Annotated in this window: 217 protein-coding genes, 2 tRNA genes, 4 rRNA genes and 1 riboswitch (2 of these 224 running past the window's edge); of the genes, 147 read left to right on the forward strand and 76 right to left on the reverse strand. The window is 59.7% G+C overall.

What is annotated here, in order from left to right; all coding sequences use genetic code 11:
• The 3 genes from JL05_RS05475 to JL05_RS05485 all read right to left on the reverse strand — a co-directional run.
• Positions 1-548, reverse strand: the start of a protein-coding gene (locus JL05_RS05475) for a fimbria/pilus outer membrane usher protein (protein WP_050501228.1). Its footprint begins 1,939 nt before the window's first position; the window shows 548 of its 2,487 coding nt (coding positions 1-548); the start codon lies at positions 546-548; its stop codon lies off the left edge, out of view.
• Positions 549-634: 86 nt separating this feature from the next.
• Positions 635-1,186, reverse strand: coding sequence for a fimbrial protein (locus JL05_RS05480; RefSeq protein WP_004930899.1), 552 nt, complete (start codon positions 1,184-1,186; stop codon positions 635-637).
• A gap of 91 nt (positions 1,187-1,277) precedes the next feature.
• The gene (locus JL05_RS05485) at positions 1,278-1,808 is read right to left on the reverse strand and encodes a fimbrial protein (RefSeq protein ID WP_015379342.1); all 531 of its coding nucleotides are present in this window, start codon (positions 1,806-1,808) and stop codon (positions 1,278-1,280) included.
• Positions 1,809-2,635: 827 nt separating this feature from the next.
• On the opposite strand from JL05_RS05485, the gene JL05_RS05490 reads away from it, so the two are divergent.
• From JL05_RS05490 to fetB, 5 genes are all read left to right on the forward strand, one after another.
• Positions 2,636-2,980, forward strand: a complete 345-nt coding sequence (locus JL05_RS05490) for a YuaE family lipoprotein (protein ID WP_370446676.1) — start codon at positions 2,636-2,638, stop codon at positions 2,978-2,980.
• 29 nt (positions 2,981-3,009) lie between these two features.
• Entirely contained in the window at positions 3,010-4,119 is a 1,110-nt protein-coding gene (locus JL05_RS05495) for an FKBP-type peptidyl-prolyl cis-trans isomerase N-terminal domain-containing protein (protein ID WP_079007655.1), read from the forward strand.
• 37 nt (positions 4,120-4,156) lie between these two features.
• Positions 4,157-4,444, forward strand: a complete 288-nt coding sequence (locus tag JL05_RS05500; RefSeq protein ID WP_004930885.1) for a FaeA/PapI family transcriptional regulator — start codon at positions 4,157-4,159, stop codon at positions 4,442-4,444.
• 191 nt (positions 4,445-4,635) lie between these two features.
• Complete coding sequence (fetA, locus tag JL05_RS05505; RefSeq protein ID WP_033631882.1) at positions 4,636-5,313, forward strand: iron efflux ABC transporter ATP-binding subunit FetA; 678 nt, start codon at positions 4,636-4,638, stop codon at positions 5,311-5,313.
• Positions 5,300-6,073, forward strand: coding sequence for an iron efflux ABC transporter permease subunit FetB (gene fetB / locus JL05_RS05510; protein ID WP_033631883.1), 774 nt, complete (start codon positions 5,300-5,302; stop codon positions 6,071-6,073). The genes fetA and fetB overlap by 14 nt, the downstream gene beginning before the upstream one ends.
• A 35-nt stretch (positions 6,074-6,108) precedes the next feature.
• Here the strand turns inward: fetB and JL05_RS05515 are convergent, their stop codons facing one another.
• Both JL05_RS05515 and JL05_RS05520 read right to left on the reverse strand, forming a co-directional pair.
• Positions 6,109-6,945 (reverse strand): TIM barrel protein, encoded by an 837-nt coding sequence (locus tag JL05_RS05515; RefSeq protein ID WP_033631885.1) that lies wholly within the window; start codon positions 6,943-6,945, stop codon positions 6,109-6,111.
• A gap of 32 nt (positions 6,946-6,977) precedes the next feature.
• The gene (locus JL05_RS05520) at positions 6,978-8,420 is read right to left on the reverse strand and encodes a sugar porter family MFS transporter (protein ID WP_015379336.1); all 1,443 of its coding nucleotides are present in this window, start codon (positions 8,418-8,420) and stop codon (positions 6,978-6,980) included.
• Between the two features lie 556 nt (positions 8,421-8,976).
• Here JL05_RS05520 and JL05_RS05525 point away from each other — a divergent pair.
• The 4 genes from JL05_RS05525 to JL05_RS05540 all read left to right on the forward strand — a co-directional run bounded on the left by JL05_RS05525 (position 8,977) and on the right by JL05_RS05540 (position 12,178).
• The gene (locus JL05_RS05525) at positions 8,977-10,482 is read left to right on the forward strand and encodes a CoA-acylating methylmalonate-semialdehyde dehydrogenase (protein WP_015379335.1); all 1,506 of its coding nucleotides are present in this window, start codon (positions 8,977-8,979) and stop codon (positions 10,480-10,482) included.
• Positions 10,483-10,559: 77 nt separating this feature from the next.
• Complete coding sequence (gene iolB, locus JL05_RS05530) at positions 10,560-11,381, forward strand: 5-deoxy-glucuronate isomerase (RefSeq protein ID WP_033631886.1); 822 nt, start codon at positions 10,560-10,562, stop codon at positions 11,379-11,381.
• Between the two features lie 174 nt (positions 11,382-11,555).
• The gene (locus JL05_RS05535) at positions 11,556-11,825 is read left to right on the forward strand and encodes a hypothetical protein (protein ID WP_033631887.1); all 270 of its coding nucleotides are present in this window, start codon (positions 11,556-11,558) and stop codon (positions 11,823-11,825) included.
• Positions 11,826-11,839: 14 nt separating this feature from the next.
• The gene (locus JL05_RS05540) at positions 11,840-12,178 is read left to right on the forward strand and encodes a type II toxin-antitoxin system RelE/ParE family toxin (RefSeq protein WP_004930859.1); all 339 of its coding nucleotides are present in this window, start codon (positions 11,840-11,842) and stop codon (positions 12,176-12,178) included.
• Between the two features lie 41 nt (positions 12,179-12,219).
• On the opposite strand, the gene JL05_RS05545 is transcribed toward JL05_RS05540, so the two are convergent.
• Both JL05_RS05545 and JL05_RS05550 read right to left on the reverse strand, forming a co-directional pair.
• Complete coding sequence (locus tag JL05_RS05545; protein ID WP_004930856.1) at positions 12,220-13,056, reverse strand: MurR/RpiR family transcriptional regulator; 837 nt, start codon at positions 13,054-13,056, stop codon at positions 12,220-12,222.
• A gap of 203 nt (positions 13,057-13,259) precedes the next feature.
• Positions 13,260-15,191, reverse strand: coding sequence for a bifunctional 5-dehydro-2-deoxygluconokinase/5-dehydro-2-deoxyphosphogluconate aldolase (locus JL05_RS05550; RefSeq protein ID WP_033631888.1), 1,932 nt, complete (start codon positions 15,189-15,191; stop codon positions 13,260-13,262).
• 547 nt (positions 15,192-15,738) lie between these two features.
• Here JL05_RS05550 and iolD point away from each other — a divergent pair.
• The 4 genes from iolD to iolE are packed head-to-tail and all read left to right on the forward strand — an operon-like array spanning position 15,739 to position 20,608.
• Positions 15,739-17,679 (forward strand): 3D-(3,5/4)-trihydroxycyclohexane-1,2-dione acylhydrolase (decyclizing), encoded by a 1,941-nt coding sequence (iolD, locus tag JL05_RS05555; protein ID WP_033631889.1) that lies wholly within the window; start codon positions 15,739-15,741, stop codon positions 17,677-17,679.
• 35 nt (positions 17,680-17,714) lie between these two features.
• Positions 17,715-18,728: a bifunctional inositol 2-dehydrogenase/D-chiro-inositol 1-dehydrogenase gene (gene iolG / locus JL05_RS05560; protein ID WP_004930848.1), complete on the forward strand. Its 1,014-nt coding sequence runs from the start codon at positions 17,715-17,717 to the stop codon at positions 18,726-18,728.
• A 39-nt stretch (positions 18,729-18,767) separates the two neighbouring features.
• Positions 18,768-19,652 carry a sugar phosphate isomerase/epimerase family protein gene (locus JL05_RS05565; RefSeq protein ID WP_033631890.1) on the forward strand — a complete coding sequence of 295 codons (885 nt, stop codon included), beginning with the start codon at positions 18,768-18,770 and terminating at the stop codon, positions 19,650-19,652.
• A gap of 59 nt (positions 19,653-19,711) precedes the next feature.
• Entirely contained in the window at positions 19,712-20,608 is an 897-nt protein-coding gene (gene iolE, locus JL05_RS05570) for a myo-inosose-2 dehydratase (protein WP_015379329.1), read from the forward strand.
• Positions 20,609-20,669: 61 nt separating this feature from the next.
• Here the strand turns inward: iolE and JL05_RS05575 are convergent, their stop codons facing one another.
• Complete coding sequence (locus tag JL05_RS05575; RefSeq protein ID WP_033631891.1) at positions 20,670-21,848, reverse strand: P1 family peptidase; 1,179 nt, start codon at positions 21,846-21,848, stop codon at positions 20,670-20,672.
• A complete protein-coding gene (locus tag JL05_RS05580) occupies positions 21,841-22,356 on the reverse strand; it encodes a GNAT family N-acetyltransferase (protein ID WP_033631892.1) in 516 nt (171 codons plus the stop codon). The genes JL05_RS05575 and JL05_RS05580 overlap by 8 nt, the downstream gene beginning before the upstream one ends.
• Positions 22,357-22,745: 389 nt before the next feature.
• Here JL05_RS05580 and JL05_RS05585 point away from each other — a divergent pair, with 389 nt between their 5' ends.
• The 4 genes from JL05_RS05585 (at position 22,746) to gntK (JL05_RS05600) (ending at position 27,015) form a co-directional block, all read left to right on the forward strand.
• Positions 22,746-23,441 carry a pirin family protein gene (locus JL05_RS05585; protein WP_004930835.1) on the forward strand — a complete coding sequence of 232 codons (696 nt, stop codon included), beginning with the start codon at positions 22,746-22,748 and terminating at the stop codon, positions 23,439-23,441.
• A 292-nt stretch (positions 23,442-23,733) separates the two neighbouring features.
• A complete protein-coding gene (gntR, locus tag JL05_RS05590; protein WP_004930833.1) occupies positions 23,734-24,729 on the forward strand; it encodes a gluconate operon transcriptional repressor GntR in 996 nt (331 codons plus the stop codon).
• Positions 24,730-25,069: 340 nt separating this feature from the next.
• A complete protein-coding gene (gntT, locus tag JL05_RS05595) occupies positions 25,070-26,386 on the forward strand; it encodes a gluconate transporter (protein ID WP_004930830.1) in 1,317 nt (438 codons plus the stop codon).
• A gap of 101 nt (positions 26,387-26,487) precedes the next feature.
• Positions 26,488-27,015, forward strand: coding sequence for a gluconokinase (gntK, locus tag JL05_RS05600; protein ID WP_033631893.1), 528 nt, complete (start codon positions 26,488-26,490; stop codon positions 27,013-27,015).
• 30 nt (positions 27,016-27,045) lie between these two features.
• Here the strand turns inward: gntK (JL05_RS05600) and JL05_RS05605 are convergent, their stop codons facing one another.
• Complete coding sequence (locus JL05_RS05605; protein ID WP_025159894.1) at positions 27,046-27,639, reverse strand: YhgN family NAAT transporter; 594 nt, start codon at positions 27,637-27,639, stop codon at positions 27,046-27,048.
• Positions 27,640-27,831: 192 nt separating this feature from the next.
• Between JL05_RS05605 and asd the strand changes: the two genes are divergently transcribed.
• The 6 genes from asd to glgP all read left to right on the forward strand — a co-directional run bounded on the left by asd (position 27,832) and on the right by glgP (position 38,991).
• Positions 27,832-28,935, forward strand: coding sequence for an aspartate-semialdehyde dehydrogenase (asd, locus tag JL05_RS05610; RefSeq protein ID WP_004930820.1), 1,104 nt, complete (start codon positions 27,832-27,834; stop codon positions 28,933-28,935).
• Between the two features lie 443 nt (positions 28,936-29,378).
• A complete protein-coding gene (gene glgB, locus JL05_RS05615; RefSeq protein ID WP_033631894.1) occupies positions 29,379-31,565 on the forward strand; it encodes a 1,4-alpha-glucan branching enzyme in 2,187 nt (728 codons plus the stop codon).
• Positions 31,562-33,544, forward strand: coding sequence for a glycogen debranching protein GlgX (gene glgX / locus JL05_RS05620; protein ID WP_033631895.1), 1,983 nt, complete (start codon positions 31,562-31,564; stop codon positions 33,542-33,544). The genes glgB and glgX overlap by 4 nt, the downstream gene beginning before the upstream one ends.
• Before the next feature lie 15 nt (positions 33,545-33,559).
• On the forward strand, positions 33,560-34,837 hold the full coding sequence (glgC, locus tag JL05_RS05625) for a glucose-1-phosphate adenylyltransferase (protein ID WP_004930810.1): 1,278 nt from the start codon (positions 33,560-33,562) through the stop codon (positions 34,835-34,837).
• A gap of 134 nt (positions 34,838-34,971) precedes the next feature.
• Positions 34,972-36,402, forward strand: a complete 1,431-nt coding sequence (glgA, locus tag JL05_RS05630; RefSeq protein ID WP_004930807.1) for a glycogen synthase GlgA — start codon at positions 34,972-34,974, stop codon at positions 36,400-36,402.
• A 141-nt stretch (positions 36,403-36,543) separates the two neighbouring features.
• On the forward strand, positions 36,544-38,991 hold the full coding sequence (gene glgP, locus JL05_RS05635) for a glycogen phosphorylase (RefSeq protein WP_033631896.1): 2,448 nt from the start codon (positions 36,544-36,546) through the stop codon (positions 38,989-38,991).
• Positions 38,992-39,050: 59 nt separating this feature from the next.
• Here the strand turns inward: glgP and glpD are convergent, their stop codons facing one another.
• From glpD to malT, 5 genes are all read right to left on the reverse strand, one after another.
• On the reverse strand, positions 39,051-40,559 hold the full coding sequence (gene glpD, locus JL05_RS05640; RefSeq protein WP_033631898.1) for a glycerol-3-phosphate dehydrogenase: 1,509 nt from the start codon (positions 40,557-40,559) through the stop codon (positions 39,051-39,053).
• A gap of 247 nt (positions 40,560-40,806) precedes the next feature.
• Entirely contained in the window at positions 40,807-41,565 is a 759-nt protein-coding gene (locus tag JL05_RS05645; protein WP_004930797.1) for a DeoR/GlpR family transcriptional regulator, read from the reverse strand.
• A gap of 51 nt (positions 41,566-41,616) precedes the next feature.
• The gene (glpG, locus tag JL05_RS05650) at positions 41,617-42,453 is read right to left on the reverse strand and encodes a rhomboid family intramembrane serine protease GlpG (protein WP_015379321.1); all 837 of its coding nucleotides are present in this window, start codon (positions 42,451-42,453) and stop codon (positions 41,617-41,619) included.
• Between the two features lie 171 nt (positions 42,454-42,624).
• The gene (glpE, locus tag JL05_RS05655; protein WP_004930790.1) at positions 42,625-42,951 is read right to left on the reverse strand and encodes a thiosulfate sulfurtransferase GlpE; all 327 of its coding nucleotides are present in this window, start codon (positions 42,949-42,951) and stop codon (positions 42,625-42,627) included.
• Between the two features lie 82 nt (positions 42,952-43,033).
• Positions 43,034-45,748: an HTH-type transcriptional regulator MalT gene (gene malT / locus JL05_RS05660; protein WP_033631899.1), complete on the reverse strand. Its 2,715-nt coding sequence runs from the start codon at positions 45,746-45,748 to the stop codon at positions 43,034-43,036.
• 460 nt (positions 45,749-46,208) lie between these two features.
• On the opposite strand from malT, the gene malP reads away from it, so the two are divergent.
• Both malP and malQ read left to right on the forward strand, forming a co-directional pair.
• Positions 46,209-48,614, forward strand: coding sequence for a maltodextrin phosphorylase (gene malP / locus JL05_RS05665; protein WP_033631900.1), 2,406 nt, complete (start codon positions 46,209-46,211; stop codon positions 48,612-48,614).
• A gap of 9 nt (positions 48,615-48,623) precedes the next feature.
• The gene (gene malQ, locus JL05_RS05670; RefSeq protein WP_033631901.1) at positions 48,624-50,714 is read left to right on the forward strand and encodes a 4-alpha-glucanotransferase; all 2,091 of its coding nucleotides are present in this window, start codon (positions 48,624-48,626) and stop codon (positions 50,712-50,714) included.
• Positions 50,715-50,783: 69 nt separating this feature from the next.
• On the opposite strand, the gene nfuA is transcribed toward malQ, so the two are convergent.
• Complete coding sequence (gene nfuA, locus JL05_RS05675; protein WP_033631902.1) at positions 50,784-51,359, reverse strand: Fe-S biogenesis protein NfuA; 576 nt, start codon at positions 51,357-51,359, stop codon at positions 50,784-50,786.
• A 58-nt stretch (positions 51,360-51,417) separates the two neighbouring features.
• Entirely contained in the window at positions 51,418-52,101 is a 684-nt protein-coding gene (gntX, locus tag JL05_RS05680; protein ID WP_033631903.1) for a DNA utilization protein GntX, read from the reverse strand.
• 40 nt (positions 52,102-52,141) lie between these two features.
• On the opposite strand from gntX, the gene bioH reads away from it, so the two are divergent.
• Together bioH and JL05_RS05690 are read left to right on the forward strand one after the other, a co-directional pair.
• Entirely contained in the window at positions 52,142-52,912 is a 771-nt protein-coding gene (bioH, locus tag JL05_RS05685) for a pimeloyl-ACP methyl ester esterase BioH (protein WP_033631904.1), read from the forward strand.
• Between the two features lie 270 nt (positions 52,913-53,182).
• Positions 53,183-53,467, forward strand: coding sequence for a YdgH/BhsA/McbA-like domain containing protein (locus JL05_RS05690; RefSeq protein ID WP_004930765.1), 285 nt, complete (start codon positions 53,183-53,185; stop codon positions 53,465-53,467).
• Between the two features lie 44 nt (positions 53,468-53,511).
• Here the strand turns inward: JL05_RS05690 and JL05_RS05695 are convergent, their stop codons facing one another.
• The 5 genes from JL05_RS05695 to greB form a co-directional block, all read right to left on the reverse strand.
• On the reverse strand, positions 53,512-53,751 hold the full coding sequence (locus JL05_RS05695; protein WP_033631905.1) for a FeoC-like transcriptional regulator: 240 nt from the start codon (positions 53,749-53,751) through the stop codon (positions 53,512-53,514).
• Positions 53,751-56,066, reverse strand: a complete 2,316-nt coding sequence (feoB, locus tag JL05_RS05700) for a Fe(2+) transporter permease subunit FeoB (protein WP_033631906.1) — start codon at positions 56,064-56,066, stop codon at positions 53,751-53,753. The genes JL05_RS05695 and feoB overlap by 1 nt, the downstream gene beginning before the upstream one ends.
• Before the next feature lie 71 nt (positions 56,067-56,137).
• Positions 56,138-56,362 (reverse strand): ferrous iron transporter A, encoded by a 225-nt coding sequence (feoA, locus tag JL05_RS05705; RefSeq protein WP_004930752.1) that lies wholly within the window; start codon positions 56,360-56,362, stop codon positions 56,138-56,140.
• Between the two features lie 605 nt (positions 56,363-56,967).
• Positions 56,968-59,301 carry a Tex family protein gene (locus JL05_RS05710; protein ID WP_033631907.1) on the reverse strand — a complete coding sequence of 778 codons (2,334 nt, stop codon included), beginning with the start codon at positions 59,299-59,301 and terminating at the stop codon, positions 56,968-56,970.
• Positions 59,302-59,458: 157 nt separating this feature from the next.
• Positions 59,459-59,932, reverse strand: coding sequence for a transcription elongation factor GreB (greB, locus tag JL05_RS05715; RefSeq protein WP_004930745.1), 474 nt, complete (start codon positions 59,930-59,932; stop codon positions 59,459-59,461).
• Positions 59,933-60,161: 229 nt separating this feature from the next.
• Between greB and cbpA the strand changes: the two genes are divergently transcribed.
• The 4 genes from cbpA (at position 60,162) to envZ (ending at position 63,778) form a co-directional block, all read left to right on the forward strand.
• On the forward strand, positions 60,162-61,124 hold the full coding sequence (cbpA, locus tag JL05_RS05720) for a curved DNA-binding protein (protein ID WP_033631908.1): 963 nt from the start codon (positions 60,162-60,164) through the stop codon (positions 61,122-61,124).
• Positions 61,125-61,129: 5 nt separating this feature from the next.
• A complete protein-coding gene (locus JL05_RS05725) occupies positions 61,130-61,435 on the forward strand; it encodes a chaperone modulator CbpM (protein WP_033631909.1) in 306 nt (101 codons plus the stop codon).
• 256 nt (positions 61,436-61,691) lie between these two features.
• On the forward strand, positions 61,692-62,411 hold the full coding sequence (ompR, locus tag JL05_RS05730) for an osmolarity response regulator transcription factor OmpR (RefSeq protein ID WP_004709363.1): 720 nt from the start codon (positions 61,692-61,694) through the stop codon (positions 62,409-62,411).
• Positions 62,408-63,778 (forward strand): two-component system sensor histidine kinase EnvZ, encoded by a 1,371-nt coding sequence (gene envZ / locus JL05_RS05735; RefSeq protein ID WP_015379311.1) that lies wholly within the window; start codon positions 62,408-62,410, stop codon positions 63,776-63,778. Before ompR ends, envZ begins: the two co-directional genes overlap by 4 nt.
• Before the next feature lie 32 nt (positions 63,779-63,810).
• On the opposite strand, the gene JL05_RS05740 is transcribed toward envZ, so the two are convergent.
• The 7 genes from JL05_RS05740 to JL05_RS05770 form a co-directional block, all read right to left on the reverse strand.
• Positions 63,811-64,290 (reverse strand): type II toxin-antitoxin system VapC family toxin, encoded by a 480-nt coding sequence (locus JL05_RS05740; protein WP_004930733.1) that lies wholly within the window; start codon positions 64,288-64,290, stop codon positions 63,811-63,813.
• Positions 64,287-64,550 carry a FitA-like ribbon-helix-helix domain-containing protein gene (locus tag JL05_RS05745; RefSeq protein ID WP_004930730.1) on the reverse strand — a complete coding sequence of 88 codons (264 nt, stop codon included), beginning with the start codon at positions 64,548-64,550 and terminating at the stop codon, positions 64,287-64,289. Before JL05_RS05745 ends, JL05_RS05740 begins: the two co-directional genes overlap by 4 nt.
• Positions 64,551-64,676: 126 nt before the next feature.
• A complete protein-coding gene (gene pckA, locus JL05_RS05750; RefSeq protein ID WP_015379308.1) occupies positions 64,677-66,296 on the reverse strand; it encodes a phosphoenolpyruvate carboxykinase (ATP) in 1,620 nt (539 codons plus the stop codon).
• 194 nt (positions 66,297-66,490) lie between these two features.
• The gene (gene hslO / locus JL05_RS05755) at positions 66,491-67,369 is read right to left on the reverse strand and encodes an Hsp33 family molecular chaperone HslO (protein WP_015379307.1); all 879 of its coding nucleotides are present in this window, start codon (positions 67,367-67,369) and stop codon (positions 66,491-66,493) included.
• Positions 67,370-67,394: 25 nt separating this feature from the next.
• Positions 67,395-67,802 (reverse strand): ribosome-associated heat shock protein Hsp15, encoded by a 408-nt coding sequence (gene hslR / locus JL05_RS05760; protein WP_033631910.1) that lies wholly within the window; start codon positions 67,800-67,802, stop codon positions 67,395-67,397.
• Positions 67,799-68,479, reverse strand: a complete 681-nt coding sequence (gene yrfG / locus JL05_RS05765; protein ID WP_004930298.1) for a GMP/IMP nucleotidase — start codon at positions 68,477-68,479, stop codon at positions 67,799-67,801. The genes hslR and yrfG overlap by 4 nt, the downstream gene beginning before the upstream one ends.
• A 98-nt stretch (positions 68,480-68,577) precedes the next feature.
• A complete protein-coding gene (locus tag JL05_RS05770; RefSeq protein WP_033631911.1) occupies positions 68,578-70,713 on the reverse strand; it encodes an intracellular growth attenuator family protein in 2,136 nt (711 codons plus the stop codon).
• A 445-nt stretch (positions 70,714-71,158) separates the two neighbouring features.
• Between JL05_RS05770 and nudE the strand changes: the two genes are divergently transcribed.
• On the forward strand, positions 71,159-71,713 hold the full coding sequence (nudE, locus tag JL05_RS05775) for an ADP compounds hydrolase NudE (RefSeq protein WP_015379304.1): 555 nt from the start codon (positions 71,159-71,161) through the stop codon (positions 71,711-71,713).
• A gap of 51 nt (positions 71,714-71,764) precedes the next feature.
• Here the strand turns inward: nudE and mrcA are convergent, their stop codons facing one another.
• A complete protein-coding gene (mrcA, locus tag JL05_RS05780) occupies positions 71,765-74,323 on the reverse strand; it encodes a peptidoglycan glycosyltransferase/peptidoglycan DD-transpeptidase MrcA (protein WP_031300057.1) in 2,559 nt (852 codons plus the stop codon).
• 121 nt (positions 74,324-74,444) lie between these two features.
• Between mrcA and pilM the strand changes: the two genes are divergently transcribed.
• The 12 genes from pilM to trpS all read left to right on the forward strand — a co-directional run bounded on the left by pilM (position 74,445) and on the right by trpS (position 84,472).
• The gene (gene pilM, locus JL05_RS05785) at positions 74,445-75,278 is read left to right on the forward strand and encodes a pilus assembly protein PilM (RefSeq protein ID WP_033631912.1); all 834 of its coding nucleotides are present in this window, start codon (positions 74,445-74,447) and stop codon (positions 75,276-75,278) included.
• Positions 75,278-75,817, forward strand: a complete 540-nt coding sequence (locus JL05_RS05790; protein ID WP_033631913.1) for a PilN domain-containing protein — start codon at positions 75,278-75,280, stop codon at positions 75,815-75,817. The genes pilM and JL05_RS05790 overlap by 1 nt, the downstream gene beginning before the upstream one ends.
• Positions 75,810-76,304 carry a hypothetical protein gene (locus JL05_RS05795; RefSeq protein WP_033631914.1) on the forward strand — a complete coding sequence of 165 codons (495 nt, stop codon included), beginning with the start codon at positions 75,810-75,812 and terminating at the stop codon, positions 76,302-76,304. Before JL05_RS05790 ends, JL05_RS05795 begins: the two co-directional genes overlap by 8 nt.
• Positions 76,297-76,656 carry a HofP DNA utilization family protein gene (locus JL05_RS05800; protein WP_033631915.1) on the forward strand — a complete coding sequence of 120 codons (360 nt, stop codon included), beginning with the start codon at positions 76,297-76,299 and terminating at the stop codon, positions 76,654-76,656. Before JL05_RS05795 ends, JL05_RS05800 begins: the two co-directional genes overlap by 8 nt.
• Positions 76,653-77,897 carry a DNA uptake porin HofQ gene (gene hofQ / locus JL05_RS05805; RefSeq protein ID WP_074469418.1) on the forward strand — a complete coding sequence of 415 codons (1,245 nt, stop codon included), beginning with the start codon at positions 76,653-76,655 and terminating at the stop codon, positions 77,895-77,897. The genes JL05_RS05800 and hofQ overlap by 4 nt, the downstream gene beginning before the upstream one ends.
• Positions 77,898-78,246: 349 nt before the next feature.
• Positions 78,247-78,768, forward strand: coding sequence for a shikimate kinase AroK (gene aroK, locus JL05_RS05810; RefSeq protein ID WP_004391482.1), 522 nt, complete (start codon positions 78,247-78,249; stop codon positions 78,766-78,768).
• Positions 78,769-78,874: 106 nt separating this feature from the next.
• Positions 78,875-79,975 carry a 3-dehydroquinate synthase gene (gene aroB, locus JL05_RS05815; protein ID WP_033631916.1) on the forward strand — a complete coding sequence of 367 codons (1,101 nt, stop codon included), beginning with the start codon at positions 78,875-78,877 and terminating at the stop codon, positions 79,973-79,975.
• Positions 79,976-80,131: 156 nt separating this feature from the next.
• Positions 80,132-81,145, forward strand: coding sequence for an SPOR domain-containing protein (locus tag JL05_RS05820; RefSeq protein WP_033631917.1), 1,014 nt, complete (start codon positions 80,132-80,134; stop codon positions 81,143-81,145).
• An 84-nt stretch (positions 81,146-81,229) separates the two neighbouring features.
• Positions 81,230-82,042: an adenine-specific DNA-methyltransferase gene (dam, locus tag JL05_RS05825; protein ID WP_004930319.1), complete on the forward strand. Its 813-nt coding sequence runs from the start codon at positions 81,230-81,232 to the stop codon at positions 82,040-82,042.
• Positions 82,043-82,093: 51 nt separating this feature from the next.
• Entirely contained in the window at positions 82,094-82,771 is a 678-nt protein-coding gene (rpe, locus tag JL05_RS05830; protein WP_004930320.1) for a ribulose-phosphate 3-epimerase, read from the forward strand.
• Positions 82,764-83,462: a phosphoglycolate phosphatase gene (locus tag JL05_RS05835; RefSeq protein WP_033631918.1), complete on the forward strand. Its 699-nt coding sequence runs from the start codon at positions 82,764-82,766 to the stop codon at positions 83,460-83,462. The genes rpe and JL05_RS05835 overlap by 8 nt, the downstream gene beginning before the upstream one ends.
• A 2-nt stretch (positions 83,463-83,464) precedes the next feature.
• Positions 83,465-84,472, forward strand: coding sequence for a tryptophan--tRNA ligase (gene trpS, locus JL05_RS05840; protein WP_004930324.1), 1,008 nt, complete (start codon positions 83,465-83,467; stop codon positions 84,470-84,472).
• A gap of 50 nt (positions 84,473-84,522) precedes the next feature.
• Here trpS and cysG read toward each other — a convergent pair whose 3' ends face one another.
• Genes cysG through nirB form a run of 4 tightly spaced genes read right to left on the reverse strand, consistent with a single transcriptional unit; the run spans position 84,523 to position 89,666 of the window.
• On the reverse strand, positions 84,523-85,926 hold the full coding sequence (gene cysG / locus JL05_RS05845) for a siroheme synthase CysG (RefSeq protein WP_033631919.1): 1,404 nt from the start codon (positions 85,924-85,926) through the stop codon (positions 84,523-84,525).
• A gap of 50 nt (positions 85,927-85,976) precedes the next feature.
• The gene (gene nirC, locus JL05_RS05850) at positions 85,977-86,777 is read right to left on the reverse strand and encodes a nitrite transporter NirC (protein ID WP_021504771.1); all 801 of its coding nucleotides are present in this window, start codon (positions 86,775-86,777) and stop codon (positions 85,977-85,979) included.
• A gap of 16 nt (positions 86,778-86,793) precedes the next feature.
• Positions 86,794-87,120, reverse strand: a complete 327-nt coding sequence (gene nirD / locus JL05_RS05855) for a nitrite reductase small subunit NirD (protein WP_033631920.1) — start codon at positions 87,118-87,120, stop codon at positions 86,794-86,796.
• On the reverse strand, positions 87,117-89,666 hold the full coding sequence (gene nirB, locus JL05_RS05860; RefSeq protein WP_033631921.1) for a nitrite reductase large subunit NirB: 2,550 nt from the start codon (positions 89,664-89,666) through the stop codon (positions 87,117-87,119). Before nirB ends, nirD begins: the two co-directional genes overlap by 4 nt.
• Positions 89,667-89,969: 303 nt before the next feature.
• Between nirB and JL05_RS05865 the strand changes: the two genes are divergently transcribed.
• Complete coding sequence (locus JL05_RS05865; RefSeq protein WP_033631922.1) at positions 89,970-91,238, forward strand: cytosine deaminase; 1,269 nt, start codon at positions 89,970-89,972, stop codon at positions 91,236-91,238.
• A 54-nt stretch (positions 91,239-91,292) separates the two neighbouring features.
• On the opposite strand, the gene tsgA is transcribed toward JL05_RS05865, so the two are convergent.
• The 4 genes from tsgA to JL05_RS05885 all read right to left on the reverse strand — a co-directional run bounded on the left by tsgA (position 91,293) and on the right by JL05_RS05885 (position 95,364).
• Positions 91,293-92,477 carry an MFS transporter TsgA gene (gene tsgA / locus JL05_RS05870; RefSeq protein ID WP_033631923.1) on the reverse strand — a complete coding sequence of 395 codons (1,185 nt, stop codon included), beginning with the start codon at positions 92,475-92,477 and terminating at the stop codon, positions 91,293-91,295.
• Between the two features lie 191 nt (positions 92,478-92,668).
• Positions 92,669-93,649, reverse strand: a complete 981-nt coding sequence (locus tag JL05_RS05875) for a LacI family DNA-binding transcriptional regulator (RefSeq protein WP_004930339.1) — start codon at positions 93,647-93,649, stop codon at positions 92,669-92,671.
• Positions 93,650-93,721: 72 nt separating this feature from the next.
• The gene (locus JL05_RS05880) at positions 93,722-95,029 is read right to left on the reverse strand and encodes a 6-phospho-beta-glucosidase (RefSeq protein WP_033631924.1); all 1,308 of its coding nucleotides are present in this window, start codon (positions 95,027-95,029) and stop codon (positions 93,722-93,724) included.
• The gene (locus JL05_RS05885; RefSeq protein ID WP_004930342.1) at positions 95,026-95,364 is read right to left on the reverse strand and encodes a PTS lactose/cellobiose transporter subunit IIA; all 339 of its coding nucleotides are present in this window, start codon (positions 95,362-95,364) and stop codon (positions 95,026-95,028) included. The genes JL05_RS05880 and JL05_RS05885 overlap by 4 nt, the downstream gene beginning before the upstream one ends.
• Positions 95,365-95,717: 353 nt before the next feature.
• Here JL05_RS05885 and ppiA point away from each other — a divergent pair, with 353 nt between their 5' ends.
• The 3 genes from ppiA to btsR all read left to right on the forward strand — a co-directional run bounded on the left by ppiA (position 95,718) and on the right by btsR (position 98,853).
• A complete protein-coding gene (gene ppiA / locus JL05_RS05895) occupies positions 95,718-96,287 on the forward strand; it encodes a peptidylprolyl isomerase A (RefSeq protein ID WP_015379288.1) in 570 nt (189 codons plus the stop codon).
• 155 nt (positions 96,288-96,442) lie between these two features.
• On the forward strand, positions 96,443-98,128 hold the full coding sequence (locus JL05_RS05900) for a sensor histidine kinase (RefSeq protein ID WP_004930349.1): 1,686 nt from the start codon (positions 96,443-96,445) through the stop codon (positions 98,126-98,128).
• A complete protein-coding gene (gene btsR, locus JL05_RS05905) occupies positions 98,128-98,853 on the forward strand; it encodes a two-component system response regulator BtsR (protein ID WP_033631927.1) in 726 nt (241 codons plus the stop codon). The genes JL05_RS05900 and btsR overlap by 1 nt, the downstream gene beginning before the upstream one ends.
• Here btsR and JL05_RS05910 read toward each other — a convergent pair whose 3' ends face one another.
• Both JL05_RS05910 and JL05_RS05915 read right to left on the reverse strand, forming a co-directional pair.
• Positions 98,854-99,132: a type II toxin-antitoxin system RelE/ParE family toxin gene (locus JL05_RS05910; protein WP_033631928.1), complete on the reverse strand. Its 279-nt coding sequence runs from the start codon at positions 99,130-99,132 to the stop codon at positions 98,854-98,856.
• A 17-nt stretch (positions 99,133-99,149) separates the two neighbouring features.
• On the reverse strand, positions 99,150-99,419 hold the full coding sequence (locus JL05_RS05915) for a hypothetical protein (protein WP_004930356.1): 270 nt from the start codon (positions 99,417-99,419) through the stop codon (positions 99,150-99,152).
• 211 nt (positions 99,420-99,630) lie between these two features.
• Here JL05_RS05915 and JL05_RS05920 point away from each other — a divergent pair, with 211 nt between their 5' ends.
• From JL05_RS05920 to argD, 5 genes are all read left to right on the forward strand, one after another.
• Positions 99,631-101,157, forward strand: a complete 1,527-nt coding sequence (locus tag JL05_RS05920) for a helicase HerA-like domain-containing protein (RefSeq protein WP_033631929.1) — start codon at positions 99,631-99,633, stop codon at positions 101,155-101,157.
• Between the two features lie 102 nt (positions 101,158-101,259).
• The gene (locus JL05_RS05925) at positions 101,260-102,576 is read left to right on the forward strand and encodes an AAA family ATPase (protein WP_033631930.1); all 1,317 of its coding nucleotides are present in this window, start codon (positions 101,260-101,262) and stop codon (positions 102,574-102,576) included.
• 2 nt (positions 102,577-102,578) lie between these two features.
• A complete protein-coding gene (locus tag JL05_RS05930) occupies positions 102,579-103,316 on the forward strand; it encodes an HNH endonuclease (protein WP_033631931.1) in 738 nt (245 codons plus the stop codon).
• Between the two features lie 102 nt (positions 103,317-103,418).
• Entirely contained in the window at positions 103,419-103,994 is a 576-nt protein-coding gene (locus JL05_RS05935; protein ID WP_033631932.1) for an aminodeoxychorismate synthase component II, read from the forward strand.
• Between the two features lie 131 nt (positions 103,995-104,125).
• Positions 104,126-105,343, forward strand: a complete 1,218-nt coding sequence (gene argD / locus JL05_RS05940; RefSeq protein ID WP_033631933.1) for a bifunctional acetylornithine/succinyldiaminopimelate transaminase — start codon at positions 104,126-104,128, stop codon at positions 105,341-105,343.
• A 40-nt stretch (positions 105,344-105,383) separates the two neighbouring features.
• On the opposite strand, the gene JL05_RS05945 is transcribed toward argD, so the two are convergent.
• Both JL05_RS05945 and crp read right to left on the reverse strand, forming a co-directional pair.
• Positions 105,384-107,462 (reverse strand): YccS/YhfK family putative transporter, encoded by a 2,079-nt coding sequence (locus tag JL05_RS05945; protein ID WP_033631934.1) that lies wholly within the window; start codon positions 107,460-107,462, stop codon positions 105,384-105,386.
• A gap of 50 nt (positions 107,463-107,512) precedes the next feature.
• Entirely contained in the window at positions 107,513-108,145 is a 633-nt protein-coding gene (gene crp, locus JL05_RS05950; protein ID WP_004090925.1) for a cAMP-activated global transcriptional regulator CRP, read from the reverse strand.
• 382 nt (positions 108,146-108,527) lie between these two features.
• On the opposite strand from crp, the gene JL05_RS05955 reads away from it, so the two are divergent.
• A complete protein-coding gene (locus tag JL05_RS05955) occupies positions 108,528-108,935 on the forward strand; it encodes an OsmC family protein (RefSeq protein WP_004930372.1) in 408 nt (135 codons plus the stop codon).
• A gap of 37 nt (positions 108,936-108,972) precedes the next feature.
• On the opposite strand, the gene JL05_RS05960 is transcribed toward JL05_RS05955, so the two are convergent.
• The 3 genes from JL05_RS05960 to JL05_RS05970 all read right to left on the reverse strand — a co-directional run bounded on the left by JL05_RS05960 (position 108,973) and on the right by JL05_RS05970 (position 111,204).
• Entirely contained in the window at positions 108,973-109,842 is an 870-nt protein-coding gene (locus JL05_RS05960; RefSeq protein WP_004930374.1) for a phosphoribulokinase, read from the reverse strand.
• A 151-nt stretch (positions 109,843-109,993) separates the two neighbouring features.
• Positions 109,994-110,227, reverse strand: a complete 234-nt coding sequence (locus tag JL05_RS05965; RefSeq protein WP_004930376.1) for a YheU family protein — start codon at positions 110,225-110,227, stop codon at positions 109,994-109,996.
• The gene (locus tag JL05_RS05970; protein WP_015379282.1) at positions 110,224-111,204 is read right to left on the reverse strand and encodes a hydrolase; all 981 of its coding nucleotides are present in this window, start codon (positions 111,202-111,204) and stop codon (positions 110,224-110,226) included. Before JL05_RS05970 ends, JL05_RS05965 begins: the two co-directional genes overlap by 4 nt.
• Positions 111,205-111,322: 118 nt before the next feature.
• Here JL05_RS05970 and JL05_RS05975 point away from each other — a divergent pair, with 118 nt between their 5' ends.
• The 6 genes from JL05_RS05975 (at position 111,323) to tauD (ending at position 116,283) form a co-directional block, all read left to right on the forward strand.
• Complete coding sequence (locus tag JL05_RS05975) at positions 111,323-111,925, forward strand: LysE family translocator (RefSeq protein WP_015379281.1); 603 nt, start codon at positions 111,323-111,325, stop codon at positions 111,923-111,925.
• 10 nt (positions 111,926-111,935) lie between these two features.
• Positions 111,936-112,718 (forward strand): PhzF family phenazine biosynthesis protein, encoded by a 783-nt coding sequence (locus JL05_RS05980; protein WP_033631935.1) that lies wholly within the window; start codon positions 111,936-111,938, stop codon positions 112,716-112,718.
• Positions 112,719-112,832: 114 nt separating this feature from the next.
• Complete coding sequence (gene tauA / locus JL05_RS05985; RefSeq protein ID WP_004930383.1) at positions 112,833-113,828, forward strand: taurine ABC transporter substrate-binding protein; 996 nt, start codon at positions 112,833-112,835, stop codon at positions 113,826-113,828.
• A gap of 9 nt (positions 113,829-113,837) precedes the next feature.
• Positions 113,838-114,605 carry a taurine ABC transporter ATP-binding subunit gene (gene tauB, locus JL05_RS05990; RefSeq protein ID WP_033631936.1) on the forward strand — a complete coding sequence of 256 codons (768 nt, stop codon included), beginning with the start codon at positions 113,838-113,840 and terminating at the stop codon, positions 114,603-114,605.
• The gene (tauC, locus tag JL05_RS05995) at positions 114,602-115,438 is read left to right on the forward strand and encodes a taurine ABC transporter permease TauC (RefSeq protein WP_033631937.1); all 837 of its coding nucleotides are present in this window, start codon (positions 114,602-114,604) and stop codon (positions 115,436-115,438) included. Before tauB ends, tauC begins: the two co-directional genes overlap by 4 nt.
• Positions 115,435-116,283, forward strand: coding sequence for a taurine dioxygenase (gene tauD / locus JL05_RS06000; protein WP_004930389.1), 849 nt, complete (start codon positions 115,435-115,437; stop codon positions 116,281-116,283). Before tauC ends, tauD begins: the two co-directional genes overlap by 4 nt.
• A 3-nt stretch (positions 116,284-116,286) precedes the next feature.
• Here the strand turns inward: tauD and JL05_RS06005 are convergent, their stop codons facing one another.
• Positions 116,287-118,200, reverse strand: a complete 1,914-nt coding sequence (locus JL05_RS06005; protein ID WP_015379276.1) for an ABC transporter ATP-binding protein — start codon at positions 118,198-118,200, stop codon at positions 116,287-116,289.
• A 129-nt stretch (positions 118,201-118,329) separates the two neighbouring features.
• On the opposite strand from JL05_RS06005, the gene kefG reads away from it, so the two are divergent.
• The 7 genes from kefG (at position 118,330) to JL05_RS06040 (ending at position 125,468) form a co-directional block, all read left to right on the forward strand.
• On the forward strand, positions 118,330-118,881 hold the full coding sequence (gene kefG, locus JL05_RS06010) for a glutathione-regulated potassium-efflux system ancillary protein KefG (RefSeq protein WP_033633564.1): 552 nt from the start codon (positions 118,330-118,332) through the stop codon (positions 118,879-118,881).
• A 2-nt stretch (positions 118,882-118,883) separates the two neighbouring features.
• Positions 118,884-120,692: a glutathione-regulated potassium-efflux system protein KefB gene (kefB, locus tag JL05_RS06015; RefSeq protein ID WP_015379275.1), complete on the forward strand. Its 1,809-nt coding sequence runs from the start codon at positions 118,884-118,886 to the stop codon at positions 120,690-120,692.
• A gap of 14 nt (positions 120,693-120,706) precedes the next feature.
• On the forward strand, positions 120,707-120,910 hold the full coding sequence (locus JL05_RS06020) for a YheV family putative zinc ribbon protein (protein WP_015379274.1): 204 nt from the start codon (positions 120,707-120,709) through the stop codon (positions 120,908-120,910).
• Between the two features lie 112 nt (positions 120,911-121,022).
• Positions 121,023-121,610, forward strand: a complete 588-nt coding sequence (gene slyD, locus JL05_RS06025) for a peptidylprolyl isomerase (RefSeq protein WP_004930407.1) — start codon at positions 121,023-121,025, stop codon at positions 121,608-121,610.
• A gap of 92 nt (positions 121,611-121,702) precedes the next feature.
• A complete protein-coding gene (locus tag JL05_RS06030; RefSeq protein WP_033631938.1) occupies positions 121,703-122,731 on the forward strand; it encodes a LacI family DNA-binding transcriptional regulator in 1,029 nt (342 codons plus the stop codon).
• 123 nt (positions 122,732-122,854) lie between these two features.
• Positions 122,855-124,294: a Na+/H+ antiporter NhaC gene (gene nhaC / locus JL05_RS06035; protein WP_033631939.1), complete on the forward strand. Its 1,440-nt coding sequence runs from the start codon at positions 122,855-122,857 to the stop codon at positions 124,292-124,294.
• Between the two features lies 1 nt (position 124,295).
• Positions 124,296-125,468: a MalY/PatB family protein gene (locus JL05_RS06040; protein ID WP_033631940.1), complete on the forward strand. Its 1,173-nt coding sequence runs from the start codon at positions 124,296-124,298 to the stop codon at positions 125,466-125,468.
• A gap of 15 nt (positions 125,469-125,483) precedes the next feature.
• Here JL05_RS06040 and JL05_RS06045 read toward each other — a convergent pair whose 3' ends face one another.
• Entirely contained in the window at positions 125,484-125,711 is a 228-nt protein-coding gene (locus tag JL05_RS06045; RefSeq protein ID WP_004930414.1) for a SlyX family protein, read from the reverse strand.
• Positions 125,712-126,067: 356 nt separating this feature from the next.
• Between JL05_RS06045 and fkpA the strand changes: the two genes are divergently transcribed.
• From fkpA to tnpA, 43 genes are all read left to right on the forward strand, one after another.
• On the forward strand, positions 126,068-126,907 hold the full coding sequence (gene fkpA, locus JL05_RS06050; RefSeq protein WP_015379270.1) for an FKBP-type peptidyl-prolyl cis-trans isomerase: 840 nt from the start codon (positions 126,068-126,070) through the stop codon (positions 126,905-126,907).
• Positions 126,908-127,279: 372 nt separating this feature from the next.
• Positions 127,280-128,002: a helix-turn-helix transcriptional regulator gene (locus JL05_RS06055; RefSeq protein WP_033631941.1), complete on the forward strand. Its 723-nt coding sequence runs from the start codon at positions 127,280-127,282 to the stop codon at positions 128,000-128,002.
• On the forward strand, positions 128,002-128,391 hold the full coding sequence (tusD, locus tag JL05_RS06060; protein WP_033631942.1) for a sulfurtransferase complex subunit TusD: 390 nt from the start codon (positions 128,002-128,004) through the stop codon (positions 128,389-128,391). The genes JL05_RS06055 and tusD overlap by 1 nt, the downstream gene beginning before the upstream one ends.
• A 7-nt stretch (positions 128,392-128,398) precedes the next feature.
• Positions 128,399-128,758, forward strand: coding sequence for a sulfurtransferase complex subunit TusC (tusC, locus tag JL05_RS06065; protein WP_033631943.1), 360 nt, complete (start codon positions 128,399-128,401; stop codon positions 128,756-128,758).
• Positions 128,759-128,767: 9 nt separating this feature from the next.
• On the forward strand, positions 128,768-129,055 hold the full coding sequence (gene tusB, locus JL05_RS06070) for a sulfurtransferase complex subunit TusB (RefSeq protein WP_004930424.1): 288 nt from the start codon (positions 128,768-128,770) through the stop codon (positions 129,053-129,055).
• Between the two features lie 143 nt (positions 129,056-129,198).
• Positions 129,199-129,573 carry a 30S ribosomal protein S12 gene (gene rpsL / locus JL05_RS24675; RefSeq protein WP_004930426.1) on the forward strand — a complete coding sequence of 125 codons (375 nt, stop codon included), beginning with the start codon at positions 129,199-129,201 and terminating at the stop codon, positions 129,571-129,573.
• A gap of 96 nt (positions 129,574-129,669) precedes the next feature.
• Positions 129,670-130,140: a 30S ribosomal protein S7 gene (rpsG, locus tag JL05_RS06080; RefSeq protein WP_004956203.1), complete on the forward strand. Its 471-nt coding sequence runs from the start codon at positions 129,670-129,672 to the stop codon at positions 130,138-130,140.
• Between the two features lie 93 nt (positions 130,141-130,233).
• The gene (gene fusA, locus JL05_RS06085) at positions 130,234-132,348 is read left to right on the forward strand and encodes an elongation factor G (RefSeq protein ID WP_004930429.1); all 2,115 of its coding nucleotides are present in this window, start codon (positions 130,234-130,236) and stop codon (positions 132,346-132,348) included.
• A 70-nt stretch (positions 132,349-132,418) separates the two neighbouring features.
• On the forward strand, positions 132,419-133,603 hold the full coding sequence (gene tuf, locus JL05_RS06090) for an elongation factor Tu (RefSeq protein WP_015379267.1): 1,185 nt from the start codon (positions 132,419-132,421) through the stop codon (positions 133,601-133,603).
• Between the two features lie 131 nt (positions 133,604-133,734).
• Complete coding sequence (gene bfd / locus JL05_RS24680; protein ID WP_015379266.1) at positions 133,735-133,929, forward strand: bacterioferritin-associated ferredoxin; 195 nt, start codon at positions 133,735-133,737, stop codon at positions 133,927-133,929.
• 73 nt (positions 133,930-134,002) lie between these two features.
• Positions 134,003-134,482 (forward strand): bacterioferritin, encoded by a 480-nt coding sequence (gene bfr, locus JL05_RS06095; RefSeq protein WP_004929784.1) that lies wholly within the window; start codon positions 134,003-134,005, stop codon positions 134,480-134,482.
• A gap of 378 nt (positions 134,483-134,860) precedes the next feature.
• Complete coding sequence (rpsJ, locus tag JL05_RS06100) at positions 134,861-135,172, forward strand: 30S ribosomal protein S10 (protein WP_001181005.1); 312 nt, start codon at positions 134,861-134,863, stop codon at positions 135,170-135,172.
• Between the two features lie 32 nt (positions 135,173-135,204).
• Positions 135,205-135,834, forward strand: coding sequence for a 50S ribosomal protein L3 (rplC, locus tag JL05_RS06105; protein WP_015379265.1), 630 nt, complete (start codon positions 135,205-135,207; stop codon positions 135,832-135,834).
• Positions 135,835-135,844: 10 nt separating this feature from the next.
• Entirely contained in the window at positions 135,845-136,450 is a 606-nt protein-coding gene (gene rplD / locus JL05_RS06110) for a 50S ribosomal protein L4 (protein ID WP_004929779.1), read from the forward strand.
• Entirely contained in the window at positions 136,447-136,749 is a 303-nt protein-coding gene (gene rplW / locus JL05_RS06115; protein WP_004929776.1) for a 50S ribosomal protein L23, read from the forward strand. The genes rplD and rplW overlap by 4 nt, the downstream gene beginning before the upstream one ends.
• Before the next feature lie 18 nt (positions 136,750-136,767).
• The gene (rplB, locus tag JL05_RS24685; RefSeq protein WP_004929775.1) at positions 136,768-137,592 is read left to right on the forward strand and encodes a 50S ribosomal protein L2; all 825 of its coding nucleotides are present in this window, start codon (positions 136,768-136,770) and stop codon (positions 137,590-137,592) included.
• 14 nt (positions 137,593-137,606) lie between these two features.
• The gene (gene rpsS / locus JL05_RS06125) at positions 137,607-137,885 is read left to right on the forward strand and encodes a 30S ribosomal protein S19 (protein WP_004929772.1); all 279 of its coding nucleotides are present in this window, start codon (positions 137,607-137,609) and stop codon (positions 137,883-137,885) included.
• 14 nt (positions 137,886-137,899) lie between these two features.
• Positions 137,900-138,232: a 50S ribosomal protein L22 gene (gene rplV, locus JL05_RS06130; RefSeq protein WP_002223844.1), complete on the forward strand. Its 333-nt coding sequence runs from the start codon at positions 137,900-137,902 to the stop codon at positions 138,230-138,232.
• A 17-nt stretch (positions 138,233-138,249) separates the two neighbouring features.
• Positions 138,250-138,948 carry a 30S ribosomal protein S3 gene (rpsC, locus tag JL05_RS06135; protein ID WP_004929766.1) on the forward strand — a complete coding sequence of 233 codons (699 nt, stop codon included), beginning with the start codon at positions 138,250-138,252 and terminating at the stop codon, positions 138,946-138,948.
• 12 nt (positions 138,949-138,960) lie between these two features.
• Positions 138,961-139,371: a 50S ribosomal protein L16 gene (gene rplP, locus JL05_RS06140; protein WP_004929764.1), complete on the forward strand. Its 411-nt coding sequence runs from the start codon at positions 138,961-138,963 to the stop codon at positions 139,369-139,371.
• Positions 139,371-139,562 carry a 50S ribosomal protein L29 gene (gene rpmC / locus JL05_RS06145; protein WP_004929762.1) on the forward strand — a complete coding sequence of 64 codons (192 nt, stop codon included), beginning with the start codon at positions 139,371-139,373 and terminating at the stop codon, positions 139,560-139,562. The genes rplP and rpmC overlap by 1 nt, the downstream gene beginning before the upstream one ends.
• The gene (gene rpsQ, locus JL05_RS06150) at positions 139,563-139,817 is read left to right on the forward strand and encodes a 30S ribosomal protein S17 (RefSeq protein ID WP_004929760.1); all 255 of its coding nucleotides are present in this window, start codon (positions 139,563-139,565) and stop codon (positions 139,815-139,817) included.
• Between the two features lie 172 nt (positions 139,818-139,989).
• Positions 139,990-140,361: a 50S ribosomal protein L14 gene (gene rplN / locus JL05_RS06155; protein WP_000613954.1), complete on the forward strand. Its 372-nt coding sequence runs from the start codon at positions 139,990-139,992 to the stop codon at positions 140,359-140,361.
• A gap of 9 nt (positions 140,362-140,370) precedes the next feature.
• On the forward strand, positions 140,371-140,685 hold the full coding sequence (gene rplX, locus JL05_RS06160) for a 50S ribosomal protein L24 (RefSeq protein ID WP_004929758.1): 315 nt from the start codon (positions 140,371-140,373) through the stop codon (positions 140,683-140,685).
• A 14-nt stretch (positions 140,686-140,699) separates the two neighbouring features.
• Positions 140,700-141,239, forward strand: a complete 540-nt coding sequence (gene rplE / locus JL05_RS06165; RefSeq protein WP_004929756.1) for a 50S ribosomal protein L5 — start codon at positions 140,700-140,702, stop codon at positions 141,237-141,239.
• Between the two features lie 13 nt (positions 141,240-141,252).
• Positions 141,253-141,558 (forward strand): 30S ribosomal protein S14, encoded by a 306-nt coding sequence (gene rpsN, locus JL05_RS24690; RefSeq protein WP_004929754.1) that lies wholly within the window; start codon positions 141,253-141,255, stop codon positions 141,556-141,558.
• Positions 141,559-141,588: 30 nt separating this feature from the next.
• Positions 141,589-141,981, forward strand: coding sequence for a 30S ribosomal protein S8 (gene rpsH / locus JL05_RS06170; RefSeq protein WP_004929753.1), 393 nt, complete (start codon positions 141,589-141,591; stop codon positions 141,979-141,981).
• A gap of 14 nt (positions 141,982-141,995) precedes the next feature.
• Positions 141,996-142,529: a 50S ribosomal protein L6 gene (gene rplF / locus JL05_RS06175; protein WP_004929751.1), complete on the forward strand. Its 534-nt coding sequence runs from the start codon at positions 141,996-141,998 to the stop codon at positions 142,527-142,529.
• 9 nt (positions 142,530-142,538) lie between these two features.
• A complete protein-coding gene (rplR, locus tag JL05_RS06180; protein ID WP_004929748.1) occupies positions 142,539-142,892 on the forward strand; it encodes a 50S ribosomal protein L18 in 354 nt (117 codons plus the stop codon).
• 14 nt (positions 142,893-142,906) lie between these two features.
• Complete coding sequence (gene rpsE, locus JL05_RS06185) at positions 142,907-143,407, forward strand: 30S ribosomal protein S5 (protein ID WP_004929747.1); 501 nt, start codon at positions 142,907-142,909, stop codon at positions 143,405-143,407.
• Between the two features lie 6 nt (positions 143,408-143,413).
• Positions 143,414-143,593 carry a 50S ribosomal protein L30 gene (gene rpmD / locus JL05_RS24695; RefSeq protein ID WP_048232028.1) on the forward strand — a complete coding sequence of 60 codons (180 nt, stop codon included), beginning with the start codon at positions 143,414-143,416 and terminating at the stop codon, positions 143,591-143,593.
• A 3-nt stretch (positions 143,594-143,596) separates the two neighbouring features.
• Entirely contained in the window at positions 143,597-144,031 is a 435-nt protein-coding gene (rplO, locus tag JL05_RS06190; protein WP_004929742.1) for a 50S ribosomal protein L15, read from the forward strand.
• A 7-nt stretch (positions 144,032-144,038) separates the two neighbouring features.
• Positions 144,039-145,370 (forward strand): preprotein translocase subunit SecY, encoded by a 1,332-nt coding sequence (gene secY / locus JL05_RS06195; RefSeq protein WP_004929740.1) that lies wholly within the window; start codon positions 144,039-144,041, stop codon positions 145,368-145,370.
• 33 nt (positions 145,371-145,403) lie between these two features.
• Positions 145,404-145,520 (forward strand): 50S ribosomal protein L36, encoded by a 117-nt coding sequence (rpmJ, locus tag JL05_RS24700; RefSeq protein ID WP_002227352.1) that lies wholly within the window; start codon positions 145,404-145,406, stop codon positions 145,518-145,520.
• A 148-nt stretch (positions 145,521-145,668) separates the two neighbouring features.
• A complete protein-coding gene (gene rpsM / locus JL05_RS06200) occupies positions 145,669-146,025 on the forward strand; it encodes a 30S ribosomal protein S13 (RefSeq protein WP_004929734.1) in 357 nt (118 codons plus the stop codon).
• Positions 146,026-146,041: 16 nt separating this feature from the next.
• Positions 146,042-146,431, forward strand: a complete 390-nt coding sequence (gene rpsK, locus JL05_RS06205) for a 30S ribosomal protein S11 (RefSeq protein WP_004929731.1) — start codon at positions 146,042-146,044, stop codon at positions 146,429-146,431.
• 30 nt (positions 146,432-146,461) lie between these two features.
• The gene (rpsD, locus tag JL05_RS06210) at positions 146,462-147,082 is read left to right on the forward strand and encodes a 30S ribosomal protein S4 (protein WP_004929729.1); all 621 of its coding nucleotides are present in this window, start codon (positions 146,462-146,464) and stop codon (positions 147,080-147,082) included.
• 25 nt (positions 147,083-147,107) lie between these two features.
• Positions 147,108-148,097, forward strand: a complete 990-nt coding sequence (locus tag JL05_RS06215) for a DNA-directed RNA polymerase subunit alpha (protein WP_002919219.1) — start codon at positions 147,108-147,110, stop codon at positions 148,095-148,097.
• Positions 148,098-148,137: 40 nt separating this feature from the next.
• Positions 148,138-148,527: a 50S ribosomal protein L17 gene (gene rplQ / locus JL05_RS06220; RefSeq protein ID WP_004929726.1), complete on the forward strand. Its 390-nt coding sequence runs from the start codon at positions 148,138-148,140 to the stop codon at positions 148,525-148,527.
• Positions 148,528-148,678: 151 nt separating this feature from the next.
• Positions 148,679-149,053: a DnaJ family domain-containing protein gene (locus tag JL05_RS06225; protein WP_033631944.1), complete on the forward strand. Its 375-nt coding sequence runs from the start codon at positions 148,679-148,681 to the stop codon at positions 149,051-149,053.
• On the forward strand, positions 149,053-149,484 hold the full coding sequence (gene zntR, locus JL05_RS06230; RefSeq protein WP_004929722.1) for a Zn(2+)-responsive transcriptional regulator: 432 nt from the start codon (positions 149,053-149,055) through the stop codon (positions 149,482-149,484). Before JL05_RS06225 ends, zntR begins: the two co-directional genes overlap by 1 nt.
• 75 nt (positions 149,485-149,559) lie before the next feature.
• Positions 149,560-149,766 (forward strand): alternative ribosome-rescue factor A, encoded by a 207-nt coding sequence (locus JL05_RS06235; protein ID WP_004929720.1) that lies wholly within the window; start codon positions 149,560-149,562, stop codon positions 149,764-149,766.
• Positions 149,767-149,923: 157 nt separating this feature from the next.
• Positions 149,924-150,361: an IS200/IS605 family transposase gene (tnpA, locus tag JL05_RS06240; RefSeq protein WP_033633566.1), complete on the forward strand. Its 438-nt coding sequence runs from the start codon at positions 149,924-149,926 to the stop codon at positions 150,359-150,361.
• Positions 150,362-150,446: 85 nt separating this feature from the next.
• Here the strand turns inward: tnpA and mscL are convergent, their stop codons facing one another.
• The 5 genes from mscL to def form a co-directional block, all read right to left on the reverse strand.
• Positions 150,447-150,863: a large-conductance mechanosensitive channel protein MscL gene (mscL, locus tag JL05_RS06245; protein WP_004929718.1), complete on the reverse strand. Its 417-nt coding sequence runs from the start codon at positions 150,861-150,863 to the stop codon at positions 150,447-150,449.
• 137 nt (positions 150,864-151,000) lie between these two features.
• Entirely contained in the window at positions 151,001-152,377 is a 1,377-nt protein-coding gene (trkA, locus tag JL05_RS06250) for a Trk system potassium transporter TrkA (protein WP_004929716.1), read from the reverse strand.
• Between the two features lie 51 nt (positions 152,378-152,428).
• Positions 152,429-153,718 (reverse strand): 16S rRNA (cytosine(967)-C(5))-methyltransferase RsmB, encoded by a 1,290-nt coding sequence (rsmB, locus tag JL05_RS06255; RefSeq protein ID WP_033631945.1) that lies wholly within the window; start codon positions 153,716-153,718, stop codon positions 152,429-152,431.
• 72 nt (positions 153,719-153,790) lie between these two features.
• Complete coding sequence (gene fmt / locus JL05_RS06260; RefSeq protein ID WP_004929712.1) at positions 153,791-154,735, reverse strand: methionyl-tRNA formyltransferase; 945 nt, start codon at positions 154,733-154,735, stop codon at positions 153,791-153,793.
• A gap of 17 nt (positions 154,736-154,752) precedes the next feature.
• The gene (gene def / locus JL05_RS06265; protein WP_004929710.1) at positions 154,753-155,262 is read right to left on the reverse strand and encodes a peptide deformylase; all 510 of its coding nucleotides are present in this window, start codon (positions 155,260-155,262) and stop codon (positions 154,753-154,755) included.
• 133 nt (positions 155,263-155,395) lie between these two features.
• On the opposite strand from def, the gene dprA reads away from it, so the two are divergent.
• Genes dprA through aroE form a run of 5 tightly spaced genes read left to right on the forward strand, consistent with a single transcriptional unit; the run spans position 155,396 to position 158,940 of the window.
• Entirely contained in the window at positions 155,396-156,517 is a 1,122-nt protein-coding gene (gene dprA / locus JL05_RS06270; RefSeq protein WP_021505263.1) for a DNA-protecting protein DprA, read from the forward strand.
• On the forward strand, positions 156,489-156,962 hold the full coding sequence (gene smg / locus JL05_RS06275) for a DUF494 family protein Smg (RefSeq protein ID WP_033631946.1): 474 nt from the start codon (positions 156,489-156,491) through the stop codon (positions 156,960-156,962). Before dprA ends, smg begins: the two co-directional genes overlap by 29 nt.
• Before the next feature lie 25 nt (positions 156,963-156,987).
• Complete coding sequence (locus JL05_RS06280; protein WP_033631947.1) at positions 156,988-157,533, forward strand: DNA topoisomerase family protein; 546 nt, start codon at positions 156,988-156,990, stop codon at positions 157,531-157,533.
• Between the two features lie 7 nt (positions 157,534-157,540).
• Positions 157,541-158,110 (forward strand): L-threonylcarbamoyladenylate synthase type 1 TsaC, encoded by a 570-nt coding sequence (gene tsaC, locus JL05_RS06285; protein WP_016930312.1) that lies wholly within the window; start codon positions 157,541-157,543, stop codon positions 158,108-158,110.
• An 11-nt stretch (positions 158,111-158,121) separates the two neighbouring features.
• Positions 158,122-158,940, forward strand: a complete 819-nt coding sequence (gene aroE, locus JL05_RS06290) for a shikimate dehydrogenase (protein WP_033631948.1) — start codon at positions 158,122-158,124, stop codon at positions 158,938-158,940.
• A 38-nt stretch (positions 158,941-158,978) separates the two neighbouring features.
• Here aroE and JL05_RS06295 read toward each other — a convergent pair whose 3' ends face one another.
• Entirely contained in the window at positions 158,979-159,521 is a 543-nt protein-coding gene (locus JL05_RS06295; RefSeq protein WP_004929699.1) for a gamma carbonic anhydrase family protein, read from the reverse strand.
• A 507-nt stretch (positions 159,522-160,028) separates the two neighbouring features.
• On the opposite strand from JL05_RS06295, the gene JL05_RS06300 reads away from it, so the two are divergent.
• The 10 genes from JL05_RS06300 (at position 160,029) to aceK (ending at position 171,803) form a co-directional block, all read left to right on the forward strand.
• Positions 160,029-161,569 (forward strand): 16S ribosomal RNA (locus JL05_RS06300).
• A gap of 88 nt (positions 161,570-161,657) precedes the next feature.
• Positions 161,658-161,733: transfer RNA gene (locus JL05_RS06305), tRNA-Glu, on the forward strand.
• Between the two features lie 239 nt (positions 161,734-161,972).
• A 23S ribosomal RNA gene (locus tag JL05_RS06310) occupies positions 161,973-164,880 on the forward strand.
• A gap of 99 nt (positions 164,881-164,979) precedes the next feature.
• Positions 164,980-165,095, forward strand: a 5S ribosomal RNA gene (gene rrf / locus JL05_RS06315).
• A 14-nt stretch (positions 165,096-165,109) separates the two neighbouring features.
• A tRNA-Thr gene (locus JL05_RS06320) sits at positions 165,110-165,185 on the forward strand.
• Between the two features lie 45 nt (positions 165,186-165,230).
• Positions 165,231-165,346, forward strand: a 5S ribosomal RNA gene (rrf, locus tag JL05_RS06325).
• Together the 16S, 23S and 5S rRNA genes with 2 tRNA genes alongside form the textbook arrangement of a ribosomal RNA operon.
• 381 nt (positions 165,347-165,727) lie before the next feature.
• Positions 165,728-166,657, forward strand: a complete 930-nt coding sequence (gene metA, locus JL05_RS06330) for a homoserine O-acetyltransferase MetA (protein WP_004936623.1) — start codon at positions 165,728-165,730, stop codon at positions 166,655-166,657.
• Positions 166,658-167,031: 374 nt separating this feature from the next.
• A complete protein-coding gene (aceB, locus tag JL05_RS06335) occupies positions 167,032-168,630 on the forward strand; it encodes a malate synthase A (RefSeq protein ID WP_033631949.1) in 1,599 nt (532 codons plus the stop codon).
• 41 nt (positions 168,631-168,671) lie between these two features.
• Entirely contained in the window at positions 168,672-169,979 is a 1,308-nt protein-coding gene (gene aceA, locus JL05_RS06340; RefSeq protein WP_004936630.1) for an isocitrate lyase, read from the forward strand.
• A 69-nt stretch (positions 169,980-170,048) separates the two neighbouring features.
• On the forward strand, positions 170,049-171,803 hold the full coding sequence (aceK, locus tag JL05_RS06345; RefSeq protein ID WP_033631950.1) for a bifunctional isocitrate dehydrogenase kinase/phosphatase: 1,755 nt from the start codon (positions 170,049-170,051) through the stop codon (positions 171,801-171,803).
• 1 nt (position 171,804) lies between these two features.
• Here aceK and JL05_RS06350 read toward each other — a convergent pair whose 3' ends face one another.
• The 5 genes from JL05_RS06350 to iclR form a co-directional block, all read right to left on the reverse strand.
• Positions 171,805-172,446, reverse strand: a complete 642-nt coding sequence (locus tag JL05_RS06350) for a bifunctional 4-hydroxy-2-oxoglutarate aldolase/2-dehydro-3-deoxy-phosphogluconate aldolase (RefSeq protein WP_004936635.1) — start codon at positions 172,444-172,446, stop codon at positions 171,805-171,807.
• Positions 172,447-172,500: 54 nt separating this feature from the next.
• The gene (gene edd / locus JL05_RS06355; protein ID WP_033631951.1) at positions 172,501-174,315 is read right to left on the reverse strand and encodes a phosphogluconate dehydratase; all 1,815 of its coding nucleotides are present in this window, start codon (positions 174,313-174,315) and stop codon (positions 172,501-172,503) included.
• Positions 174,316-174,413: 98 nt separating this feature from the next.
• Positions 174,414-175,751, reverse strand: a complete 1,338-nt coding sequence (gene gntU / locus JL05_RS06360) for a gluconate transporter (RefSeq protein ID WP_015379253.1) — start codon at positions 175,749-175,751, stop codon at positions 174,414-174,416.
• Positions 175,748-176,287 (reverse strand): gluconokinase, encoded by a 540-nt coding sequence (gene gntK / locus JL05_RS06365; RefSeq protein ID WP_004936645.1) that lies wholly within the window; start codon positions 176,285-176,287, stop codon positions 175,748-175,750. Before gntK (JL05_RS06365) ends, gntU begins: the two co-directional genes overlap by 4 nt.
• 251 nt (positions 176,288-176,538) lie before the next feature.
• Positions 176,539-177,369 (reverse strand): glyoxylate bypass operon transcriptional repressor IclR, encoded by an 831-nt coding sequence (iclR, locus tag JL05_RS06370; RefSeq protein ID WP_004936648.1) that lies wholly within the window; start codon positions 177,367-177,369, stop codon positions 176,539-176,541.
• 196 nt (positions 177,370-177,565) lie between these two features.
• Here iclR and metH point away from each other — a divergent pair, with 196 nt between their 5' ends.
• Entirely contained in the window at positions 177,566-181,261 is a 3,696-nt protein-coding gene (gene metH, locus JL05_RS06375; protein WP_139182600.1) for a methionine synthase, read from the forward strand.
• Positions 181,262-181,299: 38 nt separating this feature from the next.
• Here metH and JL05_RS06380 read toward each other — a convergent pair whose 3' ends face one another.
• Positions 181,300-182,010, reverse strand: a complete 711-nt coding sequence (locus tag JL05_RS06380; RefSeq protein ID WP_033631953.1) for a UTRA domain-containing protein — start codon at positions 182,008-182,010, stop codon at positions 181,300-181,302.
• Positions 182,011-182,200: 190 nt separating this feature from the next.
• On the opposite strand from JL05_RS06380, the gene JL05_RS06385 reads away from it, so the two are divergent.
• The 6 genes from JL05_RS06385 to JL05_RS06410 all read left to right on the forward strand — a co-directional run bounded on the left by JL05_RS06385 (position 182,201) and on the right by JL05_RS06410 (position 188,582).
• Entirely contained in the window at positions 182,201-183,262 is a 1,062-nt protein-coding gene (locus JL05_RS06385) for an ABC transporter substrate-binding protein (protein ID WP_033631954.1), read from the forward strand.
• 11 nt (positions 183,263-183,273) lie between these two features.
• Complete coding sequence (locus JL05_RS06390; protein WP_021505156.1) at positions 183,274-184,083, forward strand: alkaline phosphatase family protein; 810 nt, start codon at positions 183,274-183,276, stop codon at positions 184,081-184,083.
• Entirely contained in the window at positions 184,080-184,925 is an 846-nt protein-coding gene (locus JL05_RS06395; protein ID WP_033631955.1) for an ABC transporter permease, read from the forward strand. Before JL05_RS06390 ends, JL05_RS06395 begins: the two co-directional genes overlap by 4 nt.
• 17 nt (positions 184,926-184,942) lie before the next feature.
• Entirely contained in the window at positions 184,943-185,728 is a 786-nt protein-coding gene (locus tag JL05_RS06400; protein WP_015379246.1) for an ABC transporter permease, read from the forward strand.
• Positions 185,729-185,732: 4 nt separating this feature from the next.
• On the forward strand, positions 185,733-186,725 hold the full coding sequence (locus JL05_RS06405) for an ABC transporter ATP-binding protein (protein WP_033631956.1): 993 nt from the start codon (positions 185,733-185,735) through the stop codon (positions 186,723-186,725).
• A 207-nt stretch (positions 186,726-186,932) separates the two neighbouring features.
• Positions 186,933-188,582: a Na/Pi cotransporter family protein gene (locus JL05_RS06410; RefSeq protein ID WP_004936675.1), complete on the forward strand. Its 1,650-nt coding sequence runs from the start codon at positions 186,933-186,935 to the stop codon at positions 188,580-188,582.
• Between the two features lie 47 nt (positions 188,583-188,629).
• Here JL05_RS06410 and JL05_RS06415 read toward each other — a convergent pair whose 3' ends face one another.
• From JL05_RS06415 to JL05_RS06435, 5 genes are all read right to left on the reverse strand, one after another.
• Complete coding sequence (locus tag JL05_RS06415; RefSeq protein ID WP_033631957.1) at positions 188,630-193,453, reverse strand: hemagglutinin repeat-containing protein; 4,824 nt, start codon at positions 193,451-193,453, stop codon at positions 188,630-188,632.
• A gap of 45 nt (positions 193,454-193,498) precedes the next feature.
• Positions 193,499-195,178, reverse strand: coding sequence for a ShlB/FhaC/HecB family hemolysin secretion/activation protein (locus JL05_RS06420; RefSeq protein WP_033631958.1), 1,680 nt, complete (start codon positions 195,176-195,178; stop codon positions 193,499-193,501).
• 385 nt (positions 195,179-195,563) lie between these two features.
• Complete coding sequence (panS, locus tag JL05_RS06425) at positions 195,564-196,481, reverse strand: ketopantoate/pantoate/pantothenate transporter PanS (RefSeq protein WP_033631960.1); 918 nt, start codon at positions 196,479-196,481, stop codon at positions 195,564-195,566.
• A 144-nt stretch (positions 196,482-196,625) separates the two neighbouring features.
• Positions 196,626-197,993: a lysine-sensitive aspartokinase 3 gene (gene lysC / locus JL05_RS06430; protein WP_004936686.1), complete on the reverse strand. Its 1,368-nt coding sequence runs from the start codon at positions 197,991-197,993 to the stop codon at positions 196,626-196,628.
• 107 nt (positions 197,994-198,100) lie between these two features.
• A riboswitch (Lysine riboswitch) is annotated at positions 198,101-198,295 on the reverse strand.
• A 52-nt stretch (positions 198,296-198,347) separates the two neighbouring features.
• Complete coding sequence (locus tag JL05_RS06435) at positions 198,348-200,156, reverse strand: cation:proton antiporter (protein ID WP_033631961.1); 1,809 nt, start codon at positions 200,154-200,156, stop codon at positions 198,348-198,350.
• A gap of 229 nt (positions 200,157-200,385) precedes the next feature.
• Here JL05_RS06435 and pgi point away from each other — a divergent pair, with 229 nt between their 5' ends.
• Positions 200,386-202,032 carry a glucose-6-phosphate isomerase gene (gene pgi, locus JL05_RS06440; protein ID WP_033631962.1) on the forward strand — a complete coding sequence of 549 codons (1,647 nt, stop codon included), beginning with the start codon at positions 200,386-200,388 and terminating at the stop codon, positions 202,030-202,032.
• Between the two features lie 61 nt (positions 202,033-202,093).
• Here the strand turns inward: pgi and JL05_RS06445 are convergent, their stop codons facing one another.
• Entirely contained in the window at positions 202,094-203,530 is a 1,437-nt protein-coding gene (locus tag JL05_RS06445; RefSeq protein ID WP_033631963.1) for a capsule assembly Wzi family protein, read from the reverse strand.
• A 224-nt stretch (positions 203,531-203,754) separates the two neighbouring features.
• Here JL05_RS06445 and psiE point away from each other — a divergent pair, with 224 nt between their 5' ends.
• Positions 203,755-204,162, forward strand: a complete 408-nt coding sequence (gene psiE / locus JL05_RS06450; RefSeq protein WP_015379238.1) for a phosphate-starvation-inducible protein PsiE — start codon at positions 203,755-203,757, stop codon at positions 204,160-204,162.
• A 211-nt stretch (positions 204,163-204,373) separates the two neighbouring features.
• Here the strand turns inward: psiE and malG are convergent, their stop codons facing one another.
• From malG to malE, 3 genes are read right to left on the reverse strand one after another with little or no spacing between them, the layout of a single operon-like run.
• Positions 204,374-205,264 carry a maltose ABC transporter permease MalG gene (gene malG, locus JL05_RS06455; RefSeq protein WP_021505147.1) on the reverse strand — a complete coding sequence of 297 codons (891 nt, stop codon included), beginning with the start codon at positions 205,262-205,264 and terminating at the stop codon, positions 204,374-204,376.
• A gap of 11 nt (positions 205,265-205,275) precedes the next feature.
• Complete coding sequence (gene malF, locus JL05_RS06460) at positions 205,276-206,853, reverse strand: maltose ABC transporter permease MalF (RefSeq protein WP_033631964.1); 1,578 nt, start codon at positions 206,851-206,853, stop codon at positions 205,276-205,278.
• 57 nt (positions 206,854-206,910) lie between these two features.
• Positions 206,911-208,104 carry a maltose/maltodextrin ABC transporter substrate-binding protein MalE gene (malE, locus tag JL05_RS06465; RefSeq protein ID WP_033631965.1) on the reverse strand — a complete coding sequence of 398 codons (1,194 nt, stop codon included), beginning with the start codon at positions 208,102-208,104 and terminating at the stop codon, positions 206,911-206,913.
• A gap of 360 nt (positions 208,105-208,464) precedes the next feature.
• On the opposite strand from malE, the gene JL05_RS25880 reads away from it, so the two are divergent.
• The 4 genes from JL05_RS25880 (at position 208,465) to malM (ending at position 212,866) form a co-directional block, all read left to right on the forward strand.
• On the forward strand, positions 208,465-209,436 hold the full coding sequence (locus JL05_RS25880; protein ID WP_033633567.1) for an alpha-amylase family glycosyl hydrolase: 972 nt from the start codon (positions 208,465-208,467) through the stop codon (positions 209,434-209,436).
• Positions 209,429-210,538 carry a maltose/maltodextrin ABC transporter ATP-binding protein MalK gene (malK, locus tag JL05_RS06475; RefSeq protein ID WP_004936708.1) on the forward strand — a complete coding sequence of 370 codons (1,110 nt, stop codon included), beginning with the start codon at positions 209,429-209,431 and terminating at the stop codon, positions 210,536-210,538. The genes JL05_RS25880 and malK overlap by 8 nt, the downstream gene beginning before the upstream one ends.
• A gap of 32 nt (positions 210,539-210,570) precedes the next feature.
• Positions 210,571-211,860, forward strand: a complete 1,290-nt coding sequence (locus tag JL05_RS06480) for a maltoporin (RefSeq protein ID WP_015379233.1) — start codon at positions 210,571-210,573, stop codon at positions 211,858-211,860.
• 97 nt (positions 211,861-211,957) lie between these two features.
• Positions 211,958-212,866, forward strand: a complete 909-nt coding sequence (malM, locus tag JL05_RS06485) for a maltose operon protein MalM (RefSeq protein WP_033631966.1) — start codon at positions 211,958-211,960, stop codon at positions 212,864-212,866.
• A gap of 55 nt (positions 212,867-212,921) precedes the next feature.
• Here malM and JL05_RS06490 read toward each other — a convergent pair whose 3' ends face one another.
• The 3 genes from JL05_RS06490 to JL05_RS06500 are packed head-to-tail and all read right to left on the reverse strand — an operon-like array spanning position 212,922 to position 216,336.
• On the reverse strand, positions 212,922-213,905 hold the full coding sequence (locus tag JL05_RS06490; protein WP_033631967.1) for a nucleoside hydrolase: 984 nt from the start codon (positions 213,903-213,905) through the stop codon (positions 212,922-212,924).
• 22 nt (positions 213,906-213,927) lie between these two features.
• Complete coding sequence (locus JL05_RS06495; protein ID WP_033631968.1) at positions 213,928-214,929, reverse strand: LacI family DNA-binding transcriptional regulator; 1,002 nt, start codon at positions 214,927-214,929, stop codon at positions 213,928-213,930.
• Between the two features lie 24 nt (positions 214,930-214,953).
• Positions 214,954-216,336 (reverse strand): MFS transporter, encoded by a 1,383-nt coding sequence (locus JL05_RS06500; RefSeq protein ID WP_033631969.1) that lies wholly within the window; start codon positions 216,334-216,336, stop codon positions 214,954-214,956.
• A 392-nt stretch (positions 216,337-216,728) separates the two neighbouring features.
• Here JL05_RS06500 and ubiC point away from each other — a divergent pair, with 392 nt between their 5' ends.
• Complete coding sequence (gene ubiC, locus JL05_RS06505; RefSeq protein ID WP_015379228.1) at positions 216,729-217,244, forward strand: chorismate lyase; 516 nt, start codon at positions 216,729-216,731, stop codon at positions 217,242-217,244.
• A gap of 17 nt (positions 217,245-217,261) precedes the next feature.
• Complete coding sequence (gene ubiA / locus JL05_RS06510; RefSeq protein ID WP_015379227.1) at positions 217,262-218,134, forward strand: 4-hydroxybenzoate octaprenyltransferase; 873 nt, start codon at positions 217,262-217,264, stop codon at positions 218,132-218,134.
• 66 nt (positions 218,135-218,200) lie between these two features.
• Here the strand turns inward: ubiA and plsB are convergent, their stop codons facing one another.
• A complete protein-coding gene (gene plsB, locus JL05_RS06515) occupies positions 218,201-220,666 on the reverse strand; it encodes a glycerol-3-phosphate 1-O-acyltransferase PlsB (RefSeq protein WP_033631970.1) in 2,466 nt (821 codons plus the stop codon).
• A 148-nt stretch (positions 220,667-220,814) separates the two neighbouring features.
• Between plsB and JL05_RS06520 the strand changes: the two genes are divergently transcribed.
• The 4 genes from JL05_RS06520 (at position 220,815) to JL05_RS06535 (ending at position 223,860) form a co-directional block, all read left to right on the forward strand.
• Positions 220,815-221,183, forward strand: a complete 369-nt coding sequence (locus tag JL05_RS06520) for a diacylglycerol kinase (protein WP_015379225.1) — start codon at positions 220,815-220,817, stop codon at positions 221,181-221,183.
• Positions 221,184-221,285: 102 nt separating this feature from the next.
• Complete coding sequence (gene lexA, locus JL05_RS06525) at positions 221,286-221,894, forward strand: transcriptional repressor LexA (RefSeq protein ID WP_004936736.1); 609 nt, start codon at positions 221,286-221,288, stop codon at positions 221,892-221,894.
• A gap of 103 nt (positions 221,895-221,997) precedes the next feature.
• On the forward strand, positions 221,998-223,335 hold the full coding sequence (gene dinF, locus JL05_RS06530; protein WP_033631971.1) for an MATE family efflux transporter DinF: 1,338 nt from the start codon (positions 221,998-222,000) through the stop codon (positions 223,333-223,335).
• A gap of 315 nt (positions 223,336-223,650) precedes the next feature.
• Positions 223,651-223,860 (forward strand): CsbD family protein, encoded by a 210-nt coding sequence (locus JL05_RS06535; RefSeq protein ID WP_004936743.1) that lies wholly within the window; start codon positions 223,651-223,653, stop codon positions 223,858-223,860.
• 102 nt (positions 223,861-223,962) lie between these two features.
• Here the strand turns inward: JL05_RS06535 and zur are convergent, their stop codons facing one another.
• Positions 223,963-224,475, reverse strand: a complete 513-nt coding sequence (zur, locus tag JL05_RS06540; protein ID WP_015379223.1) for a zinc uptake transcriptional repressor Zur — start codon at positions 224,473-224,475, stop codon at positions 223,963-223,965.
• A 245-nt stretch (positions 224,476-224,720) separates the two neighbouring features.
• Here zur and JL05_RS06545 point away from each other — a divergent pair, with 245 nt between their 5' ends.
• Positions 224,721-225,293, forward strand: a complete 573-nt coding sequence (locus JL05_RS06545; protein WP_033631972.1) for a sugar O-acetyltransferase — start codon at positions 224,721-224,723, stop codon at positions 225,291-225,293.
• Between the two features lie 30 nt (positions 225,294-225,323).
• Here the strand turns inward: JL05_RS06545 and JL05_RS06550 are convergent, their stop codons facing one another.
• Positions 225,324-225,869 carry an RNA polymerase sigma factor gene (locus JL05_RS06550; protein ID WP_033631973.1) on the reverse strand — a complete coding sequence of 182 codons (546 nt, stop codon included), beginning with the start codon at positions 225,867-225,869 and terminating at the stop codon, positions 225,324-225,326.
• A gap of 18 nt (positions 225,870-225,887) precedes the next feature.
• Entirely contained in the window at positions 225,888-226,421 is a 534-nt protein-coding gene (locus JL05_RS06555) for a tetratricopeptide repeat protein (RefSeq protein ID WP_021505139.1), read from the reverse strand.
• 202 nt (positions 226,422-226,623) lie between these two features.
• Here JL05_RS06555 and dusA point away from each other — a divergent pair, with 202 nt between their 5' ends.
• Together dusA and pspG are read left to right on the forward strand one after the other, a co-directional pair.
• Complete coding sequence (gene dusA / locus JL05_RS06560; RefSeq protein WP_019453217.1) at positions 226,624-227,634, forward strand: tRNA dihydrouridine(20/20a) synthase DusA; 1,011 nt, start codon at positions 226,624-226,626, stop codon at positions 227,632-227,634.
• Between the two features lie 155 nt (positions 227,635-227,789).
• Entirely contained in the window at positions 227,790-228,008 is a 219-nt protein-coding gene (gene pspG, locus JL05_RS06565; RefSeq protein ID WP_004936761.1) for an envelope stress response protein PspG, read from the forward strand.
• Between the two features lie 299 nt (positions 228,009-228,307).
• On the opposite strand, the gene JL05_RS06570 is transcribed toward pspG, so the two are convergent.
• Positions 228,308-228,571 carry the 3' portion of a quinone oxidoreductase gene (locus JL05_RS06570; protein ID WP_004936764.1) on the reverse strand. The gene runs 720 nt beyond the window's last position, so 264 of the gene's 984 nt are visible here — the last part of the coding sequence; the start codon falls outside the window, past its right edge; the stop codon is at positions 228,308-228,310.

Here is a 228,571-nt window from a genome sequence, read left to right on the forward strand (position 1 = left end):
TTGTTATGGCTCTGTTTGCCTAGCTGACCGCTGACGTTGTAATCCAGCAGCAGGCCGGGAATGCCGTCGTCCCACTGCTCGGGCGGCGTCCAGTCGGGATCGGAGTATTTCATCCACGCCTGCGGGATGGTGATCGCCAGCACGCCGCCGCCGATGCGATCGGAGATGGTCGCGCCTTTGATGCCGCGAATGTCGGCGCACTGGTTGTCGTGCCACAGGGTGATTTTTTTGGCCGCTTCTTCTTTCAGCGCCATTTTTTCCACCAGATCAGGCGGCAGGCACACCTGGCTGCCGCTCTTGTTATCCGGCGACGGGAAATACTGAATGCTGCGCTGGGGCAGCGTTTTCTGGTTGATCTTGATGTCCAGCAAATAAGCGCCGGGCATGACGTAGTCGGCGTCGGAGAAGCGCGAAAGATCCACTTTGCTGCGCTCGCCGATATCCAGGACGTCGGTATTGAATTCCGTGGCGGAAAATGCCGGACGCACCCAGAGGAAAGACAGAATGACGAGGAGAGGTAGGTGTTTCCGTGTCTGTAATGACGTCATAGCATAATCACTCATGGCAAGTCCGCGCCCAATAGCAGGTCATCCGTACGACCTGAATACGTAATGCTGTGCAGCGCCCGCCGGCGCTAGAGATAAGACAGGGTGAATTTGGCCAGAGAGCTGAAGCCGCCCGCCCGCGCCTTGTCGGGATGCAGGCGCAACTGCGCGCCAAAGCGCAGCGTGTTGTCGCCGGCGACGATCTGGTAATCCGCTGTCGTGCTGCCGAGCGGGATCGGCGTGCCGGCATCGTTCAACAGCTCGATAGCCACGCCCTTCGCCTCGCCGTAAACGCCGAGCAGGGAAGGATCCCCGCTGTCGGCGGTGCCGTCGAACGTGACGTTGGCCGCGCGATAGATGAAGTCAGGCTTCACCTGGCTGGCCAGCTCGCAGTTCACCAGTTTGATCGTGAAATGGCGGCGGCTGCCGATCAGCACCGACTGCCCATCCTGCGAGGCGTCGGTCATGGAAATCAGACCAAAATCGACGGTTTGATCCAGGCTGTCGCTGGCGATGCCGCACGGCGTTTCAACGATGGTGCCGCCCAGGCTGACTTTGCCGTGGCCCTGATTTTTCGCTGCCGCCGCCGCGCTGCCGACGCTGAGCGCGATGAGCAACAGGCCGCAAAGGCGGATAGTCATGCTGGCGTCTCCCTGTCTTTCCCTGTTCCCTTGCCGGTATCCTCGGCATGCAATAAAGCGGGGGATGCCCTGAGACATCCCCTGTGGGGTATTACAGGTAAGCCAGGGTGAAGTTCGCCACGCTGGTGAAGTCGCCCGGCACTACGGCGCTTGAGGCGCTGCTGCCCTGCAGATAAGCGGCGAATTTCAGCGAGTTGTCGCCGTCGTTCAGGCCCTGACCGTCGGTCGCGGTGCCCAGTTCCACCTCTTTGGAGTGCAGGTTGTCGTAGATCACGATGCCGGCGCCGGTTGCCGTGCCGCTCAGGGCCAGCAGTTTGTTGTTGACCGGATCAGGCGTGCCGGTAAAGGTCACTTTGACGTTTTTCATGGTGGAGATGGAGCAATCTTTCAGTTCGATGTTGAAAGGCTGCATGCTGGATTTACCCTGGTTGGCCAGGATGCGGCTGCTGATCTGGCCCATCGGCACGGTTTGGTCAACGGATTCCGGCGCGACGCTGCATGGCGCATCGATAATTTCGCCGGTAAAGGTGACTTTACCGCTGCCCTGATTAGATGCGGCATGAGCAACAGATGCGGAAGCGAAAGCAATCACGGTTGCCAGCATTAATTTATTCAGTTTCATTTCTCAGGTTCCTGTAGAGAGTTTTTAAATAAAAAGAACAGCACATCTAAATCCCCCGCGGCGGTGGCAACGCCATGTCGCCGTCCGTGCGGTTGGAGCCAGATCCTTTTGCTCTGGGCAATACGCCGACATCCGTTATTTATGAGAAATAACGAGATTTGGAAAATCGATAATGGATTTTCTGGTAAATAAAATACGAGTTTTACGTGTGGCGTGTTGCTGGGAATATTCTTGCAAATAATAGTATTGCTTGGAAATAGATTTTATTAAATTAAGTCAAATTCAGAATATAAAACCAAAAGGAAAAAGAAATATATTTGCTTTAAAATCAATAGATCGTATACAAATATTATCCAGTATAAATCACTATATAAATAACGATATGCGAGATATTAGATCGGGGGAAATAGGGTGGCACCTACAATTCACAATATTGTTTTGCTAATATCGCTCTGAGGCAGCAGATGATGCATTTCCCTTTAGAAACAAAATATAAAACATAATTTATTGTTTTTATTGTTATTTCATGGTTGTTTGTTCATGAGGGAATGGGGTTTCTTATTCGCGTTTAGCCAGCGTTTAGACCTAATTGGTTAACAATTAAATAACAATTGCACCGGTAGTGAATTATTCTATCGCATTGCGTGATAGGGATTTTTTGCTACCTAACCCATTTTGATTAATCAAATTAAGGCATGTGCTGCTGCCGTTCGCCACATAATGATGACCTAAGTGACAATTAAAGGATTATAAACGGAATGATAACGATGATTAATGCTTGCGGCGGGCGCCGTTGGGCGGGTTTGACCCTATTTCTGCTGTCTTTTATGGCGCTTTCTGGCTGTGCGGGCGGGAGCAAGACAAAACTGAATTCCGTGAAAAAAATCTCACAGAATAATCCTAATGATAAATCCGATGAGCAACGCATCGCGCTTTGTCAGCAGCGGGTTAATTCATTAAAGAATATTAATCCGCAAAGTTACCAAAAACGCATCGCCTATTTTAATGGCCTGCTTTCCAACGCTTCGGGATATGCCGGGGTGCGCGGCAACGTGGATGAGAGTACCCGTAAAGCGATTGATGCTCTTTATCAATATAAAACCGAGAAATTCTGCGCTGACGTCGAGCATGAGCTGATGTCCGATCTGTCCAGCCGGGTTGAGAATCTGTAGCCATGAAGCGATGCGCGCAAGGATGGGCGATGGGGCTTTTGCTGTTGGCGGCGAGCGGGGCCGCTTGCGCCGCCGATGACGGCATTCCCGCGCTGTTGAAGTTTGCCGAACAGCGGCAGGCGCCGCCGGCCGCGCCCAGGGAAGACAGCGCGCGTAAATCGGCGCCCACACCGGCCGCCAAACCGGCCGCCGTCGCGGGGGCAGACGGGGCTCGTTTAACTTCTCTGAAGCACTCTGTGCAACAGCAGGCGGAGAAAATCCGTCAGCTGGAGCGGCAGTTGGCGGCGGCTCAGGCCGCCGCGGCGCCGAAACGGGAACCGGCCGTCGTCGATATTCGGCCGCTGGCCGATGCCCTGAAGGGATTGCGGCAGGCCGTTGCGCCGGTGCCTGAAGTGAGCGTGCTGTCCGCTTCGTTAACGCGGTCCGAACAGCGCAGTGCAAGTTTGGCGGCGCAGCTGGCGCAGCAGCAGCGGCGGGTGGAGACCTTGCTGGCCGAACGGCAGCAGGCGGCCGAGCCGCCCGCGCTGGCCAGCGAGGCGGACAAGCAGGCGTATGCCGCCGGCGTGTCGCTCGGACGCGACATTCTGCATCTGCAGCAGGAGAACCGGCGCGCGGGGCTGGAGGCGGATCGCCAGCTGTTGCTGGCGGGCATCGCCGATACCCTGGCCGGGCGATTGCGGCTCGATGAAGCCGCCATCGACGGCGCGCTGCACACGGCGCAGCAGCGGTTGCAGCAGGCGCAACAGACGCAGGCGCCGCCTCGGGATGACAACGCCTACCTGGCCAATTTCGTTCGCCAGGAGGGGGTCAAGCAGGATGCGCTCGGTTTCTATTACCGGGTGGATTATGCCGGCAGCGGGGCGATCGGCGCCGACGATCGGGTGGATATCGTGGTGCGCGAAAGCCTGACCGACGGCCGGGTAGTCAAAGACATGGAGCTGGCGGGGACGGTGATCTCGCAGCCGTTGACGCGCTACCCGCCGCTGTTTCGCGCGGCTATCGAGAAGCTGCAGCAACACGGTGCGATCACGCTGGTGGTGCCGCCGGCGCTGGCGTACGGCAAACAGGGCAACCCGCCGGCGATCCCCCCGAATGCCACCATGATTTACACCCTGCGCATCGCTGACGTGCAGCCGTGAGCGGGGTGCTCAGCAGTAACCACTCAGGAGGAATGCTATGGCCAAGGCGCCGAAAACGTTTGAAAGCAGAAAATCGCTGATGCTGAATGTGTTGCAAGGATTGTGCAGGGAGCGTGTGGAAGGATCTGGGGGCCATCATCCCCCGCCGGAGCAGTGGCCGAAGACGCGCGAGCTGGCGGATAAATGCGGCGAAAATATTTATACCACCCGCACCCTGCTGCTGGCGCTGGAAAAGGAGGGTAAGGTTCACTGCACCCACCGCAGCATCAACAATTCTCTCCGCTGGTACAGCTGCGACGAACAGGCAGCGATAAAAAAAGAGTGATTCGACCCTGGCGGTCGCTTTTGACTATTCCTACAGCTAATCATTAATTAAATTTATCATTTGGCGGGGCGTTTCGCTCCGTCAATCCTTCCCCTCCGTTCGCTGCCATCCGCACAGCCATTGCTAAGATGTTTTTGGCAGCCATATACTTATCGCTCAGACGGGAACAGGTATAGGGAGCCGGCATCGTAATGAAGGAAAAGAAAGACATACTGAGATTGGATGATATTCATTATCAAATAGACAGCCAGGTGATCCTGGATTCCGTCTCTTTCACGCTGGGTGAAGGCGAGTTCAAACTGATCACCGGACCTTCCGGCTGCGGGAAAAGCACCCTGCTGAAAATCATCTCTTCCTTAATGGATCCGACCCGCGGAAAGCTCTATTTCGACGGCCAGGCGATCGACGAGATGTCGCCGGAGGCGTATCGCAAGCAGGTCTCTTACTGCTTCCAGACGCCGTCACTGTTCGGCAATACGGTTTACGACAATCTGGCGCTGCCCTACCAGATCCGCCAGGAACCGCCGGCCGAGCGAAAAATGAAGGCCGATCTGGCGCGTTTCGGGCTGCCGGAGGCGATGCTGACCAAGAGCATCAATGAACTGTCCGGCGGGGAGAAGCAGCGGGTGTCCCTGATCCGCAACCTGCAGTTTATGCCCCGGGTGTTGTTGCTCGATGAGATCACCAGTGCGCTGGACGAGGAAAACAAACGCAACGTCAATGAGATAGTGCATCAGCTGGTGGCGGAACACCGGCTGGCGGTGCTGTGGGTGACGCACGATACCGAAGAGATAGCGCATGCGGACGAGGTGATCACCCTGCGCGCGCACGGCGCCGAGCAACAGGAGCAACAGCATGAATCAGCATAACATCACCAACGAATCCTTGGGCTTGTCGATGGTGCTGGTGGTGGTCGCCATCCTGATCAGCCATCGGGAAAAGCTGGCGCTGGAAAAGGACATTATCTGGAGCATCTGCCGCGCGGTGGTGCAGCTGATCATCGTCGGCTACGTGCTGAAGTATATTTTCGACCTGGATAACGCCGTTCTCACCGTGTTGATGGTGCTGTTCATCTGCTTTAACGCGGCTTACAACGCCAAGAAACGCAGCAAGTACGTCGAACACGCGTTCGTGACGTCGTTTATCGCCATCACCACCGGCGCGGTGCTGACGTTGGCGGTGCTGGTATTGACCGGCTCCATCGAATTTACGCCGATGCAGGTGATCCCCATCTCCGGGATGATCGCCGGCAACGCCATGGTGGCGGTGGGGCTGTGCTACACCAACCTCGGCCAGCGTTTCAAAGGCGAGCAGCAGAAGATTCAGGAGATGCTCAGCCTGGGGGCGACGCCCAAGTTCGCCTCGGCGGCGCTGATCCGCGATAGCATCCGCGCTTCGCTGATCCCGACCGTGGACTCGGCGAAAACCGTTGGGCTGGTCAGCCTGCCGGGCATGATGTCCGGCCTGATCTTTGCCGGCATCGACCCGGTGAAAGCGATCAAATACCAGATTATGGTGACCTTTATGCTGCTTTCCACCGCCAGCCTGTCGACCATCATCGCCTGCTATCTGGCCTACCGTAAGTTTTACAATGCGCGCCACCAGCTGGTGGTCGGCAACCTGAAGTAACGCCATGAAAAACGGCCTCCGCGGAGGCCGTTTTTTTACCCTTGCAGCAGGGCGATGCTCTGGCGGATTTCCCGTTCGATATCCGCCTCGCTCCAGCCGTCCAACTGCGAAGAGAAGGGCTCGAAGGCATAGACGCCGGTGTAGCCCAGACGTTCCAGGTTCTGTACCTGACGGCGGCTTTCCAGCCGATCGCCCGCGCTCAGCATGATGCGCTCTTCATCGCTCAGCGCGCCTTTATCCCGCCCATCCTCCACGCCGGACAGATGCACCAGGCCGATCTGCGCCACCTGGATCTGCGAGTCGAAGTCGGCTTGCGCCACACCGCTCAAATAGTGGTGGAAAGTATCGAGCACGATGCGGTATGGCGCGCCCGAATCGCGGATGATCGCCTGGGTCAGCAGCGACGATCGCAACGAGCTGATGCCGAAGCCCAGCGGCTCGACGTATCCCTGCACGCCGTAGCGGGCAAACAGCGGCGCCAGCAGACGCAACGCGGCGAGGGTATCGTCCCGTTTTTGCTGCTCGCTGCGCGTGTCGTCGGCGCTGCAGTGTGGGCACAGCACCAGCGCCCGGCTGTGGATGGCCTGCGCCTGCGCCAGCAACGCTTCGGCGCGCTGCTGCAGCGCCGCCGGGTCATCCACCCGATTGAACATGCCGAGGGCGTTGATCGTGACGATTTCAATGCCGTATTGCGCGGCGAGCGCGTTGAGCTGCGCGTCGCTCAGATCGTCGGTCACCTTGCCGCTGGGCATGTCGTTGCGCAGCTCAACTTTGCTGAGCCCGCAGCGTTTCACCAGGCGGAAAAAATTGTCCAGATCGAGATTCGGCGCGATCTTGCGGTTAATACAGAAGCGGTCCAGCGAAATGTTCATGGGGCATGACTCCAGCGATAAGGGGTGAGAGATCAGGATTTGCCGTTTTCCAGCGGCAGCGGCTTGCCGTCGGGCAGGGATTGGCGGTGGCGTTTGGCCAGCACCACCTGTTCCATTTTTTCCAGCGAGACGCCTTTGGTTTCAGGAATATAGCGGCCGATAAACCAGTAGCTGAACAGGCAGCAGGCGGCAAAGATCCACATCGGGAAGGCGCCGTGGAAATGCGAGAACAGGTAAGGGTGGTCGTTGATCATCGGGAACGACTGCGACACCGCAAAGTTGGCGACCCACATGCAGCCGACGGCGATGCTCATCCCCTGGGCGCGCATGCGGTTCGGGAAGATTTCCGACACCAGCACCCAGGCGCCGACGCCCCAGGACAGCGCATAAAACACCATGAAGAACAGCATGCCGAACAGCGCGAAATAGCCGGTGGCCTGCGTGTAGAGCGCGTACGAGGTGAGCAGCAGGCCGGCGATGGCGCCCAGCGTGCCGTAACGCATCAGCGGAATGCGGCCCATGCGATCCATCAGCATGGCGCCGATGACCGAACCGACCAACTGCAGCACGCCGATCCAGATGGTCTGGAACAGCGCTTCCTGCGCGTTTTCGGTGACGGTTTTCAGCACCACCGGCGCGTAATACATCATCACGTTGACGCCGGTGACCTGCTGCAACATGGCGATCATGCAGCCGACGAACAGGATGAACCGCACCCGCACATCGCCGTAGTTCAGCTTCCGGTGCTGCTGCTGTTGATCCTGCTGCAGCGAGTCTTTGATTTCTTTCAGCAGATTCTGCGCGTGGGCGGCGTTGGAGACCTTGGTCAACATCGCCAGCGCCTGATCGTCGCGGCCCATCATCACGTTCCAGCGCGGCGATTCAGGAATGACGAACACCAGGATGCAGAACAGAATGCAGGGGATCACGCCCGAGGCGAACATCCAGCGCCAGCCCATTTCCACCAGCCAGGCTTCGCTGGCGAGGCTGGCGATTTTGAAGTTGACGTAGAAAATCACGATCTGGCCGAAGACGATGGCGAATTGCTGCATGCTGAGCGCCCGCCCGCGCATGTCTTTCGGCGACACCTCCGACATGTACATCGGCGACACGGTGGCGGCAATGCCGACCGCCAGCCCGCCGATGATGCGGTAGATGACGAACCAGGTGAAAGTTGGGGCCAAAGCTGCGCCGACGGCGGACACGGTGAACAGCAGCGCTGCCAGCATCAGCGCCTTTTTACGGCCCCAGCGCGCCGCCAGCGGCCCGGCGGCGAAGGCGCCGACCACGCAGCCGATCACCACGTTGGAGACTGCCCAGCCGGTTTCGGCCGGGCTGAGATCGAAATAGGCTTTCAACGCTTCGATCGCGCCGGAGATCACGGCGGTATCGTAGCCGAACAGAATGCCGCCCAGGGCGGCGATGCCGCAAATTCGCAATATGTAGCCGGTATTGTGCTTACGCTGATATGACATGTGTTGCTCCGATTTTTATCCTGGCTTCCGTCCGCACGGTTGGGGTGTCGGGAAGAGGGCGAGCGGAAGGGTGTGAACCGTGCCTGTCATCAAGGCGATGTCGTCGATAAATGCTGGAACAAACAAGAACATTTATTTCATAATTAGTGAATAATGGAATATTGATTTTTAGATCCAGTTCAAAAAAAACCGTCGCGAGCGATTCGGGCACCTTGGGCGCTCGAGGGCGTGCGGTAACGGCGACAGGGCAGGCACAGTGCGGGTTTTCTGTAGCAAAGTCAGTGTGTATTACCCCAACTTTCTCCGCCGCAGTTGCGCTTCCCCTGGCACGGCAATGCAAGCGCCAACCCGATCGACACCGCAAAATTGCGACCTCACGCACTAAAAACAAATTTTTCAAAACAATTTATTTGAAACTTTTTTTTCAATGAAATAGAGTTTGCTGCATCCGGTCAGGATTTAGCCGGCTTGCCGACGGGGTTTGGCGAGCGGGACGATTAACGCCGCGCCGCCTGGGTGTGGCCAGGCGACAGCGGACTTGAAAAGAGGGCGTGACATGAAAACCGTGGGTAACTTTATTGACGGGCAGGTGTGCCTGAGCAGCAGCAATCAAACCGTCGACGTGCACAACCCGGCCAGCGGGCAGGTTGAGCGACGCGTCACGCAGAGCACCGCCGCCGAAGTCAAACAGGCCATCGACGTGGCCCACCGGGCGTTTGCCGACTGGTCGCGCACCACGCCGCTGCGCCGCGCGCGCATCATGTTCAATTTCAAGGCGCTGCTGGAACAGCACCGCGACGAGCTGGCCGAGCTTATCGTCAGCGAACACGGCAAAGTGTATTCGGATGCGCTGGGCGAACTGACGCGCGGCATGGAAGTGGTCGAATTTGCCTGCGGCATCCCGCATCTGATCAAGGGCGAATACTCGCCGGACGTCGGCAGCGGCGTCGACAGTTTCTCGCTGATGCAGCCGCTGGGCGTGGTGGCGGGCATTACCCCGTTCAACTTCCCGGCGATGGTGCCGATGTGGATGTTCCCTATCGCGTTGGCCTGCGGCAATACCTTTATCCTCAAGCCGCCGGCGCTGGTGCCTTCGGCCTCAGTGCGCCTGGCGGAGCTGCTGAAAGAAGCCGGCCTGCCGGACGGCGTGTTCAACGTGGTGCACTGCGCCAATGAAGACGCGGCGCAGCTGTGCACCGATCCGCGCATTCAGGCGGTGAGCTTCGTCGGTTCCTCCACCGTGGCGGAACATATCTATACCACCGCCAGCGCGCACGGCAAGCGGGTACAGGCCTTCGGCGCGGCGAAAAACCAGGCGATCGTCATGCCGGACGCCGATCTGGACGCCACGGTCAACGCGTTGATGGGCGGCGCGTTCGGCTCTGCCGGCGAGCGCTGCATGGCGCTGCCGATCGCCGTGGTGGTCGGTGACGACACCGCCGACAAACTGATCGCCAAACTGAAGCCGCTGATCGCGCAGCTGCGCGTCGGGCCGGGCTTGCAGCAGGGTGGCGAAGAGAATGAAATGGGGCCGCTGGTGTCGTCCGCCCATCAGAAAAAGGTGCTGGGCTACATCGATCTGGGCGTGGAAGAAGGCGCCACCCTGGTGGCCGACGGCCGCAATTATCAGGTGCCGGGCTACCCTGAAGGCTACTACGTCGGCGGCACGCTGTTCGACCATGTAAAGCCGAACATGCGCATCTACCGCGAAGAGATCTTCGGGCCGGTGCTGGGCATCGTGCGGGTGCCGGACTATCGCACCGCCATCGACACGGTCAACGGCCACGAGTTTGGCAACGGCAGCGCCATCTTTACCGGCAGCGGCCACTACGCGCGCCAGTTCGTGCAGGAAGTGCAGGCCGGGATGGTCGGCGTCAACGTGCCGGTGCCGGTGCCGATGGCGTTCCACAGCTTCGGCGGCTGGAAGCGCTCGGTGTTCGGCGCGCTGAACGTGCACGGCACCGACGGCGTGCGCTTCTACACGCGCATGAAGACCGCCACCGCGCGCTGGCCGGCCGGACAACAGACGGTGTCTGAATTCAGCATGCCGACGCTGGGTTAAGCGATCGCAGAGTATGAGCGGGCCGTTGCTCCATGGGGGCAGCGGCCTTTGCACGGGGAGTTAACAGGAGAATCGAAATGTCTTCACTGCTTGCCAAATGTCAGGCGCCGAACGCCGAGGGGCGTATCCAGCACGTGACGCCGGAAAATGCCGGTTGGGGCTATGTCGGCTTTGACGTTTACCGCCTGGCCGCCGGGCAGTCGCTGCGGTTGGAATGCGGTGACAAGGAACTGTGTCTGGTACTGGTGGCCGGTATCGCCTCCGTCGCCACGCTGCGCGCCGAATACCCGCATATCGGCAAACGCATGAGTCCGTTCGAGCGCACGCCGCCTTACGCGGTGTACGTGCCGCACCACGATCGCATCGACGTGCGGGCAGAAACCGATCTGGAGTTGGCGGTGTGCAGCGCGCCCGGCAGCGGCCATCTGCCTTCACGCCTGATCACGCCGGCGGAAATCGGCGTGGAGCGGCGCGGCAAGGGGCGCAACCAGCGGTTGGTGCATAACATTCTGCCGGACAGCGAGCCGGCCGACAGTCTGCTGGTGGTGGAGGTTTACACCGACGAGGGCAACACCAGCTCCTACCCGAGCCACAAGCACGATCAAGAAGATTCGCCGGACGAGACCTATCTCGAAGAGACGTACTATCACCGCATTCAGCCGGAGCAAGGGTTCTGCATGCAGCGCGTCTATACCGACGATCGCACGCTCGACGAATGCATGCCGGTCTACAATCGCGACGTGGTGAAAGTGCCGCGCGGTTATCATCCGGTGGCGACCCTGGCGGGCTACGACAACTACTACCTCAACGTGATGGCCGGGCCGGTGCGGCAGTGGAAATTCACCTGGGAAAAAGACCACGCCTGGATTAACGGCGACGGCTACCCCGCCGCGCAATAAGCGCTTGAGGCCCGGCTTGCCGGGCTTTCTCTTTATCAGGGGATAAATTTGACCTAAATTTGCCCTCTGTCTTGCTCAAATGATAACCTGTCCGCACGCGATTGCTCCCTGGCTGAGTGAATCTAACGAACCGCTGTTATGCAGTGAGAATGCCGGTACACAGGAGGAAAAATTATGACAACCACCATGTCTCAAAAAGCGGCGCGCGAAGGATTAGGTTCGCCCGATCTGTTTGAAGGCGGGGTTTACGTCACAAAAAATGGTGTTGCCGAGCTGTTTGTACAAACGGCGGCTGAGAGAGAGGCCGAAATACGGGAACGCAATCTCGAGCGCCAGTCCAACGCGTTGTTGAAACTGACTATGATGGCGAAGCAAGAGATTAAAAATCAGCGCGGTCTGTTGCCCGAAGAAACCTTGCAGCGGCTGCGTGACGCGCGGAAATAGACCCGAGGTGCAGGATGCCCCAGGAAATACGTTTTACCGTCGCGCCGGCGGCGGAATGGAGCCTGAAAGACATCGAGTCTTATAAGAGCGGAACGATAGGGGCCGTCGCAGCCGGGATGTTCGTGGACAATCTGTTGTTATCGTCCCTCGCGGCAATTGCCGACGATCCCGCCCGCTACCGCTTCAACGCCGTGCTGGCGGGCATGGGAGTGCGGTTGCACGAACGATTGGATCCCGACAGCGAATACCGCGTCATCTATGACTACGACGGCCAAACGGTGGAGATTCTGCTTTTCATCAGCATGAAGCAGGATCTGGAAAGCGCGCTCTACCGCTATTTGTTGCTGCAATAATCCCGCCGCGCCCGAGCCTATCGGGCGCGTTCACATCCGCCTTACTCGTCCCGGGCGTTATTCAGCGCCAGCGAGACCGCCAGCGTTTGCGCCAGGCACATCGAGGCCACCTGCGAACGGAACCCGTCCACCTGAGCTTCACGCACCACGAAACAGACGTCGCTGAACGCGGCCAGCGGGCTGACCTGGCTGTCGGTGATGGCGATCTGCTGCGCGCCGCGCTTGGCGCCCAATTCCACCAGTTCCACCGCCTCGCGGGCGTACGGCGAATAGCTGATGGCGATCACCACGTCTTTCGGTTTCACCATGCTCAGCTGTTCGGTGAACATGCCGCCCAGGCCGTCGATCAGAAATGCGCGGCGCTCCAGATGGCGCAGCGCATAGGTGAGGTAGGAGGCGACGCTGAACGAGCGGCGCAGGCCAATCACGTAGATGTTTTCGGCGTTGTTGAGCAGTTCGACGGCGCGATCCAACTGCTCGGGGGCAATCTGCATCGCCAGCTGCTGCAGCGCCTGCGCATTGACCATGGTGAATACGTTGAGAATCTCCGCCGGCTTCTCCGGCGCGACGTTGTCGTCGGTAGAGGTTTGGCGGAACAGGCGCGCGCGCTCGGTATAGTTCACCGTTTCTTCCATCAGATGCTGACGGAACACCTGCTTCATTTCGTTGAAGCCGCTGAAGCCGAAGGCGTTGGCGAAACGGATCAGGGTGGAAGGCGGCACGCTGGCCTGTGCGGCGATGGAGGCAACGGTATCGAAAGCGATGCTGTTACTGTTATCCAAAATATAGCGCGCCACCTGCTTCAAACGCTTGCTCAGCGTTTCATAACGGTGGCGGATCTCGTCCTGTAACAGCGAAAGTTGAGTTGGGTTGTTCATCCATTCGGCTCGCAGTGGGGTGAAGGCGCATTGGCCTGATGCCTGAAATATTGACAGGGTATTTTAACAGACGGAGCGGAAATTTCATTTCCTCAAAAAGCGATTTATTCGATCGCACATTGCGCGACTTCACAGAAAAGGGGCAAAAAAATCCCCTTAAAGCGGCGAAATGGCTTTAAGGGGACGTGAACCTGCTGTCGCTGTCAGTGCGCGCCGCCCGCCTGCGGACGGTACTGGCGCCAGAAACCGATCAGCGTCAGGTATTTTTGTTTCACCTGCTCGATCAGGGCCGCGTCGTCGATTTCCCCCTGCAGCCAGCGGCGCGAAGGTTGGCCGAAAATGGTGCGGCCGACGGCGAAACCTTTCACCCAGCGCGCATCCGCGGCGGCGGCGAAGCCCGCCTTCAGCACCGCCTCCGGGGAGTCGAGCCCCAGGATCAGCACGCCGCGGCAGAAGGGATCGTAGGTGTCGATCAGGGCACCGACCTGCCGCCAGTTTTCTGCGCTCAGCGGTGGCAGTTTCCACCAGTCGGGCTGAATGCCCAACTGGTAGAAATGCTCAATCATCTCCAGGTAATAGCGTTCGTCTTTGTCGGCGTTGCTGTCCGGCAGGATCACCTCCAGCAGCAGCTCGTGGCCGGATTTACAGCAGCCGCGGTAGACGTCGGCGATCAGCTCATCCTGTTCGCGGCGCAGTTCCTCCGCATCCTGCGGGTGATAAAACACCAGGCACTTCACCACGTGCTCCTGCGGCCAGTCGATCAATTGCGAACCGATATTGCCGTGCTCCAGGCGCAGCGGGCGCGAGCTGGGCAGCTCCACCGGCCGGCCGATCCACCATCCCTGGCCAGTGATCTCGTTCAGCGCCGCCTGCCCGTAGGTGGTGTCGGCCAGAATGCCGCTGTTGCCGTTGAGGCCGGCCTGCGCGGCAGCCTGTTGCGCCGCGGTGAGCAGCAGGGTCTTCAGGCGCGGAATGCGTTCCTCGCCGACGCCGGCTTCGCGCGCCATGTCCGCCAGCTGCTTGCGGTGATCGAAGGCGAACACGCACAGTTCCGGCCACTGTTGCTTGCGGGTGGTGACCCGGTGCAGGTGGTTCAGGCGTGCGTCGCGGTCCGGGCGCGTGACCTGCTGTTCACGCTGCAGGTAGTCGTCCAGCTCCCGTTTGGTCGGCATCGCCGGCGCGCAGCCGTGGCGCGAAACCACCAATGCGCCGCAGGCGTTGGCGTAGCGGCAGGCCTGCTCCCAGCCCTCATCGTTCAGGTAGCCGCGCAGCAGCCCGGACATAAAGGCGTCACCGGCCCCCAGCACGTTCAGCACTTCAACCCGCACACCGGCGTGCAGCTTCACCTGCGCCCAGTCGTCGGCGATTTCACCTTCGAACACCGAGCAGCCCTGTGCGCCGCGCTTGCACACCAGCGTGGCCGCGGTAGTCCGGCGCACGTTTTTCAGCGCCGTCAGCGTGTCGGTGCTGCCGCCGGCGATATGAAATTCCTCTTCGGTGCCGACGATCAGATCGAAATGGTGCAGCACCTCCTGCAGTTCGCGGGTTACCTGGTCTGATTCCACAAAGCGGGTTTCGCCGTCGCCCAGCGACGTCAGCCCCCACAGTACCGGGCGGTAATCGATGTCGAGCGCGGTGCGCAGGCCGTGGCGGCGCGCATACTCCAGCGCCTTCAGCACCGCGGCGCGGGTGTTCGGGTGCGACAGGTGCGTGCCGGTGATGGCCAGCGCGCGCGAGGAGGCGATGTAGGCCTCGTCGATGTCGTCCGGCGTCAGCGCCATGTCCGCGCAGTTTTCACGGTAGAAGATCAGCGGGAAGGTTTCCTGATCCTTGATGCCGAGGATCACCAGGCCGGTTAATCGTTGCTTGTCGGTGATCAGACAGCGGGTATCGGCCCCGACGCGCTGCAGCTCTTCACGCAGAAAGCGGCCCATGTGTTCGTCGCCGACGCGGGCCAGCATGCCGGATTTCAACCCCTGAATGGCGGTGCCGTAGGCCACGTTGCCGGAAGAGCCGCCGAGGTATTTGGCGAATGTGCCGGCGTCTTCCAGACGCGCGCCGATCTGCTGAGCATAGAAATCGACGGCGATGCGCCCGAGACAAATGACATCAAGCTGTTTTTGTTGTGTAGCCATACCCGTTTCCTTCTGTTAAGCAAAACTCCGGCGGCGGCCCGAGCGTGGCGCCCTGCAGGAAGCATGGGGACAGTATGGGGAATGAAAATTTCAATTTCAATATGAAATGAAATTTACACCCCAAAAATGTGATGCGTTTAAAACATCGACAGAGGCGTGGGAAAAGGCGATGAATCGGCTGCGCAAGGGCCGCCGGGGCCGAACATAAAAGGGAGGTGAGGGCAGAGGAAAAGGCTGTCAGCCCATGTGCCAACGACTTTTATCGGCCGGTGCGCGGCACGAAGCCCATGAAGGCTGAACCACGAGATGAAACGGGCTTTTCATGTAATATGCGATCTTTATCGCAAAATGAAATGTTTCTTCTGTAATGTGATTTTATGAAAAATATATTTGTTTATAATCGCTTCACGTTTCAGGTTGTCGACTTCGTGAGCAGCGCGGGCATCGCCTGCTCAAGATAATAGCTGCCGCCGCGTAACACAAACACGGGATTGTCGGCTCGGCATGAGCGCTTTCCGGGGCGGCCCTTAATCTAAAGGGTGGGTAAATGGGCAAGATCAGGTTAACCATGGCGCAGGCGCTCGTCAGATTTCTCGATAACCAGTATCTGCTGGCCGACGGCGTGGAAACCAAATTCGTCGCGGGCATTTTCGCGATTTTCGGCCACGGCAACGTGCTGGGGCTGGGGCAGGCGCTGGAACAGGATAGCGGCGATCTGCGGGTGCACCAGGGCCGCAACGAACAGGGGATGGCCCATGCGGCGATCGGCTTCGCCAAACAGAAGCTGCGCCGGCAAATTTACGCCTGCACCTCATCGGTCGGCCCCGGCGCCGCCAATATGATCACCGCCGCGGCCACCGCCACCGCCAACCGCATTCCTTTATTGCTGCTGCCGGGCGACGTTTACGCCTCCCGCCAGCCGGACCCGGTGTTGCAGCAAATCGAACAGTCTTACGATCTCAGCATCAGCACCAACGACGCGTTCCGTGCGGTGAGCAAATACTGGGATCGCATCGTGCGCCCGGAACAGCTGATGAGCGCCTGCATCAATGCGATGCGCGTGTTGACCGATCCGGCGGAAACCGGCGCGGTAACGCTGTGTCTGCCGCAGGACGTGCAGGGGGAGGCCTACGACTATCCCGACTATTTCTTCCAAAAGCGCGTGCATCGGCTCGATCGCCGCCCGGCGACCGACGGCATGTTGGCGGACGCCTTGGCGCTGCTGACGGCCAAACGCAAACCGCTGCTGGTGTGCGGCGGCGGCGTGAAGTACTCGCAGGCCGGGCGAGCGCTGCGCGAATTCGCCGAGCGCTTCGGCATTCCGTTCGCCGAGACCCAGGCCGGTAAAGGCACGGTATCGAGCGACCATGAATTTAACCTCGGCGGCATCGGCGAAACCGGCTGCCTGGCGGCCAACACGCTGGCCCGGCAGGCCGATCTGGTGATTGGCGTCGGCACCCGTTACACCGATTTCACCACCTCGTCCAAATGGCTGTTCCAACACCCGGACGTCAGCTTCCTCAATATCAACGTCAGCGCCTTCGACGCCGGCAAGCTCGACGGCGTGCAGGTGCTGGCGGACGCCCGCGAGGCCCTGAACGCACTGGGCGCGCTGCTGGCGCAGGCCGATTATCGCGCCGGCTGGGGCGACGCCATCGCCGCGGCGCGTGGTGCCCAGCGCGAAGAGACCGAGCGCGTTTACGCGGTGGAATACAGCGGCGCAGACTTTGTGCCGGAGATAGACGATCACCTCGATCGCGAGCAGGTGTTCGCCGAATTTATCGCCCAGACCGGCTCGGCGATGACGCAAAGCCGGGTGCTGGGGGTGCTGAACCGCGAGCTGCCATCGGACAGCGTGATCGTCGCCGCCGCCGGCAGCCTGCCGGGCGATCTGCAGCGGGTGTGGCACAACCGCGGCGAGCACGGTTACCACGTGGAATACGGCTACTCCTGCATGGGGTACGAGGTGAACGCCGCGCTGGGGGTCAAGCTGGCCGAGCCCCAGCGCGAGGTGTACGCGATGGTGGGCGACGGCGCCTTCATGATGCTGCATTCCGAACTGGTCACCTCGATTCAGGAAGGCTGCAAGATCAACGTGGTGCTGTTCGACAACATGACCAACGGCTGCATCAACAACCTGCAGATGGAACACGGCATGGACAGCTACACCACCGAATTCCGCTTCCGCAATCCACAGGGCGGCAAGCTCGACGGCAAACTGGTGCCGGTCGATTTCGCCATGCTGGCGGCGGCTTACGGCTGTAAAACCTATCGCGTCACTACCGAGCAGCAGTTGCTCGACGCGCTGGCCGACGCCCGCAGGCAAACCGTGTCCACGCTGCTGGACATCAAGGTGCTGCCGAAGACCATGGTGCACAAGTATCTCAGCTGGTGGCGCGTGGGCGGCGCTCAGGTGGCCGACAGCGAAAAAATCGTCGCAGTGGCGCGCAAGCTGCAGGAAAACATCGATAAGGCGCGCGATTACTGATTCGTTTTCATACATTAATCTCGAGGGTAGCGAAAATGACATTGAACATTGGGGTTATCGGCACCGGCGCCATCGGCCGCGATCATATCCGTCGCTGCAGCAAAGTGTTGCAGGGCGCCCGCGTGGTGGCGGTCAACGACATCAACCGCGACAACGCCGCCAAGGTGGTGAGCGATCTGCAGCTGGATGCGCGGGTGTATGACAACGGCCACGATCTGATCAAGGCCGCCGACGTGCAGGCGGTGCTGGTCACCTCCTGGGGGCCGAGTCATGAAGAGTTCGTGCTGGCGGCCATCGCCGCCGGCAAACCGGTATTCTGCGAGAAGCCGCTGGCGGTGACCGCGCAGGGTTGCAAAAACATTGTCGACGCCGAAGCGAAGCACGGCAAACGGCTGGTGCAGGTCGGCTTCATGCGCCCCTATGACCAGGGCTATCGCGCGCTGAAACAGGTTCTGACCAGCGGCCAGATCGGCGAGCCGCTGATGCTGCACTGCGCGCACCGCAACCCGACGGTCGGCGAGGCCTACACCACCGATATGGCGATCACCGACACCCTGATCCACGAAATCGACGTGCTGCGCTGGCTGCTCGACGACGACTATGTGTCGGTGCAGGTGGTGTTCCCACGCAAGAGCCCGAAGGCGTTCCCGCACCTGAAAGATCCGCAAATTGTGCTGTTTGAAACCGCCAAAGGGACGCGCATCGACGTCGAAATCTTCGTCAACTGCCAGTACGGCTACGACATTCAGTGCGAAGTGGTGGGGGAAACCGGCATCGCCAAACTGCCGGAACCGTCCTCGGTGCAGATGCGCAGCGGCGCCCGCCTGTCGACCGAAATCCTGACCGACTGGAAGGATCGCTTTATCGATGCCTATGACGTCGAGCTGCAGGGCTTCATCAACGACGTAGCCGCGGGCAAGTTGACCGGGCCTTCCGCCTGGGACGGCTACGCCGCCGCAGTGACCGCCGACGCCTGCGTGGCGGCCCAGCTCAGCGGCGAGATCGTGCCGGTGACCCTGCCGGCGCGCCCGGCGTTTTACGGCAAATAACCGCTCGCAGCGCGTAACCATGATTGCAGAGGAGTGACCATGAAGATCGCTTTTGATGTCGACGTTATCCGGGATTTAGGCGTCACCAAAATGGTTCAGCAGGTGGCAGACTGGGGCTACAAATACATCGAGCAGTCGCCGCACCCGCAGATCAACCCGTTTTACAAACATCCGAAGGCCAGCCGCGAAATCATGGCGGAGTATAAAAACGCCCTAAAAGCGACCGGCGTGGAGATCTCCTCATTTATCGTGGTGTATCGCTGGTCCGGTCCGGGGGAAGATCGCCGCCAGGCGGCGGTCAAAAACTGGCGGCGGATGATCGAAATCGCGGTGGAAATGGGCGTGCAGGTGATCAACACCGAGCTGGCCGGCAATCCCAACGAACCGGAGATCTGCGAGGAGTTGTGGTATCGCTCGATGGAGGAGCTGTTGCCGATCGTTGAGCGCGAGGGTATTCGTATGGAGATCCAGTCGCATCCGTGGGACTTCTGCGAGCTGAGCAATGAAACCGCCGATCTGGTGAAGTCGCTGCGCAGCGACTACGTCAAATACCTCTACAGCGTGCCGCACACCTTCTACTACGACAAGGGGCTGGGTGACGTAGCCGGCATGCTGCAGTACGCCGGGGACGATCTTTCCCACGTGCTGATCGCCGACACCATGAATCACACCAAGCATTGCCGTTATATCGTCAACCCGCCAGGCGTTGACGCTGCGGTGCACCAGCACGTCGGCATCGGCGAAGGCGAGGTGAATTTCGACGCCCTGTTCCAGACGCTGCGCGACATGGAATTTGCCAACCGCAGCTTCAAGGTCGGCGGCGAATCGATCATCTGCACCTCGCTGTTCGGCTACCCGGAAAAGATGCCGAGCCAGGCGGTGGCGACCAGAGAACGCATCGAAAGAGAGCTGTTGGGCAAATAATCTGATTCGGCTCGCCGGCGGCGTTTGTTCCGGCGGCCCTGCAAGGACCGAGGCAAACCATGAATAAAGACAACGTGAAATTGGCCATTGCGCCGATCGGCTGGACCAACGACGACATGCCCGATCTGGGCAAGGAGAACACCTTCCAGCAGTGCGTCAGTGAAATGGCGCTGGCCGGTTTCACCGGCAGCGAAGTGGGCAGCAAATACCCGCGCGATCCGGCGGTGCTGAAACCGATGCTGGATATTCGCGGCATCCAGATCTGCAACGCCTGGTTCAGCACCTTTTTCGCCGACGGCCAGAAAGACAAAACCATTGATGAATTTATCAACCACATGAATTTCCTGCATGCCATGGGCGCCAGGGTGATTGGCTGCTCCGAGCAGAGCAAGAGCATTCAGGGCACCACCAAAGGCGTGTTCGAAGAGAAGCCGTACTTCAGCGATGAAGAGTGGCAGCGCGTGGCCGACGGTTACAACGAGTTGGCGAAGATCGCCGCCGATAAAGGCATGCAGGTGTGCCTGCACCACCACATGGGCACCGGCATTCAGACCACGGCCGAAATCGATCGCTACATGAGCATGGTCAACGACGACGTTTACCTGCTGTTCGATACCGGCCACGCCTACTATTCGGAAGGCAGCCAACAGGCGATGATGGCGATCCTGGAGAAGTATCTGCCGCGCATCAACCATGTCCACCTGAAGGACGTGCGCGATGAGGTGGTGGCGGAAGTGAAGGCCAACAAGCTGAGCTTCCTCGACGGCGTGAAGAAGGGCACCTTCACCGTGCCGGGTGATGGCGTGATCGACTTCAGGCCGGTGTTCAAGCTGCTGGACGAGCGCGGTTACAAAGGGTGGATGGTGGTGGAGGCCGAGCAGGATCCGGCGCTGGCCAACCCGTTCGAGTATGCGGTGAAGGCGCGCCGTTATATTCGGGAAACCGCCGGCATTTAGGCGGTGGGGGGCAATAAAGATCGAGGGGCGCCGCCGGCGCCCCTTTTTTGATAGCTGCGCGTTAGCCGCCGAGCGTTTGCCAGGTTGTGACCTGGCTGCCCGGCCACGGCGTGGCGGCGTATACGCCCCGGGCGATCGCCCGAGCGAGGGTGTCCGCCGCCAGCGCGCCGATCTGCAGCACCGCCAGTTCGCGGCTGCCCTGTACCTCGCGCTGCCCGGTGGACAGGGCGAACACCACGTCGCCGTCAAACGGGCTGTGCAGCGGGCGAATAGCGCGCGCCATGCCGTCTTGCGCCATGATGGCCACCCGTTTCAACTCCACCCGCGTCAGCGCCAGATCGGTGGCGATGCAGGCCAGGGTGGTGTTCTTTCTGCCGCCCTGCGGCTCTTGCACCATCCAGTCTTCGCCCTGCGCGCGCAGTTGCGCCAGCGCCGCCGCGCCGCCGTTGCCGAATTCACCGTCAATTTCATAGGGCGTCGCCCAGAAGGCACGGGTGCCGGGCGCCACCACCGCTCCCAGGCTGTTGACCGCCACCAGTGCGCCGACGGTAGCGCCGCTGGCGGCAACGATCGATGCCGAACCGAGCCCGCCTTTCAGCTTGCCCATGCCGGTCATGGCGCCGTAGCCGGCGCCGACGGTGCCCAGTGGAAAGTCCAAACCAGCCTTGCCGACCGCGTCGATGCCCAGCTGGCGATACGGCGGCGTGAGCTGCCAGTTTTTATCGCCGCCGTTGGCAAGGTCGTACAGGCAGGCGGTGGGCACGATAGGTGAGACCGGCACGCCGGGATCCGGCCGCAGCGCATAGCCTCTGCCTTGTAGCCCGAGCCAGGCCGCGACGCCGTCCGCCGCCGCCAGGCCGTATACCGAACCGCCGCTGAACGTCAACGCATCGACGGTCTGTACCAAATTGTCTTCACCCAGCGCGTCGGTTTCCCGGGTGGCGGGGCCGCCGCCGCGCACGTCTACGGCGGCAATCGCCGGGCTGTCCGGCAGGATCACCGTCGCGCCGGTGCGCACCCGGCTGTCCTGCGCCACGCCGACCTTCAGGCCGGGCACATCGGTAATCAGGTTGCGGGCGCCAGGGCGCCCGGCGGCGGAAGTTGGCATAGCGGCACCTAATGGGGTGAAGGGGGAGAACATGCCGGCGGCGGTCAGGCCGGCCAGCGCGTGTAAAAAGGTTCGGCGGTTGATATTCAGGGGCCGGCGCAGCGGCCCCTGCGGGGGGATGAGATCACGCATCGCCGCGCGGCTGCCCGGAGCGAAAACGCGCCATATGGTAGGCATCGACCAGCACGCCGTCGCGAATGGCGAAAGCGCGGCTGGTGCCTTCAATCTCAAAACCGAACTTTCGATACAGCGCGATGGCCGCCGGGTTGTCGGTAAACACCGTCAGTTCGATGCGCTCGATGGCCGCCCAGTTGTCGCACAGGTCGATCATCGCCTGCATCAGGCGGCTGCCGACGCCTTTACCGTGGTAGCGCGGATCGACGCCGATGCCGAAGGTGGCCACGTGGCGGCGGCGAACGCGCTGATTCAGCATCACGGCTAACTGACCGACAAGCTGTCCGTCAACGAAGGCCGCCAGGTTATGCACGCCCGGTTCGGGGTTGGCGAGGCGTTTTTGCCAGGACTCGACGGACGGTAGCGGGAGCTGCAGCGTATCGCGGTAGACGGGCGTCTGAGAATAAAGATGATGCAGAGCCTGAGCATCCGATGTTTCCACGTGGCGTATCACGATCTCGCTCATCTCGCTGCTCCTTTTGCTTACCGGTTGAATAACCTCTGAATTTATCCGTTTACTGCCTTGAGTCAATATTATTTGAACGGGTCAAAAAAAACGCTTTACAGGTGCGAATGATAATGATTATTATTGCGATGCGTTCCGGGGAGGGCATCAATCCTTGATACTCTCGCTGCGAAGGCACGACATTGCTCACATTGCTTCCAGTGTTTACTTAGCCAGCTCGGGTGCTGGCTTTTTTTTTGCCCTTTTTCAGCCGGTTCCGCTTTCAACAAATCCGCTGCCCATCCGCTGTTTCATTCCATCGAAATTTTTGAACAGAGGCATGAGTTTTTTACGCTTTCTTATTCTGCTGGCAGGACTAGACTGTAAAAAAACATTGAGGAGAGTTGAAAATGATTTATGTACGTAAAGCGGAAGACCGCGGCCACGCCAATCATGGCTGGCTGGATAGCTGGCACACCTTCTCATTTGCCGATTACTACGATCCGAACTTTATGGGGTTCTCGGCGCTGCGAGTGATCAACGAAGATGTGATCGACGCAGGGCAGGGTTTCGGTACTCACCCGCATAAAGACATGGAAATCCTGACCTACGTGCTGAGTGGCACGGTGGAACACCAGGACAGCATGGGCAACAAGGAGCAGATCCAGGCCGGTGAATTCCAGATCATGAGCGCGGGCACCGGGGTGCGTCACTCCGAGTACAACGCTAATCAGGATCGCCCGTTGCACCTGTACCAGATTTGGATCATTCCGGATCAGGTCGGGCTGGAGCCGCGCTACGAGCAGCGCATGTTCGACGCGCCGCAGGGCCGTCAGCTGGTGCTGTCGCCGGATGCGCGTGACGGCTCGCTGAAGGTGTTCCAGGATATGACGCTGTCGCGTTGGGCGCTGAATAAAGGCGAGCAGGGGGAATGCCCGATCGCCGCCGGCCGTCGCGTTTGGATCCAGGTGGTGCGCGGCAAGGTCTCGGTCAACGGCCAGACCGCCGGCATCAGCGACGCGTTCGCGGTGTGGGATGAATCGGCACTGACGATCCAGGCCGACGAAGAGAGCGAAATCCTGCTGTTCGATCTGCCGCCGGTGTGATTAAGCGGTAAATTTCAAGGGCTCACGATGTGAGCCCTTGAGGTTAATGACACGTCTGACGATGTTGCCTGACTTGACGCCGCCAGCATATAAAAACAAGGAAAATCAATTTATTGATTTTCGGCTAATCATCACAAAGGGGGAAAAACCACGCTTTTTCCCCCTTTGTCAGCGTATGAAGGGCTCACGGTGTGAGCCCTTTTTGCGTTGGCCGTCGCATAACCGACAATATCGGCCCGCCGTTTTTTTTGCTAAAATGACTGCCCATTCACGGTTAGTCAGTTCATTGATAATGAAGAAAAAACGGCCGGTACTCCAGGATGTGGCGGACAAGGTGGGCGTGACCAAGATGACGGTGAGCCGTTATCTGCGCAATCCCGACCAGGTTTCCGCCGCCCTGCAGCAAAAAATCGCCGTCGCGCTGGATGAGCTGGGCTACATCCCCAACCGCGCGCCGGATATCCTCTCCAACGCCACCAGCCGGGCGATTGGCGTGCTGTTGCCGTCGCTGACCAACCAGGTGTTCGCCGAAGTGCTGCGCGGCATCGAAAGCGTGACCGACGCGCACAACTACCAGACCATGCTGGCGCACTATGGCTACCTGCCGGAGCGTGAAGAAGAGCGTCTGACCTCGCTGCTGTCTTACAATATCGACGGTCTGATCCTGTCCGAGCGCCACCATACGCCGCGTACCCTGAAGATGATCGAGGTGGCGGGCATTCCGGTGGTGGAGCTGATGGACTGCGTCTCGCCGTGCATCGATCTGGCGGTGGGCTTCAACAACTTCGAGGCGGCGCGCCAGATGACCCAGCAGATCATCGCGCACGGCCACCGTCACGTGGTCTATTTCGGCGCTCGTCAGGATGAGCGTACTATTATCAAGCAGCAGGGGTATGAGCAGGCGATGCGTGAATCCGGCCTGGAGCCGTACAGCATCATGACCGCGCGTTCTTCCTCTTATTCCGCCGGCGGCGAGCTGTTGCGCCAGGCGCAGCGTGACTACCCGCAGATCGACAGTATCTTCTGCACCAACGATGACCTGGCGATCGGCGCGGCCTTCGAATGCCAGCGGCAAGGGCTGTCGATCCCGCAGGACATGGCGATCGCCGGTTTCCACGGCCATGACATCGGCCAGGTGATGGTGCCGAAGCTGGCCAGCGTGCTGACGCCGCGCGAACGCATGGGCCAGATCGGCGCCGAGCGCTTGCTGGCCCGGCTGCGCGGCGAAACGGTGTGCCCGCGCATGGTGGACGTCGGTTTCACCGTGATCCCCGGCGGCAGCATCTGAGCCATTTTAACGTTCTGTTTTAACACTCTTTCTTTTTACAGCGCGCCCTGAGGCGCGCTGGTTATCCCGCCTGTAAGCCCGCCGCTCGTTGCCGGCATAAGTTTGATCTCTGTCCCAGAACGCGAATTTTAGCCGGTTACCCGGTTCCGGCGCTCATGTTGTTACCGGTATCATGATACCGGTAACAACGAGTGCGCGGTCATCTTGCTGCAAGACTGAACCTCTGACTCAACAACACCTACAGCTCTTCTTAAACACCGGGAAAGAGCCTAAAAATAAAACAACCGCACGCTTTACGCCTATTGTAAAGAGAGTCGCGATAAAAGGTTGGAGAAAAACTATGCCATTAGTGATTGTTGCAGGCGGCGTAGCGCTGCTGCTGCTGCTGATGATCCGCTTCAAGCTGAACGGCTTTATCTCTCTGGTTCTGGTTGCTTTGGCGGTCGGGATCGCGCAGGGTATGCCGGTCGATAAGGTCATCGGCTCCATCAAGGCCGGCGTGGGCGGCACGTTGGGCAGCCTGGCGCTGATCATGGGCTTCGGCGCCATGCTCGGCAAACTGCTGGCGGACTGCGGCGGCGCACAGCGCATCGCCACCACGCTGATCGACAAGTTCGGCAGAAAACACATTCAATGGGCGGTGGTGCTGACCGGCTTCACCGTCGGCTTCGCGCTGTTCTACGAAGTGGGCTTCGTGCTGCTGCTGCCGCTGGTGTTCACCATCGCCGCCTCCGCGCGTATCCCGCTGCTGTACGTCGGCGTGCCGATGGCCGCCGCGCTGTCGGTGACCCACGGCTTCCTGCCGCCGCACCCAGGCCCGACCGCCATCGCCACCATCTTCCATGCCGACATGGGTAAAACCCTGCTGTACGGCACGCTGCTGGCGATCCCGACGGTGATCCTGGCCGGCCCGGTCTATGCCCGCTTCCTGAAAGGCATTGACAAGCCGGTGCCGGAAGGCCTGTACAACCCGAAAACCTTTACCGACGCGGAGATGCCAAGCTTTGGCGTCAGCGTCGCCACGTCGCTGGTGCCGGTGATCCTGATGGCGCTGCGCGCGGTCGCTGAAATGGTGCTGCCGAAGGGCCACAGCCTGCTGCGCTTCGCCGAGTTCTTCGGCGACCCGGTGATGGCCACCCTGATCGCCGTGCTGATCGCCATCTTCACCTTCGGCCTGAACCGTGGCCGTACCATGGATGAAGTGATGGGCACCATCACCGACTCGATTAAAATCATCGCCATGATGCTGTTGATCATCGGCGGCGGCGGCGCCTTCAAGCAGGTGCTGGTGGACAGCGGCGTTGAGAAGTACATCGCCGGCCTGATGGAAGGCAGCAACGTTTCGCCGATCCTGATGGCCTGGTCGATCGCCGCTGCGCTGCGTCTGGCGCTGGGTTCCGCCACCGTGGCGGCGATCACCGCCGGCGGCATCGTGGCGCCGCTGATCGCCACCACCGGCGTCAGCCCTGAGCTGATGGTGATTGCGGTCGGCTCCGGCAGCGTTATCTTCTCGCACGTCAACGATCCGGGCTTCTGGCTGTTCAAGGAGTACTTCAACCTGAGCATCATGGAAACCATCAAATCCTGGTCGGTGTTGGAAACCATTATCTCGGTGTGCGGCCTGGTGGGCTGTCTGCTGCTGGCGACGGTCGTATAATCTTTATCCGGCGCCCTGCGGGGCGTCGGCGTTCCAGAGTATCTTTATCAGTTGGGGCGCATTTGGCGCGCTCGCGCCAGTTCCCATAGGGGCATGACACAATGAGCAATCCGCAGAATCACGTATTTATCCTGATGGGCGTATCCGGCAGCGGCAAATCCGCCGTGGCCAGCGCTGTCGCCCACGAGGCCGAGGCCGCCATGCTGGATGGTGACTACCTGCATCCGCGCGCCAACATCAACAAAATGGCTGCCGGGCACGCGCTGGACGACAACGATCGCGCGCCGTGGCTGGCGGCCTTGAACGACGCCATCTTCGCCATGCAGCGCACCAATCCCGTGTCGCTGCTGGTGTGCTCGGCGCTGAAAAAAAGCTATCGCGACCGCCTGCGCGAAGGGAATAGCAACTTGCATTTCCTCTACCTGAAAGGCGACAAGGCGGTGATCGAGGAGCGCCTGAAGCAGCGCAAAGGTCACTTCTTCAAACCGCAGATGCTGGTTTCGCAGTTCGCCACGCTGGAAGAGCCGGGCGAGCAGGAGCCGGATGTGCAAGCGATCGACATCAACCAGCCGCTGGACGGCGTGGTCGCCGATACGCTCGCCTATATTCGCCGCGTTACCGCCCGCTAAGTGCGGACCGTTGTCGGCGCCGCCAGGCGCCTACAGCTTCATGTAAGCCCGCACGCCGTCCAGGAACATCTGCGTCGACAGCATCACCAGAATCAGCCCCATCAACCGCTCCAGCGCGCTGACGCCTTTGCTGCCCAGCAGGCGCAGGAACAGGTTCGACATCAGCAAAATGGCCGCAGAGAGGCCCCAGGCGATCAACAGCGCCGCCACCAGATGGGGCAGCTGATGCGGATACTGGTGCGACAGCAGCATCAGCGCCGCCAGAATCGATGGTCCGGCCACCAGCGGGATCGCCAGCGGCACCAGGAACGGTTCCTCGCCGGCGGACAGCCCGGAGCTGTTTCCCTCCTGCGAGGGAAAAATCATCTTGATGGCGATCAGAAACAGAATGATGCCGCCGGAAATGGAGACGGTTTCGGTGCGCAGGTTGAGGAACGCCAGAATTTTCTCGCCGGCGAACAGAAAGATCAGCATCAGCAGCAGGGCGATCAGCAGCTCGCGAATCAACACCACCCGGCGGCGGCGCGGCTCCAGATGCTTGAGCACCGACATGAAAATCGGCAGGTTGCCCAGCGGATCCATAATTAAAAACAGCAATACCGTAGCGGAAATCATCTCTGTCATGGTGACCTCGTGATCGGGAAAACGCCTCGGCCTTTCCGGCCGCGTCCTTGCCTATAAGAAGGATTGCTGAGAAATCCTCAGCCATCGAATAAATTCACTTTGCGCCCGCGCCGACATTTTGTAAGGTGAGGAGATATTGCACACAACTCGTTATCACCTAATAAGCCCTTATCCGGGCGGGACACAGATATTATGAAAAACGTTGGTTTCATCGGTTGGCGCGGAATGGTCGGCTCGGTTCTCATGCAACGCATGACGGAAGAGCGCGATTTCGACGCCATTCGCCCGGTCTTTTTCTCTACCTCGCAGCACGGTTCCGCCGCGCCGGCCTTCGGCGGCCAGCAGGGCACGCTGCAGGATGCGTATGACATCGACGCGCTGAGCGCGCTCGATATCATTATTACCTGTCAGGGCGGCGATTATACCAACGAAGTTTATCCTAAGCTGCGCGCCAGCGGTTGGCAGGGTTACTGGATCGACGCGGCCTCGTCGCTGCGCATGCAGGACGACGCCATCATCATCCTGGATCCGGTCAACCACGCGGTGATCCAGCAGGGCCTGGACAAAGGCATCAAAACCTTCGTCGGCGGCAACTGCACCGTCAGCCTGATGCTGATGTCGCTCGGCGGCCTGTTCGCCAACGATCTGGTGGAGTGGGCGTCGGTCGCCACCTACCAGGCGGCCTCCGGCGGCGGCGCGCGCCACATGCGCGAACTGCTGACCCAAATGGGCATGCTGCACGCCGACGTGGCGAAAGAGCTGCAGAACCCGGCCTCCGCGATTCTGGATATCGAACGCAAGGTGACCGAGGCCACCCGCAGCGGCAAACTGCCGACCGATAACTTCGGCGTGCCGCTGGCCGGCAGCCTGATCCCGTGGATCGACAAGCAGCTCGACAACGGCCAGAGCCGCGAAGAGTGGAAAGGCCAGGCGGAAACCAACAAGATCCTGAACACCGCCAGCGTGATCCCGGTCGATGGCCTGTGCGTGCGCGTCGGCGCGCTGCGCTGCCACAGCCAGGCGTTCACGCTGAAGCTGAAAAAAGACGTGTCGCTGCCGGAAATCGAGCAGATGCTGGCAACGCACAACGACTGGGTGCGCGTGATCCCGAACGACCGCGAACTGACCATGCGCGAACTGACGCCGGCGGCGGTGACCGGTACGCTGAATACGCCGGTCGGCCGTCTGCGCAAGCTGAATATGGGGCCGGAGTACCTGTCGGCGTTCACCGTGGGCGACCAACTGCTGTGGGGCGCGGCCGAGCCGCTGCGCCGCATGCTGCGCATCCTGCTGTAAATCCGCACTTCCAGGGGGCTGGCTGCTTTCAGCCCCCTAATGCCTTATTTTCCGCTTTTTTGTTCGCCGCGCACCGCGTCGGGCAGCGTCATCGCCAGCCTCGTTTCAATGGGCGGGCTCCCGCCTATCTCCTCGTCAGCCGCCGCATGCAAACGCCGCCAGGCTGGCAGTTTTCTTAATGAAGAATTTTCCTGAGCAATGCTGAGCAGTTTTTAACAGACATTGGCTATGCTTAACGCATGGGTGGACAATTTTTCACCATGACTGAAATATTTCAAAAAATAAGCATAAAGAGCGAAATTCAGGTCGGCAGAGTAAAGATTGGTCAATAACCGACCGCAATCACGCTTTAGAGTCCGAATGCATTGCATGATGACCAAAACGGCCAAGGAATAATCAACAAGCCGTGCTTAGATCATGCTGTTAATCTAAGGAAGAAGACTATGCCTGTACTTCCCGATCGTGACGTGATTGATCAGATCATCGCCGGCCATTACGCCGATCCCTTCGCTCTGCTTGGCATGCATGCGACCGATAACGGTCTGCAGGTGCGCGCGCTGCTGCCGGACGCCGGCGCAGTCTGGCTGGTGGAACAGCAAACTGGCCGGCGGCTGGTGCAGCTGAACTGCGACGATCCGCGCGGTTTCTTCAGCGCGGTGGTGCCGCGGCGCAAAAATCCTTTCCGCTATCAGCTGCAGGTCAGCTGGCGCGATCATCAACAGATCGTCGACGATCCTTATCGGTTCGGCCCGCTGCTGCAGGATATCGACAGTTGGCTATTGGCTGAGGGTACGCATTTGCGCCCCTATGAACGGCTGGGCGCCCACCTCGTCACGCTGGATGGCATCGACGGCGTCAGCTTTGCGGTCTGGGCGCCCAACGCCCAGCGTGTTTCGGTGGTGGGGGAATTCAACTTCTGGGACGGCCGCCGCCACCCGATGCGTCTGCGGCGTGAAAACGGCATCTGGGAGCTGTTCTTGCCCGGCGTGCAGGCCGGCCAGCTGTACAAATATGAAATCGTCGATTGCTACGGCAATACTCAGTTGAAAGCCGATCCTTACGCCTTCGAGGCGCAGATGCGCCCGGATACCGCCTCGCTGGTGGCGCCGCTGCCGGAGGTGGTGCCGTCGACGCCGGCGCGCCGCCGCGCCAACGATTTTGACCAGCCGATCGCCATCTACGAGGTGCATCTCGGCTCATGGCGCCGCCACACTGACAACCACTTCTGGCTCAGCTACGGCGAGCTGGCGGTGCAGCTGATCGATTATGTGAAGGACATGGGATTCACCCATATCGAGCTGCTGCCAATCAACGAGCACCCGTTCGACGGCAGCTGGGGCTATCAGCCGCTGGGGCTGTATGCGCCGACCCGGCGCTTCGGCACGCCGGCCGACTTCAGGGCGTTTGTGGCGGCGGCGCATGAGGCGGGCATCAACGTGATCCTCGACTGGGTGCCGGGGCACTTCCCGAGCGACGCCTACGGCCTGGCGAATTTCGACGGCACTGCGCTGTACGAGTACGCCGATCCGCGCGAGGGCTACCATCAGGACTGGAATACCCTGATCTACAACTACGGTCGCCACGAGGTGCGCAACTACCTGGCGGGCAACGCGCTGTATTGGCTGGAGCGCTTCGGCATCGACGCGCTGCGGGTCGATGCGGTGGCGTCGATGATCTATCGCGACTACAGCCGTGCCGACGGCGAGTGGGTGCCGAATTACTACGGCGGCAACGAGAACCTGGAGGCCATCGCCTTCCTGCGTTATACCAACCAGACTATCGGCCAGGCGCAGCCGGGCGCGGTGACGCTGGCGGAGGAATCCACCGACTATCCCGGCGTCACCCTGCCGCCGGACGCCAACGGCCTTGGGTTCCACTACAAATGGAACCTCGGCTGGATGCACGACACGCTCAATTACATGAAGTGCGATCCGGTGCACCGCAAGTATCACCACAACCAGATGACCTTCGGCATGCTGTACGCCTATACCGAGAACTTCGTATTGCCTATCTCGCACGATGAAGTGGTGCACGGCAAAAAATCGATCCTCGACCGTATGCCGGGCGACGCCTGGCAGAAATTCGCCAACCTGCGCGCCTATTACGGCTTTATGTGGGCGCATCCGGGCAAAAAGCTGCTGTTTATGGGCTGCGAATTCGCACAGGGGCGTGAGTGGAATTTCGATACCAGCCTCGACTGGCATTTATTGGAAGGGTTGGATAACTGGCATAACGGCGTGCAGCGGCTGGTGCGCGATCTGAACCACTGCTACCGGCAGCAGGCGCCGCTGTACGAGCGCGACTACCGGCCGGACGGCTTCGAGTGGCTGGTGGTCGACGATCACGATAACTCGGTGTTCGCCTTCGCGCGCTACGATTCGCAGGGCAATGAGCTGATCGCCATCAGCAACTTTACCCCGGTGCCGCGCTATCGCTACCGCATCGGCATTTCCCGCGCCGGTGACTACCGCGAGATCCTCAATACCGATTCGCACCACTATCACGGCAGCAACGCCGGCAATCAGGGGCGGGTCTCTTCCGAAACGGTCGGCAGCCATGGCCGCGATTTCTCTATCAGCGTGACGTTGCCGCCATTGTCGACCATTTATCTGCTGCGGGAGGCGCCATGACCGAGCTGACGGCTGGCCGCGCCGCGCCGCTGGGCGCGCAGTATGACGGCGAAGGCATCAACTTTACCCTGTACTCGGCGCATGCCGAGCGGGTGGAGCTGTGTCTGTTCGACGGCCAGCAGCGCGAAGTGCGCCTGCCGCTGCCGGCGCGCAGCGGCGATATCTGGCATGGCTATTTGCCGGGCGGCAGGCCGGGGCAACGTTACGGCTACCGGGTCTACGGCCCGTTTGATCCGGCGAACGGGCAGCGCTTCAACCCCAACAAGCTGGCGCTCGATCCGGCCGCGCGCGCGGTGGAAGGGCCGGTGGCGGACCACCCGCACCTGCACGGCGGTTACGAGCAGCCGGACCCGCACGACAGCGCCGAGCTGATGCCGAAGTGCGTGGTGGTGGACGAACAGTATGACTGGCAGGACGATCGCCCGCCCGCCACGCCCTGGGGGCAGACGGTGATTTACGAAGCGCACGTGCGCGGCCTGACGCTGCTGCACCCGCAGATCCCTCCGGCGCTGCGCGGCAGTTTCGCCGCGCTGGGGCACCCGGCGATGATCGCCCACTTCAAACGCCTCGGCATTACCGCGCTGGAACTGCTGCCGGTGCAACAGCATACCTCCGAGCCGCGCTTGCAGCGGCTGGGGCTGATCAACTACTGGGGCTATAACGTGCTGGCGCCCTATGCGCCGGACAACCGCTACGCCAGCCTGAGCACCGATGCCACGCCGCTCAACGAATTTCGCGATGCGGTCAAGGCGCTGCACCAAGCCGGCATTGAGGTGATCCTCGACGTGGTGTTCAACCACAGCGCCGAGCTGGACAGGGATGGGCCGATGCTGTCGCTGAGCGGCATCGATAATCTGAGTTACTACTGGCTGACGCCCGAAGGGGACTATGTCAACGACACCGGCTGCGGCAACACGCTGCGGTTGGATCAGCCGCAGGGCGTAGCCTGGGTGATGGATTGCCTGCATTTTTGGGTGCGGGAGTGCCACGTCGACGGCTTCCGCTTCGATCTGGGCAGCGTGCTGGGCCGCACGCCGGGGTTCGATCGCGATGCGCCGCTGTTCCAGGCGATGCTGGCGGACGATCTGCTGTCGCGCTGCAAGCTGATCGCCGAACCCTGGGACATTGGTCCCGGCGGCTATCAGGTGGGGGCATTTCCCGGCCGCTTCGCCGAATGGAACGATCATTACCGCGACGACATGCGCCGTTTTTGGCTGCAGAGCGGCGTGTCGCTCGGCCAGTTCGCCCGGCGTTTTGCCGCTTCCAGCGATCTATACAACCAGCGCGGGCGGGCGCCTTACGCCACCGTCAACATGCTGACCGCGCATGACGGTTTTACCCTGCAGGACGTGGTCAGCTTCAACGAGAAACACAATCAGCCGAACGGTGAGGGCAACCGCGACGGCAGCGACCGCAATTTCAGCAACAACCACGGCGTGGAAGGCCTGGTCGCCGACGACGCCATTGTGCAACGCCGCAGGGCCAGCCAGCGGGCGATGCTCGCCACGCTGTTGCTGTCCCAGGGCACGCCGATGCTGCTGGCCGGCGATGAACAGGGACACAGCCAGCAGGGGAACAACAATGCCTATTGTCAGGACAACGCCACCACCTGGCTCGATTGGGCCACGGCGGATGACGCGCTGACCGATTACGTCGCGGCGCTGATCGCGCTGCGCCGCCAGATCCCCGCGCTGCAGCAGGACCACTGGTGGCAGCAGGACGACGGCAGCGTGCAGTGGCTGAACGCGCAAGGCCAGCCGCTCGACGCGCAGCAGTGGGAGCGGGGCGAGCTGCTCATGCAGATCCTGCTGTCGCAGCGCTGGCTGTTGCTGGTCAACGCCACGCCGCAAACGACGGAGATGAGATTGCCGGAAGGCGATTGGCAGGTTGTCGCCCCGTTCACTCAGGAAGACTCACGGGCGGTATTGCCCGCCTGGCACCAGGCCGCGCGCTCGCTTTGCGTTCTGGTACGGAAATAATAAAAGGAGTCCGCTATGGTTAGGTTTGAAAATAAAGACCCCCTGATGTTGGCGCGCCAGTTGCCGATTAAATCCGTAGCGCTGATCCTGGCCGGCGGCCGCGGCTCACGTTTGAAAGATTTGACCTCCACCCGCGCCAAGCCCGCCGTCCACTTTGGCGGCAAATTCCGCATCATCGATTTCGCCTTGTCGAACTGCCTGAACTCCGGCATCCGCCGCATCGGCGTGATCACCCAATACCAGTCGCACACGCTGGTGCAGCACATTCAGCGCGGCTGGTCGTTCCTCAACGAGGAGATGAACGAGTTCGTCGATCTGCTGCCGGCCCAGCAGCGTCTCAGCACTGAGCATTGGTACAAGGGCACCGCCGACGCGGTGTACCAGAACCTGGATATCATCCGCCGCTACGAGGCCGAATACGTGGTGATCCTGGCGGGCGATCACATCTACAAGATGGATTATTCGCGCATGCTGATCGATCACGTCGAGAAGGGCGCTCAGTGCACCGTGGCCTGCCTGCCGGTGCCGCGCAGCGAAGCCGGCGAATTCGGCGTGATGAAGGTGGATGAAAGCGACCGCATCATCGAGTTTCTGGAAAAGCCCGCCGATCCGCCGGCGATGCCGGGCAATCCGGATATGTCGCTGGCCAGCATGGGCATCTATATTTTTAATGCCGCCTATCTATTCCAGCTGCTGGAAGAGGATATGTCGACCCCCGGCTCCAGCCACGATTTCGGCAAGGATCTGATCCCGAAAATCACCGCGCAGCAGGCGGCGTGGGCGCATCCGTTTACCTTGTCCTGCGTGACGTCCAACCCCGATCTGCCGCCGTACTGGCGCGACGTGGGCACGCTGGACGCCTACTGGCGCGCCAATCTCGATCTGGCGTCGGTGACGCCGGAGCTGGACATGTACGACCGCGCCTGGCCGATCCGCACCCACATGGAACCGCTGCCGCCGGCCAAGTTCGTGCAGGATCGCTCCGGCAGCCACGGCATGACCATGAACTCGCTGGTGTCCGGCGGTTGCATCGTGTCCGGATCGGTGGTGGTGCATTCGGTGCTGTTCCCGCGCGTGCGAGTGAACTCGTTCTGCACCATCGACTCTACCGTATTGTTGCCGGACGTGAACGTCGGCCGTTCCTGCCGCCTGCGGCGCTGCATCATCGACCGCGCCTGCCACATTCCGGAGGGCATGGTGATCGGGGAAAACGCCGATGAGGACAGCAAGCGTTTCTATCGCTCGGAAGGCGGCATCGTGCTGGTGACGCGCGAAATGTTGTCAAAATTGTGAGTTAACGTGGGGGCAGAACGATAGCCTGCCGCCCGATGAACGGTTCGATGGCTTGCGCAACGCGGCACACATAACAGCGGCAAGCCTGCTTTATTTCTTATCCAGAGGCCTTCGGCCGACTTTCAGGAGTGATAATGCAGGTCTTACACGTATGTTCTGAAATGTTCCCCCTGCTGAAAACGGGCGGACTCGCAGACGTGGTTGGCGCGCTGCCGGCGGCGCAAATCGCCGAAGGCGCCGATGTTCGGGTGCTATTGCCCGCTTTCCCTGACGTACGCAACGGCATACCCGACACCGTGCTGGTGGCGGAAATCGACTCGTTCGCCGGCCGGGTAGGCCTGCGTTACGGCACCTACCATGGCGTGGGCATCTATCTCATCGATGCGCCCTGGCTGTATGACCGGCCGGGCAGCCCGTACCACGATCAGTCCATGTACGCCTACCCCGACAACCACCGCCGCTTTGCGCTGCTGGGCTGGATGGCCTGCGAGCTGGCCAAGGGGCTGGATCGCTACTGGCGCCCGCAGCTGGTGCATGCCCACGACTGGCACGCCGGTCTTAGCTGCGCCTATCTGGCCGCCAACGGCCACCCGGCGCGTTCGGTGTTCACGGTGCATAACCTGGCCTATCAAGGGCTGTTCTCCGCCCATCACGTGACCGAGCTGTGGCTGCCGGCGTCGTTCTATAACGTCTATGGCCTGGAGTTCTACGGCCAGATGTCGTTCCTCAAGGCCGGGCTGTTTTATGCCGACCACGTGACCGCCGTCAGCCCGACCTATGCGCGTGAGATCACCCGGCCGGAGTTCGGCTACGGCATGGAGGGGCTGCTGCAGGAGCGGCAGCGGCAGGGCAGGCTGAGCGGCATCCTCAACGGGGTGGACGACAAGATTTGGGATCCGGCCCACGACCCGCGGCTGAGCGCCCGCTATGACGCCGACGATCTGAAAAGCAAGGTCAAAAACAAGCTGCATCTGCAAAAGGCCATGGGGCTGAAGGTGGACGAATCACTGCCGGTGTTCGCGGTAGTGAGCCGATTGACCAGCCAGAAAGGCCTCGATCTGGTGCTGCAGGCGTTGCCTGAACTGTTGGCGCAGGGCGGGCAGCTGGCGCTGCTGGGCGCTGGCGATGCGGTGCTGCAACAGGCGTTTCTGGCCGCCGCCGCCGACTACCCTGAACAGGTCGGCGTGCAGATCGGTTATCACGAATCCTTCTCCCACCGCATCATCGGCGGCGCCGACGTCATTCTGGTGCCGAGCCGCTTCGAGCCCTGCGGCCTGACTCAGCTCTACGGTCTGAAGTACGGCACGCTGCCGCTGGTGCGCCGTACCGGCGGGCTGGCGGACACGGTGGTGGACTGCGCGCTGGAGAACCTGGCCGACGGCACTGCCAGCGGATTCGTGTTCGACGATTGCGACGCCGTCGCGCTGGGCAACGCCATCCGCCGCGCCATGGTGCTGTGGAGCCGGCCGAAACACTGGCGCCACGTTCAGCGCCACGCCATGAGCGTGGACTTCGGCTGGCCGGTGGCGGCGAAAGAGTATTTATCGCTTTATCAACGCTTGTAGCCCGCGTTTCGCGTTTCGGGTTGACGCGCGGCGGGCAGCCGTAAGGGTAGATTGTCGGGGCGCGGCGTGCCGCGTCCATGTTCAGCGGAGCCCGCTATTCCGCGGCGAATGGCGGGGCTCCCCACAAGGGATTAAAAAGCCATGACTTCACCGTTTAGTTACACCTCACCTACGGTCAGTGTGGAAGCGCTGAAACACTCCATCGCCTATAAGCTGATGTTTATCGTCGGCAAGGATCCGGCCATCGCCAACCGGCACGATTGGCTGAACGCCGTGCTGTTCGCGGTACGCGATCGCATGGTGGAGCGCTGGCTGCGTTCCAACCGCGCCCAGCTGTCTCAAGACGTGCGGCAGGTGTATTACCTGTCGATGGAGTTCCTGATCGGCCGCACCCTGTCAAACGCGCTGCTGTCGATGGGCATCTATCAGGATATCGACAACGCGCTGAATGAGATGGGGCTGAACCTGGCGGAGCTGCTGGAGGAAGAAAACGACCCCGGGCTCGGCAACGGCGGCCTGGGCCGGCTGGCGGCCTGTTTCCTCGACTCGCTGGCGACGCTGGCGCTGCCGGGGCGCGGCTACGGCATTCGTTATGAATACGGCATGTTCAAGCAGAACATCGTCAACGGCCAACAGATGGAGTCGCCGGACTACTGGCTGGAGTACGGCAATCCGTGGGAGTTTCCGCGCCATAACACCCGCTACAAGGTGCGCTTCGGCGGCCGCGTGCAGCAGGAAGGGGCCAAGGCGCGCTGGCTGGAGACCGAAGAGGTCGTGGCCATCGCCTACGATCAGGTGATCCCCGGTTTTGACACCGACGCCACCAACACGCTGCGGTTGTGGGGCGCGCAGGCCAGTAATGAGATCAACCTCGGCAAGTTCAACCAGGGCGATTACTTCGCGGCGGTGGAAGACAAAAACCACTCGGAGAACGTGTCGCGCGTGCTCTATCCGGACGATTCGACCTCGTCCGGGCGCGAGCTGCGGCTGCGGCAGGAGTATTTCCTGGTGTCGGCCACGGTGCAGGATATTCTCAACCGCCATTGGCTGATGCACAAAACCTTCGACAACCTGGCGGACAAGATCGCCATTCACCTCAACGACACCCACCCGGTATTGTCGATTCCGGAGCTGATGCACCGGCTGATCGACGAGCATAAATTCAAGTGGCTCGACGCCTGGGAAGTGGTGGAGCAGGTGTTCTCTTACACCAACCACACGTTGATGAGCGAGGCGCTGGAGACCTGGCCGCTGGATATGATTGGCCGCATCTTGCCGCGCCATCTGCAGCTGATTTTCGAAATCAACGATCACTTCCTCAAGATGGTGCAGGAAGTGGCGCCGGACGACAATGATCTGCTGGCGCGGGTCTCGATCATCGACGAAACCAACGGCCGCCGGGTGCGCATGGCGTGGCTGGCGGTGGTGGCCAGCCACAAGGTCAACGGCGTTTCCGCCCTGCATTCCGAACTGATGGTGCAGTCGCTGTTCGCCGACTTCGCCCGGCTATTCCCGACCCGTTTCTGCAACAAAACCAACGGGGTGACGCCGCGCCGTTGGTTGGCGCTGGCCAATCCGCCGCTGGCGGCGGTGCTGGACGACTGCATCGGTCAAACCTGGCGCACCGATCTCAGCCAGCTGAGCGAGATCCAAGCCAACGTCGATTACCCGAGCTTCCTGCAGGCGGTGCAGCGCGCCAAACGGCAGAACAAGGAGCGGCTGGCGCTGTACATCGCCAAAACGCTCAACGTGGTGGTCAACCCGGATGCGTTGTTCGATGTGCAAATCAAGCGCATCCACGAGTACAAACGGCAGCTGCTCAACGTGCTGCACGTCATCACGCTGTATAACCGTTTGCTGGCTGACCCTGACATCGAGCGCGTGCCGCGGGTGGTGATCTTCGCCGGCAAGGCGGCCTCAGCCTACTATGCCGCCAAGCAGATCATCCGTCTGATCAACGACGTGGCCAAAGTGATCAACAACGATCCGCGCGTGCATACCCAACTGAAGGTGGTGTTCATCCCGAACTACGGCGTCAGCCTGGCGCAGATCATTATCCCGGCGGCGGATCTGTCGGAACAGATCTCGCTGGCGGGCACCGAGGCCTCGGGCACCAGCAACATGAAGTTCGCGCTGAACGGCGCGCTGACCATCGGCACGCTGGACGGCGCCAACGTCGAGATGCGCGAGCACGTGGGGGAGGAGAATATCTTTATCTTCGGCAATACCGCCGAGCAGGTTGAGGAACTGCGCCGCAACGGTTACAACCCGCGCCAGTACTATGAGCAGGATCCGGAGCTGCATCAGGCGCTGACGCAGATCGCCACCGGGGTGTTCAGCCCGGAAGAGCCGAAACGCTATGGCAATTTGTTCGACTCGCTGGTCAACCTCGGCGATCACTATCAGCTGTTGGCGGATTACCGCAGCTATGTGGACACGCAGGACAAGGTGGACGAGGTCTATCTCAATCAGGACGAGTGGACGCGGCGCGCGGTGCTGAATATTGCCAATATGGGCTACTTCTCATCCGATCGCACCATTCAGGAATACGCGGATGAAATTTGGCACATTAAGCCGGTGAAGCTGTAAAGCGAGAGAGGAAAAAAGCAAAGGGCCGGATAACCGGCCCTTTTTCGTTACGCTGCAGCTCAGGAAGCCAGAGACAGCGCTTTCGTTTTCGCGTGTTCCGCCAGCCAGGCTTCTACTCGCGCCTGCTGCGCTTCGTCCAGCCACATGCCCAGCTTGGTGCGGCGCCAGATGGCGTCGTCCAGCTCTACGACCCACTCTTTCTCGGTCAGGTAGCGCAGCTCGGCTTCATACAGACCGTGGCCGAAATCTTCGCCCAGATCGGCGAGGCCGTTGGCGCCGGCCAGGATCAGCTCGCTCTGGCTGCCGTAGGTGCGGGCATAACGGCGCGCCAGGGCTTCCGGCAGCCAGCCGTGCGCACGGCGCAGTTTGGCCGCGTAACCGTCGCGGTCGCCGTCGATGTCACCGCCCGGCAGCGTGGCGTTTTTGGTCCACGCCGGGCCGCAGCCTGGGTAGTAGTGGGCCAGTTTTTCCATCGCATGTTCGGCCAGCTTGCGGTAGGTGGTCAGCTTGCCGCCGAACACCGACAGCAGCGGCGCTTTGCCCTGCTCATCGTGCACGTCCAGCGTGTAATCGCGGGTGATCGCCTGCGGTGAATCGGATTCGTCGTCGCACAGCGGACGCACGCCGGAGTAAGTCCAGACGATGTCGTCGCGGCCCAGCTGCTTCTTGAAGTGGTCGTTGTACACTTTCAGCAGATAAGCGATTTCGTTCTCGTCGATCTTCACGTCTTTCGGATCGCCTTTGTACTCCACGTCGGTGGTGCCGATGATGGAGAACTCGTCATTCCACGGGATCACGAACACGATGCGGTGGTCTTCGTTCTGCAGAATGTAAGACTGCGGCTGATCGTGCACGCGCGGCACCACGATGTGGCTGCCTTTGATCAGGCGGATGCCGTAAGGCGATTTCAGCTTCAGGCCGTCGTCGAAGAAGTTTTTCACCCACGGGCCGGTGGCGTTCACCAGGCCTTTGGCGCGCCAGGTGAAGGTTTTGCCGCTGTCGATATCGACCGCTTCCACCATCCACAGGCCGTTTTCACGCCATGCGCGGGTCACTTTGGTGCGGGTGCGCACTTCGCCGCCGCGTTTTTCCACTTCCTGCGCGTTCAGCACCACCAGGCGAGCATCATCAACCCAGCAGTCAGAATATTCGAAACCGCGCTTCAGTTCAGGCTTAAGCACCGACTCTGGTCCAAAGCGCAAACCCTTGCTGCCCGGCAGGCTGGTGCGTTTACCCAGGTGATCGTACAGGAACAGGCCGATACGGATCATCCAGGCCGGACGCAGGTGCGGCTGGTGCGGCAGGCGGAAACGCATCGGGAACGCGATGTGCGGCGCCAGTTTCAGCAGCACTTCACGCTCGGCCAGCGCTTCGCTCACCAGACGGAATTCGTAGTGTTCCAGGTAGCGCAGGCCACCGTGGATCAGTTTGGAACTGGCGGAAGACGTAGCACAGGCCAAGTCTTGCGCTTCCAGTAGCAGTACCGACAGCCCGCGCCCGGCAGCATCCGCCGCGATGCCGGCACCGTTGATGCCGCCACCGATAACGATCAAGTCTTTGGTTTCCACGTCATCTTCCTCCAGATGTTCGAAATAGCTCTTTCATGTTCGTTTTCGCTCATGATTGTAATCAAAAACCAACAAGCAAGCCAAGAGTTAACCAAACAAAAACATTTAGGCGTGATAGAGGTAACAGTTTGGTGATGATAGTCACACAAATGGTATGGATATGGCGTGGGCGCGCAAACGGCTGTCGATGAGGGGTGCCTGAAGGGATGAAACGGGGCGGCGGCGCGCCCCGCAGGTTAAGGCCGGATCAGCACAGCTCCAGCTGCACGTCGTACTGTTCGATGATTTTCATCACGCTCGGCGGCGGCAGCTGGTCGGTAAACAGGTAGTCGATCAGGTTCATGTTGCCCAGGTTGACCATGGCGTTGCGGCCGAATTTGGAATGGTCGGTCACCAGCATCACGCAGCGGGAATTTTCGATAATCGCGCGTTTGGTGCGCACTTCGTGATAGTCGAATTCGAGCAGCGAGCCGTCCATATCGATGCCGCTGATGCCGAGAATGCCGTAATCGAGACGGAATTGGGAGATGAAGTCCAGCGTGGCTTCGCCCATGATGCCGCCGTCGCGGGTGCGCACTTCGCCGCCGGCCAGGATCAGGCGGAAGTCTTCTTTGGCGGTCAGCAGGGTGGCGACGTTAAGGTTGTTGGTGACCACACGCAGGTTCTTGTGGTTCATCAGCGCATGGGCCACCGCCTCCGGCGTGGTGCCGATATCGATGAACAGCGTGGCGCCGTCCGGGATCTGGCTGGCGACGCGCTGCGCGATGCGGGCCTTCTCTTCCGACCACATCACCTTGCGATCGTTATAGGCAGCGTTGACCGAGCTGGAAGGCAGCGCCGCGCCGCCGTGGTGACGCTGGATCTTGTTCTGGTCGGCCAGGTCATTCAAATCGCGGCGAATCGTTTGCGGGCTGACGTCAAAATGTTCGACCAGCTCTTCCGTGCTGACGTAACCCTGCAGGCGCACCAGCTCGATAATTGCGTCATGACGCTGTGTTTGCTTCACGATAATCCCCTAAAACGCCCGCTATGCCCATTGGGGCATAGCTCCCGGCTGTTATTGTTCGTTGTGTGCGCGATGACGCGTATCCCAAAATGCCATCAATAACCCTAACACTAAACCGGCTATGTGTGCCGCGTTGGCGATCGACATTCCTAAAATATCGAAATATCCGGCCACCAGCCACAGCACCGAGAACACCATCAGGCCTCGCGGCAGCATCAAGCCGCGCTCCGGCGCCCGTTCGCCCGACAGCCACACATAGCCCATCAGCGCATAAACCACGCCAGACAGCCCGCCGAACAGCGCGCCGCTGAACAACGATTGCGCCCAGCCGCTGAAGAACGCCGACACCACCGCCAGCACGAACAGCTTGCCGGCGCCGAGGCGTTTTTCCATCTGGCCGCCGAGATACCACCACCACATCAGGTTAAACAGGATATGCAGCAGGGAGAAATGCAGGAACGCATGGCTGACCCAGCGCCACAGCTGCGTGTATTGGCTGCTGTCCTGCGGCCAGGAGAGCCAGTACATCACGGTATCGTCGCCCAGCGCCTGCATCAGAATATAGACCGCGATGCACAGCACCATCACGCCGAGCGTCAGCGGCCCGGCCTTGCTGCGCAGGGTGTGCAGGTAGGATTCGCTCTGATAATGCAGGCCGGCGTCGGTATGGCCGGTCTGCCAGCTGGCGGCCTGATAACGGCGGTTGAGCGGATCGGCCAGAAACTGCTGCAGCTCGTGTTGCACCTGCTCGAGGTGACCGTCGTCGGCCAGCCAGATTTCCGCCGCCTCGCCGCTGTTGCGCAGCTCAAGCCGGATGCCCTGGGTCGCCATATAGTCGACAAAGGCCAGCGCCAGGCGCGGGTTGGATATGGCGATTACTCTAACCATTGCTCTTCCGTCGTAAGTGAATGATTTTGGCCGCGACTTGCTCGCCGGCGACCCTGACGGCCGATTATAACGTCGAAATCCTGAGCGCTGGCAAACGGATCTGCGAAAAACCCGCGAAAACGCGCACAAAAACGAAAGGGAAGCCCGCCGATGCAGGGCGGGCGGCGGGGATCAGGCAGAGGTTTCCACGTCTTGCGGATACTGGCGGGCCCAGGCTTCGAAGCCGCCGTCGATGCTGTAGACCGCGTCGAACCCCTGGTGCAGCAGGTACTGCGCCGCGCTGCGGCTGCTGTTGCCGTGGTAGCACATCACCATCACCGGCCGCTCGAAGTCGTTTTGCTGCATAAAGGCCGACAGGGTGGCGTTGGTGAGGTGAAAAGCGCCCGGCGTATGCCCGGCTTCAAAACTTTGCGGATCGCGGATGTCGACCAGGGCGGCGCTGCCCTCTTTCCAGCGGGTGTACGCCTGCTCAACGTTGATCGCTTCGAACTGTTCCATACTGCTGACTGCCTCGTAATAGGGGGACGCCGCTATTGTAACCAACTCTGCGGCGTTTAAGACCAGAGGGATATCAGGGTTTTTACGCGCCGTAGCCCATCATTTTCAGCAGTTGCTGCGCCTGCTGCACCGCCTCCTGGCGATGGGCCACGCCCAGTTTCTGGTACAGATTGCGGATGTGCGTCTTGATGGTGGTGGCCGCCACGTCCAACTCGCCGGCGATCTGGTCGTTGCTGTAACCGGAATAGATCAGCCCCAGCACCTGCCATTCGCGTTGGGTCAGCGGGCTGGTGCGGATCAGTTCCGGCACCTGCGGGTGGGTCAGCAGCTTATCGACGAAGTTCTCGTCAAAATGCGCGAACTTGTGCCGATGATGCTGGTTGATGTCGCGCAAGATACGCTGGGCGCGATGCTGTTCCAGCTCCGGCAGCGTGTTGAGCTGGATCAGCTGGCGCAACTGCTGCGCCATCGCTTCGCCCTCGATGACGAAGTGGCTGATAAAACCGGTGCGGTTGGCCAGCGACAGCGCTTCGATCAACGCCTGCTGCGCTTCGCCTTTGCGCTCTTGCAGCCAGTAAAGCTGGTTGCTGAGCAGCAGATTGCGGTTGAGATCGCTCACCAGTCGCAAGCGGCGAGCGTTTTCGTTCAGTTCATCCAGCACCACGCCGGCCTCTTCATACTGGCCGAGCAGGATCTGCACCCGCGCGATGTTGCGCCATTGGCCCTGCGTGAAATGGTTGTCCGCCATGCCGGGTTTTTCGGTATGACGCAGCCACTGGGCGGCGGCGGCGGTGTCGCCGGTCATCTGCCAGTGGATCACCCGCGATTTGTCGGTGTTGGTCAGCCAGTCGCGATGATAGTGCGCGCCGTGCAGCAGGGTTTCGCAGCGCTGCAGATGGGTGTTGGCGTTGTCCAGATCGCCGCGCGCCAGCGAGCATTTGGCCAGCATGGCGATGCACTGCAACTGCTGTTGCGGTTGGTAGTTAGCCAGGATTTTCAGCCCGCTGCGCGCCGCGTCTTCCGCCTCGTCCAGCCGCGACCACGACCACAGGATCTGGGCGCGGATGCGCAGCAGGAACTCGTGCATCGGCAGCTGTTCCAGGTGCTGCTCGCGGATCAGTTCGAACGCCTTGTCCTGGGTTTCGTAAGCGGCCTGCAGGAAGCCTTGGGCGATAAGGATTTCGCTCTGCTGCAGCAGCGCCCAGAGCGCATAATGGTTGGCCTGATGGCGTCGCGCCATCTGCTCGGTTTGCTGCATCATCGGCAGCGCGCGCGCCAGTTCGCCCTTGCAGTGGTGCACTTCGCCGGTCACCGAGGTGGCGACGATGCGGCTGTAGTAGCTGGACAGCGGCAGGAATTTCAACGCTTCGGTCGCCAGCCGTTCGGCCTCTTCCGGTTTACCGGCGTTGATCGCCACCTGGGCGCGCAAGGCGTCGAACTCGGCGTGCAGCGTTTGGTCTATTTCGATTTTCTGCTCGCGCATGGTGCGCTCGGCGCGCTCCAGCAGGGTGTTGACCTCACTGTAGCGGTGCTGGCTCTGCGCCAGCCAGGCCTGCAGCAGCGCCAGCTTGGGGTTTTGGATCAGGCGCTCATACGGCAGCGCGTTGAGGCATTCCTCCAGCAGGGCCAGTTCGCTGTGGTGGAACAGCGACCAGGCGTGTTGCAGCAGGATATCGCGCAGCATGCTGACGTCGCTGGCCGCCAGCGCGTGGTGAATGGCCTCCGCCGGATACCCCAGCGCCAGCCAGCCCTCGGCGGCGGCGCGGTGCAATCCCGGTAGTTCCAGCGCCAGTTCCCACTGGCAGCGCTGGCGTAGGAAAGAGGCGAACAGCGGATGGAAGTTGAACCATTCGCCGGTGTCGTCCATGCGGTGGATAAACAGCCCCTGGCGCTCCAGCTCCTCCAGCCGTTGCTGGCCGTTGTCTTCGCCGGTCAGCCGCACGATCAGCGCGTCGTTCATCGAGCGCAACACCGAACAGCGCAGCAGGAAGGCGCGCGCATCGGCATCAACGTGATCCAGCACTTCGTCCACCAGATAGTCGGACAGGTGACTGGCGTTCAGCCCCGCCAGCCGCTTGGCCGACAGCTGAGCCGATGAGGCGGATTGGCGAGCCGACAGCGCGATCAGCTGCAGCGCGGTGGCCCAGCCTTCGACTTCGTCGCACAGGCGGCTGCTGTCCTGCTGTTCCATCGGCGCCGCCAGGCGGCAATCGAAGAACTGTTTGGCTTCCTGATGGGTGAACGCCAGCTGCTGCGTGCCCATTTCCAGCAGCTGATCGCGCACCCGCAGGTTGGCGATGCCGAGCGGCGGCAGAGTGCGCGAGAGCAGGATCAGCGTCAGGTTTTCCGGCTGATGGCGCAGGAAAAAGCGCATGGCTTCATGGATGGCGTCGTTGGTGATCAGGTGGTAGTCGTCGATCACCAGGTACAGCGGCTGATGCCAGTCGGCCAGCTCGATAAACAGTTGGGCGAACAGCGCCGACAGGCTGGCGTACTGGTGTTTCTGGCTCAGCGCCTCGCTCTTGACGCAGCGGCCGCCGCTGGCCTGCTGCAGGGCGGCGATCAGGTAGCTGGCGAAGCGCTCCGGCTGGTTGTCGCTCTCATCCAGGGAATACCAGCCCAGATCGGCCTTGCCGGCCGCCCATTGGGCGATCAGCGTGGTTTTCCCGTATCCCGCCGGGCAATTGACCAGTGTCAGACGATAGTTGCCCGCGCTGGCCAGTTTGGCCAGCAGGCGATCGCGGATCACGGTATTTTGCAGCCGTACCGGGCGGCTCAGTTTTGATGGGATCAGCATAGTATTCCAGGGTATAAATCGCGGTTCCCGCCGGGATTGGAGTGGCGCTAATTATTTTATGGTTCGTAATTAATAGCTCCCCCTAACTTCTGCCAACCCTAAACGTATTGCAACAAGCTTCCGCATCGGCTTGGAGTTAAGTTGCTATCGATCACACTTTTTTACGTTTGGCGCCGGCGTGCGGCGATGCGGTGGCGGATCGCATTTCCGGCCATGGACAAAACTTCAGCAGCGCGAATACTTGTGCTAACGTCAGGGTTAACGTTCTCAGTGCTCGCCGCACGCGTTGGCGGGCTTTTTTGCATCGTTGCAAGGGAGTCAAACAGTGCCTGAGATCACAATTCCAGCTACGCCCCAATCCTCCTCCCCAGCTAATCCCCAGGCGGGATGATGCCGTCAGGCTTTCTCACCGGCACGATAGCGGCAATTTGACCCACTTACTGGATAGAGAGTTTCCCTTATGTCACAGCCTACGCTCAAGAAGGATGCTTTTCTGGCGGCGCTCGCCCGTCAATGGCAACGGTTCGGCCTCAGTTCCGCACAGCAGATGACGCAACATCAATGGTGGGAAGCCGTCAGTGCGGCGCTGGCCGAGCAGTTGGCCGCGCAGCCGGCGCCGCGCAAAAGCGCCAAACCGCTGCGCCACGTGAACTACATCTCGATGGAGTTTCTGATCGGCCGGCTGACGGCGAACAACCTGATCAACCTGGGCTGGTACGACACCGTCGAGCAGGCGCTGGCCGAGCAGAACGTCAAGCTGGCGGATCTGCTGGAGCAGGAAACCGATCCGGCGCTGGGCAACGGCGGATTGGGGCGGTTGGCGGCCTGTTTCCTCGACTCGATGGCGACGGTGGAACAACCGGCCACCGGCTATGGGCTGAATTACCAGTACGGGCTGTTCCGTCAGTCGTTCCGCGATGGGCAACAGCAAGAGGCGCCGGATAACTGGCAACGCGAGAGCTATCCGTGGTTCCGTCACAACGCCGCGCTGGCGGTGGACGTGGGCATCGGCGGCAAGCTGGAAAAGCAGGCCGACGGCCGCGAACTGTGGCGCCCGGCCTTCACCCTGCGCGGCGAAGCCTGGGATTTGCCGGTGCTGGGGTATCGCAACGGCGTGGCGCAGCCGCTGCGTCTGTGGCAGGCGACTCATCAGCATCCGTTCAACCTGAGCGATTTCAACGACGGCAAGTTCCTACAGGCGGAGAAGCAGGGCGTAGAAGCCGACAAGCTGACCAAGGTGCTTTACCCGAACGACAACCATCAGGCCGGCAAGCGCCTGCGCCTGATGCAGCAGTATTTCCAGTGCGCCTGCTCGGTGGCGGACATTTTGCGCAAGCACCATCAGGCCGGCCGCAAGATTGAAGAGCTGCCGAAGTACGAAGTGATCCAGCTGAACGACACCCACCCGACCATCGCCATTCCGGAAATGCTGCGCATTCTGCTGGACGAGCACCAGCTGGAGTGGGAGGCGGCCTGGGCGATCACCAGCAACACCTTCGCCTATACCAACCACACCCTGATGCCGGAAGCGCTGGAATGCTGGGATGAAAAATTGGTGCGCAGCCTGCTGCCGCGCCATTTCTCCATCATCAAACAAATCAACGCCAGGTTTAAAAAATTGGTGGATAAGCACTGGCCGGGCGACGAGGCGATGTGGGCCAAGCTGGCGGTGCACCACAACAAGCAGGTGCGCATGGCCAACCTGTGCGTGGTCAGCGGCTTTGCGGTCAACGGCGTGGCGCAGCTGCATTCGGATCTGGTGGTGAAAGATCTGTTCCCGGAATACCACCAGCTGTGGCCGAATAAATTCCATAACGTCACCAACGGCATCACGCCGCGCCGCTGGCTGAAACAGTGCAACCCGGCGCTGTCGGGCCTGATCGATGAGACGCTGAAGGTGGAGTGGGCGAACGATCTCGACGCGCTGCGCGGGCTGGAGAAATTCGCTGACGACGCGGCGTTCCGCCAACGTTATCAGCAGATCAAACGCGACAACAAGGTGGCGCTGGCCCAGTACGTGCACGGCGTGATGGGGTTGACGCTCGACCCGGACGCGATCTTCGACGTGCAGATCAAACGCCTGCACGAGTACAAACGCCAGCACCTGAACCTGCTGCACATCCTGTCGCTGTATCGCCAGCTGCGCGACAACCCGAACCTGGACATCGTGCCGCGCGTGTTCCTGTTCGGCGCCAAGGCGGCGCCGGGTTACTACCTGGCGAAGAACATCATCTACGCCATTAACCAGGCGGCCGAGAAGATCAACAACGATCCGCTGGTGAAGGATCGCCTGAAAGTGGCGTTCATCCCTGACTACCGTGTGTCGGTAGCCGAATTGATGATCCCGGCGGCGGATATCTCCGAACAGATCTCCACCGCCGGCAAAGAGGCTTCCGGCACCGGCAACATGAAGCTGGCGTTGAACGGCGCGCTGACGGTCGGCACGCTGGACGGCGCCAACGTCGAAATCGCCGAGCAGGTGGGCGAAGACAATATCTTTATCTTCGGCAATACCGTGGAGCAGGTGAAGGCGATAGTGGCGAAGGGTTACGATCCGCTCAGCTACCGCAAGAAAGACAAGCACCTGAAGACGATTCTGGACGAGCTGGCGAGCGGTGCCTTCAGCCACGGCGACAAGCACGCGTTCGACATGATGCTGCACAGCCTGCTGGAAGGCGGCGATCCCTACCTGGTGCTGGCGGACTTTGCCTCGTACTGCCAGGCGCAGCGCCGGGTCGACGAGCTGTATCGCGATCGGGACGAATGGACGCGGCGGACTATCCTTAACACCGCGCGCGTCGGCATGTTCAGCTCGGATCGCTCGATCCGCGATTATCAGCAGCGTATCTGGCAAGCCAAACGTTAAGGAGAGCGAATGGATCGCAAGCGTATCGATCAGGCGGCAGCGCAGGCGGGGATCGCTGCCGATTTTATCAATGCCCACGGCAAGCGGCAGGCGATTGAACCGGAGACCAAGCGCAAGCTGTTGGCGGCCATGAATCGGGCCGATGGCGCGCAGGAAGGCGCGGCATCACCGTTACCGGCGGTCAAGGTGTTCTATCAGGGCGCGCCGCTGGCGTTGACCCCGGCGGGTGAAGGCGAGTACCTGTGGGCGCTGCAGCGTGAAGACGGCGAATGCCTGCAGGGGCGCGTCGGCGCGCGCAAGACCCTGACGCTGCCCGGCGATCTGCCGATGGGGTACCACCAATTGACGCTGAGCCAGGGCGAGCAGCAGTGGTCATGCCGAGTGATCGTCGCGCCGAGACGCTGCTTCGAGCCGGACGCCTTGCTGACCGGCAAGAAGCTGTGGGGGGCCTGCGTTCAGCTGTATACGCTGCGTTCCGATCGCAACTGGGGCATCGGCGATTTCGGCGATCTGCGCCTGATGGTGGAAGAGGTGGGTGAGCGCGGCGGTGCCTTCGTCGGCCTCAATCCGATCCATGCGCTGTATCCGGCCAACCCGGAGAGCGCCAGCCCCTACAGCCCCTCGTCGCGCCGCTGGCTGAATCTGGCGTATATCGACGTCAATGCGGTGGAGGATTTCCAGCGCAGCGACGCGGCGCAGCGCTGGTGGCAGAAGCCGGCGACGCAGAAGCAGCTGGCCAAGGCGCGCGCCGCGGAGTGGGTGGACTACACCGCCGTGATGCAGCTGAAGCTGGCGGCGCTGAAGCTGGCGTTCCCGCTGTTTCAGGCGCGCCAGCCGAACGACGCGCAGCGTCAGGCGTTCGAGCAGTTCGTGGCTGAGGGGGGCGACAGCCTGTATCAGCAGGCGGCGTTTGATGCGCTGCATGCCCATCTGGCGGCCAAAGACGCCAGCCAGTGGGGCTGGCCGGCCTGGCCCGAGCGCTATCGGCAGGGGCAGAGCGACGCGGTGCGGCAGTTTTGCGCCGAACATCAGGACGCGGTCCGCTTTTACCTGTGGCTGCAATGGCTGGCGGCCACCCAGTTCGCGCAGTGTTTTGACCAGAGCAGGCAGCAGCAGATGCCGATTGGCCTGTATCGCGATCTGGCGGTCGGGGTGGCGGAAGGCGGGGCGGAAACCTGGTGTGACCGTGAGCTGTACTGCCTGAAAGCGTCGGTCGGGGCGCCGCCGGATATTCTGGGGCCGCTGGGGCAAAACTGGGGCCTGCCGCCGATGGATCCGCACGTGATGGCGGCGCGCGGGTATCAGCCGTTCATCGATCTTTTGCGCGCCAACATGACCAGCTGCGGCGCGCTGCGCATCGATCACGTCATGGCGCTGCTGCGGCTGTGGTGGATCCCGTATGGCGAAACCGCCGGTCGCGGCGCCTATGTCAAATACCCGGTGGACGATCTGCTGGCGGTGCTGGCGTTGGAAAGCCAGCGCCACCGTTGCATGGTGATCGGCGAGGATCTCGGCACGGTGCCGGTGGAGATCGTCGGCAAGCTGCGCGACAGCGGCGTCTACTCCTACAAAGTGCTCTATTTCGAAAGCGACGGCGAGCACCATTTCCGTGCGCCGCAGGCCTACCCGGTGCAGGCGATGGCGACCATCACCACCCACGATCTGCCGACGCTGCGCGGCTACTGGCAAAGCGACGATCTGACGCTCGGCAATCGGCTGGGCCTTTATCCGGATGCGGAGATCCTGCGGGCGCTGTTCGCCGATCGGGAACGCGCCAAACAGGGGTTGCTGGACGGATTGCATCGCTATGGCTGCGTGCCGCAGAAGGTGGGCAAGAAGGCGGCGCTGCTCGGCATGAGCCCGCTGCTCAACCGCGGCCTGCAGCGCTATGTCGCCGACAGCGCCAGCGCCTTGCTCGGCCTGCAGCCGGAAGACTGGCTGGATATGGCCGATCCGGTCAATATTCCCGGCACCAGCGATCAATACCCTAACTGGCGGCGCAAGCTGACCCAGACGCTGGAGGAGATGTTTGCCGACCCGCACATAAACCGCTTACTGAAGGATTTGGACAAGCGGCGCCGCAAGGTGTCGGTGGGCTGAAAACGACAATGCCGGAACGGGTTCCCCCTTCCGGCATTATGTTATCTACCGTGGCGCGAACGCCGGGTATCAATAGTAGGAGTGCTCGCCGCGCTGGTGCTCGGTCAAATCACGCACGCCCTTCAGCTCCGGGAATTTCTGCAGCAGCTCTTTCTCGATGCCTTCTTTCAGCGTGACGTCCACCATCGAACAGCCGTTGCAACCGCCGCCGAACTGCAGAATAGCCATGTTGTCGTCGGTGATCTCCATCAGCGTTACGCGGCCGCCGTGGCCCGCCAGCTGCGGGTTGATCTGCGACTGCAGCACGTATTCCACGCGCTCCATCAGCGGCGCGTTGTCATCGACCTTGCGCATCTTGGCGTTCGGCGCCTTCAGCGTCAGCTGAGAACCCAGCTGGTCGGTCACGAAGTCGATTTCGGCGTCTTCCAGATACGGCGCGCTCAGCTCATCGACATAGGCGGACAGTTTGTCGAACTTCAGTTCGGTATCCGTCGCTTCTACCGCGTCCGGCGGGCAATAAGAGACACCACATTCGGCCGTCGGCGTGCCCGGGTTGATCACGAATACGCGGATTTGGGTGCCTTCTTCTTGATTTGCCAGCAGTTTGGCAAAGTGTTCCTGTGCAGCATCTGTTATACGGATCATAGCATTAGCTCAATAGTTGACTTCTATAGTCGGTTATAATACGCCCATTGCCGTGGCACTACAACGTGCGGCAAACGCACCATATCTGCACCGAAGCGGCGCCTTGCCGCCGCAGCAGCGCCGCGATCGCCGCGACGGTGCTGCCGGTGGTCACCACGTCATCCACCAGGGCGATATGCCGGCCGGCGACCGGCACGGTACAGGCGAACGCGCGCTGCAGATTGCGTCTGCGGGCAGAGGCGCTCAGCCGCTGTTGCAGGGCGGTTTTGCGCACCCGGCGCAAGGCGGCGGGCCGATAGGCGCAGCCCAGCCAGCGCGCCAGCGGCCGGGCCAGCAGATCGCTCTGATTATAGCCACGGCGCCAGCAGCGTGATGCATGCAAGGGTACCGCTAAAATCAGGTCGGGTCTGTTCAGATACTGCTCTCTTCGCGCCTGCTGCCACCGCAGCAGCATCAGGCGCGCCAGCGTCGGCGCCAGCTCGGGCGCGCGGTGGAACTTGAACCTTTTTACCAGTTGGCTGAGCGGAGCAACGTAGTCGCCGACGAACACCAGCCGCTGCCAGGGCGGCGGCCGTTGCAGGCAGCGGCCGCAGGGCATTTGCGTCTCGCCGGCGGGCAATCCGCAGCGCGGGCAACACGGAGGGTTGACCGGCAGATGGCGCAGGCAGCAACTGCAGATGCCATGACGCACCAGGCGCAACGGCTGTCGGCATAGCCAACAGCGGCTGCGGATTGATAGCATAGGGCCTCCGACACGGATAAGCATGAAAGGACAGTAACCAATGACAGCGCTGTACTGGCAAACAATAGGCGAAGGCGAACGCGATCTTGTGCTGCTGCACGGCTGGGGATTGAACGCCGAAGTATGGAGTTGCATCCAGGCGCGACTGACGCCGCATTTTCGCCTGCATCTGGTCGATCTGCCGGGATACGGCCGCAGCCAGGGGGTCGGCGCCCTGTCGCTGGAGCAGATGACGGATATCGTGCTGGCGGCCGCCCCGCCGCAGGCCTGGTGGCTTGGCTGGTCGCTCGGCGGGCTGGTGGCCAGCCAGGCGGCGCTGATGCAGCCCGGGCGGGTCAAGGGGCTTATCACCGTGGCCTCCTCGCCATGTTTTGCCGCTCGTGATGCGTGGCCGGGGATCCGCCCGGACGTGCTGAGCGGTTTCCAGCATCAGCTGAGCCTGGATTTCCAGCGCACCGTCGAGCGCTTTCTGGCGCTGCAAACGCTGGGTACCGAGAGCGCGCGTCAGGATGCGCGCCAGCTGAAAGCGGTGGTGCTTAACCAGCCGACGCCGAGCGTCGAGGTGTTGAACGGCGGGCTGGAGATCCTGCGCACCGCCGATCTGCGCGCGCCGCTGGCGGAGTTGAATTTGCCGCTGCTGCGGATCTACGGTTATCTGGACGGGTTAGTGCCGCGCAAGGTCGCCGAGCTGCTCGATGCCGCCTGGCCGAATTCTGCGTCGCAGATCGTGGCCAAAGCCGCCCATGCGCCGTTTATCTCTCATCCCGATGAATTTGTGACGATGATCGAAGCGTTTATTGCAGCACATTGAATGCAGCGGGAAAACGCACGATAGAGCGCGAAAAAAAACGCTGCCGGGTGGATAAAAGACAAAGCTGTTCAATACTTAGTGAGTCAATGCGTTGGCTGGAAAATGAAAAGACCGCGTGCGGCGCTTTTCATTTTGGCGTTTCGTCTCTGGGAAACGGGCCCCGTCAGGGAAAGCAACGAGGCCTGAGGATGTCGCGGCAGCCTGCGGTACTACGCATGGATTTTTGACGGCTTTCATAACAGATAAATTATCCATTGAGAGGTTAGTGTCATGAAATCATTGAAGATGATTATTGCAGCGGCAGTGCTGGGTTCGGTGTCTTTCGGCTCCATGGCGGCAACCCTGCTGACCAAGGAAGATCTGGATAAGAACCCGGGTAAATACGAGAAGATCGGCACCGTCACCACGACGGCGGAAACCACGTCACCGATGGACGCCAAGGAAGAGCTGTCCAAACTGGCTGACGAAAAGGGCGGTCAATACTACGTGATCCTGGCAGGCCGCGAACACGGTAAATTCAGCGCCATCGCCGAAGTTTACAAAGACAAACAATAAGCCTTGAACGGTAATGGGGCGCCCGTCATTGGCGCCCCTTATCTTCAGGCTTTCAGTCGATAGAACACCGTGCTGCACCCCTGGCTCTGCGGGCAGCTTTTGCAGCCGCCGCTCAAACAGGCGCCGTCATCCTGTTCGATGCGCTCCACTTTCCCCATCGCCGTCAAACGATCCAGCATCGCCTGCACCAGTGGCAGCGGCGTCGCCAGCGATTGGCTGAGCTGCTGCGCCTGGGCGCTGCCGCGCAGCGCCAGCGCATCGCGCAACTGCAGCAGCCCGGCCATCAGTGACAGCTCCCTTTGGCGCCCTGACAACAGGCCGCCGGCGTGGCGTTGCCCAGGCGAACCGTGACGCGGCTGCGCGCCCGGCGCAGGCCGAACAGCACCAGCAGATTCACCAGCACCACCGCCAGGATCGCCGTCAGGCTGTACTGCGGGTGTTGGTTGAAGGTCGCCGCTTGGTAGAACAGCGTCGCCAGCGAGTAGGCCACATTCAGCCCCCACAGGATGGAGAATGTCATCCAGCCGCGGCTTGATTCGCGGGCGATGGCGCCCATCACCGAGACGCAGGGCACATACAGCAGCACGAAGATCAGATAGCTGTAGGCGGAGATGCCGGAGCCGAATTTGCTGCTCATCACGCCCATCGAGCCGACGCCCATCTCGCCGTCGCCCTTGCTGGCTTCGATCGGGTTGGACAGCACGCTCAGGCTGAAGGTGTTTTTCAGGCCGTCCCAGGTTTCCTGCAGCGCGCCGCCCAGCTCATCGAGCAGGTTGAAGTTGGCGGCGTCGAACGCCTCTTTGTTGATGTGCTCGGCGGTATACAGCGTATTCAGCGTGCCGACCACCACTTCTTTCGCCATCGCGCCGGTCACCAGGCCGACGGTGGCCTGCCAGTTATCGCGGTGGACGCCCATCGGCTGCAGCAACGGCGTCAGCACCTTGGAAACCGTGGCCAGCGCGGAGTCGTTGATGTTGTCGACCGTTTTGCCGCTGAACGAGAAGCTGTTCAGGCCGCCGATGAATATGCTGGCCACCACGATCACCTTACCGGCGCGCAACACGAACCCTTTCAACCGCTGCCAGGTTTGCAGCAGCAGGCTTTTCAGGTGCGGCACGTGGTAAACCGGCAGCTCCATCACGAACGGCGAGGCTTCGCCGCGCATGAGGGTGTATTTGAGTACCAGGCCGGTGAGGATCGCTACCGCGATGCCGAGCATGTACAACGAGAACACCACCCCTGCGCCGTCCTGGCCAAAGAAGGCGGCGGCGAACACCGCGAAGATCGCCAGCCGGGCACCGCAGGACATGAACGGCGCCATCATGATGGTGATCAGGCGCTCGCGTTGGGCGTCCAGCGTACGGGCGCCCATGATGGACGGCACGTTGCAGCCGAAACCGACGATCAGCGGCACAAAGGATTTGCCCGGCAGCCCGAGTGCCTGCATCAGGCGATCCATCACGAACGCCGCACGCGCCATGTAGCCGGAGTCTTCCAGGAACGACAGGAACAGGTACATCATGCCGATCTGCGGCACCAGCGGCAGCACGGTGTTGATGCCGCCGCCGACGCCCTGCGCCAGGAAAACGGTCAGCCAGTCGGGGAAGTGCAGGGTGTAGCCGAGCCACTGAATGCCCTGAATGAAGATCGCCGCCGAGCCGATATCGAAGATCGGCTGCAGCGCGCCGCCGATGTTGATCGCCAGCAGGAACATCAGGTACATCACCAACAGGAAGATCGGTACGCCCAGCCAGCGGTTGAGGATCACTTTATCCAGCATGTCGGTCAGGCGGTTGGGCATCGCCTGCTGCGAGTTGCTGACCGCGTCGCTCAGGGTGGCGATAGACTGGTAGCGCGCGTCGGCGATCACCAGCGCCGGGTCTTCTTGCTGCTGCTGTTGCAACGCCTGAATGGCCGCAGGCAACAGCGCGACGGCGGGACCGGCCAGCCGGTGGCTGTAGATGTCGCCTTCCAGCATCTGCAATGCCAGCCAGCGGCGTTGCACCGCCGGCAGCGTTTGCGGCATGGCGTCGCTCAGCGTGGCGACCGCTTTCAGCAGCAACGGCGGGTAGTTCACCAGCGCCTGCTGTTCGTTGATGCGATGATTGTCGATCATCTGTTTCAGCACGCCGATACCGTCGGCGCGGGTGGAGATCATCGGCACTACCGGGCAGCCGAGGCGCGCCGACAGCGCGGCGACGTCGATATCGATATGCTGGCTTTTGGCGATGTCGAGCATGTTCAGCGCCACGATGCAGGGAATGCCCAGCTCCAGCAGCTGCAGCGTCAGGTAGAGATTGCGCTCCAGGTTGGAGGCGTCGACCACGTTGATTAGCAGATCGGCGTCGCCGCTCAAAATGTAGTGGCAGGCGATCTGCTCATCGAGCGAGGTTTGCTCTGAAATGGTGGTCAGGGAGTAGGTGCCGGGCAAATCGACCAGCCGCACGTCGGACTGCGGGGTAGTGAAATGGCCTTCTTTGCGTTCGACCGTCACGCCCGCCCAGTTGCCGACCCGTTGGCGTGCGCCGGTCAGCTGGTTGAACAGCGTGGTTTTGCCGGAGTTCGGGTTACCGATTAAGCCGATGGTGAGTTTTTTCATAGTTCTGCGTGTCGTCTTCAAGGAGAGCCGCGCCGGCGCAAGGGCGCGTCGGCAAATGGAGGCGCGCCGGTTCAGGACTGGCCGTCGAGCTGCAGCAGCGCCAGATCCTTCCTGCGCAGCACCAGGCTGACGCGGCGAGTTTTTATTTCTATCGGATCGCCCAACGGCGCGACGCGCACCACGTCGAACGAAGAGCCGGGCAGCATGCCGAGCGATAACAGTTTCTGGCGGTAGGCCGGCGCAATTTCACCGGAAAAGCCGACAATCTTATATGTGTGTTTAGGTTGAAGCTGCATGTGATTAACCTTCCGGGTGCCGATGAACATCGGGCTGATGATAATTGGACGTTGCCGGCGAAAATGCCACGCCGTCGGCGGTATTCATCCATAAGGTCATGCAATAAAGTGAGCGCAAATAATAGTAATTATCATTATCGCATTCAATACAAAAGATAGGGGTATTGTAACCAATTATTATGGCGTCGACAGTTTTTGGTTGTGTCGTCTTGATTAATGACGTTTTACCACCGCTTGCGATGGGGAACAAATGAGAATGGCGAGTTAAATCAGTTGCGTATTTGTAGCCGAGTTTTCTCGTTTGCAAATATCGAGGGTTTTTTCCCTTATTTATTTCTGATGAAAGGCAATTCGATAACATTATTCCGCCGTAATGCGAGCGGTAACCATTTGTGTTTCTCTCACAATTGGCGAGATGAAAAATGCGTGTTAACAAAGTTGTTAATAAATGGCTGCAGAAGAAATTTTTGTTGCCTGAATAATGGGAGCGCGGTCACGCAGCAACGGGAAATAAAAAGATGAAGGTTTATTGAGACGGGTCAAAAAATGCCGCAAGTTTTATTCATCGGAAAGGGCGGAGCAGGCTCCGCCCTGTCGGTTCCGACTTAGCGTTTCTTGCCGAATGCCGCCGCCAGCGCGTCGCCCATGGCGCTGTTGCCGGCCGGCGCCGCGTTGCGCGGTTTGGCCTTGTTGCCGCCTGCCGAACGGTTGGCGTTGTCGCGCGTCTGGGCAGGCGCGTTGCCGCCGCGACGCGGTGAACCCTCGCCCGGTTGCTCATCCAGGCGCATGCTCAGCGCAATGCGTTTACGCTGCAGATCGACTTCCATCACCTTCACTTTGACGATGTCGCCGGCCTTCACCACGGTGTGCGGATCTTCGACGAATTTGTCCGCCAGCGAGGAGATGTGCACCAGGCCGTCCTGATGCACGCCGATATCCACGAAGGCGCCGAAGTTGGTGACGTTGGTCACCGAGCCTTCCAGGATCATGCCCGGCTGCAGATCGTTGAGGGTTTCCACGCCTTCGGCGAAGGTGGCGGTTTTGAACTCCGGACGCGGATCGCGGCCCGGCTTCTCCAGCTCTTTCAGAATGTCGGTGACCGTCGGCACGCCGAACTTGTCGTCGGTGAAATCAACCGCTTTCAGGCTGCGCACTGCGGAGGCGTTGCCCATCAGATCCTGCAGCGCCTGCTCGGTGGCGGCCAGGATGCGTTGCACCACCGGATAGGCTTCCGGGTGAACGGTAGAAGCATCCAGCGGGTTGTCGCCGTGGTTGATGCGCAGGAAGCCGGCGCACTGTTCGAAGGCCTTCGGCCCCAGACGGCTGACCTTCAGCAGCTGTTCACGGTTGCTGAAGCGGCCGTTCTCGTCGCGCCAGTTGACGATGTTCTGCGCCATCATGCGCGTCAGGCCGGCCACGCGGGTCAGCAACGGCACCGACGCGGTGTTCAGATCGACGCCGACGGCGTTTACGCAGTCTTCCACCACCGAGTCCAGTTTCTTCGCCAGCTGGCTCTGGCTGACGTCGTGCTGATACTGGCCGACGCCGATGGATTTCGGGTCGATCTTCACCAGCTCCGCCAGCGGATCCTGCAGGCGGCGAGCGATGGACACCGCGCCGCGCAGCGATACGTCGAGATCCGGGAATTCCTGCGCCGCCAGTTCAGACGCGGAATACACCGACGCGCCCGCTTCGCTGACGATCACTTTTTGCGCCCGGACGTCGCCGAACTGCTTTTGCAGGTCGAGATAGAAGCGCTCGGTTTCACGTGAAGCGGTGCCGTTGCCGATGGCCACCAGCTCCACGTTGTGTTTGATGCACAGCGCCGCGACGATGGCGGCGGCTTTCGCCGCTTGCCCGGTGTGCGGGTAGACGGTGTCGGTGGCGACCAGCTTGCCGGTCGCGTCGACCACGGCGACTTTCACCCCGGTGCGCAGGCCCGGATCGAGGCCCATGGTGGCGCGCATGCCGGCCGGCGCGGCCATCAGCAGATCATGCATGTTGCGGGCGAAAACGTTGATTGCTTCATCTTCCGCGCGCTCGCGCACCGTGCCCATCAGCTCGGTTTCCAGGTGCAGCAACACCTTGATGCGCCAGGTCCAGTTGACCACCGCCTTGCGCCAGGCGTCGGCCGGGGCGTTGTTCAGGCGCAGGTTGAGGTGATTGATGATGATCAGCTCCGCCTGGCTTTCGCGCGGCGCTTCCTCAAACTGCGGATCGGCGTTCAGCGCCAGCTGCAGCACGCCTTCGTTGCGGCCGCGGAACATCGCCAGCGCGCGGTGTGAAGGCACCTGAGAAATCGGTTCGTGGTGATCAAAATAGTCGCGGAACTTGGCGCCTTCTTCTTCCTTGCCTTCGACCACTTTGGACACCAGATGGGCGTTTTTCCACAGGTAGTCGCGCACCTTGGCCAGCAGCGCGGCGTCTTCGGCGAAGCGCTCCATCAGGATATAGCGCGCGCCGTCGAGGGCGGCTTTCACGTCCGCCACGCCCTTGTCGGCGTCGACGTAGCGTTCAGCCAGTTGTTCCGGCTGCTGTTGCGGATCCTGCCACAGCGTATCCGCCAGCGGTTCCAGGCCGGCTTCGATGGCGATCTGGCCACGGGTGCGGCGCTTCGGTTTGTACGGCAGGTAGAGGTCTTCGAGTTCGGTCTTGCTCAGCGTGGCGTTGATCGCCCCCGCCAATTGTTCAGTCAGTTTGCCCTGTTCATCGATCGACTTCAGGATGGTCTGGCGACGATCTTCCAGTTCACGCAGATAACCCAGGCGGGTTTCCAGCTGGCGCAGTTGGGTGTCGTCCAGGCCCCCGGTGACTTCCTTACGATAGCGTGCAATAAAGGGCACGGTATTACCTTCATCCAGCAGACGGATGGCGGAGTCGACTTGCTCCGGCCGGGCCTGCAGTTCTGTTGCAATAATGCGGCTCAGTGGGTCATTCATAGGTCTGGTATCTGTATTGAGATCGGTGAATAAACAGGGGACAGTTATACGGATTGATCGGAGAAAATGCCAGCGAAGCGGGCCGCCGCCGCGCGGCCGCGGCATGGAGAACAGCGCAGACGGCGGCGTTGGCGGCGGTTAGGAAAAAGCTGAAAGCTTACTTCGGGTAGTTTATCTCGTTAACGTACCACTGCGCCTCGCCCAGCGGGGTATTGACGGTGGCGACGTCCCCGACCTCTTTTTTCAGCAGGGCGCGCGCCATCGGCGCATCGATGGAGATGTAATCCTTGCGGCCGAAAATCTCGTCGTAACCGACGATGCGAAAGCGTTTGGTTTCGCCGTCTTCGTTCTCCACCTCGACCCAGGCGCCGAAGAACACTTTGCCTTCCTGCTGCGGTGAATAATCGACGATCTTCAACTGCTCCAGGCATTTGGTCAGATAGCGGACGCGACGATCGATCTCGCGCAGCCGCTTCTTGTTGTACTGGTAATCGGCGTTTTCGCTTCTGTCGCCCAGGCTGGCGGCCCAGGTCACTTTCTTGGTCACCTCGGGGCGTTCTTCGCGCCAGAGGTAATCCAGCTCTTGTTTGAGCTTGTCATACCCTTCACGGGTTATCAGTTGAGTTCTCATCGTGATTTATCTTTATGGGGCCACCGCCACAGTGTACGTGAATGCGGGGGGCTTTAGAAATGGCGCGCGGGCCTGTGCCTTGTCGCACGGTTTTTATTCAGTTTGCGCAGCTTTTAACGATCGGGAGTATGCTTAGCGTAGCGGAAAAGGAATGTGACGAAAGGAGGATATCTGGCGAGAGAGACAAGGAATTTTGGCGCACAACCCAACACATTGAAGGTATTACCGCATGGAATTTAAAGATTACTACGCCACGATGGGCGTTGAGCCCAACGCCGATCTGAAAACCATCAAAACGGCCTACCGTCGGCTGGCGCGTAAATATCACCCTGACGTGAGCACTGAAGACGATGCCGAAAGCAAGTTCAAGGAAGTGGCCGAAGCCTATGAGGTGCTGAAGGACGAGGAGCGCCGCGCCGAGTACGATCAGATCCGGCAGCACCGCAACGATCCGAACTTTGGCCGCCAGGCGCGCGGCGATCGCGGCGGCTATCAGCAGAGCGCTTCATGGCACGGCGGCGGCGCCGACGCGCAAGACTTCTCCGATTTCTTCGAAAGCATGTTCGGCGGGCGGGCGGCGGGCGGGCATCGCTCTGCTTCGCACTCGCACGGCGGGCATGGCTTCCGCGGCCAGGATCTGGAGATGGAGGTGCCACTGTTCCTCGAGGAAACGCTGCATGGTCAAAGCCGCGAGATCTCCTACACGCTGCCGGTGTACGACGAACTGGGGCGGCAGGTAAGCGAAGCCAGCAAGACGCTGAACGTGAAAATTCCGGCCGGCGTGGGCGACGGCGAGCGCATTCGCCTCAAGGGGCAGGGCGTTGCCGGCGTGGGCGGCGGCCAGAACGGTGACCTGTATCTGGTCATCCGCCTTGCGCCGCACCCGCTGTTTGAGATAGACGGCCACAACCTGAGCATCGTGGCGCCGCTCGCTCCGTGGGAAGCGGCGCTCGGCGCCAGCATTGAGGTGCCGACGCTGACCGGCAAAATCGCGCTGACCGTGCCGGCCGGCAGCCAGAGCGGCAAACGGCTGCGGGTCAAGGGCAAAGGGTTGGCGGGCAAGAAAGAGCCCGGTGACCTGTACGTTATTCTCAAGGTGGTGATGCCGCCGAAGCCGAACGAGAAGGCCAGCGCCCTGTGGCGGGAACTGGCTGAACAGGCGGCGTTCAACCCGCGCGCGGAATGGGAGTAAAGCAGATGATGAAAAAAGAGATCACATTCACCGTGGTGGAATTGTGTCAGAGGGGGGAGATTTCAGAGGACGAGCTGGTCGAGATCGTCGGCCTGGGCGTTATCGTGCCGCTGGAGCCGGCGCAGCCGCGCTGGGAGTTTGATTATCCGGCGCTGAGCCACCTGCAGCGCGCGCGCAGGCTGCGGGCCGAGCTGGATCTGGATTGGCCGGGGATCGCCATGGCGCTGACGCTGCTCGACCGGGTTGATGCGCTACAGCAAGAGAACCGGCAGTTGCGCCGGCAGCTGGCGCGTTTCCTGCAAACTTCCTGACCCGACAGCTGAACGCCACCGGGCGCTTCCCGGTGGCGAAATTGTGCAAAATTGGGCCGTCACCCCACATTGCGCCGATAAAGGGCGAAATTTTAACGAACCCCCGTCGACATTCACTGAAAATTGTTGATAAATGGGGAAAAGAATAAGCTTTGTAACAATTTCGTCTAGAATACATACCATTAAACGCTGTCTCAAATGGCAAGGTTTTCTAACAATATTCGAGTCAGGCAATAAAGCCTTTGGGAGTAATACCATGCAAGAGAATCATAAGATCCTGGTTGTCGATGATGACATGCGCCTGCGCGCGCTTTTAGAACGTTATTTAACCGAGCAGGGCTTCCAGGTTCGCAGCGTTGCCAACGCTGAGCAAATGGATCGCTTGCTGACTCGTGAATCCTTCCATTTGATGGTGCTCGATCTGATGTTGCCGGGTGAAGACGGCCTGTCCATCTGCCGCCGCCTGCGCAGCCAGAGCAACCCGATGCCAATCATTATGGTCACCGCCAAAGGCGAAGAGGTCGATCGCATCGTGGGGCTGGAAATCGGCGCCGACGACTACATTCCTAAACCGTTCAACCCGCGTGAGCTGTTGGCTCGTATCCGCGCGGTGCTGCGCCGTCAGGCGAACGAACTGCCGGGCGCGCCTTCGCAGGAAGAGGCGGTGATCGCGTTCGGCAAATTCAAACTGAACCTCGGCACCCGCGAGATGTTCCGCGAAGACGAACCGATGCCGTTGACCAGCGGCGAGTTCGCGGTACTGAAGGCGCTGGTCAGCCACCCGCGTGAACCGCTGTCGCGCGATAAGCTGATGAACCTGGCGCGTGGCCGCGAATACAGCGCCATGGAACGCTCCATCGACGTGCAGATCTCTCGCCTGCGCCGCATGGTTGAAGAAGATCCGGCGCATCCGCGTTATATCCAGACCGTGTGGGGTCTCGGCTATGTCTTCGTACCGGACGGCAGCAAGGCATGAGGCGATTGCGCTTTTCACCGCGTAGCTCGTTTGCCCGAACCCTGTTGTTGATCGTCACCTTGCTGTTCGTCAGCCTGGTGACGACCTATCTGGTGGTGCTGAACTTCGCCATCCTGCCCAGCCTGCAGCAGTTCAACAAAGTATTGGCCTACGAAGTGCGTATGCTGATGACCGATCGGCTGCAGCTGGAAGACGGCACGTTGCTGGAAGTGCCGCCGGCGTTCCGCCGTGAGATCTACCGCGAACTGGGCATCTCTCTCTACACCAACTCGGCGGCGGAGGAGAGCGGCCTGCGCTGGGCGCAGCACTACCAGTTCCTCAGCCAGCAGATGGCGCAGCAGCTCGGCGGGCCAACCGATGTGCGGGTGGAGGTGAACAAGAACTCCCCGGTGGTGTGGCTGAAAACCTGGCTGCAGCCCGATATCTGGGTGCGCGTGCCGCTGACGGAAATCCACCAGGGCGACTTCTCGCCGCTGTTCCGCTATACGCTGGCGATCATGCTGCTGGCGATCGGCGGCGCCTGGCTGTTTATTCGTATTCAAAACCGCCCGCTGGTGGAGCTGGAACATGCGGCGCTGCAGGTGGGCAAGGGCATTATTCCGCCGCCGCTGCGCGAGTATGGCGCTTCCGAAGTGCGGTCGGTGACTCGCGCATTCAATCAGATGGCGTCGGGCGTCAAACAGCTGGCGGATGACCGCACGTTGCTGATGGCCGGGGTCAGCCACGACCTGCGCACGCCGTTGACGCGCATCCGGCTGGCGACGGAGATGATGAGCGCCGAAGACGGCTATCTGGCCGAGTCGATCAATAAAGACATCGAAGAGTGCAACGCCATCATCGAGCAGTTCATCGATTATCTGCGCACCGGGCAGGAAATGCCGACCGAAAGCAGCGATCTGAACGCCATTTTAGGCGAAGTGGTCGCGGCCGAGAGCGGCTATGAGCGGGTGATTGAAACCGCGCTGTCGCCGGGCGAGCTGATGATGAATGTGCATCCGCTGTCGATTAAGCGGGCGGCGGTGAATATGGTGGTGAACGCGGCGCGTTACGGCAACGGCTGGATCAAGGTCAGCAGCGGCCGTGAGCTGCAGCGCGGTTGGTTCCAGGTGGAAGATGACGGTCCGGGCATCAAACCGGAAGAGTTGAAGCACCTGTTGCAGCCGTTCGTACGCGGTGACAGCGCGCGCAGCACCAGCGGCACCGGTCTGGGGCTGGCGATCGTGCAGCGCATTATCGACGCGCATGACGGCGAACTGGATATCGGCACCAGCGAGCGCGGCGGGCTGTTGATCCGCGCGTATATTCCGTTGCCGATGGAGAAAAAAGAGTCGACCAACGGCCATCAAACGGCCAGGGAAAACGCCTGACCTCTGGTGTGGGCCGCGCCGCTGCGGCCCCGTCAGGACTTTCTGCTCATCACGTAGTATTCCGCCGCATCTTCATGCAACCGACGGCCGGTCGGCGCCTGCCACGGATCGATTAACTCGATGCCGCAGTGGAGGAAGTCTTTAGTATTGCGGGTGGCCAGGGCGGCGCCGTAATGCAGGCAGGTGGCGGCGATTTGGGTATCCGGCATGCTCATCGCTTTACCCAGCAGCCGATTCCTTGCCGTCAATTCCGCGTATTGCATCGCGCACAGCCCATCAAACGGTAATATCTGCCCCTCGAACTTCAATTCAATGGCGTCCGCCAATTTCAGCTTGAGATCCCGCTGGCGCTTGCCGTCAGGCATGCAGGCCACGCCGCTGAACAGTTCGGCGAGGACAATGGCGCTGAGATAGAGCTCGTCATTGTCCTTTTCATTTAACCAGTTAATGACGTTGTAGTACGGGCTGGGACGCAGCGTTTCTGAAATGACGTTGGTGTCGATAATGATCATGCGTTGTCATCTTCATCATCAAAGGTGACGATGCGTGGCGGCACGGCGTCACGCGGTGGGATCTCCAGCTCAACGCCGCCGAATTCGGCGAAGTGCTGATGCATCCAGGTACCCAATCCATAGCGCGGCGGCTTTTTCACCAGCGCCTGTTTCAGGATCATGCGCGCTTCCTCTTCCATGGAGTGGCCGTTTTTCGCCGCTGAGATACGCAGCAGCTCTTTGATTTCGTCGTCCAGATTTCTGACGGTGATAGTCGCCATTGAAACCTCCTTTGCTATCAATGATTGCATTGACTTATTTTCTCGCCTTGCTGGTTAAAAAGCAATCGATAAAAATAAAAAAAGGCGCGGGATCCGCGCCTTAGCTGAAGAGGTAATGCTACCGAATTACAGCTTCGGGCCAGCGCTGACCAGCGCGGCGCCTGCAGGCGTATCGGTGTATTTGTCGAAGTTGGTGATGAAGCGCTCGGCCAGATCCTGCGCTTTTTCCTGCCACTGCTCGAGGCTGGCGTAGGTATTGCGCGGATCGAGGATCTCCGGATTCACGCCCGGCAGCGCGGTCGGCATCGCCAGATCGAAGATCGGCAGAGTGACGGTTTCCGCCTTGTCGATCTCACCGCTCAGGATGGCGTCGATGATGCCGCGCGTATCTTTGATCGAGATGCGTTTGCCGGTGCCGTTCCAGCCGGTGTTGACCAGGTAAGCCTGGGCGCCGGCGGCCTGCATGCGTTTCACCAGCACTTCGGCGTACTGCGTCGGGTGCAGCGACAGGAACGCGGCGCCGAAGCAGGCGGAGAAGGTTGGCGTCGGTTCGGTTACGCCGCGCTCGGTGCCGGCCAGTTTGGCGGTGAAGCCGGACAGGAAGTGGTACTGAGTCTGGTTGGCGGTCAGACGCGATACCGGCGGCAGCACGCCGAAAGCGTCGGCGGTCAGGAAGATCACCTTGGTGGCGTGACCCGCCTTGGACACCGGCTTGACGATGTTCTGGATATGATAGATCGGGTAAGAAACGCGGGTGTTTTCGGTTTTCGAACCGTCATTGAAGTCGATGCTGCCGTCGGCCAGCACGGTGACGTTTTCCAGCAGCGCATCGCGTTTGATGGCGTGGTAGATGTCCGGCTCGGCTTCTTCAGACAGCTTGATGGTCTTGGCGTAGCAGCCGCCTTCGAAGTTGAACACGCCGTCGTCGTCCCAGCCGTGCTCGTCATCGCCGATCAACTGACGCTTAGGATCGGTGGAGAGGGTGGTCTTGCCGGTGCCGGACAGGCCGAAGAACACCGCCACGTCGCCTTTCTCGCCCACGTTGGCCGAGCAGTGCATCGAGGCGATGCCTTTCAGCGGCAACAGGTAGTTCATCATCGAGAACATGCCTTTCTTCATTTCGCCGCCGTACCAGGTGCCGCCGATCAGCTGCATGCGCTCGGTCAGGTTGAAGGCGACGAAGTTCTCCGAGTTCAGGCCTTGCTGCTGCCAGTTCGGGTTGGTGCATTTGGCGCCGTTCATCACCACGAAGTCCGGTTCGAAGTCAGCCAGCTCTTCGTCGCTCGGGCGGATAAACATGTTTTTCACGAAGTGCGCCTGCCAGGCCACCTCGGTGATGAAGCGCACTTTCAGGCGCGAGTCGGCGTTGGCGCCGCAGAAGGTATCCACCACGAACAGGCGCTTGCCGGACAGTTGTTCGGTGACCAGGTGTTTCAGATCGGCCCACACTTCCGGGCTGAGGGGTTTGTTGTCGTTCTTGCCTTTGCCCTGATCGGCCCACCACACGGTATCGCGGGTGATGTCGTCGCGGACGATGTATTTGTCTTTCGGCGAGCGGCCGGTGAAGATGCCGGTATCGACGGAGACGGCACCCAGCTTGGTGACTACCCCACGCTCAAAACCTTCCAGAGATGGGTCTGTTTCTTCCTTAAACAGCAGTTCATAGCTCGGGTTGTGAACGATTTCGCTGACGTCGTGAATGCCGTAAGCGGCCAGATCCTGAGGGGTTATACCTTTAACGCGCATGTTACTACTCCTTGGTCACAGAATTTCTGGCGGCAATTGTAGGGATCTAACGGTGCGTAACCGCGATGGGTATCAAATATTTAACGTTTTAGGCGGTATTTCGTTACGATCTGAGAGATAGCACACGGAAAAAAGCAAACGTGCAAACGGCGGGCGTTGGCGGGCGCCGGGCGCGCCCGCCGAAAGGGTGTAACTTAGTGCAACTGGTCGCTTTCGCCGGTGTTACCCGCATACAGCGCGGCAACATCAACCGGGTCAAAGACATAGTGGCTGCCACAGTAGTCGCAGTGCATGTCGATATTGCCGTCCTGCTCCAGCATGTCCGCCACTTCGTCGGTCGGCAGGGTCAGCAGCGCGTCGGCGCAACGCTGGCGAGAACAGGTGCAGCGGAACTGCACGTCCTGCGGTTCGTACAAGGTGACCTCTTCCTGATGGTACAGGCGGTACAACACTTCGTTGGCCGGCAGGCCGAACAGCTCTTCGCTTTTGACCGTGTTGGTCAGTTGCACCAGATGATCGAAATCATCGAGGTTGCCGTCCTGCGCCGGCAGCACCTGCAGCAGCATGCCGGCCGCCGCGGCGTTGCCTTCCGCTTCGCCGGTGCGGATGAACAGGCGGGTTGGCAGCTGTTCGGACTGGCGGAAGTAGGCTTCCAGGCATTCGGCCAGGGTTTCACCTTCCAGGCCGACAACGCCCTGATAGCGCTCGCCTTCCGTCGGGGAAATGGTGATGACCATGACGCCGTTGCCGATCATCTGATGCAAGGTGCTGTCGTCGGCGATAGGCGCCTGGGTGCGCGCAACGCCGCGCATCTCCTGGCGATTGTTGCCGTTGATCACCGCCAGCTTCAGCGGGCCGTCGCCTTGCAGCTGAACGGTGATGTCGCCGTCGAACTTCAGGGTGGCGGTCAGCAGACTGGTGGCGACCAGCAGTTCACCCAGCAGCTTTTGCACCGGCGCCGGGTAGTCGTGGTTATTCAGGATCTGCTGATAGGTTTCGCTGACGGTAACCAGCTCGCCGCGCACCGCGTAGTTTTCAAACAGGTAACGGTGCAATTGGTCATGGTTGGACATAATCTTCTCTCATTGCGGTGAGGGGTTATTCCGGCTCACCAAATTTAAATTTCATCAGGTCGCGCCGCTCCTTTTTGTCCGGACGACGGTCCGGATGCGGCATGGTCAACGCGTTCATCTTGCGCGCCAGCGCCATTTTTTCGCGGTTGGCGATGCTGGCTTCGGTTTCCTGATACATTTGCTGCGCCTCGCCGGCGCCGCGGCGTTGGCTGGTCAGCGCCAGCACGATCACCGTACGTTCTTCGTTGCCCTGCCGCAGCTTGAGCTCGGCGTTAAGTTCGACAATCTTGCTCGGCTTGCCGCGCTGGCCGTTGTAATGCACCTTGCCGCCGTCGATCATTTCGCGCGCCAGTGCGCGGGTCTTGTAGAAGCGTGCGGCCCACAGCCACTTATCCAGCCGGACCGAGTCGTCGCGCGTCGCTTTTTCCTTCATGCTTCCCCCTTGGCCAGCGCAGGTATCAGCAGGCGATAGTCGCGCATCGACGGATGGCGCTGGAAGCTTTTCTCCGCCGTGCTGGAGTCCGGGTTTTGCACGCCCAGGCAGTAACGAATGCCGAAAGTGCGCGCCGCGTCGAGGATCGGCTCGCCGTCGTCGACGAACAGCGTGCGCTGCGGGTTGAACCCGGTGTGCTGTTGCACCGCCTGCCACAGACGCTGATCTTCTTTCGGATAACCAAATGTGTGGGTGGAAAACAATAAATCAAGGTGCCGATCCAGACCGGTATGCTCGATTTTCACCGCCAGGCTGTGCGGATGGGCGTTGGTCAGCAAAATGGTTTGCAGGCCGGCACCGCGCAGCGCCCGTAAAAATGGCTCGGTGTCCTCGCGCAGCCGGGCGCGGCTGCCCACTTCGCTGGTCATGCGGTAGATATCCAGATCCAACCGCTCGCTCCAGTAATCGAAGCAATACCAATTCATGGTGTGCTGCACCGCCTGATATTCCCGCTCAATAATATTGCGGGCTTCGTCAAACGGAATGGCGCGCCTTTCGCTCAGCGCTTGCGGCACCAGGCTGAGCCAAAAGTGACTGTCGAATTCCAGATCCAGCAAGGTGCCGTCCATATCCAGCAGCACGGTATCGATCTGCGGCCAATCAAACTCGGGAACCATAAAAACTCCACGGGCGAACCGACGGGCGGTCCGCAGATGAGAATAATAGCGTTAGCGTAGCATAAGCAGATGACAGGGCGGAGGCCCCGGCGTCAGGTTCAGGGCATCGGCCGCATCGACATCGGATTGAGCTGCGGGTTGAAGCAGCTGTCGTAGTAACGCTGGATATCGGCGACGCGGTGTTGATTGATGCGCCGACGCTGCACCAGCCGCCAGGCGTTATAGCCCAGGCTGACGACCACCGCCAGCAACAGCAGGCTGGTGCCGAGGTAGCGCCACAGGGTGATCATGTCCGGTTCGCTGTGCAGCGCCACGTGGCGGGTGCCGTTGGCATCGACGCTGAGGCTGGTGATCACCCCCTGGGCCTGGAACGGGGTATGCAACAGCAGAGTGGAAAGGCGCTGCAGCTCATTCCACTGGTCGAGGGCGTTGTATTCGCTTTGCGGCACCGAGGATTGCGGGTGGCTGACCAGTTGGCGGCCTTCGTCGCTGCGGATCAGGAAACCGCCCGGTGGCGGGCTGTTGAGCGCCGCGGCGGCCAGGCGCGTTTCATTGAAGATGAACGATGACGTGGCCACTTTGGTCAGGCTTTCCAGCGACTCGGCGCTCACCGGGCGCAGCAGGACGTTGACGCCTTGCAGCGCGCCGGACCTGGCGCGTTTCATCAGGCCGCTCCAGTTTTTGGCGTTGCCCAGGTTGACCAAGGCGTTTTTTAACCGCACGCAGTCGTTTTCTGCCTGACATAAATCCTGCGTTTTCAAAACGATATCAGAGAAGTCATCCAACAGGATCATGCCGGATTTCTCGATGGCGCTGGCCAGCTGCGGGTTGACCTTCTGATCGGCGCCGCTCGGATGCAGCTGGCTGTTGACCGTGGCCAGCAGGGCCGTCGCTTTGTCTATGACTTCCGATTCCGGCTGCGGCAGCGGGGCGGCGTTGTTCCAATAGATGCCGGAGCAGTCGAACGGCGCAAAATTGACGGTGCCGCCACCGTTGGCCGGCGGCGGCACATAGCACATGCCGCTGCCGCGCACTTTCAGCGTGTCGCCGATGCGCAGCGGCGTGGCTTCCAGGGCCTGCACGCTGGTCACTTCCACTTTTTGCGCACCCTGCAGCCAGGCCATGCTGAGGGTCAGCGGCAGGTTGAGCGGGATATAGATCAACAGCAACAGCAGTACCAGCGCCGAGCTGGCGACCAGCACCGCGTTGCGGCCCCACTGCTGCAGCGGGAAATTCTTCACTTCGTCATGCAGCGAGAGGAAGCGCCCCTGGCGCACTACCTGCCGATTGAGGTAGACGTCCACATCGGTGGTCTTGCCCAGATCCTGAGTCAGGTACGGCTGCCAATGCGGCGGGTAGATAAGATCGATGATGCCGAGCGAAATGTTGCTGATCTGCCCCTGATCGGGCTCGCCGAACAGGCCCCAGCGCTTCGGCGTGCCGCGCAGGCAGTGGATCTCTTTCAGCTCACGCGATGCCGGACGGCGGAACAGGTTCCAGCATCCCCAGGCGATCATCAGCACCGCCACAAAAATCATCCAGGGGATAACCAGCACCGGGCTTATCAGGCTGAAGAACAGCAGCAGCAGTGCGGCGGAGATGATGACGGCTTCGCGGATGCCGTTCGGCCGGTTCAGCGCATGCTCTTCCGGCGTTTCCTTGCGAATATTGACCAGCTCGACATGCTCGCTCTCTTCCTTGCGGATGGACGCGTTTTTGGTCGGCGTGGCGGCCACCACCGGCGGCTGCGGCCGGTCGTGAATGTGATCTTTCAGCGAGTGCCCGTTGAGCGAAATCACCAGCGGCAGCGTCTGGGTTCTGATCACTTCCACATGGTTGTCGGCGGTGATATAGGGTTCCCAAAACGGCGGCAGATGCACCTCTTCCGCGTCGAGGTAATAGCGCCATTTATTGGGATCGTCGCTGGCCAGCCCGTAGCGGGTGATGGCGTGCGTGACCGGATATACGTTATCGCTTTGCGGGGTGAGCGCCAGCTTGGCCGCGGGCAGCGTAGCGCCGCCGCCGGGCAACAGTTTGTTGCTCAGTTTGTTTTGCTGACTGAGATAGAACTCGACCGCGGCGCGCTCTTCGTCGGTCAGCTTGCGGTGGGCAGGCTTGATAAACGGCAATGCGTGCGCCAGCGCCGACGGGTTGCGGGCCTTGAACCACAGGTACAGGCCGGCGGCAATCAGGCAGACAAGCACTAAGGCCAATATCAACACTATTGTGCTCATGCAATCCCCATCTCACACCCGTGAATTTCGCCAACCTGATGAAAAGCTGAATATTATACGGAGTAAACCGCCAGGAGGCACCCAGAACTAATGAGGGAACAAACAGATTCTCGCTCTGGATCTCATTCCTTCATGACGCAAGGCCATTTTATCACTGATTCTTGCCTGCGTGATACTAGCAACCGGCCTCTGTCGTCGATATCGGTATTATCCTATTTTCTTGCGCGCTGTTTGCTGAATCAGTACGGAAAATCGCCGGCCGCTGGCTACGCTTGTTAAAAGAAAGTAAATTACTGTTCATGCGCGTTGCGGCGGAGCTTGCCCTTAACGCACAATGTGATCAGGATCGAATTTGGTCAGCGTTTGAGCGCCAATGAGCCGTGCGTTACGCCAATCATTTTTTCGGTTGCCCCGTCCGCGCCTGGGTAACCTCTTTGAGGCAATCATGGATAAACACCTGCAAAAACCTAAAATTCTGAAAGTGGAAACGGTCGCGCGTTCGCGTTTATTTAACGTCGAGTCGGTCGATTTGGAATTCAGCAACGGTGTTCGGCGGGTGTATGAGCGCATGCGGCCTTCGGATCGCGAAGCGGTGATGATCGTGCCGGTGATTGGCGATGACCTGCTGCTGATCCGCGAATATGCGGTCGGCACCGAATCCTATGAGCTGGGGTTCCCGAAAGGGCTGATCGATCCCGGTGAAGGGGTGCTGGAGGCGGCCAACCGCGAGCTGATGGAAGAGGTGGGGTACGGCGCGAAACGCTTTGATTTTCTCAGTAAGCTGACGATGGCGCCGTCCTACTTTTCCAGCAAAATGAATATCGTGCTGGCGCACGATCTCTATCCGCAGAGCCTGGAAGGGGATGAACCGGAGCCCTTGCCGCAGGTGCGCTGGCCGATCGCCAACATGATGGCGCTGCTGGCGGAACCGGATTTCCGCGAGGCGCGCAACGTCAGCGCGCTGTTCCTTTCCGAGGCATTTTTGCGCGCGTCGCGCTGATACGCTTCACGCCGAATAAAAAAAGGGCCAGATTTCTCTGGCCCTTTTCGATCAGAACAGCTCGTGGCTTTCGCCGCCCGGATCGGTCAACGTGGTGCCGGTATCGCGCGATGGGTAATCCGTCGGCTGCGTTCCTTCGATGAAGTACTCGGAACGGCTGCCGCCGCCACCGCCAGAGAGCTTGCCGCTGCTCTTGTCGATGGTGACGCTGATTATGCCCGGCGGCGGCGTGACTTTCTGCTCTGGGATGCCTTCCAGCGCGGTTTTCATAAAGTCGTCCCACGCCGGCTGGGCGCTCTTGGCACCGCCTTCACCGCCGGAAATCTGATCCGGGATGGCGCCGGATACCGTCGAACGGCCCAGGTCGCGGCGGTGATCGTCAAAACCGATCCACACCGAGGTCACGGTATCCGGGCCATAGCCGGAGAACCAGGCGTCCTTGGAACTGTTGGTGGTACCGGTTTTGCCGCCGATATCATGACGTTTCAGATCGCGGCCGGCGCGCCAGGCGGTACCCATCCAACCCGGTTCGCCGAAGATGTTGCTGTTCAGCGCGTCGTGGATAAGGAAGGCCAGCTGTGTGCTGATGACGTGCGGCGCATACTGTTGGTCGCCGTCCTGCTGTACCTGAGCCGGGGTGACTTGCTCCAGCTGAGGCATCGGCACCGTGCTGTTGTTGCCTTCCTGCGAGGTGGCGACGTTTTCGATGTTGTCGTCGGACAGCACCGCCGAACGGTGGGTATCGCCGTAGATCACCGGCAGGTTACAGCTGCCGCACACCACTTTCGGTTTGGCTTCGAACACCGTATTGCCGTTATCGTCTTCAATTTTGGTGATGAAGTACGGATCGACCAGGTAACCGCCGTTCGCCAGCACCGCGTAGCCGCGCACCAGCTGCATCGGGGTGAAGGAGGCGGACCCCAGCGCCAGCGATTCGGTATGCACGATATTCTGCGCCGGGAAGCCGAAGCGCTGCAGATATTCCGCCGCGTAGTCGACGCCCATCGCGCGCATCGCACGCACCATCACCACGTTCTTCGATTGCCCCAACCCCTGTCGCAGGCGAATCGGGCCGTCGTAGGTCGGCGGCGAGTTCTTCGGCCGCCAGTCGGTGCCGGCGCCGGCATCCCAACGGGTAATCGGCAAGTCATTCAGAATGGTGGCCAGCGTCAGGCCTTTATCCATCGCGGCGGTGTACAGGAATGGTTTGATGTTCGAGCCCACCTGACGCAGGGCCTGCGTGACGCGGTTGAACTTGCTCTGATTAAAGTCGAAGCCGCCAACCAGCGCTTTCACCGCGCCGTCGTTCGGGTTGATAGAGACCAGCGCCGAGTTGACGTCCGGCACCTGCGACAGCCACCAGGCTTCGTTCACTTTACGCACCCACACTTGCTGGCCGGCCTGCACTACGTCGGTGACGCGTTTCGGCGTTGGGCCTTGCTGAGTGTCCGAACGGTATGGGCGTGCCCAGCGCATGGTCGCCATCGGCAGGGCAATACTGCTGCCGTCGGCCAGCATCGCCGTCGCTTCCTGCGGGTTGGCGGCGGTGATCACCGCCGGCGCCAGCGGGCCGTAGTTCGGCAGGTTTTTCAGCGAATCGACAATCTGTTTGCGATCCCAGGCCGCTTCGCCGACTTTCCACAACACGTTGGATGGGCCGCGGTAACCGTGGCGCATGTCATAGGCCAGCACGTTGTTGCGTACCGACTCCTGCGCCGCCAGCTGCAGCCGTTTGGTGACGGTGGTGTAAACCTTGTAACCATCGGTATAGGCGTTTTCACCGTAACGCTTGATCATCTCCTGACGCACCATCTCGGAGAGATACGGCGCGGAGAAGCTGATTTCCGGCGCATGGTAATTGGCGACCAGGTCTTCGGAGCGCGCCTGATCGTACTGCGCCTGCGTGATGTAGTGTTCGTCCAGCATGCGCGACAGCACCACGTTGCGACGGGCAACGGCGCGATCGTGCGAATAGAGCGGGTTGAAGGTGGATGGCGCTTTCGGCAGGCCGGCGATGGTCGCCATTTCGCTCAGGGTCAGCTGGCTGACGTCTTTGCCGAAATAGACCTGCGCGGCGGCGCCCACGCCGTAGGCGCGGTAACCCAGATAGATCTTGTTCAGATACAGCTCAAGGATTTCATCCTTGGTGAGCATCTGCTCGATGCGCACCGCCAGGAAGGCTTCCTTGATTTTACGCATCAGGGTGCGTTCCGGGCTTAAGAAGAAGTTACGCGCCAGCTGTTGGGTAATGGTACTGGCCCCCTGCGAAGCGTGGCCGGAGACCAACGCGATGGAGGCGGCGCGGAAGATGCCGACCGGATCGACGCCATGGTGATCATAGAAGCGGCTGTCTTCGGTGGCGATGAATGCGTGCACCATCACCGGCGGAATTTGATCCAGTTTCAGCGGAATGCGGCGTTTCTCGCCGTATTGGGCGATCAGTTCGCCATCGGCGCTGTAGACCTGCATCGGTATCTGCAGCCGCACATCTTTCAGCGTTGCGACGTCGGGCAGCTGCGGCTCGACATATTTGTACAAGCCGAAAATCGAGGCTGCTCCCAGCACGATGCAACATACTGCAAGGATTAGTAAATACTTTACGAACTTCACCTGAGATTTCCCATTTCTAAGTCATTTGGGCAGTTTATAAACAACCGCGCGGTAGTATAAAGGCAAGCCTGCGACATGGATATGTTCTTTTATCATCTGATGTTATGGAGGCTTGCGAAACATGTTCCCTCAAGCATGGCAGGTGGGGCTGGATATACAAATCGACTGCGTGCGGGCGGTGGCGGCTCAACGCCGCCGCAACGGCTGGCAGTTGCGCCACTGGTGGCAGCAGGCGCTGCCGCAGGCGGTTTTACGCGATGGCTGTCTGGAACCTTCCGAATTTCTTATCCGGGCGCTGCGGCAATGGCGCGTCCAACTGCCGCGACATATTTCCTTACGCATTGCCCTGCCGGCGCAGCGCGTGTTGCAGCAACGCATGGCGCAGCCGGACGCGCGGCTGCGCGAGCCGGAACGCAGCGACTATATCGGCGGCCACGGTGTGAAGCAGTTTCCGCTCGACGGCCAGACGCTGGCGCTCGACTATCGCACCGCGCCGGCGGATGAGGCGGCGCTGTTGCTGACCGCCGCGCGGCGGCAGGAGCTGCAGCAGTGGCTGCATTGTCTGCGTCAGGCTGGCCTGCATCCGCAAGCGGTCGATATCACCCCCTGCGCGCTGCGGATGATGGCGACGGCGGCAGGCGTGCCGCCCGCCGCGGGGCTAATGCACCGTCTCGAACGAGAATGGCTGTGGGTGGCGCCGGCTGACGGCGCGTTCGCCTTTGGTCTGGCGCCGGGCGACGATGACGCGCAGGCGCTGCGGGCGCTGCAAGCCCAGATGCCGGCGGGCGACGATCGGCCCATCTATGCCGGCAGCGTGCTGGCAGGTGCCTTGCCCGCCGGTTGCCTTGCCTGGTCGCCGCTCAGCGCCTTCACGCAGCTGCGTCCGCCGTTGCCTGCGCATCCTTCGGCGTTCGCGTTGGCCGGTGGCCTGGCGCTGCGCGAGGAGGATCGCTGATGTATCAGGTCAACTTTCTGCCCTGGCGACAACGCCGCGAGCGGCGACGCGGCTATTTCTGGTTGGGCGTGCTGCTGTTGCAGCTAACGGCACTGCTGCTGGCGCTGTTCCTGGTCGCCGGCCAGTTGCGTCACCAACAGGCGCAGCGGCAGGCGCGGCTGGCGATGCTGGGTGAAGAGCTGGCGGCACTGACGTTGCTCGCCCGTCAGCAACAGCAAGAGCGGGCGCAGCGGGCGCTGCAGCGCGCCCGCGCCGAACGGCAGGCGAGCAACGCCCAACATAACCGGCGTTATTTTCAGCTGCTGCAGCAATTGTCCTCCAGCATTCCTCCACCGCTGTGGCTCACGGCGATGGAGAGTGATGCGGTGAACGGCCTGCGGCTGCGTGGATTGAGCCGCTCTCCTGCGGCCATCACGCAGTTCGAACGGCGGCTGGCGGGGATGCCTGCGTTGCCGCGGTTGCGTTTGGCTGAGGTGGCGCAACGCGACGACGGCCTGTACACCTTTCATCTGGCGGCGCAGTGGGGGCGTGATGGATAACCGTTTGTCATCCGGGCTGCGCCTCTGGCTGAGCTTGCCGGGCTGGCTATTACTGCTGTCGCAAGGGTTGGGTATCGGCACGTTGGCGCTGTTGGGCGGCGGCTGGATGCTGCAAGACGAATGGCGTCAGCGGGAAAGCGCGGCGGAGCGGCAACAGCGTCTGTTGCAACAGATCGCCATGGTGCAACGCCAACTGGACGAGGTGCCGGAAACCGCTATCCCGGCGGCGCCGCTACCTCCGTCCACCACCGGCGATCTGGCGAGCGTGCTGCAACGGGCGGGAGGCGCGTTGTTGCGCTGGCAGCGGCAGGAAAAACCGCCGCGGCAAACGCTGAGCTTGCGCATTGACTACGCCGGTTTGCTGGCGCTGCTGGAGACGCTGCCCACCGATGTACGCCTTGAGCAGCTGAGCGTGGAGACGCCGTCCCTTGGCATGACGGCGCGGTTGGTTTTGCAGGATGCCACCGAGGATCAGCCCAATGAGTAAAAGGCCCTGCCGTTGGTGGTGGTTGCTATGGCCATGGGCATTGTGCGCTGAGCCGCGCGACCCGTTTGCGCCGCTGCCGATGCCTGCTTGTGCCCAAACGGAGGCGTCGCCGGCGGGCTGGCGACTGAAAGGCGTCATCGGGCAACCGACGCTGCGCTATGGCTGGGTGGTGACGCCGGCGGGGCAATGGTTGCGCCTGCGGCCGCAGCAACGGGTGCTGGCCGAGCGCTGGCAGGTGACGCAGGTGCAGGCGCGTAGCCTGACGTTAACGGCGCTGACGGCCGAACCAGATTGCCCGGCGAGCCAGGGCGACGTCTCGCTCATGATGGACAACAAGGATGGCAAACCATGAAAGGATGTGTTGGATTGGGCTTGGCGCTGTGGTGCCTGGCGCTCGGCACCGCGCAGGCGCAGGATAAGCAGCGGGTTTCCCTGGAATTTCAGGATGCGCCGGTCACGGTCATCCTGCAGGCGTTGGCGGATTATCGGCAGATGAACCTGATCGCCGCGCCCGGCGTGAGCGGCAACCTGACGCTGCGGCTGGAGAATGTGCCCTGGCCGCAGGCGCTGGCGTTGACCCTGCGCATGGGCAAACTGGCGATGACGCGGGAAGGCAACGTGATACTGATCTCGCCGGAGCCGGACGCACAGGAAAAAAGGCAGCAGCGAGAGGCGTTGGCGCAGCGGCAACCGCTGCATAGCCTGACCTTGACGTTACAGAACGGCGATGCGGCGGAAATTGCCGAAAGCCTCAACGCCCAACGTGGCGCGTTGCTGAGCGAGCGTGGCAGCGTGTTGGCGGATAAACGCACCAATACGCTGCTGCTGCGCGACACCGCGCCAATCCTGACGCAGTTGAAAAAGCGGATAACGGAAATGGACGCGCCGCTGGCGCAGGTGCAACTGGCGGCGCATATCGTGACCATCAACCGCGAAAGCCTGCGTGAGCTTGGCGTGCGTTGGGGGTTGGCGCCCGACGACAGGCCGGCGCGGCCGTTGCGGCCGGGCAATGTCGGTGTCAACCTGCCGCTGGAGCGCAGCGCGGTGAACGCCGGTTTCCATCTGGCGCGCATCAGCGGGCGTTTGCTGAGCCTGGAGCTGACGGCGCTGGAGCAGGAGAATCAGGTGGAGATCATCGCCAGTCCACGCCTGCTGACGGCGCACCTGCAAACCGCCAGTATCAAGCAGGGAACCGAGATCCCTTACGAAGTGTCAAGCGGCGCCAGCGGTGCGACTGCCATCGAGTTCAAAGAGGCGGTGCTGGGCATGGAGGTGACACCGAAAGTGTTGCCGGACGGGCGCATCACGCTGACGCTGCACATCAGCCAAAATATGCCGGGGCGCGCCATCAGCCGCGGGGCGGGTGAGGCACTGACCATCGATAAACAGGAGATTAAGACGCAGATCACGGTGAAAAACGGTGAAACCCTGGTGCTCGGCGGTATTTTTCAACGGCATAGCGGCAAGACGGCGGACAAGGTGCCGGGGTTGGGGGATGTGCCGTTATTGGGAGGCTTGTTCCGACAAAGCGGCGCACAACAGAAAAAACGCGAGCTGGTGATCTTCATTACGCCGACCCTGATTAAGGGATAAGCGGCGGCCTGTCGGCCGGGCGGCAAATCTCCTAAAGTTGATGAGCAGATACACTTTTTTATCTCCTTGGGGGGATCTGCGTTTGACGCTGCGGCCGATTTAGCTTACAAGGGTTACCGAATTGAGCACCGAGGTTTTTTGTTAGCGTCAAGACGCCGTTAAAAACATATGGTTTCCCTCCCGCGGCGTGGATTGCGATTTATTCGGTTGCCAAACTACCAAGAGTGTTGAGATAATTTTTCGTCTGATCTCGCACTATCGCTCATGAGGTTTCAGTTTAGGTCCCGCCGCTGATTTGATTGGCGGGGCGGGTTAACATTAACGAATTGTCTTAGTAATACCGAAAAACATGGCAGAGAAACGCAATATCTTTCTGGTTGGGCCTATGGGTGCCGGCAAAAGCACTATTGGCCGTCAGTTAGCTCAGCAACTCAATATGGAGTTCTTCGACTCCGATCAAGAAATTGAGCGACGTACCGGAGCTGACGTGGGCTGGGTATTCGACGTGGAAGGGGAAGAAGGTTTCCGCGATCGTGAAGAAAAAGTCATTAATGAACTGACGGAAAAACAAGGGATTGTGTTGGCGACCGGCGGCGGTTCGGTGAAGTCGCGCGAAACGCGCAACCGTCTGTCCGCGCGCGGTGTGGTGGTCTATCTGGAAACCACGATCGAGAAGCAGCTTGCTCGTACCCAGCGTGATAAAAAACGCCCGCTGCTGCAGGTCGATTCTCCGCCGCGTGAAGTGCTGGAAGCCTTGGCGAAAGAGCGCAATCCGTTGTATGAAGAGATTGCCGATGTCACCATCCGCACCGACGATCAGAGCGCTAAAGTGGTTGCCAACCAGATCATCAACATGCTGGAAAGCAACTGATTGCCGCTTTCCGCGTTCGCCGTCGGCCAATGCGGAAAACTGATTTGTGTTCCCCGCCGCAGCGGGGATCAACCACCGCCGCACCATACAGAGAACTGAGCGCGACATGGAGAGAATTACTGTAACGCTTGGGGAGCGCAGCTACCCGATTACCATCGCCGCCGGATTGTTTAACGATCCGGCTTCTTTTATGCCGTTGAAGGCGGGTGAGCAAGCGATGTTGGTCACCAACCAGACCCTGGCGCCGCTTTATCTTGAGCGTGTCCGGCAGGTGTTGGAGCAGGGCGGCGTCGTGGTGGATCAGGTGATCCTTCCCGATGGTGAGCAGTACAAATCTCTGGCGGTGTTGGAGCAGGTGTTTTCGGCGCTGCTGGAAAAACCGCATGGGCGTGATACCACGCTGATCGCCCTCGGCGGCGGCGTTGTCGGCGATCTGACCGGCTTTGCCGCCGCGTGCTACCAACGCGGCGTGCGCTTTATTCAGGTTCCCACCACGTTGTTGTCGCAGGTGGACTCTTCCGTGGGCGGCAAGACCGCCGTCAACCACCCGCTCGGCAAAAACATGATTGGCGCTTTCTATCAACCCGCTTCGGTGGTGGTTGATCTGGATTGCCTGAAAACCTTGCCGACGCGTGAACTCTCTTCCGGCCTGGCAGAAGTCATCAAATACGGGATCATCCTCGATCGCGAGTTCTTCGTCTGGTTGGAAAACAACATCGATGCGCTGATGGCGCTGGATATGCAGGCGTTGGCCTACTGTATCCGCCGCTGCTGTGAGCTCAAGGCCGAGGTGGTGGCTGCCGACGAACGCGAAAGCGGCCTGCGCGCCTTGCTGAATCTGGGCCATACTTACGGCCACGCCATCGAAGCCGAAATGGGCTACGGCGTATGGCTGCACGGCGAAGCGGTGGCTGCGGGCATGGTGATGGCGGCGGAAACCGCGCACCGTCTCGGCCAGTTCTCCGTTGAAGATATCGAACGCATCAAAACGCTGCTGCTGCGCGCCGGCTTGCCGGTCTGCGGGCCGCAGGAAATGACGCCGGGATCCTATCTGCCGCACATGCTGCGCGACAAGAAAGTGCTGGCGGGTGAACTGCGCCTGGTGCTGCCGACCGCGATCGGTGCGGCGGAAGTGCGCGGCGGCGTAGGGCATGAGCTGGTGTTGGCGTCGATCGCCGCCTGCCTGCCTGAGCTGACGCGTAATTAAATCGGACTAAGTAACAGTGGCTTAGCCGCCATTTGCATCTATATTAATACAGTGAGCAGAGCACGACGGGTGTCGCTTTGCCATCATCGGGTTAATCTGCCCGTGCCACGGTAGGTCTACGGTGGTGGGCTTTTGCCTCTAGTTGGAGGGTTTCAGATGGACGAGTTTAAACCGGAAGACGATCTCAGACCTGATAGCAGCGATCGTCGCCCTACGCGCTCGCGCAAGCCGGCCGCTGCGCCGCGCTTCGCCGTTTCGCGCCAACATTTGATGATTGGCATCGGCATTTTGGTGCTGCTGCTGCTGATTATCGGCATCGGTTCCGCCCTGAAGGCGCCGACCAAACATGAAGCGGCTCAGGAGAACGGCGCGCAAAACGGCGGAGCCCGCGATATCAACCTGTCCGGTTCTTCGTCGCTGACTACCGCCAACAACGGCGTGCCGGGCGGTACCACGGATACCCACGATAACAACGGCGTGAGCGCGACTCAGCCGCAGCAACCGCAGAACGTCAGCGTTCCGCCGATCTCCGGCACGCCGACCGAAGCGCAAACGCAGCCTCAGCAGGGCGGTGCGCAGCAGCGCGTCGATTTGCCGGGCAACATGGCGGATGCGTTGTCGCAGCAGCAGGGGCAGGTGGATGCGGCGACCCAAGGCATGACCGGCGCAGCGTCGACGTTGCCGACCGCACCGGCGACGGTGATGAGCGGCGCCGCAGCGCGCGAAGCGACGCGTCCTGTGCAGGGAACCGCGCCGCAACAGCATAAAACGCCGGCGAAAACTGCCGCCGCCAAACCGGCCGCAACGCAGCATAAATCACCGACCACGGTGTATACGCCGCCGGCCAAGCCGTCTTCCACCGCGAAAGCGGGAGCGGTCGCCAGCAGCGGCAGCTCTGTGCAGTCTGCGCCGGGCAGCCACTATACCTTGCAGCTGAGCAGCGCTTCGCGTTCCGATACGCTGAACGCCTACGCCAAACAGCAGAAGCTGCAGAATTACCTGGTGTACGCCACCAAGCGTGACGGCAAGCCGTGGTACGTGCTGGTGAGCGGCAACTATGCTTCTTCCGCAGAAGCGAAGCGCGCCATTGCTTCGTTGCCGGCGGATGTGCAGGCGAAAAAACCATGGGTCCGACCTGTACACCAAGTGCAGCAAGATCTTAAAAAATAAATCATTTAAATTTGTGCGCTGATGTGCTGTCTGAAACAGAGTACAATCCGCCGCTCTGAATTGTATAAGTAGCTAATTGACGGCATGAAGAAAAACCGCGCTTTTTTAAAATGGGCTGGTGGAAAATACCCGCTGGTAGATGAGATTCGTCGCCATCTGCCGGCGGGAGACTGCTTAATCGAGCCCTTCGTGGGTGCGGGATCCGTCTTTCTGAATACGGATTACGACGCCTACATTCTCGCCGACATCAATAGCGATCTTATCAACCTGTATAACATCGTTAAGCTGCGCACGGATGACTTCGTGCGCGATGCCCGCACGCTTTTCGCCGATGAATTCAATAACTCGGATCAGTTTTACCTGCTGCGAGAAGAGTTCAATACTAGTACCGAGCCTTACCGCCGGGCGCTGCTGTTCCTGTACCTGAACCGTCACTGCTATAACGGCCTGTGCCGCTATAACCTGCGCGGCGAGTTTAACGTGCCGTTCGGCCGGTACAAGAAACCGTACTTCCCGGAAGAAGAGCTCTACTGGTTTGCCGAAAAATCGCGCAATGCCACTTTTGTCTGCGAGCATTACCGCGATACCATGGCGAAGGCCGTGGCCGGTGCCGTGGTGTATTGCGATCCGCCTTACGCGCCGCTGTCGGCGACGGCGAATTTCACCGCTTACCACACCAACAGCTTCAGCATCGCCGATCAGCAGAGTTTGGCGCATCTGGCGCACCAGCTCTCGGTAGAGAGCCAGGTACCGGTATTGATCTCCAATCACGATACCGAGCTGACGCGCGACTGGTACCAGCATGCTGCGCTGTATGTGGTGAAAGCGCGCCGCACGATCAGCCGCAATATTCTCGGCCGCAGCAAAGTGAATGAGCTTTTGGCGCTGTATCGCTAAGCCGGGGGCACCCCGGCGCATAACAACTCGACCCTACGTTTGGAGAAGCGGATGAAAAAGTTTTTGATTGCCCCGTCCATTCTGTCGGCAGATTTTGCCCGGTTAGGTGAAGATACCGCTAACGTGCTGGCCGCAGGCGGCGACGTGGTGCACTTCGACGTCATGGACAACCACTACGTGCCCAATCTGACCATCGGTCCGATGGTGTGCGAAGCGCTGCGCAACTACGGCATTACCGCGCCGATTGACGTGCATCTGATGGTCAAGCCGGTAGATCGCATCGTGCCAGATTTCGCCAAGGCCGGCGCGTCTTATATCTCTTTCCATCCAGAAGCTTCCGAACATGTCGATCGCACCATTCAGCTGATCAAAGAGCACGGTTGTAAGGCCGGCCTGGTGTTCAACCCGGCGACGCCGCTAAGCTACCTCGATTACGTGATGGATAAAATTGACGTGATCCTGCTGATGTCGGTCAACCCGGGCTTCGGCGGCCAGTCGTTTATCCACGGCACTCTGGACAAGCTGCGCCAGGTACGCAAACTGATCGACGACAGCGGTCGCGATATCCGCCTGGAAGTCGACGGCGGGGTGAAAGTGGATAACATCGCCGAAATCGCCGCCGCAGGCGCCGATATGTTCGTCGCCGGTTCCGCCATCTTTGGCCAGCCGGACTACCGCAAGGTGATTGACGAAATGCGCAGCGAGCTGGCGAAGGTTACCCATGGCTGATTTCGGCGCGATCCGCGCATTGGCCTTCGATCTGGACGGCACGCTGGTCGACAGCGCGCCGGGTCTGGCGGCCGCCATCGATATGGCGCTGGAAGAGACGGGCCTGCCGCAAGCGGGTGAGGAGCGGGTCGGCACCTGGATCGGCAACGGCGCCGACGTGCTGGTGCAGCGCGCGCTGCGTTGGGCGGAGGCGGAAGGCTCGCCGGAGCAGTGCAGCCGGCTCCGTGAACGCTTCGACCATTTCTACGCGCAGACCGTCGACAGCGGCAGCCGTCTGTTCCCACAGGTGCAAGAGACGCTGGCCCGCCTGGCCGCGCACGGTTACCCGATGGCGCTGGTGACCAACAAGCCGACGCCGTTCGTGGCGCCGCTGCTGGCATCGTTGGGCATTGGCGACTATTTCTCGCTGGTGATCGGCGGCGACGACGTGACGGAAAAGAAACCGCACCCGGCACCGTTGTACCTGGTGCTCGGCAAGCTTGGCCTGCGCGCGCATGAACTGCTGTTCGTCGGCGACTCACGCAACGATATTCAAGCCGCGCAGGGTGCCGGTTGCCCGAGCGTCGGCTTTACCTACGGTTATAACTACGGCGAATCGATCGCCCTGAGCCACCCCGATCGGGTGTTGGAGCGCTTCGCCGATTTGTTGCCCGCTCTTGGGCTGTCATCTTTAGAGAATCAGGAAATTTAAACATGAGTAAGCCCATCGTATTTAGCGGCGCGCAGCCGTCCGGCGAACTGACCATCGGCAACTACATGGGTGCGCTGCGTCAGTGGGTGCAGATGCAGGACGACTACGACTGCATCTATTGCATCGTCGATCTGCATGCCATCACCGTGCGCCAGGACGCCGAGAAGCTGCGCAAGGCCACGCTGGATACGCTGGCGCTGTACCTGGCCTGCGGTATCGATCCGGAAAAAAGCACCATCTTCGTGCAGTCGCACGTGCCTGAGCACACGCAGCTGAGCTGGGTGCTGAACTGTTACACCTATTTCGGCGAACTGAGCCGCATGACGCAGTTCAAGGACAAATCCGCGCGCTACGCGGAGAACATCAACGCCGGGCTGTTCAGCTATCCGGTGCTGATGGCGGCGGACATCCTGCTGTATCAAACCAACCAGGTGCCGGTGGGCGAAGATCAGAAACAGCACCTGGAGCTGAGCCGCGACGTGGGCCAGCGTTTCAACGCGCTGTACGGCGACGTGTTCAAAGTGCCGGAGCCGTTTATTCCTAAATCCGGCGCGCGCGTGATGTCGCTGCAGGAGCCGACCAAGAAGATGTCCAAGTCGGACGACAACCGCAACAACGTGATTGGCCTGCTGGAAGATCCGAAAGCGGTGACCAAGAAGATCAAACGCGCAATGACCGACTCGGAAGAGCCGCCTGTCGTGCGTTACGACGTGGTCAACAAGGCGGGCGTCTCCAACCTGTTGGATATCCTCGCCGGCGTGACCGGCAAGAGCATCGCGCAGTTGGAAGCCGAGTTTGAAGGCCAGATGTACGGCCACCTGAAAGGCGCGGTGGCGGAAGCCGTCTCCGGCATGCTGGCTGAGCTGCAGGAGCGCTACCACCGTTTCCGCAACGACGAAGCCTATCTGCAGCAGGTCATGCGCGACGGCGCCGCCAAGGCCCGCGCACGCGCGCAGGAAACGCTGGCGAAGGTCTATCAGGCCGTCGGTTTCGTACCGCCGCAGGCGTAACGCCGGCGCAAATAAAAAAGCGGCCTAAGGCCGCTTTTTTTACGTCGGTATTATGCCATTTGCGCCAGGCTGGCGGGCGATTCCTCGCTGGCGAACCAATTGAGCTTGCTGCGCAGGCTGACCACGCTGCCGACGATGATCAGGCTGGGGCTGGCGGCCTGCAGGGACAAGGCGCCCAGTTGGTGGAGCTCGCCTTCGATCACCCGCTGGCGGCAAGAGGTGCCGTTTTCCACCAGCGCCACCGGCGTGGCGGCCGGCAGTCCGTTCGCGATCAGCCGGCGCTGGATTTCCGCCGCTTGCGACAGCCCCATATAGAACACCAGCGTCTGTTGCCCGGCGGCCAGCGTCGCCCAGTCCAATCCACCGTCGGCCTTGGCGTGGCCGGTCACCAGGCGGACGCTCTGCGCATGGTCGCGGTGGGTGAGCGGGATGCCGCTGTAGGCGGAACAGCCGGAGGCGGCGGTAATGCCCGGCACCACCGAGAACGGCACGTTGGCGTCCGCCAGCGTCTCCAGCTCTTCGCCGCCGCGGCCGAAGATAAAGGGATCGCCGCCCTTCAGTCGTACCACGCGTTTGCCTTGCAGCGCTTGCTGCAGCAGAATTTGGTTGATCTGTTCCTGCGGCACGCAGTGGTGCCCGGCGCGTTTGCCGACGAAGATGCGCTCGGCGTCGCGGCGCACCAGCGCCATGATCTCTTCGGAGACCAGCCGGTCGTAAACCACCACGTCGGCCTGCTGGATCTGTTGCAGCCCTTTCAGCGTCAGCAAACCGGCATCGCCCGGCCCGGCGCCGACCAGCACCACTTCACCGCGATCTGCCGGCTGTTCGCTGAACAGTTGCTCGAGCTGGCGTTCGGCCAGCGCGGCGTCGCCGTTGGCCAGCGATTGCGCCAGCCGATCGTGAGCGAACAACCGTTCCCAGAAGCGACGGCGTGCGCCGAGGCCGCTGAAGCGTTGTTTTACCCGCTGCCGCAGCGAGCCGCCCAGTTGGGCCAGCTTGCCGAGGTGCTGCGGCAGCATTGCTTCCAGCTTCTCGCGCAGCAGCCGCGCCAACACCGGCGCTTTGCCGCCGGAGGACACCGCCACCATGATCGGCGAACGGTCGATAATCGACGGCATGATAAAGCTGGCGCGTTTCGGGTCGTCGACCACGTTGCAGAATACCCGCTGCTGGTTGGCGCATTGGTACACCCGCGCGTTGACCTCCAGCCGGTCAGTGGCGGCGATCACCAGCCATTTTTCCGCCAGCAGGGCCGGGCTGAATTCGCCCTCGGCCAGCGTCACCAGGCCTTCTTCCGCCCATTGGCGGAACTGCGGGGTGAAGTCCAGGGCGTTGACGGTCAGCGCCGCGCCGGCGTCCAGCAGCAGGCGCGCTTTGCGTTCGGCGATTTCGCCGCCGCCGACCAGCAGGCAGGCTTTGTGTTGCAGTTGGCAGAAAATCGGCAGGTAATCCATCGGCACTCCTCGGGGTCATCAGGGTGGGGGCGAAAGGCGCCCCCGAAAACTCAGGCGGTCTGACGTGCGGCGGCTTTCGCCGCCTGCGGGCGTTCGGCGCGCGGCGTGGCGTACCAATACCCCAGGCCCATCAGCACCGAGCCGGACAGGATGTTGCCCAGCGTCACCCACAGCAGGTTGTGGCCGATGCCGGCGAGGGTGTAGGCCTCGCTGTGGTTGCCGAACCAGGAGAGAGCGAACAGCGTCATGTTGGCGACGGAGTGTTCGTAACCCGAGGCGATAAAGGCCAGCAGGCACCACCAAATGGCGATGAACCTGGCGGCGCCTTCAACGCGGATCGCCATCCAAATCGCCAGACAAACCAGCCAGTTGCACAGCACGCCCTTGAAGAACAGCACCTCGGCCGGCGCGGTGGTTTTCGCCAACGCGGCGCTGTGTACCAGGCTGGTATCCACCGGCAGCAGGCTGCCGCCGCCGTAGTAATACATCAGCGCCACCAGCACCGAGCCGAGCAGGTTGCCGAGCCAGGTTTGCGGCAGCACCGCCCACATCTGGCTTTGGCGGATGGTGCCGGCCTTGACGCCGAGCGTCAGGAACATCGTATGGCCGGTGAACAGCTCGGAACCGGCGATGATCACCAGCGTCAGCGCGATGCCGAAGGTGGCGCCCATCACCAGCGGCCGTATGCTTGGGTCGACCAGGTTGCCGAGGGTGAAGATCAGGATGATGCCGAGGCCGACGTAGGCGCCCGCCATCGCCGAACTGATCCAAAAGCCGAGCGGGCTCTCCTTCGCCAGGCGGACGATGCGCGCCGCGTTGGCGGCGCATTTGTTGATCGTATCGGTAAACATGTTGCCTCCCGAAAGGTTATGCCGCGACTTGCACGATGCCGTCGACCACCCGGCTGGTGAAGCTGGTGACGGAACGACTGTCATCTTCCAGACAGTGGCCGTCGTACAGGCGGAAATGCTGTTTCTTCAGCGGGCTGGCGACCCACAATTCGCCCTGATGTTCGGCGATGAGGCCGCGCGACAGCACGCTGGCCTGGGCGAACGGGTCGATATTGCTGATGGCGAACACCTGTTCGTCGGCATAGGGGCGGAACACCGCCACCTGCCGATCGCCGATCAGGGCGCACACGCCGGTGCCGGGCAGAATGTCGGCGACGGGACAAACGGTAATCCACTGGCTCATGCGTGACTCTCCTCGGTATCGATCAGGGTGACGGGAATGCGCTCGTCCGGGCGCGCCGGGCGGTGCTGGTCGCGTTCGGCCACCACCTGCACGTTCGGATCGCGCAGCGGGCTGTTGATGAAGTGGGCGAAGCGCAGCTGCGTTTCCGGGTGCTCGACGGTCTCTTTCCATTCGCAGACCACCGCGTCGCGCAGGCGGGCGATCTCGGCTTCCAACTGCGCGTTGATGCCGAGCTTGTCGTCGACGATCACCTTGCGCAGGTAATCGATGCCACCTTCCAGGCTCTCCAGCCACACCGAGGTGCGCTGCAGCTTATCGGCGGTGCGGATATAGAACATCATGAAGCGGTCGAGGTAGCGCACCAGGGTCTCGCGATCGAGATCGGCGGCCAGCAGATCGGCGTGGCGCGGTTTCATGCCGCCGTTGCCGCAGACATACAGGTTCCAGCCGTTCTCGGTGGCGATGATGCCGACGTCCTTGCCCTGCGCTTCGGCGCATTCACGGGTGCAGCCCGAGACGCCGAACTTCATTTTGTGCGGGGTGCGGATGCCTTTGTAACGGTGCTCCAGCGTGACGCCGAAGCCGACGCTGTCGCCGACGCCGTAGCGGCACCAGGTGCTGCCGACGCAGGTTTTCGCCATGCGCAGCGCCTTGGCGTATGCGTGGCCGGTTTCAAAGCCGGCGGCGAGCAGCTTGCGCCAGATGGCCGGCAGGTCGTCTTTCTGTGCGCCGAACATGCCGATGCGCTGCGAACCGGTCATTTTGGTGTAGAGGTTGTACTCCTTGGCGATTTGGCCGATGGCCAGCAGGCCGTCCGGGGTGATTTCGCCGCCGGCGGAGCGCGGGATCACCGAATAGGTGCCGTCTTTCTGGATATTGCCGAGGAAGTTGTCGTTGGTATCCTGCAGCGGCGTATGCTGCGGCTTGAGGATGTACTCGTTCCAGCAAGAAGCCAGCAACGAGCCGACGGTTGGCTTACAGACTTCGCAGCCGTAGCCTTTGCCGTATTTGGTCAGCAGCGCCTCGAACGACTTGATGCCTTCGACGCGGATCAGGTGGAACAGCTCCTGGCGCGAATAGGCGAAGTGTTCGCACAGGTGATGGTTGACCTCGATGCCTTGCTTGCTCAGCTCGGCGTTCAGCACCTGGGTGAGCAGCGGGATGCAGCCGCCGCAGCCGGTGCCGGCCTTGGTTTCGGCCTTCAGCGCCGCCACGGTGTGGCAGCCTTTGTTGACCGCCTGAATGATGTCGCCTTTGCTGACGTCGAAGCAGGAGCAGATCTGCGCGCTTTCCGGCAGCGAATCCACGCCGATGGCCGGTTTGCTGCCCGCATGGGCCGGCAGGATCAGGCCGTCCGGGTTTTCCGGCAGCGCGATGCCGTTCAACGCCAGCTGCAGCAGGTTGCCATAATCGCTGGTGTCGCCCACCAGCACCGCGCCGAGCAGGGTTTTGTTGTCGGCGCTGACGATGAGGCGTTTGTAGACTTCTTTGCTTTCATCCAGATAGACGTAGCTGCGGGCGCCCTCGGTGCGGCCGTGGGCATCGCCGATGCCGCCGACGTCTACGCCCAGCAGCTTCAGCTTGGCGCTCATGTCGGCGCCCTGGAAGCCGTTTTCGCGGTTCAGCAGGTGATCGGCGGCCACCTGCGCCATTTTGTAACCCGGCGCCACCAGGCCGAAGGTGCGATCGCGCCAGGCGGCGCACTCCCCGATGGCGTACACGTCCGGATCAGACGTCTGGCAGCTGTCGTTGATGGCGATGCCACCGCGGCGGCCAATCTCCAGCCCGCACTGGCGCGCCAGCTTGTCCTGGGCGCGGATGCCGGTGGAGAACACGATGAAATCCACTTCCAGCAGGCTGCCGTCGGCGAAATGCAGGGTTTTGCGCGCCGTGCCGCCGCCGTTGACGATCTCCTGGGTGTTTTTGCCGGTGTGTACCTTGACGCCCATGCGCTCGATCTTGCGGCGCAGCTGGTCACCGCCCATCGGGTCGAGCTGTTCGGCCATCAGCACCGGAGCGAACTCGATCACGTGCGTTTCTACCCCCAGGCTTTTCAGCGCGCCGGCGGCTTCCAGCCCCAGCAGCCCGCCGCCGACTACCGCGCCGCGCTCGCTGCGGCGCGCGCAGGATTCGATGGCGTTCAGGTCTTCGATGGTGCGGTAAACGAAGCAGTCCTGGCTATCCGAGCCTTTAATCGGCGGGATCCACGGGTAAGAGCCGGTGGCCATGATCAGCTTGTCGTAATAGACGGTGCGGCCGGTGTTGGAGTGGATGACCTTCTCGTCGCGATTGATGGTGATAGCGCGCTCGCCGATCAGCACCTTCACGCCGTGTTTTTCGTAAAAGCCTTCGCGCACCAGCGACAGCTCTTCGGCGGTGTGGTGCGAGAAGTAGGAGGAAAGGTGCACGCGATCGTAAGCGATGCGCGGTTCTTCGCAAAATACGGTGATGTCGAATTGGTCTTTGTCTGCTTTATCCAACAGATCTTCGATGAACCGGTGGCCGACCATGCCATTGCCGACGACGGCAAGTTTGACTCTGCTCATTATTGCCTCAAAATTCGGGTTTCCTAGGCTTACCTTATCCCTCCCGATGAGCAATTTATTGATGCAAATCAATCACACTCCCATATACCTCTAACGTGGTATATGGATGATTTTTCACGTTTTTTGATAAGTTGCGGATTTTATTCACCTTTAGCTGAAGCGAGTCAGTTTGCATGCAAATTACCCCGCAGGGAGTAAACGCAGGGGGTAGGCATGAAGCGGTGACTTTGTCAGCGCGATCCGCTGCCAGTATGATGAAGAAAACCAGCGCAACGGCAGAGGTGAAGGGTGGCGAAACGTCCATTGAAGTTTATCGATAACCTGCGTTTAAGCGGGCATGAAGGGTTGTGGCAACTGGCGATCGAGCAGGGGCGCATCGCGCATCTGGTGCCGCAACCGGAAGGGCTGGAGTGGCGCAGCGACGTGTTGGATGCGCAGGGCGGGTTGGCGCTGCCGGCGTTCGTCGAACCGCATATCCACCTGGATACCACGCAAACCGCCGGTCAGCCGGCCTGGAACCAGTCCGGCACGCTGTTCGAGGGCATTGAGCGCTGGGCCGAACGCAAGGCGCTGTTGACTCATGAAGACGTCAAGCAGCGCGCCTGGCAAACGCTCAAGTGGCAGATCGCTAACGGCGTGCAGTATGTGCGCACCCACGTCGACGTTTCCGATCCCACGCTGACCGCGCTGCGCGCCATGCTGGAGGTGAAACGGGAGGTGGCGCCCTGGGTAACGCTGCAGATCGTCGCCTTCCCGCAGGAGGGGATCCTCTCTTATCCCAACGGCGAAGCGCTGCTTGAAGAGGCGCTGCGGCTGGGGGCCGACGTGGTGGGCGCCATTCCGCACTTCGAATTCACCCGCGAATACGGCGTGGAGTCGCTGCATAAGGCGTTCGCACTGGCGCAAAAATACGATCGGCTGGTGGACGTGCACTGCGACGAGATAGACGACGAGCAATCGCGCTTCGTCGAAACCGTGGCGGCGCTGGCGCTGAAGCTGGAGATGGGGGCGAAAGTCACCGCCAGCCACACCACGGCGATGCACTCTTACAACGGAGCTTACGCCTCGCGGCTGTTCCGCCTGCTGAAAATGTCCGGCATCAACTTTGTCGCCAATCCGCTGGTGAACATTCACCTGCAGGGGCGTTTCGACAGCTATCCGAAACGGCGCGGCGTGACGCGGGTGAAGGAGATGCTGGAGGCGGAGATCAACGTCTGCTTTGGCCACGACGACGTGTTCGATCCCTGGTATCCGCTCGGCACCGCCAACATGCTGCAGGTGCTGCATATGGGGCTGCACGTGTGCCAGCTGATGGGCTATGGCCAAATCGACGACGGGCTGAAGCTGATCACCAGCCACAGTGCGCGCACCCTTAACCTCAGCGACTATGGCCTGGCGGCCGGCAACAGCGCCAACCTGGTGATCCTGCCGGCGGAAAGCGGTTTCGACGCGGTGCGCCGCCAGACGCCGGTGCGTTATTCGATTCGCCAGGGGGCGGTGATCGCCGAAACGCGGCCGGCGGAAACCACGCTGCATTTGCAGCAGGATGAGACGGTAGATTTTCGGCGCTAAGGCGCAAAAAAAGGGCGCCTTGCGGGCGCCCTTGATGTATTTGATGCGAAGAAATCAGTGCGTCACGTGACCGTGGCTGCGGTGCTTGGTCACGAAGCCCAGCAGCAGACACATCACGAACACCGCCAGGTACAGGCCGTTGGCGGTAGTCAGCGCCGCGTGCGCGCCGCCTTTCGCCACGATCGGGCCGGTGACCACGAAGGTCAGCATGGTGCCGATGGTGCCGCAGGTCAGGATAAAGTTGACCAGCTTCGGCGAGGAGACCTTGGTCTGCAGCGAGCCGAGGGTGATCAGCGTGGTGTAGATGGCGCTGGAAACGAAGCCCAGGGCCATGATGTAGTAGCCCAGGTGTTCCGGATTGTCGGTGCTGACGAACAGGTACATCGCGCCGGTAGCCAGCGCGGCCAGTACGGTAACGATGCGCTGCAGATCGAAGAAGCGCAGGATGAAGCTGAACACCCACATGCCGACCATGTAAGAGGTCCAGAAGTCGCTCACCAGCTTACCGGCCTGGCCGATGTCCATGTTGAACGACTTGGTGGCGTACTCAGGCACCCACTGAATGAAGCCCAGCTGGCCGAGGATGTAGCACAGCGCGGCGATCGACAGGAACAGCACGCCGACGCCCCATTTTTCTTTCTCGACCGGTTGACCGGCATCGGCGCCTTTCTTGCCCAGCACCGGGAATTCGGAGCACAGGGTCAGCACGAAGATCGCCACGTACAGCAGGCCGATGCAGGCGTAAACCCAGTACCAGCCGATATGGCGAGCCAGCAGCATCGCGGCGACGATCGGGAAGATCATCCCGGCCATGCTGAAGAAGGAATCGGTGAACAACAGGCGCGAACCGCGCTGGCGGCCGGCATACATGTGGGTGATCAGGAAGGTGCCGATCGACATGGTGATACCGCTAACCACGCCAAGGATAAACATGCACAGCGAGAACATGGTCAGGCTCTTGCCGAGCATCAGCCCTGCGACCGCCAGCACCATCAGGACAAAGCCGAAGATCAACTGACGCTTCAGCGGGATGATTTCCATCAGCCAGGCATTGAGGAAGATCGAAATCAAAATACCGGCGTTGAGGAAAGTAAAGGTGTTACTCATGCTGGAAACCGGCAGATTAAAGTACTCTGCAATGTTTCCCATCACCATCCCTGTGACGATCACTAAAGCACCGGTCAGCGCGTACGAAAAGAAGCTGATCCAGGTAAGCCGTATGCGGTTACTGTCATTCATTGTATAGGCCTGAATATGTCTGTTAGAGGTTTTAACGCTGGCATAAGGCCGCTGGCTTTTCCTGGCAAACGCAGAAAAAAGTCCCGATCAGGCCACCAGGGGGCGGATCCTAGCACAGACAACGGGATTTTTTGTGATGGTTGTCGACTTTTTGATGCAACCTATGAAGGGAGGGTACGCATTATTGTGATCTATTTGCGTACCGTCACAATGGAATCACGGTTGACGATCGTCGGTTCAAATTGGTGCGCCGGGGTGGTGGGGTCGATCAGCCTGCGCGCCGCGTATTGGGCCATCTCGCTGATGGGAAAATGTACGCTGCTCAACGCCGGGCGTACAAAAGGCGCGCGTTCGCCGCTGTCGTAACAGATCAAGGAGATATCCTGCGGCACCCGCAGGCGGTGCTCGTTGATCGCCAGCAGCGCGCCGATCGCCATCTCTTCGTTGCAGCAGTAGATGGCGCTGGGCCGTGCGGCTTGCTGCAGCAGGCGATCGGCGCAGCGGTAACCGCTTTCCAGATCGTAAACGCCCTCCAGACAGGCCACCGGCTCGATATTCGCCGCCTGCATCGCCTCTTCAAACCCTTGCAGCCGCAGGCGGCTCGACGGCCGCTCGCGCGGCCCGCTGATGCAGGCGATGCGCCGGTGCCCGGCATCGAGCAACTGCTGGGTCGCCATGCGGCTGGCGAGCGGGTGATCGAAGGTGACGCAGCGGTCTTCCAGCCCCGGCACCAGACGATCGAGCAACACGAAATGACGTTGCTCCGCCGCCAGCTGGCGCAGCCGATCGTCGCTGAGAAAACGCACATGCAGGATCACGCCGTCGCAGCGCAGGCTGAACAGCCGCTGCACCGCCTGCCATTCGTTTTCGGCGCTGTTGCGGCCCTGGGTCACCAGCAGCTGCTTGCCGTGGGATTCGGCCTCGGTTTGCACGAAGTCCATCAGCGCGCCGAAGAAGCCGCCGCGATACGACGTGGTCACCAGCCCGAGGGTATTGCTGTGGCTGGAGGCGAGCGCGCGGGCCGCCGGGTTGGGGGTGTAACCGAGCTGGGCGACAGCGCGTTCAACCTTCTCGCGGGTCGGCGCTTTGACGTTGCTGTCGCCGTTCACTACCCGCGATACGGTGGCGCGCGATACGCCCGCCAGCGCCGCGACATCTTCCAGTGTCACCATCGTCCAACTCCTGATTACGGCTAAAAAAATGGGTTCGGCGCGCCGAACCCCTGTCATACCGCGCGCAGGCGCTTACCTGAACTGCGGCAAATACGGCGCGTTTATTGTCAACACCTCGTCCAGCAACGGCTGCGCCAGGTTGGCGTTGCCCACCAGCGGATTGGCGATCAGCGCCAGCAAGCCGCTGCGGCGATCGCCGTGCACCGCGGCCTCGATGGTCAGGCGTTCGTAGGCTTTCACCTGCTGCGTCAGCGCCTGCATCGGCTCCGACAGCGGGCCGAACGTCAGCGGATGCGCGCCTTGGGCATCGACGATACAGTTGATTTCTATCACAGCATCGCCCGGCAGGCCATGGATTGCGCCGCGGTTTGCGGTGTTGACCACTAATTGCGTGCCGAGATTATTATGGATAGCACGAATCAGCTCCAGCGCAACCTCGGAATAGAAAGAACCGCCGCGGAAGCTGAGCTGTTCCGGTTTCGTGTTCAGCTGCGGATCGGCATACAGCTCGAACAGCTCTTTTTCTACCTGCATCACCTGCTCGGCGCGGGTGCCGCGCTCGCCGGCGGCGGCCATCTCTTCCGCCAGCATCTCGCGGGTCTGGTAAAAATAGCGGTGGTACGGGCAGGGGATCGCGCCGAGCGCGCGCAGGAAGTCCGGCTGCCAGGGCTCTTCCTTGATGTTGTTCATGGTCAGCGCCGCGCCGTCGCACAGCATGTCGATCACTTTGCCGGTGACGTCGCGCCCCTGCTGCGTGACCTGATGCACCCAGACCATGTGGTTCAGGCCGGCGAACCGCAGCTGCACGTCGGCGTAAGGCGCCTGCAGCATGTTGGCGATCATGTGATGCATGCTGATCGGCACGTTGCACAGGCCGATGATCTTCGCTTTGGTAAAGCGAGACACCGCCTCGGTGACGATACCGGCCGGGTTGGTGAAGTTGATGATCCAGGCGTCCGGCGCCAGCTTTTCCACCCGACGGGCGATATCCAGCATCACCGGAATGGTGCGCAGCGCTTTGGCGAAACCGCCGACGCCGGTGGTCTCCTGGCCGAGCAGCTGATATTTGAGGCCCAGCCGTTCGTCGGCGGCGCGCGCCGGCAGTTGCCCGACGCGGAACTGGGTCAGCACGAAAGCGGCGCCGCAAATGGCGTCGTCCAGCGCGAAGTGCACGCTGACCTTCACCTGTTCCAGCCCGTGGCGCGCCAGCATGCGGCGCGTCAGGGCGGCGATGGTTTCCACTTTTTGGCGGCCTGGCTCGACGTCCACCAGCGCCAGTTCGGTGACCGGCAGCTCCTCGATGCGCTGGATCAGCCCATCGACCAGCTCGGGAGTGTAGCTGCTGCCGCCGCCAATCACGGCGATTTTGAGCGTGCTCATGGGCGGCCCTCCGTCAGCGACTGACGGCGATAGAGCTCGATCATGTCGTCGGCCAGATCCTGGATCACCATGGCGTTCATCAGATGATCCTGCGCATGTACCGTGATCAGGTTGATCGCCAGCTTGCCGCAGCCTTCGTCCAGGCCGATCAGCTCGGTCTGGATCAGGTGCGCTTTCTTCACCCACTCTTTGGATTCGGCCATGTGTTTGGCTGCGGCGGCGAAGTCGCCGGCGCGCGCTTGTCGCAACGCCATCAACGCATTGCTGCGCGCGCTGCCGGAGAACACCAGCAGTTCCATGATGGTGCTTTCAAACTCGGGGCTGACTTCAGTCATCAATTCACTCACGTCATTTCTCCAGGGGTTGCGCGGCGATGCCGCCGTGGGATGCTTCAATATCCGTTCTTTTTATAATGAGAGCGCTCTCATTTATATAGAGTAACGACAATGCGTGTGCAAACTGGGAGGCAGATCGCAAAAACCGCCCCGGGGCGGCACGGGGCAAAAAATGCGTGATGCGGTTGGCAAAAAAGCCTTCTGCGCCCATACTTTCCGCAGCAAAATTCAGGGCCGCCTAGGATATGTCCCGTAATTGGGTAAATATAGGTAAATGGCTGGCACTTGCCGATACAGCTCTTTAGAATCAAAGCGCTTTTCCGTTGTTTGTCTCTCAGAGAAAGGACCCGTTAATGTTCAAACGTACTTTAGTGACCTTCGTCGCGCTGTGTTCCCTGTCCGCAGTGGCACCAGCCGCACTCGCCGCCGGTGAAACCCATGTCATGCTGACGACCTCGGCGGGGAATATCGAATTGGCGCTCGACAGCCAGAAGGCACCGGTTTCCACCCAGAACTTTGTCGATTACGTGAACAGCGGGTACTACAACAACACCATTTTCCACCGCGTGATCCCGGGTTTCATGATCCAGGGCGGCGGTTTCACCGCTGACATGCAGCAAAAATCCACCAAGGCGCCGATCAAGAACGAAGCCGACAACGGCCTGCGCAACCTGCGCGGCACCATCTCGATGGCGCGCACCGCCGACAAGGACAGCGCCACCAGCCAGTTCTTCCTGAACGTGGCGGATAACGCCTTCCTGGATCACGGCCAGCGCGACTTCGGCTACGCGGTGTTCGGCAAAGTGGTGAAAGGCATGGACGTCGTGGACAAGATCGCTCAGGTGCCGACCGGCAACGTCGGCCCTTACCAGAATGTGCCGACCAAACCGGTGGTGATTCTGTCGGCCAAGGTGCTGCCGTAAATTTTTTGGCCGATCCCGCCGGGGTCGGCCGTCCTTCCTCCCGAAGCCTTGCCTTCATCACTGTTTTCTCCCGCGCCCCATGCTCTAATCGGCAGACAATAACCAGACCGGAAATCCGGCGTTCGCCCCTTGTTGTCTCTGGATGAGTTGCTGCCATGTATGAATTTAACCAGGTGCTGTTGCTGTTGCAGCAGATGTGCGTCTATCTCGTTATCGCCTATCTGCTGAGCAAAACCCCGCTGTTCATTCCGCTGATGCAGGTGACCATTCGCTTGCCGCACAAGCTGCTGTGCTACGTGATCTTCTCGGTGTTCTGCATCATGGGCACCTACTTCGGGCTGCATATTCAGGATTCGATCGCCAACACCCGTGCGATAGGCGCGGTCCTGGGCGGGCTGCTGGGTGGGCCGTCGGTGGGCTTTCTGGTCGGGCTGACCGGCGGTCTGCACCGGTATACGCTCGGCGGCATGACCGACGTGGCCTGCGCGATCTCCACGGTGTCCGAAGGGCTGGTCGGCGGCATCGTACACAGCATCGCCATGCGCCGGGGGCGCATCGAGCTGCTGTTCAATCCGCTGTTCGTCGGCGGCGTGGCGCTGGTGGCGGAAGTGCTGCAGATGGCGATCATTCTGGCGGTGGCGCGCCCTTATAACGAGGCGTTGCAGCTGGTGGAACACATCGCGCTGCCGATGATGATCGCCAATACCGTCGGCGCGGCGATGTTTATGCAAATCCTGCTGGACAGGCGCGCGATGTTCGAGAAATACACCAGCGCTTTCTCTTCCAAGGCGTTGAAGATCGCCGAGCGCACCGAGGGCATCCTGCGGCAGGGCTTTGATCAGGAAAACAGCATGAAGGTCGCCCGGGTGATTTATCAGGAGCTGGGCATCGGCGCGGTGGCGATCACCGATCGCGACAAGCTGCTGGCGTTTATCGGCATCGGCGACGATCACCACCTGCCGGGCACGCCGATCGCCTCGGTGCATTCGCATCGCGCCATCGACAACAACGAGGTGGTGTACGCCGACGGCAATCAGCTCTCTTACTGCTGCTCGATCAATCCGGCCTGCAAGCTGGGATCGACGCTGGTGATCCCGCTGCGCGGCGAAAACCAGCGGGTCATCGGTACCATCAAGCTGTATGAACCGAAAAGCCAGCTGTTCAGCACCATCAACCGTACGCTGGGCGAAGGCATCGCCAGCCTGCTGTCGGCGCAGATCATGGCCGGACAGTACGAGCGCCACAAGCAGCTGCTGGCGCAGTCGGAGATCAAGCTGCTGCATGCGCAGGTCAATCCGCATTTCCTGTTCAATGCCTTGAATACCCTGGTGGCGGTGATCCGCCGCGATGGCGAGCGCGCCTGCGATCTGGTGCAGTCCCTCTCGACCTTCTTTCGTAAAAACCTCAAACGTTCGGATGACGAAGTCAGCCTGGCGGACGAAATTGAACATGTGAACGCCTACCTGCAGATAGAGAAAGCGCGCTTCGCCGATCGGCTGGAGATTGCGGTATCGCTGCCGGAGGCGCTGCTGGCGGCGCGGCTGCCGGCGTTTTCGCTGCAGCCGATCGTCGAGAATGCCATCAAGCATGGCACCTCGCATCTGTTGGGCGTGGGCCGTATCGAAATCGGCGCCTGCTGCGAAGGCGAGCATCTGCTGTTGCAGGTGACGGACAACGCCGGGCTGTTCCAGCCGAAACCGAACTGCAGCGGGCTGGGGATGAACCTGGTGGATAAACGCATTCGCGTGCGCTATGGCGAAGGCTATGGCGTGCAGGTGGATTGCCGACCGGACGCCTACACCCGCATTACGCTTAATGTCCCTATGGAGAGGGCAGCCTGATGTTAAACGCACTGATTGTTGACGATGAACCTTCCGCACGCGACAACCTGCGCCATCTGTTGGAGGCCGAGGCGGGGATCTCGATTATCGGCGAGTGCGCCAACGCCATCGAAGCTATCAGCCAGATCCATCGGCTGCAGCCGGACGTGGTGTTTCTCGATATCCAGATGCCACGCATCAGCGGGCTGGAAATGGTCGGCATGCTGGATCCCAACCGTATGCCGCACATCGTGTTTCTGACCGCCTACGACGAATACGCGGTGCAGGCGTTCGAGGAGCACGCCTTCGATTATCTGCTGAAGCCGGCGGAGCCGATGCGGTTGAGCAAGACGCTGCAACGCCTGCGGCAGCGCAGTGCGCCGCAGGACGTGGCGGTGCTGGATGAGAGCGCCGGTTACCTGAAATACATTCCCTGCACCGGCCACAGCCGCATCTATCTGCTGCGGTTCGATGAAGTGCTGGCGATCCGTTCCAAGCTGAGCGGGGTATTCGTGGTGCGCCGCGACGGCATGGAGTGTTTCACCGAATTGACGCTGCGCACGCTGGAAAGCCGTACGCCGCTGGTGCGCTGCCATCGGCAGTATCTGGTCAACCTGGAGCAGGTGCGCGAGATCCGCTTCGAAGAGGGCGGCGCGGCAGAGATGATCATGTCCGCCGGCGATCCGGTGCCGGTCAGCCGGCGCTATTTGAAAGCGCTGAAGGAGCAACTGGGGCTGCGGGGATGACTATGCCGGCGGCCACCGGCGGCGAGTATGCACGATGGCCAATATGATGACGCGTTGAGCCGCCCATTCATAGACCAGCAGATAGGACGGAGAGATGACCAACTCGCGCGTGCCGGCTATCCGACCCGTTTTCCCGCTGGTAGGATGATGCACGAGGCGTGCCGCCGCGTCAGCGATTTTTGCATCATTTTCTGCGGCGGCGGCCGGATTTTTAAGTTCCAACCATTCATAAATCGCCAGACGATCGGCGATGGCGGGTACCGTCCATGTCAGTTTCACAAAAGTCCTTTTGTGTTTTATTGCGTTGATTTAGCTCTGCGTTCGGCGAAATAAGCAGCCACCTCTTCATCGTCGGCGAACTTGCCTTCACGCAACGCCTTGCGGCTCACCTCGACCTTTTCCTTTAACCACTGGTCGTACTCTTCCTGCTGCGCCTGGCGGCTGACAAACTCGCGCATGAAATCGCGCAGCAGTTGCGAAGCCGTGCGATCGGCGGCCTTTGCCGCGCTGGCGAAAGCGGTTTTTAACTCGTCATCCACGCGGATTACCACGGTAGATTCAGACATGGTATTTACCTCGTATATACAGCGTAATGCTCACTATAACACTGGTGCTTTATTGTTCAAGCAAAGACGCTCTGACGCTAAGCGCAATCTGAATTCATCAGGCCCCGACGGCGCCCTTTTTGTTTGTCCTTGACGGGGTTACGCGGCGCTTATAGCTTTATTGCATCAACAGGCGCGTTTCGCGCTGCGGTCAGCGTCAAAGGAACAGAAAATGAGTGAACCACGGATTATCGCCAAGGCGATGAAAGACGGAAAACCGGAACAGGATCTGGTGATTTTGCCGGCGTTGGCCAACCGCCACGGCTTGATCACCGGGGCAACCGGCACCGGCAAGACGGTGACGCTGCAGAAAATGGCCGAACAGTTCTCACGCATCGGCGTGCCGGTGTTCCTGTCGGATGTGAAGGGCGATCTGTCCGGCATCGGCGCCGAGGGCGTGCCTTCCGAAAAACTGCAGGCGCGCCTGGCGGCGATTGGCGTCACCGACTGGCAACCGCAGGCCTGCACCATTATCCCGTGGGATATTTACGGTGAAAAGGGTCACCCGATCCGCGCCACCATTTCCGATCTCGGGCCGCTGCTGCTGGGGCGCCTGTTGGATCTGAACGAGGTGCAAAGCGGCGTGCTGCAGCTGGTGTTCAAAATCGCCGATGACAATGCGCTGCTGCTGCTGGACATGAAAGACCTGCGCGCCATGGTGCAGTTCGTCGGCGACAACGCCAAACAATTCCAAACCCAGTACGGCAATATCTCTGCCGCCTCTATCGGCGCCATTCAGCGCGGGTTGTTGACGCTGGAAGAGCAGGGGGCCAACCAGTTCTTCGGCGAGCCGATGCTGGACATCAACGATCTGATGAAAACCGACGCCAACGGCCACGGCGTGATCAATCTGCTGGCGGCGGACAAGCTGATCAATCAGCCGAAGCTGTATTCGGTGTTCCTGCTGTGGCTGCTGGCCGAGCTGTTTGAGCACCTGCCGGAAGTGGGCGACCCTGAACAGCCGAAGCTGGTGTTCTTCTTCGATGAGGCGCACCTGCTGTTCAACGATGCGCCGGCGGCGCTGCTGACCAAGATTGAACAGGTGGTGCGTCTGATCCGCTCCAAAGGCGTCGGCATTTACTTCGTCACCCAGAACCCGCTGGACATCCCGGACAGCGTGCTGGGCCAGTTGGGCAACCGCGTGCAGCATGCGCTGCGCGCCTTTACCCCGCGCGATCAGAAGGCGGTGAAGACGGCGGCGCAAACCCTGCGCGCCAACCCGGCCTTCGATGCCGAAACGGCGATCACCGAGCTGGGCGTGGGCGAAGCGCTGGTGTCATTCCTCGACGAAAAGGGCCGGCCGAACGTGGTGGAGCGTGCGATGGTCATCGCGCCGGAATCCAAAATGGGCATGCTCGGCGCGGAAGGGCTGAACAGCGCGATCAACAAGTCGCCGCTGTATGGCCGCTATGAGGACATGATTGACCGCGAGTCCGCCTACGAGAAGCTGTCGTCGGGTGGCTTCGCCACCATCGGCACCCCGCAGCAGGGGCAACAACCGCAGACGCAACAGCAACAACAGCAGGCGGGCGGCGGCCTGATGGATGGTTTGAACGAGCTGTTGTTCGGTTCCACCGGCCCGCGCGGCGGCAAACGCGACGGCATCGTCCAGACCGCCGCCAAGAGCATGGCGCGCGATCTCGGCCGCCAGATCCTGCGCGGCGTGCTGGGCTCGATCACCGGCGGCCGTAAACGTTGAGATAAACGACTGAGTTCAGAGCGATATTTTGTTATCCTGCCATAGGCTGCGTGGAGCCTATGACAGTAGAATTCTGATATGCGGATCAGAGTTGGAGGTACAATGAAAATCAATCAAATTTCCTTAGCAAATTACCGATGCTTCGCACAAGGAACATTCCAATTCCATCCAGAATTCAATCTTATTGTTGGTGTGAATGGCACAGGCAAGACGGCCTTGTTGGAGGCGCTCTCTGTGGCACTTTCAACCTGGCTATTGGGCTTCCGGAATAAACCTGATAATAGCTCGTTGTCTAAAGACGATGCTCGTCTCAGCTATCAGGAAATTGATGGTAGAGTGAAAACAACCCAGCATTGGCCAATAACCATTGGCGCGCGTGGTACTGTGTTTGAGCAGAATATCGGTTGGGAAAGATCGAAAGAGAGTGAGAGCGGTAAAGTTCGTCATGGTAAAGCCGGTGATTTGATATCGATAGCCAAAGAGGCAGATAAAAAGCTTCGAGGTAGCGAGACTGTTACCCTCCCCCTGGTGGCTTATTATGGCACCATGCGTTTATGGCAAGAACCCCGTAGGCTGAAACAGGAAAGTACTATTCATGGGCCTGGCGCTTTAAGCCAGCAAGAGAAAACGAGTCGGTTAACGGGCTATCGCCATAGTGTGGATCCCAGGATTTCTGTACGTAACCTGGTGAGTTGGTTTGCTAAAGAATCTTGGGTTACCTTTCAAAATAGCGGTGAGGAATCAGTCAGTCTTCAGGTGGTTCGTGATGCCATTTTAAGCTGTGTGGATGGCGCTCAAAGATTATTTTTTGATGCCAAGCGTGGTGAGTTACTTTTTGATATTACTGCACATGCAATTCAGCCCTTTGCTAATTTAAGCGATGGGCAGCGCTGTATGCTGGCCTTGGTCGCCGATCTTGCCCAAAAGGCTGTCGGGTTGAATCCCCATCTTGGCTCTGATGTGCTAAGAGAGACTTCTGGCGTTGTTTTAGTCGATGAGTTGGATCTACATCTGCACCCCAAATGGCAGCGCCGGGTGATCGAGGATTTACGTCGCACATTTCCATCGATCCAATTTATATGTACGACTCATTCCCCATTCTTGATTCAATCATTGCGCTCTGGTGAAGAGTTATTGATGCTAGATGGTCAGCCTACTGCAGAACTTAATAATAAAACATTGGCAGATATTGCCGAAGGGATTATGGGGGTTGATGACTCAGAAACCAGTATTCGCTATGCGGAAATGAAAGAAACGGCCAAAAAATATCTGACCATGCTGGATGAGGCTGAATTGGCGCCGGCGGCGAAACTGGAGAAATTTAAACGGCGTTTATCAGATAGCATAGCGCCTTATGCGGATAACCCTGCTTACCAAGCATTTCTCGAGATGAAACGTGCCGCTAAATTAGGGGAGTAACAATGCGTCCGGTAAGAAAAGGAGTTTCGCCCAATGATAACATTGATTTTGATGATTACAAAAAAGCTTTTCCTCACCTGGTCGGGCGTATCGGCAGTTATTGCAGTTACTGTGAACGCCGTATCGCTACCAATTTAGCGGTTGAACATATTCAGCCAAAAGATGGTCAATATGGACATCCGGGGCTGACAGGCAGATGGAGTAATTTCTTGCTGGCCTGCGTAAATTGTAATTCTACCAAAGGTGCCAAGGAGGTCATTCTCGCAAACTTGTTGCTACCGGACAGGGATAATACGTTCTTCGCGTATGTCTATTCTGCTGATGGTAAGGTGGCTCCTGCAACGCAACTTTCCCCAGAACAACAGGTGATGGCCCAAAAAACATTGTCCCTTACTGGGTTGGATAAGAAGATCAGCCAGATCCTTGATGAGAATGGCAAGGCTGTTGCTCTAGACCGGGAAAGCCAGCGCATGCAGGTATGGGGACAGGCGCAAACTGCGTTGGCAGATGTTAACTCTGCCCCAGATAATGAGCGTTTGAAGCACTGGATCATTGAAGCCGCCAAGGCGACGGGTTTCTTTAGCATTTGGGTTACCGTATTTGCTGGCAACCCTGATATGTGTCTGCGTTTTATCGCGGCGTTTGAGGGAACGGCTGAAAGTGGGTGCTTTGACGCTGCAGGCATCCCTGTCGTGCCGTCACAGAACCCTGACGGATGGCAGAGTGGCGCTAAAGCGTGAGCCATTCTGGCGGCATGCTGGGAAAAGTAAGCGGAAATTATCGTCGGCAGCGGCGGGTTAAATCAGTAAACTATGGCGGCGTTTTTCTCTGCCGGACCTGACATGCTGCTGCTGATCGATAACTACGACTCCTTTACCTATAACCTTTACCAGTACTTCTGCGAGTTGGGCGCCGAGGTGGTGGTGAAGCGCAACGATGAGCTGCAGCTGGCCGATATCGAGCGGCTGGCGCCGCAGCATCTGGTGATTTCCCCCGGCCCCTGCACCCCGAACGAAGCGGGTATCTCGCTGGCCGCCATTCGTCATTTCGCCGGCAAACTGCCGATCCTTGGCGTGTGCCTGGGGCACCAGGCGCTGGGGCAGGCGTTCGGCGCCGAGGTGGTGCGCGCCCGCGCGGTGATGCACGGTAAAACTTCGGCCATTCGCCATCTGGGCGTCGGCGTGTTTCGCGGCCTGAACGATCCGCTGACCGTGACCCGCTATCACTCGCTGGTGCTGAAAGCCGATACGCTGCCGGACTGTTTTGAAGTGACCGCCTGGAGCGAACGCGACGGCGTGCGCGACGAGATCATGGGCATCCGCCACCGCGCTTTGGCGTTGGAAGGGGTGCAGTTCCATCCGGAAAGCGTGCTCAGCGAGCAGGGCCATCAGCTGCTGGATAACTTCCTCAACCGTTAATCCCGATGCGTTTTTTTCGCTCGTCAGGCGTTTTGCGTTTGCGCTTGATTGGTTTTTTATGCATATTTCGTGATTATGTTTTCAATCTAATATTACGATAGCGCTGAAAAACCTTCAGGGTGGAGCCGAAAATGACTGAAAAATCCGCAGTGAGCCGCAGCACCTTTGACCAGGTGATCCTGCCTGTTTATGCACCGGCCCAGTTTGTGCCGGTGCGCGGCCAAGGCAGCCGGGTCTGGGATCAGCAGGGAAAAGAGTACATCGATTTTTCCGGCGGCATCGCGGTGACGGCGCTGGGGCACTGCCATCCGGCGCTGGTCGAGGCGCTCAAACGTCAGGGTGAGACTCTGTGGCATACCAGCAACGTCTTTACCAATGAACCGGCGCTGCGCCTGGCGAGCAAACTGATCGACGCCACCTTCGCCGATCGGGTGTTCTTCGCCAACTCCGGCGCAGAGGCCAACGAAGCGGCGTTCAAACTGGCGCGTCATTACGCCATCACCCGCCACAGCCCCTATAAAACCAAAATCATCGCTTTCTATAACGCGTTCCACGGCCGCACGCTGTTCACCGTGTCGGTGGGCGGGCAGGCCAAATATTCCGACGGGTTCGGGCCGAAGCCGGCCGACATCGTGCACGTGCCGTTCAACGATCTGGCGGCGGTGAAAGCGGTGATGGACGACCACACCTGCGCGGTGGTGATGGAGCCGATTCAGGGCGAGGGCGGCATTACGCCGGTCGACGCCGGCTTCCTCAAAGGCGTGCGCAAACTGTGCGACCAACATCAGGCGCTGCTGGTGTTCGACGAAGTGCAAAGCGGCATGGGGCGCAGCGGCAAGCTGTTCGCCTATATGCATTATGGCGTGACGCCGGACATTCTCACCACCGCCAAGGCGCTGGGCGGCGGCTTCCCGGTGAGCGCCATGCTGACCACCGAAGAGATTGCGTCGGTGATGCAGGTGGGCACCCACGGCACTACCTACGGCGGCAACCCGCTGGCCTGCGCGGTGGCGGAGGCGGCGTTGGATGTGATCAATACGCCGGAAGTGCTGAGCGGCATCGAACAGCGCCACGCGCTGTATGTGCAGGCTTTGCAGGATATCGGCGATAAATACGGTATTTTCACCGCCATTCGCGGCATGGGGTTACTGCTCGGCGCCGAGCTGACGCCGCATTATCACGGCAGAGCGCGCGATTTCCTCACCGCCGCCGCCGCGCGTGGGCTGATGATCCTCAATGCTGGGCCGAACGTGATCCGTTTCGCGCCGTCGCTGGTGGTGGAGCTGCAGGACATCGAGGCCGGCATGGTGCTGTTCGAGCTGGCGGTGCAGGATGTGATCAACGCCTGAAGCCCGTGCGGCGAATAACGGGGCGCGGCATGCCGCGCCCTTATTGATCGCGCAGTTTGCGCTTGAGCCAGATGCCGTGGTGCGGGCGCTGGCGCCAGGCCAGCGACGAAATGGTGTGCATCACGCTCAGGTGCGACAAAATGCGCCGCAAATGACGTTCCATCTCGGTGACGGGCATGTCCGGATGCAGATCCGGCGGCTGCATGATGCCGCTGTTGTCACTGCTCGGGCCGTCGTATTCCAACCGCTGCTGGCAGCTTTGCAGCGCAATTTCACAGGTTTGCAGATAGGCTTGCGCCAGTTTCGGCGTCAGCATGTAGTGCTCGCGCGCCAAAATGGTCATGGCGTTCAGGTGTTCGACGATGAACTGGCTGTGCGTGACCCACAGCCGCATGTCCGCCAGATAATTCGACGCGAACCCCGGCTCCTGCATCGCCTGATTGAGCGAGGTGAACAGCGCGTTGTGCGCCTGGTTGACCTGCATGCGGGTATAGGCCAACGCGGTGGCATCCGGTTCCGGCTGCTTCAGCATCAGCCGCAGCGCGGCTTGATCGTTCTCCAGCGCCTGATGGGCATTCTTGCGCAGCAGCCCGCTTTGCCACTGCGGCCACAGCCAAATGGTGCCGCCGAACGCCAGCACGCAGCCTATCAGCGTATCGATCAGACGAGGCACCAAAAAATGCGAGCCGTTCAGCGCCAGCAGCTGCAGGGTGTAAACCGCCGTGACCGTAAAGCCAATCACCGACAGCCCGTAGTTCTTGCGCGAAACCAGGTAGGCCAGCAGCGTGATCACCAGCATGATGCTCAGCGTTTCTCCTTCCGGCAGCTGCAGCTGCAACAGACCGGCCGCCAGCAATAGCCCGGCAATCGTGCCCAGCGCACGGTGCTGAATACGCACCCGGGTGGCGTTATACCCGTTTTGGCTCACCAGCATGATGGTGAGCAGGATCCAGTAAGGCTTCGGCAGGTTGAAGACCGCACCCAGGCTGCTGCCGACCGCCAGCGTCACCCCCAGCCGTGCGGCGTTGCGCAGGGCGGTGGATTTGAACGACAGGTAGCTGGCCAGCGCCGGCCAAAACGGCAGGCGGTGCTGGCCGGGCATCAGATCGCGGCGATACAGCGGATGCTGGGTGCGCAGCAGGCGGGCGATGCGGCTGAAGTGGTAATAACAAAACTGGCCGACCGGGTTATCGGGATGCTGCGCCGCCATTTTTTCCAGCGCCGCCAGTTCGTGGCTCATGGAGAAGCGCTTCGAATGTTGATGGTAGAGAATATCGTGCGCCACCACGCGCAGCCGGCCGGCGATCACCTGAGCGTTGCGGCGAATGATCGCTTCGGCCTGGCTCTGCTCCACCAGTTTTTGCACTTCCTCCGGCAGATGCAGGCTGACGGTGATGTGCTCCTGCAGATCCATCGCTACCTGAAAGGCGCGCTGCAGGCGCTTTTGTTCGAGGTTGTTGGCATGCGGCAGGAAATTGAGCTGTTGGTATAAAAGGCTGATCAGATCCATCACCTTTTGTTGGCGTACCAGCAGCGGCGGCAGCGCGGTTTGCGGATCGGTGTGCTGGGTCAGCAACGAGTATTTGGCTTCGAAATAGTCCGCCAGCTCCAGATAGAGCTGGCTGAGCGTCTCGCGCATTGGCTGTTCTTTCCACAGCTTGAACCAGAACCAGGTGAATAAGCCGTACCAGACGGTGCCGATCGCGTACAGCAGCGGCGCCTGCCAGAGGGGTACCGTGCCGGCCGTGCTGAGGGCGAAAATGGCGGCCACCAGCGCCGCCGGCAACAGCCGGGCGTGCAGCGGGCTGATTTCGCCGGTGACGCCGAGCAGCAGCGCCAGGCCCAGCATCAGCGCCGGCAGCGGCACGTGCCACAGCAGTGCCTGTTGCAGCAGCACGCTGCTGAAGGCGAACAGCGAGCCGCCGACGATCAGCCGTTTAAAGAAGCGCTTATGCGGCGTGTCCAGACCGGCGATATTGCAGCAGGCGGGCACCAGAGAGAACATCAGGCCGAGCTGCAGCTGGCCAATTAATAAGCCGAACAGCACCGGCAGGCACAACACCAGCGTTTGTCGCAGTGCGTAGTTGATTTCCGGGTGGTAGATCAGGCGGCGCCACATGGCAGAGAGCAGATAAAAAAACGGCGCAGACTGCGCCGTTTCTTCGGGGATTAACGGGTGCCGTAGACGACAATGGTTTTGCCGTGGGCGGAAATCAGGTTTTGATCTTCCAGCATTTTCAGAATACGGCCAACGGTTTCACGCGAGCAGCCGACGATCTGGCCGATCTCCTGACGGGTGATCTTGATCTGCATGCCGTCCGGGTGAGTCATGGCGTCAGGTTGCTTCGCCAGATTCAGCAGGGTTTGCGCGATGCGGCCGGTCACGTCCAGGAAGGCGAGGTTGCCCACTTTTTCGGAGGTGACCTGCAGGCGGCTCGCCATTTGGGCGGACAGACGCATCAGGATGTCCGGGTTCACCTGGATCAGCTGGCGGAATTTCTTGTAGGAAATTTCGGCCACTTCACAGGCGGTTTTCGCGCGAACCCAGGCGCTGCGCTCCTGGCCTTCTTCGAACAATCCGAGCTCGCCGATGAAATCCCCCTGGTTGAGGTAGGACAGGATCATCTCTTTACCTTCTTCATCCTTGATCAGCACCGCGACGGAGCCTTTCACGATGTAGTAAAGCGTTTCGGCCTTTTCACCTTGGTGAATCAGCGTACTCTTCGATGGATATTTGTGGATATGGCAATGAGACAGGAACCATTCGAGAGTAGGGTCTGTTTGCGGTTTGCCGAGAACCATTCGCTGTTATCCTCTGTTGTTATCGCTGCCTTGTGTCACAGGGGTCAGAGTTCCCTGTAAAACCCGCCTGTAGCCGCAGTCATGAGCGAGGGCTACCGGCAAGTTTTGAGGCGTGTCATAAAAATACGCTGTCGCTCTAGCATATTAACTTGCCGTAAGCGCTGCAAGCTACATTCTGTTAACATACCGGTAAAGGAGCCTTTCTCTGGGCGTTTCCCTGAAATTCAGTGTCCCGGAAAGATTTATTGCGGCTCTGTTTGTAGCACAGAGTAAGGCGGGTGTCTCGTGTTGTCTCGCTTCAGCATGATTAGCATCAGGTTACGTTGCCTGTTTCTATGCGAAAGCGTACTCTGATTTTAAGAAATCAACCGGAGTGACCAGAATGCAGGCAAGAGTTAAGTGGGTGGAAGGGTTAACGTTTTTGGGTGAATCGGCCTCCGGCCACCAGGTGCTGATGGACGGCAATGCCGGTGATAAAGCGCCCAGCCCGATGGAGATGGTGCTGATGTCGGTGGGTGGCTGCAGCGCGATCGACGTGGTATCCATTCTGCAAAAGGGGCGCAACGACGTGCGCGACTGCGAGGTGAAGCTGACCTCCGAGCGCCGCGAAGAAGCCCCGCGGTTGTTCACCCATATCAACCTGCACTTCATCGTGACCGGCCAGGATCTGACCGACAAGATCGTCGAACGTGCGGTGAACCTGTCGGCGGAGAAATACTGTTCGGTGGCGCTGATGCTCAACAAGGCCGCCACGGTAACCCACAGCTTCGAGATCCGCCAACCGGCGTAATTGAGGCGGAGCGCGGCCGGCGCCGCGCTCAACGCATTTATTCGATCTTCTTGCCTTCCAGCAACCGTTGCACCAGCGGCGCCATGATCAGCTCCATCGCCAGCCCCATTTTGCCGCCCGGCACCACTAACGTATTGATGTGCGAGATAAACGATCCCTGCAGCATCGCCAGCAAGTAGGGGAAGTCGATCTGGTCCAGGCCGCGGAAGTGGATCACCACGAAGCTTTCATCCAGTGAGGGAATGGCCTTGGCGGCGAACGGGTTGGAGGTGTCCACCGTCGGCACGCGCTGGAAGTTGATGTGGGTGCGCGAGAATTGCGGCGTAATGTAGTTGATGTAGTCTTCCATCGAGCGCACCACCGAATCCATCACCGCTTCGCGGGAATGGCCGCGTTCGCCGGTATCGCGGATCAGCTTCTGGATCCATTCCAGGTTGACGATCGGCACCACGCCGACCAGCAGATCGACGTGTTTGGCCACGTCATGGTGCTCGGTGACCACGCCGCCGTGCAGCCCCTCGTAGAACAGCACGTCGGTCGGCGCCGGCAGCGGCTCCCACGGGGTGAAGGTGCCCGGCACCTGATTGTAGGGCACCGCTTCGTCGTAGGTGTGCAGATACTTGCGCGAACGGCCGGTGCCGTTTTTGCCGTAGTCGATAAAGCTCTGCTGCAGCAGGCCGAAGTCGTTGGCCTCGGGGCCGAAATAGCTGATGTGTCTGCCCAGATCGCGCGCCTTGCGGATCGCCGCGTCCATTTCCGGCCGGGTATAGCGGTGGAAGCTGTCGCCCTCCAGTTCGGCGGCGCGGATATTGAGCTGCTGGAAGATTTTACGGAACGCCACGCTGGTGGTGGTGGTGCCGGCGCCGCTGGAACCGGTCACCGCGATAACGGGATGTTTGGCAGACATGATGGTTGTCACTCCGTGTTGAATGCGCCGGCGTCAGGGGATTATTGTGGCTCTTGTTGACGCTCTCTATGTCAGGAAAAAATGGTGCGCGCTGGTTTGCAATGTCCCATTGTTACCTGATTTTTTCCGTCAGTCATAGAACCGGGCGCCACTAAATTTCTTCCTGCCCGGCGCGGAATTGGCCGCGCGGCATGATGTTGACGCTCTCATGCAGTTCCGACCACACCAGCACCACTTCGCCGTTTTTCAGCTGGCGGCGCACGTCCTCCACCTTCTGCTCCAGCGAGCGTTCGTGTTCGCCGTAATCGGTGCCTTCGCGCAGCACAAAGGATTCGATCAGGCTGTTCAGGGTGTCGGTTGCCAGTTCTTGCCAGGGAATAATCACGTCGGAATGTCCAGATAAGGGGAAAGCCAGGCCGGAATGCGATGCTCCAGCCACATGTGCGGTTTTTTCAGCGTGCCGCCGACGAAGCCGACGTGGCCGCCGAACTCAGTCAGCTGATATTCGATATTGCGCGGCAGGCCGGCGACGTCGGGGATCACCTCAGGGGTCATGAAAGGGTCGTCCTTCGCATGGATGATCAGCAGCGGCGTCTGGATAGACGGCAACAGCGGCAGGGCGCTGCAGCGGCGATAATAGTCGGTGGCGTCGCTGAAGCCGTGAATGCGCGAGGTGATGGCGTCGTCGAATTCGCGGATGCGTCGCAACCCGTTCAGCTGTGACAGTTTGAGCGGCAGAGTGTCCGGGTAGTGCAACAGCTTGCGGGTGGCGTTTTGTTTCAGCTGCCCCAGCAGGTAGCGCTGATAAACGCGGGAGAAGCCTTGCTCCATGCGGTAGGCGCAGGGTTCCAGCATCAGCGGCGCCGAGACTACCACCGCCGCCTGCAGCAGGCTGTCGGCGCCTTGTTGCGCCAGATAGCAGGCCAGCATGTTGCCGCCGAGCGAAACGCCTACCGCCGCGGTCGGCACCTCGCCGTAGCTATCGCGCAGCCAGCGCAGAAAGAAGCGCGCGTCTTCGGTTTCACCGGAGTGGTAGATACGCTGCTTGCGGTTGGGCACGCCGCTGCAGCCGCGAAAGTGCATCACCACACCGAGCCAGCCGCGCTCGCGCCAGGCGTTGAGCAGGCCATGCGCGTAGGGGCTGTAGAAGCTGCCTTCCAGGCCATGAAACAGCACCGCGCGCGGCTTGTCGCGCGCCTGCGCCGGATCCTCGCTCCAGGCGAGATCGACGAAATCGCCGTCGGGCAATTCCAGCCGTTGCCAATGCGGTTTCAATAACACGCGGCGGCGCACCAGCCGCGGCAACAGCGTTTGCAGGTGCGGGTTACTGGCCCCTGTCAGAGGGCGAAAGGTGTTAGGCATAGGCTGAGTAAAATGTTGTGGGCGGCTATTGTGAGATCCCTAGCGCACTGTTAGCTTCAATACCAAGAATTATCAATGATACTGCAAAAAAGCGCCTTGGGTGAGGAGCACCCGTGCCATGGAACCGAGTTTATTCCTTTCGATGCTGGGCTTCCTGTGGGTCGCCGCCATCACGCCTGGCCCCAATAATCTGCTGCTGACCACCTCCGGCGCTAACTTCGGCTTTATGCGATCGCTGTGGCTGATGGTCGGCATCATGCTCGGCATGCAAAGCATCTTGCTGCTGGTGGCGTTCGGCGTCGGCAGCCTGATCCTGGTCTACCCGTCGCTGCACCTGATCCTGAAAATCCTCGGCAGCCTGTACCTGCTGTGGCTGGCGTGGAAAGTCGCCACAGCCGCCTATGAAAAGCTGGAAACCGACGTGGCGCCACCGCAGCCGGTGCGGTTGTATCAGGGCTGGCTGCTGCAGTTCCTCAACCCGAAAGCCTGGCTGATGGCGCTTGGGGCGGTGGCGAGCTTCAGCCTGGCGGGCGATAAGTACAACGGTTCCATTGCGGCGATCGCGCTGGGCATTGTGGTGGTGAACATCGTCGCCGGCATTATCTGGCTGGCGTTCGGCACCCTGATTGGCCGCCTGCTGCGCAGTAAAAAGGCCTGGGTTATCTTCAACGTTTCCATGGGGTTGTTGACTGCAGCCTGTGTGTTACTGATCTGGCATTAAGGAGTGAACGATGGCGGAAAACTATTATCACGTGGTTGCCTTTACCGGCGAAGGGTTGCGCGGCAACCCGGCCGGGGTCTGCCTGCTGACGCAGCCGCTGCCGGCGGAGCGGCTGCAGGCGATCGCTAACGAGATCGGCCTGTCGGAAACCAGCTTTGTCTGGGATGACGGTGACATGACCGCCATCCGCTGGTTTACCCCGGAACGCGAGGTCGATCTTTGCGGCCACGGCACCCTGGCGGCGGCGCATGTGATGTTCAGCGCGGTTAACCCGGCGCTGAAGGATATTCGCTTCAGATCGGCCGGCGGCGAGCTGTTCGTCAAGCGCGATGAGCGGGACGGGGAGCAGCTGGTGCTTGATTTCCCCGCCAGGCCGCCGCAGAAAGTCGCCGAACCGGCGGGCCTTGCGGCGCTGCTGGGCGTGCAGCCGCAGGAAGTGTGGCAGGCGAAAGCGCTGCTGGTGGTGCTTGAAAACGAGGCGCAGGTGCGCGCGCTGCGGCCGGACATCCCGGCGCTGATCGCATTGGCCGGCCGCGCGGTGATCGTCACCGCGCCGGGTGACACCGTGGACTTCGTTTCGCGCTATTTCACGCTCGACGGCGGTGAAGACCCGGTCACCGGCTCCGCGCACTGCACGCTGATGCCTTACTGGGCGGCGCGTCTCGGCCGCCATCGGTTGCACGCCCGGCAGATTTCGGCGCGTGGCGGCGAGCTGTTCTGCGAACTGCAAGGGGACCGCACGCTGCTGGGCGGCTACGCTCATGTGTTCTTGCACGGGACGATCGCGCTGTGATCCGCTTTAATATTACCTAAGGTAATAAAGAAGACTTTTTTATTCTTTTATCGCCCGTCATCGCTCAGATAAAACTGTCAGCAACTGAACAGATTTTTATCAACGGAGCGGAACATGGCGGGCAAACTCTTTTCTTTACGCAACGCGGCGCTGCTGGCGTTGTCGCTCAGCGCGGCCAGCGCCTACGCGGTGGACGTGACCGTGGCGTACCAGACGTCGGCGGAGCCGGCCAAGGTGGCGCAGGCGGAAAACAGCTTCGCCAAACAGTCCGGCGCGACCGTCGACTGGCGTAAGTTCGACAGCGGTTCCAGCGTGCTGCGCGCGCTGGCCTCCGGCGATGTGCAGATCGGCAATATCGGCTCCAGCCCGCTGGCGGTGGCCGCCAGCCAAAAACTCCCCATCGAAGTGTTCCTCATCGCCTCGCAGCTCGGCAGCTCCGAAGCGCTGGTGGTGAAAAATGACATCAAAAGCCCGCAGGATCTGATCGGCAAACGCATTGCGGTGCCGTTTATTTCCACCACCCATTACAGCCTGCTGGCCTCGCTCAAACATTGGGGCATCAAGCCTGAACAGGTGAAGATCCTCAATCTGCAGCCGCCGGCCATCGCCGCCGCCTGGCAGCGCGGCGACATCGACGGCGCTTACGTCTGGGCGCCGGTGGTCAACGAACTGGCCAAACAGGGCAAGGTGCTGACCGACTCCGCGCAGGTGGGCGAATGGGGTTCACCGACGCTGGACGTGTGGGTGGTGCGCAAAGACTTCGCAGAGAAACATCCCGACGTAGTAACCGCCTTTGCCGCCAGCGCCCTGCAGGCGCAAAAGGCCTACCTGGCGGCACCGGAACAGTGGCTTAAAGATCCGAGCCATCTCAGCACGCTGGCGCGCCTGAGCGGCGTGCCGGAAGCGCAGGTGCCGGAACTGGTGAAGGGGAACCGTTATCTGCCGGTGGCCGATCAGGTCGCCCAACTCGGCCAGCCGGTGGACAAGGCAATCCGCGATACCGCCGAATTCCTCAAGCAGCAGGGCAAGATCCCGCAGGTCGACAGCGACTACAGCGCTTACGTCACCGACCGTTTTGTGAAACAGGTGCAGGCTGCGCCGCAGTCGTAAGGAAGCAGGATGCTAAACGTCAGCCATCTTTCAGCAGAGTATCAGGGGCGGCCCGCGCTGCGTGACGTGTCGTTCCAGATCGCCGCCGGGCAACTGGTGGTGGTGCTCGGCCCATCGGGCTGCGGCAAAACCACGCTGCTGAACTTAATCGCCGGGTTTATCGAGCCTTCAGCTGGCAGCATCACGCTGGATGAAACGTCCGTTCATGGCCCAAGCGCCGAACGGGGCGTGGTGTTCCAGCATGAGGGTTTACTGCCGTGGCGTAACGTGGTGGACAACGTCGAGTTCGGCCTGCAGCTGGCCGGCGTCGGCAAGGCGCAGCGCCGCCAGGTGGCGGAGCAGATGTTGCAGCGCGTCGGTCTGGCTGGTTACGAGCGGCATTTCATCTGGCAGCTTTCCGGCGGCATGCGCCAACGCGTCGGCATCGCCCGCGCTCTGGCCGCCGATCCGCGTCTGCTGTTGCTGGATGAACCGTTCGGCGCGCTGGACGCGTTCACGCGCGAGCAGATGCAGGAGCTGCTGCTGACCATCTGGCGAGATACCGGCAAACAGGTGCTGCTGATCACCCACGATATCGAAGAGGCGGTGTTCCTCGCCAGTGAACTGTTACTGCTGTCGCCGGGGCCGGGGCAGGTGGTGGAGCGGCTGTCGCTGAACTTCGGCCAGCGCTATGCCGACGGCGAAGCCTGCCGTGCCATCAAGTCCGATCCTGAATTTATCGCTCAGCGCGAATACGTGCTGGGCAAAGTTTTCCAACAGCGCGAGGCCTTGCTATGAGCCTGCATTCCACTCTGAAGGCCGCGGCGCAGCCGCAGGGCAAAGCGGCGCGCCGTTTCAGCGTGCCGCGCAACGTTTGGTTGAGCGGCGCCACGCTGTTGACGGTGTTGATCGTCTGGTGGGGCGTGACGGCGCTGCAGCTGATCAGCCCGCTGTTTTTGCCGGCGCCGCAGCAGGTGCTGCACCAGTTGATCACCATCGCCAGCCCGCAAGGCTTTATGGACGCCACGCTATGGCAGCATCTGGCGGCCAGCCTGGGGCGTATTTTGGTGGCGCTGCTGGCGGCGGTGATCGTCGGCATTCCGGTGGGCATCGCCATGGGGCTGAACGACACGGTGCGCGGCATCCTCGATCCGCTGATTGAGATCTATCGTCCGGTGCCGCCGCTGGCCTATCTGCCGCTGATGGTGATTTGGTTCGGCATCGGCGAGACCTCGAAAATCTTGCTGATTTATCTGGCGATCTTCGCGCCGGTGACGCTCTCCGCCGTGGCCGGCGTGCGCAGCGTGGCGCAGGTACGAGTGCGCGCTGCCCGCGCGTTGGGCGCCACGCGTTGGCAGGTGCTGCGTTTCGTGGTGCTGCCGAGCGCGCTGCCGGAGATCCTGACCGGCATTCGCATCGGGCTGGGCGTCGGCTGGTCGACGCTGGTGGCCGCCGAACTGATCGCCGCCACGCGCGGCCTGGGATTTATGGTGCAATCCGCCGGTGAGTTTTTGGCGACCGACGTGGTGTTGGCCGGCATCGGCGTGATTGCGGTGATTGCATTTGGGTTGGAGCTGGGGCTGCGCGCCCTGCAGCGCCGATTGACCCCGTGGCATGGAGTACAGCAATGAACGAACGTCTGAATATCACCCCGCTGGGGCCTTACATCGGGGCGCTGGTGGAAAACGTCGAATTGGCCCGGCCGTTGGGCGACGGCCAGTTTGAACAGCTTTATCATGCGTTGCTCAAGCATCAGGTGCTGTTCTTCCGCAACCAGCCGATCACGCCGCTGCAGCAGCGCGATCTGGCCGGGCGCTTCGGCGATCTGCATATCCATCCGGTCTATCCGCACGCCACCGACGTGGAAGAGATCATCGTGCTCGATACTCACGACGACAATCCGCCGGACAACGACAACTGGCACACCGACGTGACCTTTATCGAGAACCCGCCGCTGGGCGCGATCCTGGCGGCCAAGACCTTGCCTGCCACCGGCGGCGATACGCTGTGGGCCAGCGGCATCGCGGCCTACGAAGCGCTGTCGGCGCCGTTCAGAACGCTGCTCGCGGGGTTGCGCGCAGAGCATGACTTCACCAAGTCGTTCCCGGAGCACAAGCATCGCGGTAGCGAAGAAGAACACCAGCGCTGGCAACTGGCGGTGCAGAAAAACCCGCCGCTGCTGCATCCGGTGGTGCGCACTCACCCGGTCAGCGGCCGACAGGCGCTGTTCGTCAATGAAGGGTTCACCACGCGGATCGTGGATGTGGCGCCGAAGGAGAGCGATGCTTTACTGAATTTCCTGTTCGCTCACATCACTAAGCCGGAGTTTCAGGTGCGCTGGCGCTGGCAGGAAAATGACGTGGCGATCTGGGATAACCGCGTGACGCAGCACTACGCCAACGCGGATTATCTGCCGCAGCGGCGCATCATGCACCGCGCGACCATTCTGGGGGATAAACCTTTTTACAAGGCCTGAGGCTTAGGCTTCGAACGCCTGCGTTAACTGCTCCAGCTGTTCCTGCGCATCCAGCCAGGTCATTTCCGTTTCTTCCAGCGCGGATTTGGCCTGGCTTTGCTTTTGCAGGCAGTCGGTCAACTCGGCCTTGCGGCTGATGTCGTACAGCGCGGGATCCGCCAGCTGTTCCTCCACCGCCGCCAGTTCGGCGCCCAGTTTTTCCATCTGCTGTTCCAGCTTGGCGATCTGCTTGCGCAGCGGTTGGGTTTGCGTACGGAACTCCGCCTCGCGGCGTTTTTGATCCTTGCGCGCCTGCGCGCTGTTGCCGCCGCTCTCTTTTTCCGGCGCGTCCTGCTGGCTTTCCTGGCGCTGCAGGTCGACAAGCCACTGCTGATAATCGTCGAGATCGCCCTCGAAAGGCTCGACCTGGCCATCGTGCACCAGGTACAGATCGTCGGTGGTGGAGCGCAGCAGGTGACGGTCGTGGGATACCACCACCAACGCGCCTTCGAAATCGATCAGCGCCTCGGTCAGCGCCTGACGCATGTCGAGATCCAGGTGGTTGGTCGGTTCATCGAGCAGCAGCAGGTTCGGGCGCTGCCAGACGATCAGCGCCAGCACCAGCCGCGCCTTCTCGCCGCCGGAGAAACGCTCGGTCATTTCGCTGACCTTGTCGCCCTGGAAGCCGAAACCGCCCAGATAGTCGCGCAGCTGCTGTTCCAGCACCCTTGGGGCGATGCGGCTCAGGTGCTGCAGCGGCGATTCGTCGGCGCGCAAAAATTCCAGCTGATGCTGGGCGAAGTAACCCAGCTTGATGCCTTTCGCCAGGCCGATCTCGCCGCTCAGCGGCTCCAGGGTGCCGGCCAGCAGTTTGATCAGCGTCGATTTCCCGGCGCCGTTGCGGCCGAGCAGGCCAATGCGCGAGCCGGGCACCAGGTTCAGCTTGATTGACTTCAGGATCACTTTATCGCCATACCCGGCGCTGACTTTTTCCATGCGTAGCAGCGGGTTAGGCAGGCTTTCCGGCGGGCGGAAGCTGAAGGTGAACGGGTTGTCGACGTGCGCCGGGGCTATCAGCTCCATGCGCTCCAGCATCTTGATGCGGCTCTGCGCCTGTTTGGCCTTGGTGGCCTGCGCGCGGAAACGGTCGATATAGCTTTGCAGATGCGCCACTTTCTCTTGCTGGTGCTGATACAGCGACTGCTGCTGCGCCAGCTTGGTGGCGCGTTGGCGTTCGAACGACGAGTAGTTGCCGGTGTACTCGTTCATCGTCTGCTGTTCGATATGCAGGATCTTGTCGACGATCGGATCGAGGAAGTCGCGGTCGTGCGAGATCAGCACCAGCGTGCCGGGATAGCTTTTCAGCCAGCGCTCCAGCCAGATCACCGCATCGAGATCCAGGTGGTTGGTCGGTTCGTCGAGCAGCAGCAGATCGGAACGGCACACCAGCGCCTGCGCCAGGTTGAGGCGCATGCGCCAGCCGCCGGAAAAGTCGCGCACCGGGCTTTGCAGCTGTTCGTTGGAGAAGCCGAGGCCGTGCAGCAGGCTGGCGGCGCGGGAACGGATGGTCCAGGCGTCGATGGCGTCCAGCTTGCCGTGCAGGGTGGCGATGGCGTGGCCGTCGTTGCGATCGTTGGCCGCCTGCAACTCGGCTTCAAGCTGGCGAAACTCGCGGTCGCCGTCGATAACATACTCGATCGCCGGCACGTCCAGCGCCGGCGTCTCCTGGTTGACCCAGGCCAGCGCCCAGTTGCCGGGGAAGGTGAAACTGCCGCCGTCCGCCGCGATCTCGCCCTTCAGCAGCGACAGCAGCGTGGATTTGCCGCAGCCGTTTTTGCCCACCAGGCCGACCTTCTGACCGGGATTAACCGTCGCCGTGGCGTTGTCCAGCAGGACGCGAATGCCGCGTCGGATTTGTAGCGAGGAGAATACAATCATAAAGCGCCGTATGTTCAGAGTATGTTAAATTATCATTAAGGTAACAGAACGCGCACCGCGCGCTGTTTTTGTCTTTGCGATGCATGGTAACGGAAAACCGCTACCCTGACGACGCTTTGGAGGGGAATGATGTCGCAGCCGCCCAAGGTCTTGCTGCTGTATGCCCATCCGGAATCCCATGACTCGGTGGCGAACCGGGTTTTGCTTCGACCGGCGCAGCAGTTGGAACATGTCACCGTGCACGATCTCTACGCGCACTATCCTGATTTTTTTATCGATATCCATCACGAACAACAGCTGCTGCGTGAGCATCAGGTCATCGTGTTTCAGCATCCTCTCTATACCTACAGCTGCCCGGCGCTGCTGAAGGAGTGGCTGGATCGCGTGCTGGCGCGCGGCTTCGCCAGCGGCGTGGGCGGCAATGCGCTGGCGGGCAAGTACTGGCGCTCGGTGATCACCACCGGCGAGCCGGAAGGCGCCTACCGTACCGGCGGTTATAACCACTATGCGATGGAAGATATCCTGCGGCCGTTCGAGCTGACCGCCGGGATGTGCCATATGCACTGGTTGACGCCGTTCGTGGTGTATTGGGCGCGGCGGCAAAAGCCGGAGGTGCTGCGCAGCCATGCGGACGCCTACGGGGACTGGCTGAGCCACCCGCTGCCGCACGGAGGACGATGATCATGGAAGGATCGACCTTACTGACCGCCATTTTGCTGTTCCTGTTCGCCGCGGTGGTGACGGTGCCGATCGCCCGTCGTCTGGGGATTGGCGCGGTGCTGGGCTATCTGATCGCCGGTATCGCCATCGGCCCGTGGGGATTGGGCTTCATTCGCGACGTTGACGAGATCCTGCACTTCTCCGAACTGGGCGTGGTGTTCCTGATGTTCATCATCGGCCTGGAGCTGAATCCCAGCAAGCTGTGGGAGCTGCGGCGCTCGATCTTCGGCGCCGGCGCCGGCCAGGTGTTGATCACCGCGGCGGTGCTGGGCGCATTGCTGTACCTGACGCACTTCGCCTGGCAGGCGGCGGTGATCGGCGGTATCGGCCTGGCGATGTCTTCCACCGCCATGGCGCTGCAGCTGATGCGCGAAAAGGGCATGAATCGCAACGAAGGCGGGCAGCTGGGTTTCTCGGTGCTGCTGTTCCAGGATATGGCGGTGATCCCGGCGCTGGCGTTGATCCCCATTCTGGCCGGCGCCGGCGGCACCAGCGACGACTGGGCGAAGATCGCGCTCAAGGTGGCGGCGTTCGGCGGCATGCTGATCGGCGGCCGCTTCCTGCTGCGGCCGCTGTTCCGCTATATCGCCGCTTCCGGCGTGCGCGAGATCTTCACTGCCGCGGCGCTGTTGCTGGTGCTCGGCTCGGCGCTGTTTATGGAGACGCTTGGCCTGTCGATGGCGCTCGGCACCTTCATTGCCGGCGTGCTGCTGGCGGAGAGCGAATACCGCCACGAACTGGAGATCTCCATCGAGCCGTTTAAAGGGCTACTGCTGGGGCTGTTCTTTATCTCGGTGGGCATGGTGTTGAATATCGGCGTGCTCTACACCCATCTGGCCGAGGTGTTGATCGGCGTACTGGCGCTGGTGGCGGTGAAATCCGGCGTGCTCTACGGCGTGTCGCGCCTGTTCGGCCTGCGTAGTTCGGTGCGCCTGCAGTTTGCCGGCGTGCTCAGCCAGGGCGGTGAGTTTGCCTTCGTGCTGTTTTCTGCGGCGGGCGCGCAAAAGGTGCTGCAGCCGGATCAACTCTCTTTGCTGCTGGTGGTGGTGACGCTGTCGATGATGACCACACCGCTACTCATGCAGGCCATCGACCGCATTTTGGCGCGCCGCTATAACGCCAAAGGCGAAGACGAGGAGACGCCGTACGTAGAGGACGACGATCCTCAGGTGATCATCGTTGGCTTCGGGCGTTTCGGCCAGGTGATCGGCCGCCTGTTGATGGCCAACAAAATGCGCATTACCGTACTGGAACGCGACGTCAGCGCCGTCGGGGTGCTGCGGCGTTACGGATATCAGGTTTATTACGGCGACGCCACCGAGTTGGAGCTGCTGCGCGCGGCGGGCGCCGAAAAGGCCAAGTCGATCGTGATCACCTGCAATGAGCCGGAAGACACCATGGAGATCGTGCGGCTGTGCCAGCAGCACTTCCCGAATCTGAGTATTCTGGCGCGGGCACGCGGCCGCGTGGAGGCGCATGAGTTGCTGCAGGCGGGCGTGAAACAGTTCAGCCGCGAGACCTTCTCCAGCGCGCTGGAACTGGGGCGCAAGGCGTTGATGGAGTTGGGCATGCACCCGCATCAGGCCTTCCGCGCCCAGCAGCATTTTCGCCGCCTGGATATGCGCATGCTGCGTGAACTGATGCCGCCGCATCAGGGCGACGTGGCGCAAATTTCTCGCGTGAAAGAGGCGCGGCGCGAGCTGGAAGAGCTGTTCCATCGCGAAATGCAAAAAGAAAGTCGCCAGTTTGACGGCTGGGATGAATACGAATAAGCGGGAGCATAACGATGTCTGCAACACGTAAGAGATTTATCGCCGGAGCGGTGTGCCCGAGCTGTAGCGCCATGGATACGCTGGCGGTATGGCGGGAGGATCAGGTGGAAGTGGTGGAGTGCGTCAAGTGCGGCCATCACCAGCGCCAGACCGAACAACAGGTGGAAAAACACGTTCGACCGCAAGAGCAGGTGATCGGCATTTTTCAGCCGAAGTAGCGTTTTTTTATCCCGAAGGGTACAGCGAGGCAGATTTCCGTTACAATCTGTCCGGAAAAGGCGCGCATCCTGATAATGGTGCGCGTCCTAGTAGCCAACGGTAGGAGATATCATGAAAGTAGCAAAAGACTTGGTGGTCAGCCTGGCTTACCAAGTACGTACAGAAGACGGTGTTTTGGTTGATGAGTCTCCGGTGAGCGCACCGCTGGACTATCTGCACGGGCATGGTTCTCTGATCGCAGGTCTGGAAAAAGCGCTCGAAGGCCACGACGTTGGCGATCGTTTTGACGTTCACGTCGGCGCGAACGACGCGTACGGCAACTACGACGAAAACCTGGTGCAGCGCGTACCGAAAGACGTCTTCATGGGCGTTGACGAACTGCAGGTCGGCATGCGTTTCCTGGCTGACACCGATCAGGGCCCGGTACCGGTTGAAATCACCGAAGTTGACGGCGACCACGTGGTGGTTGACGGCAACCACATGCTGGCCGGCCAAAACCTGAACTTCAACGTGGAAGTTGTCGCGATCCGCGAAGCGACCGCAGAAGAACTGGCACACGGTCACGTACACGGCGAGCACGACCATCACCACGAACACGGTGAAGGCTGCTGCGGCGGTCACGGCCACAGCCACGATCACGACCATGGTCACGACCACGGTAAAGGCGGTTGCGGTAACGGCGGTTGCGGCTGCCACTAAGCAGAACGCGATCACGAGACAAGAGGGCGGCCATCGGCTGCCCTTTTTTATGCGCGGCGCACCGGGCGCCGAACGGCACAACAGGACATGCCATGGCCACCATGAAAGACGTTGCGCAGCGCGCCGGCGTTTCCACGGCCACCGTCAGCCGGGTGATCAATAATACCGCCTACGTTGAACCGGTGACCCGCGAACGCGTCGAGAAAGCGATGCGCGAGTTTAACTACCATCGCAACGCCGCCGCGCTGGCGCTGGCGAAAAGAAGCGGCAATATGCTGGGGTTGCTGACCGGTAACCTCGACGATCCGTTTTTTTCACGCCTGGCGCGGGGCGTGGAAGACATCACGCGACAGGCCGGCGTGCGTTTGATGTTGTGCAGCGGCGGGCATCAGGCCGAACTGGAAAAAAGCGGCCTCGACTTTCTCATTAATCAGGGATGCGAAGCCATCGTGGCGCACGTCACGCGCATGGGGGAGGAGGAGCTGCTGCGCTACGCCGCCCACACGCCCGCGCTGGTGCTGATCAACCGTTACCTGCCCGCCATCGCCAACCGTTGCATCTGGCTCGACAACGCCAATGCGGCGCAGACGGCGACCAAGCTGCTCATTCGTCAGGGGCATCGGAGAATCGCCTGCGTGACAACGGATCTGCCGATCGACGACCGCGCGCAGCGGTTAGCGGGTTACCGCCAGGCCATGGCCGCCGGCGGCATTGAGGTGCCCGGCAGCTGGATCATCAGCGTGCCCTTCAATGAAAGAGGGGGCGAACTGGCGGCCGAGCGCGTTCTGGCCAGCGACCAACGCTTCACCGCCGCAGTGACGTTCAACGACGTGATGGCCGCCGGCATGATGCGCACCTGCCACCAACGGCAAGTTCAGTTGCCTGAAGCGCTGTCAATCGTCGGTTTTGACGACATTGCCCTGGCGAAATATCTCCACCCCGCGTTGACCACCGTGCATTACCCCATCGAAAAAATGGCCCGCCGCGCCGCGCGTCTGGCGCTACAAATCCACAGCGGCAGCGACGTCGCGCCGCAGAACAACCGCTTTTCGGCCGAACTTATCCTGCGAGACTCCGTCGCCGATGGTGAGAGGACTGAGCAAAGCAAGCGCGGCGAATGAGAGGCGGCTCACATAACGCCATCTCATGAAACCGATTACATGGTCAGGGGCCTGCGCTCACATCCTCCGATTACCAAAGCCATTACGCTGTTGCAGTACCCCCCTCTTCAACAGGAGCCGTATATGGATAATAAGAAAACGCTCAACCTTGGGCTGGCGACGCTGCCGATTGTGGCCATGCTGTTGCTGCTCATCATCGGCTATGGCCAGTTTGGCCTGCGCATTGAACCACTGCTGCTGATGTCCGCCGCCATCGCCGCCGCGTTGGCCTGGTGGCAAGGCTACCGCTGGGATGACATCATCGGGGCCATCGTGGCCAAGCTGGCTAAGGCGATGCCGGTGATCTTGATCCTGATCTGCGTGGGCGGGCTGATCGGCACCTGGATGATCAGCGGCACAATCCCTTACATGGTGTATTGGGGGCTGAAGCTGATTAGCCCGCAATACATTCTGATCGCCGCGTTCTTCATCACCAGCGTGATCTCGGTGTGCACCGGTACCTCGTGGGGGGCGGCCGGCACCGTGGGCGTGGCGCTGATGGGCGTGGCCGCCGGTCTGGACGTGCCGCTGGCCGCCGCGGCCGGGGCGGTGGTGTCCGGCGCCTACTTCGGCGACAAAATTTCCCCGTTGTCCGATTCGACGAACTTCGCGGCTATCGTCGCGGATACCGATCTCTACAGCCATATCCAGCATCTGATGTACACGACGCTGCCGAGCTTCATCTTGGCCGCCGTGGTGTACCTGATCGCCGGCCACACCGGCGCGGTGGGCAGTGTGGCAACGCCGGAAAAAGTGACCGAAATCGTCAGCGCGCTTGAGGGGTTGTACCATTTCAATCTGCTGTTGATCCTGCCGCCGGTGCTGGTGCTGTGGGGCGCGGTGACCAAACGGCCGGTGATCCCCGTCATGCTGGCCGCCTGCGCGCTGGCGATCGCCATCGGCGTCGCGCTGCAGGGTTTTAGCCTGCAACAGGGGCTGAATGCGTTGATGGACGGTTTCAATCTGTCGATGTTCGCCAGCCAGGGCCATAACGTTGAAGGGATCGTCGCCGATGTGCCGCGCCTGCTGAACCGCGGCGGCATGTTCTCGATGATGAGTACGATCCTGCTGGTGTTCTGCGCCTTTTCCTTCGCCGGCGCCTTGACGCTGACCGGCGCGCTGACGGTGATCATCAGCCGGCTGCTGAAAGTGGTGCACACCACCGGTCAACTGATCGCCGCTACCGTTGCCACCACCATCCTGGTGACCGGCGCGACCAGCGACGGCAAGCTGGCGCTGCTGATCCCGGCGGAGCTGTTCAAAGGGGCCTATCGACGCATGGGGCTGGACAACAAAAACCTGTCGCGCACCGTCGAAGATGCGGGCACCGTCATCGAGCCGCTGATCCCGTGGACGGCCGCCGGTATTTACATGGCGACCACGCTGGGAGTGAGCACGCTCGATCTGCTGCCGTGGGCGATCCAATGTTATGTCGCAGTGGTGTTCGCCCTGATTTATGGCTTCACCGGCTTCGGTATCGCCAAACTCCAACCTCAGAACGACTTGCAGCGTAAGGAAGCCTGACATGACGAGTCATTTCAACGCCATCATCGATCGCCACAATACCGGCTCCGTGAAGTGGGACTTCATCGACCGCTATCTGCAACTGGACGGCAGCGAATTGTTGCCGATGTGGGTGTCCGATTTCGACTTTCCATGCCCGCCGGAGGTGCAACAGGCGCTGCATCAGCGGGTGGACCACGGCGTCTTTGGCTACAGCGAACGCGACGACGCCTACTACCAGGCGGCGATCGACTGGTTTGCCAAGCGGCACGACTTGCCGCTGCGGCGCGAGTGGTTCACGTCGATTGAAGGGGTGGTGCCGGGGTTGGCGATGCTGATCCAACTGCTCAGCAAGCCGGGGGACGGCGTGGTGGTGCAGGGGCCGTACTATGGCTCGTTCGCCAAGATAGTCACCATGAACGGCAGAGAGGTGATTGAAAATCCGCTGCTGGAAACCCCGCAGGGATACCGGATCGATTTCGACCAGCTGGCCGCCTGCCTGGCGCAGCGCAAACCGCCGCTGTTGTTGCTGTGCAATCCGCACAATCCGACTGGCCGTTGCTGGCGCCGCGAGGAACTGGAGCGGCTCATGGCGATCTGCCACGCCCACGATGTCACGGTGATCTCCGATGAAATTTGGGCCGATCTGCTGCTGCCCGGCGAGACGTTTACATCGGTGTTGCATCTGGACGAGGAATATCGCGAGCGGGTGATTGCGGCGACGTCCGCCAGCAAAACCTTCGGACTCTCTTCGCTGCGCATTTCGAATTTTCTGATCCCCAATGCCCGGCTGCGGCAGGCGTTTGTCGATCGGCTGAACGCCCACGGGCTGGATGTATTCAACGCGCTGTCGATGACGGCGGCGACCGCGGCCTATCAACGGGGCGCTGCCTGGCTTGATGAGCTGCTCGACTACCTGGCGGAGAATCGGCGCTGGTTTGAGCAGGCGCTGGCGGCCGCCGCGCCCTGGTGCACGATGACCCAGGCTGAAGGGACTTATCTCGCCTGGCTGGATTGCCGCTCGCTGGGTTTGAACGATGCTGACTTACAGCAGGCGCTGGTGGCGGTGGCGAAGCTGGCGCCGTCGATGGGCAGCGGTTTCGGCCCGCAGGGGAGCGGTTTTATCCGCATCAACCTGGGGTGCCCGCGCCGCTATCTCGAGCGTGCCGTCGACGGGTTGGCACGCCTGAAATAACCGCGCAGCGGGCCCTCAATAGTGCGGCGGAGGGGTTTCTTCCGATTGCGAGGCGATCATTGAGGTTTGGGTCGAGCGCAGCTTGTCGGTCAACATGCGCAGGTGTTCGCGCATCTTCAGCATTTCCATCTGATGCTGGATGACGGTCTGGTTGAGCTCTTCGATGGTGAGCTCTTGGAAGGCCTGGCGGCTCTCCAGTTCTTCAAGCCGCTGTAGCAGGCGTTGAATGTCGGCGTTGTGCATGAGGCTACCTCTGACGCGATAAAATCCTGATTCGGCGTTATGGTAACAGCTGACGCCGGGTTTGCTCGCGCTATTTCTCCTGGCGGCGCGCAACGTTGCGATCGGCAGTGTAAAGTGCTGAAAAGTTGCACGCCCGATACGCCGTTTTTTGCTAACCTCGCCGAATATTCTGCAAGAAAAATCTGATTTATCATGCGAGTAGCACACAGGGGGAAACTTCTTGGCAAAGCGGGAGTCACACTTTGACTCGATTGGTTACCTGTGCGACTGTTTTGTTTTGTTTCAGGCAGCTATAGTAGCCCGGTTATCTTACCTAATGATTGTTTGGGGCATTGCTTCAGACACTGGAGAAATGGATGAAATCTTTGTTTAAAGTCACGCTTCTGGCAACCACCATGGCTTTTGCTCTGAATGCGACCCAGGTCATGGCAGCCGATGCCGCCAAACCGGCAGAAGCCGCTAAACCAGCGGACGCGGCGGCAGCACCGAGCACCGGCAAGTTCAAAAACGACGACGAGCAAGCCGCTTACGCACTGGGCGCCTCTCTCGGCCGTTACATGGACAACTCTCTGAAAGAGCAAGAGAAGCTGGGCATCAAGCTGGACAAAGATCAGCTGATCGCCGGCGTTCAGGACGCGTTCGCCAACAAGAGCAAGCTGAACGACGCCGACATCGAGAAGACCCTTCAGGGCTTCGAAGCGCGCGTGAAGGCTTCCGCTCAGGCGAAGATGGAACAGGACGCCAAGGACAACGAAACCAAAGGCGCTAAGTACCGCGACAGCTTCGCGAAAGAAAAAGGCGTGAAGAAAACCGAATCCGGCCTGCTGTACCAGGTAGAGAAACCGGGCGCGGGTGAAGCACCGAAAGACAGCGACACCGTGGTAGTAAACTACAAAGGCACCCTGACCGACGGTACTGAGTTCGATAACTCCTACACCCGCGGCGAGCCGCTGTCGTTCCGTCTGGATGGCGTGATCCCGGGCTGGACCGAAGGCCTGAAGCACATCAAGAAAGGCGGCAAAATCAAGCTGGTGATCCCGCCGGCATTGGCCTACGGCAAAACCGGCGTTCCGGGCATCCCGGCTAACTCCACGCTGGTGTTCGACGTTGAGCTGCTGGACGTGAAAGCGGCGCCGAAAGCCGACGCTAAAGCCGAAAAATCGGCTGACGCGAAAGCAGACGCTAAAGCGAAATAATCTCGTCGCTCTGTTTGCCACCGCCGCGGATGCCCTCCGCGGCGGTTTTCATTTCGACCGCCGCCGCTTCTCTCTCCATTGAACGCTTGACGCCTGCCGGGCATCGGGCTTAACGTCAATACCACGCGCAAACGCAAGGACTTTGCTCCGGCCGCTTTGCTAGACTAATAATTCTGACTTATCAGTCATGCGTCTGCCCCTTAGGGCGTGTACCTAAAATTGTTCCCGGCCGCCTCGCCCGCGGATGTCATCGTGCCGTTTATGCTGCTCTCAGCCAGCCGCGCTGCGGCGTGCCGACGACGGCAGCGATCCGGTTCGAGCGGTTTTAGCTGCGCCCCCTGGCACAGGCGATCTATGAGGGTGGTATCTTCGATGTCGAATTCGCTTTTATCCAGCGAAGCCAGCGAACTTGATTTGCTGAATGAACGTCCGTTTACTCAAACGGATCATGAAATCCTGAAATCCTATGAAGCGGTGGTCGATGGGCTGGCGATGTTGATCGGCGGCCACTGTGAGATCGTATTGCACGCGCTGGAAGATCTGAACAGCTCAGCGGTGCGCATCGCCAATGGGGAACATACCGGGCGTAAAATCGGTTCGCCGATCACCGACCTGGCGCTGCGCATGCTGCACGACATGGCCGGCGACGACAGCAGCGTGTCGAAAGCCTACTTCACCCGCGCCAAGAGCGGCGTGCTGATGAAGTCGGTGACCATCGCCATTCGCAATCGCGAACAGCGGGTAATCGGCTTGTTGTGCATCAACATGAACCTCGATGTGCCGTTCTCGCAGATCATGCAGACCTTTATGCCGCCGGCCACGCAGGACGTGCCGTCGTCGGTGAATTTCGCGTCTTCAGTCGACGATCTGGTGGCGCAGACGCTGGAGTTCACCATCGAAGAGGTGAATGCCGATCGCTCGGTATCCAATAACGCCAAGAACCGCCAGGTAGTGCTAAACCTCTATGAGAAAGGCATCTTCGACATCAAGGATGCGATCAATCAGGTGGCGGATCGCCTGAATATCTCCAAACACACCGTGTATTTGTACATTCGCCAGTTCAAGAGCGGCGATCTGTTGGGAAACGACCGTTGATGCTCGATTATTGTCTGTTGGTCACCGGCCCGGCTTACGGCACGCAGCAGGCCAGCAGCGCCTATCAGTTCGCTCAGGCCCTGCTGGCGAAAGGGCACCGGCTTTCCAGCGTCTTTTTCTACCGTGAAGGGGTGTTGAACGCCAACCAGCTGACCGCGCCCGCCAGCGATGAGTTCGACCTGGTGCGCGGTTGGACGCAGCTGGCTCAGCAACACGGCGTGGCGCTCAACGTCTGCGTGGCCGCCGCGTTGCGCCGCGGCGTCGCCGACGAGCAGGAGGCGGCGCAGCAGGGGCTGGCAAGCGCCAACCTGCAGCCCGGTTTTACCCTGAGCGGGCTGGGTTCCCTGGCCGAAGCGTCGCTAAGTTGCGACCGTCTGGTGCAGTTCTGAGGATAGGATGAAACGAGTCGCTTTTGTTTTCACCCATGGGCCGCACGGCGGCGCCAGCGGCAGGGAAGGGCTGGATGCGCTGCTCGCCACGTCGGCGCTCAGTGAAGATGTGGGGGTGTTTTTTGTCGGCGATGGCGTATTGCAGCTGTTGCCGGGCCAACAGCCGGAAAAGATTTTGGCGCGCAATTACATTGCCACCTTTGGCGTGCTGCCGCTGTATGACGTGGAGCGGTGCTATCTGTGCCAGGCTTCACTGCAGGAACGCGGACTGAGCCAGGTGACCGATTGGGTGCTGGACGCCGAGGTGCTGGCGCCGGACGAACTGCGCCGCGAACTGGCCGGCTACGACGCCGTGATGACGTTTTAGGATCCTCTGATGCTGTATACCCTGAGCCATTCGCCAAACCAATGTGACCTGCCTGCGCTGCTGCGCCTGACGGCGCAGGGCGACGCGCTGTTGCTGCTGCAGGACGGCGTGCTGGCAGGCCTTGCCGGCAGCGCTCATCTTGAATTGCTGCTCGCCGCCCCCATATCCCTTTATGCGCTGCAGGACGACCTGGAAGCCCGGGGATTGGTTGGTCATTTTTCGCACAAAATCACTGTCGTCGGCTATAATCACTTCGTTGAATTAACCGAACAACACCGCAGCCAAATGGCCTGGTGATGAGAGTGATGTTGTATATTTCTTGACACCCATACTGGTCAGCCATAAAATTCTGCGTCCTCGTACTTTGCCAGTAGTGCATACGAGGGGATTTATCACATGTTTACGAAGCTAGTACGAAGCAAAAACCAGGAGCTTTTTTAATGGCAACAATTAACCAGCTGGTTCGCAAACCACGCTCTGTGAAGGCTGCTAAAAGCAACGTTCCAGCGCTGGAAGCCTGCCCGCAGAAACGTGGCGTATGCACCCGCGTATATACCACTACCCCGAAAAAACCAAACTCCGCACTGCGTAAAGTTTGCCGTGTGCGTTTGACCAACGGTTTCGAAGTGACTTCCTACATCGGTGGCGAAGGCCACAACCTGCAGGAACACTCCGTAATCCTGATCCGTGGCGGTCGTGTAAAAGACTTGCCAGGTGTGCGTTACCACACCGTCCGTGGTGCACTTGACTGCTCCGGTGTTAAAGACCGTAAGCAAGCTCGTTCCAAGTACGGCGTGAAGAAGCCAAAGGCTTAATGGTTCTCCGTTAAGTAAGGCCAAACGTTTTAACTTTAATGTCAAAATAAACTCGTAGAGTTTTGGACAATCCTGAATTAACAACGGAGTATTTCCATGCCACGTCGTCGCGTAATCGGCCAACGTAAAATCCTGCCAGATCCTAAGTTCGGATCTGAGCTGCTGGCCAAATTTGTAAATATCCTGATGGTAGACGGTAAAAAATCTACTGCAGAAGCAATCGTCTATACCGCGCTGGAGACCCTGGCTCAGCGTTCTGGTAAAGATCACCTGGAAGCTTTCGAAGTCGCTCTCGACAACGTTCGCCCGACTGTAGAAGTTAAGTCGCGTCGCGTTGGCGGTTCTACTTATCAGGTACCAGTTGAAGTCCGCCCGGTTCGTCGTAATGCTCTGGCAATGCGTTGGATCGTTGATGCTGCACGTAAACGCGGTGATAAATCCATGGCTCTGCGCCTGGCGAACGAGCTGTCTGACGCAGCAGAGAACAAAGGTTCTGCTGTTAAGAAGCGTGAAGACGTTCACCGTATGGCCGAAGCCAACAAGGCGTTCGCCCACTACCGCTGGTAATCATCCGGCTGTAGTCATGCTAACCAAGCGGGCGCGTCAAATCGGCCCGCTTGGGTTAACTGAACTTGAACGCCCTAGGAATAGAGGAATCAAATGGCTCGTACAACACCCATTGCACGCTACCGTAACATCGGTATCAGTGCTCACATCGACGCCGGTAAAACCACCACTACCGAACGTATTCTGTTCTACACCGGTGTAAACCACAAAATCGGTGAAGTTCATGACGGCGCTGCCACCATGGACTGGATGGAACAGGAGCAGGAGCGTGGTATTACCATCACTTCTGCAGCGACTACTGCCTTCTGGTCTGGTATGGCCAAGCAGTTCGAACCGCATCGCGTAAACATCATCGACACCCCAGGGCACGTTGACTTCACCATCGAAGTAGAACGTTCCATGCGTGTGCTGGATGGCGCGGTAATGGTTTACTGTGCTGTTGGTGGTGTTCAGCCACAGTCTGAAACCGTATGGCGTCAGGCTAACAAATACAAAGTGCCACGTATCGCGTTCGTTAACAAAATGGACCGTATGGGCGCTAACTTCCTGAAAGTTGTAGGCCAGATCAAAACTCGTCTGGGCGCCAACCCTGTTCCTCTGCAGCTGGCTATCGGCGCAGAAGACAAATTCACCGGCGTTATCGACCTGGTGAAGATGAAGGCGATCAACTGGAACGAAGAAGACGCAGGCGTAACCTTCGAATACGAAGACGTGCCGGCTGACATGATGGATCTGGCTGAAGAATGGCGCCAGAACCTGATCGAGTCCGCTGCGGAAGCTTCCGAAGAGCTGATGGAAAAATACCTGGGCGGCGAAGAGCTGACCGAGGAAGAAATCAAATCCGCTCTGCGTCAGCGCGTGCTGAACAACGAAATCATCCTGGTTACCTGTGGTTCTGCGTTCAAGAACAAAGGCGTACAGGCGATGCTGGATGCGGTAATCGAATACCTGCCGGCACCAACTGACGTTCCTGCGATCAACGGTATCCTGGACGATGGCAAAGATACTCCGGCTGAGCGTCACGCAAGTGATGACGAGCCGTTCTCTGCGCTGGCGTTCAAAATCGCTACCGACCCGTTCGTGGGTAACCTGACCTTCTTCCGCGTGTACTCCGGCGTTGTTAACTCCGGCGACACCGTGCTGAACTCCGTTAAGGCTGCGCGCGAGCGTTTCGGCCGTATCGTTCAGATGCACGCTAACAAGCGTGAAGAGATCAAAGAAGTTCGCGCAGGCGACATCGCCGCTGCGATCGGTCTGAAAGACGTGACCACCGGGGACACCCTGTGTGATCCAGACTCTCCAATCATCCTGGAGCGTATGGAATTCCCTGAGCCGGTAATCTCTATCGCCGTTGAACCAAAAACCAAAGCTGACCAAGAAAAAATGGGTCTGGCTCTGGGCCGTCTGGCTAAAGAAGACCCGTCATTCCGCGTATGGACTGACGAAGAGTCTAACCAGACCATCATCGCCGGTATGGGTGAACTGCACCTCGACATCATCGTTGACCGCATGAAGCGTGAATTCAACGTTGAAGCTAACGTGGGCAAACCTCAGGTAGCTTACCGCGAAGCGATTCGCGCGAAGATTACCGATGTTGAAGGTAAGCACGCCAAGCAGTCTGGTGGTCGCGGTCAGTACGGTCACGTTGTGATCGACATGTACCCACTGGAGCCGGGCTCTAACCCGAAAGGTTACGAGTTCATCAACGACATCAAAGGTGGTGTAATTCCTGGCGAATACATCCCTGCCGTTGATAAAGGCATCCAGGAGCAGCTGAAGTCTGGTCCGTTGGCTGGTTACCCGGTAGTAGACATGGGTATTCGTCTGCACTTCGGTTCTTACCACGACGTTGACTCCTCTGAACTGGCGTTTAAACTGGCCGCGTCTATCGCCTTTAAAGAAGGCTTTAAGAAAGCGAAACCAGTTCTGCTTGAGCCTATCATGAAGGTTGAAGTTGAGACTCCAGAAGAGAACACCGGTGACGTTATCGGTGACTTGAGCCGTCGTCGCGGCATGCTGCGTGGTCAGGAATCTGAAGTGACTGGCGTTAAGATCCACGCTGAAGTACCGTTGTCCGAAATGTTCGGCTACGCAACTCAGCTGCGTTCTCTGACTAAAGGTCGCGCATCATACACCATGGAATTCCTGAAGTATGATGATGCACCGAACAACGTCGCTCAGGCCGTAATCGAAGCCCGTGGCAAATAAGCCGCAGGGTTAAAACCAAAGTCCCGTGCTCTCTCCAGAAGGGGAGAGCGCTATAGTAAGGAATATAGCCGTGTCTAAAGAAAAATTTGAACGTACAAAACCGCACGTTAACGTTGGTACTATCGGCCACGTTGACCACGGTAAAACTACCCTGACTGCAGCGATCACCACCGTACTGGCTAAAACCTACGGCGGTTCTGCACGTGCTTTCGACCAGATCGATAACGCGCCAGAAGAAAAAGCTCGTGGTATCACCATCAACACCTCCCACGTTGAGTATGACACCCCGACTCGTCACTACGCGCACGTTGACTGCCCAGGGCACGCCGACTACGTGAAAAACATGATCACCGGTGCTGCTCAGATGGACGGCGCGATCCTGGTAGTAGCTGCGACTGACGGCCCAATGCCTCAGACTCGTGAGCACATCCTGCTGGGTCGTCAGGTTGGCGTTCCTTTCATCATCGTATTCATGAACAAATGCGACATGGTTGATGATGAAGAGCTGCTGGAACTGGTAGAAATGGAAGTTCGCGAACTGCTGTCCGCTTACGACTTCCCAGGCGACGACCTGCCAGTAATCCGCGGTTCCGCGCTGAAAGCGCTGGAAGGCGAAGCTGAGTGGGAAGCGAAAATCATCGAACTGGCCGAAGCCCTGGACAGCTACATCCCAGAGCCAGAGCGTGCAATCGACAAGCCGTTCCTGCTGCCAATCGAAGACGTATTCTCCATCTCCGGTCGTGGTACCGTTGTTACCGGTCGTGTTGAGCGCGGTATCATCAAAGTTGGCGAAGAAGTTGAAATCGTTGGTATCAAAGACACCGTTAAGTCTACCTGTACTGGCGTTGAAATGTTCCGCAAACTGCTGGACGAAGGCCGTGCTGGTGAGAACGTAGGTGTTCTGCTGCGTGGTATCAAACGTGAAGAAATCGAACGTGGTCAGGTACTGGCTAAGCCAGGCTCCATCAAGCCGCACACCCAGTTCGAATCTGAAGTGTACATCCTGAGCAAAGATGAAGGTGGTCGTCACACGCCATTCTTCAAAGGCTACCGTCCACAGTTCTACTTCCGTACTACTGACGTGACCGGTACCATCGAACTGCCAGAAGGCGTAGAGATGGTAATGCCAGGCGACAACGTGAACATGAAAGTTACTCTGATTCACCCAATCGCGATGGACGACGGTCTGCGTTTCGCAATCCGTGAAGGCGGCCGTACTGTAGGCGCTGGTGTTGTTGCTAAAGTTATCGCTTAATCGCGAATAATTTTTCGACACAAAAAAGGGCACTTCGGTGCCCTTTTTTTATGCAATTTGTATAAATCTTAATTGAAATAAAAACCATTCCTATTTAGACTCAATGCATTGGTTAAGAAGTGAGTCTCTCTATGTATGTATGTCTGTGTAATGCGGTGACTGACAAAGCGATCCGTAATGCGGTGCGTCAGCACAACCCCCATACCATGAAGCAGCTGCGTGAACTTGTGCCGATTGGTACCGATTGTGGAAAGTGCATTCGTCAGGCAAGACAGATTATGGTGGAGGAACGCGGAACTATCATCCCAATGCATGAAGTTGCCTAACAAAGGGTAAGGTTATTTTTGACTCTTGGCTTACAGGTTCTACACTTTTAGAACTAGCCAGGAGGAGTTACCTATGAAAGGCGATAAAAAGATCATTGCTCACCTCAACAAGCTGCTCGGCAACGAGCTGGTTGCCATCAATCAATATTTCCTGCACGCCCGCATGTTCAAGAATTGGGGCTTAATGCGCCTCAACGATAAGGAATACCACGAGTCGATCGACGAAATGAAACATGCCGATCGCTACATCGAGCGTATCCTGTTCCTGGAAGGAATACCTAATCTGCAGGACCTCGGTAAGCTGAACATCGGCGAAGACATTGAAGAGATGCTGCGTTCCGATCTGGCGCTGGAATTGGCGGGCGCCAAGAATCTGCGCGAAGGTATCGCCTACGCCGACTCGATTCACGATTATGTCAGCCGTGATTTGATGATCGACATTCTGGCCGATGAAGAAGAGCATATCGACTGGCTGGAAACCGAGCTGGATCTGATTGCTCGCCTCGGTATTCAAAACTATGCCCAGGCCCAGATTTTAGAACGCAAAGAGTAAGCCTGCCTTCCGTTCGTCATCGCCTCTCCTGCCGGCGACCGTTTTTACGGCGGGGCAGGGGAGCTGCCCGCTAAGCATAATTCATACCTTGATCGCCACCTTCATCCCGTGATCGTCGCTGAACGTGCAAAAATGACGATTTCCTGAGCATATTTCCAACTGCGGCTTGCTTCCTGGGCCATTTTGCGTATAATGCGCGGGCTTACCTAATCTTGGTAAGCCTGATTTTAGCGAATCAGTCGATTGGCAGGCCTTTTTTGCCTTTCGAACAATACTCCCGATATGGGGGTTATATGTTGACGATTACACTCCCCCATCAATCGAAATGGGTGTGAGGAGTAATTATTTACGTTTATAAATAATTGGAGCTCTGGTCTCATGCAGAACCAAAGAATCCGTATCCGCCTGAAAGCGTTTGATCATCGTCTGATCGATCAATCAACCGCGGAAATCGTCGAGACTGCAAAGCGCACTGGTGCGCAAGTCCGTGGTCCGATCCCGCTGCCAACTCGCAAAGAGCGCTTTACCGTTCTGATCTCTCCGCACGTCAACAAAGACGCGCGCGATCAGTACGAGATTCGCACTCACAAGCGTCTGGTTGACATCGTTGAGCCAACCGAGAAAACCGTTGATGCTCTGATGCGTCTGGATCTGGCTGCCGGTGTAGACGTGCAGATCAGCCTGGGTTAATCAGGTCATTGAGCGATTGAGAGGTTGAAACAATGATTGGTTTAGTCGGTAAAAAAGTGGGTATGACCCGTATCTTCACTGAAGATGGCGTTTCTATCCCAGTAACCGTAATTGAAATTGAAGCGAACCGCGTGACTCAGGTTAAAAGCCTGGACACCGACGGTTACCGTGCCGTTCAGGTTACCACTGGTAGCAAAAAAGCTAACCGTGTAACCAAGCCGGAAGCGGGCCATTTCGCTAAAGCTGGCGTTGAAGCTGGCCGTGGTCTGTGGGAATTCCGCCTGGAAGAAGGTCAAGAATTCGCTGCAGGTCAGGAAATTAGCGTAGAAATCTTCGCTGACGTTAAAAAAGTCGATGTTACCGGTACTTCTAAAGGTAAAGGTTTTGCTGGCACTGTTAAGCGCTGGAACTTCCGTACCCAAGACGCTACCCACGGTAACTCCTTGTCTCACCGCGTTCCGGGTTCTATCGGTCAGAACCAGACTCCGGGCAAAGTGTTCAAAGGCAAGAAAATGGCTGGCCACCTGGGTGATGAGCGCGTAACCGTTCAAAGCCTGGACGTAGTACGTGTTGACGCTGAGCGCAACCTGCTGCTGGTTAAGGGTGCTGTACCGGGCGCAACCGGTGGCAACCTGATCGTTAAACCAGCTGTGAAGGCGTAAGGGGATAGCAATGGAATTAGTATTGAAAGACGCGCAAAGCGCGCTGACTGTTTCCGAAACTACCTTCGGTCGTGATTTCAACGAAGCGCTGGTACACCAGGTTGTTGTTGCTTATGCAGCAGGTGCCCGTCAAGGTACTCGTGCTCAGAAGACCCGTGCTGAAGTAACTGGTTCCGGCAAAAAGCCATGGCGTCAGAAAGGCACCGGCCGTGCGCGTTCAGGTTCTGTAAAGAGCCCGATCTGGCGTTCAGGCGGCGTGACCTTTGCTGCTAAGCCACAGGACCACAGTCAGAAAGTAAACAAAAAGATGTACCGCGGCGCGCTGAAAAGCATCCTGTCCGAACTGGTACGTCAAGATCGTCTGATCGTTGTCGAGAAGTTCTCTGTAGAAGCGCCTAAAACTAAGCTGCTGGCACAGAAACTGAAAGATATGGCTCTGGAAGACGTGCTGATCGTGACCGGTGAACTGGATGAGAATCTGTTCCTGGCAGCTCGCAACCTGTACAAGGTTGACGTGCGCGATGTAGCAGGTATCGATCCGGTTAGCCTGATCGCCTTCGACAAAGTGGTTATGACTGCTGATGCTGTGAAGCAAGTTGAGGAGATGCTGGCATGATCCGTGAAGAACGTTTGCTGAAAGTGCTGCGTGCACCGCACGTATCTGAAAAAGCATCCGCTGCGATGGAAAAAAGCAACACCATCGTTCTCAAAGTTGCCAAAGACGCGACCAAAGCAGAAATCAAAGCTGCAGTGCAGAAACTGTTTGAAGTCGAAGTCAAAGACGTGAACACCCTGGTAGTTAAAGGGAAAGTGAAGCGTCACGGTCAGCGTGTTGGTCGTCGTAGCGACTGGAAAAAAGCTTACGTCACCCTGAAAGAAGGCCAGAATCTGGACTTCATCGGCGGCGCAGAGTAAGTCGGAGGAGTAAGAACAATGGCAATTGTTAAATGTAAACCTACATCTCCGGGTCGTCGCCACGTTGTTAAAGTGGTTAACCCTGAGCTGCACAAGGGTAAACCTTATGCCCCGCTGCTGGAAAAACTGAGCAAAAGCGGTGGTCGTAACAACAATGGCCGTATCACCACCCGTCATATCGGTGGTGGCCACAAGCAACATTATCGTCTGGTTGACTTCAAGCGCAACAAAGACGGTATCCCTGCTGTGGTTGAGCGTCTGGAGTACGATCCGAACCGTTCCGCGAACATCGCGCTGGTTCTGTACAAAGACGGCGAACGCCGTTACATCCTGGCGCCGAAAGGCCTGAAAGCTGGTGACCAGATTCAATCTGGCGTTGATGCTGCAATCAAAGCGGGTAACACCCTGCCGATGCGCAACATTCCAGTTGGTTCAACGGTTCACAACGTAGAAATGAAACCAGGTAAAGGCGGCCAGATGGCTCGCTCCGCTGGCGCCTACGTTCAGATCGTTGCTCGTGATGGTTCCTACGTAACTCTGCGTCTGCGCTCCGGCGAAATGCGTAAAGTTCCAGCTGATTGCCGCGCCACCCTGGGTGAAGTCGGTAACGCTGAACACATGCTTCGCGTTCTGGGTAAAGCAGGTGCTGCACGTTGGCGTGGTGTTCGTCCTACCGTTCGCGGTACGGCGATGAACCCGGTAGATCACCCGCACGGTGGTGGTGAAGGTCGTAACTTTGGTAAGCACCCGGTAACTCCGTGGGGCGTTCAGACCAAAGGTAAGAAGACCCGTAGCAACAAGCGTACTGATAAGTTCATCGTACGTCGCCGTAGCAAAAAATAATTAGAGGATAAGCCATGCCACGTTCTCTCAAGAAAGGTCCTTTTATTGACCTGCACTTGCTGAAGAAGGTAGAGAAAGCGGTGGAAAGCGGTGACAAGAAGCCTTTGCGCACTTGGTCCCGTCGTTCAACGATCTTTCCTAACATGATCGGTTTGACCATCGCTGTCCATAATGGTCGTCAGCACGTACCAGTGTTCGTTTCCGATGAAATGGTCGGTCACAAACTGGGTGAATTCGCGCCGACTCGTACTTATCGCGGCCATGCGGCTGATAAAAAAGCTAAAAAGCGCTAAGGTAGGAGGAAGAGATGGAAACTATCGCTAAACATCGCCACGCTCGTTCTTCTGCTCAGAAGGTTCGCCTTGTTGCTGACCTGATTCGCGGTAAGAAAGTGTCGCAAGCTCTGGAAACTCTGACCTACACCAACAAGAAAGCTGCTGGTCTGGTTAAGAAAGTGCTGGAGTCTGCCATTGCTAACGCAGAACACAACGATGGCGCTGACATCGATGATCTGAAAGTTACGAAAATCTTCGTAGACGAAGGCCCAAGCATGAAGCGCATTATGCCGCGTGCAAAAGGTCGTGCAGATCGCATCCTGAAGCGCACCAGCCACATTACTGTGGTTGTGTCCGATCGCTGAGACTCTGGAGACTAGCAATGGGTCAGAAAGTACATCCTAATGGTATTCGCCTGGGTATTGTCAAACCTTGGAACTCTACTTGGTATGCGAATACCAAAGAATTCGCTGACAACCTGGACAGCGACTTTAAAGTTCGTCAATTCCTGACTAAGGAACTGTCGAAAGCTTCCGTTTCTCGCATCGTTATCGAGCGTCCTGCGAAGAGCATCCGTGTGACCATTCACACTGCTCGCCCAGGCATCGTTATCGGCAAGAAAGGTGAAGACGTCGAAAAACTGCGCAAGGTCGTAGCGGACATCGCTGGCGTTCCTGCACAGATCAACATCGCCGAAGTCCGTAAACCGGAACTCGACGCTAAATTGGTTGCTGACAGCATCACTTCTCAGCTGGAACGTCGCGTTATGTTCCGTCGTGCTATGAAGCGTGCAGTACAGAACGCAATGCGTCTTGGCGCTAAAGGTATCAAAGTTGAAGTAAGCGGCCGTCTTGGCGGCGCTGAAATCGCACGTACCGAATGGTACCGCGAAGGTCGTGTTCCATTGCACACTCTGCGTGCGGACATCGACTACAACACATCTGAAGCGCACACCACTTATGGTGTAATCGGCGTTAAGGTATGGATCTTCAAAGGTGAGATCCTGGGTGGTATGGCTGCAGTTGAACAACCGGAACCGGCTGCTCAACCTAAAAAGCAGCAGCGTAAAGGCCGCAAGTAAGGAGAGTCGCTGATGTTACAACCAAAGCGTACAAAATTCCGTAAGGTGCACAAGGGCCGCAACCGTGGTCTGGCGCAAGGTACGGATGTTAGCTTCGGCACTTTCGGTCTGAAAGCTGTTGGCCGTGGCCGTCTGACTGCTCGTCAAATCGAAGCAGCTCGTCGTGCAATGACTCGTGCAGTTAAGCGTCAAGGCAAGATCTGGATCCGTGTATTCCCGGACAAACCGATCACCGAGAAGCCGCTGGAAGTGCGTATGGGTAAAGGTAAGGGTAACGTGGAGTATTGGGTTGCCCTGATCCAGCCTGGTAAGGTCCTGTACGAAATGGACGGCGTGCCAGAAGAGGTTGCCCGCGAGGCATTCAAACTGGCAGCAGCGAAACTGCCGATCAAAACCACCTTTGTAACTAAGACGGTGATGTAATGAAAGCACAAGAGCTGCGTGAAAAAAGCGTTGAAGAGCTGAATGCCGAGCTGCTCAACCTGCTGCGTGAGCAATTCAACTTGCGCATGCAGGCGGCCAGTGGCCAGCTGCAACAAACTCACCTGTTGAAACAAGTGCGTCGTGACGTCGCACGCGTTAAGACTTTACTGACTCAAAAGGCGGGTGTGTAAATGACTGAAGTTATCCGTACCCTGCAGGGTCGTGTTGTTAGCGATAAAATGGAGAAATCCATCGTTGTTGCTATCGAGCGTACTGTGAAGCACCCAATCTACGGGAAATTCATCAAACGTACGACCAAGCTGCACGTACATGACGAGAACAACGAATGTGGTACCGGCGACGTGGTGGAAATCCGCGAATGCCGCCCACTGTCCAAGACCAAGTCCTGGACGTTGGTTCGCGTTGTAGAGAAAGCGATTCTGTAATAGAGTAGCTGGCTCTCACTTAATAAACGGCTCAGAAAATGAGCCGTTTATTTTTTCTACCCATACCAAGTAAGCGGTGTTATAATGCTGCGCCCTCGGTTATGGGGCTTTTCAACGGCCTAATTTTTACTTGGGTCTTTAAAGTAGTAGTTGACATTAGCGGAGCACTAAAATGATCCAAGAACAGACTATGCTGAACGTCGCCGACAACTCCGGTGCACGTCGCGTAATGTGTATCAAGGTTCTAGGTGGCTCGCACCGTCGCTACGCAGGCGTCGGCGACATCATCAAAATTACCATCAAGGAAGCAATTCCTCGCGGTAAGGTGAAGAAAGGCGATGTTCTGAAGGCGGTAGTGGTGCGCACCAAGAAGGGTGTACGTCGCCCGGACGGTTCTGTCATTCGCTTCGATGGCAATGCATGCGTTATTTTGAACAATAACAGCGAGCAGCCAATCGGTACGCGTATTTTTGGGCCGGTAACTCGTGAACTGCGTAATGAGAAGTTCATGAAAATTATCTCTCTGGCACCAGAAGTACTCTAAGGAGCGAACATGGCAGCGAAGATCCGTCGTGATGACGAAGTTATCGTGATTACCGGGAAAGACAAAGGTAAGCGCGGTAAAGTAAAAAATGTCCTGTCTGCTGGCAAGGTCATTGTTGAAGGCATCAACCTGGTTAAGAAACACCAGAAGCCGGTTCCGGCTCTGAACCAACCAGGCGGCATTGTTGAGAAAGAAGCTGCAATTCAGGTTTCTAACATTGCTATCTTCAACGCGGCTACCGGCAAGGCTGACCGTGTAGGCTTTAGATTCGAAGACGGCAAAAAAGTCCGTTTCTTCAAGTCTAACAGCGAAACTATCAAGTAATTTGGAGTAATACGATGGCGAAACTGCATGATTACTACAAAGACGAGGTAGTCAAACAACTGATGTCTCAGTTTGATTACAACTCTGTCATGCAAGTCCCTCGGGTCGAGAAGATCACCCTGAACATGGGTGTTGGTGAAGCGATTGCTGACAAGAAACTGCTGGATAACGCCGCAGCGGACCTGGCAGCCATCTCCGGTCAAAAACCGTTGATCACCAAAGCCCGCAAATCTGTTGCAGGCTTCAAAATCCGTCAGGGCTATCCGATCGGCTGTAAAGTAACTCTGCGTGGCGAACGCATGTGGGAGTTCTTTGAGCGTCTGATCTCCATTGCTGTTCCACGTATCCGTGACTTCCGTGGCCTGTCCGCCAAGTCATTCGATGGCCGTGGCAACTACAGCATGGGCGTGCGTGAGCAAATCATCTTCCCAGAAATCGACTACGACAAAGTCGATCGCGTTCGTGGTTTGGATATTACCATTACCACTACTGCGAAATCTGATGATGAAGGCCGCGCGCTGCTGGCTGCTTTTAACTTCCCGTTCCGCAAGTAAGGCAGGGTTACTGATGGCTAAGCAATCAATGAAAGCACGCGAAGTCAAGCGCGTGAAATTAGCTGACAAGTTCTTTGCAAAACGCGCTGAACTGAAAGCTATTATCTCTGATGTGAACGCATCCGATGAAGATCGTTGGAATGCCGTTCTCAAGCTGCAAACTCTGCCGCGTGATTCCAGCCCGTCTCGTCAGCGTAAACGCTGCCGCCAAACTGGCCGTCCACATGGTTATGTGGGCAAATTCGGGTTGAGCCGTATTAAGCTTCGTGAAGCCGCTATGCGCGGTGAAGTACCAGGCTTGAAAAAGGCTAGCTGGTAATTACCAATTGAATCACGGGAGTAAAGACAGATGAGCATGCAAGATCCGATCGCGGATATGCTGACCCGTATCCGTAACGGTCAAGCCGCGAACAAAGTTGCGGTCACCATGCCTTCCTCCAAGCTGAAAGTGGCAATTGCCAACGTGCTGAAGGAAGAAGGTTTTATTGAAGATTTCAAAATCGAAGGCGACGCCAAGCCTGTTCTGGAACTGGTACTGAAGTACTTCCAGGGCAAAGCTGTGGTAGAAAGCATTCAACGTATCAGCCGTCCAGGTCTGCGCATCTACAAGAAAAAAGATGAGCTGCCAAAAGTTATGGCCGGTTTGGGTATCGCTGTTGTTTCTACCTCTAAAGGTGTTATGACCGATCGTGCAGCTCGCCAGGCTGGTCTTGGTGGCGAGATTATCTGCTACGTAGCTTAATTCGGGAGGAAAGAATGTCTCGTGTTGCAAAAGCACCCGTCGTCATTCCTGCCGGCGTAGAGGTAAAACTCAACGGTCAGGTTATTTCGATTAAGGGTAAAAACGGCGAGTTGACTCGTACTATCCACGACGCCGTTGAAGTGAAGCAAGAAGCTAACGCACTGACTTTCGCTCCGCGCGAAGGTTTTGCTAACGCATGGGCCCAAGCGGGTACCACGCGCGCTCTGCTGAACGCAATGGTTGTTGGTGTTACCGAAGGCTTCACCAAGAAGCTTCAACTGGTAGGTGTTGGTTATCGTGCTGCCGTTAAAGGCAACGTGGTGAATTTGGCCCTGGGCTTCTCTCACCCTATCGATCACCAGCTGCCGGCAGGTATCACTGCTGAATGCCCAAGCCAAACTGAAATCGTGCTGAAAGGCGCTGATAAGCAGGTAATTGGCCAGGTAGCAGCAGATCTGCGCGCTTACCGTCGTCCTGAGCCTTACAAAGGCAAGGGTGTTCGTTACGCCGACGAAGTCGTGCGTACCAAAGAGGCTAAGAAGAAGTAAGGTAACACTATGGATAAGAAATCTGCTCGTATCCGTCGTGCGACCCGCGCACGCCGCAAGCTCCAAGAGCTGGGTGCAACCCGCCTGGTGGTACATCGTACCCCGCGTCACATTTACGCACAGGTGATTGCTCCAAACGGTTCTGAAGTACTGGTAGCCGCTTCTACTTTAGAAAAAGCTATCGCGGAGCAACTGAAGTATTCCGGTAACAAAGACGCAGCAGCAGCCGTAGGTAAAGCTCTGGCTGAGCGCGCGTTGGAAAAAGGGATTGCGAAAGTATCCTTTGACCGTTCCGGTTTCCAATATCATGGTCGAGTCCAGGCACTGGCAGATGCTGCCCGTGAAGCTGGCCTTCAGTTCTAAGGAAGAGGTTTAAGATGGCTCACATCGAAAAACAAGCTGGCGAACTGCAGGAAAAGCTGATCGCGGTAAACCGCGTATCTAAAACCGTAAAAGGTGGCCGTATTTTCAGCTTTACCGCACTGACTGTAGTTGGTGATGGTAACGGTCGCGTTGGTTTTGGCTACGGCAAAGCACGCGAAGTTCCAGCAGCGATCCAGAAAGCGATGGAAAAAGCCCGTCGCAACATGATGAACGTCGCGCTGAACAGCGGCACCCTGCAGCACCCTGTTAAGGGCGCTCACACGGGTTCTCGCGTGTTCATGCAGCCTGCTCATGAAGGTACCGGTATCATCGCGGGCGGTGCAATGCGCGCCGTTCTCGAAGTTGCTGGGGTGCACAACGTATTGGCTAAAGCTTATGGTTCCACCAACCCGATCAACGTGGTTCGTGCAACTATCGACGCTCTGGCGAATATGAAGTCTCCTGAAATGGTCGCTGCTAAGCGTGGTAAATCCGTTGCCGACATTCTGGGGTAATTGACCATGGCTAAGACTATTAAAGTTACACAAACTCGCAGCTCAATTGGCCGTCTGCCGAAGCATAAAGCTACTCTGCTCGGTCTGGGTCTGCGTCGTATTGGTCACACCGTAGAGCGCGAGGATACTCCTGCTGTTCGCGGTATGGTCAACCTGGTTTCCTACATGGTTAAAGTTGAGGAGTAACAGATGCGTTTAAATACTCTGTCTCCGGCTGAAGGTGCCAAGCATGCGCCTAAGCGTGTAGGTCGTGGTATTGGTTCTGGCCTGGGTAAAACCGGCGGCCGTGGTCACAAAGGTCAGAAGTCTCGTTCTGGCGGTGGCGTACGTCGTGGTTTCGAAGGTGGTCAGATGCCTCTGTACCGTCGTCTGCCGAAATTCGGCTTCACTTCACGCAAAGCGATGATCACGGCAGAAGTTCGTCTGTCTGAACTGGCTCTGGTTGAAGGCGATGTTATCGACCTGAACGCGCTGAAAGCCGCTAACGTAGTTGGTGTCCAGATCGAATTCGCGAAAGTTGTACTTTCTGGCGAAGTCGCTCGTCCGGTAACCCTGCGTGGTCTGCGTGTCACCAAAGGCGCTCGTGCTGCTATCGAGGCTGCTGGCGGTAAAATTGAGGAATAAGTAGCAGATGGCTAAGCAACCAGGATTAGATTTTCAAAGTGCTAAAGGCGGGCTCGGCGAGCTGAAGCGCAGACTTTTGTTTGTCATCGGCGCGCTGATTGTCTTCCGCATCGGCTCTTTCATTCCGATTCCTGGTATCGATGCCACTGTGCTTGCCAAATTGCTTGAGCAGCAGAGAGGCACTATCATTGAAATGTTTAACATGTTCTCTGGTGGTGCCCTCAGCCGTGCTTCTATCTTTGCTCTGGGGATCATGCCGTATATCTCGGCGTCGATCATTATCCAGCTGCTGACGGTGGTTCATCCAGCGTTGGCGGAAATCAAGAAAGAAGGGGAGGCTGGCCGTCGCAAGATTAGCCAGTACACCCGCTACGGTACGCTGGTATTGGCCATATTCCAGTCGATCGGTATTGCTACCGGTCTGCCGAATATGCCTGGTATGCAGGGCCTGGTGTTAAACCCAGGCTTTGCATTCTACTTTACTGCGGTTGTGAGCCTGGTAACCGGGACAATGTTCCTGATGTGGCTGGGTGAGCAGATTACTGAGCGCGGTATCGGCAACGGTATCTCGATCATTATCTTCGCGGGTATTGTAGCGGGGCTCCCGCCGGCAGTGGCCCATACTATTGAGCAAGCGCGGCAAGGCGACCTGCACTTCCTCCTGCTGCTGTTGGTTGCAGTATTGGTGTTTGCAGTAACCTTCTTCGTTGTTTTCATCGAGCGTGGTCAACGTCGTATCGTCGTTAACTATGCGAAGCGTCAACAAGGTCGTCGTGTTTATGCAGCACAGAGTACACACTTACCGTTGAAAGTGAACATGGCGGGTGTTATCCCGGCGATTTTCGCTTCCAGCATTATTCTGTTCCCGGCCACGATTGCATCATGGTTTGGGGGCGGTACCGGTTGGAACTGGCTGACTACGATTTCGCTGTATTTGCAGCCCGGGCAACCGCTTTATGTGTTACTCTATGCGTCTGCAATCATCTTCTTCTGTTTCTTCTACACGGCGTTGGTTTTCAACCCGCGTGAGACAGCAGATAACCTGAAGAAGTCCGGTGCCTTCGTACCAGGAATTCGTCCGGGAGAGCAAACGGCGAAGTATATCGATAAAGTAATGACGCGTTTAACCCTGGTGGGCGCGATGTACATTACTTTCATCTGCCTGATCCCGGAGTTCATGCGTGATGCAATGAAAGTACCATTCTACTTTGGTGGTACCTCGCTACTGATCGTGGTTGTCGTCATCATGGACTTTATGGCTCAAGTGCAAACTCTGATGATGTCAAGTCAGTACGAGTCTGCATTGAAGAAAGCAAATCTGAAAGGCTATAACCGCTAGTCAGATTCGTTTGAGAAGTTACGGAGAGTAAAAATGAAAGTTCGTGCTTCCGTCAAGAAATTATGTCGTAACTGCAAAATCGTTAAGCGTAACGGTGTCGTTCGTGTGATTTGCAGCGCCGAGCCGAAGCATAAACAGCGTCAAGGCTGATTATCTCGCATATTTTTCTTGCAAAGTTGGGTTGAGCTGGCTAGATTAGCCAGCCAATCTTTTGTATGTCGCACTGCAACATTATTTGAGTATCCTGAAAACGGGCTTTTCAGAATGGTGTTGCTGTATAAAATAGTAGGAGTGCATAGTGGCCCGTATAGCAGGCATTAACATTCCTGATCATAAACATACCGTTATCGCCTTAACGTCGATCTTCGGTATCGGTAAAACCCGTTCACAGGCTATCTGTGCATCTACGGGTATTGCTGAAAATGTTAAGATCAGTGAGCTGTCTGAAGAGCAAATCGAAAAGCTTCGTGATGCAGTTGCCAAATACACCGTTGAGGGTGATTTGCGTCGTGAAATTACCCTGAGCATCAAGCGTCTTATGGACCTTGGTTGCTATCGTGGTTTGCGTCATCGTCGTGGTCTGCCGGTACGCGGTCAGCGCACCAAGACCAACGCTCGTACCCGTAAGGGTCCGCGCAAGCCGATCAAGAAATAATCGGGGTTATTGAATAATGGCAAAGGCACCTGTTCGTACACGTAAGCGTGTAAGAAAGCAAGTCTCTGACGGCGTGGCTCATATCCATGCTTCTTTCAACAACACCATCGTTACCATCACTGATCGTCAGGGTAATGCTTTGGGTTGGGCAACAGCCGGTGGTTCCGGTTTCCGTGGTTCTCGTAAGTCCACTCCGTTCGCAGCACAGGTTGCAGCAGAACGTTGTGCTGACGCAGTGAAAGAATACGGTATCAAGAACCTGGAAGTTATGGTTAAAGGACCTGGTCCTGGTCGTGAGTCTACTATCCGCGCTCTGAACGCGGCTGGTTTCCGCATCACTAACATTACTGATGTGACTCCGATCCCTCATAACGGTTGTCGTCCGCCGAAAAAGCGCCGCGTGTAACGCAGCTTTTAGGATTGTTGGAGAAAGAAAATGGCAAGATATTTGGGTCCTAAGCTCAAGCTGAGCCGTCGTGAGGGCACAGACCTGTTCCTTAAGTCTGGCGTTCGCGCGATCGATTCCAAGTGTAAAATTGAACAAGCACCTGGTCAGCACGGTGCGCGTAAACCGCGTCTGTCTGATTACGGTGTTCAGTTGCGTGAGAAGCAGAAAGTTCGTCGTATGTACGGCATTCTGGAGCGTCAATTCCGCAACTATTACAAAGAAGCAACCCGCCTGAAGGGCAACACCGGTGAAAACCTGTTGCAGCTGCTGGAAGGTCGTCTGGACAACGTTGTTTACCGTATGGGCTTCGGCGCTACTCGTGCAGAGTCACGTCAGCTGGTTAGCCACAAAGCAGTTATGGTAAACGGTCGCGTTGTTAACATCGCTTCTTATCAGGTATCTCCGAATGACGTAGTCAGCATCCGCGAGAAAGCTAAAAAGCAGTCTCGTGTTAAAGCTTCTCTGGAGCTGGCTGAGCAGCGTGAAAAGCCGACTTGGCTGGAAGTTGATGCTGCTAAGATGGAAGGCGTGTTCAAGCGTATGCCTGAACGTACCGATCTGTCTGCGGACATTAACGAACACCTGATCGTCGAGCTTTACTCCAAGTAAAGCTTAGTACCAAAGAGAGGACACAATGCAGGGTTCTGTGACAGAGTTTCTAAAACCGCGCCTGGTAGATATCGAGCAAGTCAGTTCGACGCACGCCAAGGTGACCCTTGAGCCTTTAGAGCGTGGCTTTGGCCATACTCTTGGCAACGCACTGCGCCGTATTCTGCTTTCATCTATGCCGGGTTGCGCGGTGACCGAGGTTGAGATTGATGGTGTACTGCATGAGTACAGCACCAAAGAAGGCGTACAGGAAGATATCCTGGAGATCCTGCTCAACCTGAAAGGGCTGGCGGTGAGAGTTCAAGGCAAAGACGAAGTTATTCTTACCCTGAATAAATCTGGCATTGGCCCTGTGACCGCTGCCGACATCACCCATGATGGTGATGTCGAAATCGTCAAGCCTCAGCACGTGATTTGCCACCTGACTGATGAGAACGCGGCTATCAGCATGCGTATCAAAGTTCAGCGCGGTCGCGGTTATGTGCCGGCTTCTGCCCGAATTCATTCGGAAGAAGATGAGCGCCCAATCGGTCGTCTGTTGGTTGACGCCTGCTACAGCCCTGTAGAGCGTATCGCCTACAATGTTGAAGCTGCGCGTGTAGAACAGCGTACTGACTTGGATAAGCTGGTCATCGAAATGGAGACCAATGGCACGATCGATCCTGAAGAGGCGATCCGCCGTGCGGCCACCATTCTGGCTGAACAACTTGAAGCTTTCGTTGACCTGCGTGATGTGCGTCAGCCGGAAGTTAAAGAAGAGAAACCGGAATTCGATCCGATCTTGCTGCGCCCTGTTGACGATCTGGAATTGACTGTCCGCTCTGCTAACTGCCTCAAGGCAGAAGCTATCCACTACATCGGTGATCTGGTACAGCGTACCGAGGTTGAGTTGCTGAAAACGCCAAACCTGGGTAAAAAATCTCTTACCGAGATTAAAGACGTGCTGGCCTCACGTGGTCTGTCTCTGGGCATGCGCCTGGAAAACTGGCCGCCGGCAAGCATTGCTGACGAGTAACCGGATCACAGGTTAAGGTTTTACTGAGAAGGATAAGGTCATGCGCCATCGTAAGAGTGGTCGTCAACTGAACCGTAACAGCAGCCATCGCCAGGCTATGTTCCGTAACATGGCCGGCTCTTTGGTTCGTCATGAGATCATCAAGACGACCCTGCCAAAAGCAAAAGAGCTGCGTCGCGTTGTTGAGCCGCTGATTACTCTTGCCAAGACCGACAGCGTAGCTAATCGTCGTCTGGCATTCGCCCGTACTCGTGATAACGAGATCGTGGCAAAACTGTTTAACGAGCTGGGCCCGCGTTTCGCGAGCCGTGCCGGTGGTTACACTCGCATTCTGAAGTGTGGCTTCCGCGCAGGCGACAACGCGCCGATGGCATACATCGAGCTGGTTGATCGTGCTGAGTCTCAAGCAGAAGTAGCAACTGCAGAGTAATCTGTAGACGCGTAAAAAAACCGGGCTTGCCCGGTTTTTTTACGTCCAAATCCAGCCAAATGTGCGCAGTTCCCCTGTAGTGCTTAAGATCCCCGCCCCTATCCGCTATGCTAAGGCTTATTATTCATTAGGCTAACCGAGGCTGTCTGTCATGGGGTTGCTTGATCAATGGGCGGAGCGTCATATCCTTGATGCTCAGGATAAAGGCGAGTTCGACAACCTGCCTGGCCAGGGGCAGCCGCTGGCGCTGGAAGATGACAGCGCGGTGCCGCCCGAGCTACGCGCCGGTTACCGTTTGCTGAAAAATGCCGGTTACCTGCCGCCGGCGCTGGAAGATCGTAAAGAGGCGTTGACCGTTGCTCGCTTGCTGCAAGAGATTAATAGCGAACATCCGGACTATGTCGATCTCAGCAAGCGCATGGCACTGCTGGAGCACCGGCTGCGTCAGGCTGGGATGAGCACCGATTTCTTGCATGGCGAATATCAGCGCGCGCTTGATGGCAAGTTCACCCGAAAGGAGCGGTAATGTTCAAGATAGGTCAGTTGGCCAAGCTCGCCGAAGTGACGCCGGATACCGTGCGTTACTATGAAAAGCAGGGCATGATGGATCACAATGTCCGCACCGAAGGCGGTTATCGGCTGTATACGGAGCAGGACCTGCAGCGGCTGCGTTTTATTCGCTATGCCAAACAGTTGGGTTTTACTCTGGAAACGATCGCCGAACTGCTGTCGATCCGGGTTGATCCTGAACATCATACCTGCCAGGAATCGAAGTCGATCGTCGATGCTCGCCTGAGTGAAGTGGAAAGCAAGTTGGCGGAGCTGACTCGCATGCGCGAATCGTTGAAACGCCTGAGTGACGCCTGCTGCGGCACTGCCCATACCAGCAACTATTGTTCTATTCTGGAAGCTTTGGAACAGGGAGCCAGCGATGATAAAGGCAAAAAAGATTGCTGACGGCACTTTAATTTTTATATTGCCGGCAGTATTATCGGCTCGTTTTATTACCCTACCTTTTACAGGAGCATTATCATGACGAAATATCGTCACACTAAAGGCCAGATTCAAGATAACGCCATTGAGGCGCTGCTGCATGACCCGCTATTCCGCCAACGAGTGGAAAAGAATGTGAAAGGCAAAGGCAGCTATCGGCGTAAAGAAAAACACAACAAAGGCGGTAACTGGGAGGCCAGTGGCAAACTATCAAACGATAATTTACCACTGGCTTTCTGGTTTTAAGGCATTAAAAAAGCCACCTTCATCGGTGGCTTTTTATTGTAAGCCTTAAACCACCTCCTAAGGAGGTGGTGATTGAACCTGTGAGGCTCTAGCCTGAAGGAAACCCATGCCGGAATATTCCAGCTTACTCACCACAAGTAAGAAGGAAATCACCAACATGGGTTTATACAGGAGTTCATCACATGTGTTCTGGCGTTGCAAATACCACCTGGTGTGGACGCCGAAGTATCGATTTAAAATCCTCCGCGACAAGGTGGGCAAAGAGCTCTACCGAACAATTTATATCCTCTGCAACATGAAGGACTGTGAAGTTCTTGAGCTAAATATTCAGCCAGATCATGTGCATCTGGTCGTGATAGTCCCCCCGAAGCTATCGATTTCGACGTTGATGGGCGTCCTGAAAGGACGCAGTGCAATCCGGCTTTACAATCGTTTCCCACATATACGAAAGAAGTTGTGGGGCAATCATTTTTGGGCAAGGGGATACTTTGTCGATACGGTAGGAGTAAACGAAGAAATTATCAGGCGATACGTGAAGCATCAGGATAAGGAGGACCAAGAGATCGAACAGCAGATGGAGTTGTTGCAGGATTAACTCGGAAATTGCCCCCTTTTAGGGGGCGTCGTGTAAAGCCACCTCCTCAGGAGGTGGTCTTTTACTGGCATAACTTAATGCTGTTTTACAGTTTTGGCTGCTGTTGCTGGCTCAGCAAATCACGGATTTCCGTCAGCAGTTTCTCTTCTGCGGTTGGTTCTGGCGGCGCTGCTGGCGCTTCTTCCTGCTTGCGGCGCACCTTGTTCATCAGTTTAATCGCCAGGAAGATAGCGAAGGCGACAATCACAAAGTCAAATACGGTCTGGATGAATGAACCATAGTTCATTACCACCGCCGGTACGGCGCCCTGAGCTTCACGTAACACCAGATGGAACTGTTTAAAATCGACGCCGCCAATCAGTAAGCCCAACGGTGGCATGATGATATCGGCCACGAAGGACGAAACAATCTTGCCGAATGCAGCACCGATAATCACACCGACGGCCAGATCGACCACGTTGCCGCGCATGGCAAATTCGCGAAACTCTTTCAACATACTCATAGAACGCACCCCTTGCAGAATTAATAACTCAAGTTTAACAAAGCAATTTCCCTTTGCCACAAATGGAGAGAAGTTTTATCTCCTCCCAAGGCAGAGAACAACTACGCAATTATAGGCCATCGCCTAATAAATTCGTTCTACAAGAAGAACGGGCTCGGTTGGAACAAGCGTTCAACGTCCGGCACGAATTTCTTGTCGGTAATAAACATGATGACGTGATCGCCCTGTTCGATTTTGCTGTTGCCGTTGGCGATGATCACGTCGTCGCCACGCACGATCGCACCGATGGTGGTACCCGGTGGCAGCTTGATGTCTTCCACGATGCGGCCGACCACTTTAGATGTGCTTTCATCGCCGTGGGCAATCGCTTCGATCGCTTCTGCCACGCCGCGGCGCAGTGACGAGACGCTGACGATATCCGCTTTGCGCACATGCCCAAGCAGCGCGGAGATGGTTGCCTGCTGCGGGGAAATGGCAATATCGATCACGCTGCCTTGCACCAGATCGACATAGGCGCGGCGCTGGATCAATACCATCACCTTCTTGGCGCCCATGCGCTTGGCCAGCATGGCGGACATGATGTTGGCCTCATCGTCGTTGGTGATGGCGATGAAAACATCCACCTGCTCGACGTGCTCTTCGGCCAGCAGCTCCTGATCGGAGGCATCGCCGTAGAATACAATGGTGTCGTGCAGCTGTTCGGCCAGTTCGGCGGCGCGTTGCTGATTCCGCTCGATCAGTTTGACGTTGTAGTCTTTTTCCAGCTTGGCGGCCAGGCCGGCGCCGACGTTGCCGCCGCCGACGATCATGATGCGCTTATAGGGTTTTTCCAGCCGCTGCAGTTCGCTCATCACCGCGCGGATATGCTGTGAGGCGGCGACGAAGAACACTTCATCGCCGGCTTCGATAATGGTCGAGCCCTGCGGACGGATCGGACGATCCTGGCGGAATATGGCGGCGACGCGGGTATCGATATGTGGCATGTGCTCGCGCATTGAAGAGAGCGCATTGCCGACCAGCGGGCCGCCGTAATAGGCTTTAACCGCGGCGATGCTGACCTTGCCTTCGGCAAAGTTGACCACCTGCAGCGCGCCAGGGTATTCAATCAGCTTGTAGATATAGTCGATGACCAGCTGCTCCGGCGAAATCAGATGGTCGATTGGCACCGCTTCCGGCAGGAACAGTTTCTCCGACTCGCGGATGTATTCCGGTGCGCGGATACGGGCGATACGGTTAGGGGTATTAAACAGAGAATAGGCGATCTGGCAGGCGATCATGTTGGTTTCGTCGGAGTTGGTGACGGCGACCAGCATGTCGGCGTCTTCTGCGCCGGCTTCGCGCAGCACCCGAGGGTGGGAACCATGCCCCTGAACCACCCGCAAATCGAATTTATCCTGCAGCTGACGCAAGCGGCCGGAATCGGTATCGACGACGGTGATATCGTTGTTTTCACCCACCAGGTTTTCCGCCAGCGTCCCGCCAACCTGACCGGCACCAAGAATAATTATTTTCATCGTGTTCTCTGCTTCACACTGAAAGACTTAGGGCGCGCACGCCCTGAAGCATTACATTTTAATCAGCTTAGCGTAAAAGAAGCCATCGCCATCCTCGGGATGCGGGATATTCTGTCGCCCTGGCCGCTGCGCATCGCCGGTTTCAACCAGCTTGGCATCGGCGTGGCGTTGCAAGAATGCGGCGATCTGGTTGCTGTTTTCATCCGGCAGGATAGAACAGGTGGCGTAAACCATCACTCCGCCTGATTTTAGATGCGGCCAGACGGCTTCCAGAATTTCTGCCTGCAGTGCGGCGAGTTCGGCGATGTCGCGATCGCGGCGCAGCCATTTGATGTCGGGATGACGGCGGATCACACCGGTGGCGGAACAAGGCGCGTCCAGCAGGATGCGGTCGAACTGCTTGTCCCCGCACCACTGCTGCGGAGTGCGGCCATCACCCAGTTTAACCTCTGCGTGCAAACGCAGACGCTGCAGGTTCTCTTTGACTCGCGCCAGGCGCTGTTCGTCGATATCGACCGCCATGACGTGTGCTTTCGGCGCCGCTTCCAAAATATGCGTGGTTTTGCCGCCGGGTGCGGCGCACAGGTCGAGGATCTGTTCGTCGTCTTGCGGATCCAACAGATCGACACACCCCTGGGCTGAGGCATCTTGCACGGTGACCCAGCCTTCGGCGAACCCTGGCAGATCGGTCACGGCGCAAGGCGCCAGCAAACGCAGTGCATCGGCATAGTCTGAATGAGTTTCCGCGGCGATGCCGGCGTCGTTCAGCAGCTGCAGATAAGCGTCACGGGTGTGATGCAGGCGGTTGACGCGCAGCCACATCGGCGGCTTCTGGTTATTGGCGTCGACGATCTGTTCCCAGTTGGCGGGATAAGCCTGTTGAATGCGTTTCAGTAACCAGCTGGGATGCAGATAGCGGCTGTCATTGTTGGCGGCGCGTTGCAACAGCTCTTCCTGCTGGCGCTGGAATTGCCGCAAGACGCCGTTAATCAGGCCTTTTAACTGCGGGCGTTTCAGCGCTACCGCACCTTCCACGGTTTCCGCCAGCACGGCGTGCGCCGGGATGCGGGTATACAGCAGCTGATACAGGCCAACCATCAGCAAGTAGTGCAGCGTACGCTGCTTACCGGTCAGCGGCTTGGCCATCAATTGCTGAATGCACCATTCGAGCTGCGGCAGCACGCGTAACGTGCCGAAACACAGCTCCTGCAGCAACCCGCGATCTTTGTCGCTGATGGAGGTTTGCAGCGCCGGCAGGACAGTGCTGAGCGACTGCCCCTGATCCAGCACCTGGCCGATGGCTTTGGCAGCGATGCTGCGGAGATTGTAATTATTTTTCATAGGCTGAAGCTGATAACGATCGGCATTAAGAAAATAACGGCCCGGCGATGAATGGCCGGGCAGTGGGGTGGCTTACAGCCGGTTACCCGGGGTAAACCATTCACGACGTGAATTTAACAGGTCCTGCGCCGACATCGGTTTCTTGCCGGCGGGCTGCAGCTGGATCAGATTGAGGATGCCGTCGGCGGTCGCCACCTGAATGCCGTGTTTGTCGGCATGGACAACGGTGCCCGGCTCCGCGTTGGCGCTTTGCGCCAGCACGCTGGCCTGCCAGACTTTTACCGGTTGATCGTCGATGGTGAAGTAGCTGATCGGCCAAGGGTTGAAGGCGCGGATGCAGCGCTCCAGTTGTGCGGCGGACAGGTTCCAGTCCAGGCGAGCTTCTTCTTTGCTCAGCTTCTCGGCGTAAGTGACCAATGCTTCGTCCTGTACTTCGCGGGTGGCGCTGCCGTCGGCCATTTGGCGCAGCGTCGTCAGCATGCCCTGCGGGCCGAGCTGGGCCAGTTTGCCGTAGAGACTGGCGCTGGTGTCGTTGCTCTCAATTGGGCAGGCGATCTTGTGCATCATGTCGCCGGTATCGAGGCCGGCGTCCATCTGCATGATGGTCACGCCGGTTTCGCTGTCGCCGGCCCAGAGCGAACGCTGGATCGGTGCCGCGCCGCGCCAGCGAGGCAGCAGCGAACCGTGTACGTTGATGCAACCGAGACGCGGCATATCCAGCACCGCTTGCGGCAGGATCAACCCGTAGGCAACAACCACCATCACGTCGGCGTTAAGATCGGCCACCAGGCGCTGGTTCTCTTCTGGGCGCAGCGATTTTGGCTGAAATACCGGCAGTTGGTGTTGTTCAGCCAGCACTTTTACCGGGCTTGGCGTCAACTTGTTGCCGCGGCCAGCCGGGCGGTCGGGCTGGGTAAAAACGCCGACAATCTGGTGCTCAGATGACAACAGCGCGTCAAGATGACGCGCTGCGAAGTCTGGTGTTCCGGCGAAAATAATCCGTAAAGAGTCAGACACGTTGATTTCCTGATCGGTTAGGCGCGGGCTTGGAGCTTGGCCATTTTTTCCAGTTTCTGACGAATGCGCTGGCGCTTCAGCGGCGACAGGTAATCGACGAACAGTTTACCCATCAGGTGATCCATCTCGTGCTGGATGCAGATCGCCAGCAGATCGTCCGCTTCCAGCTCGAAAGATTTGCCTTCGCGATCCAGCGCGCGGATCTTCACCTGCGCGGCGCGTGGTACCAATGCACGCTGCTCGGGAATGGAAAGACAGCCTTCCTCGATGCCGGTTTCGCCGCTTTTTTCCAGCAGCTCCGGATTGATCAGCACCAGGCGCTGATCGCGATTCTCGGAGACGTCGATCACGATAATGCGCTGATGGATATCCACCTGAGTCGCAGCAAGGCCGATGCCTTCCTCTGCGTACATGGTTTCAAACATATCATCCACGATGCGCTGGATATCTGCATTGACTTCTTTTACCGGCGCTGCAACTTTGCGCAGACGCTCGTCTGGGAAATGTAATACCTGCAAGACTGACATATATCTTTAGATCTGTATCCGAGTAATGAACGAGGTTTAACCTCTATTCTAGACATTTCCCGGCCTGATTGACAGCATTGCGCACCAATTGCTCAGATTGGTAATACCACCGTTTTTGCTGAGGGAACAGAGGATGCGGCCGGAAGAGATCGCTTTACGGATGCGGGGGGTTACGGGGCTGCAGACCGTCGTGGCCAGCCGGATCGTGCGGCAGTTATCGCAAATGGGTGGCGAGCCTCGCCGCGCGTTGCGTGAACTGGGATTGAATGAACGGCAACGGGCACAGTTCAACCAGACGGATCCCGGTTATCTGGCGGCCACCTTGCGTTGGCTGGAAGTGCCGGCGCACCGTATGCTGAACTATGCAGCGGCCGGCTATCCCGAATGCCTGGCTCAGATCGACGATGCGCCGCTGTTCCTGCTGATCGATGGAGATCCTCAGGCGCTGTTGCGCCCGCAACTTGCCATGGTTGGCAGCCGGCAGTTCAGCCACTACGGCGAGCGCTGGGCTAACCATTTCGCCGAGGAATTGGCGCGTTGCGGTTTCACCATCACCAGTGGTTTGGCGATCGGCATCGACGGCATTTGCCATCGCGCAGCGCTGGCGGCCGGTGGTTGCACGATAGCGGTGTTGGGCTGCGGGCTGGCCAATGTCTACCCGCGGCGGCACCACAGGCTCGCAGAGCAGATAGTCGAGCAGGGCGGTGCGGTGATTTCAGATCATTTGGTCACCGATTTGCCCCTGGCCGACCATTTTCCGCGCCGCAACCGCATTATCAGCGGGCTGAGCCAGGGCGTTCTGGTCATAGAAGCCTCGTTGCGCAGCGGTACCCTGGTGACGGCTCGCTATGCGTTGGAGCAAGGGCGTGAGGTATTCGCCTTGCCGGGGCCGTTAGGGAACCCGATGAGCGAAGGCACGCACTGGCTGATCCAACAGGGCGCGCATCTGGTCACTGGGCCGAAAGATATCGCCGAATTGCTGGGAAGCGGCCTTCAATGGTTGCCACTGAACGAAAATACAACTATTTGTGCGTCGCAGGCTGAAGTTGAATTGCCATTTGCCGATGTGTTGGCTAACGTAGGAGATGAGGTGACACCTGTTGACGTCGTCGCTGAACGTGCCGGCCAACCTGTGCCAGTGGTGGTAATCAAGTTACTCGAGCTGGAGTTAGCAGGGTGGATCGCAGCTGTACCCGGCGGCTATGTCCGAATAAGGAGGGCAAGCCATGTTCGACGTACTCATGTACTTGTTTGAAACTTATATCCACAATGAACCAGAGATGCGCGTCGATCAGGATCAACTGACCGATGATCTCGCCCAGGCGGGGTTTCATCAGGATGATATCTACAACGCGTTGAATTGGCTTGAGAAGTTGGCCGACCTGCAAGAAGGTCAAAATGCGCCTTACTTTATGGATGCCGATCCGCTGGCGATGCGGATCTATACCGAAGAGGAAAACGCGCGTTTGGACGCCGGCTGCCGTGGTTTTCTCCTGTTCCTGGAACAGATTCAGGTATTGAACCTCGAAACCCGTGAAATGGTTATCGACCGCGTTATGGCTTTGGATAATGCGGAATTCGATCTCGAAGATCTGAAATGGGTCGTGTTGATGGTGCTGTTTAATATCCCCGGATATGAAAGCGCCTATCAGCAAATGGAAGAGCTGTTGTTTGAAGTGAACGAAGGTTATCTGCATTGAGCCGATAACGCGCATAGAAGACGTTATGACAAAAAACGCGATTTTTGCCGCCAGGCAAAATGAACCCTGTCCGGAATGCGGGGCCGAGCTGGTGATCCGTAGCGGTCGCCACGGCCCTTTCCTCGGCTGTTCCCAGTACCCTGAATGCCAATATATTCGTCCGCTGAAAGCACAGGCCGATGGGCATGTCGTTAAGGTGTTGGATGGGCAACCGTGCCCGAAGTGTCAGGCGACGTTGGTGCTGCGCCAGGGGCGCTACGGCATGTTTATCGGCTGCAGCGATTATCCGCAGTGCGATCACACAGAAGTGATCGACAAGCCTGATGAAACCGCCATTACCTGTCCGCAGTGCGGCCAAGGCAAACTGCTGCAGCGCAAGTCGCGTTACGGCAAGGTTTTTCACTCCTGCGATCGTTACCCGGAATGCCAGTTCGCTCTCAACGTTAAACCCGTCGCTGGTGAATGCGCCTATTGCCATTATCCGCTGCTGATGGAAAAGCGCACGGCAAAAGGCCCCGTCCTGTGCTGTGCCAGCAAGCTGTGCGGAAAACCCGTCGCGACTACAGAATAATCACATCATGAATTCAGAATTAAGCCCGAACCTTTTATCTATCATCGATGCTTTGCATCAACAGCAGGTGATTGCGTATCCCACCGAAGCGGTATTCGGCCTGGGTTGCGATCCCGACAGCGAGCAGGCGGTCAATGCATTGCTGGCTCTGAAACAGCGGCCGTGGGAAAAGGGGCTGATTTTGATCGCCGCCGACTATGCGCAGCTTAAGCCTTATATTGACGACAGTACGCTCAGCGAACAGCAGCGCGCGACGATGTTCGCCAGCTGGCCTGGGCCGGTAACCTGGGTTTTGCCCGCTCGGCCGGAGACGCCGCGTTTGTTGACCGGACGTTTCAGTTCACTGGCGGTGCGCGTCAGCGATCATCCGCTGGTGCAGTTGCTGTGCCGGCAGTATGGCAAGCCGCTGGTGTCGACCAGCGCCAATCTCAGTGGGCTGGAACCGTGTCGCAGTGCGGATGAGGTCACACGGCAATTCGGCGAGGCTTTCCCGGTATTGGCCGGCAAGGTAGGCGGCCGTCTTAACCCTTCCGAAATCAGAGATGCTCTGACCGGCGAACAGATCCGTCAGGGCTAGAGGAAATGAGCATGGAGAAGTTTGCGGTATTTGGCAACCCTATCGGCCACAGCAAGTCGCCGCGAATTCATGCGCTATTCGCTGCCCAGACTGGCATAGAGCATCCTTATGGAACAGTGCTGGCGCCGCTGGACGGTTTTGAAACCAGCTTGCAGGCGTTTATCCGCGCCGGAGGGCAGGGGGCGAACGTCACGGTGCCTTTCAAGGAGCGAGCTTATTCGGCCGCCTCTGAACTGAGTGAGCGCGCGGCGATGGCCGGTGCGGTCAACACCCTGAAGGTATTGCCGAATGGCGGTCTATTGGGGGACAACACCGACGGCATCGGTTTGCTGACCGATCTGCAGCGTCAGCAATTGATCCGGCCGCAGGATCGCATTCTGCTGGTGGGTGCCGGCGGCGCGGCGCGCGGCGTGATCCTGCCGCTGCTGTCTTTCGGCTGCCGGCTCACGATCACCAACCGCACTTTCAGCCGGGCCCAAGAGTTGGCCGACGCTTTCCGGCATCTGGGGGAGATCTCGGCGGCGCCGATGGATCAACTGGATCAGCAAGCGTTCGATCTGGTGATCAATGCGACGGCGTCCGGTATCAGCGGGGAGATCCCGGCGTTGCCTGCAGGCGTGGTGAATGCGCAAACCCGTTGCTATGACATGTTCTATCAGCAAGGCGTTACGCCATTTCTGGCCTGGGCGCAGCAGCAGGGCGCAACGGAATACGCCGATGGGCTGGGTATGCTGGTGGGGCAGGCGGCGCATGCTTTCCTGCTGTGGCACGGAGTAATGCCAGAGATAGAACCAGTCTTGCGCCAGCTGCGCAGCGAGCTGGCGGCATAAATCCTACCCCGTTCTCTTTATAGGGAACGGGGTGCCTATCAGATGTCTTCCGACAGGTATTCATCTTTCCAGCGTACATAGTTGTTAGAAGAATAAAGCAATCCCTCCAACTCGGCGGCGGTCAACGGCCGAACCTGGCGTGCCGGGCTACCCATATAAAGATAGCCGCTGGCCAGGCGTTTGCCCGGCGCCACCAAACTGCCGGCGCCAATCATCACGTCGTCTTCTACAACTACGCCGTCCAACAGGATCGATCCCATCCCGACCAGCACCCGGTTGCCGATGGCGCAGCCGTGCAGCATCGCTTTATGGCCCACGGTAACGTCTTCGCCAATTAACAGGGGATAACCGTCGGGGTTATGTTCGGAGCGGTGAGTCACATGCAGCACGCTGCCGTCCTGAATATTGCTGCGTGCGCCGATCTTTACCGCATTGACGTCGCCGCGAATGGCGACCAGCGGCCAGATGCTGACGTCATCCGCCAGATCGACGTCGCCGATGACGACGCTGGAAGGATCGATCAAGACGCGCTGACCGAGTTTGGGGGTGTATTGAAGATAAGAACGTACTGCATCGGACATGGTGCTTGCCTCACGTCGGGATCATATTTACCGGCAATACTAGACCCTGGCGATGGAATTACAACCAATCGCAGCGCCGGATCCTGCGGAAAATGGCCCTGATCGCACAAGATCCACCCGGAAGGGCTGAAAAGTGTGCAAACAGAAAGAAAAGATCAAAAAAGGGGTTGTGCAAAAAACTCGGATCCCTATAATGCGCCTCCATCGACACGGCGCAAGTGATTCACTTCACACAGCGGCCGGGAAGAAAGAGAAAAAATCCTGAAAATTAGGGTTGACTCTGAAAGAGGAAAGCGTAATATACGCCACCTCGAGTTAGCAAGCGAAAGCGCCTAACTCACTGCTCTTTAACAATTTATCAGACAATCTGTGTGGGCACTCCACAAGACGATATCCAGCATCTTCGGATGCAAAAAAATATCAAGTCTTGAAGAGTGACTAACTGAAGTAAAATTCATGCAGTAAATCTTTGAGCATCGCTTCTCGAGTGGAAGCACATCAAGCTTTTAATTGAAGAGTTTGATCATGGCTCAGATTGAACGCTGGCGGCAGGCTTAACACATGCAAGTCGAGCGGTAGCACAGGGGAGCTTGCTCCCCGGGTGACGAGCGGCGGACGGGTGAGTAATGTCTGGGAAACTGCCTGATGGAGGGGGATAACTACTGGAAACGGTAGCTAATACCGCATAACGTCGCAAGACCAAAGAGGGGGACCTTCGGGCCTCTTGCCATCAGATGTGCCCAGATGGGATTAGCTAGTAGGTGGGGTAATGGCTCACCTAGGCGACGATCCCTAGCTGGTCTGAGAGGATGACCAGCCACACTGGAACTGAGACACGGTCCAGACTCCTACGGGAGGCAGCAGTGGGGAATATTGCACAATGGGCGCAAGCCTGATGCAGCCATGCCGCGTGTGTGAAGAAGGCCTTCGGGTTGTAAAGCACTTTCAGCGAGGAGGAAGGTGGTGAACTTAATACGTTCATCAATTGACGTTACTCGCAGAAGAAGCACCGGCTAACTCCGTGCCAGCAGCCGCGGTAATACGGAGGGTGCAAGCGTTAATCGGAATTACTGGGCGTAAAGCGCACGCAGGCGGTTTGTTAAGTCAGATGTGAAATCCCCGGCTCAACCTGGGAACTGCATTTGAAACTGGCAAGCTAGAGTCTCGTAGAGGGGGGTAGAATTCCAGGTGTAGCGGTGAAATGCGTAGAGATCTGGAGGAATACCGGTGGCGAAGGCGGCCCCCTGGACGAAGACTGACGCTCAGGTGCGAAAGCGTGGGGAGCAAACAGGATTAGATACCCTGGTAGTCCACGCTGTAAACGATGTCGATTTGGAGGTTGTGCCCTTGAGGCGTGGCTTCCGGAGCTAACGCGTTAAATCGACCGCCTGGGGAGTACGGCCGCAAGGTTAAAACTCAAATGAATTGACGGGGGCCCGCACAAGCGGTGGAGCATGTGGTTTAATTCGATGCAACGCGAAGAACCTTACCTACTCTTGACATCCAGAGAACTTTCCAGAGATGGATTGGTGCCTTCGGGAACTCTGAGACAGGTGCTGCATGGCTGTCGTCAGCTCGTGTTGTGAAATGTTGGGTTAAGTCCCGCAACGAGCGCAACCCTTATCCTTTGTTGCCAGCGGTTCGGCCGGGAACTCAAAGGAGACTGCCAGTGATAAACTGGAGGAAGGTGGGGATGACGTCAAGTCATCATGGCCCTTACGAGTAGGGCTACACACGTGCTACAATGGCGTATACAAAGAGAAGCGACCTCGCGAGAGCAAGCGGACCTCATAAAGTACGTCGTAGTCCGGATTGGAGTCTGCAACTCGACTCCATGAAGTCGGAATCGCTAGTAATCGTAGATCAGAATGCTACGGTGAATACGTTCCCGGGCCTTGTACACACCGCCCGTCACACCATGGGAGTGGGTTGCAAAAGAAGTAGGTAGCTTAACCTTCGGGAGGGCGCTTACCACTTTGTGATTCATGACTGGGGTGAAGTCGTAACAAGGTAACCGTAGGGGAACCTGCGGTTGGATCACCTCCTTACCTAAAGATATTGCTTCGAGTGGCGTGCTCACACAGATTGTCTGATGAAAAAGTAACGAGCAAAAGCGTCATAAAAGTACGGTGTCGTGTCCCCTTCGTCTAGAGGCCTAGGACACCGCCCTTTCACGGCGGTAACAGGGGTTCGAATCCCCTAGGGGACGCCAAGCTTCCGACCCACCCGGTGAAAGCGGCGGTCCAAAGTATCTGACGATACACCATATCTTAAAGATGACTTCCGAGTCATGTTTAAGATATTGCTCTTTAACAATCTGGAACAAGCTGAAAATTGAAACATGACGGCTGAAATTTATCCCTCCGTAGAAGTTCTGGGATAAAGAGTAACCTGTCATAGAGTCTCTCAAATGTTTGCAGCGCGAACGATGGAAACATCTTCGGGTTGTGAGGTTAAGTGACTAAGCGTACACGGTGGATGCCTAGGCAGTCAGAGGCGATGAAGGGCGTGCTAATCTGCGAAAAGCGTCGGTAAGGTGATATGAACCGTTATAACCGGCGATACCCGAATGGGGAAACCCAGTGTGTTTCGACACACTATCATGTCATGAATACATAGTGGCATGAGGCGAACCGGGGGAACTGAAACATCTAAGTACCCCGAGGAAAAGAAATCAACCGAGATTCCCCCAGTAGCGGCGAGCGAACGGGGAGGAGCCCAGAACCTGAATCGGCTTGTGTGTTAGTGGAAGCGTCTGGAAAGTCGCGCAGCAAAGGGTGATAGCCCCGTACACTAAAATGCACAGGTCGTGAGTTCGATGAGTAGGGCGGGACACGTGACATCCTGTCTGAATATGGGGGGACCATCCTCCAAGGCTAAATACTCCTGACTGACCGATAGTGAACCAGTACCGTGAGGGAAAGGCGAAAAGAACCCCGGCGAGGGGAGTGAAATAGAACCTGAAACCGTGTACGTACAAGCAGTGGGAGCACCTTCGTGGTGTGACTGCGTACCTTTTGTATAATGGGTCAGCGACTTATATTTTGTAGCAAGGTTAACCGTATAGGGGAGCCGTAGGGAAACCGAGTCTTAACTGGGCGACTAGTTGCAAGGTATAGACCCGAAACCCGGTGATCTAGCCATGGGCAGGTTGAAGGTTGGGTAACACTAACTGGAGGACCGAACCGACTAATGTTGAAAAATTAGCGGATGACTTGTGGCTGGGGGTGAAAGGCCAATCAAACCGGGAGATAGCTGGTTCTCCCCGAAAGCTATTTAGGTAGCGCCTCGTGAACTCATCTTCGGGGGTAGAGCACTGTTTCGGCTAGGGGGCCATCCCGGCTTACCAAACCGATGCAAACTCCGAATACCGAAGAATGTTATCACGGGAGACACACGGCGGGTGCTAACGTCCGTCGTGAAGAGGGAAACAACCCAGACCGCCAGCTAAGGTCCCAAAGTCATGGTTAAGTGGGAAACGATGTGGGAAGGCATAGACAGCCAGGATGTTGGCTTAGAAGCAGCCATCATTTAAAGAAAGCGTAATAGCTCACTGGTCGAGTCGGCCTGCGCGGAAGATGTAACGGGGCTAAACCATGCACCGAAGCTGCGGCAGCGACGCTTAGGCGTTGTTGGGTAGGGGAGCGTTCTGTAAGCCGTTGAAGGTGGCCTGTGAGGGTTGCTGGAGGTATCAGAAGTGCGAATGCTGACATAAGTAACGATAAAGCGGGTGAAAAGCCCGCTCGCCGGAAGACCAAGGGTTCCTGTCCAACGTTAATCGGGGCAGGGTGAGTCGACCCCTAAGGCGAGGCTGAAAAGCGTAGTCGATGGGAAACAGGTTAATATTCCTGTACTTGGTGTTACTGCGAAGGGGGGACGGAGAAGGCTAGGCTAGCCGGGCGACGGTTGTCCCGGTTTAAGCGTGTAGGGGGTGTGACCTGGTAAATCCGGTTGCATGTTAACCCTGAGGCGTGATGACGATGCACTACGGTGCAGAAGTAGTTGATGCCCTGCTTCCAGGAAAATCCTCTAAGCTCCAGGTAACATTAAATCGTACCCCAAACCGACACAGGTGGTCAGGTAGAGAATACCAAGGCGCTTGAGAGAACTCGGGTGAAGGAACTAGGCAAAATGGTGCCGTAACTTCGGGAGAAGGCACGCTGGCATGTAGGTGAAGTCCCTTGCGGATGGAGCTGAAGCCAGTCGAAGATACCAGCTGGCTGCAACTGTTTAATAAAAACACAGCACTGTGCAAACACGAAAGTGGACGTATACGGTGTGACGCCTGCCCGGTGCTGGAAGGTTAATTGATGGGGTCAGCCGCAAGGCGAAGCTCTTGATCGAAGCCCCAGTAAACGGCGGCCGTAACTATAACGGTCCTAAGGTAGCGAAATTCCTTGTCGGGTAAGTTCCGACCTGCACGAATGGCGTAATGATGGCCAGGCTGTCTCCACCCGAGACTCAGTGAAATTGAACTCGCTGTGAAGATGCAGTGTACCCGCGGCAAGACGGAAAGACCCCGTGAACCTTTACTATAGCTTGACACTGAACATTGAGCCTTGATGTGTAGGATAGGTGGGAGGCTTTGAAGCGTGGACGCCAGTCTGCGTGGAGCCATCCTTGAAATACCACCCTTTAATGTTTGATGTTCTAACTCGGCCCCATAATCTGGGGTGAGGACAGTGTCTGGTGGGTAGTTTGACTGGGGCGGTCTCCTCCCAAAGAGTAACGGAGGAGCACGAAGGTTAGCTAATCACGGTCGGACATCGTGAGGTTAGTGCAAAGGCATAAGCTAGCTTGACTGCGAGAGTGACGGCTCGAGCAGGTACGAAAGTAGGTCTTAGTGATCCGGTGGTTCTGAATGGAAGGGCCATCGCTCAACGGATAAAAGGTACTCCGGGGATAACAGGCTGATACCGCCCAAGAGTTCATATCGACGGCGGTGTTTGGCACCTCGATGTCGGCTCATCACATCCTGGGGCTGAAGTAGGTCCCAAGGGTATGGCTGTTCGCCATTTAAAGTGGTACGCGAGCTGGGTTTAGAACGTCGTGAGACAGTTCGGTCCCTATCTGCCGTGGGCGTTGGAAGATTGAGAGGGGTTGCTCCTAGTACGAGAGGACCGGAGTGAACGCACCACTGGTGTTCGGGTTGTCATGCCAATGGCATTGCCCGGTAGCTAAGTGCGGAAAAGATAAGCGCTGAAAGCATCTAAGCGCGAAACTTGCCTCAAGATGAGTCTTCCCTGGGCCTTTAAGGCCCCTGAAGGAACGTTTAAGACTAAGACGTTGATAGGCTGGGTGTGTAAGTGCAGCGATGCATTGAGCTAACCAGTACTAATGATCCGTGAGGCTTAACCTTACAACACCGAAGGTGTTTTTAGAGAGATTTTCAGCGAAGTTCCGAGATTGGTTCTGATGGCAACACGAGAGTGAAGCGGTTGGAATGAAACAGAATTTGCCTGGCGGCAATAGCGCGGTGGTCCCACCTGACCCCATGCCGAACTCAGAAGTGAAACGCCGTAGCGCCGATGGTAGTGTGGGGTCTCCCCATGCGAGAGTAGGACACTGCCAGGCATCAAATTAAGCGTGCTGATATGGCTCAGTTGGTAGAGCGCACCCTTGGTAAGGGTGAGGTCCCCAGTTCGACTCTGGGTATCAGCACCACTTTATTTAAAGTGGGTTTAGAAGTTCGGCAGAAAAAAGAATTTGCTTGGCGGCAATAGCGCGGTGGTCCCACCTGACCCCATGCCGAACTCAGAAGTGAAACGCCGTAGCGCCGATGGTAGTGTGGGGTCTCCCCATGCGAGAGTAGGACACTGCCAAGCATCAAATAAAACAACAAGCCTCATGCGAAAGCATGGGGCTTTTTGTTTTGTCTGTTATTTGGTGTTCTGCTCGAGCATGGGCATGCGAAAGGCCCGTCGGGAACGGGCCTTAACGCCGCTTGCGGCGGCCCCGCAGGGGAGAGTCTCAGGATGAGACGAATACTGTAGGACACTGCCAAGCATCAAATAAGCCAAGAGGCCATCCGAAAGGATGGCCTTTTTGCTTTTCATCCGCTTTACTCCCTCTGCTTATATCCCGGCGCAGGCCGCGCAATGAAACATTTTCACCTTTCCGTTGAATGCTCGACAGAGACGAAAAAAAACGCTATCTTCGGGCATCTAGAAGTCTAAACGTATAAATGGATGTGTGAGGGTTAAGCAATGCCGATTCGTGTTCCTGATGAGTTACCTGCGGTCAATTTCTTGCGCGGTGAGAATGTCTTCGTGATGACATCCTCGCGGGCAAAAACACAGGAAATCAGGCCACTGAAAGTGCTGATCCTCAACCTGATGCCAAAGAAGATCGAAACGGAAAACCAGTTTCTGCGTCTGTTGTCCAACTCGCCGCTGCAGATTGATATCCAGCTGTTGCGCATCGACAGCCGCGAATCGAAGAACACGCCGGCCGAGCATCTGAACAACTTCTACTGCGACTTCGAGGATATCCAGAATGAGAACTTCGATGGCCTGATCGTCACCGGTGCGCCGCTGGGGCTGGTTGATTTCTGCGATGTTGCCTACTGGCCGCAGATCGAACGGGTCATTGACTGGGCCAAAAACCATGTCACCTCTACGCTGTTCGTGTGCTGGGCAGTACAAGCGGCGTTGAACATCCTGTACGGCATTCCCAAGATGACGCGCGAAGTGAAGCTCTCCGGCGTTTATCCGCACCAAACGCTGCAGCAGCATGCGTTGCTGACGCGCGGCTTCGACGAAAGCTTCCTGGCGCCGCATTCACGTTATGCCGATTTCCCGACCGAGGTGATTCGCCAATATACCGACCTGGATATTCTGGCCGAATCCGAGCAGGCCGGTGCCTATCTGTTCGCCAGCAGGGATAAGCGCCTGGCGTTTGTCACCGGCCATCCTGAGTATGATGCACTGACCCTGGCCGGGGAGTATTGTCGCGACAACGAAGCTGGCCTCGATCCTGCCGTACCGCTCAACTACTTCCCCGATGACAACCCCGCACTGACACCGAAAGCCACCTGGCGCAGCCATGGCCACCTGCTGTTTTCCAATTGGCTCAACTATTACGTCTACCAGATCACGCCTTACGATCTGCGCCATATGAATCCGACTCTCGACTGATCTTTTCTCCCTGCCGGCGGCTGAATCGAGGCCGCCGCGCTGTTGATCCTCTGCACGATCCCCTTTTTACCGGTCACTTTCCCCAAAAAACCATTGGCCAACAACACGTTAGCCTATCTTTGCGATTCTATTGGAACCGGTTTCCTTACCTGTTGTTTATGTTATTTGTTCTAACTAATTGATAATAAAGTGTTAATAAAATATTTAACAATAAAATGGAAATGGTTTTTGATTTTTGTTTTTTGTTGAGTATTCTTAGAGCTATCGGGATGAGATCTGACCAGTTTAGGATCGTTTCATCCGCCCTGATCCACAGTGATTTCTGATGAAAATGCGCCGGTCGCTCGGGCGCAATGATGGGAAGGAGCAAGGTCATGACGCAACAGATAGCAGGCACGGAGTTAAGGTTTACCCAGGGTTTCGCCGCTGCGGAGCGGCAGGTATTAACGGATGAAGCAGTTGAATTCCTGGCGGAACTGGTGGCGAAATTCACGCCGCGGCGCAATGAGCTGCTGGCGGCGCGTGCCCGCTGGCAGCAAAATATCGATCGCGGCGAGCTGCCTGGATTTATTTCGGAAACCAATTCCATTCGTGAAGGCGACTGGCAGATCCGCGGCATCCCGCAAGACTTGCGCGATCGCCGGGTCGAGATCACCGGGCCGGTAGAACGCAAGATGGTGATCAATGCGTTGAACGCCAACGTAAAAGTATTTATGGCGGACTTCGAAGACTCCCTGGCGCCAAGCTGGGACAAAGTCATCGACGGTCAAATCAACCTGCACGATGCGGTTAACGGCACCATCTCCTACACCAACGAAGCCGGCAAGATCTACCAGCTGAAACCGAATCCGGCGGTGTTGATCGCTCGCGTGCGCGGCTTGCACCTGCCGGAGAAACACGTCTTGTGGCGTGATGAAGCCATCCCCGGCGGCCTGTTCGATTTCGCGCTGTACTTCTACCACAACTATCGTCAGCTGTTGGCCAAGGGCAGCGGCCCGTATTTCTACCTGCCGAAAACCCAGTCCTGGGAGGAAGCGGCCTGGTGGAGCGATGTCTTCAGCTTTACCGAGGATCGTTTCGATCTGCCACGTGGCACCATCAAGGCGACCGTGCTGATCGAAACCCTGCCGGCGGTGTTCCAGATGGACGAGATCCTCTATCACCTGCGCGATCACATCGTCGGCCTGAACTGCGGCCGCTGGGATTACATCTTCAGCTACATCAAAACGCTGAAGAACCACGGGGATCGTGTGCTGCCGGATCGTCAGTCGGTGACCATGGAGAAACCTTTCCTCAGCGCCTATTCACGTCTGTTGATCAAAACCTGTCATAAGCGCGGCGCCTTCGCCATGGGCGGCATGGCGGCGTTTATCCCGAGCAAAGACGCTGAGAAAAACGCCTGGGTGCTGAACAAGGTGCGGGCGGACAAAGAGCTGGAGGCCAACAATGGCCACGACGGCACCTGGGTGGCGCACCCGGGGCTGGCGGACACGGTGATGGAGGTGTTCGGCAAGGCATTGGGCGATCGCCAGAATCAGCTGGACGTGATGCGTGAGCAGGATGCGCCAATCAGCGCCGCGCAGCTGTTGGAACCATGCGACGGCGAACGCACCGAAGCGGGGATGCGCGCCAATATCCGCGTGGCGGTGCAGTACATCGAAGCCTGGATCTCCGGCAACGGCTGTGTGCCTATCTATGGGTTGATGGAAGATGCCGCGACGGCGGAGATCTCCCGTACCTCTATCTGGCAGTGGATCCACCACGAGAAGAGCCTGAACGACGGGCGCCCGGTCACCAAGGCGCTGTTCCGCCAGATGTTGCAAGAAGAGATGTTGGTGGTGCGTGAAGAAGTAGGGGAAGCGCGCTTTAACGCCGGCCGGTTCGAAGAGGCGGCGCGACTGATGGAGCGCATCACCACGCAAGATGAATTAATCGATTTCCTGACGTTGCCCGGCTATGAGCTGCTGGCCTGAACTTTCCCAATCAACCCTACATGACTGAAAGGATAAAAATTATGTCTACCTCTCGCTCTCAACAGATCCAGCAGCTGGAACAGGAATGGAAATCGGCCCGTTGGGAAGGCATCACCCGCCCTTACAGCGCCGAAGACGTGATCAACCTGCGCGGTTCGGTCAACCCGGAATGCACCCTGGCGCAAAACGGCGCCGCCAAACTGTGGGCGTTGCTGAACGGCAAGGCGCGCAAAGGCTACGTGAACTGCCTGGGCGCGCTGACCGGCGGCCAGGCGCTGCAGCAGGCTAAAGCCGGCGTCGAGGCTATCTACCTGTCCGGCTGGCAGGTGGCGGCCGACGCCAACAGCGCGGCGGCCATGTACCCTGACCAGTCGTTGTATCCGGTGGACTCGGTGCCGAAGGTGGTCGAGCGCATCAACAACACCTTCCGCCGCGCCGATCAGATCCAGTGGGCGAACCAGATTGAGCCGGGCAGCAAAGGCTACACCGATTACTTCCTGCCGATCGTCGCCGATGCGGAAGCCGGCTTCGGCGGCGTGCTGAACGCCTTCGAGCTGATGAAAGCGATGATCACCGCCGGCGCCGCCGGGGTGCACTTCGAAGACCAGTTGGCGGCGGTGAAGAAATGCGGTCATATGGGCGGCAAAGTACTGGTGCCGACACAGGAAGCGATCCAGAAGCTGGTCGCCGCTCGCCTGGCGGCCGACGTGCTCGGCGTGCCGACGCTGGTGATCGCCCGTACCGACGCCGATGCGGCCGACCTGCTGACGTCCGATTGCGATCCGTATGACAGCGCCTTCGTCACCGGCGAGCGCACGGCGGAAGGCTTCTTCCGCACCCATGCAGGCGTCGAGCAGGCGATCAGCCGCGGCCTGGCCTATGCCCCTTACGCCGATATGGTGTGGTGCGAAACCTCAACGCCGGATCTGGATGCTGCCCAGCGCTTCGCCGACGCCATTCACGCCAAATACCCGGGCAAGCTGCTGGCCTACAACTGCTCGCCGTCGTTCAACTGGAAGAAGAACCTCGACGATCAGACCATCGCGCGCTTCCAGCAGGCGCTGTCGGACATGGGCTACAAGTATCAGTTCATCACGCTGGCGGGCATCCACAGCATGTGGTTCAACATGTTCGACCTGGCGCACGCCTATGCGCAGGGCGAGGGCATGAAACACTACGTAGAGAAGGTGCAGCAGGCGGAGTTCGCCGCGGTGGATCGCGGTTACACCTTTGCGTCGCACCAGCAGGAGGTGGGCACCGGCTACTTCGACAAGGTCACCACCATCATTCAGGGCGGCGCCTCTTCGGTCACCGCGCTGACCGGTTCGACGGAAGAACAGCAGTTCTGATGCGGCAAGCTTGAAGACGTTTCACCCGGAGCCTGCATGCGCAGGCTTCTTTTTCTGGCGGGGGTAAGGATGGCGGCAAAACTGGAGTTGTTGATCGCACAGACGATCCTGCAGGGCTTCGATGCGCAGTATGGCCGCTTTCTGGAGGTGACCGCCGGCGCGCAGCAGCGCTTCGAGCAGGCGGACTGGCCGGCGGTGCAGCAGGCGATGAAAAAGCGCATCCATCTGTATGACCATCACGTCGGCCTGGTGGTGGAGCAGCTCAAATGCATCACCGGGCAGAAATATTTCGACGCCGACTTCCCCAGCCGGGTCAAAGCGGTTTATATCGATCTGCTGCCGGACTACCCGCGTTTCGAGATAGCCGAAAGCTTTTTTAACTCGGTCTACTGCCGGCTGTTCAAGCATCGCGATCTGACGCCGGACAAGCTGTTCGTGTTCAGTTCGCAACCGGAACGGCGCTTTCGCGACATTCCGCGTCCGCTGGCGCGCGATTTCACCTCCAATGGCGATCTGCCGGCGATGCTGCGCAGCGTGCTGAGCGATCTGCCGCTGCGGTTGCCGTGGGAAGATTTGACGCGCGATATTCGCTATATCACCCAGGCGCTGCAGCGCGCCTTCAGTCCGCAGCAACTGGCGGGGGCCACCTTTCAGATCGCCAACGAACTGTTCTATCGCAACAAGGCCGCCTGGCTGGTCGGCAAGCTGCGCCTGGCTGACGGCGTTTATCCGTTCTTGCTGCCGATCCACCACAGCGAGTCGGGCGCGCTGTTTATCGATGCCTGCCTGACCGGTAAGGCTGAGGCCAGCATCGTCTTCGGCTTCGCCCGTTCTTATTTCATGGTCTACGCGCCGCTGCCGGCGGCGATGGTCGAGTGGCTGCGCGAGATCCTGCCGGGCAAGACCACCGCCGAGCTGTACATGGCGATCGGCTGCCAGAAGCACGGCAAAACTGAATGCTACCGCGAATACCTGACCTTTATGGCGCAGTCGCAGGAGCAGTTCATCATCGCGCCGGGGGTGAAGGGCATGGTGATGCTGGTGTTTACCCTGCCGTCCTTCGATCGGGTGTTTAAAGTGATCAAGGACGAATTCGCCCCGCAAAAAGAGGTGACGCAGGCGCAGGTGATGGCTTGCTATCAGCTGGTGAAAGAGCACGATCGCGTCGGGCGTATGGCGGATACCCAGGAGTACGAAAATTTCGTCGTCGACAAGGCGCGCCTCAGCCCGGAACTGTTGGCGGAGCTGCGGCGCGAAGTGCCGGGCAAACTGGAAGATCTCGGCGATCGCATTGTGATTAAGCACCTGTATATGGAACGGCGCATGACGCCGCTGAATCTGTATCTGGAGCAGGCCAACGACCAGCAGATGCGCGATGCGATTGAAGAGTACGGCAACGCGATCAAGCAGTTAGCCGCCGCCAATATCTTCCCCGGCGACATGCTGTTCAAGAACTTTGGCGTGACGCGCCACGGGCGGGTGGTGTTCTATGACTACGACGAGATTTGCTACATGACCGAGGTCAACTTCCGCGATATCCCGCCGCCGCGTTATCCGGAAGATGAGTTGGCCAGCGAGCCGTGGTACAGCATCGCGCCCAACGACGTGTTCCCGGAAGAGTTCCGCCACTTTCTGTGCGGCGATCGGCGCATTCGGCAGGTGTTTGAAGAGCTGCACAGCGATCTGTTTACCGCGGAGTATTGGCGCGGGTTGCAGCAGCGCATCCGCGAAGGGCATGTGGAAGACGTATTTGCTTATCGCAAGAAGCAGCGGTTCAGCCAGCGCAGCGGGGCGGCGCTGCCGGCCGCCACCGCTGCGATGTAAATCAGGCCTCGGCGCCCGCGACGGCGGCGCGCGCCAGTTCAGTGATGCGCGCGTAGTCGCCGCTTTCGAGCGCGTCCGCCGGCACCAGCCAGGAGCCGCCGATGCACAGCACGCTTTTCAGCGCCAGATAGCTGCGGTAGTTGTCCGGTGAGATGCCGCCGGTCGGGCAGAAGCGCACCTGCGGGAACGGGCCGCCGATCGCCTGCAGCGCTTTTACGCCGCCGTTGGCTTCCGCCGGGAAGAATTTAAACTCGCGCAGGCCGTAATCCATGCCCTGCATCAGTTCGGAAACGGTGCTGATGCCCGGGATCAAGGGAATGGAACCGGCGGTGGCGGCTTTGAGCAGCTCGTCGGTCAGGCCTGGGCTGATGGCGAACTGCGCACCGGCTTCGGTCACTTCCCGCAGCTGCTGCGGATTGATCACCGTACCGGCGCCGATGATCGCTTCCGGCACCTCTTGGGCGATGGCGCGAATGGCGTCCATGGCGCAGGCGGTGCGCAGCGTCACCTCCAGCACCCGCACACCGCCGGCGACCAACGCTTTCGCCAACGGCACCGCATGTTCCAGCTTGTTGATCACGATGACCGGCACCACCGGCCCCGCCGTCAGGATCTGCTCGGCGCTTGTTGTCCACTTGTTCATGCTGACGTTCTCCTCTGTGGCCGCCGCCAGGCGGCGATGCGGCCAGGCTATCGATTAAAATTTGATGCAGCAGGCGCCCTGCTCGGCGCCTGACAGCTGGCTGCGCAGCGCGCCGAACAGCTCGCGCCCGCAGCCGATGTGTTCCGCGCTCAGATCGGGTTGGCATGGCGTGCGCCGCGCCAACTCGTCGGCGTCGACCAGCACCTGCAGTTCGCCGCTGCGGCCGTTGACGCGGATCGGATCGCCGTCGCGCACTTTCGCCAGCAGGCCGCCGGTATAGGCTTCCGGGGTGACGTGAATGGCGGAAGGCACCTTGCCGGAGGCGCCGGACAGGCGGCCGTCGGTCACCAGCGCCACTTTGAAGCCGCGATCCATCAGCACACCCAGCGGCGGCATCAGCTTGTGCAACTCGGGCATGCCGTTGGCCTGCGGCCCCTGGAAGCGCACCACCACCACGCAATCGCGATCCAGCTTGCCGGCTTCGAACGCCGGCACGATATCGTGCTGGCTGTCGAACACCACCGCCGGCGCTTCGATGATCTGGTTGTCGGCGGGCACCGCCGAGGTTTTCATCACCGCGCGGCCCAGATTGCCGGCCATCACTTTGGTGCCGCCGTGATGTTCGAACGGCTGGGCCACGCTGGCGATCACGCTGGCGTCGAGCGAGCCGGCCACGCCTTCGCGCCATACCAGTTGGCCGTTGTCCAGCCACGGTTCCTGGGTGTAGCGGCGCAGGCCGAAACCGGCCACGGTGTGCACGTCTTCGTGCAGCAGGCCGTGTTGCAGCAGCTCACGCACCACCAGCGGCACGCCGCCGGCGGCCTGGAATTGGTTGATGTCGGCCGGGCCGTTCGGGTAGATGCGGCACAGCAGCGGCACCGCCTCCGACAGCTCCGAGAAATCATCCCAGGTGATGATGATGCCCGCCGCGCGCGCCATCGCCACCAGATGCATGGTCAGGTTGGTTGAGCCGCCGGTCGCCAGCAGTGAGACAATGCCGTTCACCACCACTTTCTCGTCCACCAGGCGGCCGATCGGCAGGTAGCTGCCGGCGGTATCGGTCAGTCGGGTCACCTGGCGCGCGGCGGCGTCGTTCAGCGCGTCGCGCAGCGGCGTGTCAGGATGGACGAAGGAGGCGCCCGGCAGATGCAGACCCATCACTTCCATCACCATCTGGTTGGTGTTGGCGGTGCCGTAGAAGGTGCAGGTGCCGATGCCGTGATAAGAGGCAGCCTCGGCTTCCAGCAACGCCAAACGGTCGGCTTTGCCCTCGGCGTACAGCTGGCGCACGCGCACTTTTTCCTTGTTCGGCAGGCCGCTGCTCATCGGGCCGGCCGGCACGAACAGCGCAGGCAGGTGGCCGAAGGAGAGGGCGGCCATCACCAGCCCCGGCACGATCTTGTCGCAGATGCCGAGGAACAGCGCGCCGTCGAACATATTGTGCGACAGGCCGACGGCGGCCGACATGGCGATCACGTCACGGCTCATCAGCGACAGCTCCATGCCGTCCTGCCCCTGCGTCACGCCGTCGCACATCGCCGGCACGCCGCCGGCCACCTGGCCCACGGCGCCCACCGCCTTCAGCGCCTGTTTCAGCCGCTGTGGGTAATGTTCGTACGGCTGGTGGGCCGATAGCATGTCGTTGTAGGCGGTGATGATGGCGATATCGCTGCGCACCATGTTTTTCAGCGACGCCTTGTCATCGGGCTGACAGGCGGCGAAACCGTGGGCCAGGTTGCCGCAGGCGAGCTGCGCGCGGTGGACGGTTTGGGAGCGGGCCGCCTCGATACGCGCCAGATAGGCGGCGCGGCTGGCCTGGGAACGGTCGATGATGCGCTGTGTGACACGGGACAAGGTTGGATTAATCATGCCTTCCTCACATTGCTGTTGTTATAGTCGCCGCCTGTGGCGGTGCCCCCGGGGGGGATTTGCAGCCCTGGTGTGCAAGGCCGGGGGCGATTTAGGATTTAAAACATCGTGAATGCAATCATGCCGATGGCGCCGCCGACGCTGCCCAGAATGGTTTCCATCACCGTCCAGGTTTTCAGCGTTTGCAGTTCGTTGGCGCCGGTGAATTTGCCGAACAGCCAGAAGCCGGCGTCGTTGACGTGGCTCAGCACGATGGAGCCGCCGGCAATGCAGATGGCCAGCGCGGCCAGTTGCCCGCCGCTGAGCCCAAGCTGGCTGGTGACCGGCAGCACCAGGCCGACGGTGGTCAGGCAGGCGACGGTGGCCGAGCCCTGGATCACCCGCACCATGGCGGACAACGCGAATGCGGCTACGGCGATCGGCAGGCCGGCGCCGATCATGGCGTCACCCAGCGCCGGCCCGACGCCGGAATCCACCAGGATCTGCTTGAACACTCCGCCGGCGCCGGTCATCAGCAGGATGATCCCGGCCGGCTGCACCGCGGCGGAGCAGATGGCCAGCGTCTGTTCGTTGCTCATGCCGCGCGGTTTCGCCAGGCCGTAAATCACGATCAGGCAGGCCAGCAGGATGGCGGTGAACGGGTGGCCGATAAACTCCAGCCACTGCTGCAGCTGCGAGCCGGGGGTGACCAGCCGCGCGCCGATGGTTTTCATGCCGACCAGCACCAGCGGGCACAGCACCAGCGCCAGGCTGAAGCCGAACGACGGCAGATTACCCTTGGTCAGCGTCGGCTCATTCTCTTCCGGCGGCATCGGCCAGTTGACGAAACGGCTGATAAAGCTGCCGTACAGCGGGCCGGCGATCAGCATGCCGATCACCGCCGCCACCAGGCCGATGGCGATCATCCAGCCGAAATCGGCCTTCATCTGCGACGCCAGCAGCATCGGCACCGGCCCCGGCAGCAGGAAGGAGGCGGCGGCGGCCACGCCGGCGAACAGCGGAATAGCCAGCTTGACGATATTGCCGTCGGTGCGGCGCGCCACGGCGAACACGATGCCGATCAGCAGCACCACCGCCACGTCGAAGAACAGCGGCAGCGCGCAGATCAGCCCGGCGATGCCGAGCGCGTAGTGCGCCTTGCTTTGTCCGAATCGTTTCAGCAATTGCGCCGCAATTTGATCGAGCGCGCCGACCTCATGCAGGATCTTGCCGAACATCGCCCCGAGCGCCACCACGATCGCCAGGAAGCCCAGCGTGTCGCCCATGCCTTTTTGCATGGTGTCGGCGATGTGTTCCAGCGGCATGCCGGAGAAAATGCCGGCGGCGATGGACACCAGCATCAGCGCGACGAAGGCGTGCATGCGCGCCTTCATCACCAGGAATAACAGCAGTAAAACCGAGCCGACTGCGGTACCGACCAGCGTTACAGTACTCACGCGCACACGTCCTGCGGCAGGAAACTTTGGATATGGCGCACGGTATCGGCGATCACAGCGTCCAGCGGCTGATTGATGTCGATCGCCATCACGTCGTTCTCGTCGGCGCCCGGCTGCTCCAGCGCGGCGAACTGGGTGACCAGCATCTGCGGCTTGAAGAAGTGGCCGTTGCGCGCCGCCAGGCGGGATTCGATCACCGGGAACTCGCCGTGCAGATAGATGAACGACAGGTTGCCGTTGCCGGCGCGCAGGCGGTCGCGATACTGCTTTTTCAACGCCGAGCAGACGATGATCGACACGTTGTTGGTGCGCTGCATGGCGAAGGCGGCGTCGTTGAGCGCGGCCAGCCACGGCGCGCGATCGTCGTCGTTCAACGCCTCGCCGGCGGCCATCTTCAGGATGTTGCTGCGTGGGTGCAGGAAGTCGCCGTCGAGGAAGCCGGCGGAGAGTTGGCGGGCCGCGGCGGCGGCGACGGCGGACTTGCCGCTGCCGGAAACGCCCATAACGACGTAAATGCGATTTTGATTGTTGGTCATGGCTTAGCTCCAAAACACCGGGTGACGTTACCTTCGTTCAGTTTGATTGTTACCGGTAACATGTTATCGGTAACATTGTCGAAGGAAGTTTGAGCGGTTGCAATGGGCTTTCGCCGTGAGGATCGTTAACTGTGATCGGCTTCAAGCTTTTTTCCTGTGCGCTAAACAGGATGCCGACAGCCTGTTACATGCTGACAACAGAGCATGGCAGGGGAGCAGGGGCGCGCTGGGCGCCCCTCGGATGAGCGGGATTAACGCACGCCGCCGTAGGCCAGGCTGATCTCTTTCGCCGCGTGGATCACCAGCGCGCCCAGCTCGATCACGCGATCGTCGGTGATGCGCGACACCGGGCCGGAGATGGAAATGGCGGCGAAGGCTTCGCGGTGCTCGTCGAAGATGCAGGCCGCCACGCAGCGCAGCCCGAGCGCGTGCTCTTCGTCGTCAAAGGAGAAGCCCTGCTTGCGGATCTGCGCCAGCCCCTCTTTCAGGTTGTGCGGCGTCAGGGTATGCGGCGTGTAGGTGTGCATGCCTTTCTTGTGCAGCAGTTTGGTCACCTGATCGTCCGGCAGGGTGGCGAGGAACGCTTTACCGGCGCCGGAGGCGTGCATCGGCAGTTTGCCGCCGATCGGCGCCGACATGCGCATCAGCGCCGTGCACTGCACCTGATCGATGATGATCGCCTGGTACTCGCTGGTATCCAGCACCGCCAGGTTGACGGTTTCGCCGGACTCTTCCATCAGGCGGCGCAGCGTCGGATGCACCATCGCCAGCAGGTTGCGGCTTTGCAGGAAGCTGCTGCCGACCACAAAGGCGTGCGAACCGATGGTCCACAGGCCGAGATCGCCGACCTGGCGCACGAATCCCTGCTGCTGCATGGTGGTGAGCAGGCGGTGAGTGGTGGAGTTCGGCAGGCCGGCTTGCTGGGCCAGATCGGTCAGGGCCACGTTGCCCTGGGCTTCCGAAATGTATTCCAACAGTTTCAGGCCACGGGTCAACGATTGTACCTGACCGGTCGCCGCACTGGCGGCGGGGGCTGCTGCGCGGGGCTTCTTGCCGCGCTTGGCGGGAGCAGGGGTGGCCATGGGTGAGATTCCTTTTTCCGTATGATGGAATTCATTTTCGTTTTTTGTCGATGAATTGCAAGCCGCCGTCAGCTCATCGGAGGTGTTGGCGCACAACCTGAAAAACTCTCAATTGCCGCCTGGCCCTTTGTCCTTACAAGCTGTGCTAGGATGACTCGTTGGTTTTTGCGGCAGTTGAGCAATGGGCTGGATGGCAATGGAAGGGGTTACAGTGACGAATCGAGTAGAACAACTGCGCCGCCAGTTAGCGCAGCGCATTTTGGTGTTGGACGGCGGCATGGGCACCATGATCCAGAGCTATCGCCTGGACGAGCGCGATTTCCGCGGTGAGCGTTTCGCCGATTGGCGCAGCGATCTGAAAGGCAATAACGATCTGCTGGTGCTGACCAAGCCGGAAGTGATCACCGCCATTCATTACGCCTATCTTGAGGCGGGCGCCGATATCCTTGAGACCAATACCTTCAACTCCACATCCATCGCCATGGCTGACTACCACATGGAGTCGCTGTCCGCCGAGATTAACTATCAGGCCGCCTGCCTGGCGCGCGCCTGCGCCGACGAATGGACGGCGCGCACGCCGGAAAAACCGCGCTACGTCGCCGGGGTGCTGGGGCCGACCAACCGCACCGCGTCCATCTCGCCGAACGTCAACGATCCGGCATTTCGCAACATTTCGTTCGATGAACTGGTGGCGGCGTACCGCGAATCGACCCGCGCGCTGGTGGAGGGCGGCGTCGATCTGATCATGATCGAAACCATCTTCGACACCCTGAATGCCAAGGCAGCCGCTTTTGCGGTGGAAACCGAATTCGAAGCGCTGGGGGTGGAACTGCCGATCATGATTTCCGGCACCATCACCGACGCCTCCGGCCGCACCCTGTCCGGCCAGACCACCGAAGCGTTTTACAATTCGCTGCGCCACGTCAAGCCGCTGACCTTCGGCCTGAACTGCGCCCTGGGGCCGGATGAGCTGCGTCAGTACGTCGCCGAGCTGGCGCGCATCTCGGAGACCTACGTCACCGCGCACCCGAACGCCGGTTTGCCGAACGCCTTCGGCGAGTACGATCTGGATGCGGCCGAGATGGCGCGCCAGGTCGGGGAGTGGGCGCAGGCCGGCTTCCTCAATATCATCGGCGGCTGCTGCGGCACCACGCCGGAACATATCGCCGCGATGGCCAAGGCGGTCGAGGGCGTGCCGCCGCGCCGGCTGCCGGCGCTCCCGGTCGCCTGCCGCCTGGCCGGTCTGGAACCGCTGACCATCGACGCCAACACGCTGTTCGTCAACGTCGGCGAGCGCACCAACGTCACCGGTTCGGCACGTTTCAAGCGTTTGATCAAAGAAGAGAAATACAACGAGGCGCTCGACGTGGCGCGCCAGCAGGTCGAGAGTGGCGCGCAGATCATCGATATCAACATGGACGAGGGGATGCTCGACGCCGAAGCGGCGATGGTGCGCTTCCTCAACCTGATCGCCGGCGAGCCGGATATCGCCCGGGTGCCGATCATGATCGACTCCTCCAAGTGGTCCGTTATCGAGAAAGGCCTGAAGTGCATTCAGGGCAAGGGCATCGTCAACTCGATCTCGATGAAGGAGGGCGAAGAGGCCTTTATCCACCACGCCCGGCTGGTGCGCCGCTATGGCGCCGCGGTGGTGGTGATGGCGTTCGACGAAGTGGGCCAGGCGGACACGCGCGAGCGCAAGTTCGAGATCTGTCGCCGCGCCTATAAAATTTTGACCGAACGCGTCGGTTTCCCGCCGGAAGACATCATTTTCGACCCGAACATCTTCGCCGTCGCCACCGGCATCGAAGAGCACAACAACTACGCCGTCGACTTTATCGAAGCCTGCGCCGACATCAAAACCCACCTGCCGCACGCGATGATCTCCGGCGGCGTGTCTAACGTGTCGTTCTCGTTCCGCGGCAACGATCCGGTGCGCGAGGCGATCCACGCGGTGTTCCTGTATCACGCCATTCGCAACGGCATGGACATGGGCATCGTCAACGCCGGGCAGCTGGCGATTTACGACGATCTGCCTGGCGAGCTGCGCGAGGCGGTAGAGGACGTGATCCTCAACCGTCGCGAGGACGGCACCGAACGCCTGCTGGAGCTGGCGGAAAAGTACCGCGGCAGCAAAGACGGCGAAGCGGCGGTGCAGCAGGCGGAGTGGCGCGGTTGGCCGGTGGAAAAGCGGCTGGAGTATTCGCTGGTGAAGGGCATCACCGAGTTTATCGAACTGGACACCGAAGAAGCGCGGCAGCAGGCCGAACGCCCGATCGAAGTGATCGAAGGGCCGCTGATGGCGGGGATGAACGTGGTCGGCGATCTGTTCGGCGAGGGCAAGATGTTCCTGCCGCAGGTGGTGAAATCCGCCCGCGTGATGAAGCAGGCGGTGGCCTACCTGGAACCGTACATCGAGGCCAGCAAGCAGCAGGGCACCTCCGCGGGGAAAATCCTGTTGGCGACGGTGAAGGGCGACGTGCACGACATCGGCAAGAACATCGTCGGCGTGGTGCTGCAGTGCAACAACTATGAAATCGTCGATCTGGGCGTGATGGTGCCGACGGAGAAAATCCTGCGCACCGCGCGCGAGGAGAACGTCGACATCATCGGCCTGTCGGGGCTGATCACGCCGTCGCTCGACGAGATGGTCAACGTGGCCAAAGAGATGGAGCGCCAGGGCTTTACGCTGCCGCTGCTGATCGGCGGCGCCACCACCTCCAAGGCGCACACCGCGGTGAAAATCGAGCAGAACTACAGCGGCCCGACCACCTACGTGCAAAACGCCTCGCGCACCGTGGGCGTGGTGGCGGCGCTGCTGTCCGCCACCCAGCGCGATGAGTTTGTGGCGCGCACCCGCAAAGAGTATGAAACGGTGCGCATTCAGCACGCGCGCAAAAAACCGCGCACGCCGCCGGTCGATTTGCACAAGGCGCGCGCCAACGCCATGGCGCTGGACTGGGCCGACTATCAGCCGCCGGCGCCACGGCAGCTTGGCGTCTTCCCTGTGTCGGCAGGCATCGAGACGCTGCGCCATTATATCGACTGGACGCCGTTCTTCATGACCTGGTCGCTGGCGGGCAAATACCCGCGCATCCTGGAAGACGAGGTGGTGGGGGAAGAGGCCAAGCGCCTGTTCCACGACGCCAATCAGATGCTGGATCGGCTGGCCGCCGAGCGCAGCCTCAACCCGCGCGGCGTTTACGGCCTGTTCCCGGCCAACCGCGTCGGCGACGACGTGGAAGTGTACCGCGACGAACAGCGCGGCGAGGTGCTGGCGGTGAGCCGCCATCTGCGCCAGCAGACGGAAAAAACCGACTTCCCGAACTATTGTCTGGCGGACTTTGTGGCGCCGAAAAGCAGCGGTAAGGCCGACTACTTCGGTGCCTTCGCGGTGACCGGCGGGCTGGAGGAGGACGCACTGGCCGCGGCGTACGACGCACAGCACGACGATTACAACAAAATCATGGTCAAGGCGTTGGCGGATCGTCTGGCGGAGGCTTTCGCTGAATACCTGCACGAACAGGTGCGCAAGTTGCACTGGGGTTATGCCGCCGACGAGAACCTGAGCAACGAAGAGCTGATCCGCGAAAACTATCAGGGCATCCGGCCGGCGCCGGGCTACCCGGCCTGCCCGGAGCACACCGAAAAAGCAACCATCTGGCAGCTGCTGGACGTCAACCGCCACACCGGCATGGAACTGACGGAGTCCTTCGCCATGTGGCCGGGGGCGGCGGTGTCCGGCTGGTACTTCAGCCATCCTGAGAGCAAGTACTTCGCGGTGGCGCAGATCCAGCGCGATCAGGTGGAAGACTATGCGGCGCGTAAAGGGATGAGCGTGAGCGAGGTCGAACGCTGGCTGGCGCCAAACCTCGGCTACGACGCCGACTGACCTTCCTCTTTAAGGGCGCAGCGATGCGCCCTTGTCATTTACAGCGCTTCCACATCGATGTGCAGCGCGTCGTACCGCCAATACTCCAGGTCGCAATCGATCACCCGGTCATGTTGATCGCGATTCACCCGCGTAATGAACAGCGCCGGGCTGCCGTAGGTCACCTTCAGCATGGCGGCGGCCTGCTGCGGCAGCAGGGTGGGCAGCATGTCGAAACGTACCCGGCCGTAGTGAATGCCGTAGCGTGCGGCGTACAGCGCGGTCAGCGACTGGGTCAGATCTTCGTCCAGAATGCCGGGGAAATAGGCCGGATTGAGATAGTGCTCGCAGTACAGCACCGCGCGCCCGTCGATGTAGCGCAGCCGGCGAATGCAATAGGCCTCGGCGCCGGGGGGAAGCGCCAGGCGGCCGGCCAGCGGCGCGTCGAGCGTGACGACCGCACTGTCGATCGCTTCGGTATGCGCGGCGCGCCCCTGTTGCTGCGCCATGGCGTGAAAATGGCTGCGCTGCAGCGGGTTATAGATCAGACGTGGCGGCGAGATAAACCAGCCGCGCCGCATCTGGCGGTAGATGACGCCCTGCGCCTCCAGCTGGCCGAGCGCCTCCTGCAGGGTAATTCGGGTGGTGGCGAACTGTTCGCTCAGGGCGCGCTCGGAGGGCAGCTTGCCGCCCGCGGCGAACTCGCCGGCGGTGATGCGGGCGTGCAGCGTTTGGCAGATGGTGGCGACGGTCGTCGGTGCTTCACTCATACAGCGGGTGTCCCGTTTCAGTGCGTTTGGCCTTTAAGGTAGACCAGCGTCGCGTTTTCGCCGTTGCAATGGGTGATAAAACTGTCGCTTTTTTAAGCTGACATATAATTATCACATTCGTCCGTTAGATTGGTTTGGTCCTTGCTGGACTAGTCCAGCCATCCCCACACTACCACCTGGAGCATCAGTTATGAAACGTTTATGCGCTTCTGTGTTAACCAGTGCCATCGTGTTATCCAGCCAGATGAGCTGGGCCGCGGATACCGATCTGGCGGCGCTGGAGCAGGCCGCGAAGAAAGAAGGCGAAGTCAACAGCGTCGGCATGCCGGACAGCTGGGCCAACTGGAAAGGCACCTGGCAAGATCTGTTGAGCAAATACGGCCTGAAGCATGTCGATACCGACATGAGCTCCGCGCAGGAGATCGCCAAATTTGATGCGGAAAAGAACAACGCCACGGCGGACATCGGTGACGTCGGCGCGGCCTTCGGCCCGGTGGCGGTGCAGAAGGGTGTAACGCAGCCGTACAAACCCTCCACCTGGGATCAGGTGCCGGAGTGGGCGAAAGACAAAGACGGCCACTGGGCGCTGGCTTACACCGGCACCATCGCCTTCATCATTAACAAGCAACAGGTGAAAGACATCCCGCACAGCTGGGCCGATCTGCTCAAGGGCAGCTATCAGGTCACCATCGGCGACGTCGGCACCGCGTCGCAGGCGGCCAGCGGCGTGCTGGCGGCCACTTATGCGATGGGCGGCAACGAGAAAAACCTCAAGCCGGGCCTGGAATTCTTCGGCAAGCTGGCCAAGGCCGGCCGCCTGAGCCTGAGTAACCCGGTGATCGCATCGCTGGAGAAAGGGGAAGTGCAGGTCGGCGTGGTATGGGACTTCAACGGTCTGAACTACCGCGATCAGATCGACAAAACCCGCTTTGAAGTGCTGATCCCGTCGGACGGCTCGATCACTTCCGGCTACACCACCATCATCAACAAATACGCCAAGCACCCGAATGCCGCCAAGCTGGCGCGCGAATACATCTTCTCCGACGCCGGTCAGATCAACCTGGCGCGCGGCTATGCCCGCCCGATCCGCGCCGAACATCTGACGCTGCCGGACGACGTCAAGGCCAAGCTGCTGCCGGCCGAGCAGTACAAGAATGCGCACCCGATCGCCGATCCGGCGGCCTGGGAACAGAGCGCCAAAGCGTTGCCGCGCCTGTGGCAGGAAAACGTCATTATGTTTATGCAGCAGTGAGTTAACGCACCATGAAAACGATCCTCGTGCTGCTGGACGGCCTCAACTACCGGGTGGCGCACGACGCCATGGGGTATCTGCAGGCCGAATGCGCGGCGGGACGCGGGCGGTTGTACCTGCTGGAGAGCGAGTTGCCCTCGCTCTCCCGGCCGCTGTATGAATGCATCCTCACCGGCGTCACGCCGGTGGAGAGCGGCGTGGTGCACAACCACGTCTCGCGCCTTTCTCATCAACAAAGCGTGTTTCATTACGCGCGCGCCGCCGGGCTGACCACCGCCGCCGCCGCGTATCATTGGTTCAGCGAATTGTATAACCGCACGCCGTTCGACGCCGCGCGCGACCGCCATACCGACGCCCCCGAGCTGCCGATTCAGCACGGGCATTTCTATTACGACGACGGCTATCCCGACAGCCATCTGTTCGACGACGCCGAAAGCCTGCGTCTGCGTCATCAGCCGGATTTCCTGCTGATCCACCCGATGAACATCGACGACGCCGGCCACCGCTTCGGCCTCTCTTCGCCGCAGTACCGCAACGCGGCGCGGCGCGCCGACGGCTCGCTGTCGCGCTACCTGCCCGAGTGGCTGGCGGCCGGTTATCAGGTGCTGGTCACCGCCGACCACGGCATGAACGACGATCGCAGCCACGGCGGGGTGTTGCCGGAAGAGCGCCAGGTGCCGCTGTTCGTGTTCGGCGCGGGCTTCAGCCTGGACGACGCCGATCCGCAGCAAACCGAGCTGTGCGGCACGATCTGCGATCTGCTGCAGGCGCCGCACGACAAGCCGCGCTGCCGGGCGCTGCTGGCGCAGGATGCGCGATGAACAGCAAAACCAAATGGATCGCCGCGCTGTGCCTGCTGCCGTTTATCGTGCTGTTCGGCGCGTTTCAGATCGCCCCGCTGGTGTGGATCGCCGTTCACAGCTTTTTCAGCGAGACCGGCGGCTGGGGATGGGGCAACTATGTCGATATCCTCACCTCTCCGTTCTACCTGCAGGCCTTTCAGTTCTCGCTGGAGATCTCGCTGTGGTCGAGCGTCTACGGATTGCTGATTGCATTAGTGGGCAGTTACTCACTTCGCCAGCTCGGCCAGACCCGCTTTCATGACTTCGTGATGTCGTTCACCAACATGACCAGCAACTTCGCCGGGGTGCCGCTGGCGTTCGCCTTCGTCATTCTGCTGGGGTTGAACGGCTGCCTGACGCTGCTGCTGCGCAAATACGGCCTGATGGAGAGCTTCAACCTCTATTCGAAGAGCGGCCTGATCGTGCTGTATACCTACTTCCAGATCCCGCTCGGGGTGCTGCTGCTGTATCCGGCGTTCGACGCGCTGCGCGCCGATTGGCGTGAGTCGGCGGCGCTGCTCGGCGCCGGCCCCTGGCGCTACTGGCGGCATATCGGCCTGCCGGTGCTGGCGCCGGCGCTGATGGGCACCTTCGTCATCCTGCTGGCCAATGCGCTGGGCGCCTACGCCACGGTGTACGCGCTGACCACCGGCAACTTCAACGTGATCCCGATCCGCATCTCGGCGCTGGTGGCGGGGGACATCTCCCTCGATCCGAACCTGGCCAGCGCGCTGGCGATGCTGCTGGTGGTGATGATGGCGTTTATCACGGTGATCCACCAATGGATGCTGCGCAGGAGCTACCTCAATGCGCGCTCATAACCGGCTGGAGAATGCTCATGTCGCGTGTTGAACGCTTGTACCACCGCACGGTGACCGGCCTGCTGCTGTTGATCCTGCTGCTGCCGCTGGCGGCGACGCTGATTTACGCGCTGGCTACCCAGTGGGGCGCCACCATTTTGCCGGACGGTTTTACCCTGAAGTGGCTGACGGCGCTGTGGAGCGATCCGCGCTTTTTGCAGGCGCTGTGGCACTCGCTGCTGATCTGCTTCGGCACGCTGCTGCTGTCGGTGGTGGTGATCCTGCCGGCGATGTTTGTGATCGCTTACTACTTCCCCAAGCTGGACGCGGTGATGAACGTGCTGATTCTGCTGCCGTTCGCCGTGCCGCCGGTGGTGTCGGCGGTGGGGCTGATGCAACTGTTCGCCGCCGATCCGCTGCCGCTGCTCGGCACCCCCTGGATTTTGGTGGGTTGCTATTTCACCATCGCGCTGCCGTTTATCTACCGCGCCATCAGCAACAACATGCAGGCGATCAACCTGCGCGATCTGATGGACGCCGCGCACCTGCTCGGCGCCAGCACCTGGCGGGCGGCGCTGTGGGTGGTGTTGCCGAATCTGCGCAAGGGCGGAACGATCGCCGTGCTGCTGTCGTTCTCGTTCCTGATCGGCGAGTTCGTGTTCGCCAACCTGCTGGTGGGCAGCCAGTATGAAACGCTGCAGGTCTATCTGTTCAATATGCGCAACGGCAGCGGGCATTTCACCAGCGCGCTGGTCATCTCCTATTTCGCCGTGGTGCTGCTCGTCACCTGGCTGGCGAACCTGCTGAATAAAAACAAGGGTTAACCCGATGGCTTATCTCAACGTCACTCGCCTGAACAAACACTATGGCCAGACCCAGGTGTTTCAGGATATCGATTTCACCGCCGAAGAGGGGGAGTTCGTCACCCTGCTCGGGCCAAGCGGCTGCGGCAAGTCGACGCTGTTGCGCTGTCTGGCCGGCCTGACTCCGGTCGACAGCGGGCAAATTTTACTGCAGGGCCAGGATCTGGTGCCGCTGGCGCCGCAAAAGCGCGGCATCGGCATGGTGTTCCAAAGCTATGCGCTGTTTCCCAATATGACGGTGGAAGGCAACGTGGCCTTCGGCCTGAAAATGCAGAAGCTGGCGGCCGGGCAGATCGGCCAGCGGGTGCAGGAGGTGCTGGCGCTGGTGGAGCTGAGCGATCTGGCGAAGCGCTATCCGCACCAGCTGTCGGGCGGCCAGTGTCAGCGCGTGGCGCTGGCGCGATCGCTGGTCACGCGCCCGCGTCTGCTGTTGCTCGACGAACCGCTGTCGGCGCTGGATGCGCGCATCCGCAAACATCTGCGCGAGCAGATCCGGCGCATTCAACGCGAGCTGAACCTGACGGCGATCTTCGTCACCCACGATCAGGAAGAGGCGCTGACCCTGTCGGATCGCATCGTCCTGATGAACAAGGGGCAGATCGTGCAGAGCGGTGATGCGGAAACCCTGTATACCCAGCCGGCGGACGCCTTCGCCGCCGGTTTTATCGGCAACTATAACCTGCTGAGCGCCGAACAGGCCGGCCGGCTGACCGGGCGCAGCTATGCCGGCAAGGTGGCGATCCGCCCAGAGTCTATCGGCCTGTTGCCGGCCGGACAGGGGATCGGCGGGGTGATCCTTGGTCACAGTTTGCTCGGGAATGTGGTACGCTATCGGATTCAGGTTCGCGAGGTAGAGTTGCTGGTTGACGTGCTCAACCGTTCGGTGGCCGATCTGCGGCCCGACGGCGCGGAAATTGGGCTACACTTGGAACCTGTTGTATTGCGGGAAGTTGCATGACTTCGCAGCGCGGCGCCGGGGCTCTCCCACCGCCGCCTTAACCCTTCTCTTCTGCGGTCTGCCGCCCGCCCGCTGTCCTGCCAGACCCACGCCCGGCAGGCGGGACCGCGCGCTGTATCCGTCATCCTTTGGCTCGCCTCTCTGCGTCGCGTGACAGGCATCGGGTATCAGCCTCCTTTGGCCGGGCGTTAATGGAGCGTATCTTCCGTGCTGACCCTTCTTCACCTGCTTTCGTCCGTGGCGCTGTTGGTGTGGGGCACCCACATCGTGCGCACCGGGATTATGCGGGTTTACGGCGCCAATCTGCGGCGCGTGTTGAGCGACAGCGTTGAGAAAAAACCGCTGGCGTTCGTTTCCGGCATCGGCGTGACCGCGCTGGTGCAAAGCAGCAACGCCACCGCGCTGCTGGTGACCTCTTTCGTCGCGCAGGGGCTGGTGGGGCTGGCGCCTGCGCTGGTGATCATGCTGGGCGCCGACGTCGGCACCGCGCTGATGGCGCGCGTGCTGACCTTCGATCTTTCCTGGTTGTCGCCGCTGCTGATCCTGGTCGGCGTCTTCCTGTTCCTCAGCCGCAAGCAGATGCGGATCGGCCAGATCGGACGCGTCTTGATCGGCCTTGGGCTGATCGTGCTGGCGCTGGAACTGATCGTCGCCGCCGCCACGCCGATCACCCAGGCGGCCGGGGTGAAAGTGCTGTTCTCGTCGCTGACCGGCGATGTGATGCTGGACGCCCTGACCGGCGCGCTGTTCGCCATCGTCAGCTATTCCAGCCTGGCCGCGGTGCTGCTGACCGCCACCCTGACCGCCACCGGCGTGATTTCGCTGAAGGTAGCGCTCTGTCTGGTGATCGGCGCCAACCTCGGCAGCGGCCTGCTGGCGATGATCAACGCCAGCGGCCAGAACGCCGCCGGGCGGCGCGTGGCGCTCGGCAGCCTGCTGTTCAAATTGGTGGGCTGCATCCTGGTGTTGCCGTTCGTCTCCTATCTGGCGGATGTGATGGCTCAACTGCCGGGCGGCAGCGAAGAGCTGGTGATCTATTTCCACGTGTTTTACAACCTGATCCGTTGTCTGGTGATGATCCCGTTGGCCGGGCCGATGGCGACGCTGTGCGAACGGCTGATCGTCGACGTGGCGGCCGACGACCCGCGCATGCGGCCGCGCCATCTGGACGCCAGCGCGCTGGATACGCCGACGCTGGCGTTGGCCAACGCGGCGCGCGAAACGCTGCGCATGGGCGACGTGGTGGAACACATGATGATCCTGCAGCGCGAAGTGCTGCACGGTAAGCAAGGCGTGGATAAAGAGGTGCGGCGACTCGACGATGACGTCGACGTGCTGTACACCGCCATCAAGCTGTATCTGGCGCAGATCCAGAAGGAAGATCTGGGCGAGGAAGATTCGCGCCGCTGGGCGGAAATCATCGAAATGGCGCTTAACCTGGAACAGGCGGGCGACATCATCGAGCGCATGGCCGGCGACGTGGGCGCCAAATCGCACGCCGCGCGCCGCGCCTTCTCGGCGGAAGGGCTAGCGGAACTGGACGGGCTGCACGAACGGCTGATCGGCAACCTGCGTCTGGGGCTGTCGGTGTTCCTGTCCGGCGACGTCACCAGCGCCAAACGCCTGCGCCGTTCCAAGCACCGCTTCCGCATTCTGGATCGCCGCTACGCGCATGCGCACGTCGATCGTTTGCATCAGCAAAACGTGCAGAGCATCGAGACCAGTTCGCTGCATTTGGGATTGTTGGGAGACATGAAGCGCCTGAACTCGCTGTTTTGCGCCGTGGCCTACAACGTGTTGGATCAGGATGCGAAAGACGACGATCGCGACTGGGAAGACACCCCAAGCACGCTGTAAAAAAAACGCCCCCGGTTTTAACCGGGGGCGTTGCGTTGGGGGGCGCGTTATTTGCCGCTGAACACGCCGGCTTTGGCGTCCGCCTGCTGAGTTGAGGCATGGCCGCTGGCGAACGGCACGTTGCCGTCGACGCTTTGCTTCGCCGCGCCGCCTAACAGTCCACCTACCGTGGCCGCCGCATCGACGCGGCCGCCGCCCTGATAGCGCTGGCCGCTGACGTCCTGCTGGCTGACCTGGCTACCGCCCAGTTCCACCTTGCCCTGCTGGCTGCGGATCTCGCCGCCGGTCAGTTGGGTTTGGCCGCCGACCTGCAGCGCCACGCCGTGCTTACCGGCAATCGCCGACTGCACGCCAACCGCGTTGTTGTTCACCACGTCGGCATTGAGCTTGAGGTGCCCCTGGCGACCGGCCGGACCGGTGATGCTGTCTTTCACCGCGCCGCCGACGGTGCGTGCGCCGCGATCCCACAGCGGGCCTTGCGGTTTTTCGCCGGCCGGCGTTGCCGGCAGCGTGACTTTGCCGTCGGCCTTGCTGAAGCTGACCGCGCCGGTGGTGTCCTGCTGCGGATCAAGGCGACGCGCCACGCTGTTGTACTTGTCGGTGGTGGCGTCGGCCACTTTGTTCACTCCGGCCTCCAGTTTCTCTTTCACCTTACCGGCGTAACGCGGCGTGCCGACCTTCGACAGCTTGGAGGTGACGCTGCTGCCCGGATCGTTGCTGTGGCTCAGACCGGCATCCACATCCACCTTCACGCCTGTCTCGACGTCTTTGCGGCTTTCAATGCGCAGATCGCCGCCCACCTTGCCCTGTACGCTGTCGGCGTCGACGCGCGCGCCGGCAAGGCGGGTGTCTTTGCCGCTGTTGAGCGCCACGTCGCCCGCGGTGATGCCGGTGTTGGCGTGGGTGGTTTTATCCTGCTGCTCCACGCCGACTTTCAGACCTGCGCCCAGCGTGTGAGTGTCTTTGCCGGTGTTCGGATCGACCTTGCCGCCGGCGTCCTTGTTGAAGGTTTGACCGCCTCTGGCGTTGGCTTTGATGCCCAGATTCCAGTTGTCCTTATGCTGCTCGTTCTTGGCGGATTCCAGCAGGATGCCGCCGTTTTTCGCTTCGAGTGCGGCGCTGCCGCCGCTGACTTTGGCCCCCTGCAGATGCAGCGCGTCATCGCCTTTGCCGTTGGCGGACAGGGTGACCTTGCCGTCTGAGGCGATAGTGGCGCCCTGGCGCTCGGTCGTGGACTCATTGACCTTGGCGATGTCGAAGGCGCCGCCGGCGGAGAGGCTGCCGCCGGTTTTTTCCTTGCTGTCGCTGCTGCCGGCGCCCAGATCGATATTGCCGGACAGCTTGCTTTCCTTACGCGTTTGGGTCGATTCCGCCGCCTGCAGCGCGACCTTGTTGCCCGCGTTCAGGCTGACGTCGCCCTGGCTCTTGACGTTGGTGCCCTGCAGCGTCAGATCGCGGCCCGCCTTCAGCGCCACACCCTGGCCGTTGACGTTGCCGACCTGCGCGGTGCTGCTGCTGCTTTCACCGTTGTGGGTGCCGCCGCCGAAACCAGCGCCGAAGTTTTTGCTGTCGGCGGTGAAGCCGCCTTTGGCGGACGCTTTGACGTTAAAGCCGCTGTGGTTCTCGCTCTGTTTGTCGCTGGCCTGATCGAAGCGGATATCGCCGCCGGCGTTGACGGCGGTTTTACCGCTGCCGCCGTTCAGCGCGGTACCCTGATAGACCGCGTCTTTTTTCACGTTGACGTTGATGCCGTTGGCCGCGTCGATCGAGCCGGTCACCGCCTGGCTGGCGCTGCTGTTGCTGCGCTGGGTGCCGCCTTCGCCCTTGGCGTCCACGGTCAGATCGCTGCCGGTGGTGGTGTAGACGCGCACGCCGGCGCTGCCGCGGGTGTCGCGGCTCTGCTCGTCCTGACGGTTTGCCGCGGCTTCGCTGCGGTGGCTGTCCGCCGTCAGGTTGACCGCGCCTTTGCTCGCCTGGTACTGCGTGCCCTGATCGCGCACTTCGCCTTTGGCATTGATGTCGATGCTGCCGGCTTTCACCGAGCTGACCACCGCCTGCGAGCTGCTGCTGTGTTTTTCGCTGCTGCCGCCCTGTGCGCCGATATCCAGGCCGACGTTAGGCGCGCCGATGCCGCCGATGTCGTTGATAACGCCGGTAGCGTCCAGCTTGGCCGCCTTGCCGACCGCGCGCTCGACCGGACGGGTCACGGCGCTGTAATCGACGTTGGCGCCGATGTTCACGCCGACGTCGGTTTTGGTGGTGGTGGTGCTGGCGGTGTCGGCGGCGGCAAGGTGATCGACGCCAGCGGCGTTTTCTTGATAGGCGCCGCCGACGCTGTGCTGCGCGCCTTGCTGGGTCAGCTTGTCGCGGGCGTTGATCGTCAGATTGCCTTTGACGTCGCTGCCGGAGGTGATCGCCTTGCTGCTTTGCGTCTGGGTTTTGCTGTTCTCGTAGCCGGCTTCCACGCCGCTGCCGAGTTTGTCGATGCCGCCGGTGTAATAGAAACCGCCGCCGATCTTGGTTTGCTCGGTGTTTGAGGCCGTTTTATCGTCGGCCGCCAGGAACGAAACCTTGTTGCCGCTGACGCTGGCGCCGCCTTTGTCGGCGACCAATTGAGAACCGCTGAAGGTCACGTCCTTCTCCGCCTTGAGCTTCACGCTGCCGCCGCTGAGGCTTGAGGCGCTATTCTCGGTGCGAGTGGTTTTCTCGCTGTCGCGGGTGTGCTCGATGCGCACACCGGCGCGGTACTGCTTGTCACCGGCTTCTTTGGCGTAGCCGTTAACGGTGAGCGCGGTCTTCTGCTCGTCGATGTTCTGCTGCCGCTCGGCGGCCTTGACGTTGATGTTGCCGGTCTTCGACTCGACGCTCAGTTCACCGCCGCTGGCGACCTGGCTGCCGATCACGTCGGCATCCTTGTGGCTGACCAGCTTCAGGTTGGTGTCGGACTTCAGCTCGCTGGCGGTGCTGCTCTGGTAGCTGTTGTCGGCCTTGTGCGAACTGCTGGTGATGTTGAACACGGTGCCGGTGCGCGCGTCGATTTTGTCCACGGTGGTGCTCAGCGCGTTGTCGATGCGCAGGCCACCTTGCGTGGCGGTGACTTCGCCGCCTTTCTGGCCGCGCGCCTTGCTGCCGGTGATGGTGACGCCTTGCTGACCGTTCAGGCGCAGCGTGCCGTCGCTGGTCAGCTCGGAAGCGTGACTGACCTCGCGGCGGTTGCTGTTGTTCTTGTTGTCGCCGCCGCCGATGCCGCCCCAGGAGGTTTTGTCATCGCGCACCGCTTTGGCGTTGGCGGTTTTCTGCACCCCGATCTGAATCTGCTCGTTCGCGTCGATCGTCAGATCGCGCTGGGCGTGTACCCTGGCGCCCTGGGTCGCGACATTGCGGCCGGCTTTCAACGTCAGTTCGCCCTGGCTGCGCAGTTCGCTGGCCTTCAGGCTCTCGCTTTCGTCGCTGCTGCTCCAGCTGCCGGTACGCAGACTGGAGGTGTGGTTGCGCTGGTAGCCGCGCTCGCTGGATTTATCCTTCTCCACCAGCCCGGCAAGGTGTACGTCGCGCGCCGCTTTGACGCTCAGCGCGCGGTCGGCGCTGACATTGGCGCCCAGCAGCTTCACGTCTTCCTGGGTGCTGACGAGTTTGGCGTTGCCGCTGGCGGCGACGGTGCTGCCCGCCTGCTGCAACTGCTCGCGCTCACGGGTGACGTCGTATTGCCAGGAGTAGAACCAGCGGTCGTCGGTGTGGCCCTGGGTCTGTTTCAACTGCTGGCCGTCGAGCGTCAGCTTACCGCCCTGCAGCGTAATGTCTTCGCCGCGGATATCGGTGGCGGTGAGGTGCGCGTGATTATCCGCCACCAGACTGATGTTCTTGCCTTTCAGCTCGGTGCGGGTCAGCTTCTGGCTGCTGCTGCGATCGTTGACGTAGATGCCGCCACGGTAATTTTGATAGTTATCGCCGCCGTTTTTGTTGCTGCTGGCGTCGTCGACGCGGCTTTCGCTACGGATATCATAGGCTTTCACCTTGAGTTCATCGCCGGCGTTCAACGAGCCGGCCAGTTTCACGCCGCTGCCCTGCGCGGTGTTGATGATGTTGATGCGCCCGGCCTGCATGCTGCCGAGGTAGTAGCTGTCCAGCGCGGTCGGTATCTGTTGGCTGGCCTGCACCGTGCCGTCGCGCGCTACCCGGTTAAGGCCGCTGATGGCGTTGATCGTCGCCGAGGTCACTTTACCATTCGAATGTTTGAAATCTTGCACGATCACTTCGCCGCGGCTGTCGATCTTCGGCGCGATCAGATCCAGTACGCCACCGGCGTTCAGGGTGCCATTGAGGCTCAGAGTGTTGCGGTTGCCGAAGGTGCTGTAACCCTGCAGCACGCCGTTTTCCACCAGCGGGTTGCCGACCACCAGTGAGGAATGGCTGGTATTGATGAATCCGCAGCCCTGACAGCTGATACCGTTCGGGTTGGCCAGCACGTAGTCGGCCGCCATGCCGAAGATCTCTTGCTGGCCGTGCAGCAGCGACGGATTGCGGCCGATCACTTCGTTGAGGATCACGCTGGCTTCGCGTCCGCCCAGATTGGGGTTGGCGCCCAGTTGGCCGGCCAACTGCGACAGTCCCGCCTCGCGGGAGTTGTTCAGCACCGCGCCGGGCTGGTTGACGTTGAAGTCCTGATATTGGTTGTGCGACAGCCCGTTGCCGTTCGGCGCGACGATATCGACCACCTGCGCGCCGGTGGCGGCGGTGGAGACGCCGGGGCCGTTGGCGCCGTTGGCCGCAACGATCTCTGCGGCGTAGGCGCCGGCGGAAGCGGCGAGAATAATCGCCAGCGCGGCGGCCAGTTTGCCTGCCGCCGAAAGTCTGAAGTTATTATTTTTCATCCATGTATCTCCGTATATTGCCGTGGGGTCCTGCAAAACTGTTGATTAAAAGGTGTAAGAAAAGCGGGCCAGCACCTGAACGGGATCTTCCGGCGTAGCGTGGTTAGACAAAATCCAGCCGCGGCTGACCTCGAGATCGACCAGCGCCTGGCGGTAACGTAACGTGGCGCCGCTGCTCACACCGGCGCTGCTGCGCCAGCCCGAGTTGTCCTGACGCGGCAGAATGCGGCCGACGTCGGCGCCGAGGCGCGGCGTCAGCGTGGTGGCACCCAGATTGAAACTGCGGGACAGCGTATTTTGCAGATACCAGCCGTTGTCGCCGGACTGGGTGCTGCGGCTGAAGCCGCGCACGGCGCTGCGATCGGTGAGACTCAGCCACTCCACGCCGGGCAGCGGGTCGCGGCTGTACTGGCCATAGAACAGATTGTTGAGCTGATAGGTGGCGTCACCCAGCTGGAGGCGCTGGCTGAGGTTGGCGAACAGCTTGCCTTTGGTGAACTGGCTGTCGAGGTGCACCGAACTCGGGTGGCGGCCGGCCCCCAGCCACGGCATCCCCTGCTCGACGCTGAGGTTGGCGCTGAACACGCCATTGGGCAGAATTTGCAGGTGGCTGGCGCTCAGTTCGGCCAGGGTCAGCGTTGGGCTGCTGACCTCAAGGCGCACGCTTTCGAAGTAGTTGTCGATGCGCTTGTAGGTCAGCTGGCCGCTCAGGCTGTCTATCTGATCGTGATCGCGATAAAACACGTAGTCGCTGCGCAGCCCGTACTGTTGGGTCTGGCCGTGCAGTTTGACCACGTTGTGCGGCAGCTGCTGGTGGTTTTCATAGGACGAGAAGCTGGCGAACCCGCTGAAGGTGAACGCGCCGTACGGCAGCGAATAGAGCAGGGTATAGGCGCGATTATAGCGGTGAGCCGGGTTTTCCAGCGTGCTGTTGGCGTTCAGGCTGACAAAGTCCGATAGGCCAAACGGGCTGTCCAACGTGGCAGTGGCGCGCGCCAGCCACCGGCCGGTGCTTTTTTGGCCGTAATTATCCGTGCCGGCGGTAATCAGCCAGGGCTTGGCATGCTGATTGCGCAAACGAATAACCGAACCACCAACCTGGCGGCCGGGCAATATATCCAGCTTGGTGGTATTCGATTGCAAACGATTGGCCTGATCCAATCCCTGATCGAGCTCGGTTAATTTCAACGGCTTGCCTTCCAGCCCCGGAAATAATAAACGGCTGTTGACCCAGCGATCGCCGCCTTCTATTTTCTCGATAAATCCTTCCGTCACGCTTAACCCCAATTCTCCTTGTGAATTAGGGCGAACAATTTGCACGCGCGCGGTGATATAGCCCTTTTGCACATAAAGACGCGTTAATTCACGGGTCAGGCGATTGATATCGTTGCTGCTGATGCACTGTTCCGGCAGCGCGCTCAGGGCCGACAAATCGGCCGGCGAGAGTAGGGTGACTCCCTGCAGATAAACACCGGCGATCGGCAGGCACTGCGCGGACTGCGGCAGTGCGGGCGCGGCCGGTTCCGGTTCCGCCAGCAGGCGCTGTTGCTTCAGCTGCTGGTAGCGGCGTTGCTCAATCAACTGGTTGACTTCACGCGTGCTGTCTTGCAACGCGCGGCGCGACTCCCCCATCGACATATCCCGCATCATGTGGGAGTCCGGCAGGGTTTCGGCGGAAAGGGCCGTGCTGACCAGCAGCGTCAAGGCGGTGATTTTTTTTATCATTGTAATCCATTCTGAGAGGCCGCCGGGGCAGCCAGCCCAATCCATGAGGTTAACCACGGGCGGCCGACGGCCGGCCCGAAATAATGAGCGACATGCACATTGCGAGGTATCTTGATTTGCCGCAGCAAATAAGACGGTGGGTATATATCTAAATAATAATTAGGCTGCTTCTTTTATGGCGGGCAACCCTGGTGACTTAATTAATTAAAAAAAGTGGAGCGTCTCTTCCTCTTGCCAACATTATCGGCATGGATAGGAAGAATCTGAATTTTTATTTTTCACGGATGATAGGGGATGAGGGGAATTATGACAATCCGACCAGTGGGAAATACGAAATTTCGCAGGAAAGAAAAGGGACGCAATTGTTTGCGTCCCTACAGGCGGTTTATTTCTTCTTGATAGGGCGGCCGGACCAATAACCCGCCAGCAGTGAACCGGAGAGGTTGTGCCAGACCGAGAACAGCGCGCCTGGCAGCGCGGCCAGCGGCGAGAAGTAGATTTTGCCCAGCGTGGCCGCCAACCCGGAGTTCTGCATGCCCACTTCGATCGCCAGCGTGCGGCAGGTGGACTCGTCGAAGCCGAACAGTTTGCCGCCCCAATAGCCGCTCAGCAGACCGATGCCGTTGTGCAGGATCACCGCGATGATAACGACCAGGCCGACCGAAGCGATATGGCTTTGGCTGCCCGCCACCACCGCGCTGATGATCGCCAGAATGCACACCATCGACAACGCCGGCAACAGTGGCTCGATGCGCTTCACCACCTTGGTCAGGGTATGGTGGACGATCAGGCCCAGGCCGATCGGGATCACCACAATCTGCAGAATGCTCAACAGCATGCCCATGATATCGACGCTGATCTCGGCGTCGACGTACAGACGGGTCAGCAGCGGCGTGGCGAACACGCCCACCAGCGTCGAGACCGCCGAGATGGTCACCGACAGCGCCACGTCACCCTTGGCCAGATAGATCATCACGTTGGAGGCGGTGCCGCTGGCCACGCTGCCCACCAGCACCATGCCGGCGGACAGATCCGGCGGCATGCGGAACAGCATCGCCAGGATCCAGGCCGCCAGCGGCATGATCAGATAATGCAGGAAGATGCCTGCCGCCACCGGGCCGGGGCGCGCCAGCACGCGTTTGAAGTCGTCGAGCCGCAGCGTGACGCCCATGGCGAACATGATCAGCATCAGCAGCGGGCTGACGTAGGGGCCGATAGCGGTAAAGGTGGTCGGCGTGTAATAAGCGGCGACGGACAGCAGTATCGCCCACAGGGGAAATAAGCGCGTGAGTAGTGCCAGCATGCAGGTTTTCCTTAGCCAGATTGAGAACGGTGGATGTGGTTGTGTTTTTATTGCGGGCTCAACATGCTGAACCCCTGCAGGTTTTGAACGGATTTTTTAGACGCAGGGGCGCAGCATGCTGCGCCCGCAATCAGGGATAATGACTTATTCGAACAGGTTGTGATGCAGGGTACGCACCACCTGCTCGGCTTCTTCGCCCGGCACCAGGAAGCACAGGTTATAGCTGCTGGCGCCGTAGCAGATCAGGCGGATATTGAACGGATCGAGCACGCCGAACACCTCTTTGCCCACGCCGCAGGCGCGCGACAGCTGGTTGCCGATGATCGCCACCAGCGCCAGGTTTTCTTCCACTTCCACCCGGCACAGCGACGACAGTTCGGTCAGCAGTGAGGTGGTCAGCAGGCTGCCGCCGACGGAGGTGGCGCCGGTGGTGTCCATGGTCAGTGCGATGCTGACTTCCGAAGTGGTGATCAGATCGACGGAGACATTATGGCGCGCCAGGATGTTGAACACCTCGGCCAGGAAACCGCGCGCGTGCAGCATGTTCAGGCTGTGCAGCGTCAGCAGCGTTTGCTTGCGGCGCAGCGCCAGCGCGCGGAACAGCGGCGGGTTCTCGGTGGTGTTGCACACCAGCGTGCCACCGGCCGCCGGATCCTTGCTGGAGCCGACGAACACCGGAATATCGCTGCGCACCGCCGGCAACAGGGTGGCCGGATGCAGCACTTTAGCGCCGAAGGTGGCCATTTCCGCCGCCTCTTCGAAACCGATTTTGTCGATGCGCTTGGCCGCCGGCACCACGCGCGGATCGGTGGTGTAGATGCCCGGCACGTCGGTCCAGATATCCACCCGGCCGACGCCGAGCGCTTCGCCGAGCAGCGCGGCGGTATAGTCGCTGCCGCCGCGGCCGAGCGTGGTGGTGCGGCCCTTCGGCTCGCTGCCGATAAAGCCCTGGGTGACCACCAGCGCTTCCTGCAGGCGCGGCTGCAATTGCGCCCGGGCCAGTTCGCTGAGCGCGGCGCTGTCCGGCACGGCGCGGCCGAAGTGATCGTCGGTGCGCATCACTTTGCGCACGTCGAACCATTCGGCCTGCACGTTGCGGGCGCGCAGGATTTCAACGAACAACAGGGTGGACATCAGCTCCCCATGGCTGACCAGTTCGTCGGTCAACGCCGTCGAGGTGGCCAGCGACGCGGCTTCCGACAGCATGGCGATGTTTTCCAGCAGGCGGTCTATTTCGTCGCGGATCACCGCCGGCGCCGCGAGGCGATCGAGGATGGCGTACTGGATGCGTCGGATTTCATCAAGCTGGTAATTGCGTTTGTCGGCCTCGCAACCCTCGGCCAGGGCGACCAACAGGTTGGTGACGCCCGCCGAAGCGGACAACACCACCAGGCGGACCTGCGGGTTGGCCAGCACGACGTCGGCGCTGCGGTTCATGGCTTCAAAGTCGGCGACGCTGGTGCCGCCGAACTTGGCTACCACGGTGGAATTCTGGGGTGCTGCTTGGTTCATCTAGAAACCTCGTGTCAGGGATGCCCGTTTGGGGCACTGTAATTCCATAGCCTTGGCACAAGGGGAGAGCGGTAAACAGGGGGCAGGCGTAGAGGTCAGGCTACGATACACCCAGAAGCGCCCCACCTTGTCGATCGCCCTGCGGGCGATCCCCTGGTGACAACCCAGGGGATTCAGCCCCTGTAGTCGATACGATAATGGCCGGCCATTACCCTACCTCGGCGTCGCTCCCCCTCGGGTGCCGTCAACGGAGAAACGGCTCCTCTGACACTCTACCTGGGCGACGCGCCTCTTCTGGCTTGCGCACCGGGTGCGCAAGTAGGCTGTTAGGAATAGCCGGTTATCGCCATTCTGTCAACGTACAGACGGTGAGGGATTTTCATCTTGCACCAGCGCGATAAGCGTACAGGGCATCGCGGGCGTGGAACCGGCGCCAATCGGTTGCAGAGAACCGTCTTCCTTTTGGCTGAATAGCGGAATAACGCCCTGATGTTTCTCCAAATACTCCAGCCAACCGAAATTTTCGTTCAATTTGGTCGCTTTGATGGTGGCCCCTCTGGCGAGCAGGCTGCTCAGGCGGCCGTAGGTGGCTTCCTGATTAAATAAAATTTCATGCCGGCGGAAACGCGAACTTTCCGCGCTGGCGCCGCGCCCTTTCAACGGCGCCCCCGAACGGATGGCGAACACGTGATCTTCGCCGAAGAGGTGACCGAAGTGATAAACCGCCAGCGCGTTCTGGTGGCGATTGGGCGACAGCGCCAGCACCTGGGCGATATTGCTCAGATCGAGGTAGTTCTCGGCGTGTTCGGAGTAGGCGTGGCCATAGTAGGCCGGAATGCCGTCCATGCGCGCCTGACGGTAGTATTCCCAGCTGCTGTCGGTGACGATCACCGGCACGTTCAGCTTGATCAGCGCCTGCGCCAGCATGCGCGCCACGCTGTTGGCGCCGACGATCAGCACGCCGCGCGGTTTCTGCTGTTGCACCCGCAGCCAGCGCGCCATCATGCCGCTGGTCAGGCTTTGCAACACCACGGTGCCGATGATGATGGCGAACACCACGGTCACCAGCCGGTCGGCGCCCTGATAGCCGCTGCGCTGCAGCGTCAGCGCGAACAGCGAACTGACCGCCGCGGCCACGATGCCGCGCGGGGCGATCCAGCACAGCAGCAGCCGATCGCGCCAGTGCAGGGAAGAGCGCCAGGTCGAGACCGCGATGCACAGCGGCCGGGCGATGAACTGCACCGCCAGCAGCAGCAGGAGCAGCGGCCAGCCCATGTTCCACAGCGCCTGAATGTCGAGCCGCGCCGCCAGAATGATGAACAGCGCCGAGATCAGGATCGCCGACAGCTCCTCTTTAAACGCCAGAATATCGCTGGTGTCCACGTCGCGCATATTGGCCAGCCAGATGCCCATCACCGTGACGGTCAGCAGGCCGGATTCGTCGGCGATGGCGTTGGACACGCCGAAGGCGGTCAGCATAATAGCCAGCACCGCCAGGTTCTGCAGGTAGCGCGGCAGCCAAACGCGGCGCAGCGCCAGGCCGAGCAGGTAGCCGAACAGCGCGCCGGCGATAAGACCGACGGCGGCGGTCACGCCCAGCGTCCAAAACAGGTGGGTATAGGACTCCGCATTCTGCTTCAGCACGATAAACTCGAACACCAGCAGGGTGAAGATGGCGCCGACCGGATCGATGACGATCCCTTCCCAGCGCAACACCTGGTTAATGTTGGCGTTCGGCCGCACCACGCGCATCAGCGGGGCGATCACCGTCGGCCCGGTCACCACCGTCACCGCGCCGATCAGCGCCGCCAGCTCCGGCGGGAAATCCAGCAGCCACCAGCTGGCGAGGCTGATGACCAGAAAGGTGGCCAGCATGCCGACGGTGACCAGGTTGCGCACCACGCCGCCGAGGCCGCGTATCTCCTCGAAGCGCAGCGTCAGTGCCCCTTCGAACAGGATGATCGCTACCGACAGCGACACCAGCGGAAACAGCAGATCGCCGAACAGCAGATCCGGCTGTACCAGATGCACCGTCGGGCCGAGCACGATGCCGAACAGCAGCAGCGGCAAGATGGCCGGCAGGCGCAGCAACCAGGCTAGCCACTGCGCCAGCAGCGACGCCAGGCCGATAAGCACCAACATGAGCGGGGCGGATAATTCCATAAGCGAGATCCCTTTCAAATGACGAAATAAACGACGATGACACAGCCTGATGACAATTCGGCAACCCCGATAACAGGCCGTTAGCCAAAAGTATAGAGTGAAAGCTGAAACGAGGCGGCAATGCGTTGACAGTTAGCGCCTATCGCAAGAAAAGAGATCATAATCACAGTCGAACAGGCTACAATCGGACAAACGCGTCATTTTTATTCTCAAGCCTAAGAGTGTTGCTATGAAAAATATCAATCCTAGTCAAACCGCTGCTTGGCAATCCCTGCAGCAACATTATGCACAGATGAAAGACGTACGGATCGCTGACCTGTTCGCCCAGGACAGCGATCGTTTCTCCAGGTTCTCCGCGACCTTCAACGACCAAATGTTGGTGGACTATTCCAAGAACCGCATCACGCAGGAAACTCTGGAGAAGCTGCAGGCGCTGGCGAAAGAAACCGATCTGCAAGGCGCCATCAAATCGATGTTCGCCGGTGAGAAGATCAACCGCACCGAAGATCGCGCGGTGCTGCATATTGCCCTGCGCAACCGCAGCAACAGCCCGATTCTGGTCGACGGCAAAGACGTGATGCCGGAAGTGAACGCGGTATTGGCCAAGATCAAACAGTTCTGCGCGCGCGTCATCGGCGGCGAGTGGAAAGGCTACACCGGCAAGCCGATCACCGACGTGGTGAACATCGGCATCGGCGGTTCGGATCTCGGCCCTTACATGGTGACCGAAGCGCTGCGCCCTTATAAAAACCACCTGAACATGCACTTCGTCTCCAACGTCGACGGCACCCACATCGCCGAAACGCTGCAGCCGCTGAATCCGGAAACCACGCTGTTCCTGGTGGCCTCCAAAACCTTCACCACTCAGGAAACCATGACCAACGCCCACAGCGCGCGTGACTGGTTCCTGAGCAGCGCCGCCGATCAACAGCACGTGGCCAAGCACTTCGCCGCGCTGTCCACCAACGGCAAAGCGGTAGCCGAGTTCGGCATCGATACCGACAACATGTTCGAATTCTGGGACTGGGTCGGTGGCCGTTACTCCCTGTGGTCGGCGATCGGCCTGTCGATTGCGCTGTCCATCGGTTATGACAACTTCGAGCAGCTGTTGAGCGGCGCGCACGCTATGGACAAGCACTTCGCCGAAACGCCGGCGGAGAAAAACCTGCCGGTGCTGCTGGCGCTGATCGGTATTTGGTACAACAACTTCTTCGGCGCCGAAACCGAAGCCATTCTGCCGTACGATCAGTACATGCACCGTTTTGCCGCTTACTTCCAGCAGGGCAACATGGAATCCAACGGCAAGTACGTCGATCGCAACGGCAACCCGGTGGATTACCAGACCGGCCCTATCATCTGGGGCGAGCCGGGCACCAACGGCCAGCACGCGTTCTACCAGCTGATCCACCAGGGCACCAAGCTGGTGCCGTGCGATTTCATCGCGCCGGCCATCAGCCATAACCCACTGGGCGATCATCACGCCAAACTGCTGTCCAACTTCTTCGCTCAGACTGAAGCGCTGGCGTTTGGCAAGTCGCTGGAAGTGGTGGAAGCCGAGTTCGCGGCGCAGGGCAAAACCCCTGAGCAGGTCAAGCACGTGGCGCCGTTCAAGGTGTTTGAAGGCAACCGGCCGACCAACTCGATCCTGCTGCGTGAAATCACCCCGTTCAGCCTGGGCAGCCTGATCGCGCTGTACGAGCACAAGATCTTCACCCAGGGCGCGATCCTGAACATCTTCACCTTCGATCAGTGGGGCGTGGAGCTGGGCAAACAGCTGGCTAACCGCATCCTGCCGGAGCTGGCGGGCAGCGAGAAAATCAGCAGTCACGACAGCTCGACCAATGCGCTGATCAACCGCTTCAAGGAATGGCGCTAAGCGCCTGAGCTGAAGCCAATAAAAAACCCGCCGCGGCGGGTTTTTTTACGTCTGCAAAAAATTACAGGTTGATCGGCACTTCGAAGCTGACGCCAGCGCCCACGTCGTCGGCGGTGCTGTGATCGTTGTCGGTGTACCACAGGCTGGTATCGAACTTAACCTGGGACGGGAAGGTGTAACCCCAACCGACCTGGACGCCCTTCAGCGTATCGGATTTCGGGAACGCCTGGTTGATGCTTTGGCTCAGCGGGTTCACCTTGGCGTATACCAGACGGGTGCTCCAGCGCTGACTGTCGTCCAGCACCAGCTCGACGCGGCCGGACAGCATCTGGCCGTCGCCGCCCATCGCGTGACCCAGCGGGTAGCCCTGCTGATAGTAGCCGCCTTTGTAGATGTAGTGGTTGTACACGTAGTTTTTACGGCTCATATCCGAACGGGTATCGGAACCTTCAATATACCAGTTGATGGTGGTCGGGCCCCATTCCGGGTGACCTTCCAGACCGAGCAGATAGGTGTTTTTCGACGGCAACATGCCGGCTTCATCTTCGCCGACCAACTGGCCATAGAGGCTGACCGGCAGGCCGATCAGCGGCTGCATTTTCAGCTTGAAGTCGAAACCGGCGAGCTGGTTGCCCGGATCGTTGCCCTGACCTGAGTCATCGTTATCGTTACCGCTAAAGGCATCCCAGAATGAACTCCATGACTGCGGACGGCCTTTCCCCCCCCACTGCATGATGCGCGATGCGCCCAGCTCGACGAAGTCGGTAGGCATCATGGTGAAACGGCCGCCGATCAGTTTGGTGTGCGGTACAGAACTGTACTGCGACAGCTGGCCGGCGGACAGCTGGTATTGCCAGCGGCCGATCCACGACAGCCACGGGGTTTCAAACGGCGATTGGTCGGCGCGCTGCAGCATAAAGCCGGCCACTGGGCGCGCGGCGTCGGAGCGGATCAGGCTGCCGTCGTAACCCGGGCCCCACCACTGGGAAACCTCGCCGAAGGAGAGCCATTGGTTCCAGATCTTCACCGCGCCGTAGGAGCCGTTCATGTTGAATTTGGAACCGTCGCTGACACGCTGATCGCCTTCCACCGAGCCCTGCAGACGCACGTCCCAGAACTCGCCGTTGGCGCCGGCGCCGATGGTCAGGCGATCGTCGGCGTACTCGTTTTGGCCGAAGCCCTGCGGGGTGCCGGGTTTATCGGTCGAGGCGTAACCGCTGACGCGGATGTTGGCTTTCAGAGCGTCAACGCGGCGTTGCACGCGGTCGATGACGTTTTTCTCGGTGTTGGTCACCGGTTTGGCCTGCGCGATAACGGAACTGATCTCTTCCTGACTCAGCGGCCAGGTGGACAGGCTGACGTTGATGACGCCGCGGTCAGACAACCAGGCGAGATCGTTACGCAGATCGTTGTCAGGGGCTACCAGGCCGGCGGCGTGGCCGGACAATGCACAGGTAAACAGGCCTGCAGCGACCAGTCCGTTAAGTTTAGCGCGCATAAAGAATTCCCTTGTTAATTCGAGGTTATTGGTTTTATGTAAAGATCTCTGTGACCCATGATAGTTGACATTTCGATTTGCTACAAATCTATAAGCCAGAAACATCTTATTATAACGTGATGAATTAAATGGGGTTTAAAGTGCTTTCGCGAAGGGCGGAATTTTTAGGACAATGCCTATATTGGCACGGTTGAATCATATAAGCGGTATTCAGGAGAGGTTTTATGGCAAAAACGTCGCGTTCGATCATGATAGCGAAGGGGCTGCAGCGGGTGCTGAACGTGGGCTTGTTGCTGCTGGCGGCAATTCTGGTGGTGTTTCTGGTCAAGGAGACCATCCATCTGGCGAAGGTGTTATTTATTAACAGCGAAGAGTCGTCCTCTTACCTGTTGATTGAAGGCATCGTGATTTATTTTCTGTACTTTGAATTTATCGCCTTGATCGTCAAGTATTTTGAGTCGGGTTATCATTTCCCGCTGCGCTATTTTATTTATATCGGCATTACCGCGATTATTCGTTTGATTATCGTGGATCACAAAAATCCCATCGACACCCTGATCTACGCGGCGGCGATATTGGTGCTGGTGGTGACGCTCTATCTGGCCAACACCGACCGGCTGAAACGGGAGTAGCTGAGATAAAAATGGCGGCCAAAGGCCGCCAAAGACACAGGATATAATTACCCGTCATCTTTCAAGCGACAGCGTTGTTGACTGCACTCGCTAACCCCAGTTACTTACTGAAGTAAGCGCCTGGGCTTAGCGAGCTGGTCGCCTAGCTGTAACTTGAAATCCATAGGGTAAAAGATAAGGAAAAACATCAAACGCACTGCAGTGGCACAAATTACCCCTTCACGCCGCCGGCCGTCAGGCCGCCCACCAGCCAGCGCTGCGCCAGCAGGAACACGGCGGTAATCGGTATCGCCGATAGCACCGCGGCGGCGGCGAAGTCGCCCCACAGATAGTTCTGCGGGTTGAGATATTGCTGCATCCCCACCGCCAGCGTGTAGCTGTTCACATCGCGCAGCAGCAGCGACGCCACCGGCACTTCGGTGATGGCGGCAATAAACGACAGAATGAATACCACCGCCAGAATCGGCACCGACAGCGGCAACAGCACCAGACGGAACGCCTGCCACGGCGTGGCGCCATCCAGCGCCGCCGCTTCTTCCAGCGAATTGTCGATGGTTTCGAAATAGCCTTTGATAGTCCAGACGTGCAGCGCAATGCCGCCCATGTAGGCGAAAATCACGCCGCCGTGGGTGTTCAGGCCGATAAACGGAATGTACTGGCCCAGGCGATCGAACAGGGCGTACAGCGCCACCAGCGACAGCACCGCCGGGAACATCTGGAAGATCAGCATGCTTTTCAACAGCGTGCTCTTGCCGCGAAAACGCATGCGGGCGAAGGCGTAGGCGCAGGTGGTGGACAGCGTCACGATACCGATGGCGGTGATCGCCGCGATCTTGACTGAGTTCCACAGCCACAACAGCACCGGGAACGGCGGCGGCGTCACGCTGCCGTCGGCGTGGGTGACGCTGAAGCCGAGCGCCAGCCGCCAGTGATCCCAAGAGAGGGTTTCCGGTATCAGGCTGCCGGTGGCGAAGTTGCCGGAGCGCAGCGAGATGGCGACCACCATCAGCAGCGGAAACATGATCAGGGCGATAAAGCACAGCATCAAGATATGGGTGATCCACAGGCGCAAGCGCTGGGATTTGGGTTGAACCATGGCCATCGTTATTCTCCCTAATCGAAGTTCATCTTGCTGGCTTTCAAATTCAGGATCGCCAGCGCGCCCACCAGCAGGAAGATCAGCGTGGCGATGGCGGCCGCCAGGCCGAAGTCTTGCCCGCCGCCGCCTTCGAAGGCGATGCGGTAGGTGTAGCTGACCAGCAGATCGGTATAGCCGGCCGGCGTGGTGGTGCCGATCATGTCCGGGCCGCCGTTGGTCAGCAGCTGGATCAGCACGAAGTTGTTAAAGTTGAAGGCGAAGCTGGCGATCATCAGCGGCGTCAGCGGCTTGATCAGCAGCGGCAAGGTGATGCGGAAGAAGTTTTGCCACGGGTTGGCGCCATCCATCGCCGAGGCCTCGTACAGATCGTCCGGGATCGCTTTCAGCAGCCCCATGCACAGGATCATCATGTACGGGTAGCCGAGCCAGGTGTTGACGATCAGGATCATGCTCTTGGCGGTGAGCGGATCGCTGAACCAGGCGGGTTTGATGCCGAACAGATGGCTGAGCATCATGTTGATTTCGCCGAAGCTCTGGTTGAACAACCCTTTGAAGATCAGGATCGAGATGAACGACGGCACCGCATAGGGCAGGATCAGCAGCACGCGGTAGATCGCCTTGCCTTTCAGCGCCTCCCACTGCACCACGCAGGCCAACACCATGCCGACCGCCACGGTGAGGATCACCGTCATTACCGAGAACACGATGGTCCAGATGAAGATCGACACGAACGGTTTCTTGATGCCTTCGTCCTGCAGCACCCGCAGGAAGTTTTTCCAGCCGGTGGTGACGGTATAGCCGGGGCTCAGGGTTTCCTGCGCCCAGCCGCCGTCGGCGTTGATCGCCTGATAGAAGCCGATGTCGCCGTTCGGTCGATAGCGTACCTGGGTCTGGTTATTGGTCAGCGTGCTGCCGTCTTTGTCCAGCGCATACAGCGGACGGGTGCCGGAGAATTGGCGAAGAGAGCTCATGCGCAATTCACCGCCGTCGGGCAGTTGCGCCACCAGCTGGCTCAGCGCTTGCCGGTTCTGGGTGATCACCCGCAGCGTGGCGCGTTCGCCCTGCGGCGCGGCGCTCTGCGTGGTCAATGTCAGGGTTTGCGGCGCAGCGGCGTCGAGGCGGAAAGGCTCGGAAATCAACGGCTGTTCACTGTCCGGCGAGGTTAATTGCAGGCGCCATTGCTGATTTTCCGCCGGGTAGAGGCCGAAGGTGAAGGTTTTGCCGCTCTGGAACTGGCGTTGCATCAGCACCGATTGCGCGCGCTCAAAGGTCAGCTGGTTGGTGCTGCTGTAGTTGGTAAAGGCGATGGCGATGGTGCAGATCAGCGGGAACAGGACGAACAGTCCCATGCCGGCGACGCCGGGATACACATAGCGCCAGGCGTAGGCGCGGCGGTTGGCGAAGACGTAAAGTCCGGCGCTGACCAGGATCAGCGTCAGGATGGCGAACAGGTATTCACCCTGTGCATACATCAACACAATCAGGTAGCAGGTCACCAGGCTGAACAGGCCGACCACCAGCCATTTCAGCGCGTCGCTTTGCCACCACTTCGATTTTTTACGCGCAGGCGTCCCCGCGTGAGCGAATTGCATAGGGCGTTCCTTTCTGTGAAGCAATGGCGGGGCGCCACGGCGCCCCGCACGACGTCGTTACTTGGTGATGCGGGTCTGCACGTCGTCCAGCGCGGCTTTCACCGTCTGACGGCCGCTGACGGCGTTGATCACTGCACTGCGTTCGGCGTACCAGAAGGCGCTCATCTGCGGGATGTTCGGCATGATTTCCCCATTTTGCGAGTTCTGCATGGTGGCGGCGATCTTCGGATCTTTGGCCAGCGCCTCCTGGTAGGATTTCAGCGCCACCGCGCCCAGCGGTTTGTCTTTGTTGACGTCCGCCAGCCCTTCGTTGGTCAGCAGGTAGTTTTCGAGGAACTCGGTCGCCAGCTCCTTATTCGGGCTGGCGGCGTTGATGCCGGCGGTCAGCACGCCGACGAACGGCTTGGACGGTTTGCCTTTGAAGGTCGGCAGCAGCGTCACGCCGTAGTTGATTTTACTCTGCTCGATGTTGTTCCAGGCCCATGGCCCGTTGATGGTCATCGCGGTCTGGCCTTTGTTGAACGCGGCCTCGGCGATCGAGTAATCGGTATCGGCGTTGATGTGTTTGTTTTTCACCAGATCGACGATGAACTGCAGGCCTGCCTGTGAACCGGCGTTGGCGACGCCGACATCCTTGATGTTGTATTTGCCGTTTTCATACTTGAAGGCATAACCGCCGTCGGCGGCGATGATAGGCCAGGTGAAGTAGGGTTCCTGCAGGTTCCACATGATGGCGCTCTTGCCGGCGGCGCGCAGCTGTTTGTCCAGCGCCGGGATCTCTTCCCAGGTTTTCGGCGGCTGTTTGACCAAGTCCTTGTTGTAAATCAGCGACAGCGCTTCGACGGCGATCGGGTAGCCGATCAGCTTGCCGTCATAGCGCACGGCGTCCCAGGTGAACGGGAACAGCTTGTCCTGGAAGGCTTTGGACGGGTGAATTTCGGCCAACAGGCCGGACTGCGCATAGCCGCCGAAGCGGTCGTGGGCCCAGAAAATGATGTCAGGACCGTCGCCGGTGGCGGCCACCTGCGGGTATTTTTCTTCCAGTTTGTCCGGGTGCTCGACGGTGACCTTGATGCCGGTGTCTTTTTCGAATTTCTTGCCGACTTCCGCCAGGCCGTTATAGCCCTTGTCGCCGTTGATCCAGATAACCAGTTTGCCTTCCTCAATCTTGGCGAAGGCGGAAGAAGAGAGCACCAGGGTGGCCAGTGCCGAGAGCGCCAGCGTGCGGGCGAGGGTAATGCTGCGAGTCATAATCCAGTCCTTCTTTTTGTGGGCACATAAATCAAGGAGAGACGTTTCGCGGTAATAGTGGGTCACAACGCGACATATTCTCATCCTCCCCCCCTCTACGCCCCTGAGATGAGGAGTGTGATCCAGTTAACGTTGTGCTCTATTCTGTGGCGTCAGGCACAAAATAGGGGGCGATTTTTGCCAGCCGGATCACAGATTTGCCTTAAGCGCGGAACTTCTCATCGCCGCGGTCGTTCTCTCATCCTCCCGCCTCCTCCCCCATGAAAAATCCTGTTACGGATGATTACCCTTTCCGGTGACTCCCGCACTATCGGCACATCGATGATTTTTAACGCCACGCGCAGCAGGGATACCGGATTTATGTCGTCAATGCCTATCGCCACTCAGCCCACCCTGTACCGGATCCATCCGGCCAGTTTCCGTGACGGAAACGGGGACGGCGTGGGCGACGCGCACGGCATGCTGGCGGCGCTGCCGTACCTGAAAGCGCTGTCGATCGACGGCCTGTTGCTGCCGCAGACGCTGGCGCCGGAGGCCGAGGCGACGGTGACGGGCGAAGGGCTGACGCTGTGGTACGGCGATGAAGCCAACCGCGTTCGCAATGCCGTCGCGCTGCAGCGGTTCGCCCACGGCGCGCTGGCGCTGGACGTGATGCCGTTCAGCGCGGAGAAGCTGGCGGCGGTGTTGCACGCCCGCCGCGCCACGTTGGCGGACAGCCTGTGGAGCACCGGGGACGCCGAGCAGCCAAGAGTGGTCAGCCGCTGGGGGCAAGGCGATCTGCGTTCCGCCGCCGCCTTTTTGACGCTGTTGGCGATGTTGCCGGCGCCGATCTGCCTGTATCAGGGCGAAGAGCTGGGGCTGCCGCATGCCGCCGGCCTGCAGGATCCGCGCGGCGCGCAAACGCCGATGCCGTGGCATGAAGCCCCCGAACAGGTCACAGCCGGGGAGATTAGCTGGTATCAGCAGGTGGCGATCGAACACCGCGCATTGGCCATCAGCCGCCAACAGCACGACAGCCACTCCACCTTACGTTACTGCCAGGCGCTGTTGGCCCTGCGCCGTTCGCCGCTCATCCAGCGCGGCGAGCTGAACGCGGTCAGCCAGCGGGATGGCGTGGTGCGCTTACTTATTACCCATCAGGATCAATGCCTTGAAGCGCTGATAAACCTGCAGCCTTATACTCAGGCGGCCGCGCCGTCTGAGGCGACCTTGCCGTTGGCATGGCAGCACGGCGCGCAGCAAGAGGGTCATCAATGGGTTTTGGCGGGCTTTGCCTCCGCCATTTTCACACGACATGTTAACTGCGAAAGCAGGGGAGTAACGCATGGCTAGCGTGACACTGCGCAGCGTTTATAAGGCCTTCGGTGAGGCTGTGATTTCCAAAGACGTCAATCTGACCATCGAAGACGGCGAGTTTGTGGTGTTTGTCGGGCCGTCGGGCTGCGGCAAATCGACGCTGCTGCGCATGATCGCCGGGCTGGAGGACATCACCTCCGGCGACCTGCTGATCGGCGAGAAACGGATGAATGAGGTGCCGCCTTCCGAGCGCGGCATCGGCATGGTGTTCCAGTCCTACGCGCTGTATCCGCACCTGTCGGTGGCGGACAACATGTCGTTCGGCCTGAAGCTGGCCGGCGCCAGGAAAGCGGAAATCAATCAACGGGTGAACCAGGTCTCCGAGGTGCTGCAGCTGGCGCACCTGCTCGATCGGCGGCCGAAGGCGCTGTCCGGCGGGCAGCGTCAGCGCGTGGCGATCGGCCGCACGCTGGTGGCCGAGCCGGACGTGTTTCTGCTCGACGAACCGCTGTCCAACCTCGATGCCGCGCTGCGGGTGCAGATGCGCATCGAGATCTCCCGTCTGCACAAGCGCCTGCAGCGCACCATGATTTACGTCACTCACGATCAGGTCGAAGCGATGACGCTGGCCGACAAGATCGTGGTGCTCGACGCCGGTCGCGTGGCGCAGGTCGGCAAGCCGCTGGAACTGTACCACTACCCGGCCAACCGCTTCGTCGCCGGGTTTATCGGCTCGCCGAAGATGAACTTCCTGCCGGTCAAGGTGACCGCTGCGCAGCCGCAACAGGTGCAGGTCGAACTGCCCAACCGTCAACTGGTCTGGCTGCCGGTGGAAGGCGCGGGCGTTCAGCCCGGCGCCAACCTGTCACTGGGCATTCGCCCCGAACATCTGCTGCCCGGCGAAGCCTCTGAAGTGCGGCTTACCGGCGACGTACAGGTGGTGGAGCAGCTCGGCAACGAGACGCAAATCCACATCCAAATCCCGGCCATCCGTCAAAACCTGGTGTACCGCCAGAACGACGTGGTGCTGGTAGAAGAAGGTGCCACATTCGCCATCGGCCTGCCGCCTCATCGTTGCCACCTGTTCCGTGAAGACGGTACGGCATGTAAACGGCTGCACCAGGAGCCGGGCGTTTAAAGCATCAAAGTCGGTATAACAGGAGAATAATGATGACTACTCTGCGCAAACTTCCTCTGGCACTGGCTGTCGCCGCCGGTGTTCTCTCTACTCAGGCGCTGGCCGTGGATTTTCACGGTTACGCCCGTTCCGGCATCGGCTGGACCGGCAGCGGCGGTGAGCAACAGTGCTTCAAGGCCACCGGCGCCGCGAGCAAATACCGTCTCGGCAACGAATGTGAAACCTACGCCGAACTGAAACTGGGGCAGGAAGTGTGGAAAGAAGGCGACAAGAGCTTCTATTTCGACACCAACCTGGCCTATTCGGTCTCGCAACGTTCCGACTGGGAAGACGTGACGCCGGGCTTCCGCGAAGTCAACGTGCAGGGTAAAAACCTGATCGACTGGCTGCCGGGCTCCACGCTGTGGGCTGGTAAGCGTTTCTATCAGCGTCATGACGTTCACATGATCGACTTCTACTACTGGGATATCTCCGGCCCGGGCGCCGGTCTGGAAAACATCGATCTGGGCTTCGGCAAGCTGTCCGCCGCCGTGACCCGCAACTCCGAATCCGGCGGCTCTTACGGCTATCTGGATAACGAATGGAAACAGCGTCCGACCGTCAACGACACTTTCGACCTGCGTCTGGCCGGCCTGGAGCTGAACCCGGGCGGCACCCTGGAGCTGGGCGTGGACTACGGCCGCGCCAATGCGCAGGATAACTACCGCCTGGCGGACGGTGCCAGCAAAGACGGCTGGATGTTCACCGCGGAACACACGCAGAGCATCCTGAACGGTTACAACAAGTTCGTGCTGCAGTACGCCACCGACTCGATGACCTCGCAGAACAACGGCCGCAACGAAGGCGCCACCATCGATAACAACGGCAAGATGATCCGCGTGCTGGATCACGGTGCCATCGACTTCAACGATCAATGGGCGCTGATGTACGTCGCCATGTTCCAGGACATCGACCGCGACAACAACAACGGCACCACCTGGTACACCGTGGGCGTACGCCCGATGTACAAATGGACGCCGATCATGAGCACCTTGCTGGAAGCCGGCTATGACAACGTCAAATCCCAGCGCACCGGCGATCGCAACGGCCAGTATAAAGTAACCCTGGCGCAGCAATGGCAGGCGGGCAACAGCATCTGGTCGCGTCCGGCCATCCGCCTGTTCGCCACCTACGCCAAGTGGGATGAGAAGTGGGGCTACGCCACCGGCGATGATACCGGGTATAACGCCGGCACCGCATACAACGACACCAGCATGCATACCTTCAGCCGCGGCAAGGATGACGAAGTCACCTTCGGCGCCCAGATGGAAATTTGGTGGTAACGACAGGACGGGGAGGGCCGCAGGCTCTCCCTCAATCGCATTCGCCGCGGCCGGATCTCTTGCCTGATCCATCGCGGCGCTGAAAGAGGATATAACGATGAAAAAGAATCTGCTGTCACTCTGCCTGTCGCTGGCGCTGACCGTCGGCGCGCCTTTGGCGGCCAATGCCGATACGCCGGCCAACGTTTCCGTCGCGCCGGCCATCAGCGCCGCCACGCTGCAAAGCCTGCCGTGGCAGCCGTTGCAGCCGCCGGTGTCGCAAGAGGTGAAGCTCGACGCCGTCAGCCCTCAGCTCAATCAGGGCGAGATCCAGGGGGCGATCGCCGCCTATACGCTGCCGGCCGATCGCGGTTCGCTGGAAGTGACGCTGAGCAGCCTCGCCAAACACAATTCGCTGTACGCGCCGAGCGTGCTGGTGCTGGACGAGCATCTGCGCCCGGCGGCGTATTACCCGAGCAGCTATTTCCCTTACCAGCCGCCGGGGGCGATGTCCTCCGATCGTCTCGAAGGCACGCTGAAGCTGACGCCGGCGCTCGGTCAAAAACAGATTTACCTGCTGGTGTACACCACCCGCCAGGATTTGGTGAAAACTACGCAGCTGACCAACCCGGCCAAGGCCTATGCGCAGGGGGTGGGCAACGCGGTGCCGGATATCCCGGATCCGATCGCCGGCCACGCGACGACCGGCACGCTGAAGCTTAAGGTCACCGCTGAACAGGGCACCGGCAACGTGATGATCGGCATGCTGCAGCCTGCGCCGACCGTGGCGCCGGTGGTGGTGGGGGCGAGCACCCCGGCCGCGGCGGCGCCGATGCCGACGCCGACGCCGGAGAAACCGGCGGAACCGATGCTCAACGATACCGAAAGCTACTTCAATAACGGCATCAAGCAGGCGGTGAAGGCGGGCGATATCGACAAGGCGCTGAAGCTGATGAATGAGGCCGAGAAGTTGGGCTCTACCACTGCGCGTAAAACGTTTATCAGCAGCGTTAAAGGCAAGGGGTAACACCCGGCGCTGCCGATGCTGGCTCGATGATTGGTGCGCCTTGGCGCACCTTTTTTCATCCGCGCGCCAGCGTTGCGCCGATCAACGCCAGCAGGCGGGTGTTGTCCACCTGCTGCATGATGCGCACCGGCTTGCCCTGCGGCGGCGGCATACCGACCGTCAGGCGCAGGCCGCCCGGCCGCCAACGGCGTGAGCTGCCGCGCGTCAACGCCCCTTCCAGCGCCACATCCACATGGAACATTTCGGTCGTGACCAACTGCGGTTCCAGCAGCCAGGCGATCACCAGCGCATCATGGATCCAGCAGCCCGGCAGGCGCCGCGTATGGCGCGAATAGTCGATCCACGGCTGCGTGGTGGCGCGCAAATAACGGCACAGCGGGGTATCCGGCTGGGTCAGCGCGGCCAGATCCGCCTGGGTCAGCATGGTCTGGGTGGTGACGTCCAGCGGCGCCAGCGTGATATTGGCGCCGCTGTTCAACACCAGCCGCGCCGCTTCCGGATCCAAACCAAAATTGGTGTCCTTGATGTATCCTTCGACGTTGAACACGCCGCCCATGATCACGATCTCTTTCACCGCCTGCGCCATCTGCGGGTACAGCTGCATGGCGTGCGCAACGTTGGTCAGCGGGCCGATCGCCGCCAGCGTGATCTCGCCGGGATGACGGCAGATCAGTTCGCCGATGGCGATGGCGGCGTCCGGTGCGGGCGCGTTGGCCAGCGAGGGGGCGGGCAAGTCGCGCCACAGCGCCGCCAGCTGAGGATCGGCGATCGGGCGGTCCAGATGGGCGCGCCACGGCTCCGGCGGCTCGCTCAGGGCGCGCGCCGCGCCGAGGGCGACCGGTACCCGGTAGCCGCTCTGCGCCAGCAGAGCGGAGGCGACGGCGAAGCCCACTTCACGCGGGGTATTGCCGGCCACGATGCTGATCAGCTCCAGTTGCAGCTGCGGTTTGGCCGCCAGCGCCAGGGCCAGCGCCAGACCGTCATCGACGTTGGCGCCGGGAACGCCGTTGCCGGGATCGCAATCAATGATTAAACGCATAGTAAGATGTCCTGAAAAACCGCTAACAGCCGCACGAGTGGCGGATGCGCAGTTGAAAAGCGAATTCATGCAGCTCGGCGGGCGCGGCGCCGGCGGCCAGCATGGCGATGGCCCGCTTGGCCATGGCGTCGATCGGCTGCTCGACCGCGCTGAGCGGCGGCACGCTGAATTCGGATTGCTGCGTGCCGTTAAAACAGATCAGCGCCAGATCGTCCGGCGCGCGCAGCCCATGTTCCGCCAGCGCCGACAGGCAGCCGAGCGCCTGCTGCTCGTTAGAGGTGAAAACGGCGCGTGGGCGCGGGCCTTGCACCAGGCGCTGGGTGGCCTGGTAACCGCCCTGGCGGGTGTAGGGCACCTCGAAAATCCATTCGTCGCGCGGCGCGATGCCCGCTTCCAGCAGCGCATCGCGCCAGCCGTTCAGGCGATCCTGCGCGTTGAGCATGGTCAGCGGGCCGATAAAAATGCCGATGTCGCGATAGCCGTGCTGCAGCAGATGGCGGGTCGCCTGGCAGGCGGCGTCGCGCTCGTTGACGCGAATAGCGCAGAAGCCAGCCTGGCTGTCGATGGTATCTATCATCACGCAGGGCGTGCCGGAGGCGCGGATCAGATCGAACCACGGATGGCGATCGACGCTGGTGTACAGCAGGCCGTCGACCTGGCGGCGTAGCAGGTTGTTGATCAGCTCATATTCGCGCTGCCGGTCGTCGCCGGCGTCGCCCAGCAGCAGCACGCGGCCACGGCTGAAGGCCTCTTGCTGCAGCGCCCGCGCCAGCGTGGCGAAGAACGGGTTGGAAATATCCGGCACCACCAGCCCGTAGGTTTGCGTGCTGCCGGAGGCCAGCGCTCGCGCGATGTCGTTCGGCCGGTAGCCGGTCTGCTCGATCGCCGCCAGCACGCGCAGCCGGGTGGCTTCCGCCACCGGGCGCGGACCGTTGTTGATCACGTAGCTGACCACGGCGACGGAGGTGCCCGCTATGCGAGCCACGTCGGCGCGGGTAACGCGGCGCGCGGAGTGATTATCCAAATTGAGGTCCTGTTCGCCTTCCCGCTACGCGGCATCCTGCGGCAGGTTGAGATCGCGGCCGCGGGTTTCGGGAGCAAAGAAGGTGGTGATTAAGCCGATGGCCGCCATTACAACAAAATAGCAGGCGACAGGCCACCAGTGACCGAAACCGGACAGCAGCGCGGTGGCGATCAGCGGCGCGGTGCCGCCGGAGAGGATCGACCCGAGCTCCTTGGCGAACGCCATTTTGGAGTAGCGGTTCTTCACGCCGAACAGTTCGACGCCGTAGGCCGCCTGCACGCCGAAGATCCCCAGCGATGCGATGCACATGCCGACCACGATCACCGAGATGACGATCGCCGGCTCACGGCTGTCGAGCAGCCAGAACGCCGGAAAAGCGTACAGCACCAGCAGCAGGCAGAACCACCGGTAGGTGATGCGGCGGCCGAAACGATCGGAGAGCCAGCCGGCCAGCGGGATCACCAGAAAACCGCACAGTGAGGCGATCAGCACCGCCAGCGCCGGCACCGATTTATCGACCATCAGCACCTTGGCGACGTAGCCGACGATAAAGCCCTGGCACAGGTAGGAGGGGCCGTTCTCGCCGATGCGCAGGCCGAGCATCACCCAGAACGCCTTGGTGCGTTGCAGGTAGCTGCGTGAGTCCGGCGCGGCCTGGGCGGCGTCGAGCATGCGCTGGTGGTTTTGCTGAAGTTCGCGTTCGAACACCGGCGTTTCCCGCACGTGGCGGCGCAGATACAGCGCCACGCCGGCGATCAGGATGCTGGCGAGGAACGGAATGCGCCAGCCCCAGCTCATCAGGTCTTCCTTGTCCAGCTGCAATACCAGCAGCCACACCAGCGACGCCAGCAGGGTGCCACTGTTGGAGCCGATGGCGATGATCGACGCCACCAGCCCGCGCCGCTTGGCCGGCGCGTATTCCGCCAGCATCACCGCCCCGCCGGACAGCTCCGCACCGGCGCCGAACCCCTGCGCGAAGCGCAGGATCACCAGGCAGGCGGGCGCCCAGACGCCGATTTTCGCATAGGGTGGGATCAGGCCGATCAATGTAGTTGAGAGGCCCATCAGCGCCACGGTGGTGATCAGCACCACGCGGCGGCCTTTGCGATCGCCGATCCAGCCGAACACCAGCGCGCCGATCGGCCGCGCGACGAAGCCGACGGAGTAGGTGGCGAAGCTGGCCAGCAGCGCCACCAGCGGCGTGGCTTCGGGGAAGAACACGTCGCCGAACACCATGCCGGCCGCCAGGCCGTACAGCGCGAAGTCGACGTATTCCATGGCGGTGCCGAGCCAGCAGGAGAAGGTGGCGCGCCAAAATTGGCTGCGCCCCTCTTTGGTTGCCAGGCGTTCATCGGCCGCCAGCGCGGCGTCGGCGGTCTGTGAAGGGGCAAGCGTTGTTTCGCTCATGGCAGTGCTATCCTCTTTTGTTCTGCGCCTGGAGGGGCGCGGTTAAAGATGGTTTCCCTGGTGCCGGCAACAAAGGTGTGCCGACAAATCATGTCGGACGCATGGCGATTCAACGCTGCCGTATCAGGGTATCTACGCGCGTAGATAACACAACGCGAGGAAGCTGAAACTTTGCGGGCGATCACAGAATCGTCAGCGCGCCGGGAAATGAAGATAGAGAATGCGGATGGCAAAAAGATGACAGAACCCCGGTTTTTCCGGCCGACAGACCTGCCGTTTTCGCCACGAATCAGCCTGCCGCTTTCGCATTTCTGCGCTACAATGGGGGCCTGTTAACAGTTTGTATCGTCTGGCGCGCCGTACCGGCTGCGGTTCAGGCGAGGAGTAAAGCAATGTCTGGCATCAGGGATTCCATCCTGCCGCCGCTGGAGTGGTTATCCGAACAGGATCCTCCGGCGCCCGCCGCCGTCAGCGACTGGCTGATGGAGTTAGGCTCCATGACCCGCCGATTTGAACGCCATTGCGCCCAGGTGCGCGTTGAACCGCAGCGCGAATGCTTCGTCACGCGCGAGGCACTGGGCGACGAGGCGAACCACCTGCCCGACAGCCCGCGCTACTGGCTGCGCGAAGTGGTGCTGCTGGGCGACGGCCAGCCCTGGCTGCTGGGGCGCACGGTGATCCCGGAACATACGCTGACCGGACCCGACCAGGCGCTGGTGGATCTGGGCACGCTGCCGCTGGGGCGCTATTTGTTCAGCAGCGGCGATCTGACCCGCGACTATATCCATATCGGCCGACAGGACGCGCTGTGGGCGCGTCGTTCACGGCTGCGGCTGGCGGGCAAACCGCTGCTGCTGACCGAACTGTTTTTACCGGCTTCGCCGCTGTATTCAGCGGTCCCCGCATAAGAGAGGAGAGCAAGACGTTGGAGGGAAGCGTGACTCAAAGTAAATGGCGGGCTTACAGCCATTTGATGCGCATTGATAAACCGATTGGCACGCTGTTGCTGTTGTGGCCGACGCTGTGGGCACTGTGGCTGGCCGGAAAAGGCGTGCCGCCGCTGTCGATTCTGGTGGTGTTCGTGCTCGGCGTGTTCCTGATGCGCGCCGCCGGCTGCGTGGTGAATGACTACGCCGATCGCGCGGTGGACGGCTACGTGAAACGCACCGCCGGGCGGCCGATGCCGAGCGGCCGGGTGAGCGCGAAAGAGGCCAAGGTGCTGTTCGTGGTGCTGGTGCTGATCTCGTTCTGCCTGGTGTTGACGCTGAATGCGATGACCATCTGGCTGTCGCTGGCGGCGCTGGCGCTGGCCTGGGTGTATCCGTTTATGAAGCGGGTGACCAACCTGCCGCAGTTCGTGCTGGGCGCCGCGTTCGGCTGGGGCATTCCGATGGGCTATGCGGCGGTCAGCGAATCGCTGCCGCTCAGCTGCTGGCTGCTGCTGCTGGCGAACATCTGCTGGACGGTGGCCTATGACACGCTGTATGCGATGGTCGATCGCGACGATGATCTGAAAATCGGCATCAAGTCCACCGCTATCCTGTTCGGGCGTTATGACAAGCTGATCGTCGGGCTGTTGCAGTTCGCGACGTTGCTGCTGCTGGTGTGGGTCGGTTATCTGGCGCAGCTCGGCGGCGCGTTTTACTGGTCGCTGCTGCTGGCGGGCGCGCTGTTCATTCACCAGCAGAAGCAGATCGCCGGGCGCGAGCGCGACGCCTGCTTCAAGGCCTTTCTGCAGAACAACTATGTCGGGCTGGTGGTGTTTATCGGCATCGCGCTCAGCTATCTGCCGGCGTAACGGTTCCCTGCAGCAAGAAAAAAGGCACCCCTTGGGGTGCCTTTTGTGTTTCCGCGCCGGGCGAAATCACTCGTCTTTCTCTTCTTCCGCGTCGGTTTGCGGCAGAGCGTTGGTCTCTTCCGGCATGTTGACGCTTTCGATGGTCAGCTTGATTTCCGGCGTGATCAGATCGCTCAGCATGCTGTACACCTCGAGGGTGTGCTCGCGGATCGCATCGCCGCTGTCGTTGATGTAGCCTTCTTCACGCAGCGTCGCCACCAGGGTGGAGAACACCGCCTTGTCGAAGAACTCCGGCGCATTGATGCCGTGCAGCACCGACAGACGCTGCGCCATGATGCGGCTCTCTTTCTCCAGCGCGCCGCGGTTGATGCTCGGGTTGGCGCTGAGGATCGACATGGTGATGGCGTAGCGTTGCAGGGTTTCGCGCACCCCGGCGGCCAGTAGCTGCAGCGGGCGAATGCGCGCCGGGTTGAGCACCAGATCGTCGCCTTTGTCGCAGATCAGCTGTTGACGGATCAGCTCGTCGATCATCGGCCGCAGCACCTCCGGCAGCTGTTCCTTGTCGTTATGCAGGAACAGCTCGGCTTTCAGCATCGGGTAGATCATGCCGATCTGGCGCAGCAGCTCGGCGCGCGACACCCGGCGATGATGCATCACGATGCTGGCGATCAGCGACGGCAACACCAGCAGATGGTGGATGTTGTTGCGGTAATAGGTCATCAGCACCGCCTGCTCGCGCGGCAGGATGATGATGTCGCCGATGCTGTCCTTCTCCACCTCGAACTTGTTCATGTTCAGCGCGTGATCCAGCAGCTCATCCGGCGTTTGCGTCGGCACGGTGACGTCACGCGCGTAAGGCGCGTTGCGCATCAGCTGCAGGTAGCACTCGAGCTGCTCGACCAGCTGCTCGCGGGTCAGCGAACGCTGACGCGAGGCCAGCAGCGCGGTGGAACACAGGTTCATGGCGTTGGCTGCGGCGGCATTGTTGATGCGCACCATGATCTGGCCGGCCAGATCGTTGACCGTCGGCGTCAGCCAGCTTGGACGCTGAGCTTCGATCGGATCGATCGACTCGCGCCACTGCGGCACGTTCTGGTTGAGGTAGGCCGTCAATGGCAGCGGTTCGCCGAAGTTGACGTATCCCTGGCCCAGGTTGCGCAGCTTGCGCAGGCCGCGCAGCATCTGCGGCAGGCTCTCTTTTTCCTTGGTGGCACCGCGCAGCTCTTTGGCGTAGGTACCCACTTCCATCACGTGTTCGTAACCGATGTAAATCGGCACCAGCGTGATCGGACGGGTGCCGCCGCGCAGCATCGCCTGGATGGTCATCGACAGGGTGCCGGTCTTCGGCTCCAGCAAGCGCCCGGTGCGGGAACGGCCGCCTTCCACGAAATATTCCACCGAGTAACCGCGGGTGAACAGCTCGCCGAGGTATTCGCGGAACACCGTCGAGTACAGCTTGTTGCCTTTAAAGGTGCGGCGGATGAAGAACGCGCCCAGGCGACGGAAGATCGGGCCCGCCGGCCAGAAGTTGAGGTTGATGCCCGCAGCGATGTGCGGCGGCACCAGGCCCTGGTGATACAGCACGTACGACAGCAGCAGATAGTCCATGTGGCTGCGGTGGCAGGGCACGTAGACGATCTCGTGGCCGTCCTGCGCCAGCTGGCGCACGCGCTCGGCGTTGGTGACGTTGATGCCCTGATACAGCCGGTTCCAGGTCCAGCTCAGCACGCGGTCGGACAGGCGCACGGTTTCGTAGGAGAAGTCGGCGGCGATCTCTTCCATCAGCGCGATGGCGTTCTGCTGGGCCTTCTCGTGCGAGATCTTCTTGCTGCGCGCTTCGTCCTCGACCGCTTTTTCGATCGCTTTGGACGCCAACAGCTTGTTGAACAGATCCTGACGGGCCGGCAGACTCGGGCCCACCGCGGCCAGGCGCTGACGCGAGAAGTGCATGCGCGCCACGCGCGCCAGTTTCTGCGCGATGGTTTTATCCGTGCCGTGTTCGGTAGCCATGCGGCGCAGCGACACGGTGTTGGAGAAACGCACGAAGCTGTCGCGGCCGAGCCACAGCACCGCGAAGAATTTCTGCACGCCGTTCAACAGACGCAGGTGCGGCGTGCCGTGGCCTTCGCGGCCCGGCGAACGGCCGAACATCACCGAAACCGGCAGCATCTGAATGTCGAGATCCGGGTTGCTGCGGTGCAGATCCAGATAGTCGTGGAACAGCTTTACCGACTCTTCTTTCGGGGTGTAATAGCGGAATACGCGTGGGCCGTCGTGAATGAACACGTAGCTCGGCAGCACGGTGCCGTCGATCTCCAGCGCGTTGAGCGGATCGGGCAGATCCTGCGCCAGGCACTGGGTGCGCAGCGTCAGCAAATCCGCCTTGGAATTGTAAGGTAAAACATACAAAATCGGCCGTGAGGGATCCAACCCTAGCTCGGTAACCGGATCTGAAGGGATGACCTTACTTCTTACCAACAATTTAAGTGGTAAATTCAATATTTTATAATAAATTTTACGCCAACCTGACATAACAACGTGAAGCCTCTTGTTAGCAATGCGCCGCAAGCATACCAGAAACCGGGTAGCAGATCTGTGGTGTTCGAAAACCGAGAGCCGTCAGCGCGGACTGTTCTAGACTCTTTTTATTATGACCGACCTCTGAGAAAGGCACGAAAACATGGCAAACCAAGCAACCGGGCTGACCCGCATCATCAAGGCCGCCGGCTATTCCTATAAAGGGCTATCCGCCGCCTGGCAGCACGAAGCGGCTTTCCGCCAGGAACTGGTGGTCACCCTTCTGGCTATCATACTGGCTGTCTGGCTGGATGTGGGTGCGATAGCGCGCATTTTATTGATCGGATCGGTAGCGCTGGTGATGATCGTCGAGATCCTGAACAGCGCGATCGAGGCGGTGGTGGATCGCATCGGCAGCGAACATCACGAGCTGTCCGGGCGGGCCAAGGACATGGGATCGGCGGCGGTGTCGCTGGCGATCGTGCTGGCGCTGTTCGTTTGGGGCACGGTCTTATGGCAGCATTTCGGCTGACGAAAAGCGCCTACTGACTGATTTTTATTTATTCTTCGGTTCCCAATCCGCGCTTACCTGTATATACTCACAGCAAGACTGTATAAACAAACAGGGGGCGGAATGAAAGCACTAACTACCAGACAGCAAGAGGTCTACGATCTGATTCGCGAGCACATTTCGCAAACGGGCATGCCGCCAACGCGTGCCGAGATCGCGATGCGTCTGGGGTTCCGTTCGCCTAACGCCGCCGAAGAGCACCTGAAGGCGCTGGCACGCAAAGGCGTGATCGAAATCGTCTCCGGCGCCTCGCGCGGTATCCGTCTGCTGATGGAAGAAGAAGAAGGGCTGCCGCTGATCGGCCGCGTCGCCGCCGGCGAGCCGCTGCTGGCGCAGCAGCACATCGAAGGGCACTACCAGGTGGATCCTTCCCTGTTTAAACCGAGCGCCGATTTCCTGCTGCGGGTGAACGGCATGTCAATGCGCGACATCGGCATTCTGGACGGCGATCTGCTGGCGGTACACAAAACGCAAGACGTGCGCAACGGCCAGGTCGTGGTCGCGCGGATCGAAGACGAAGTGACGGTCAAGCGCTTGAAAAAGCACGGCAACGTGGTTGAGCTGCTGCCGGAGAACAACGAATTCCAACCGATCGTGGTCGATCTGCGTCAGCAGAATTTCACTATCGAAGGGCTGGCGGTCGGCGTGATCCGCAACGGCGACTGGATTTAATCGCCGCGCCATCACCGCCGCTCCCTGTATCAATCGCCCCTGTTTTGGGGCGTTTTTGTTTCTGACTTCGCCCTTTGTCACTCAGTCACAGGAACATCCCATCATGCGCCTGATTTCCGCTTTCACCAGCGACACCGATAAAGCCCTGTGGCGCCTCGCCCTGCCGATGATCTTCTCCAATATTACCGTGCCGCTGCTCGGGCTGGTGGACACCGCGGTGATCGGCCACCTCGACAGCCCGATCTACCTGGGGGGCGTGGCGATCGGCGCGGTGGCGACCAGCTTCCTGTTCATGCTGCTGTTATTCCTGCGCATGAGCACCACCGGCCTGGCGGCGCAAGCGCTGGGGGCACAGAACCCGCAAGCGCTGGCGCGCGCCTTTATGCAACCGCTGCTGCTGGCGCTGTTGGGCGGCGCGGCGATCGTCCTGCTGCGTTATCCGCTGATCGAACTGGCGCTGCGGATCGTCGGTGGCGATGGCGAGGTGCTGGAACAGGCGCGGCGTTTTCTTGAGATCCGCTGGTTAAGCGCCCCGGCGGCGCTGGCCAATTTGGTGCTGCTGGGCTGGCTGCTTGGCGTACAGTACGTGCGGGCGCCGGTAATCCTGCTGATCGTCGGCAACCTGCTGAACATCGTGCTGGATATCTGGCTGGTGATGGGCCTGGGCTGGAACGTGCGGGGGGCGGCGGCGGCAACCGCCATCGCCGAATACGCTACGCTGCTGCTCGGCCTGTGGTTGGCGTGGCGGGTGATGCGCCTGCGCGGTATTACCCTGCAGATGCTGCGCCAGGCCTGGCGTGGCGATCTGCGTCGCCTGCTGGCGCTCAACCGCGACATCATGCTGCGCTCATTGTTGCTGCAACTGTGCTTTGCGTCGTTGACCATTTTCGGCGCTCGCCTGGGAAGCGAGGTGGTGGCGGTCAATGCGGTATTGATGAATCTGCTGACGTTCACCGCCTATGCGCTCGACGGTTTCGCTTATGCGGTGGAGGCTCATTCGGGCCACGCCTACGGCGCTCGGGACGACAGCCAACTGCGCAAAGTGTGGCACGCGGCCTGCAGGCAGGCAGGGCTGGTCGCGTTGGCCTTCGGCCTGGCGTATGCCGTTACCGGCCAGCAGATCGTGGCAGCCTTGACCTCTTTGCCGGAACTGCGTGCGTTGGCCGCCCATTATTTACCCTGGCAGGTCATTCTGCCGCTGGTTGGGGTGTGGTGCTATTTGCTGGACGGCATGTTTATCGGCGCCACGCGCGGCGCCGAGATGCGCAACAGCATGGCGGTGGCTGCTGCGGGATACGGTTTGGCGCTGTTCAGCGTGCCACTGCTTGGCAACCACGGCCTCTGGCTGGCGCTGGCGGTGTTTCTGGCGCTGCGCGGTCTGGCGTTGGGCTGGATTTGGCACCGTCACCAGGTGCGCGGCAGCTGGTTTACTGCCCATTAAACCGGACGTCTTGTTGGGTTAATGATTAGTTTTTTTTATGAATTTGATCATGTTTGCTTACATGTTTTCAGCCTTGGTCTGTTCGCGTTAGTTCGTTGTTTGTTAGCGTTTTTTGTTTTTATCTTGTTTGTTAATGGTTTTTTATCCTGTGTTTTGGCTTTTTTATTTCCATGTTTAACTAGAATGAATCATGTGGCTGGTAAATGAAGGGGAGCGTTGCTTCTTAAGGTGAAGGGAGCATCAGCCAGAAAAACTTCTGGTTAACCCCGGCCGGCGACAGGGATCACTGATTCACCACAGGTTAACGGAGAGACTATGAATAAAGATCAAGCCGACGGTAACTGGAAGCAGCTGAAAGGCAAAGTGAAAGAGAAATGGGGCAAGCTGACCGATGACGATCTGACGGTCATCGAAGGGAAACGCGAACAGCTGGTCGGCAAAATCCAGGAGCGCTACGGTTACCAGAAAGAGGCGGCCGAAAAAGAGGTGAAGGCCTGGGAAGATCACACCAAACACCGCTGGTAACACGCAGGGCCGCCACTGACGGCGGCCGGCAACAGCGCAGGCCGGCGTCGCTCCATCCTCTGGCGTCCCGGCCGCAGGTACAGGGAAGTACCTGACTTCGTCTTACTTCTTCTTGATGGCGATGCTGTGATCATGTTCGGCGCAGTCATGCTTGCTGTCACAAGCTTCAACTTCAACGCAACCGGCGCACAGGCCGTGCGCTTCCACCACGCTGTGCCGCAGCGCAAATCCGGCTTCCTGCGCCAGCTTCTGCAGCGTTTCCTCCACGCCTTCGGTGGTGCGTTCGGTCACCTGGCCGCAGCGGTCGCAGATAAACAGCGCGGACGTATGCATCGGCTGTTCGAAGTGGTGGCACAGCACGTAGCTGTTGGCGGACTCCACCCTATGGATAAACCCTTGCTCCAGCAGAAAATCCAGCGCGCGGTAGACCGTCGGCGGCTTGGCCTGCGGTTCGGCGACGCGCAGCAGATCGAGCAGGTCATAAGCGCTGATTGCACCGGGTTGCTGAGTCATCAGACGCAGCACTTCCAGCCGTTGCGGCGTCAATCGCACATTGCGTTGCTGGCAGAGGCGTTCCGCCTGCGCCAACAGCTTTTCCTGGGTGGTTGAGTTCATCGCAAATATCCCGGTACGTAAAAAAGCCGATTTTACCATGATTACGGCGAATCGCCGAGAGTTGCCCCCTTTTCCCCTGAGGATAGCGCAGAGAAAGGCGCGCTGAGTGCGCTAAAAGAGAGATGCATCACAACTTTTCCCCTCCGCCGGGCGGTAGATCAACGTTGCCGGTTTTAGCGCTGGAGAGCAGCGGGCGAGAGCGGTATAACGCCTTTCACCCGCGTGATGAGCAGGAGCCCTGTGTGATGACGGAAAGAGAGAAGCTGTTAAGCGGCCTGGAATACAACAGCCGCGATGAAGAACTGCTCGCCCTGTACCATCGGGCGAGGGCGTTGACCAAAAGCCTGGGGGTGCTGGACTCGCATCAGGCGGACGAGAAAAATCGCCTGCTCGGCGAGCTGTTCGGCAACTGGGGTGAAGCGAGCTGGATCGAAACGCCATTCTGGTGCGACTACGGGCAGCATGTCCGCATCGGTAAAAACTGTTTTATCAACGTCAATGCGGTGTTCCTCGACTGCAACACCATCACCATCGGCGACAACACGCTGATCGGCCCCAACGTACAAATCTACACGCCGAGTCATCCGCTGAAGGCCGGTGAACGCTTTACCGGTGACCCGGCTTTTCCTTTCCGCACCTCGGCGCAGCCGGTGTCTATCGGCAGCAACGTGTGGATCGGCGGCAACGTGGTGATCCTGCCGGGAGTGACCATCGGCGATGGTACGACTATCGGTGCGGGCAGCATCGTCACCGGCGACATTCCGGCCAATGTGCTGGCGCTGGGGCAGCCGTGCCGGGTTATCCGCGCGTTGGAATAGGCCGCTTAACACGAATCGGCGGCCAGCGGTTTATCGGCGAGTGCGGGGCAAGGGCGGAGTAGGGGGCTTCTTACGGTGCGAATCGTCGTTTGGCAACTGGCGGTCATCGGCCAAGGCCAGGCGTGCGGCCGCAAGGCGGCTCATGACGGTGCCGATTGGCACCGCCAGCACTTTCGCCGCTTCCCGGTAGGACAGCCCTTCGACATACACCAGAAACAGCGCGTTGCGCTGGGCCGCCGGCAACCGGCTTACGCGCCGCATCACTTCATTGAGCCAGACCGGCCGTTCACCGTTGTCCGCATCGCCAAGCTCTTCCGCCGCCATGCAGCCTTGCCCCTGACGACGATGCTGGGCGCGAACTTCATTGAGCCAAATAGAGTGCAAGATGGCAAACAACCAGCGATCCAGGTGTGAACCGGGGGTGAATTGCGCGGCGCGCTCCAGCGCACGCACGCAGGTTGCCTGCACCAGGTCGTCGGCGACATCCCGCCGGTGCGAAAGCACCAGCGCATAGCGCCACAGGCGGGAGAGATAGTGGCCGAGTTCATCGCGTATCGCATCGCCGCTGATAGTCACCTCCGCAGGCGCGTCGGATCAAGATTCCGGTTGGCGGTCGATGGCTGCCGCCAAATCTCGGTACTCCTCGCACCCGGTGCCGCACAGCGACTGGATCACCAGCAGCTGTTGGCGCGCCAGGTCGGGCCGCCCTTTCAGCATATAGGCTTCTCCCAGGTACTCGCGCACTTTGGGGTATTTCGGATCGAGGGCCACTGATTTTAAATAATAGCCGATACCCTCATCGGTGCGGCCCAGTTTGCGCGTGGCGTAGCCGCGATAATTCAGTGCGACGGCGGTGTTGGGATTTTGCAGCGTGTTGAGCATATCGATCGCTTCCTGATAACGGCCGCTTTTCGCCAGTGCATAGGCATAGTTAGTGCGGTCGGCGTCGTCGACTTTGCTGCCTTTATCCACCGTGCAGGTCTGGGTTTTACTGTCGTAAACCTGGCCTTTCGGACAGGTCGGCGGGGTTTGGCCGCTGCCGTCGCCGCCCATCGCCAGCGCCGCGCCGGAAAACAGCAGGCAGCCGGCAATGGCCGATGCCAGCAGGCGTTTAATGAAGCTGTTCATGGTTGTGTCCTCAAGGCAGAGGCGCCGTGCGCGCCCGCAATGAGATAACACCTGAACGAGTGAATTTATTCGCCTTACTCCCGCTTATTTACGCCACCGGCAAGGCGGTTTTCCCAACGGCGTCGATTGTCGTTATAATAGCCGTTTGCGGCCGCGCGCCGTTCGTTGAACCCAGACAGACTCAGGTAGCCAGTAACTCAGCATGACGAAAGACAACCACGCCCCAACCTACGCCGCCAATCGCTTCTCCATCGCGCCAATGCTCGACTGGACCGATCGTCATTGCCGTTACTTCCATCGCCTGCTGACCAAGGAAACGCTGCTGTACACCGAGATGGTGACCACCGGCGCGATCATCCACGGCAAGGGCGACTACCTGGCCTACAGCGAAGAAGAGCATCCGGTGGCGCTACAGCTGGGCGGCAGCGATCCGGCCGCGCTGGCGCACTGCGCCAAACTGGCGGAGCAGCGCGGTTATGACGAGATTAACCTCAACGTCGGCTGTCCATCTGATCGGGTGCAAAACGGTATGTTCGGCGCCTGCCTGATGGGGCAGGCGACGCTGGTCGCCGATTGCATCAAGGCGATGCGCGACGTCGTATCGATTCCGGTGACGGTGAAGACCCGCATCGGCATCGACGATCAGGACAGCTACGCTTTCCTGTGCGACTTTATCCAGACCGTCGCCGGGCGCGGCGAGTGCGACATGTTCACCATCCACGCCCGCAAAGCCTGGCTCTCCGGCCTCAGCCCGAAAGAGAACCGCGAAGTGCCGCCGCTGGACTACCCGCGCGTTTATCAGCTGAAGCGGGATTTCCCGGCGCTGACCATCGCCATCAACGGTGGAGTGAAAACGCTGGAAGAGGCGCAGCAGCATCTGCAGCATCTGGACGGCGTGATGATGGGGCGCGAGGCGTACCAGAATCCGGGCATCCTGGCGCGGGTCGACAGCGAACTGTTCGGCGCGCAGACCGCGGTGCCGGACAGCGTGGCGATCGTCGAAGCGCTGTATCCGTATATCGAGCGCGAGCTGTCTAACGGCACCTATCTCGGCCACATCACCCGCCACATCCTCGGTTTGTTCCAGGGTGTGCCGGGCGCGCGCCAGTGGCGCCGTCATCTGAGCGAGAACGCCCACAAGCCGGGCGCCGATGCGCGGGTGGTGGAGCAGGCGCTGGCGTTGGTGCGCCAGCCGCGTGTCGAAATGGCGTAGCCGAAAAAATTTGACCAACAGTTAGTCTTTTTCACCAGGCATTCGGCGCACTGCCGGATGCCTTCCCCGTTTTTTCAATAGGTTAGCACTTCCGCCATTCTGGCACGCTTCTTGTAATTCACTCTGCAGATACGTTGCATTGCAAAGGAGCAATCATGTTGGAAATCTTCTTTCTCATTGGCTTTGTGGTGATGCTGATGGTGACCGGCATCTCGCTGCTGGGGATCTTCGCTGCGCTGTTGGCGGCGGCGGCGTTCATGTTGTTGGGCGGGTTATTCGCGGTGGTCATCAAGCTGCTGCCGTGGCTGATTTTGGCGGTGGTTGGGGTATGGATTTACCGTTCGATGCAGAAACCCCAGGTCAGGCGTTACTGATTTTTTGCTGAATAATCAGTCAGTCGCGATGAAACTTGCATAACTGCCCGCCACGCTAATGCGGCAGCGATCACAGCTTGGCAGTTTTCCTCTGCAATGTGGCACATAAAGCGTGTTTTTTGCCGGACGGGGCTGTTAGGATGTTGATCGATGCAGTGATGCGACCCATTTCATCACCGTGAGAGACACCTAAAATTCGTGTTGCTAAAGCAACCCCTGTCTCTGGCGGACTCTGCTCTACCCCTACAAAACGCAGTAACAGAAAGGGCTCCGCAAGGAGCCCTTTTCTTTGGCTGCTATCAGGGGATCAGCAGGCTGGAACCGCTGGTGCTGCGGCTTTCCAGCACCTGGTGCGCACGCTGGGCGTCGGCCAGCGCGAATTTCTGCTCGTCTCTCACCTCCACCCGAATGGCGCCGCTGCCGATCAGCGAGAACAGCTCATTGCTGGCGTACTGCAGCTCGGCGCGGTTGGTGATGTAACCGTTTAGGGAAGGGCGGGTGACGTACAGCGAGCCCTTCTGATTCAGCAGCGCCAGATCGACTCCCGTCACCGGGCCGGAGGC

The sequence above is a fragment of the Serratia nematodiphila DZ0503SBS1 genome (assembly GCF_000738675.1).
Lineage (GTDB): Bacteria > Pseudomonadota > Gammaproteobacteria > Enterobacterales > Enterobacteriaceae > Serratia > Serratia nematodiphila.

Bases quoted from the DNA above. Each gene is read 5' to 3' on its own strand.
- JL05_RS06380 (WP_033631953.1), bottom strand. From the start codon at position 182,010: ATGAGTGAAGCACCGACGACCGTCGCCACCATCTGCCAAACGCTGCAC.
- JL05_RS06215 (WP_002919219.1), top strand. From the start codon at position 147,108: ATGCAGGGTTCTGTGACAGAGTTTCTAAAACCGCGCCTGGTAGATATC.
- JL05_RS05980 (WP_033631935.1), top strand. From the start codon at position 111,936: ATGGCGGAAAACTATTATCACGTGGTTGCCTTTACCGGCGAAGGGTTG.
- lysC (WP_004936686.1), bottom strand. From the start codon at position 197,993: ATGAACCAAGCAGCACCCCAGAATTCCACCGTGGTAGCCAAGTTCGGC.
- JL05_RS05525 (WP_015379335.1), top strand. From the start codon at position 8,977: ATGAAAACCGTGGGTAACTTTATTGACGGGCAGGTGTGCCTGAGCAGC.
- greB (WP_004930745.1), bottom strand. From the start codon at position 59,932: ATGAGAACTCAACTGATAACCCGTGAAGGGTATGACAAGCTCAAACAA.
- JL05_RS05975 (WP_015379281.1), top strand. From the start codon at position 111,323: ATGGAACCGAGTTTATTCCTTTCGATGCTGGGCTTCCTGTGGGTCGCC.
- gntK (WP_033631893.1), top strand. From the start codon at position 26,488: ATGAGCAATCCGCAGAATCACGTATTTATCCTGATGGGCGTATCCGGC.
- JL05_RS05795 (WP_033631914.1), top strand. From the start codon at position 75,810: ATGGATAACCGTTTGTCATCCGGGCTGCGCCTCTGGCTGAGCTTGCCG.
- ppiA (WP_015379288.1), top strand. From the start codon at position 95,718: ATGTTCAAACGTACTTTAGTGACCTTCGTCGCGCTGTGTTCCCTGTCC.
- JL05_RS06045 (WP_004930414.1), bottom strand. From the start codon at position 125,711: ATGCACAACGCCGACATTCAACGCCTGCTACAGCGGCTTGAAGAACTG.
- JL05_RS06040 (WP_033631940.1), top strand. From the start codon at position 124,296: ATGACGAGTCATTTCAACGCCATCATCGATCGCCACAATACCGGCTCC.
- tusB (WP_004930424.1), top strand. From the start codon at position 128,768: ATGCTGTATACCCTGAGCCATTCGCCAAACCAATGTGACCTGCCTGCG.
- tusC (WP_033631943.1), top strand. From the start codon at position 128,399: ATGAAACGAGTCGCTTTTGTTTTCACCCATGGGCCGCACGGCGGCGCC.
- asd (WP_004930820.1), top strand. From the start codon at position 27,832: ATGAAAAACGTTGGTTTCATCGGTTGGCGCGGAATGGTCGGCTCGGTT.
- JL05_RS06500 (WP_033631969.1), bottom strand. From the start codon at position 216,336: ATGAGCGAAACAACGCTTGCCCCTTCACAGACCGCCGACGCCGCGCTG.
- JL05_RS05945 (WP_033631934.1), bottom strand. From the start codon at position 107,462: ATGTGGCGCCGCCTGATCTACCACCCGGAAATCAACTACGCACTGCGA.
- gntX (WP_033631903.1), bottom strand. From the start codon at position 52,101: ATGCTATCAATCCGCAGCCGCTGTTGGCTATGCCGACAGCCGTTGCGC.
- ubiC (WP_015379228.1), top strand. From the start codon at position 216,729: ATGTCTGGCATCAGGGATTCCATCCTGCCGCCGCTGGAGTGGTTATCC.
- kefG (WP_033633564.1), top strand. From the start codon at position 118,330: ATGTCGCAGCCGCCCAAGGTCTTGCTGCTGTATGCCCATCCGGAATCC.
- JL05_RS05520 (WP_015379336.1), bottom strand. From the start codon at position 8,420: ATGTCATATCAGCGTAAGCACAATACCGGCTACATATTGCGAATTTGC.
- lexA (WP_004936736.1), top strand. From the start codon at position 221,286: ATGAAAGCACTAACTACCAGACAGCAAGAGGTCTACGATCTGATTCGC.
- JL05_RS05580 (WP_033631892.1), bottom strand. From the start codon at position 22,356: ATGAGCGAGATCGTGATACGCCACGTGGAAACATCGGATGCTCAGGCT.
- aroK (WP_004391482.1), top strand. From the start codon at position 78,247: ATGGCAGAGAAACGCAATATCTTTCTGGTTGGGCCTATGGGTGCCGGC.
- JL05_RS06235 (WP_004929720.1), top strand. From the start codon at position 149,560: ATGACGAAATATCGTCACACTAAAGGCCAGATTCAAGATAACGCCATT.
- JL05_RS06405 (WP_033631956.1), top strand. From the start codon at position 185,733: ATGGCTTATCTCAACGTCACTCGCCTGAACAAACACTATGGCCAGACC.
- malE (WP_033631965.1), bottom strand. From the start codon at position 208,104: ATGACTCGCAGCATTACCCTCGCCCGCACGCTGGCGCTCTCGGCACTG.
- zur (WP_015379223.1), bottom strand. From the start codon at position 224,475: ATGAACTCAACCACCCAGGAAAAGCTGTTGGCGCAGGCGGAACGCCTC.
- JL05_RS06020 (WP_015379274.1), top strand. From the start codon at position 120,707: ATGTCTGCAACACGTAAGAGATTTATCGCCGGAGCGGTGTGCCCGAGC.
- malG (WP_021505147.1), bottom strand. From the start codon at position 205,264: ATGGCCATGGTTCAACCCAAATCCCAGCGCTTGCGCCTGTGGATCACC.
- JL05_RS05480 (WP_004930899.1), bottom strand. From the start codon at position 1,186: ATGACTATCCGCCTTTGCGGCCTGTTGCTCATCGCGCTCAGCGTCGGC.
- rpsJ (WP_001181005.1), top strand. From the start codon at position 134,861: ATGCAGAACCAAAGAATCCGTATCCGCCTGAAAGCGTTTGATCATCGT.
- glgX (WP_033631895.1), top strand. From the start codon at position 31,562: ATGACCGAGCTGACGGCTGGCCGCGCCGCGCCGCTGGGCGCGCAGTAT.
- JL05_RS05535 (WP_033631887.1), top strand. From the start codon at position 11,556: ATGACAACCACCATGTCTCAAAAAGCGGCGCGCGAAGGATTAGGTTCG.
- ompR (WP_004709363.1), top strand. From the start codon at position 61,692: ATGCAAGAGAATCATAAGATCCTGGTTGTCGATGATGACATGCGCCTG.
- rplE (WP_004929756.1), top strand. From the start codon at position 140,700: ATGGCGAAACTGCATGATTACTACAAAGACGAGGTAGTCAAACAACTG.
- JL05_RS05885 (WP_004930342.1), bottom strand. From the start codon at position 95,364: ATGACTGAAGTCAGCCCCGAGTTTGAAAGCACCATCATGGAACTGCTG.
- panS (WP_033631960.1), bottom strand. From the start codon at position 196,481: ATGCTGGCACTACTCACGCGCTTATTTCCCCTGTGGGCGATACTGCTG.
- nirD (WP_033631920.1), bottom strand. From the start codon at position 87,120: ATGAGCCAGTGGATTACCGTTTGTCCCGTCGCCGACATTCTGCCCGGC.
- fetA (WP_033631882.1), top strand. From the start codon at position 4,636: ATGAAGGAAAAGAAAGACATACTGAGATTGGATGATATTCATTATCAA.
- envZ (WP_015379311.1), top strand. From the start codon at position 62,408: ATGAGGCGATTGCGCTTTTCACCGCGTAGCTCGTTTGCCCGAACCCTG.
- JL05_RS06520 (WP_015379225.1), top strand. From the start codon at position 220,815: ATGGCAAACCAAGCAACCGGGCTGACCCGCATCATCAAGGCCGCCGGC.
- JL05_RS05605 (WP_025159894.1), bottom strand. From the start codon at position 27,639: ATGACAGAGATGATTTCCGCTACGGTATTGCTGTTTTTAATTATGGAT.
- iolB (WP_033631886.1), top strand. From the start codon at position 10,560: ATGTCTTCACTGCTTGCCAAATGTCAGGCGCCGAACGCCGAGGGGCGT.
- JL05_RS06445 (WP_033631963.1), bottom strand. From the start codon at position 203,530: ATGCGCGCTAAACTTAACGGACTGGTCGCTGCAGGCCTGTTTACCTGT.
- malK (WP_004936708.1), top strand. From the start codon at position 209,429: ATGGCTAGCGTGACACTGCGCAGCGTTTATAAGGCCTTCGGTGAGGCT.
- glgB (WP_033631894.1), top strand. From the start codon at position 29,379: ATGCCTGTACTTCCCGATCGTGACGTGATTGATCAGATCATCGCCGGC.
- malP (WP_033631900.1), top strand. From the start codon at position 46,209: ATGTCACAGCCTACGCTCAAGAAGGATGCTTTTCTGGCGGCGCTCGCC.
- JL05_RS05725 (WP_033631909.1), top strand. From the start codon at position 61,130: ATGATGAAAAAAGAGATCACATTCACCGTGGTGGAATTGTGTCAGAGG.
- rplW (WP_004929776.1), top strand. From the start codon at position 136,447: ATGATCCGTGAAGAACGTTTGCTGAAAGTGCTGCGTGCACCGCACGTA.
- crp (WP_004090925.1), bottom strand. From the start codon at position 108,145: ATGGTTCTCGGCAAACCGCAAACAGACCCTACTCTCGAATGGTTCCTG.
- rpsN (WP_004929754.1), top strand. From the start codon at position 141,253: ATGGCTAAGCAATCAATGAAAGCACGCGAAGTCAAGCGCGTGAAATTA.
- gntT (WP_004930830.1), top strand. From the start codon at position 25,070: ATGCCATTAGTGATTGTTGCAGGCGGCGTAGCGCTGCTGCTGCTGCTG.
- JL05_RS06480 (WP_015379233.1), top strand. From the start codon at position 210,571: ATGACTACTCTGCGCAAACTTCCTCTGGCACTGGCTGTCGCCGCCGGT.
- JL05_RS05880 (WP_033631924.1), bottom strand. From the start codon at position 95,029: ATGAGCACGCTCAAAATCGCCGTGATTGGCGGCGGCAGCAGCTACACT.
- glgP (WP_033631896.1), top strand. From the start codon at position 36,544: ATGACTTCACCGTTTAGTTACACCTCACCTACGGTCAGTGTGGAAGCG.
- pspG (WP_004936761.1), top strand. From the start codon at position 227,790: ATGTTGGAAATCTTCTTTCTCATTGGCTTTGTGGTGATGCTGATGGTG.
- JL05_RS06420 (WP_033631958.1), bottom strand. From the start codon at position 195,178: ATGATAAAAAAAATCACCGCCTTGACGCTGCTGGTCAGCACGGCCCTT.
- pgi (WP_033631962.1), top strand. From the start codon at position 200,386: ATGAAAAATATCAATCCTAGTCAAACCGCTGCTTGGCAATCCCTGCAG.
- iclR (WP_004936648.1), bottom strand. From the start codon at position 177,369: ATGGCCACCCCTGCTCCCGCCAAGCGCGGCAAGAAGCCCCGCGCAGCA.
- rsmB (WP_033631945.1), bottom strand. From the start codon at position 153,718: ATGAAAAATAATTACAATCTCCGCAGCATCGCTGCCAAAGCCATCGGC.
- JL05_RS05800 (WP_033631915.1), top strand. From the start codon at position 76,297: ATGAGTAAAAGGCCCTGCCGTTGGTGGTGGTTGCTATGGCCATGGGCA.
- JL05_RS05820 (WP_033631917.1), top strand. From the start codon at position 80,132: ATGGACGAGTTTAAACCGGAAGACGATCTCAGACCTGATAGCAGCGAT.
- dam (WP_004930319.1), top strand. From the start codon at position 81,230: ATGAAGAAAAACCGCGCTTTTTTAAAATGGGCTGGTGGAAAATACCCG.
- JL05_RS06225 (WP_033631944.1), top strand. From the start codon at position 148,679: ATGGGGTTGCTTGATCAATGGGCGGAGCGTCATATCCTTGATGCTCAG.
- bioH (WP_033631904.1), top strand. From the start codon at position 52,142: ATGACAGCGCTGTACTGGCAAACAATAGGCGAAGGCGAACGCGATCTT.
- rpsL (WP_004930426.1), top strand. From the start codon at position 129,199: ATGGCAACAATTAACCAGCTGGTTCGCAAACCACGCTCTGTGAAGGCT.
- JL05_RS05875 (WP_004930339.1), bottom strand. From the start codon at position 93,649: ATGGTGACACTGGAAGATGTCGCGGCGCTGGCGGGCGTATCGCGCGCC.
- JL05_RS05790 (WP_033631913.1), top strand. From the start codon at position 75,278: ATGTATCAGGTCAACTTTCTGCCCTGGCGACAACGCCGCGAGCGGCGA.
- rpmC (WP_004929762.1), top strand. From the start codon at position 139,371: ATGAAAGCACAAGAGCTGCGTGAAAAAAGCGTTGAAGAGCTGAATGCC.
- feoA (WP_004930752.1), bottom strand. From the start codon at position 56,362: ATGCAGCTTCAACCTAAACACACATATAAGATTGTCGGCTTTTCCGGT.
- glgA (WP_004930807.1), top strand. From the start codon at position 34,972: ATGCAGGTCTTACACGTATGTTCTGAAATGTTCCCCCTGCTGAAAACG.
- cysG (WP_033631919.1), bottom strand. From the start codon at position 85,926: ATGGATTACCTGCCGATTTTCTGCCAACTGCAACACAAAGCCTGCCTG.
- JL05_RS05500 (WP_004930885.1), top strand. From the start codon at position 4,157: ATGGCCAAGGCGCCGAAAACGTTTGAAAGCAGAAAATCGCTGATGCTG.
- argD (WP_033631933.1), top strand. From the start codon at position 104,126: ATGACTGAAAAATCCGCAGTGAGCCGCAGCACCTTTGACCAGGTGATC.
- rplQ (WP_004929726.1), top strand. From the start codon at position 148,138: ATGCGCCATCGTAAGAGTGGTCGTCAACTGAACCGTAACAGCAGCCAT.
- dusA (WP_019453217.1), top strand. From the start codon at position 226,624: ATGACGAAAGACAACCACGCCCCAACCTACGCCGCCAATCGCTTCTCC.
- gntR (WP_004930833.1), top strand. From the start codon at position 23,734: ATGAAGAAAAAACGGCCGGTACTCCAGGATGTGGCGGACAAGGTGGGC.
- dprA (WP_021505263.1), top strand. From the start codon at position 155,396: ATGCGGCCGGAAGAGATCGCTTTACGGATGCGGGGGGTTACGGGGCTG.
- trpS (WP_004930324.1), top strand. From the start codon at position 83,465: ATGAGTAAGCCCATCGTATTTAGCGGCGCGCAGCCGTCCGGCGAACTG.
- JL05_RS05690 (WP_004930765.1), top strand. From the start codon at position 53,183: ATGAAATCATTGAAGATGATTATTGCAGCGGCAGTGCTGGGTTCGGTG.
- fetB (WP_033631883.1), top strand. From the start codon at position 5,300: ATGAATCAGCATAACATCACCAACGAATCCTTGGGCTTGTCGATGGTG.
- JL05_RS05495 (WP_079007655.1), top strand. From the start codon at position 3,010: ATGGGGCTTTTGCTGTTGGCGGCGAGCGGGGCCGCTTGCGCCGCCGAT.
- JL05_RS05745 (WP_004930730.1), bottom strand. From the start codon at position 64,550: ATGGCGACTATCACCGTCAGAAATCTGGACGACGAAATCAAAGAGCTG.
- JL05_RS05695 (WP_033631905.1), bottom strand. From the start codon at position 53,751: ATGGCCGGGCTGCTGCAGTTGCGCGATGCGCTGGCGCTGCGCGGCAGC.
- JL05_RS06385 (WP_033631954.1), top strand. From the start codon at position 182,201: ATGAAACGTTTATGCGCTTCTGTGTTAACCAGTGCCATCGTGTTATCC.
- JL05_RS06395 (WP_033631955.1), top strand. From the start codon at position 184,080: ATGAACAGCAAAACCAAATGGATCGCCGCGCTGTGCCTGCTGCCGTTT.
- rplD (WP_004929779.1), top strand. From the start codon at position 135,845: ATGGAATTAGTATTGAAAGACGCGCAAAGCGCGCTGACTGTTTCCGAA.
- kefB (WP_015379275.1), top strand. From the start codon at position 118,884: ATGGAAGGATCGACCTTACTGACCGCCATTTTGCTGTTCCTGTTCGCC.
- rplO (WP_004929742.1), top strand. From the start codon at position 143,597: ATGCGTTTAAATACTCTGTCTCCGGCTGAAGGTGCCAAGCATGCGCCT.
- rplP (WP_004929764.1), top strand. From the start codon at position 138,961: ATGTTACAACCAAAGCGTACAAAATTCCGTAAGGTGCACAAGGGCCGC.
- JL05_RS06005 (WP_015379276.1), bottom strand. From the start codon at position 118,200: ATGATTGTATTCTCCTCGCTACAAATCCGACGCGGCATTCGCGTCCTG.
- rpe (WP_004930320.1), top strand. From the start codon at position 82,094: ATGAAAAAGTTTTTGATTGCCCCGTCCATTCTGTCGGCAGATTTTGCC.
- btsR (WP_033631927.1), top strand. From the start codon at position 98,128: ATGTTAAACGCACTGATTGTTGACGATGAACCTTCCGCACGCGACAAC.
- tsaC (WP_016930312.1), top strand. From the start codon at position 157,541: ATGAATTCAGAATTAAGCCCGAACCTTTTATCTATCATCGATGCTTTG.
- JL05_RS05920 (WP_033631929.1), top strand. From the start codon at position 99,631: ATGAGTGAACCACGGATTATCGCCAAGGCGATGAAAGACGGAAAACCG.
- edd (WP_033631951.1), bottom strand. From the start codon at position 174,315: ATGATTAATCCAACCTTGTCCCGTGTCACACAGCGCATCATCGACCGT.
- rplF (WP_004929751.1), top strand. From the start codon at position 141,996: ATGTCTCGTGTTGCAAAAGCACCCGTCGTCATTCCTGCCGGCGTAGAG.
- aceB (WP_033631949.1), top strand. From the start codon at position 167,032: ATGACGCAACAGATAGCAGGCACGGAGTTAAGGTTTACCCAGGGTTTC.
- iolG (WP_004930848.1), top strand. From the start codon at position 17,715: ATGACATTGAACATTGGGGTTATCGGCACCGGCGCCATCGGCCGCGAT.
- def (WP_004929710.1), bottom strand. From the start codon at position 155,262: ATGTCAGTCTTGCAGGTATTACATTTCCCAGACGAGCGTCTGCGCAAA.
- JL05_RS06295 (WP_004929699.1), bottom strand. From the start codon at position 159,521: ATGTCCGATGCAGTACGTTCTTATCTTCAATACACCCCCAAACTCGGT.
- zntR (WP_004929722.1), top strand. From the start codon at position 149,053: ATGTTCAAGATAGGTCAGTTGGCCAAGCTCGCCGAAGTGACGCCGGAT.
- aroE (WP_033631948.1), top strand. From the start codon at position 158,122: ATGGAGAAGTTTGCGGTATTTGGCAACCCTATCGGCCACAGCAAGTCG.
- JL05_RS05955 (WP_004930372.1), top strand. From the start codon at position 108,528: ATGCAGGCAAGAGTTAAGTGGGTGGAAGGGTTAACGTTTTTGGGTGAA.
- JL05_RS05770 (WP_033631911.1), bottom strand. From the start codon at position 70,713: ATGAGCACAATAGTGTTGATATTGGCCTTAGTGCTTGTCTGCCTGATT.
- malM (WP_033631966.1), top strand. From the start codon at position 211,958: ATGAAAAAGAATCTGCTGTCACTCTGCCTGTCGCTGGCGCTGACCGTC.
- JL05_RS05960 (WP_004930374.1), bottom strand. From the start codon at position 109,842: ATGTCTGCCAAACATCCCGTTATCGCGGTGACCGGTTCCAGCGGCGCC.
- rplR (WP_004929748.1), top strand. From the start codon at position 142,539: ATGGATAAGAAATCTGCTCGTATCCGTCGTGCGACCCGCGCACGCCGC.
- rplC (WP_015379265.1), top strand. From the start codon at position 135,205: ATGATTGGTTTAGTCGGTAAAAAAGTGGGTATGACCCGTATCTTCACT.
- tnpA (WP_033633566.1), top strand. From the start codon at position 149,924: ATGGGTTTATACAGGAGTTCATCACATGTGTTCTGGCGTTGCAAATAC.
- fusA (WP_004930429.1), top strand. From the start codon at position 130,234: ATGGCTCGTACAACACCCATTGCACGCTACCGTAACATCGGTATCAGT.
- JL05_RS05545 (WP_004930856.1), bottom strand. From the start codon at position 13,056: ATGAACAACCCAACTCAACTTTCGCTGTTACAGGACGAGATCCGCCAC.
- nfuA (WP_033631902.1), bottom strand. From the start codon at position 51,359: ATGATCCGTATAACAGATGCTGCACAGGAACACTTTGCCAAACTGCTG.
- JL05_RS25880 (WP_033633567.1), top strand. From the start codon at position 208,465: ATGTCGTCAATGCCTATCGCCACTCAGCCCACCCTGTACCGGATCCAT.
- bfd (WP_015379266.1), top strand. From the start codon at position 133,735: ATGTATGTATGTCTGTGTAATGCGGTGACTGACAAAGCGATCCGTAAT.
- mscL (WP_004929718.1), bottom strand. From the start codon at position 150,863: ATGAGTATGTTGAAAGAGTTTCGCGAATTTGCCATGCGCGGCAACGTG.
- hofQ (WP_074469418.1), top strand. From the start codon at position 76,653: ATGAAAGGATGTGTTGGATTGGGCTTGGCGCTGTGGTGCCTGGCGCTC.
- malT (WP_033631899.1), bottom strand. From the start codon at position 45,748: ATGCTGATCCCATCAAAACTGAGCCGCCCGGTACGGCTGCAAAATACC.
- JL05_RS05490 (WP_370446676.1), top strand. From the start codon at position 2,636: ATGGCGCTTTCTGGCTGTGCGGGCGGGAGCAAGACAAAACTGAATTCC.
- JL05_RS05900 (WP_004930349.1), top strand. From the start codon at position 96,443: ATGTATGAATTTAACCAGGTGCTGTTGCTGTTGCAGCAGATGTGCGTC.
- JL05_RS06400 (WP_015379246.1), top strand. From the start codon at position 184,943: ATGTCGCGTGTTGAACGCTTGTACCACCGCACGGTGACCGGCCTGCTG.
- nirB (WP_033631921.1), bottom strand. From the start codon at position 89,666: ATGAGCAGAGTCAAACTTGCCGTCGTCGGCAATGGCATGGTCGGCCAC.
- hslR (WP_033631910.1), bottom strand. From the start codon at position 67,802: ATGAAGGAAAAAGCGACGCGCGACGACTCGGTCCGGCTGGATAAGTGG.
- JL05_RS06490 (WP_033631967.1), bottom strand. From the start codon at position 213,905: ATGCGTTTAATCATTGATTGCGATCCCGGCAACGGCGTTCCCGGCGCC.
- JL05_RS06030 (WP_033631938.1), top strand. From the start codon at position 121,703: ATGGCCACCATGAAAGACGTTGCGCAGCGCGCCGGCGTTTCCACGGCC.
- JL05_RS05930 (WP_033631931.1), top strand. From the start codon at position 102,579: ATGCGTCCGGTAAGAAAAGGAGTTTCGCCCAATGATAACATTGATTTT.
- aroB (WP_033631916.1), top strand. From the start codon at position 78,875: ATGGAGAGAATTACTGTAACGCTTGGGGAGCGCAGCTACCCGATTACC.
- JL05_RS05740 (WP_004930733.1), bottom strand. From the start codon at position 64,290: ATGATCATTATCGACACCAACGTCATTTCAGAAACGCTGCGTCCCAGC.
- JL05_RS05710 (WP_033631907.1), bottom strand. From the start codon at position 59,301: ATGAATGACCCACTGAGCCGCATTATTGCAACAGAACTGCAGGCCCGG.
- JL05_RS05565 (WP_033631890.1), top strand. From the start codon at position 18,768: ATGAAGATCGCTTTTGATGTCGACGTTATCCGGGATTTAGGCGTCACC.
- fkpA (WP_015379270.1), top strand. From the start codon at position 126,068: ATGAAATCTTTGTTTAAAGTCACGCTTCTGGCAACCACCATGGCTTTT.
- nudE (WP_015379304.1), top strand. From the start codon at position 71,159: ATGGATAAACACCTGCAAAAACCTAAAATTCTGAAAGTGGAAACGGTC.
- tauA (WP_004930383.1), top strand. From the start codon at position 112,833: ATGGCGGGCAAACTCTTTTCTTTACGCAACGCGGCGCTGCTGGCGTTG.
- rpmJ (WP_002227352.1), top strand. From the start codon at position 145,404: ATGAAAGTTCGTGCTTCCGTCAAGAAATTATGTCGTAACTGCAAAATC.
- dinF (WP_033631971.1), top strand. From the start codon at position 221,998: ATGCGCCTGATTTCCGCTTTCACCAGCGACACCGATAAAGCCCTGTGG.
- JL05_RS05935 (WP_033631932.1), top strand. From the start codon at position 103,419: ATGCTGCTGCTGATCGATAACTACGACTCCTTTACCTATAACCTTTAC.
- cbpA (WP_033631908.1), top strand. From the start codon at position 60,162: ATGGAATTTAAAGATTACTACGCCACGATGGGCGTTGAGCCCAACGCC.
- JL05_RS06350 (WP_004936635.1), bottom strand. From the start codon at position 172,446: ATGAACAAGTGGACAACAAGCGCCGAGCAGATCCTGACGGCGGGGCCG.
- rpsQ (WP_004929760.1), top strand. From the start codon at position 139,563: ATGACTGAAGTTATCCGTACCCTGCAGGGTCGTGTTGTTAGCGATAAA.
- rpsK (WP_004929731.1), top strand. From the start codon at position 146,042: ATGGCAAAGGCACCTGTTCGTACACGTAAGCGTGTAAGAAAGCAAGTC.
- JL05_RS05515 (WP_033631885.1), bottom strand. From the start codon at position 6,945: ATGAACATTTCGCTGGACCGCTTCTGTATTAACCGCAAGATCGCGCCG.
- metH (WP_139182600.1), top strand. From the start codon at position 177,566: ATGGAAGGGGTTACAGTGACGAATCGAGTAGAACAACTGCGCCGCCAG.
- aceK (WP_033631950.1), top strand. From the start codon at position 170,049: ATGGCGGCAAAACTGGAGTTGTTGATCGCACAGACGATCCTGCAGGGC.
- nhaC (WP_033631939.1), top strand. From the start codon at position 122,855: ATGGATAATAAGAAAACGCTCAACCTTGGGCTGGCGACGCTGCCGATT.
- tusD (WP_033631942.1), top strand. From the start codon at position 128,002: ATGCTCGATTATTGTCTGTTGGTCACCGGCCCGGCTTACGGCACGCAG.
- rpsE (WP_004929747.1), top strand. From the start codon at position 142,907: ATGGCTCACATCGAAAAACAAGCTGGCGAACTGCAGGAAAAGCTGATC.
- tsgA (WP_033631923.1), bottom strand. From the start codon at position 92,477: ATGAATGACAGTAACCGCATACGGCTTACCTGGATCAGCTTCTTTTCG.
- JL05_RS05575 (WP_033631891.1), bottom strand. From the start codon at position 21,848: ATGCGTGATCTCATCCCCCCGCAGGGGCCGCTGCGCCGGCCCCTGAAT.
- aceA (WP_004936630.1), top strand. From the start codon at position 168,672: ATGTCTACCTCTCGCTCTCAACAGATCCAGCAGCTGGAACAGGAATGG.
- malQ (WP_033631901.1), top strand. From the start codon at position 48,624: ATGGATCGCAAGCGTATCGATCAGGCGGCAGCGCAGGCGGGGATCGCT.
- JL05_RS05835 (WP_033631918.1), top strand. From the start codon at position 82,764: ATGGCTGATTTCGGCGCGATCCGCGCATTGGCCTTCGATCTGGACGGC.
- secY (WP_004929740.1), top strand. From the start codon at position 144,039: ATGGCTAAGCAACCAGGATTAGATTTTCAAAGTGCTAAAGGCGGGCTC.
- rplX (WP_004929758.1), top strand. From the start codon at position 140,371: ATGGCAGCGAAGATCCGTCGTGATGACGAAGTTATCGTGATTACCGGG.
- rpmD (WP_048232028.1), top strand. From the start codon at position 143,414: ATGGCTAAGACTATTAAAGTTACACAAACTCGCAGCTCAATTGGCCGT.
- JL05_RS05485 (WP_015379342.1), bottom strand. From the start codon at position 1,808: ATGAAACTGAATAAATTAATGCTGGCAACCGTGATTGCTTTCGCTTCC.
- rpsH (WP_004929753.1), top strand. From the start codon at position 141,589: ATGAGCATGCAAGATCCGATCGCGGATATGCTGACCCGTATCCGTAAC.
- trkA (WP_004929716.1), bottom strand. From the start codon at position 152,377: ATGAAAATAATTATTCTTGGTGCCGGTCAGGTTGGCGGGACGCTGGCG.
- JL05_RS06555 (WP_021505139.1), bottom strand. From the start codon at position 226,421: ATGAACAGCTTCATTAAACGCCTGCTGGCATCGGCCATTGCCGGCTGC.
- tauC (WP_033631937.1), top strand. From the start codon at position 114,602: ATGAGCCTGCATTCCACTCTGAAGGCCGCGGCGCAGCCGCAGGGCAAA.
- tauB (WP_033631936.1), top strand. From the start codon at position 113,838: ATGCTAAACGTCAGCCATCTTTCAGCAGAGTATCAGGGGCGGCCCGCG.
- JL05_RS05925 (WP_033631930.1), top strand. From the start codon at position 101,260: ATGAAAATCAATCAAATTTCCTTAGCAAATTACCGATGCTTCGCACAA.
- JL05_RS06545 (WP_033631972.1), top strand. From the start codon at position 224,721: ATGACGGAAAGAGAGAAGCTGTTAAGCGGCCTGGAATACAACAGCCGC.
- hslO (WP_015379307.1), bottom strand. From the start codon at position 67,369: ATGTCCAACCATGACCAATTGCACCGTTACCTGTTTGAAAACTACGCG.
- JL05_RS06415 (WP_033631957.1), bottom strand. From the start codon at position 193,453: ATGAAAAATAATAACTTCAGACTTTCGGCGGCAGGCAAACTGGCCGCC.
- rpsS (WP_004929772.1), top strand. From the start codon at position 137,607: ATGCCACGTTCTCTCAAGAAAGGTCCTTTTATTGACCTGCACTTGCTG.
- JL05_RS06535 (WP_004936743.1), top strand. From the start codon at position 223,651: ATGAATAAAGATCAAGCCGACGGTAACTGGAAGCAGCTGAAAGGCAAA.
- plsB (WP_033631970.1), bottom strand. From the start codon at position 220,666: ATGTCAGGTTGGCGTAAAATTTATTATAAAATATTGAATTTACCACTT.
- rpsC (WP_004929766.1), top strand. From the start codon at position 138,250: ATGGGTCAGAAAGTACATCCTAATGGTATTCGCCTGGGTATTGTCAAA.
- glpE (WP_004930790.1), bottom strand. From the start codon at position 42,951: ATGGAACAGTTCGAAGCGATCAACGTTGAGCAGGCGTACACCCGCTGG.
- iolD (WP_033631889.1), top strand. From the start codon at position 15,739: ATGGGCAAGATCAGGTTAACCATGGCGCAGGCGCTCGTCAGATTTCTC.
- glpG (WP_015379321.1), bottom strand. From the start codon at position 42,453: ATGGTTAGAGTAATCGCCATATCCAACCCGCGCCTGGCGCTGGCCTTT.
- JL05_RS05915 (WP_004930356.1), bottom strand. From the start codon at position 99,419: ATGTCTGAATCTACCGTGGTAATCCGCGTGGATGACGAGTTAAAAACC.
- feoB (WP_033631906.1), bottom strand. From the start codon at position 56,066: ATGAAAAAACTCACCATCGGCTTAATCGGTAACCCGAACTCCGGCAAA.
- JL05_RS06055 (WP_033631941.1), top strand. From the start codon at position 127,280: ATGTCGAATTCGCTTTTATCCAGCGAAGCCAGCGAACTTGATTTGCTG.
- smg (WP_033631946.1), top strand. From the start codon at position 156,489: ATGTTCGACGTACTCATGTACTTGTTTGAAACTTATATCCACAATGAA.
- iolE (WP_015379329.1), top strand. From the start codon at position 19,712: ATGAATAAAGACAACGTGAAATTGGCCATTGCGCCGATCGGCTGGACC.
- JL05_RS05540 (WP_004930859.1), top strand. From the start codon at position 11,840: ATGCCCCAGGAAATACGTTTTACCGTCGCGCCGGCGGCGGAATGGAGC.
- yrfG (WP_004930298.1), bottom strand. From the start codon at position 68,479: ATGGTTCCCGAGTTTGATTGGCCGCAGATCGATACCGTGCTGCTGGAT.
- tauD (WP_004930389.1), top strand. From the start codon at position 115,435: ATGAACGAACGTCTGAATATCACCCCGCTGGGGCCTTACATCGGGGCG.
- pckA (WP_015379308.1), bottom strand. From the start codon at position 66,296: ATGCGCGTTAAAGGTATAACCCCTCAGGATCTGGCCGCTTACGGCATT.
- bfr (WP_004929784.1), top strand. From the start codon at position 134,003: ATGAAAGGCGATAAAAAGATCATTGCTCACCTCAACAAGCTGCTCGGC.
- JL05_RS05585 (WP_004930835.1), top strand. From the start codon at position 22,746: ATGATTTATGTACGTAAAGCGGAAGACCGCGGCCACGCCAATCATGGC.
- glgC (WP_004930810.1), top strand. From the start codon at position 33,560: ATGGTTAGGTTTGAAAATAAAGACCCCCTGATGTTGGCGCGCCAGTTG.
- JL05_RS05970 (WP_015379282.1), bottom strand. From the start codon at position 111,204: ATGCCTAACACCTTTCGCCCTCTGACAGGGGCCAGTAACCCGCACCTG.
- JL05_RS06280 (WP_033631947.1), top strand. From the start codon at position 156,988: ATGACAAAAAACGCGATTTTTGCCGCCAGGCAAAATGAACCCTGTCCG.
- JL05_RS06390 (WP_021505156.1), top strand. From the start codon at position 183,274: ATGAAAACGATCCTCGTGCTGCTGGACGGCCTCAACTACCGGGTGGCG.
- psiE (WP_015379238.1), top strand. From the start codon at position 203,755: ATGGCAAAAACGTCGCGTTCGATCATGATAGCGAAGGGGCTGCAGCGG.
- rplV (WP_002223844.1), top strand. From the start codon at position 137,900: ATGGAAACTATCGCTAAACATCGCCACGCTCGTTCTTCTGCTCAGAAG.
- slyD (WP_004930407.1), top strand. From the start codon at position 121,023: ATGAAAGTAGCAAAAGACTTGGTGGTCAGCCTGGCTTACCAAGTACGT.
- JL05_RS06435 (WP_033631961.1), bottom strand. From the start codon at position 200,156: ATGGAATTATCCGCCCCGCTCATGTTGGTGCTTATCGGCCTGGCGTCG.
- rpsD (WP_004929729.1), top strand. From the start codon at position 146,462: ATGGCAAGATATTTGGGTCCTAAGCTCAAGCTGAGCCGTCGTGAGGGC.
- rplN (WP_000613954.1), top strand. From the start codon at position 139,990: ATGATCCAAGAACAGACTATGCTGAACGTCGCCGACAACTCCGGTGCA.
- pilM (WP_033631912.1), top strand. From the start codon at position 74,445: ATGTTCCCTCAAGCATGGCAGGTGGGGCTGGATATACAAATCGACTGC.
- nirC (WP_021504771.1), bottom strand. From the start codon at position 86,777: ATGTTTACCGATACGATCAACAAATGCGCCGCCAACGCGGCGCGCATC.
- metA (WP_004936623.1), top strand. From the start codon at position 165,728: ATGCCGATTCGTGTTCCTGATGAGTTACCTGCGGTCAATTTCTTGCGC.
- gntK (WP_004936645.1), bottom strand. From the start codon at position 176,287: ATGACCAACAATCAAAATCGCATTTACGTCGTTATGGGCGTTTCCGGC.
- rplB (WP_004929775.1), top strand. From the start codon at position 136,768: ATGGCAATTGTTAAATGTAAACCTACATCTCCGGGTCGTCGCCACGTT.
- JL05_RS05550 (WP_033631888.1), bottom strand. From the start codon at position 15,191: ATGGCTACACAACAAAAACAGCTTGATGTCATTTGTCTCGGGCGCATC.
- malF (WP_033631964.1), bottom strand. From the start codon at position 206,853: ATGCAATTCGCTCACGCGGGGACGCCTGCGCGTAAAAAATCGAAGTGG.
- rpsG (WP_004956203.1), top strand. From the start codon at position 129,670: ATGCCACGTCGTCGCGTAATCGGCCAACGTAAAATCCTGCCAGATCCT.